The organism is Enterococcus gilvus ATCC BAA-350 (genome assembly GCF_000407545.1).
Taxonomy (GTDB): domain Bacteria; phylum Bacillota; class Bacilli; order Lactobacillales; family Enterococcaceae; genus Enterococcus_A; species Enterococcus_A gilvus.
Genome location: NZ_ASWH01000002.1, coordinates 745,378 through 927,638, shown reverse-complemented (window position 1 = coordinate 927,638; position 182,261 = coordinate 745,378). Strand labels below are relative to the sequence as shown.

General features: G+C 43.3%; 190 protein-coding genes, 1 tRNA gene, 1 pseudogene and 1 other annotated feature (1 of these 193 running past the window's edge). Of the genes and pseudogenes, 140 read left to right on the top strand and 52 right to left on the bottom strand.

Annotated elements, in window-relative coordinates; translation table 11 throughout:
* Positions 1–532 precede the first annotated feature (532 nt).
* Together I592_RS19565 and I592_RS19560 are read right to left on the bottom strand one after the other, a co-directional pair.
* Positions 533–1,393, bottom strand: a complete 861-nt coding sequence (locus tag I592_RS19565) for a LysM peptidoglycan-binding domain-containing protein (RefSeq protein WP_010778834.1) — start codon at positions 1,391–1,393, stop codon at positions 533–535.
* An 80-nt stretch (positions 1,394–1,473) separates the two neighbouring features.
* A complete protein-coding gene (locus I592_RS19560; RefSeq protein WP_010778835.1) occupies positions 1,474–2,034 on the bottom strand; it encodes a hypothetical protein in 561 nt (186 codons plus the stop codon).
* Between the two features lie 168 nt (positions 2,035–2,202).
* Between I592_RS19560 and I592_RS19555 the strand changes: the two genes are divergently transcribed.
* A complete protein-coding gene (locus tag I592_RS19555; RefSeq protein WP_010778836.1) occupies positions 2,203–2,532 on the top strand; it encodes a helix-turn-helix domain-containing protein in 330 nt (109 codons plus the stop codon).
* Positions 2,533–2,635: 103 nt separating this feature from the next.
* Here the strand turns inward: I592_RS19555 and I592_RS21510 are convergent, their stop codons facing one another.
* Positions 2,636–2,812 carry a hypothetical protein gene (locus I592_RS21510; protein WP_155857528.1) on the bottom strand — a complete coding sequence of 59 codons (177 nt, stop codon included), beginning with the start codon at positions 2,810–2,812 and terminating at the stop codon, positions 2,636–2,638.
* A 181-nt stretch (positions 2,813–2,993) separates the two neighbouring features.
* Here I592_RS21510 and I592_RS21795 point away from each other — a divergent pair, with 181 nt between their 5' ends.
* Entirely contained in the window at positions 2,994–3,161 is a 168-nt protein-coding gene (locus tag I592_RS21795; protein ID WP_167540795.1) for a hypothetical protein, read from the top strand.
* 251 nt (positions 3,162–3,412) lie between these two features.
* The gene (locus I592_RS19545; protein WP_010778838.1) at positions 3,413–4,045 is read left to right on the top strand and encodes an IS3 family transposase; all 633 of its coding nucleotides are present in this window, start codon (positions 3,413–3,415) and stop codon (positions 4,043–4,045) included.
* On the opposite strand, the gene I592_RS19540 is transcribed toward I592_RS19545, so the two are convergent.
* Complete coding sequence (locus I592_RS19540) at positions 4,042–4,434, bottom strand: hypothetical protein (protein ID WP_044926771.1); 393 nt, start codon at positions 4,432–4,434, stop codon at positions 4,042–4,044. The genes I592_RS19545 and I592_RS19540 overlap by 4 nt on opposite strands.
* A gap of 60 nt (positions 4,435–4,494) precedes the next feature.
* Between I592_RS19540 and I592_RS22095 the strand changes: the two genes are divergently transcribed.
* Positions 4,495–4,587, top strand: coding sequence for a type I toxin-antitoxin system Fst family toxin (locus I592_RS22095; RefSeq protein ID WP_244265218.1), 93 nt, complete (start codon positions 4,495–4,497; stop codon positions 4,585–4,587).
* 123 nt (positions 4,588–4,710) lie between these two features.
* On the opposite strand, the gene trhA is transcribed toward I592_RS22095, so the two are convergent.
* Together trhA and I592_RS19530 are read right to left on the bottom strand one after the other, a co-directional pair.
* Positions 4,711–5,346 carry a PAQR family membrane homeostasis protein TrhA gene (gene trhA / locus I592_RS19535; protein ID WP_010778840.1) on the bottom strand — a complete coding sequence of 212 codons (636 nt, stop codon included), beginning with the start codon at positions 5,344–5,346 and terminating at the stop codon, positions 4,711–4,713.
* Positions 5,347–5,434: 88 nt separating this feature from the next.
* Positions 5,435–5,722 carry a hypothetical protein gene (locus I592_RS19530; RefSeq protein ID WP_010778841.1) on the bottom strand — a complete coding sequence of 96 codons (288 nt, stop codon included), beginning with the start codon at positions 5,720–5,722 and terminating at the stop codon, positions 5,435–5,437.
* 120 nt (positions 5,723–5,842) lie between these two features.
* On the opposite strand from I592_RS19530, the gene I592_RS19525 reads away from it, so the two are divergent.
* Complete coding sequence (locus tag I592_RS19525; RefSeq protein WP_010778842.1) at positions 5,843–7,567, top strand: ABC transporter ATP-binding protein; 1,725 nt, start codon at positions 5,843–5,845, stop codon at positions 7,565–7,567.
* Positions 7,568–7,626: 59 nt separating this feature from the next.
* On the opposite strand, the gene I592_RS19520 is transcribed toward I592_RS19525, so the two are convergent.
* From I592_RS19520 to I592_RS19495, 7 genes and pseudogenes are all read right to left on the bottom strand, one after another.
* Entirely contained in the window at positions 7,627–7,884 is a 258-nt protein-coding gene (locus I592_RS19520; protein ID WP_081633596.1) for an ABC transporter permease subunit, read from the bottom strand.
* 111 nt (positions 7,885–7,995) lie between these two features.
* A pseudogene (locus I592_RS19515) lies at positions 7,996–8,273 on the bottom strand (type II toxin-antitoxin system RelE/ParE family toxin).
* A complete protein-coding gene (locus I592_RS19510) occupies positions 8,260–8,520 on the bottom strand; it encodes a type II toxin-antitoxin system RelB/DinJ family antitoxin (protein ID WP_010778844.1) in 261 nt (86 codons plus the stop codon). The pseudogene I592_RS19515 and the gene I592_RS19510 overlap by 14 nt, the downstream one beginning before the upstream one ends.
* A gap of 158 nt (positions 8,521–8,678) precedes the next feature.
* Positions 8,679–8,819, bottom strand: coding sequence for a hypothetical protein (locus I592_RS21790; protein WP_155857531.1), 141 nt, complete (start codon positions 8,817–8,819; stop codon positions 8,679–8,681).
* A 103-nt stretch (positions 8,820–8,922) separates the two neighbouring features.
* Positions 8,923–9,585, bottom strand: coding sequence for a methionine ABC transporter permease (locus tag I592_RS19505; protein WP_010778845.1), 663 nt, complete (start codon positions 9,583–9,585; stop codon positions 8,923–8,925).
* Positions 9,585–10,598, bottom strand: a complete 1,014-nt coding sequence (locus I592_RS19500; protein ID WP_010778846.1) for a methionine ABC transporter ATP-binding protein — start codon at positions 10,596–10,598, stop codon at positions 9,585–9,587. Before I592_RS19500 ends, I592_RS19505 begins: the two co-directional genes overlap by 1 nt.
* Before the next feature lie 17 nt (positions 10,599–10,615).
* Positions 10,616–11,440 (bottom strand): MetQ/NlpA family ABC transporter substrate-binding protein, encoded by an 825-nt coding sequence (locus I592_RS19495; protein ID WP_044926769.1) that lies wholly within the window; start codon positions 11,438–11,440, stop codon positions 10,616–10,618.
* A gap of 176 nt (positions 11,441–11,616) precedes the next feature.
* Positions 11,617–11,849: a binding site (T-box leader), on the bottom strand.
* Between the two features lie 212 nt (positions 11,850–12,061).
* On the opposite strand from I592_RS19495, the gene I592_RS19490 reads away from it, so the two are divergent.
* The 38 genes from I592_RS19490 (at position 12,062) to I592_RS19310 (ending at position 51,492) form a co-directional block, all read left to right on the top strand.
* Complete coding sequence (locus tag I592_RS19490) at positions 12,062–13,129, top strand: iron-containing alcohol dehydrogenase family protein (RefSeq protein WP_010778848.1); 1,068 nt, start codon at positions 12,062–12,064, stop codon at positions 13,127–13,129.
* 1,142 nt (positions 13,130–14,271) lie between these two features.
* Entirely contained in the window at positions 14,272–15,120 is an 849-nt protein-coding gene (locus I592_RS19485) for a ParA family protein (RefSeq protein ID WP_010778849.1), read from the top strand.
* Between the two features lie 12 nt (positions 15,121–15,132).
* Complete coding sequence (locus I592_RS19480; RefSeq protein WP_010778850.1) at positions 15,133–15,675, top strand: hypothetical protein; 543 nt, start codon at positions 15,133–15,135, stop codon at positions 15,673–15,675.
* Between the two features lie 651 nt (positions 15,676–16,326).
* A complete protein-coding gene (locus I592_RS19475; RefSeq protein WP_010778851.1) occupies positions 16,327–17,412 on the top strand; it encodes a replication initiator protein A in 1,086 nt (361 codons plus the stop codon).
* A 54-nt stretch (positions 17,413–17,466) separates the two neighbouring features.
* Positions 17,467–19,002, top strand: coding sequence for a chloride channel protein (locus tag I592_RS19470; RefSeq protein ID WP_010778852.1), 1,536 nt, complete (start codon positions 17,467–17,469; stop codon positions 19,000–19,002).
* 139 nt (positions 19,003–19,141) lie between these two features.
* Positions 19,142–20,212 carry a M24 family metallopeptidase gene (locus tag I592_RS19465; RefSeq protein ID WP_010778853.1) on the top strand — a complete coding sequence of 357 codons (1,071 nt, stop codon included), beginning with the start codon at positions 19,142–19,144 and terminating at the stop codon, positions 20,210–20,212.
* Positions 20,213–20,366: 154 nt separating this feature from the next.
* Entirely contained in the window at positions 20,367–21,125 is a 759-nt protein-coding gene (locus tag I592_RS19460; protein ID WP_010778854.1) for a threonine/serine exporter family protein, read from the top strand.
* 38 nt (positions 21,126–21,163) lie between these two features.
* Positions 21,164–21,625, top strand: coding sequence for a threonine/serine exporter family protein (locus tag I592_RS19455; protein ID WP_010778855.1), 462 nt, complete (start codon positions 21,164–21,166; stop codon positions 21,623–21,625).
* Between the two features lie 512 nt (positions 21,626–22,137).
* Positions 22,138–23,214 carry a M24 family metallopeptidase gene (locus tag I592_RS19450; protein ID WP_010778856.1) on the top strand — a complete coding sequence of 359 codons (1,077 nt, stop codon included), beginning with the start codon at positions 22,138–22,140 and terminating at the stop codon, positions 23,212–23,214.
* A gap of 15 nt (positions 23,215–23,229) precedes the next feature.
* Complete coding sequence (pepI, locus tag I592_RS19445) at positions 23,230–24,111, top strand: proline iminopeptidase (RefSeq protein ID WP_010778857.1); 882 nt, start codon at positions 23,230–23,232, stop codon at positions 24,109–24,111.
* A gap of 26 nt (positions 24,112–24,137) precedes the next feature.
* The gene (locus I592_RS19440) at positions 24,138–25,496 is read left to right on the top strand and encodes a peptide MFS transporter (RefSeq protein ID WP_010778858.1); all 1,359 of its coding nucleotides are present in this window, start codon (positions 24,138–24,140) and stop codon (positions 25,494–25,496) included.
* Positions 25,497–25,993: 497 nt separating this feature from the next.
* Positions 25,994–27,283, top strand: a complete 1,290-nt coding sequence (gene prdC / locus I592_RS19435) for a proline reductase-associated electron transfer protein PrdC (RefSeq protein WP_174293634.1) — start codon at positions 25,994–25,996, stop codon at positions 27,281–27,283.
* A 26-nt stretch (positions 27,284–27,309) separates the two neighbouring features.
* Positions 27,310–29,208: a D-proline reductase (dithiol) proprotein PrdA gene (gene prdA / locus I592_RS19430; protein ID WP_010778860.1), complete on the top strand. Its 1,899-nt coding sequence runs from the start codon at positions 27,310–27,312 to the stop codon at positions 29,206–29,208.
* A gap of 9 nt (positions 29,209–29,217) precedes the next feature.
* Entirely contained in the window at positions 29,218–29,523 is a 306-nt protein-coding gene (locus tag I592_RS19425) for a CBO2463/CBO2479 domain-containing protein (RefSeq protein ID WP_010741587.1), read from the top strand.
* A gap of 3 nt (positions 29,524–29,526) precedes the next feature.
* Positions 29,527–29,979, top strand: a complete 453-nt coding sequence (locus tag I592_RS22340) for a glycine/sarcosine/betaine reductase selenoprotein B family protein (RefSeq protein WP_010778861.1) — start codon at positions 29,527–29,529, stop codon at positions 29,977–29,979.
* A gap of 27 nt (positions 29,980–30,006) precedes the next feature.
* A complete protein-coding gene (locus tag I592_RS22335) occupies positions 30,007–30,252 on the top strand; it encodes a hypothetical protein (RefSeq protein WP_208856172.1) in 246 nt (81 codons plus the stop codon).
* A gap of 133 nt (positions 30,253–30,385) precedes the next feature.
* On the top strand, positions 30,386–31,123 hold the full coding sequence (prdD, locus tag I592_RS19410; RefSeq protein ID WP_010778863.1) for a proline reductase cluster protein PrdD: 738 nt from the start codon (positions 30,386–30,388) through the stop codon (positions 31,121–31,123).
* A gap of 27 nt (positions 31,124–31,150) precedes the next feature.
* Entirely contained in the window at positions 31,151–31,630 is a 480-nt protein-coding gene (locus tag I592_RS19405) for a glycine/sarcosine/betaine reductase component B subunit (protein WP_010778864.1), read from the top strand.
* A gap of 66 nt (positions 31,631–31,696) precedes the next feature.
* Positions 31,697–32,713, top strand: a complete 1,017-nt coding sequence (locus tag I592_RS19400) for a proline racemase family protein (protein ID WP_010778865.1) — start codon at positions 31,697–31,699, stop codon at positions 32,711–32,713.
* An 18-nt stretch (positions 32,714–32,731) separates the two neighbouring features.
* On the top strand, positions 32,732–33,619 hold the full coding sequence (locus I592_RS19395; RefSeq protein WP_010778866.1) for a hypothetical protein: 888 nt from the start codon (positions 32,732–32,734) through the stop codon (positions 33,617–33,619).
* Between the two features lie 370 nt (positions 33,620–33,989).
* On the top strand, positions 33,990–35,012 hold the full coding sequence (gene selD / locus I592_RS19390) for a selenide, water dikinase SelD (protein ID WP_010778867.1): 1,023 nt from the start codon (positions 33,990–33,992) through the stop codon (positions 35,010–35,012).
* A 49-nt stretch (positions 35,013–35,061) separates the two neighbouring features.
* Positions 35,062–35,655: a sulfurtransferase-like selenium metabolism protein YedF gene (gene yedF, locus I592_RS19385; protein ID WP_010778868.1), complete on the top strand. Its 594-nt coding sequence runs from the start codon at positions 35,062–35,064 to the stop codon at positions 35,653–35,655.
* Positions 35,656–35,756: 101 nt separating this feature from the next.
* Positions 35,757–36,023: a putative Se/S carrier protein gene (locus I592_RS19380; RefSeq protein WP_010778869.1), complete on the top strand. Its 267-nt coding sequence runs from the start codon at positions 35,757–35,759 to the stop codon at positions 36,021–36,023.
* 4 nt (positions 36,024–36,027) lie between these two features.
* Complete coding sequence (gene selB / locus I592_RS19375; RefSeq protein WP_010778870.1) at positions 36,028–37,905, top strand: selenocysteine-specific translation elongation factor; 1,878 nt, start codon at positions 36,028–36,030, stop codon at positions 37,903–37,905.
* Positions 37,906–37,946: 41 nt separating this feature from the next.
* Positions 37,947–39,071: an aminotransferase class V-fold PLP-dependent enzyme gene (locus tag I592_RS19370; protein WP_010778871.1), complete on the top strand. Its 1,125-nt coding sequence runs from the start codon at positions 37,947–37,949 to the stop codon at positions 39,069–39,071.
* A gap of 15 nt (positions 39,072–39,086) precedes the next feature.
* Positions 39,087–40,463: an L-seryl-tRNA(Sec) selenium transferase gene (gene selA / locus I592_RS19365; RefSeq protein ID WP_010778872.1), complete on the top strand. Its 1,377-nt coding sequence runs from the start codon at positions 39,087–39,089 to the stop codon at positions 40,461–40,463.
* Between the two features lie 28 nt (positions 40,464–40,491).
* Positions 40,492–40,992 carry a CD3072 family TudS-related putative desulfidase gene (locus I592_RS19360; RefSeq protein ID WP_010778873.1) on the top strand — a complete coding sequence of 167 codons (501 nt, stop codon included), beginning with the start codon at positions 40,492–40,494 and terminating at the stop codon, positions 40,990–40,992.
* A complete protein-coding gene (locus I592_RS19355) occupies positions 40,989–41,534 on the top strand; it encodes a CD3073 family putative ECF transporter S component (RefSeq protein ID WP_010778874.1) in 546 nt (181 codons plus the stop codon). Before I592_RS19360 ends, I592_RS19355 begins: the two co-directional genes overlap by 4 nt.
* A gap of 429 nt (positions 41,535–41,963) precedes the next feature.
* On the top strand, positions 41,964–43,550 hold the full coding sequence (gene abc-f / locus I592_RS19350) for a ribosomal protection-like ABC-F family protein (protein WP_010778876.1): 1,587 nt from the start codon (positions 41,964–41,966) through the stop codon (positions 43,548–43,550).
* Between the two features lie 153 nt (positions 43,551–43,703).
* Positions 43,704–44,063, top strand: coding sequence for a YxeA family protein (locus I592_RS19345; protein ID WP_010778877.1), 360 nt, complete (start codon positions 43,704–43,706; stop codon positions 44,061–44,063).
* A gap of 80 nt (positions 44,064–44,143) precedes the next feature.
* Entirely contained in the window at positions 44,144–44,896 is a 753-nt protein-coding gene (locus I592_RS19340) for an ABC transporter ATP-binding protein (protein WP_010778878.1), read from the top strand.
* A gap of 13 nt (positions 44,897–44,909) precedes the next feature.
* A complete protein-coding gene (locus tag I592_RS19335) occupies positions 44,910–46,712 on the top strand; it encodes an FtsX-like permease family protein (RefSeq protein WP_010778879.1) in 1,803 nt (600 codons plus the stop codon).
* A 257-nt stretch (positions 46,713–46,969) separates the two neighbouring features.
* Entirely contained in the window at positions 46,970–49,036 is a 2,067-nt protein-coding gene (locus I592_RS19330; RefSeq protein ID WP_010778880.1) for an LTA synthase family protein, read from the top strand.
* A 209-nt stretch (positions 49,037–49,245) separates the two neighbouring features.
* On the top strand, positions 49,246–49,602 hold the full coding sequence (locus I592_RS19325; protein WP_010778881.1) for a DUF1622 domain-containing protein: 357 nt from the start codon (positions 49,246–49,248) through the stop codon (positions 49,600–49,602).
* Between the two features lie 138 nt (positions 49,603–49,740).
* Positions 49,741–49,837: transfer RNA gene (locus I592_RS21500), tRNA-Sec, on the top strand.
* Positions 49,838–49,903: 66 nt separating this feature from the next.
* Positions 49,904–50,335: a hypothetical protein gene (locus tag I592_RS19320; protein WP_139243528.1), complete on the top strand. Its 432-nt coding sequence runs from the start codon at positions 49,904–49,906 to the stop codon at positions 50,333–50,335.
* Between the two features lie 647 nt (positions 50,336–50,982).
* Positions 50,983–51,183 (top strand): cold-shock protein, encoded by a 201-nt coding sequence (locus tag I592_RS19315; protein WP_010778882.1) that lies wholly within the window; start codon positions 50,983–50,985, stop codon positions 51,181–51,183.
* A gap of 81 nt (positions 51,184–51,264) precedes the next feature.
* A complete protein-coding gene (locus I592_RS19310) occupies positions 51,265–51,492 on the top strand; it encodes a hypothetical protein (RefSeq protein ID WP_010778883.1) in 228 nt (75 codons plus the stop codon).
* A 45-nt stretch (positions 51,493–51,537) separates the two neighbouring features.
* On the opposite strand, the gene I592_RS19305 is transcribed toward I592_RS19310, so the two are convergent.
* Together I592_RS19305 and I592_RS19300 are read right to left on the bottom strand one after the other, a co-directional pair.
* Positions 51,538–52,005, bottom strand: coding sequence for an ImmA/IrrE family metallo-endopeptidase (locus I592_RS19305; RefSeq protein WP_010778884.1), 468 nt, complete (start codon positions 52,003–52,005; stop codon positions 51,538–51,540).
* 4 nt (positions 52,006–52,009) lie between these two features.
* Positions 52,010–52,336: a helix-turn-helix domain-containing protein gene (locus I592_RS19300; protein WP_010778885.1), complete on the bottom strand. Its 327-nt coding sequence runs from the start codon at positions 52,334–52,336 to the stop codon at positions 52,010–52,012.
* A 221-nt stretch (positions 52,337–52,557) separates the two neighbouring features.
* Here I592_RS19300 and I592_RS19295 point away from each other — a divergent pair, with 221 nt between their 5' ends.
* Together I592_RS19295 and I592_RS19290 are read left to right on the top strand one after the other, a co-directional pair.
* The gene (locus I592_RS19295; RefSeq protein ID WP_010778886.1) at positions 52,558–52,947 is read left to right on the top strand and encodes a RinA family phage transcriptional regulator; all 390 of its coding nucleotides are present in this window, start codon (positions 52,558–52,560) and stop codon (positions 52,945–52,947) included.
* Positions 52,948–53,114: 167 nt separating this feature from the next.
* Positions 53,115–53,330 (top strand): BhlA/UviB family holin-like peptide, encoded by a 216-nt coding sequence (locus I592_RS19290; protein WP_044926766.1) that lies wholly within the window; start codon positions 53,115–53,117, stop codon positions 53,328–53,330.
* 82 nt (positions 53,331–53,412) lie between these two features.
* Here I592_RS19290 and I592_RS19285 read toward each other — a convergent pair whose 3' ends face one another.
* The gene (locus I592_RS19285) at positions 53,413–54,147 is read right to left on the bottom strand and encodes a class I SAM-dependent methyltransferase (protein WP_099046867.1); all 735 of its coding nucleotides are present in this window, start codon (positions 54,145–54,147) and stop codon (positions 53,413–53,415) included.
* Between the two features lie 85 nt (positions 54,148–54,232).
* Positions 54,233–54,448 (bottom strand): hypothetical protein, encoded by a 216-nt coding sequence (locus tag I592_RS19280; RefSeq protein ID WP_010778888.1) that lies wholly within the window; start codon positions 54,446–54,448, stop codon positions 54,233–54,235.
* A gap of 668 nt (positions 54,449–55,116) precedes the next feature.
* On the opposite strand from I592_RS19280, the gene I592_RS19275 reads away from it, so the two are divergent.
* Positions 55,117–55,548 (top strand): universal stress protein, encoded by a 432-nt coding sequence (locus I592_RS19275; protein WP_010778889.1) that lies wholly within the window; start codon positions 55,117–55,119, stop codon positions 55,546–55,548.
* 73 nt (positions 55,549–55,621) lie between these two features.
* Positions 55,622–56,050 carry a universal stress protein gene (locus I592_RS19270; protein WP_010778890.1) on the top strand — a complete coding sequence of 143 codons (429 nt, stop codon included), beginning with the start codon at positions 55,622–55,624 and terminating at the stop codon, positions 56,048–56,050.
* 259 nt (positions 56,051–56,309) lie between these two features.
* On the opposite strand, the gene I592_RS21785 is transcribed toward I592_RS19270, so the two are convergent.
* Positions 56,310–56,456: a hypothetical protein gene (locus I592_RS21785; RefSeq protein WP_010778891.1), complete on the bottom strand. Its 147-nt coding sequence runs from the start codon at positions 56,454–56,456 to the stop codon at positions 56,310–56,312.
* A 272-nt stretch (positions 56,457–56,728) separates the two neighbouring features.
* Between I592_RS21785 and I592_RS19265 the strand changes: the two genes are divergently transcribed.
* From I592_RS19265 to I592_RS19255, 3 genes are all read left to right on the top strand, one after another.
* Positions 56,729–57,451 carry a C39 family peptidase gene (locus tag I592_RS19265; protein WP_044926907.1) on the top strand — a complete coding sequence of 241 codons (723 nt, stop codon included), beginning with the start codon at positions 56,729–56,731 and terminating at the stop codon, positions 57,449–57,451.
* A 107-nt stretch (positions 57,452–57,558) separates the two neighbouring features.
* A complete protein-coding gene (locus tag I592_RS19260) occupies positions 57,559–57,987 on the top strand; it encodes a universal stress protein (RefSeq protein WP_044926763.1) in 429 nt (142 codons plus the stop codon).
* 122 nt (positions 57,988–58,109) lie between these two features.
* Positions 58,110–58,865, top strand: a complete 756-nt coding sequence (locus I592_RS19255; protein ID WP_010778894.1) for a MerR family transcriptional regulator — start codon at positions 58,110–58,112, stop codon at positions 58,863–58,865.
* Positions 58,866–58,887: 22 nt separating this feature from the next.
* Here the strand turns inward: I592_RS19255 and I592_RS19250 are convergent, their stop codons facing one another.
* On the bottom strand, positions 58,888–59,568 hold the full coding sequence (locus tag I592_RS19250) for a hypothetical protein (protein WP_010778895.1): 681 nt from the start codon (positions 59,566–59,568) through the stop codon (positions 58,888–58,890).
* 126 nt (positions 59,569–59,694) lie between these two features.
* Between I592_RS19250 and I592_RS19245 the strand changes: the two genes are divergently transcribed.
* Both I592_RS19245 and I592_RS19240 read left to right on the top strand, forming a co-directional pair.
* Complete coding sequence (locus tag I592_RS19245; protein ID WP_010778896.1) at positions 59,695–59,955, top strand: hypothetical protein; 261 nt, start codon at positions 59,695–59,697, stop codon at positions 59,953–59,955.
* A 451-nt stretch (positions 59,956–60,406) separates the two neighbouring features.
* On the top strand, positions 60,407–60,832 hold the full coding sequence (locus I592_RS19240) for a universal stress protein (RefSeq protein WP_010778897.1): 426 nt from the start codon (positions 60,407–60,409) through the stop codon (positions 60,830–60,832).
* A 34-nt stretch (positions 60,833–60,866) separates the two neighbouring features.
* Here the strand turns inward: I592_RS19240 and I592_RS19235 are convergent, their stop codons facing one another.
* Positions 60,867–61,127, bottom strand: coding sequence for a hypothetical protein (locus I592_RS19235; RefSeq protein WP_010778898.1), 261 nt, complete (start codon positions 61,125–61,127; stop codon positions 60,867–60,869).
* Positions 61,114–61,368: a DUF5960 family protein gene (locus I592_RS19230; protein WP_044926760.1), complete on the bottom strand. Its 255-nt coding sequence runs from the start codon at positions 61,366–61,368 to the stop codon at positions 61,114–61,116. The genes I592_RS19235 and I592_RS19230 overlap by 14 nt, the downstream gene beginning before the upstream one ends.
* 263 nt (positions 61,369–61,631) lie before the next feature.
* Between I592_RS19230 and I592_RS21495 the strand changes: the two genes are divergently transcribed.
* Positions 61,632–61,817 (top strand): hypothetical protein, encoded by a 186-nt coding sequence (locus I592_RS21495; protein ID WP_167540794.1) that lies wholly within the window; start codon positions 61,632–61,634, stop codon positions 61,815–61,817.
* Positions 61,818–61,866: 49 nt separating this feature from the next.
* On the opposite strand, the gene I592_RS19225 is transcribed toward I592_RS21495, so the two are convergent.
* Positions 61,867–62,238 carry a hypothetical protein gene (locus I592_RS19225; protein WP_010778900.1) on the bottom strand — a complete coding sequence of 124 codons (372 nt, stop codon included), beginning with the start codon at positions 62,236–62,238 and terminating at the stop codon, positions 61,867–61,869.
* Between the two features lie 240 nt (positions 62,239–62,478).
* On the opposite strand from I592_RS19225, the gene I592_RS19220 reads away from it, so the two are divergent.
* The 5 genes from I592_RS19220 to I592_RS19200 all read left to right on the top strand — a co-directional run bounded on the left by I592_RS19220 (position 62,479) and on the right by I592_RS19200 (position 64,703).
* The gene (locus I592_RS19220; protein WP_010778901.1) at positions 62,479–63,339 is read left to right on the top strand and encodes an Rpn family recombination-promoting nuclease/putative transposase; all 861 of its coding nucleotides are present in this window, start codon (positions 62,479–62,481) and stop codon (positions 63,337–63,339) included.
* A 36-nt stretch (positions 63,340–63,375) separates the two neighbouring features.
* The gene (locus tag I592_RS19215) at positions 63,376–63,564 is read left to right on the top strand and encodes a hypothetical protein (protein WP_010778902.1); all 189 of its coding nucleotides are present in this window, start codon (positions 63,376–63,378) and stop codon (positions 63,562–63,564) included.
* 35 nt (positions 63,565–63,599) lie between these two features.
* On the top strand, positions 63,600–63,809 hold the full coding sequence (locus I592_RS19210; RefSeq protein WP_010778903.1) for a hypothetical protein: 210 nt from the start codon (positions 63,600–63,602) through the stop codon (positions 63,807–63,809).
* 30 nt (positions 63,810–63,839) lie between these two features.
* Positions 63,840–64,067 (top strand): hypothetical protein, encoded by a 228-nt coding sequence (locus tag I592_RS19205; RefSeq protein ID WP_010778904.1) that lies wholly within the window; start codon positions 63,840–63,842, stop codon positions 64,065–64,067.
* Between the two features lie 198 nt (positions 64,068–64,265).
* A complete protein-coding gene (locus I592_RS19200) occupies positions 64,266–64,703 on the top strand; it encodes a universal stress protein (protein ID WP_010778905.1) in 438 nt (145 codons plus the stop codon).
* A gap of 22 nt (positions 64,704–64,725) precedes the next feature.
* On the opposite strand, the gene I592_RS19195 is transcribed toward I592_RS19200, so the two are convergent.
* Positions 64,726–65,046, bottom strand: coding sequence for a DUF960 family protein (locus I592_RS19195; protein ID WP_010778906.1), 321 nt, complete (start codon positions 65,044–65,046; stop codon positions 64,726–64,728).
* 191 nt (positions 65,047–65,237) lie between these two features.
* Here I592_RS19195 and I592_RS19190 point away from each other — a divergent pair, with 191 nt between their 5' ends.
* Both I592_RS19190 and I592_RS19185 read left to right on the top strand, forming a co-directional pair.
* The gene (locus I592_RS19190; RefSeq protein WP_010778907.1) at positions 65,238–66,125 is read left to right on the top strand and encodes a diacylglycerol/lipid kinase family protein; all 888 of its coding nucleotides are present in this window, start codon (positions 65,238–65,240) and stop codon (positions 66,123–66,125) included.
* Between the two features lie 21 nt (positions 66,126–66,146).
* Positions 66,147–66,554 (top strand): pyridoxamine 5'-phosphate oxidase family protein, encoded by a 408-nt coding sequence (locus I592_RS19185; RefSeq protein ID WP_010778908.1) that lies wholly within the window; start codon positions 66,147–66,149, stop codon positions 66,552–66,554.
* 59 nt (positions 66,555–66,613) lie between these two features.
* Here I592_RS19185 and I592_RS19180 read toward each other — a convergent pair whose 3' ends face one another.
* Positions 66,614–67,873 carry an MFS transporter gene (locus I592_RS19180; RefSeq protein WP_010778909.1) on the bottom strand — a complete coding sequence of 420 codons (1,260 nt, stop codon included), beginning with the start codon at positions 67,871–67,873 and terminating at the stop codon, positions 66,614–66,616.
* A 420-nt stretch (positions 67,874–68,293) separates the two neighbouring features.
* On the opposite strand from I592_RS19180, the gene I592_RS19175 reads away from it, so the two are divergent.
* From I592_RS19175 to I592_RS19150, 6 genes are all read left to right on the top strand, one after another.
* A complete protein-coding gene (locus tag I592_RS19175; protein ID WP_010778910.1) occupies positions 68,294–68,860 on the top strand; it encodes a glycerol-3-phosphate responsive antiterminator in 567 nt (188 codons plus the stop codon).
* 104 nt (positions 68,861–68,964) lie between these two features.
* A complete protein-coding gene (locus tag I592_RS19170) occupies positions 68,965–69,741 on the top strand; it encodes an SDR family NAD(P)-dependent oxidoreductase (RefSeq protein ID WP_010778911.1) in 777 nt (258 codons plus the stop codon).
* Between the two features lie 58 nt (positions 69,742–69,799).
* A complete protein-coding gene (locus tag I592_RS19165; RefSeq protein WP_010778912.1) occupies positions 69,800–70,921 on the top strand; it encodes an ABC transporter ATP-binding protein in 1,122 nt (373 codons plus the stop codon).
* An 11-nt stretch (positions 70,922–70,932) separates the two neighbouring features.
* Positions 70,933–71,553, top strand: coding sequence for an ABC transporter permease (locus tag I592_RS19160; RefSeq protein WP_010778913.1), 621 nt, complete (start codon positions 70,933–70,935; stop codon positions 71,551–71,553).
* An 8-nt stretch (positions 71,554–71,561) separates the two neighbouring features.
* A complete protein-coding gene (locus I592_RS19155; protein ID WP_010778914.1) occupies positions 71,562–72,470 on the top strand; it encodes an osmoprotectant ABC transporter substrate-binding protein in 909 nt (302 codons plus the stop codon).
* Positions 72,470–73,087, top strand: coding sequence for an ABC transporter permease (locus I592_RS19150; RefSeq protein WP_010778915.1), 618 nt, complete (start codon positions 72,470–72,472; stop codon positions 73,085–73,087). Before I592_RS19155 ends, I592_RS19150 begins: the two co-directional genes overlap by 1 nt.
* A 22-nt stretch (positions 73,088–73,109) precedes the next feature.
* Here the strand turns inward: I592_RS19150 and I592_RS19145 are convergent, their stop codons facing one another.
* Positions 73,110–73,826: a MurR/RpiR family transcriptional regulator gene (locus I592_RS19145; protein WP_010778916.1), complete on the bottom strand. Its 717-nt coding sequence runs from the start codon at positions 73,824–73,826 to the stop codon at positions 73,110–73,112.
* Between the two features lie 205 nt (positions 73,827–74,031).
* On the opposite strand from I592_RS19145, the gene I592_RS19140 reads away from it, so the two are divergent.
* The 5 genes from I592_RS19140 (at position 74,032) to I592_RS19120 (ending at position 79,745) form a co-directional block, all read left to right on the top strand.
* The gene (locus I592_RS19140; RefSeq protein ID WP_010778917.1) at positions 74,032–75,519 is read left to right on the top strand and encodes an FAD-binding oxidoreductase; all 1,488 of its coding nucleotides are present in this window, start codon (positions 74,032–74,034) and stop codon (positions 75,517–75,519) included.
* 66 nt (positions 75,520–75,585) lie between these two features.
* Positions 75,586–76,374, top strand: a complete 789-nt coding sequence (locus I592_RS19135) for an electron transfer flavoprotein subunit beta/FixA family protein (protein ID WP_010778918.1) — start codon at positions 75,586–75,588, stop codon at positions 76,372–76,374.
* Complete coding sequence (locus I592_RS19130; protein ID WP_010778919.1) at positions 76,374–77,300, top strand: electron transfer flavoprotein subunit alpha/FixB family protein; 927 nt, start codon at positions 76,374–76,376, stop codon at positions 77,298–77,300. The genes I592_RS19135 and I592_RS19130 overlap by 1 nt, the downstream gene beginning before the upstream one ends.
* Before the next feature lie 48 nt (positions 77,301–77,348).
* On the top strand, positions 77,349–78,125 hold the full coding sequence (locus I592_RS19125; RefSeq protein ID WP_010778920.1) for an SDR family oxidoreductase: 777 nt from the start codon (positions 77,349–77,351) through the stop codon (positions 78,123–78,125).
* A 174-nt stretch (positions 78,126–78,299) separates the two neighbouring features.
* Positions 78,300–79,745, top strand: a complete 1,446-nt coding sequence (locus I592_RS19120; protein WP_010778921.1) for an FGGY-family carbohydrate kinase — start codon at positions 78,300–78,302, stop codon at positions 79,743–79,745.
* 110 nt (positions 79,746–79,855) lie between these two features.
* Here I592_RS19120 and I592_RS19115 read toward each other — a convergent pair whose 3' ends face one another.
* On the bottom strand, positions 79,856–80,599 hold the full coding sequence (locus I592_RS19115) for a homing endonuclease associated repeat-containing protein (RefSeq protein ID WP_010778922.1): 744 nt from the start codon (positions 80,597–80,599) through the stop codon (positions 79,856–79,858).
* A gap of 190 nt (positions 80,600–80,789) precedes the next feature.
* Here I592_RS19115 and ade point away from each other — a divergent pair, with 190 nt between their 5' ends.
* Positions 80,790–82,529: an adenine deaminase gene (ade, locus tag I592_RS19110; RefSeq protein WP_010778923.1), complete on the top strand. Its 1,740-nt coding sequence runs from the start codon at positions 80,790–80,792 to the stop codon at positions 82,527–82,529.
* A 164-nt stretch (positions 82,530–82,693) separates the two neighbouring features.
* Positions 82,694–83,227, top strand: a complete 534-nt coding sequence (locus I592_RS19105; protein WP_010778924.1) for a 5' nucleotidase, NT5C type — start codon at positions 82,694–82,696, stop codon at positions 83,225–83,227.
* Positions 83,228–83,411: 184 nt separating this feature from the next.
* Here I592_RS19105 and I592_RS19100 read toward each other — a convergent pair whose 3' ends face one another.
* The gene (locus I592_RS19100) at positions 83,412–84,428 is read right to left on the bottom strand and encodes a hypothetical protein (RefSeq protein WP_010778925.1); all 1,017 of its coding nucleotides are present in this window, start codon (positions 84,426–84,428) and stop codon (positions 83,412–83,414) included.
* A 545-nt stretch (positions 84,429–84,973) separates the two neighbouring features.
* Positions 84,974–86,740, bottom strand: coding sequence for a Na/Pi cotransporter family protein (locus I592_RS19095; RefSeq protein WP_010778926.1), 1,767 nt, complete (start codon positions 86,738–86,740; stop codon positions 84,974–84,976).
* A gap of 273 nt (positions 86,741–87,013) precedes the next feature.
* Here I592_RS19095 and gad point away from each other — a divergent pair, with 273 nt between their 5' ends.
* The 9 genes from gad to I592_RS19050 all read left to right on the top strand — a co-directional run bounded on the left by gad (position 87,014) and on the right by I592_RS19050 (position 96,267).
* Positions 87,014–88,414 carry a glutamate decarboxylase gene (gene gad / locus I592_RS19090; protein ID WP_010778927.1) on the top strand — a complete coding sequence of 467 codons (1,401 nt, stop codon included), beginning with the start codon at positions 87,014–87,016 and terminating at the stop codon, positions 88,412–88,414.
* Between the two features lie 23 nt (positions 88,415–88,437).
* Complete coding sequence (locus I592_RS19085) at positions 88,438–88,755, top strand: DsrE family protein (RefSeq protein WP_010778928.1); 318 nt, start codon at positions 88,438–88,440, stop codon at positions 88,753–88,755.
* Between the two features lie 192 nt (positions 88,756–88,947).
* On the top strand, positions 88,948–90,873 hold the full coding sequence (locus tag I592_RS19080; RefSeq protein WP_010778929.1) for a BglG family transcription antiterminator: 1,926 nt from the start codon (positions 88,948–88,950) through the stop codon (positions 90,871–90,873).
* Between the two features lie 4 nt (positions 90,874–90,877).
* Positions 90,878–91,192, top strand: a complete 315-nt coding sequence (locus I592_RS19075) for a PTS lactose/cellobiose transporter subunit IIA (protein ID WP_010778930.1) — start codon at positions 90,878–90,880, stop codon at positions 91,190–91,192.
* A 39-nt stretch (positions 91,193–91,231) separates the two neighbouring features.
* Positions 91,232–91,570, top strand: a complete 339-nt coding sequence (locus tag I592_RS19070) for a PTS sugar transporter subunit IIB (protein ID WP_010778931.1) — start codon at positions 91,232–91,234, stop codon at positions 91,568–91,570.
* A 15-nt stretch (positions 91,571–91,585) separates the two neighbouring features.
* Entirely contained in the window at positions 91,586–92,935 is a 1,350-nt protein-coding gene (locus I592_RS19065; protein ID WP_010778932.1) for a PTS sugar transporter subunit IIC, read from the top strand.
* Between the two features lie 48 nt (positions 92,936–92,983).
* Positions 92,984–94,066 (top strand): M24 family metallopeptidase, encoded by a 1,083-nt coding sequence (locus I592_RS19060; protein ID WP_010778933.1) that lies wholly within the window; start codon positions 92,984–92,986, stop codon positions 94,064–94,066.
* The gene (locus tag I592_RS19055) at positions 94,050–95,096 is read left to right on the top strand and encodes a M42 family metallopeptidase (protein WP_010778934.1); all 1,047 of its coding nucleotides are present in this window, start codon (positions 94,050–94,052) and stop codon (positions 95,094–95,096) included. Before I592_RS19060 ends, I592_RS19055 begins: the two co-directional genes overlap by 17 nt.
* Entirely contained in the window at positions 95,083–96,267 is a 1,185-nt protein-coding gene (locus I592_RS19050) for a MalY/PatB family protein (RefSeq protein WP_010778935.1), read from the top strand. The genes I592_RS19055 and I592_RS19050 overlap by 14 nt, the downstream gene beginning before the upstream one ends.
* Positions 96,268–96,295: 28 nt before the next feature.
* On the opposite strand, the gene I592_RS19045 is transcribed toward I592_RS19050, so the two are convergent.
* A complete protein-coding gene (locus I592_RS19045; protein ID WP_010778936.1) occupies positions 96,296–96,475 on the bottom strand; it encodes a hypothetical protein in 180 nt (59 codons plus the stop codon).
* Positions 96,476–96,823: 348 nt separating this feature from the next.
* Between I592_RS19045 and I592_RS19035 the strand changes: the two genes are divergently transcribed.
* From I592_RS19035 to I592_RS18985, 11 genes are all read left to right on the top strand, one after another.
* Positions 96,824–97,012, top strand: coding sequence for a CsbD family protein (locus I592_RS19035; protein ID WP_010778937.1), 189 nt, complete (start codon positions 96,824–96,826; stop codon positions 97,010–97,012).
* A 131-nt stretch (positions 97,013–97,143) separates the two neighbouring features.
* Positions 97,144–97,743 (top strand): short chain dehydrogenase, encoded by a 600-nt coding sequence (locus tag I592_RS19030; RefSeq protein WP_010778938.1) that lies wholly within the window; start codon positions 97,144–97,146, stop codon positions 97,741–97,743.
* A 188-nt stretch (positions 97,744–97,931) separates the two neighbouring features.
* The gene (locus tag I592_RS19025; RefSeq protein WP_010778939.1) at positions 97,932–98,846 is read left to right on the top strand and encodes an AraC family transcriptional regulator; all 915 of its coding nucleotides are present in this window, start codon (positions 97,932–97,934) and stop codon (positions 98,844–98,846) included.
* A complete protein-coding gene (locus I592_RS19020) occupies positions 98,839–99,786 on the top strand; it encodes a glycosyltransferase family 2 protein (RefSeq protein WP_010778940.1) in 948 nt (315 codons plus the stop codon). Before I592_RS19025 ends, I592_RS19020 begins: the two co-directional genes overlap by 8 nt.
* Positions 99,779–100,573 carry a Cof-type HAD-IIB family hydrolase gene (locus tag I592_RS19015; RefSeq protein WP_010778941.1) on the top strand — a complete coding sequence of 265 codons (795 nt, stop codon included), beginning with the start codon at positions 99,779–99,781 and terminating at the stop codon, positions 100,571–100,573. Before I592_RS19020 ends, I592_RS19015 begins: the two co-directional genes overlap by 8 nt.
* Positions 100,574–100,831: 258 nt before the next feature.
* Positions 100,832–101,653 (top strand): PRD domain-containing protein, encoded by an 822-nt coding sequence (locus I592_RS19010; RefSeq protein ID WP_010778942.1) that lies wholly within the window; start codon positions 100,832–100,834, stop codon positions 101,651–101,653.
* 104 nt (positions 101,654–101,757) lie between these two features.
* Positions 101,758–102,522 (top strand): carbohydrate deacetylase, encoded by a 765-nt coding sequence (locus I592_RS19005; RefSeq protein ID WP_010778943.1) that lies wholly within the window; start codon positions 101,758–101,760, stop codon positions 102,520–102,522.
* 18 nt (positions 102,523–102,540) lie between these two features.
* Positions 102,541–103,956, top strand: coding sequence for a PTS transporter subunit EIIC (locus I592_RS19000; protein WP_010778944.1), 1,416 nt, complete (start codon positions 102,541–102,543; stop codon positions 103,954–103,956).
* A 12-nt stretch (positions 103,957–103,968) separates the two neighbouring features.
* On the top strand, positions 103,969–105,297 hold the full coding sequence (locus I592_RS18995) for a family 4 glycosyl hydrolase (protein ID WP_010778945.1): 1,329 nt from the start codon (positions 103,969–103,971) through the stop codon (positions 105,295–105,297).
* Positions 105,298–105,310: 13 nt separating this feature from the next.
* The gene (locus tag I592_RS18990) at positions 105,311–105,769 is read left to right on the top strand and encodes a PTS sugar transporter subunit IIA (protein ID WP_010778946.1); all 459 of its coding nucleotides are present in this window, start codon (positions 105,311–105,313) and stop codon (positions 105,767–105,769) included.
* Between the two features lie 70 nt (positions 105,770–105,839).
* Entirely contained in the window at positions 105,840–106,697 is an 858-nt protein-coding gene (locus I592_RS18985; protein WP_010778947.1) for a GRP family sugar transporter, read from the top strand.
* 254 nt (positions 106,698–106,951) lie between these two features.
* On the opposite strand, the gene I592_RS18980 is transcribed toward I592_RS18985, so the two are convergent.
* Both I592_RS18980 and I592_RS18975 read right to left on the bottom strand, forming a co-directional pair.
* Positions 106,952–107,701 carry an epoxyqueuosine reductase QueH gene (locus tag I592_RS18980; protein WP_010778948.1) on the bottom strand — a complete coding sequence of 250 codons (750 nt, stop codon included), beginning with the start codon at positions 107,699–107,701 and terminating at the stop codon, positions 106,952–106,954.
* Positions 107,702–108,086: 385 nt separating this feature from the next.
* Positions 108,087–108,629 carry a helix-turn-helix domain-containing protein gene (locus tag I592_RS18975; RefSeq protein ID WP_010778949.1) on the bottom strand — a complete coding sequence of 181 codons (543 nt, stop codon included), beginning with the start codon at positions 108,627–108,629 and terminating at the stop codon, positions 108,087–108,089.
* Between the two features lie 266 nt (positions 108,630–108,895).
* Here I592_RS18975 and I592_RS18970 point away from each other — a divergent pair, with 266 nt between their 5' ends.
* The 13 genes from I592_RS18970 to I592_RS18900 all read left to right on the top strand — a co-directional run bounded on the left by I592_RS18970 (position 108,896) and on the right by I592_RS18900 (position 123,705).
* Positions 108,896–109,675, top strand: a complete 780-nt coding sequence (locus I592_RS18970; protein WP_010778950.1) for a radical SAM protein — start codon at positions 108,896–108,898, stop codon at positions 109,673–109,675.
* A 77-nt stretch (positions 109,676–109,752) separates the two neighbouring features.
* A complete protein-coding gene (hypD, locus tag I592_RS18965; RefSeq protein ID WP_010778951.1) occupies positions 109,753–112,155 on the top strand; it encodes a trans-4-hydroxy-L-proline dehydratase in 2,403 nt (800 codons plus the stop codon).
* 562 nt (positions 112,156–112,717) lie between these two features.
* Complete coding sequence (gene trxB / locus I592_RS18960; RefSeq protein WP_010778952.1) at positions 112,718–113,647, top strand: thioredoxin-disulfide reductase; 930 nt, start codon at positions 112,718–112,720, stop codon at positions 113,645–113,647.
* An 80-nt stretch (positions 113,648–113,727) separates the two neighbouring features.
* A complete protein-coding gene (trxA, locus tag I592_RS18955; protein WP_010778953.1) occupies positions 113,728–114,045 on the top strand; it encodes a thioredoxin TrxA in 318 nt (105 codons plus the stop codon).
* A 45-nt stretch (positions 114,046–114,090) separates the two neighbouring features.
* Positions 114,091–114,555, top strand: a complete 465-nt coding sequence (gene grdA / locus I592_RS18945; protein WP_086305222.1) for a glycine/sarcosine/betaine reductase complex selenoprotein A — start codon at positions 114,091–114,093, stop codon at positions 114,553–114,555.
* 82 nt (positions 114,556–114,637) lie between these two features.
* Entirely contained in the window at positions 114,638–116,173 is a 1,536-nt protein-coding gene (gene grdC, locus I592_RS18940) for a glycine/sarcosine/betaine reductase complex component C subunit beta (protein ID WP_010778956.1), read from the top strand.
* A gap of 3 nt (positions 116,174–116,176) precedes the next feature.
* Positions 116,177–117,334 (top strand): glycine/sarcosine/betaine reductase complex component C subunit alpha, encoded by a 1,158-nt coding sequence (gene grdD, locus I592_RS18935; RefSeq protein ID WP_010778957.1) that lies wholly within the window; start codon positions 116,177–116,179, stop codon positions 117,332–117,334.
* 107 nt (positions 117,335–117,441) lie between these two features.
* Entirely contained in the window at positions 117,442–118,767 is a 1,326-nt protein-coding gene (locus I592_RS18930) for a glycine/sarcosine/betaine reductase component B subunit (protein ID WP_010778958.1), read from the top strand.
* 49 nt (positions 118,768–118,816) lie between these two features.
* The gene (gene grdH / locus I592_RS18925; protein WP_081633599.1) at positions 118,817–120,136 is read left to right on the top strand and encodes a betaine reductase selenoprotein B; all 1,320 of its coding nucleotides are present in this window, start codon (positions 118,817–118,819) and stop codon (positions 120,134–120,136) included.
* A gap of 75 nt (positions 120,137–120,211) precedes the next feature.
* Complete coding sequence (locus I592_RS18915; RefSeq protein WP_010778961.1) at positions 120,212–121,675, top strand: BCCT family transporter; 1,464 nt, start codon at positions 120,212–120,214, stop codon at positions 121,673–121,675.
* Between the two features lie 184 nt (positions 121,676–121,859).
* The gene (locus I592_RS18910; RefSeq protein WP_244265215.1) at positions 121,860–122,549 is read left to right on the top strand and encodes a GntR family transcriptional regulator; all 690 of its coding nucleotides are present in this window, start codon (positions 121,860–121,862) and stop codon (positions 122,547–122,549) included.
* Positions 122,550–122,590: 41 nt separating this feature from the next.
* The gene (locus tag I592_RS18905) at positions 122,591–123,148 is read left to right on the top strand and encodes a DUF3841 domain-containing protein (RefSeq protein ID WP_010778963.1); all 558 of its coding nucleotides are present in this window, start codon (positions 122,591–122,593) and stop codon (positions 123,146–123,148) included.
* Positions 123,106–123,705 (top strand): DUF3841 domain-containing protein, encoded by a 600-nt coding sequence (locus I592_RS18900; protein WP_044926748.1) that lies wholly within the window; start codon positions 123,106–123,108, stop codon positions 123,703–123,705. Before I592_RS18905 ends, I592_RS18900 begins: the two co-directional genes overlap by 43 nt.
* 52 nt (positions 123,706–123,757) lie before the next feature.
* On the opposite strand, the gene abc-f (I592_RS18895) is transcribed toward I592_RS18900, so the two are convergent.
* Positions 123,758–125,251 carry a ribosomal protection-like ABC-F family protein gene (gene abc-f, locus I592_RS18895; RefSeq protein WP_010778965.1) on the bottom strand — a complete coding sequence of 498 codons (1,494 nt, stop codon included), beginning with the start codon at positions 125,249–125,251 and terminating at the stop codon, positions 123,758–123,760.
* A gap of 637 nt (positions 125,252–125,888) precedes the next feature.
* On the opposite strand from abc-f (I592_RS18895), the gene I592_RS18890 reads away from it, so the two are divergent.
* The 8 genes from I592_RS18890 (at position 125,889) to I592_RS18855 (ending at position 137,469) form a co-directional block, all read left to right on the top strand.
* Positions 125,889–127,637, top strand: a complete 1,749-nt coding sequence (locus tag I592_RS18890; RefSeq protein WP_010778966.1) for a glycoside hydrolase family 13 protein — start codon at positions 125,889–125,891, stop codon at positions 127,635–127,637.
* Between the two features lie 98 nt (positions 127,638–127,735).
* A complete protein-coding gene (locus I592_RS18885; protein WP_010778967.1) occupies positions 127,736–128,107 on the top strand; it encodes a DUF1304 domain-containing protein in 372 nt (123 codons plus the stop codon).
* Positions 128,108–128,190: 83 nt separating this feature from the next.
* Positions 128,191–128,703, top strand: coding sequence for a YehS family protein (locus I592_RS18880; RefSeq protein WP_010778968.1), 513 nt, complete (start codon positions 128,191–128,193; stop codon positions 128,701–128,703).
* Positions 128,704–128,946: 243 nt separating this feature from the next.
* The gene (gene ppdK / locus I592_RS18875; protein ID WP_010778969.1) at positions 128,947–131,577 is read left to right on the top strand and encodes a pyruvate, phosphate dikinase; all 2,631 of its coding nucleotides are present in this window, start codon (positions 128,947–128,949) and stop codon (positions 131,575–131,577) included.
* A 611-nt stretch (positions 131,578–132,188) separates the two neighbouring features.
* On the top strand, positions 132,189–133,607 hold the full coding sequence (gene pepV, locus I592_RS18870; protein ID WP_010778970.1) for a dipeptidase PepV: 1,419 nt from the start codon (positions 132,189–132,191) through the stop codon (positions 133,605–133,607).
* Positions 133,608–133,693: 86 nt separating this feature from the next.
* Complete coding sequence (locus I592_RS18865; protein ID WP_010778971.1) at positions 133,694–135,613, top strand: OPT/YSL family transporter; 1,920 nt, start codon at positions 133,694–133,696, stop codon at positions 135,611–135,613.
* Positions 135,606–135,971 carry a PqqD family protein gene (locus I592_RS18860; protein WP_010778972.1) on the top strand — a complete coding sequence of 122 codons (366 nt, stop codon included), beginning with the start codon at positions 135,606–135,608 and terminating at the stop codon, positions 135,969–135,971. The genes I592_RS18865 and I592_RS18860 overlap by 8 nt, the downstream gene beginning before the upstream one ends.
* 337 nt (positions 135,972–136,308) lie before the next feature.
* Positions 136,309–137,469 (top strand): MFS transporter, encoded by a 1,161-nt coding sequence (locus I592_RS18855; RefSeq protein WP_010778973.1) that lies wholly within the window; start codon positions 136,309–136,311, stop codon positions 137,467–137,469.
* 39 nt (positions 137,470–137,508) lie between these two features.
* Here I592_RS18855 and I592_RS18850 read toward each other — a convergent pair whose 3' ends face one another.
* The gene (locus tag I592_RS18850) at positions 137,509–137,787 is read right to left on the bottom strand and encodes a zinc ribbon domain-containing protein (protein WP_010778974.1); all 279 of its coding nucleotides are present in this window, start codon (positions 137,785–137,787) and stop codon (positions 137,509–137,511) included.
* Positions 137,788–137,998: 211 nt separating this feature from the next.
* Between I592_RS18850 and I592_RS18845 the strand changes: the two genes are divergently transcribed.
* The 4 genes from I592_RS18845 to I592_RS18830 all read left to right on the top strand — a co-directional run bounded on the left by I592_RS18845 (position 137,999) and on the right by I592_RS18830 (position 143,076).
* Entirely contained in the window at positions 137,999–140,389 is a 2,391-nt protein-coding gene (locus I592_RS18845) for a Xaa-Pro dipeptidyl-peptidase (protein ID WP_010778975.1), read from the top strand.
* Between the two features lie 99 nt (positions 140,390–140,488).
* On the top strand, positions 140,489–141,403 hold the full coding sequence (locus I592_RS18840) for a DMT family transporter (protein WP_010778976.1): 915 nt from the start codon (positions 140,489–140,491) through the stop codon (positions 141,401–141,403).
* A 48-nt stretch (positions 141,404–141,451) separates the two neighbouring features.
* Complete coding sequence (locus I592_RS18835; protein WP_244265214.1) at positions 141,452–142,432, top strand: TMEM175 family protein; 981 nt, start codon at positions 141,452–141,454, stop codon at positions 142,430–142,432.
* A 95-nt stretch (positions 142,433–142,527) separates the two neighbouring features.
* A complete protein-coding gene (locus tag I592_RS18830) occupies positions 142,528–143,076 on the top strand; it encodes a hypothetical protein (protein ID WP_010778978.1) in 549 nt (182 codons plus the stop codon).
* A 58-nt stretch (positions 143,077–143,134) separates the two neighbouring features.
* Here the strand turns inward: I592_RS18830 and I592_RS18825 are convergent, their stop codons facing one another.
* Positions 143,135–143,464 (bottom strand): hypothetical protein, encoded by a 330-nt coding sequence (locus tag I592_RS18825; RefSeq protein WP_010778979.1) that lies wholly within the window; start codon positions 143,462–143,464, stop codon positions 143,135–143,137.
* Positions 143,465–143,700: 236 nt separating this feature from the next.
* Here I592_RS18825 and I592_RS18820 point away from each other — a divergent pair, with 236 nt between their 5' ends.
* Both I592_RS18820 and I592_RS18815 read left to right on the top strand, forming a co-directional pair.
* The gene (locus tag I592_RS18820; protein WP_010778980.1) at positions 143,701–144,195 is read left to right on the top strand and encodes an Lrp/AsnC family transcriptional regulator; all 495 of its coding nucleotides are present in this window, start codon (positions 143,701–143,703) and stop codon (positions 144,193–144,195) included.
* A complete protein-coding gene (locus I592_RS18815) occupies positions 144,192–145,355 on the top strand; it encodes an aminotransferase class I/II-fold pyridoxal phosphate-dependent enzyme (RefSeq protein WP_010778981.1) in 1,164 nt (387 codons plus the stop codon). The genes I592_RS18820 and I592_RS18815 overlap by 4 nt, the downstream gene beginning before the upstream one ends.
* A gap of 65 nt (positions 145,356–145,420) precedes the next feature.
* Here the strand turns inward: I592_RS18815 and I592_RS18810 are convergent, their stop codons facing one another.
* Complete coding sequence (locus I592_RS18810; RefSeq protein WP_010778982.1) at positions 145,421–146,611, bottom strand: AI-2E family transporter; 1,191 nt, start codon at positions 146,609–146,611, stop codon at positions 145,421–145,423.
* 206 nt (positions 146,612–146,817) lie between these two features.
* Between I592_RS18810 and I592_RS18805 the strand changes: the two genes are divergently transcribed.
* Entirely contained in the window at positions 146,818–147,939 is a 1,122-nt protein-coding gene (locus I592_RS18805; RefSeq protein ID WP_010778983.1) for an AI-2E family transporter, read from the top strand.
* Positions 147,940–148,196: 257 nt separating this feature from the next.
* Here the strand turns inward: I592_RS18805 and I592_RS18800 are convergent, their stop codons facing one another.
* Positions 148,197–149,591, bottom strand: coding sequence for an amino acid permease (locus I592_RS18800; RefSeq protein ID WP_010778984.1), 1,395 nt, complete (start codon positions 149,589–149,591; stop codon positions 148,197–148,199).
* 318 nt (positions 149,592–149,909) lie between these two features.
* Between I592_RS18800 and I592_RS18795 the strand changes: the two genes are divergently transcribed.
* Positions 149,910–150,902, top strand: a complete 993-nt coding sequence (locus I592_RS18795) for a hypothetical protein (protein ID WP_010778985.1) — start codon at positions 149,910–149,912, stop codon at positions 150,900–150,902.
* Between the two features lie 17 nt (positions 150,903–150,919).
* Here I592_RS18795 and I592_RS22220 read toward each other — a convergent pair whose 3' ends face one another.
* Positions 150,920–151,885: a response regulator transcription factor gene (locus I592_RS22220; protein ID WP_010778986.1), complete on the bottom strand. Its 966-nt coding sequence runs from the start codon at positions 151,883–151,885 to the stop codon at positions 150,920–150,922.
* A gap of 273 nt (positions 151,886–152,158) precedes the next feature.
* Here I592_RS22220 and ptcA point away from each other — a divergent pair, with 273 nt between their 5' ends.
* The 5 genes from ptcA (at position 152,159) to I592_RS18765 (ending at position 157,477) form a co-directional block, all read left to right on the top strand.
* Complete coding sequence (ptcA, locus tag I592_RS18785) at positions 152,159–153,178, top strand: putrescine carbamoyltransferase (protein ID WP_010778987.1); 1,020 nt, start codon at positions 152,159–152,161, stop codon at positions 153,176–153,178.
* A 121-nt stretch (positions 153,179–153,299) separates the two neighbouring features.
* Entirely contained in the window at positions 153,300–154,721 is a 1,422-nt protein-coding gene (locus I592_RS18780; RefSeq protein ID WP_010778988.1) for an APC family permease, read from the top strand.
* Positions 154,675–155,772, top strand: coding sequence for an agmatine deiminase (gene aguA, locus I592_RS18775; RefSeq protein ID WP_010778989.1), 1,098 nt, complete (start codon positions 154,675–154,677; stop codon positions 155,770–155,772). The genes I592_RS18780 and aguA overlap by 47 nt, the downstream gene beginning before the upstream one ends.
* A gap of 9 nt (positions 155,773–155,781) precedes the next feature.
* Positions 155,782–156,711: a carbamate kinase gene (arcC, locus tag I592_RS18770; protein WP_010778990.1), complete on the top strand. Its 930-nt coding sequence runs from the start codon at positions 155,782–155,784 to the stop codon at positions 156,709–156,711.
* 97 nt (positions 156,712–156,808) lie between these two features.
* The gene (locus I592_RS18765; RefSeq protein WP_010778991.1) at positions 156,809–157,477 is read left to right on the top strand and encodes a CPBP family intramembrane glutamic endopeptidase; all 669 of its coding nucleotides are present in this window, start codon (positions 156,809–156,811) and stop codon (positions 157,475–157,477) included.
* A gap of 100 nt (positions 157,478–157,577) precedes the next feature.
* Here I592_RS18765 and I592_RS18760 read toward each other — a convergent pair whose 3' ends face one another.
* A complete protein-coding gene (locus I592_RS18760; RefSeq protein ID WP_010778992.1) occupies positions 157,578–160,145 on the bottom strand; it encodes a transglycosylase domain-containing protein in 2,568 nt (855 codons plus the stop codon).
* Between the two features lie 180 nt (positions 160,146–160,325).
* On the opposite strand from I592_RS18760, the gene I592_RS18755 reads away from it, so the two are divergent.
* Both I592_RS18755 and I592_RS18750 read left to right on the top strand, forming a co-directional pair.
* Positions 160,326–161,279 (top strand): hypothetical protein, encoded by a 954-nt coding sequence (locus tag I592_RS18755; RefSeq protein ID WP_010778993.1) that lies wholly within the window; start codon positions 160,326–160,328, stop codon positions 161,277–161,279.
* Positions 161,280–161,824: 545 nt separating this feature from the next.
* The gene (locus I592_RS18750; protein WP_010778994.1) at positions 161,825–163,849 is read left to right on the top strand and encodes a fibronectin type III domain-containing protein; all 2,025 of its coding nucleotides are present in this window, start codon (positions 161,825–161,827) and stop codon (positions 163,847–163,849) included.
* Between the two features lie 133 nt (positions 163,850–163,982).
* Here I592_RS18750 and I592_RS18745 read toward each other — a convergent pair whose 3' ends face one another.
* Positions 163,983–164,519 (bottom strand): YbaK/EbsC family protein, encoded by a 537-nt coding sequence (locus tag I592_RS18745; RefSeq protein WP_010778995.1) that lies wholly within the window; start codon positions 164,517–164,519, stop codon positions 163,983–163,985.
* A 61-nt stretch (positions 164,520–164,580) separates the two neighbouring features.
* A complete protein-coding gene (locus tag I592_RS18740) occupies positions 164,581–166,041 on the bottom strand; it encodes a helix-turn-helix domain-containing protein (protein ID WP_010778996.1) in 1,461 nt (486 codons plus the stop codon).
* 391 nt (positions 166,042–166,432) lie between these two features.
* Here I592_RS18740 and I592_RS18735 point away from each other — a divergent pair, with 391 nt between their 5' ends.
* Positions 166,433–166,687, top strand: coding sequence for a TfoX/Sxy family DNA transformation protein (locus I592_RS18735; RefSeq protein ID WP_010778997.1), 255 nt, complete (start codon positions 166,433–166,435; stop codon positions 166,685–166,687).
* Between the two features lie 69 nt (positions 166,688–166,756).
* Positions 166,757–166,927, top strand: coding sequence for a hypothetical protein (locus tag I592_RS21780; RefSeq protein ID WP_167540793.1), 171 nt, complete (start codon positions 166,757–166,759; stop codon positions 166,925–166,927).
* Between the two features lie 59 nt (positions 166,928–166,986).
* Here I592_RS21780 and I592_RS18730 read toward each other — a convergent pair whose 3' ends face one another.
* On the bottom strand, positions 166,987–167,355 hold the full coding sequence (locus I592_RS18730; RefSeq protein ID WP_010778998.1) for a YccF domain-containing protein: 369 nt from the start codon (positions 167,353–167,355) through the stop codon (positions 166,987–166,989).
* A gap of 126 nt (positions 167,356–167,481) precedes the next feature.
* On the opposite strand from I592_RS18730, the gene I592_RS18725 reads away from it, so the two are divergent.
* Both I592_RS18725 and I592_RS18720 read left to right on the top strand, forming a co-directional pair.
* Positions 167,482–168,405 carry an alpha/beta hydrolase gene (locus I592_RS18725; protein WP_010778999.1) on the top strand — a complete coding sequence of 308 codons (924 nt, stop codon included), beginning with the start codon at positions 167,482–167,484 and terminating at the stop codon, positions 168,403–168,405.
* A 37-nt stretch (positions 168,406–168,442) separates the two neighbouring features.
* On the top strand, positions 168,443–169,084 hold the full coding sequence (locus I592_RS18720; protein ID WP_010779000.1) for a carbonic anhydrase family protein: 642 nt from the start codon (positions 168,443–168,445) through the stop codon (positions 169,082–169,084).
* Positions 169,085–169,130: 46 nt separating this feature from the next.
* On the opposite strand, the gene I592_RS18715 is transcribed toward I592_RS18720, so the two are convergent.
* Positions 169,131–169,943, bottom strand: coding sequence for a Cof-type HAD-IIB family hydrolase (locus tag I592_RS18715; protein WP_010779001.1), 813 nt, complete (start codon positions 169,941–169,943; stop codon positions 169,131–169,133).
* A 302-nt stretch (positions 169,944–170,245) separates the two neighbouring features.
* Between I592_RS18715 and I592_RS18710 the strand changes: the two genes are divergently transcribed.
* Genes I592_RS18710 through I592_RS21775 form a run of 3 tightly spaced genes read left to right on the top strand, consistent with a single transcriptional unit; the run spans position 170,246 to position 172,177 of the window.
* Positions 170,246–171,100 carry a glycosyltransferase family 8 protein gene (locus I592_RS18710; protein ID WP_010779002.1) on the top strand — a complete coding sequence of 285 codons (855 nt, stop codon included), beginning with the start codon at positions 170,246–170,248 and terminating at the stop codon, positions 171,098–171,100.
* Positions 171,097–171,984 (top strand): glycosyltransferase family 8 protein, encoded by an 888-nt coding sequence (locus I592_RS18705; RefSeq protein WP_010779003.1) that lies wholly within the window; start codon positions 171,097–171,099, stop codon positions 171,982–171,984. Before I592_RS18710 ends, I592_RS18705 begins: the two co-directional genes overlap by 4 nt.
* 19 nt (positions 171,985–172,003) lie before the next feature.
* Positions 172,004–172,177: a hypothetical protein gene (locus tag I592_RS21775; RefSeq protein ID WP_010779004.1), complete on the top strand. Its 174-nt coding sequence runs from the start codon at positions 172,004–172,006 to the stop codon at positions 172,175–172,177.
* Between the two features lie 76 nt (positions 172,178–172,253).
* Here the strand turns inward: I592_RS21775 and I592_RS18700 are convergent, their stop codons facing one another.
* Positions 172,254–172,724 (bottom strand): MarR family winged helix-turn-helix transcriptional regulator, encoded by a 471-nt coding sequence (locus tag I592_RS18700; protein WP_010779005.1) that lies wholly within the window; start codon positions 172,722–172,724, stop codon positions 172,254–172,256.
* 618 nt (positions 172,725–173,342) lie between these two features.
* Here I592_RS18700 and spx point away from each other — a divergent pair.
* Both spx and I592_RS18690 read left to right on the top strand, forming a co-directional pair.
* On the top strand, positions 173,343–173,768 hold the full coding sequence (spx, locus tag I592_RS18695) for a transcriptional regulator Spx (RefSeq protein WP_010779006.1): 426 nt from the start codon (positions 173,343–173,345) through the stop codon (positions 173,766–173,768).
* A gap of 151 nt (positions 173,769–173,919) precedes the next feature.
* Positions 173,920–174,519, top strand: coding sequence for a hypothetical protein (locus I592_RS18690; RefSeq protein ID WP_010779007.1), 600 nt, complete (start codon positions 173,920–173,922; stop codon positions 174,517–174,519).
* Positions 174,520–174,603: 84 nt separating this feature from the next.
* On the opposite strand, the gene I592_RS18685 is transcribed toward I592_RS18690, so the two are convergent.
* The 6 genes from I592_RS18685 to I592_RS18665 all read right to left on the bottom strand — a co-directional run bounded on the left by I592_RS18685 (position 174,604) and on the right by I592_RS18665 (position 178,697).
* Complete coding sequence (locus I592_RS18685) at positions 174,604–175,347, bottom strand: LytR/AlgR family response regulator transcription factor (RefSeq protein ID WP_010779008.1); 744 nt, start codon at positions 175,345–175,347, stop codon at positions 174,604–174,606.
* The gene (locus I592_RS18680; protein WP_244265213.1) at positions 175,344–176,270 is read right to left on the bottom strand and encodes a sensor histidine kinase; all 927 of its coding nucleotides are present in this window, start codon (positions 176,268–176,270) and stop codon (positions 175,344–175,346) included. Before I592_RS18680 ends, I592_RS18685 begins: the two co-directional genes overlap by 4 nt.
* 406 nt (positions 176,271–176,676) lie before the next feature.
* Positions 176,677–176,820 carry an AgrD family cyclic lactone autoinducer peptide gene (locus I592_RS21295; protein ID WP_010779010.1) on the bottom strand — a complete coding sequence of 48 codons (144 nt, stop codon included), beginning with the start codon at positions 176,818–176,820 and terminating at the stop codon, positions 176,677–176,679.
* Complete coding sequence (locus I592_RS18675) at positions 176,795–177,403, bottom strand: accessory gene regulator AgrB (RefSeq protein WP_010779011.1); 609 nt, start codon at positions 177,401–177,403, stop codon at positions 176,795–176,797. The genes I592_RS21295 and I592_RS18675 overlap by 26 nt, the downstream gene beginning before the upstream one ends.
* A gap of 114 nt (positions 177,404–177,517) precedes the next feature.
* Complete coding sequence (locus tag I592_RS18670) at positions 177,518–177,865, bottom strand: LytR/AlgR family response regulator transcription factor (protein ID WP_010779012.1); 348 nt, start codon at positions 177,863–177,865, stop codon at positions 177,518–177,520.
* Between the two features lie 199 nt (positions 177,866–178,064).
* Positions 178,065–178,697 (bottom strand): pentapeptide repeat-containing protein, encoded by a 633-nt coding sequence (locus I592_RS18665; RefSeq protein ID WP_010779013.1) that lies wholly within the window; start codon positions 178,695–178,697, stop codon positions 178,065–178,067.
* Positions 178,698–178,992: 295 nt separating this feature from the next.
* Here I592_RS18665 and mreC point away from each other — a divergent pair, with 295 nt between their 5' ends.
* Both mreC and I592_RS18655 read left to right on the top strand, forming a co-directional pair.
* Positions 178,993–179,850, top strand: a complete 858-nt coding sequence (mreC, locus tag I592_RS18660; RefSeq protein ID WP_010779014.1) for a rod shape-determining protein MreC — start codon at positions 178,993–178,995, stop codon at positions 179,848–179,850.
* A gap of 136 nt (positions 179,851–179,986) precedes the next feature.
* On the top strand, positions 179,987–180,355 hold the full coding sequence (locus I592_RS18655) for a potassium channel family protein (protein ID WP_010779015.1): 369 nt from the start codon (positions 179,987–179,989) through the stop codon (positions 180,353–180,355).
* Between the two features lie 70 nt (positions 180,356–180,425).
* On the opposite strand, the gene I592_RS18650 is transcribed toward I592_RS18655, so the two are convergent.
* From I592_RS18650 to I592_RS18640, 3 genes are all read right to left on the bottom strand, one after another.
* Entirely contained in the window at positions 180,426–181,109 is a 684-nt protein-coding gene (locus I592_RS18650; RefSeq protein ID WP_010779016.1) for a Pr6Pr family membrane protein, read from the bottom strand.
* Positions 181,110–181,241: 132 nt separating this feature from the next.
* Complete coding sequence (locus I592_RS18645) at positions 181,242–181,940, bottom strand: hypothetical protein (RefSeq protein ID WP_010779017.1); 699 nt, start codon at positions 181,938–181,940, stop codon at positions 181,242–181,244.
* A 177-nt stretch (positions 181,941–182,117) separates the two neighbouring features.
* Positions 182,118–182,261, bottom strand: the final stretch of a protein-coding gene (locus I592_RS18640; RefSeq protein ID WP_010779018.1) for a DUF998 domain-containing protein. 492 nt of this gene lie beyond the right edge of the window; 144 of the gene's 636 nt are visible here — the last part of the coding sequence; the start codon falls outside the window, past its right edge; its stop codon occupies positions 182,118–182,120.

Below are 182,261 nucleotides of genomic sequence, written 5' to 3'. Positions count from 1 at the left end.
ACACATAAATGCAAAAACAATCAATGCTTCTATTGATTTACAGCTTCCTTTCAGTACATAATATCCTCTTTTATGAAGGATGATTCATCTACCCTTAGACACTATTTTTTTCACAAAATTCTGAGAACATGACAATTAATTTGCTGATCTATTTAAACTCAATTCTTGATAGGGTAGAACAAACCATCATTAATTACATCAAATTTATCCACTATCCTCGGTTTTTTATTGTTTTTTTATTCAATCAAATTGAAGAAAATGATCGTAAGAATAAGGCAGTAGAAATAAGCAATCTTAACTAATCCTATTCTCTTAGTAATACTTTGAAAAACCAATAAAAATAATTTTTCTCTATTTATTTAGGTAGTTCATTTAGTTCACATTAAGAAATAAATTCTTTTCTACTGATTAGATCTTTCATAAATCAACTAGAGAAAAACTGTGGGTACCATTCAAAAACTGAATGGCATCCACAGTCTAAACTATCTATTTTTTTAATATAGTATTTCTTATGAACAGTTAATGAGCGCGTCTACTCCCAGGACATTACGCCATAACTTCCTGTAATTCCTTGCATCAATAAATTGTCTGCGTACCCTTCAATAAAGGTAGTTGCTTCTGCTTCTGATGAAAACAAATGCGCTCCCTTTTCAATATTTGTTGATTGGTCATCCCCTTCGGAGACGTAATACCACACGGTATATTGAACTTGCGGCTCTGGTTTTGGTGTTGGTATCGGAGCAGGCGTTGGGTCTGGTGTTGGAGTGACATTTATTCCCTCTCCATCATTAGGGGTTCCATTAGACGAATTTTCATTGTTTGTTGATCCATTCCCCTTACTATCTTCAGTACCAGATGGTTTAGATGCACCAGTATCAGTCGATTCAACAGTAGATGGATTCTGTGTACCCGAAGCAGCATCTGTAACCTGTGAAGGCTGACTGACAGATTCACCAATTGGTTGATTAGGTACTACCTTATCCGCTTCAGTAATAGATTGTTGATCCGTTATGACACCATTTTGATTTTGAACAGTCACTACGTTACCTTCAAACACCAACTTGTTTCCTGCATAAATCAAATTGTAATTTCCAATGCCATTCAACGAAGCCAATTTGTCCATGGCAATGTTCGTTGCCAATGAAATACCGCTTAACGTGTCTCCCCAGACAATAGTATATTCTTTTTTCCCTTCAACATCTTTTTTGATTTGATCAATTGATCGTGCTTCCCATTTACCATCAGCTGCGGATGCCTTAGTGGACTGTATCCCAGCTAATAGAATCCCACTCAGTACTACTGGACTAATAAGTAAGCTCATTTTCATTTTTTTGTTTAAAAATCGTTTTTTCTCCATATTCTTCTTTTTCATTACATTCTTTCGTCTTTCCATAATTTCCTCCTTGAAATCCTATTAGTACAATCTATTCAGTAATCCAAAAGAATACCTGGATTTGAATATTCTTTACTCTGTTATTGCTTCATTTCATCACTAAATAAAGATGGTTTTCTCCCATTTTTTCTTAATTGTTTACACAATTTCTCTGATCTCATTTTGTATTGCTCAAGACCCATTTTATAGTGCTCTGATTTGACTTTTTGAACAGTCAACTCATTTCTCATAAAGTAGTTCATCCGTTCTAAATCATGAATCTTTTGTAAAAGTATTCTTTTCTCTATTCCCGCTAAGCTTTCACAACTGTCTTGACAGTCTTCACAAATTGTATATGTTTCATTATCAACCATAGTCTGTGCTACTGAATAACTACCACACCATTCACAAGTCATTTCACTTGCGAGTTCAGCTTTGTACAAAATTTGTTGAACTTCAGATGACATATCCTCTGATTTTCTTTCAATTGAAATTATTAGTGCACCATCCACTCGCTTTACATTTCTAATTGAATGTCCTAAGTCAGATAATTCTTTTTCAGCGGTAATTAAAATTGCGTACCATCCTCGACCAATTTTGTAACCGAAGCGAATATACGAAAGATGCTTCAACGTTTCATAGTTGATTGCGTGTTGATTCATAAGTCTCACTTCCTTCTAGATCTATTCTTAATATATCTATAGTATACCAATCTAAAACCAGAAGTCAACATATAGTGTTTTTTATAAAGCGAAAAACAACACTATAGTTAATACAAGTGATAATTTAATTGCTATAGAATTAGAAGAAACAGATGGAACTGGTGGAGTATGGAAGAATTAGATGCAGCAAAAATTGGTAAAAGAATTAGAGAGTTACGGAAAATAAAAAAATTGACTCAAGAAAAGTTAGCTGAAATATCAGGAGTAAGCGTTGTATTAATTGGAACACTTGAAACTAAAGGAAGAAATATCTCTATTGAAACATTAGTTAAATTACTTGATGGACTAAATGTTAGCTTTATTGAATTTTTTTCTGCTTTCGAGTCAACTGAAAATGACACAGCAAACTTGATTGAATTACTTTCACGATCAAACAATAAAAAGGACTATATAGATGTATTTACCAAAATATTGAAAATGGAATCTAGTGATATTTGAATTGCTTTACTTATAAGTTCTTAATACGCAACTAATAACTACCGTTTTTTTATCCATTCAACCTTCAAACAGCTTGCTCGAGTGTACTGAGAGAGCTGTTTTTTTACTCTTCAGCTTTTGCCCCGTCTATTATTCTTGAAAGATCTTCGAGTTGAATATCCTCTCCTTCAGTTTCAACAAATTGTAGCGTGACTTCGACATCATAGGGAGACTCAACCTCTGAGAGGTTAAAAGATTCCCTGTCGCTATCGAATAATACCGTCTCTTCTTCTTCATCCAAGATGTCTTCTGAGACTGTTTCTTTGGATATAGGATAGAAGTTGAGACAGATTTTGAGAGAAGGTAAACTAATCTCAAAGTAAGGTGTCTCGTTATGCCAAAACGCTACACAAAAGAATTTAAAGAAACGATTTTAGAGTTGCACAAACAAGGAAAATCAGTACGACAATTATTCTTAGAATATGAAGTTGGATATTTTACTATTACTAAAGTGGGTTCAAGGTACAACCAGAATAAGTCCTGCCGGACTTACTCCCGACGAAGCTAAAGCTTTAAAAAAACAATTAAAAGAAAAAGACGAGGAACTCCTTATCTTAAAAAAGGCACTCGGCCTGTTGGCAAAGAAATAGAAATCATTGAATTCATAAGTCAAGAATGCAAAGCAGACCATCACAGTGTGTCAAAAATGTGTCGTCTGCTGGGCATATCTAGAGCTGTGTACTATCGTAAAATTAATCCGACCCTCTCCAAAAGAGCTAACGAACAAGCTTTGTTGGATCGTCGAGTCCTCCGTGTCTACCACGAAAGTGGTCGTGTCTGCGGTGCTGGGAAAATTCATTGAATACTCGCACAAAACTATTCAGACTATCGAAAAATCAGCATGAAATGTATTCAGAGATCAACGAGGCGTCAAAAGATCCAATCTATTGTCATTAAGAAATTCAAAGTAGGTAAGCCTGCCAAGATACTCTTGAAAAACTATCAAAATTTATTGAAACAAGATTTTTCCACTACTAGGTTGAATCAGAAATGGGTAGCTGATATCACATACATCCATACGTTAGACGATGGATGGTGCTATCTTTCAACTATCAAGGACCTTCATTCAAGAAAAATTATCGGTTATCACTTTGATCGTAATATGACGACTGTTATTGTAGGAAAAGCCCTTGAGGACGCTGTTTCAAATAGAAATGTTGAAAATGGGCTGATTTTGCATACCGATTTAGGGTCGCAGTATACAAGTAATGAATATAAAGAACGGCTGAAAGAATTAACTATCACCCATTCCTACAGCCTTAAAGGCTGTCCCTACGATAACGCAGGAATTGAATCATTCCATGCATTATTGAAGAAAGAATATGTGTACCAACGACCAACATATCAAACTTTTGAAGAAGCAAGGCGACAAATTTTCAGTTACGTTCAAGGATTTCATAACAACCGCAGAATTCACAGTGCTTTAGCCTATCTGTCTCCGGTTGAATTTGAGAAAAAGATACTGGCTGCTTAACATAAAAAATCTCTCGTAAAAAGTGTCTTAGCTATTGACTCTAATCCAGCTACCGAGGGCACAGACGTCGTGGACACGTCTGAAGAGCAAGCGGCTTCTGAGACATCTGCTGCGAAAGGACCTGTATTTTCGACAATCCCGGGAGCTAATTCGCCAATTCGCCAAACGTCATTAATAGTACCTGCACCACCCATCGGAAATGAACACCTCGCATCTGGTACGAGCCAGATGCCCCCTCCCGTGGCTGTGGAACAGGCCCCTTCGATACAGCAATCAGAACCGCCGCCTTCACCCTCACGCAGTCGAAGAGGCTTGCTTTCTCGACTGCTCCGCAAGAAACAGTGGGAATAACTCGCCGTATAAATAGGCGCGTCTCTTTGAACGGACATCTTTTTACGCAGGGCTCATCGCTCTTGGCAGCACCCCCACTGTGAAAGGAGGTAATCTGCTTGAGCGAACTGACCCGCTATCTACTCGCCCCGATCGTCATGGGCGTGATCGTTGCCCTCTTCAACCATTGGCTGAGGGGCCGCGATCCATAACGAAGCTGCCTGCGTTTTTTTATCTTATTGCCGCAGGTATTCTTCATAAAAAAAATGATGATCCCTTTGACAGGAATCATCATTTTTTGGCTGCCTTTTTTTAAATAGAAGGCGGCTATTTTCTTATAGATAGATCGAGAAGAACATCAGCATCGCACCCAGCATCACGAATAAGTGCCAGACCACGTGCATATACCGGCGGTTTTTCATGCTGTAGAAAAGCGACCCTACGGTATAGGCGACACCGCCTGCGACTAGCAGCAATAACCCCTTCAGCCCGACACTGTGGTACAGGCTTGGCAGAGCGATCACGACGGCCCACCCCATCACGTTATATATAATAGTAGAAAGCTTCGACACCGATTTGACTTTGCTTAGCGTCAGGCTTTTGTAGACAATACCTACGATCGCCGCCAGCCAGATCACACTCAGCAGCACGATCCCGATCGTCCCTTTGATATAGAGCAGGCAGTAAGGCGTGTAGGTCCCTGCGATCAATAAATAGATGGAGCAATGATCGAAGACTTGAAAGACTTTCTTGGCTTTCGTAAAGATCAAACTGTGGTACAACGTCGATGCTAAGAACAGCAGCAGCAGCGAGACCCCGTAAATAATGAAGGACACATAATGCAGCTCGCTAGTGGCCTTCCCCAACAAAAAAACAAACCCAATAATGCTCAAAACGACGCCCACTCCATGCGTCACGGCATTTAATACTTCATTTGTGATTAAATATTTTCGGTTGTACTGTGTCTCCATTTCGTTATCACCTCAGTTGATTTATTAAAGATACTATATCATGGTTAACAAGATAATTCAATCTAGTTTTTAAAACTAGATGTTAAATTTACCCTAAGATAATGCCGTTATCTGCTAACTTGTACCCAAAAACCAACAAGTCTCCTGCATAAATCTCTGCTTCCTTTGCCTCATTCAATACCTTGATCAACCCTGCGACGGTCAATAGTTCCTTTGGCTGCTTCGTCAAAAGGATCTTTCCTTCTTCCACCTTCACCTCGATCCGATTCGTCAGCTTTTTCCCATCGGCAATAAAAACATAGGTATACGAAGACAACTGCTTCAATTCGCCTTCCGCATCTACTTGAATGGCCGTCAATAAATCTTTGGCTTTCATGACATCCCCTCCTCTTTTATTATAACGTAAAACAAAACGATCGCGGGTTTTGTTATAATCGAGGGACTAAAGGATTCGGGAGTCTCCCACTCCTTAGAAAACTATGTAAGGAGAGAGAAGATGTCTAAACAGATTACGCGCTTTTTCAGCTACTATCGTCCCTATAAGAAATTATTCCTATTAGATTTTACCTGCGCAGTTTTTGCGGGCTTATTGGAGCTGGCCTTTCCTGTCGCGGTCAATCAGGTGATCGACAAAATCATGCCTAAAGGGGAGTTCCGCACGATTTTGCTGGCTTGCTTTGCCCTTTTGCTGTTTTATGTACTGAATACGGTGCTGCAATACATCGTGGTCTTTTTTGGTCACAAGCTGGGGGTCAATATCGAGACGGATATGCGGCGGGAATTGTTCGCCCACCTTCAGACGCAGCCCTATGAATATTACGACAATCAAAAAACGGGGAAGCTTATCAGCCGCTTGACGACGGATCTTTTTGAGATTTCCGAGGTAGCGCATCATGGGCCGGAGGACGTGTTCATCACCATCATGACCTTGCTGGGGGCATTTTTACTGATGCTTCAGAGCCATGTGAAGCTGGCATTGGCGACCTTTGCGTTATTGCCGCTGATCACGCTGGCGCTCGTGTTCTTCAATAAGAAGATGACCTCGGTCAATAACCGGATCTATGAGGACATCGGGGAGTTTAATGCGGGGGTGGAGGCATCGGTGAGCGGGATTCGCGTGACGCAGTCCTTTGCCAATGAGGAGCATGAATTTCATCGCTTCGGCGGGTTAAGTGACGCGTACCGCAAATCGAAGATCATCTTTTATCGTTTGATGGCGGTCAGTTCTTCCTATAATTACTTTTTGATTCGCTTGATCAATTTGTTCACGCTGATCTTTGGTTCGTACTACGTGATTCAGGGCGAATTGACGAATGGGCAGTTTGTCGGGTTCATCCTGCTGGCCAATGTCTTTGTCCGACCGATCGAAAAGGTCAATACCATGATCGAGAGCTACCCAAAAGGGATCGCAGGGTTCACCCGTTTGACCGAGGAGCTGGACAAGCAGCCGGCCATCGCGGATCGTCCGACGGCGCAGGCGGTCACCGAGCTGTCTGGGGACATTCGGTATGATGACGTGTCCTTTTCTTATGCGGACGGCAAAAAGGTGCTCCACCACATCGACCTCCACATCCAGCCGGGAGAAACGGTGGCGTTTGTCGGGCAGAGCGGCTCTGGGAAGACGACGCTGTGCAACCTGCTGCCGCGTTTTTACGAGGTCACCGAGGGGCGGATCACGATTGACGGGATGGATATTCGCGACATGACGCTGGCTTCTTTGCGGAGTCAGATCGGGATCGTCCAGCAGGATGTCTTTCTGTTTCCCGGCAGTATTCGGGAAAATATCGCCTATGGCCGTTTGGAAGCCACGGAGGAAGAGATTCTGGCTGCCGCTTCGATGGCTCATTTGGATGGCGTTTTCGCCCAGATGCCGGATGGGATCGACACCCAGATCGGTGAAAGAGGTGTCAAGCTGTCTGGCGGACAAAAGCAGCGGGTCGCCATTGCTCGGATGTTTCTAAAAAATCCGCCGATCTTGATTTTGGATGAAGCGACCTCTGCGTTGGATACGGAAACGGAGCAGGTGATCCAAAAATCGCTGAATACCTTGGCAAAGGGACGGACGACCATGATCATCGCCCACCGCCTCGCGTCGATCAAGCATGCCACACGCATCATCGTGGTGAGCGCAGATGGGATCGTCGAACAAGGCACCCACGAAGCCTTGATGGCAAAGGGCGGCGCCTATCGCGCTCTGTATGACGCACAATTCAGAAGCTAACAAAAAGTCTGTCTACCACCCCATACGCGGTGTGTAGACAGACTTTTTTTGCATTTTCGTTAACTGCGGTCCAAGCTTTTCGCCACGGTATTGCCTAAGGACTGTACGATCTGGACCAAGACGATCAATAGGATGATCGTCGTGTACATCACCGCCGGCTCGTTTCTTAAAAAGCCGTATTGGTAAGCGATGCTCCCTAGTCCGCCGGCGCCGACCAAGCCCGCCATCGCGGTAGCGCCGATCAGCCCGATCATGGCGATCGTCAAGCCGCGAATGATCCCGCCTCGTGCTTCTCTCAGCAGCACGCCGCGATAGATTTTGTGACGGGTTTATTGACACGAAAATGACCAAGATTTTAAAAAATGAGTCACTAAAAATAGTGTACAGAAACGGACCATTTTCTGTACACCTGAATACCATTTTTTAGATTACAAAAGTTCATCATGGCTTCCTGTTCTTGTCATAGTTAAGATAATATTTTTGTCATCAATCTTATAAATCAATAACCAGTCTTTATCTAAATGCAGCTCTCTATAGCCTTTCCAGTTTCCTTTTAAAGCGTGATCTTATATTTTCTTCTTAATTGTTCTTGATTATTTGTGACGAGCAACTTAACTACTTTTTCTAACTTTTTCATATCGTAGTGTTTTTTCATCATTCTTTTGAAATCTTTTTTGAATATGGACGTGTACTCAATCTTCAGCATCTAGCTTCTTCATTAATTCTTCTACTGAATCAACCTTTGTTGTCAATCCGTTTTCAACTTCATAGCGAGCGATAACATTCTCAATGGGTTCTCTACTTGGTTGGAAAGGTAAACGTTGTTCTCGCACACTTTGCTTTAAAAAGATTGTAACAGCTGTAGTTAAATCCATTCCCATATCGTTGTAAACTTCTTTTGCTTGCTCTTTCAAATCGCCATCAATCCGAATATTCAGTCGTGACACAGTCATGAAATCACTTCCTTCCTTTAGAGAAAGTATACCATTTTGTGATTACGTTGGCAGCACATTGGGATATGCGGTATTCTATTCTTAGTTCTATCTTATCGTTGGAAGTTGCTGCCTTAGCAAGCAACAATAACAATCCTTCACTTGCGGTAGTAACGTACTTATGATTTTAATTGATTGTTTATTTGATACTCGTTTTGTTCAGTTGCAGCAGGCGTCCAGTTCTTTTTTTGAGTATCATTTTTTTCGATACCATCTGCGATCATTAATAGACCGTTCACTCCCCATTCTATCCTTTTCAACCAACAGATTCGAGTTAATTACGACGCACAATTCAGAAGCTAACAAAAAAGCCTGTCTACCACCCCATAAGCGGTGTGTAGACAGACTTTTTTTGCATTCTCGTTAACTGCGGTCCAAGCTTTTCGCCACGGTATTGCCTAAGGACTGTACGATCTGGACTAAGACGATCAATAGGATGATCGTCGTGTACATCACCGCCGGCTCGTTTCTTAAAAAGCCGTATTGGTAAGCGATGCTGCCTAGTCCGCCGGCGCCGACCAAGCCCGCCATCGCGGTAGCTCCGATCAGCCCAATCATGGCGATCGTCAAGCCGCGAATGATCCCGCCTCGTGCTTCTCTCAGCAGCACACCGCGGATGATGTGGAAATGACTGATTCCCATAGCTTGATACGCCTCGATCACGCCGCCGTCCACCTCCAGTAAGGACGTCTCCACCAAACGGGCCAAATACGGCGCTGTATAGATGATCAGCGGCAGCAAGACCCCCTGCACTCCGATCGTGGTCCCTACCAGAAATTTCGTCAACGGCAAAATCAGAAACAATAGAATAATAAAGGGCAATGATCGCAGCACATTGATGACGCTGTTTAAGATTGAATAGAGGGGAAGATTGCTGTTTAGTCCTCCAGGGCGCGCGATGACTAGCAAGACTCCTAGTGGGATGCCAATCAAAATAGACAACCCCAGCGCGACACACACCATGACGAGGGTCTGCCCCAACCCTTCAAGGACGACCTGCCCCCATTGACTCCAAAATGCACTCATTAGATAACCTCCTCGATTAGGACCCCTTGGCTTTTGATGTAGGTTTTGGCGGACTGAAAATCAGCTTCTGTCCCGCCGTCAAACTGCACCAGCAACTGTCCATGACGTTTTTCTTTTAAATACCCGATGTTGCCGCTAAGGATGTTCGGGCTCAATTGGAAGTCTTTCGCTACTCGAGCCAACACAGGCTCCGTGGCTTCCTCTCCGATAAATTGCAGCTGGACGAGCCGCCCGCTGCCCTTATAGGCCGCTAAGACCTCTGCTGGGACGTTGTAGCCGTCGTTTGCTCCAATGAATCGCTTCGTCGTCTCTTCTTGCGGACGGGTGAAGAGATCGATCACTGGACCTGCCTCCACGATTCGGCCATCCTCCATCACCGCCACACGGTCACAGATTCGCTGCACCACATCGATCTCGTGGGTGATCAGAAAGATCGTGATCCCCAGCTCCTGATTGATCTTCGTCAATAGCGTCAGGATCGACTCGGTCGTTTCCGGGTCTAACGCACTGGTGGCTTCGTCAGACAGAAGGATCTCCGGTTCATGGGCTAGGGCGCGGGCAATTGCCACCCGCTGCCGCTGCCCGCCAGATAATTGCGCCGGGTAATTCTCCTTGCGATCCGTCAAGCCGACAAGGTCCAAATATTTCTCCACCCGTTTGGCGATGACGTCCTTTGGCACCCCTTCTAATTTCAGCGGTTTGGCGATATTTTCGTAGACGGTCGCCGTTGACAAGAGATTGTAGCCTTGGAAAATCATCCCGATCTTTCGTCTAATTAACAATAATTCTTTTTTGTTAAGCTCTCGTAAATTTTGACCATTGATCAAAATGTCTCCTGTGGTGGGCGGCTCTAAAAAATTGAACATACGGATCAGGGTGGATTTCCCTGCCCCTGAATAGCCGACAACGCCGAAGATCTCCCCTTTTTCAATCGTCAAATCCACGTCTTTCACCGCTTCGATCCGGCGTTTTTTCTGCTGAAAGACCTTGGATACCTTTTTCAGTTCAATCATGCGACCTCTCCTCCTGTTTAAAACGCTGGTACAACCGAACCTTTAAACTTCTCTTCGATAAATTTCTTCGTTTCGTCTGAATAATAGTATTTCTTTATTTCTTTGATGATCTTGTCGTCTTTGTTCTCTGTCCGTACCGCGAACACGTTGTAATTCGGGTTGTCCTTCAAAGGTTCATGGTAGATGGCGTCGTCGTTGATCGTCAGCCCCGCACCAAAAGCGAAGTTCGTGTTGATGGCTGCGGCGGTCAGTTCTCCTAACTGTGACGGGATCTGAGACGCTTCTAATTCGACGATCTCAATGTCTTTCGGATTCTCTGCAACGTCGTTCTTCGTTGCTTTGACCTCAACCCCGTCCTTCAGCTTCAAGACACCAGCTTTTTCAAGCAATTTCAACGCCCGATACTCATTGGTCGGGTCATTTGGGACACCGATCTTGTCCCCCTTTTGAAGTTTACTTAAATCAGAAATCTTTTTAGAGTAAACCCCTAATGGGAAGGCGACTGTTTTAAAGGCCTGCTCGATCTTGTAATCCTTGTCCTTCACCTGCTGCTCTAAAAACGAAAGCGTCTGGTAGCTGTTGCCGTCCAGATCCCCGTCATTCAAAGCTGTATTCGGGGTATTATAATCATCAAAGCTCTTGATATCAATCTCGATGCCGTCCTTTTTCGCTTGCTTGGCGACCTCTTCTAAAATCTCCTGATGGGGCCCCGAAGTCACGCCGATCGTGACCTTTTTCTCATCTAGTGGTTTCGCTTCCCCCTTTGATCCGCAGCCTGCCAATACCCCGCTCACGGTCAATGCCGCAACACCTAATAAAATTGCTTTTCCTAGTTTTTTCATCATCATTTCCTCCTGAGTTGTTTGTTTCGGATGCTCCCGCAACGAATCGCACTTACACACGCCTTTAGACGCTCCTGTTTAGCTGTCTAATGCTTGCCTATCCTGCGAATCGCTGCTGGGCCATCCTGCATTTTGCCAAAGAAAAAAAGCCCGCCCTCCCCCCACACTATGTGCGGGAAAAGGACGAGCTTGCTCGCGATACCACCTTCATTTGCAACAGTCTCACAACTATTGCCTCAACAAGTACGATCATACTTGAGCGTTGTTAACGAGCGCTGCCCCGTCAGTACCTACGTATCGGCACTGCCATTCAGAGACCATTTTCTAAATCTGCCCACATATCCGCTCTCACCTGCCCGGACTCTCTTTGATGCGTTTCGATCTATACTTTTCTCTTCATCACGTTTCTTTGTTTCGCAAATTGATAAATCGTATCTTACAGGTCAAAAAGAAAACTGTCAACACTTTTTATCATCAAAAGCACATTTGAATTTCATTTTCACAAAGCATAAACTAGTTGAAATCTCACTTTTACCAAATTTTTGAGCAAGTGAGGAAAAAATCGTACGTTCATCCATTCAGGAGACCATGTTTCCTACGTTCAAAAAAGGAGTTGATTCAATGGATATCACCACGGAAGTGCGCCCTGGCGCCAATCGCTACGTTAGCGGCGAAGGCATTCTTCAAGACCTTCCCAGCTATTTCGTCGGATTTAAAAAGATCTCTATTATCACAGGGGAAAAATCCTCTGAAGCATTCAGAAAGTATTACCGCCAAGAATTGCACTATCCTACCTATCGCTATGACGGGACCTCTAGCCATGAAAATGCGGTCGCCCTCGCAGAAGAGATCGAGCAGGCCGAATTGATCGTCGCCATTGGGGCGGGGCGTGTGATCGACACCGCTAAAATGGTGGCAGAAGAGCTCAACGCCGAGCTTTTAGTGATTCCGACGCTCATTTCAAACTGTGCGCCCTTTACACCTATCGTTGCGGTTTACCGTCCCGATCGGACCTTCAAGGCGATGGGCTTCATGACGCGCGCGCCCTTCCTGACTATCGTGGATTCAAAATTCTTACTTGCAACGCCGAAGAATTATTTTGTGGCAGGTGTCGGTGATACCTTGGCGAAATGGTACGAGATTGAAGGTATCACACGACGACTGCCAGAAGACGAAAAGTCGGCTTATGTCAGTCTTGGAATCGCCTGTGCCAAAGCCATTCAGGAGCTGCTTTTAAAAGACGCGATCCCCGCGATCGAAGACCTTCAAAACCGCAAAGCCTCCCCTGCCTTTAGTCGTGTTTCCGATGCGATCATTGGTTTGGCAGGTGAAACCGGCGGATTTGCTGCATCCTTTGGACGATCCGCGGGCGCCCACGCGATTCATGACGGCCTCTCCTATTTAGAGAGTACCCACGAGCAGCTTCATGGGAAGAAAGTCGCTTACGGTATCTTGGTGCAATTAGCCCATACGAAGGACATTGAAGAGATTATTACTCTGAGACCCTTCTATGAAGCCGCCGGTTTGCCGATGAAACTAAAGGAATTAAACGTGCTGGATACCTCTAAAGAAGCACTGACTCCTGTCATCGATCATGCCGCTTCTGCAAATGAAACCTTCAACATGGTCGATCCCGCGATTACCTTTGACGACATTTATCAAGCGATCCAAACCGTCGAATCCTTATAAAGTTTACCTTAAAGTATAACTATTCAAAAGTTTACTTTAAAAGCCTAGAGAAATTTTTCTAGGCTTTTTTTGCGGTCTACTTTTATATTTTGAAGTTTACTTTAAATTACATGAAATGAAAAGTTTACCTTAAATGAATCCCTTTATGAAGGTTCTAATTGAGGTTTACTGTTAATCTTAGTATGAGTAATCATCGCTAATAAGTTTACTTTATTTGTCATCATTTAGGTTTACCTTTTATATTGAAGTTTCCCGTATTAGATGTGTTGGACTGTTGTGTAATTCAGTTTACTTTAATTGATTCATCAAAGGTTTACTGTAAATGTTTCTCTTTAAATTGCTTTAGTTGCACTCCATATTTTGAAGTATACCTTATTTAATTAAGTTGCAATAGACAGTTTACCTTAAATATTTTGTTTTAAGTAAACTGTATTTACGTATGATAAAAGGTTTACTTTAATAATTAGAGGTTTACCTAAACAAGTTGTATTTGAGTTTACTACAATAAAATACGTTTAAGTTTACTTTTTATGTTTAATGTTTACTTTAATTTAACCTCAAAAAGTTTACCTTATTGTTTGCAATAGAGTTTACTTTATTTAGATTCTATTTAAGTATACTTTATTTTCGCATCACTTATTAAGGTTTACCTTTGAATACTAAGTTTACTTTAATAAAATGATATACAGTAAACCTTATCTTATAGAGTATACTTTAAACTACGATAATTTCTAAATGACGTTTACTTTAACAAAGTATCAGGTAAACTCCAAAAGAGTTAAAGTATACTTTATTTAAGTACAATCACTAGTATAACAACAATCTTATATTCTAGAGGTTTACCTTTATCTATATAGAGTAAACTTTGATTGCGTTAAACGTTTACTCTATTATTTTGTTAAGGTTTACTTCTATGTATTAAAGTAAACTTTGATTCGATAGACTAGGTTTACTTTTATTCCGTATAAAAAGTTTACCTTTATTATTGATTGCAGTTTACTCTAATAGTAATCAATACGGTTTACTTTAGCTAAATCCTTATTTATAGTTTACCTCATTTTAACTATTTGTAGTAAACCGTATTGCTATTTAGATTTTTATATAGTAAACTTTAATTGAGAAATTAGGATTGGAGAATGTGTATGGCTAAAAAAGCTGAGACCTATGTTGTAGGAAATTTTAAGGGGGGCGTTGGTAAATCGACGACCGTTCAAATGCTTTCATTTGAGAGTGCCTTCCGAAAAGATCGAAAAACACTCGTGATCGATTTAGACCCTCAGGGGAATACCAGTGACGTGCTGTCCTTAACAGCAGAAAATTTTGGGAACAAGGAATTACCAGATGAATTTGATGCGACGATTTGGGAAGCGGTTCGTTCAGGGGACATTCAATCGTCTATCTATAATATCATGCCGAATTTAGATTTGATCCCAGCGAATATCTCATTTTCTGATTTTCCAGATTATATGATTGAGCGTTACCCAGGGGACAAGCTCTCTCAATTCAAATACATGGAAGAATTGATCGAACCGCTGAAGAGCATTTATGACGTGATCTATATCGATGTGCCTCCGACGATCAGCACGTATTCAAATGCGGCGATGTATGTGGCGGAATACGTTATCGTCATTCTGCAAACACAAGTAAAATCCTTAAAAGGGGCCCAAAACTACATTGATTACATGAATTTCTTCATTGATCAGTACGACACAGACCTTGAAGTTGTAGGGATCGTGCCCTTCATGATGCAAAAACGGGATTCTGTTGACCAAGAAATCTATACCGCAGCAAGAGACATCTATGGTGCCCATCTGTTAGACACAGTCGTGCTAAATCAAAGCCGTTTGAAACGCTATGATGGGTCTGGAATTACCTATGATATCAACAAAAATGGCAAAGTTGAGCAGTGGGACAAGCGTGCACACGAGGTTTTCGTCAATATTTTGGATGAAATTGATGAACACCGCCTCATATTGAGCGGTGAAGAGTAGGGGAGACGTTGAATGGCGAAAAAAATGAAGCTAGATTCGCTTTTAACGGCGAACAAAAAAAATAAGGGCATTGAAAAAATGTCTGAATACTCCAATCAAGACAAAGAGGAGAAGAAGCCCAGCTCTCAAGACCTCTTAGCAAACCGAACGCTGAGTCCAGAAACGGACTTTCGGCGCTCCGCACTTCATGACGAATCGCGACACTTAAATGAACGAACACCTATAATAGAAGAACATCCGTCGCAGGCACATGATACCGAGGCAGGGAAGAGGGGACGGAAGCGTCAATACTACGATCCTCGTCTGAAAGCCTTGGAAATGCAAAAAATCTCGGCCCGAACCAAGATTCGGATGCAAAATTTGATCAATGCGAAGTTTGACGGCTACACGCCAGACAAGATGATCGACTTTTTATACGACTATTATCTTGAAAAAGGGCTCTCCAGAGACGACCGAAACTTCCTGAATCAGCTTGAAGAAGCCTCTATGGAGGAGTATAAAGAGAAGCCGAAGTATCAGAAATTATTCAAAGAATTAGAAAACAATGAGAATTAAATACAAAAAAAGTAAACCGTAATGCTCTTTATCTCCTGCATTATGGTTTACTTTTTTTAAAGTTATTCAGTATTTCAGTTTACCTTTATTATCATAAGTTTTCTTTAAAAGTTTACTTTTGAAAAACGGATCGCTTCTTTCCGCGAGCTGTGGATAACTATTAAACGCCTTATCCACATTACTTTTTATCCACATTCTTGTTTTGAACAGGGGAGTCGATTGCCTTATTTAGAGTTTACCAAAACTACTTTTATATCCTTTAATAAAGTAAACCTAAATAGTTTTTATTCTTGTATTATAGTAAACCTTAAAATTCTTTATAAACATATTAAAAGTTTACTCTAAAAAATGTTGTTTGGAAATCGCTTTACAATAGGGTTTCAATCCATTATTCTAGATATGTAGAAAAAAACGAAAAAAAAGAGTCTAAAGATTTGGCGATCTTTAAACTCAAAGGTTTGAGCTAATTTTGGCGAATTAGCCTGTCACATTTTAGATAAACGTTTAAGGGTTAGAAAAATTGGTGTTTGCCTAACCTCTATTAAGTATACCATATTTTGGTAACTTTCTCAATCCTCTATCTGGTGACAGTATCCATTCCTTTAAAACTTTCGCTACGCATTTGAAAGTATCTATAGGAGGTTCTTTGTCATGTCCACAAGCTTAGACAATACCATGACCGCAACGAATTTGCCCAACGGCAATTATATCCCCATCGATTTGAATTTAATCAATAATCCACAGTATAAAACGCTCTCTATTGAAGCGATGATGCTTCATGCCTTGTACACGATGCGCATGACGTGCAGTATCTATAATGGACAAAAAGACGGAAGTTGGCTTGATGAAGCTGGTCTTCCTTACATCTATTTTTCCAATGAAGAGGCTGCAGACTTGTTGCGGGTATCGGAACGCAAGATCACTAATTTGAAAACAGACTTGGCAAAGGCTGGCTTGATCCAGGTTCTTCGTCACGGACTGAAAAATTATCGGATCTACGTTTCTAATCCCAAAGCACCTGAAAAAAATGTCGTCGTTCAATTGTCCTTCAAGAATTATACCCGCAGCAAAACGATCGTACCTGTGGAAAACGACACACCGAAAAAAGCAGCGGAGTTATCCACTGTGGATAGAGAAGCAAAATCTGCGTCTCCGAGCTCGCAAGATTTGCTTACAAGTACACAAAAACAATTAGCAAAACAAACCACAAGAGCAACAAATGTAACAGGCACGTTGCCAAAAAATGACGTTGTTTCGTTGGATCAAAATCTGATCGACGGCTTGGCGGCTCGCTATGCCCATGTCTTGCCACAACAGGCGTTCCAACGGTTTCTCCCTTTCTGTAACGGGGATTACCGCAAGGCACGCTGGTTTGTCGACACGATCTTCAAGGCGAAGTATGCCAGCACGCAACAGTATATTCAGGCAGGCTTGCCGGCAGAGGCAGAGGTTCTGACCTTTGAACACAATACGTATTTCAAAACAGACATCGGTGACGCGATCGCAAAAGCCATCGAGCAAATGTACCGCTACAAGACCGTCCGAAACCCAGAAGGCTTCTTCTTTGCCTTCATGAAGGGCTTCTTTACGGAAAAGACACGTCAATACCTGGTCGATCATTATGAGCTGACGCCAGACTTGAATCGGACCCTGTCCTCTGTTCAACAGACGCTGCAGAAGAAAAATGCGTCTTCTTTGCTGCAAAAATCAGAAAAAGTAGTGAAAAAGGTCTCCTAAGAGCCACAACCTTTGTTATAATGTAGCGGAGTCTATCAGAGAAAGGTTAATGTTATGAATAAGTTTAAACTCGCACTTTTTGGCTACAGTGGGCTCTTAGGCCTCGCGGTGGGGGTCATTGTAGCTTTGTTTATGGGATTTGCGGAGATCGGGCATCAGCTTTTATGGCAAAAGCTGCCTGCGTTGATCGGAAATCCGCGCTTTTATCCTTTGATCCTTTGTACCATCGGGGGTGTGGCGATCGGCTTTTTTGTGAAAGCATTTGGGCGATACCCGCGCACCCTGCAGGAATCCTTTACGGAATACCACGAAACACAACGAATTGATTATCATGATGGAAAAATCGTCCGAAATTTGTTGGGTTCCTTGATCGTCTTGCTTTTTGGCGCAAGCTTGGGACCTGAGGCGGCGTTGATCGCGATTATCGGCGGCTTGGTGACATATGTTGCAGACAGGCGAAAGATCGCGGAGAGTCAGCGCACAGATCTGATCGAGTTTGGGATCGGCACCTCTTTAGGGGTGATCTTTATGACGCCGCTCTTTGGGGTCGGACGTTCGGTGGAGCGTGACGATTGGCAGGTCGTGACAGAAAGCAAGCTGAAGAAATATGTCTTGTATATTTTTACGACGTTTACTGGATTTATCGGGTACCTTTTGGCGTATGGTCTGTTTCCGAATCAGGAGCAGGTCTTCGCGATCCGCAGGCTGGAGGGGAGCTTTACGTGGCAAGGTCTCTTGCTCGTTATTCCCATGATCGTATTGGGCGCGTTGTTCGGCAAGTTCTTTCTAGTGCTTCAGGACAAAAGCGACCAGTTGAACCAGCGGATTCGCAATCCGATTCCTTTAGCCATCTTTGCGGGGATCGTATTGGGTGTTTTAGGAATGATCTCTCCTTATTTCTTGTTTTCCGGGGAGCATAATTTATTGTCCTTTACTCGTCAGGCGGAAACGATGAGCTTTCTCATCTTGCTGCTGATCGGTTTTGGAAAAGTCGGGATCACGATGTTCTGCTTGGCCTGCAACTGGCGCGGCGGAACGATCTTCCCCATGATTTTTGCCAGTATTGCAGTAGGCTTGGCTTTTGCCAATCTTTTTCCTTATTCGCCGGGCTTATTGGTGGCTGTCTTTACCGCCAGCGCCTGTGCCGTGATTTTGAAGCAACCGTTGGCGACGGCCTGCTTGTTCCTATTGCTGTTTCCTGTGGAGCTGTTCCTATGGATCTGGTTGGCAGGGTATCTGGGCAATCTGTTTTTACAGCGGCTGCCTTTTTTCCACGAAGAGCAAACCATCAATACCTTCAAGCTGCCTGAGCTTCCAAAGCGGACAAAGGCACCTAAAAAGAAAAAAGAAGAGACCTCTGTGGCAAAAAGAGACGTTTCAGAATTAAGAAAAGCGGCGGCACGTAAACAGGCTGCGGCAACAGAAACGCAACCAAAAGTAGCGGAACCGAAAAAAGAACTCTTGGTACGCAAAGACGTTCAAAAGGACGAACGGAAGTCCCGTGAGACCCCGAGAACTCAAGCTTCGCCGCGTACAAGAGAGCTTACGGACGCACCGCGAACACGTTCGAGTCGTCACAAAAGAAAATAACGAAAAGGGGAGACCGTCGAAGGGGCGATCTCCCCTTTTCTTTTTTGTCCTTTTTTTGAAAGCGTTGACCAACGTTCCTCTGACTGCTACTCTATGTTATAGAAGAGGAGAACCTCAAAATAGAAAGGAACGTGTGACAATGTTAAACGAAACAAAGATCCGTGCGTATTTGGAAAAAGAGAAATTGGATGCTTTTTTTATTGCCAAAAGAGTGAATGTTCGTTTTACTAGCGGTTGGACAGGAGACGATTCATTCATCCTGCTCACACAAGAAGGCCAGTATTTCTTGACCGATCCACGCTATACTGAACAAGCGGCGATCGAAGTACCGGACTATGAGATCATCAATTGGCGCTTGCCCGGAAAGACTGTGGGGGACACCGTGGCGCGCTTAGCCAGTGAGAAAAAGATAAAAACGATCGCTTTTGAAGCGGATTATTTAACCTACGATATGTATGCGGATTTTTCAGCGAAAACACCTGCGGAATTTGTTCAGGCAGGGGGCGTGATCGACCGTATGCGTGCGATCAAATCACCAAAGGAAATTCAATACATGCGGAATGCCTGCGAGATTTCTTGCCGCGCATTGGAACGACTATTGCCTGAGATTCGTGTGGGCGTGACAGAAAAAGAGTTGGCGGCCAAGCTTTCCTTGTACATGGTGCAAGAAGGGGCAGACACCCAGCCCTACGGCAATATCCTGATTTCTGGCGCCAACACGTCGCTGCTGCATGGTATCCCATCGAAAAAAGCGATCGAATATGGCGATTTCGTCCTTATGGATTTTGGCTGTCAATACGAAGGCTACATGTCTGATATGACTCGAACAGTGGTCGTCGGTCAAGCGTCTGACAAGCAGCGGGAAGTCTATGAGCTGGAGAAACAAAGCCTCGAAGCAGCAGAAGCAGTGATGAAAAACGGCGCGGCGGTGAAGGACATCTATCAAGCCTCTTTGAAACCTTTGGAGGGAACGGATTATCCGCAATATACGTATCGAAATATTGGTCACAGTATCGGCCTGTTTGTTCATGAATTGCCTTACATCGATGAACAATATGACGATGTTTTGGAGACCGGCATGGTGATGACTATCGAACCGGGAATCTACATTCCAGATTGGGGCGGCGTGCGGATCGAGGATCAAGTGCTGATCACCGAAGACGGCTATGAAAATATGATTCGTCTTTCCCATGATTTGATTGAATTATAAGCATCAGATAAGCTATACTAAGACGACGACGGCAGCGGCTGTCGTCGTTTTTTACCGTAAAAAAATAAAAACGTTTCGCTAATCCTATAGGTATAGGATTTGTGGAAACATTCAAGCAAACCAATCACGACGCATCAGAAAAAGGGGGAGACCGATGGATGAACGGGAAGCATTTGATCTTGTCTACGATATTGGCGAAACACTGCTGAAAAACGGGGCGGAGATCAAACGGATCGAAACGACCATTCACCATATTGCAAAAGCATTGGAACTGCAAGAGTTTGACAGCTTTGTTTTGATCAACGGAATATTTATGACTGCACGTTTGAAGGATCAAACGGTCCAGGCCCGTGTGCGGGACGTGCCGATCTCGCCTATCAACTTAGGCCGCATCGAGCAGATCAATACACTGTCTCGACGACTCGCGGAAAAGCGGCTAAATCCAGAGGAAGCCAACCAATGGCTGCAGGAGATCAAGCAGCAGACCTTTTCCTCCAATCCGTTAAAAATTTTCGCCTATGCCTTCGGGAGTGCCAGCTTCTGCTTTATTTTTGGCGGAAGTATCTGGGACACGATGGGGGCGCTGCTTTTAGGCGTGATACTCGCCTGCTTTACGATGTATTTGCTGCCGAAGTTCAACATGTCAGACATTATCTTGACCATCACCAGCAGCGGCTTCGTGAGCATTCTGGCCTGCCTCTTCGTTCATTTCGTGCCGATCCTGCAATTGACCAGCTTGATCACCGGCGGCATCATCTCGCTTTTGCCGGGGGTAGCCATCGTGAACGGCATCCGCTATTTATTTGACGGCGACTACAGCTCCGGCTGGGGCCAAATGATCAATGCGCTTATCACGGCTCTGTGTGTGTCCGTCGGCGTGGGGCTTGTTCTAAGAGTTTTCAGCATGCTGTAAACGATAAAATGATTTTTTTCTGGAGAAAGGAGCGGCTTATGATCACTATTTTGTTCCAAATTTTAGCAGGCTTTCTAGGAACGATCTCTTTTGCGATCCTGTTTGAAGTGCCGCGACGCTACTACGTCTATTGCGGCATGATCGGTGCGTGCGGGTGGTTCATCTATTTGCTGATCATGCAATTTTGGGTGGCACCCGTCACGGCAACCTTTATCGCCTCCCTTGTGTTGATCTATCTTTCACGAGAAGCCTCGTTTGCCCTGAAGGCACCAGTCACGATCTTCTTAATTTGTGGTATTTTTTGCCTCGTTCCTGGGATGGGAATTTACAATTTTACGTATAATTTCTTTATTGGCGACTCGATCAAGGCTGCACAAATAGGCGTACAGGTATTGAAAATTGCGATCGCGATCGCTGTCGGGATCACCGCGGGGTACGAATTATCACCAAAATTTTTCTATTCTTATCATAAAATGCAAAAGAATAAAAATTCATTCTGATGAATATGGTAGAAAGTCGTTTTGTTATAATACAGAACGGCTTTTTTGTTTGTTTTTGATTGGATAATTTAACTTTTTTTGTCGACAAACGTTATTGAAAAACCCATTATTTTAATGGGAATCCAAATTTTTGGTAGAGGTGAACAAAATAAAAATACCAGAGATATAATAGAATTTTGCGGATTTTTTTTCGAATTATTCCAAATAGAAACCGCTTTTCAAAAAAATGTTTAAAGAAATGTTTAAATTGGGTAAAAGATATAGTAAACTAGTGGAAGCGGATACGCTGTGACACCTTCGATTTTCTTTGTCGAAAGCTTGAAAACTAAATAGTTTTATGGTTATTTTAAAACTAGTGACAGGTGAATAGTTACACAAATCAGTATCCTTGTGCTCAAACTGTTGCATAGCAGTTGAGGTCCTCGAAATCAATTATTAACAGCTACGTGAGAACAGAGCTGTTTTTAATAATGCCGTCAGGCAAACAATATCAATAAAAGGAGTGGAACATTTTGAAAGAACGTCGCGTTGAAAGAGTCATCGAAAAAATGAATGAGCAAGACTATGGCCAATTGTTAGTTTCAGATCCAACAACTATTTTCTATCTAACTGGTCGCTGGATTCATCCTGGTGAACGTCTATTAGTATTAGTGATTACTCCAGAGAACAAGAATACCTTGATCGTCAACAAGTTATTCCCGATCGAAGAAGATCTAGGTGTCGAAAAAGTATTTATTGATGATACAGACGATGCTGTGAAGAAAGTGCTTGAATATGTGGATACGGACAAAAAAATCGGTATCGACAAGAATTGGCCAGCCCATTTCTTATTGCACTTGTTAGAGCTTGTTCCAAATGCCAAGTTAGGAAATGGCTCTGAAGTGACGGATGCCGTTCGCGCAATCAAAGACGAAGAAGAAAAACAATTGATGCGTGACGCACAAGCGGACAACGAGCTTGCGATCGATCGCCTGAAGAATTTGTTGCCGGAAGAGCTTACTGAAGCTGAAATGGCGGACAAATTGGGTGAGATCTACAAAGAATTAGGCAATACAGGGTTCTCTTTTGATCCAATCGTAGGATATGGAGCGAATGCAGCCGATCCTCACCACGAAACGGATGATTCAAAAGTGAAGCCAGGGGATTCAGTGATCTTGGATATTGGCGGGATCAAGAATTCTTATGCTTCTGATATGACCCGTACGTTCTTCTACAAAGAAGTTTCTGACAAAGGGCGCGAAGTCTATGAAACAGTCAAAGAAGCGAACCAACGTGCGATCGATCTAGTAAAACCAGGCGTAAAATTATCAGATATTGACGCGGCAGCCCGCGATTACATTACTGAAAAAGGCTATGGCGAATACTTTACGCACCGTTTAGGCCACTTCATTGGAATCGATTGCCATGAAACTGGAGACGTTTCAGGCGCAAACGACAATGTTGCAGAAGTCGGAAATGTCTTCTCAATTGAACCAGGAATCTATATTCCAGGCGAAGTAGGCGTGCGGATCGAAGATTTAGTGATCGTGACCGAAGACGGATGCGAAAACTTGAATCATTATTCGAAAGACTTGGAAGTCATCGGTTAGGAGGCCAGACGTCGTATGAAAATCGAAGAAGGATACATGCCTTATTTAGGGCATCAGACTTACTACCGCATCGTTGGTGAACAAAGCGGTAATAAGAAACCATTGATTGTCATGCATGGCGGCCCCGGATCAACCCATAACTATTTTGAAGTCCTTGATGAAATGGCGGTCGATGGCCGCCAGATCATCATGTATGATCAATTAGGTTGCGGGAAATCTGCGGTGCCTTCTCAGCCAGAGCTTTGGACGGCTGAAACATGGGTCAATGAATTAATCGCATTAAGAGAACATCTAGGATTGGATGAAGTCCATCTATTGGGTCAATCTTGGGGCGGCATGCTGGAGATCATTTATGTGTGTGACTATGCACCTAAAGGCATCAAGAGCATGGTCCTTTCAAGCACTTTGCCTTCAGCCAAGCTTTGGGCACAAGAACAACATCGGATGATCAAATTCATGTCCGAAGAGGATCAGGCAGCGATCGCAAAAGCAGAAGAAACAGGGGTCTATGATGATCCAGCGTATCTTGCAGCCAATGATCGTTACATGGTTCGCCATGCTGCGCCTGTATTCACTGAAAACGATCCAGAACCTTTACGACGGAAAAAAGTCGCAGGGACAGAAAGCTACGTTACAGCTTGGGGACCGAATGAGTATTCTCCAGAAGGAACACTCCACGGGTACGATTATACCGACAAGCTGACGGACATCACTGTTCCAACACTTGTTACGAGCGGCACAAACGATTTGTGTACACCGCTAGTAGCAAAAACGATGTACGACGCGATTCCAGGAGCAAAATGGGAGCTGTTTGCCTTCAGCAGACACATGCCTTTTGTGGAAGAACGTGAAAAGTATATGAAACTTTTAGCGCAATGGTTAGACGCGAACGATTAATTTTTTAAGAGAAAGAAGGAATGATAGTGGAAACAACTCCAGTAAAAAATAAGAAGCCTTTTGGGTTTTATGTCTGCGCACTTGGCTTTACCTTTGAGCGGTGTGCGTTTTATACCGCGAAATACATGTTGGCGATTTGGATCGCAACAACGGCTGCTTCTGGCGGCTTAGGTATGACCAGTGCACAAGGTGTGCAAATATCTGCTTGGTTCGTTGCAGCGACGTACATCACACCAACCTTTGGCGGATACATCGCCGATTATTGGCTAAGTCCTCGCTTATGTGTGGCAGCCGGAATGGTTATGATGGGTGCAGGCTACATGTTGGCTTGGCAAGCAAGTTCAATGGGCATGGTATGGTTGATGATTATTTTGGTAGCACTGGGTACCGGATTATTCAAAGGGAACCTATCGGGTGTAAATGCCTTGCTTTTCAGTGATGAAAAAGAATTGAACGAAGCCTTCTCGATCCAATACTCATTTGTAAATATTGGGTCATTTATCGGAACAACATTCTTAGTATTATTAATTAAAAATTACGGCTTTAACTTTGTATTTATGATTTGCGGTGTGTTATTGCTAATTGATGCTTTGTGGTTTATTTTGAACAGCCGCTCATTAGGCGAAGCTGGTAAAAAACCATTTAAAGTGGATCAACGCCAATTCGATTCTGCTGGTAAAAAAGCAGAGGGTGCCGTAGATACAAAATTAACATCTGGAGACAAAAAACGTATTGTCGCAATTATTTTAGTAACATTGTTCTCAGTTGCGTTTTGGACCGTTTGGTATTTAGCATATATGCCAGCATACTTCTACTTCGGATACGGTGATGGTGCCGGATTTATCGAGCGTGCCAACTGGGTTATTGGAAGCTTCAAGATTCCTACGTCTTACTTTGACTCAATGAACGCACTGACGTGTATCGTATTAGGCCCACTCTTAGGTCGTTTATGGACGAAGCTTGCTGCACGTCCGCAAGGCGATATGAGTATGTTTAAGAAAACAGCTCTTGGTATGATCTTAGTTGGAATCTCTTATGTCGTAATGGTACTTGCAGATATGATCGGAAATGGTCATACAGGCATTTTATGGTTGGCATTAGTTAGTTTATTGATGTCCGTCGGCGAAATGGTCTTCTCTCCACTTGGAAATTCATTTATTGCCAAATTAGCTCCTGCTAAATTAATGGGACTGTTATTAGGTGTTTGGACCATCGCGGTGTTCTTCTCACAAATGATTTATCCTGTGATTTATGCAATTTTGGAAACCGCTGATCCAGCGAAATTCCAAATGGGTTATGGGGTCTTAGCCGCAGTAGTTATTGTGCTGGGAATCATCCTATGGTTTGGTAGTAAATCATTAGACAAATTAGAAAGCGCAGAATAACTACGCGTGATGCGATCAAACGCTCATCCTTTGAATAGAGGATGAGCGTTCTTTTTGTGTTTTATGTGAAGTCGTATACATATAAATGTATCGAATGAAAGCTAAGTCGATCGATAAAAAATGTCTATATAATGGAAATGAGTGATTTAAATGCCTTATATTAAATAACGATTTAATAAAACACTTAGTTTTGTGAAATAACTGAATATAAATCGTGATTTTTAATGTATATGTTGATTGTCGACTATCGACAATTGTTAATAAAGCTTGTAAAATCAATAATTGTGAGCGTTTTTAGGCAAATGCCTTAGATTAATGAAAATTCAATTAGAGAAACCAAAAAAATGAACAATTCATAAAGATATTTGTCAGAAAATATCAAAATAAACAGGAAACGACCTTTAATAAGCTAGATGATTGTGCTATCATTTACATGAACTACGGGTGGCTGATTTGCTCAAGTTCGAACAAACGAAAAAGCGAGGAGGTGAAACAATTTGACACAAATTCTTATACCATTAAAACAACATGTCGGCGCTCCTTGTAAAGGAATCGTGAAGGCAGGCGACCATGTCCAACGCGGACAACTGATCGCTGAGCCGAACGGGTTAGGTGCAAATATCCATGCGAGCTTTTCTGGAAAAGTAGTTGATGTAGACGGTGACAACATTGTTCTCATGATCGATGAAGAGCAGGATTTCTCGAAATATCTGCCTATCCCTAAGACAGAGAGCAACGCGAAAGCTGTCGAGGCTGCGGGGATCGTTGGTGCTGGGGGAGCAGGTTTCCCTACATTCTTAAAACTGGCGTGTGATATTCCAGAAGGAACCTTTATCGCAAACGGTGCGGAATGTGAAGCATTGCTGGCTCATAATGTGAAACAAATGAGCGAGCACATCGATCAATTGATTCGCGGGATGAAGTATTCCATGGAAATGATCCATGCTCCTAAAGGTGTGATCGCTGTAAAAGGCAAGCATCGGATGTTAGTGACACGCTTATTGAAGGCAGTGGACAGTGAGCCAACGATTGACGTGTATCAATTGCCGGATATCTATCCAGCAGGAGATGAGCGAATGATCGTTCGTGAAGTAATGGACATTGTGCTGGAACCAGGCCAGCTTCCAACAGAAGTTGGTGCAGTGATCGATAATGTGGAAACGATCAAACGAATCGCGGAAGCTATTGAAGATCGCAAGCCGTTCATTGACAAAGATGTGACCGTCTCTGGTCGCGTAAAACAAAAAGAAACAGTCTTCGTGGATGTACCGATCGGAACACCCGTCAAGACATTGATCAACAATGTCGGCGGTTACGTCGAACCACATGGCGAGATCGTTGTCGGCGGACCTATGACGGGACGAAGCGGCGATGAAATGACACCGATCACGAAAACAAGTGGCGGTGTGTTAGTCGCAATGCCATTTCCACAAGAAAGCCGGAAAGTCGGTTTGCTGATTTGTGAATGCGGCGGTTCTGCCGAACGCATGACCGAGATTGCTAACAACATGGGCGCGGAAGTTGTCGCTGCTGAAAGATGCAAGCGGATGGTAGAAGTAAATGGAAGATATAGATGTGCCCTGCCAGGTATTTGTCCAGGCCAAGCTGCAACTGTCATGTCCTTGAAGAAACAAGGAGCAGAAGTAGTATTGACTGGCTCCTGTTCCGATTGAACGAACACCGTTATGGGTGTAGCTCCTAGGTTAGGAGTTCCGGTTTATCATCATACAGATCATGTGCTGCGGGCAGATGGGCATAGACTATATCGTAGATTACCTACAAATTAATTTTAAAAATTAGGAGGATTTAACGAATGTCTATTACAGCAGAAACTGCTAAGGAACATGCCAAAGACCCTGCCGTATTATGTTGCCGCGCGGAAGCGGGCAAAGTAATCGCACCAGATGATTTAGAAGATCCAGCGATCTTCCCAGATTTAGAGGATTCAGGCTTATTAGAATTACCTGATACGACTCTAACAATCGAACAAGTACTTGGTACGACATTGAAAGAAACAACGGATGCGTTGGTTCCATTGACAAAAGAATTATTAGATGGTGTTTCTGAAGTCACGGAAGAAGCAGCCGAAGAGGAAGCTCCTGCAGAAGAAGCAGCAGCGCCAGCTCCGGTGGCTCCTATCGCGCCAGTCGCACCTGTTACGCCAATGGGCGGACAAACAATCAAAATCCATATTGCAGAAGGACGCGGGATCGATCTAGAAGTACCGATGTCTATCGCCGGTCAAATGGGTGTTGCACCAGTCGCACCAGCGGCTCCAGGTGAAGCAGCAGCGCCAGCACCAGCGGCAGAAGCACCAGCTCCTGAAGCAAAAGTAGAAGAAAAAGTGGTTCGTTCCGTTCGTCGTGATCACATGAAGATTGAAAAAGTGGTCTTCGGTGAGGAAACAAAGATCGAAGGAACAACTTTGGTTCTGCGCAAAATGGAAGACATGTGCGAAGAAGCAGCGGAACTAGAAGAACTAGTTGAGAGTGTGACTTTTGAAATCATTACACCAGATAAATATAACGAATATAGTGAAACGATCATGGACGTACAACCTATCGCTGCTAAAGTAGATGGCGCAGATATCGGCCATGGCGTTACTCGTGTGTTAGATGGCGTAGTCATGGTTCTTACAGGTACAGACGCAAATGGTGTACAAATCGGTGAATTCGGTTCTTCTGAAGGCGAATTGGACCGCAACATCATGTGGGGACGTCCTGGTGCACCAGATAAAGGCGAGATCTTCATTAAAACACAAGTAACGATCAAAGAAGGCGCGAATATGGAACGTCCAGGACCATTAGCCGCTCATAAAGCATCAGACTATATCACACAAGAAATTCGCGAAGCCGTGAAAAAAGCGGACGAATCTCTAGTGGTAGAACATGATGAAATCGTACAAAAACGTCGATTTGGTAATAAACGAGTGATCATCATCAAAGAGATCATGGGTCAAGGTGCGATGCACGATAACTTGATCATGCCAATCGAACCAGTTGGAACATTGGGCGCAAAACCCAACGTTGACTTAGGAAACTTACCAATTATTTTGGCGCCAACTGAAGTATTAGATGGTGGTATCCATGCATTGACGTGTATTGGACCTGCATCAAAAGAAACGTCTCGCCACTATTGGAGAGAACCATTAGTGCGTGAAGCGATGGAAGACGAAGAAATCGATTTAGTCGGTGTAATGTTTGTAGGTTCTCCGCAAGCAAATACTGAAAAATATTATGTTTCTAAACGTTTAGGTATGACGGTCGAAGCGATGGACGTTGATGGCGCGATCGTTACGACTGAAGGATTTGGTAACAATCATATCGATTTTGCTTCGCATATTGAAGAAATCGGCAAACGCGGCATTAAAGTTGTCGGAGATTCTTACTCAGCAGTACAAGGTGCGTTGGTTGTTGGGAACCCAGAAATGGTCGCGATGGTCGACAACAACAAATCAATGCAAGGGATCGAAAACGAAATCTTGTCGAACAACACACTATGTAAGGAAGACGCGATTCGTGATTTAGCAATGTTGAAAACATTGATGGGCGGCGGCACGATCAAAGCAGCCGAACGTAAATGGAACCCGAATGTAAAAGCGAACAACATTGAGATCATCGAAAAAACTACAGGCAAGAAGATTGACCTTGTAGAAAATGAGCAAGTCTTGCCTAAGAGTAAAAAACGCCAAGAAATTTACGAAGTAGAATAAGGTGAAATAATGGATGGAATGAATAAACTCAAATATATTTCGACGGAACAAATGTTTGAAGGGATTATCGTTGAACTTCATGATGCCAGTGTGACGATCGACTTGAAAGGTCGATTAGGTCAGCTTAAAATACCTCGTCGAATGATCATTTCTGAATACAATTTAGAGATCGGTCAAGAAGTTGGGTTTTTAATGACTTATCCAGAAGTTTTGGCAGAAGAACCGGATGAACATTATAAAACTGCTATTTATGAGCATGAGCGTCGCCGGGCCGAAGCCAGAAAAAAACGTGAAGAAGCAAGAGAGGAGAATTAACACATGGGCTTAACAGTCTTTGAAGGGTTACAGTCAGAAATTTTTGTGCCGATTACGCCAAAATCTGTCTTTACCCCTGTGAAAAAAGAGCTTAAAGAAATGCGTGTGGCATTAGCAACTGCTGCCGGCGTACATTTGAAAACAGATAAACGATTCAACTTAGCGGGTGATACCACGTACCGCGAAGTACCAGATACAGCTAAAGTAGAGGAATTGATGGTTTCTCACGGCGGGTACGACAATGCCGATGCAAACCGTGACATCAATGCGATGTTCCCATTAGATCGTTTACATGAACTAGCGGCAGAAGGATTCATCAAAGAATCTGCACCTGTCCACTATGCTTTCATGGGCGGCGGCGGAGACCAGGACGCATTCCACGATGTAACTGGACCAGAAATCGCACAAAAATTAGTAGAAGAAGACGTCGATGCTGTCGTCTTGACCGCTGGCTGAGGAACCTGTCATAGAACTGCCGTGATCGTGCAGAGAGCTATTGAGGAAGCGGGAATTCCTACTATTTTAATCGCCGCGTTGCCACCAGTTGTACGCCAAAACGGGACACCACGTGCCGTTGCTCCGCGTGTACCAATGGGTGCGAATGCCGGTGAACCACATAACATTGAAATGCAGACAGGTATCATGAAAGATACTCTGGAAGCACTTGTAGCAATCGAAACGCCAGGGAAAATTGTTCCTTTACCTTATGAATACATTGCCCACGTCTAGAACATGAGGCGGATGGATTAAGTATTCAGCGTCGAGAAATAAGACGAAAAGCCTAAAAATCGTTGCGGTTATTCGCTTATTTCTAAGACGCTGCTTATTCAATCGCCGTTTATATTGGAAGTAGGTGTGAATAATGCGAGGCGAAACGCTAAAAATCAAAGTGTTTCATATGGAAGACGTCACCAGTGGCGACACCTTCCGTCTTGAACCCACTCGTTTGCAGATCAAGCAAAACTTTGACTGCGGAGACGCCGCTATTCAGAAGCTGACGATTCGATTGCTCCCACCGCATCAGCATAATGTTGAGACCAACACCATCATGGATATCCTTCCGATCTCCACGAAGGTGCTGGGCGCGCTGGGGTCTGGGATCACGCATACACTTACCGGTGTTTCAGTCGTCATGACTGGGGCTATTGAGGATGGAGAACAAATGCATGAATTTGGCTCTTCTGAGGGTGTATTGCGTGATCATTTAGTATTGAATCGAGCAGGGACGCCTAACGCAGAGGATTACATTCTTTTGATTGATCTTCTAGCGAAAAAGGGGACTCCTTTTAATCGTGAGCTCTGTCTTAAAATGTTTGCGATCGTAGACGACTATATCCAAGAAATTCGCGAAAAGCTGAAGATGCTGGAAGGAAAAGAAGCCTGTGAGACCCATGTCTACGAAGACAAGACCAATCCAGGCAAGCCGAAAGTGGCTTTGGTGAAGCAGGTGGCGGGGCAAGGAGCGATGTACGATATGCTTCTTTATCCGAATGAACCTAGCGGCTTCAAAGGCGGCTGTTCCATCATCGACATGAACAATATGCCCGTCTTCTTGTCAGCGAATGAGTATCGCGATGGGGCGATTCGTTCGATGGTTTAACGTAACTAATGGATAGGTGGTGGTGGTATGGGGATCGGCCCATCAACCAAAGAAACATCTTTGCATCATTTTCAAGACCCACTGGTGGATCTGTTAAGCAACGATCCTGATATCGATTTTCAAGGAGTGGTTGTCGTTGGGACGCCGCAAAGCAACGCCATGAAATACCTCGTTGGTCAGCGTACGGCTGCATGGCTGGAAGGGATGCGCACGAATGGTGTGATCGCTTCGACCGATGGCTGGGGGAATTCAGATGTTGATTTTGCGAACACTTTGGAAGAGATCGGCCGCCGAGAGATTAGCGTGATTGGACTCAAGTTCATTGGTACACAAGCGAAGTTTGTTGTAGAAAATGACTTTACCACGCACGTTTTGGATTTCAATAAATCAGAAGCGGGGATCGAAACAGAGGTCGTTGGTGAAAATACGATCAATCAGCGAGATGCTGTTAAAGCGCTTGCGTCGATCAAATTGAAAATGCGAAAAGACAATCAAGAAATACGATAACTGTTTGAAAAAATAGAAATAGTGGATGAAAAAATCATTCACTAGTACGAACAAGGGAGGATAATCATGAAAGTATCAAAAATGATCTCAGCAATCGACACACATACAGCAGGTGAAGCTGCCCGTCTGATCATCGGTGGAATTCCTAAATTCCCTGGTGAAACAATGGCTGATAAGAGAGCCTATTTGGAAAACGAAGCAGATGACCTTCGTAGAATGTTGATGCTGGAACCACGAGGACACCGCGATATGTTCGGCGCCTTCATTACAGAGCCTGTTCACAAAGAAGCAGACTACGGTATCATTTTTATGGATTCAGGCGGCTATTTGAACATGTGCGGCCACAACACGATCGCAGCGATGACTTCAGCAGTAGAACAAGGCTGGGTAGAGGTCAAAGAAGGCGAACGTGAAGTCAAAGTGGTTCAAGATACACCAGCCGGAATCGTTCACGGAACGGTCCATCTGGATGAAGATTATTCAGCAGAATCTGTGTCATTTGAGAACGTGGAATCATTCCTTTATAAAGAAAACGTCACAGTTGATGTTCCGGATATCGGAGAATTGTCGATGGATATCTCCTTCGGCGGCAGCTTCTTTGCGATCTTGCCAGCCGCATCTGTTGGTCTGGAGATCAAACCAGAGAACGCATCGAAATTCAATGATCTTGGGATGATCATTCGTGATGCAGTGAACGAACAAATCGACATTCAACATCCAACATTGTCGCATATCAAAACTGTAGACCTTGTGGAATTTTATGGTCCAGCAACGAGCCCTGATGCGACGTATCAAAATGTGGTGGTCTTTGGTGATGGACAGGTAGACCGCTCGCCATGCGGAACGGGAACCAGTGCCAAGCTTGCGACATTATACGGCAAGGGCGAAATGAAAGTCGGCGACACCTTCGTGTATGAAAGTATTCTTTGCACGAAGTTTAAAGGGGAGATTGTGGAAGAAGCTGAAGTTGGCGGATACAAAGCAATTATTCCTCGCGTAAGCGGTTCAGCGTATGTCACAGGATACAACTCATTCTTGGTTGATCCGAAAGATTCCTTGAAGGATGGATTCCTTTTAGGATAAAGATGAAGGAGGGGTAATATGGTAACGATTTTAGTAACATTATTTGCGGTGGTTCTAGCGGCACAAGCGGCTGGGATGGTCATTGACTTCTTGAGACACAAAGGCGACGACGGTGGCGGCTCATGGGGCGGCGGACTTGGGATTGGTTTTGTAACGAACTTTTTGGATACATTGGGAATTGGTAGTTTTGCCCCAACGACATTGCTTTTTGATGTCACCAAACAATTGAAAAACCCTCGTCATTTACCAGGAACATTGAACGTGGGACATGCGATCCCCGTATTGACACAAGCGATTTTATTCACGACGACAGTTGCCGTCCAACCATTAACGTTGGTTGCTTTGATTGGTTCAGCGACAGTTGGTTCGTATATCGGTTCAAACTTTGTAACAAAATTACCAGCTAAAAAAGTCCAATTGTATATGGGTGTTGCGTTGATCGCAACGGCGATCTTGATGGCTTTGAGACAGTTAGGGATGATCGACATCTTGGGTGCTGATAATACAGCGACTGGGTTGAGCGGTATCCGTTTGATCATCGGTGTTGTTGGAAACTTCATCTTCGGTGCGTTGATGACTGTTGGCTGCGGCTTGTACGCACCATGTATGGCTATGGTTTATATGCTTGGGATGAGTCCATTAGTTGCTTTCCCGATCATGATGGGATCTTGTGCAGGCTTGATGCCCGCAGCAAGTATCAACTTTATCCGTACAGGCGACTACGCCCGTAAATTGAGCTTAGGCTTAGGGATCGGCGGCGTTGTCGGTGTATTCATCGCCTTTACCTTTGTGAAGAGCTTGAACCTGGATATTCTAGTATTCTTGATCGTATTAGTTGTTCTTTATACAGGCGCAACGTATATCAAAAAAGGCTTGTCAAAAGAACCTGAACAAAAAACAGCGTAAGTGCTATCAAAACTACCTGCTTCTTTCGAGCAGGTAGTTTTTTTATGCTGGTTTAGAAAGATAAAAACAGCGGGCCGTTTTTTATTTCCCGCGCGTCAGGGGCCAGCGATGTTGCGTCTCAGAATTTCTTGACGATTGGAGAGGTCATTGGATCGAAAAAAAACCGTCTGAAATGCAAAAAAGTCCCCAAAAAAGAGTTCGTATAAAAAACACGTGACAAGAATCACGAGAATAAAAGAAAATTCTTTATGCAATCGCTTAACACGAGAGAAAAAGGCGTATCTTATTCTTAACAAAGAGAGACGAAAATTTACATAGAGAAACAAAAAACAAACTGTTATAATAGAACACGTGAAGGATGGTGAAGAGGATGGAAACAGTCCAACAATTAATCGTCTGCGGCGGCTGTAATGCAAAAATTGGACCAGGAAATCTAGGGGAGCTCTTGGCAGATTTGCCGAAAGCGACTAGTGAAAAACTACTGGTGGGATTTGATTCAACTGACGATGCTGCTGTTATTAAATTACGAGAAGATCTGGCGATTATCCAGACATTAGATTTTTTCCCAACGATGGTCACTGACCCGTACCTTTTCGGAAAGATCGCGGCGGCCAATGCGCTGAGCGATGTGTATGCGATGGGAGGCGAGGTGCTTTCAGCATTAAATATCGTCGCTTTTCCAGAAGAAAAGGATTTAGGGATTCTAAAAGAAATTTTGCGGGGCGGTGCGGAGAAGGTGCAAGAAGCAGGGGCGATCTTAGCCGGCGGGCACTCGATCCATGATTCGTCTGTTAAATATGGTCTTTCTGTCACAGGAACGATCGATCCAACGAAGATCTACCAGAACAATACGTGTCAGCTAGGCGATCATTTGATTTTAACGAAGCCTTTGGGCGTGAGCATCATTACGGTGGGCTACAGCGCAGAGGAAATCAGTGAAGAGGCATTTGTGAAAGCGACCACGAGCATGGAGACCTTGAATAAATATGCGATGGCGATCATCCGCAACTGCGAGATCAATAGCTGTACGGATGTCACCGGCTTTGGATTGGCGGGGCATCTCCATGAAATGGTGAATGGTCAGTACAGTGCAGAGATCGATTCGGCACGTCTGCCATATTTTGAGGAAGCTTACCAAGGGGCGAAGGAATTTATCTTGACGGCTGGCGGCCAACGCAATCGGAATTATATGGAAGACAAGATCGATTTCCAATTGAATGATTTTGGGATCGAGGAATTGCTCTTTGATCCGCAAACCTCTGGTGGATTGCTGGTCAGCGTACCAGCCGATGAAGCGGCAGCGCTAGTGGCGGAATTACAAGCAGCCGGGATTCCCGCACAGGATTTTGGTACGATCATTGAAAAACAAGACAAGGAATTGATTGTTTATTAATCTCTGCTTGCAGCAGATAATAACGATAAAAAAGAACGGAGTGAACCAAATGTTCAAAATCGATGCATTAGGAAAAGCGTGTCCGTTACCGGTGATTGAAACAAAGAAAGCGTTGAGAGAACACGATGTCGTGGAAACCTTAGTGGACAATGAGATCGCGACACAAAACTTAAGAAAAATGGCGGAGCAGCTTGGCTATATTTATCAGATGGATCAGGATGCGCCGAATCACTACAAAGTGGTCATTTCAAAAGGAAACGCGGACCTGATCGATGACGAGGAGCCGCAGGTCGCTGAGGCGATCGCAACCGTTGACGATTACATCGTCGTGGTGGACACTAATGTCATGGGGCGTGGTTCCGATGAATTAGGGAAAAACCTGTTGAAGGGCTTCATTTATTCCTTGACGGAACAAGATGTACTGCCTGAAAAAGTCATCTTCTATAATGGCGGCGTGCAATCCGTCGTTGAAGGGTCTGATTCGCTAGAGGATATTCGGGGGTTAGCGGAGCAGGGTGTGGAGATCTACGCTTGCGGCGCGTGCCTGAACTTCTATGAGTTGACCGCGGCTGTCGGTGAGGTCACAAATATGTACCGAATCGTAGAAATGATGCGTCAAGCACCAAAAATCGTGAAACCATAAGCCAAACAAACGCATTACCAAATAGTAAAAACGTACAAGTTGAAACGAAAGAGCATTTTTCGAAGGAAGAATGACTAGTTGATCATGAAGGAGCAGTTTTTATGCAAACATACGGAGTTGCGTTGTTTTATTCGACCCGTGAGGCCATGAAAGCTGAGGAAATCGCGAAGAAAGCCCAACTCGCTGTTCGAATCATTCCCACACCGGAAAAGATTCATGCCAGTTGCGGCTTTTCTTTGAAATATCCGCTGGCTGAAGAGGCGTCCCTGACCCTTTTGCTGACAGAAGCGGAGATCGTTTCGGAGGGCTTTTATCATGCGTCTCAAGAGGGCTTGAAGACGGACTATGAATTGATTCAGAAAGGATGACGGAATGGCAAATATAGTGATTGGAACGGCAGGGCATATCGATCATGGCAAGACGACCCTGATCAAAGCCCTGACCGGCATTGAGACGGACACCACCAGTGAGGAAAAGAAACGCGGGATGTCGATCAATTTAGGCTTTGCTTATTTGGACCTGCCGAATAACAAACGCGTCGGGATCGTGGATGTGCCTGGGCACGAGAAATTCATCAAGAACATGGTGGCTGGCTTGCCGGGCATCAATCTGGTTTTATTGGTGATCGATGCGGCAGAAGGGATCATGCCGCAAACAAAAGAACACATCGATATTTTGACCTTGTTGGGCATTCGTGAGTTCTTGTTGGTTTTGACCAAAGTGGATACGGTCGATCCCGAATTAAAGGAGCTGGTGGTCGAGGATATTCGCGACCAGTTGGCAGATACGCCTTTAGCTGACGCGGAGCTGATCGAGACCGATGCGGTGACCGGAACGGGAATCAAGGAGCTGTTGGCAACGATCCAGGCTCATTCGGAAGAGGTTCAGGAGCGTTCAGGCAGCGGGTCCGCACGGCTGAACGTAGACCGCGTGTTCAGTGTCAAAGGATTCGGGACAGTCGTGACCGGTACCTTACTGGATGGATCGGTGAATGCGGGGGACGACCTGTATCTTTATCCAAGTCAAAAAAAGACGCGGATACGAAACATCCAAGTCCATGAGACGGATGTAAAAAGTGCACAAGCCGGGCAGCGGACGGCCTTAAATTTAGCCAACATCGCCACCGACGAGATTCAACGGGGGGATGTTTTGTCGGTATCAGAGAAATTGGAAGACACGTGGATGCTAGATGTCAAAGTCACCTGTTTGCCAGAAGTGGAAACCGGCATCGGTCTTTGGGACCGGGTTCGATTGTTAGTCGGTACCCGTGAGGTGATGGCGCGGACCGTTCCGTTAGGGGTTGATTGGATCGGGCCGGGGGAAGACGGCTTCTTACAGCTCCGCTTGGAAGAGCAGGTAGCTGTCAAAGAGCGCGATCGGTTCATTCTGCGGTCGTATTCGCCGATGCATACCATCGCTGGCGGGGAGGTTCTCGATGCGGCGCCTCATAAACACCGCCGCTTCAAAGTAGAGATTCTTGAAAGCCTGAAGGCCAAAGAAGACGGCAGCTTGGATGAATTGATCGCTGATTTTATGGTCAATAAAAAGCAGCCATTTACAAAGGAAAAAGAGCTGCAAGAATATTTAGGCGCCGAAAAAGAAGAAATTCAGCCTATCTTAGCAGAAATGGTCGCAGACGGTCGGGTGATGGAGACGAAGGTCGGCTATCTGGCACAAGCGAGTTATCAAAAGCTTGCAGAGCAGGCAACGAAGATTTTGTCGTCGTATCATAAGCAATACCGGCTGCGGTTTGGGATGCCGATCGAAGAATTCCGTTCGCGGATGCGAGGGGTTCTTGCTGAGAAGGAAATCTCTACCTTGATTGCTTTATTAAAAGCAGACCTTGTCAAAGAAGCAAACGACCGACTTGCTTTGCAGACCTTCGATGTTGTCTTTAACAGCTACCAGCAGGCGGCGAAAGAAAAAATCGAACAAACGCTTGCGAAAAATGGCTTCACCCCGGTGAAAAAAGGAGACTTGTTTAGCTTAGACAAAAATGCGGAGGAAGTCTTGGAGGCGTTGAACGGAGACACGGTCGTCTTTTTGACTCATGAATATGTGCTATTAGGCACGGTATTTGACCAAGCGGTGAAGGTGATCCAAGACACGATCACGGCTCATGGACAAATGACGCTGGGAGATTTTCGCGATTTGACGGATTCTAGCCGGAAAGCCTCGATGCTGATCCTAGAGTATATGGATAAACAAGGGATCACCAAACGAGTGGAAAATTACCGCGTATTAGGCTAGGACACGAGTCAGAGAACGAAGAAAGAAAGGAGGGCAGAGGAATGGGTATTTATTTGGACAATGCGGCCACGACGGCGCAAAAGCCGTCTGTTGTAGCAGAGGCGATGACAGCGACCCTTACAGGTGACTATGGGAATCCTTCACGCGGTGCCCATGGGTATTCCTTAACAGGGTACCGTGTGGCAGAGAAGGCACGCAATCAAATCAAAGCGCTGTTTCACGCCGATCAGCGGTATGAGGTCGCCTTTACCAATAATGCGACGGTGGCTCTGAATGAAGTCCTAAAGGGCTTGATCCAACCAGGCGATCATGTACTCACGACTTCTTGGGAGCACAATTCGGTCTTGCGTCCGCTGTACCAGTTGGAGGCACAGGGCGCACGTTTTGATGTGGTCTCCAGCGAAGCCGTGACCGGACGTCTACGTTACGACGAGTTTGTTGCAAAGGTCCGCCCTGAAACGAAGGCGGTGGTCTGCAATCAGGCCAGTAATGTCACAGGCAACCTGCTGGATCTCGAATGGGTCAAGGCTTTTTGCGAAGAACGAGGCCTCTATCTGATTCTCGATGCGTCACAAACAGCGGGGGTCGTTCCCATTGATCTGACTGACGGAAAAGTCGCGGCAGTGTGCTTCACAGGGCACAAATCCTTGTACGGGCCACAAGGGACTGGCGGGGTTTGCCTGTTGAAAAATCTTCCGCTGGAACCTGTTCTCACAGGTGGTGACGGGATGCAGTCCTTTTCAAAGGTTCAGCCGAAGGAATTACCGACGTTGCTGGAGGCTGGCACGTTGAATATTCCCGGTTTGGCAGGACTGGCGGCGAGTGTCGAGTGGCTCCAAATCAACGAGAGCGACGGAGCGTTAGGGGATTATTTTTCCAAAGGATTACAGAATATCGAGGGTGTGACGGTGTATGGAGCCTTATCCGATCCGCGAGTGGCTGTCTTTTCCATCAACATCAAGGATGCAGAATCAGCATTGGTGAGTGATATTTTATGGGAAGAGTACCGCATCGCGACACGACCGGGGTATCACTGTGCGCCCTTGATGCATGACGCGTTGGGAACGGCGGATCGCGGAACCGTTCGCTTGTCGCTGTCTCACTTTACGACGCAGTCTGAGATCGACACCGTCTTAGAAGCGATTCAAAATTTGGCGTTACGCTAGGAAAGCAGGTGACCTATGTCAAAAGAAATTCAAACTATTTTAGCCAGTCTGCCTTCAGTGGATGTCTTACTGAAGCAGATCGATCCCGTCTATCCTCATGGGAAAGCGAAGGAGGCGACCCAAGAAGTCGTTGCCCGTCTGCGGGAATCCGTGGTGGAGGGCACACGGAAAACCGTGATTGACCGAGAAGAGGTACTGGCGATGATCCACAAGCAGCTAGAGGAAAAACAATTTTCATTGCGGCGGGTGATCAACGGGACAGGAACCGTGATCCATACAAATCTAGGACGTTCTTCCTTGAGTAAAGCGATCCAAGAACAACTGCTGGCGACCAGTTTTAATTATTCAAATCTGGAGCTGGATCTTGCGAGCGGCAAGCGGGGCTCGCGCTACAGCCATTTGGTCTCTATCGTGAAGAAGCTCACAGGCGCAGAAGATGTCTTGGTCGTGAACAACAATGCAGCGGCTGTCCTGCTGGTTCTGAGTACATTGACGCAGGATAAGGAAGTGTTGGTCTCACGGGGCGAATTAGTAGAGATCGGCGGGGCCTTCCGAATCCCTGACGTAGTGACCTCCAGCGGCGGAACGATCGTGGAAGTCGGCACCACCAACAAGACCCATTTGCGTGACTATGAACACGCGCTGACAGAAGAGACCGGTGCCGTCTTGAAAGTCCACACGAGCAATTATCGAATCGTCGGATTTACGGAAACGCCGAAGCTGACGGATTTAGCAACGCTTGCTCATGCCAACGACTTGCCGCTGATCAATGATTTAGGCAGCGGGCTGTTGATGGATATGCGGCCATTCGGCTTGCCTTATGAACCGACGGTAAAAGAAGTGCTGGATCAAGGCTGCGACATCGTGACCTTCAGCGGTGACAAGCTGTTGGGCGGACCGCAGGCAGGGATCATCGTTGGGAAAAAAGAATACATCGAAAAGATGAAGAAAAACCAACTGCTGCGCGCTTTGCGAATCGACAAGATGACGCTGGCTGCACTAGAAGCCACTTTGGCGCTATATTTAGATGAAAAAGAAGCCTTAAAAACAGTTCCAACGCTGCAAATGATCAGCTTAAGTGAAGAAGACTGCTTAGGAAAAGCCGCAGAGCTTGCGGCGATGCTGCAACCAATCACTGAATTGAGTATAAAAATCGAAAAAGACAGCAGCACGATCGGCGGCGGTTCGTATCCAGAACACTTATTGCCGACGTATGCAGTGGTCTTGAGCTGTGAGAAATTCTCCCCAGACGAGCTGCAAGAGAGATTAAGATTTGCTGTCACCCCGATCATCAGCCGCATCAAGGACAACTGCAATTTCTTAGATATGCGAACCATCGCCGTCGAAGAATTCCCGATGATCCAAGAATGCTTGCAGGAAATCTTCGGATAGTGTATTGGGTTAGTATAAAGGAGTAAACATGAGTCAACCACAAAAACAATTGGTCGCCGTGTCGCATTGTGTTTTGAACCAAAATGCCGTGATCCATGGGTGGGAACGGGCACGGGGCGCCTTTCCCTTCGCGATCGAACTCTTGCGTCGCGGCATCGCGCTCATTCAATTGCCGTGTCCAGAATTTATCGTCTTAGGCGGCGACCGTCCACCGATGACCTACGAGGAATACCACGAGCTGCCGGACTTTCGCCAGACGTGTCAGGAGCTGCTGGCCCCGTGCATCCAGCAGATTCAAGCCTATCAAGCAGAAGGCTATGAATATCTAGGGGTGATCGGGATCAACGAAAGCCCAAATTGCGCCATCAGCGGACAACGCGGCGTATTAATGGAAGAATTTTTTAAAGAATGTCAAAAAAGACAGATTGCGAACAATTATTTAGAAGTGCCCACGTGGTACGAAGAAGAGGAACAACGAGAATTTAATGACTCGTTGCAGGTATTTTTAGAAAGAGGAGTGAAGAAATGAATAGTAAGGCAAAAGTGATCGCCATGTGTGCCATTGCGGTCGGATTGAATGTTGTGTTGGGTGAAGCTGTCTCCATGATGAAGATTCCGCTATTATTTTTAGATACAATGGGAACGATTTATATTGCGGCGAATTTTGGGATGGGCTACGGGATTTTGACCGGAGTAACGACGAATTTGCTGATGGGACTGTTTAGCGGGCCGATGGCGATCCCCTTCGCTTTAGTGAATGTTGCGGTCGCTATCGTCGTAGCGTTATTGGCGAAAAAGGGATTTGGCTATAAGGAAGCGTTGATCGCAGGGATATTGCTGGCCGTTATTTGCCCGATGATCGGTGCACCGATCCGATTGGCCTTGTTCGGCGGCTTTACCGGCTCAGGCACGGACGTGGTCATTATGGCGCTCAGGGCGTCTGGCAAAGAAATGATCAGTGCGACCTATTGGGGCGCGGTCATGGGAAATATCGTCGACAAGATCGTTTCCTGTTTACTGGTCGCATGGTTTATCAAATTGCCGCAGATGAAGCGTTTTGCTGTCAAATGAGCGTGAATGCCTTCTACGGCTGAGGGACTTAGCCTAGAACATTTAAAATGAGTGGGTTTCGACGGAATTGGTTGAAGCTTGCTCATTTTTTGTTGGTCAGAAAAGAATTCTTTGCTGCCGGTTTCAGGTATGGTATTCTTTAGTGGACGAAACACACGAGAGGAGGGAATTTATCAATGGTCTGTGTGTCAAAAATAACGTTGAATGAAGATCGCTTACGTTTTCATATCAGCTTTTGTCATGCAATTGCTTTTAAATCAGTGGTCAAGGGAGAAGTATGCTCAAAAACACTGACAATAAAAGAAAATACATGACCATGTGGTAAAATCCTGAATTTTTAGACGTTTAAATGATAACAGGGTCATGTTTGGAATATCCAAACATGTTTTTTTATTTTTCCCGTGGTCTCGACTAAGGGAGAGAAACACGATGTTGATTCAAGCAAACATGATCACAAAAAAATTTAGTACGAGCCCTGTTTTTGAAGGGTTGACGCTCGCGATTTATCCAGGCGATAAAATAGGCTTAGTAGGAATGAATGGCTGTGGCAAGAGCACGCTGCTGCGCATATTGACAGGCGAAGAAGGGATCGAAGCTGGAACTGTCGCGCGGCGAAAAGGAGTGTCGATCGGGTATGTTCCTCAAACATTGGCCTACAGCGAGACGAGTGTAAAAGACTACTTGTTCAACAGCTTTGAAAAAGTTGCCGCTTTACGCCAACGCTTGCGAAAAATCGAGGAAGCCATGACCGATCCGCAGGCAAATTTCGAGGTGCTGCTGCAAAAATATGGGCAGTTGCAAGAGCGCTATGAAGAAGCCGGCGGATATACATTAGAGGATCGGATCGCTGCTACGATGAAGGGCTTAGGCATTGAGGGAAAATTTGAGGCATCCCTTTCCTCATTGAGCGGAGGGCAGCGTGTCCGCGTTGAATTAGCCAGAGTATTGACAGAACCAGCAGACGTTTTGCTTCTGGATGAGCCGACCAATCATCTGGACATTGACGGCATTCATTGGTTAGAAAAATATTTAAGCCACAGCAAACAGGCGTATCTGGTGATCTCCCACGATCGGGTATTTCTGGATACGGTCGTGACGCGTATTGTGGAGATTGAAGGGGAGCAAGCCGTCAGCTATCCGGGAAATTATAGCAACTATGCACAACTCAAACGCGAAAGAATCGTGTTGCTGCAAAAGAATTTTGACCTGCAACAAAAGGAAATCCAACGGCTGCAGCGGATGAGTCGCCGGTATCGCCAATGGGGTCAGGAAAGCGATAATGAAGATTTTTTCCGTAAAGCGAAAGAAATCGAAAGACGAATAGAAAAATTAAAACACGCGTTGATCACACCGCCAGAATCTGGCAAGAATCGGTTGCAGCAGGTCACGCAAGCCAATCGCTCAGGAAAAGAAGTTCTTGTGGCTGAGGAAATCGGCAAGTTTGTCGGCGACCGCTTGTTGTTCTCAGATTCAACCTTCATGATCTATCGGCAAGAAAGGTTGGCGTTGACAGGCGCGAATGGCAGCGGCAAATCCACGTTGATCCGCTGTCTATTGGGAGAAACTTCGTTGGATGAGGGCACGATTCGATTGGGTGCGAATGTGAAGATCGGCTACCTTCCCCAAAAACTATTTTTTGCCAACCCCAAGCAACGTCTGCTGGCCTATGTGCAAGACGTGCTGCCAGAAGAACAAAAAGCGCGCCGAACACTGGCGCAATTCGGTTTCTTTGCGGAAGATGTGACGAAACGAATCCAAGACCTTTCTGGCGGCGAACAAATGCGGATCTATCTATTGAAGCTTTTGCAACAGAAAATCAACTTTTTGATTTTAGATGAACCGACGAATCATTTAGACATTGCCGGCAAAGAAGAACTCGAAACAATCTTAGTCGCTTATGAAGAAACGATTTTAGTAGTCTCCCACGACCGGTATTTTTTGCGGAAGGTCACAGATGGGCAGTTGGCAATCACGGATGGAAGCATTCGCAAGCACACGTTGCCAGTTATAAAATAGCGTTGGACCAGCAGTCATGGAGCGTGGCTGCTGGTTTTTTTGCGGGAAATGACTGAAATGACAAAACTGTTAGGTGTTTTTAGGCTCTATCAATGGTTGATTTTGCAGGAAGTTTGTATAGTAGGCGTAGAAAGAAAAAAGGAGCAATCAGTGATGAAAAAATTTTTGATTGGTTTGATTAGTTTAATCGTTCTCGCCTATGTAGGCTTACAAATAGCAGATAAAGTTGTGAAAAGCGGGGATGATTACTACGTTCAGATCACCACAGACGGGAAACGTCTCAACGAGAAAGACGATAGCGGCAATGATTTCGTTGATTATAAATATGAATTGCCTGGCTATGACAAGGAAGGCAAGAAAAAGGACTTGGATTTCAACGCCAACAAAGATCGTCCATTGCGACGCGAGGCCTTTCTTAAAGTAACGTGGAACAAGAGCAAAGGGGTCACTTCCTATGAAGAGGTCCAACAAAAGGAACTGCCCAAAAAAGCAGCAGAAAAACTAGGCGTTTAATATTCTGCCAGAAAACAGGTATAAACTTTCAGCATTTCGGTGCTGAAAGTTATTTTTTAAATGAATGTAGGAGTGATAGCATGGAAAAAATCGTAACCGTCGATGCCGTAAAGAAAACCTACGGCAAAGGCAATCAGAAAAAAACGGAAGCCTTAAAGGGCATTTCATTTGAAGTAGAAAAAGGAGAATTCGTCGGGATCATGGGCGCATCAGGCTCAGGAAAATCCACGCTGTTGAATTTATTAGCGACTTTAGACAAGCCGACAGAAGGACAAATCAGCATCAACCAAGACGATGTCACTAAATTGTCTGGCAATCAATTGGCAGATTTTCGAAGCCGCGAGATCGGCTTCATCTTCCAAGACTTTAATTTATTAGAAAATCTAACGGCGGCGGAAAATATCGCTGTGCCCTTGTCCTTGCAGGGCGTGAAGGCTAAAGAAATCCATCGACGGGTCTCAGAAGTCGCGCAGCGTTTGTCGATTGACGGGATCTTAAACAGCTATCCTGCACAAATCTCTGGCGGGCAAAAGCAACGTGTGGCGGCAGCACGTGCCTTGATCACACAGCCGACGATCTTGCTTGGGGATGAACCCACAGGAGCATTGGATTCAAACAGCGCTCGGGATCTGTTGGACACGATGGAGGAATTGAACCAAAAGGACCAAGTATCGATTCTCTTAGTGACCCACGATCCCTTCTCAGCCAGCTATTGTCAACGAATTCTCTTCATTAAAGATGGCGTGATCTATCAAGAGGTGAAACGAGAAAATCAAACGCGGGAAGCTTTTTATCGTCAGATTTTAAGTATTCTCGGGAACTTGGAACAGTAGGGGGTGCCGTTCGATGCTTTTAAAATTATCACTTACTGGGATCAAAGGACGTCTGCGTGATTATATCGTTTTGTTCTCCGGCTTAGTCGTCGCTTCAGGAATTTTTTATATGTTTGAAGGTTTGGCTACAAATACGGCCTTCTTAGAAAGCAACTCCATGGTCAAATCGATCGTGTTCATTTTTCATTTAGGAACGGTCTTGCTGTCGATCATTACCTTTGTCTACATTCTGTATGCCAATTCCTTCTTGATGACGATGCGCCAGAAGGACTATGCGATGTTCATGATGCTTGGGGCAAAAGGACGCAAGATCGCTCAACTGATCTTTATTGAGACGTTTGTGGTTGGCGTCAGTGCTACCATCGTTGGAACCGTGCTGGGCATTGGATTAAGCAGTGTCGTCCAGCAATTATTGGTCAAACAGTTGGCGATCAAGATTACCCATTTCACGGCCGTCAGTTCGTCGGCAGCGTTGTTTACATTGATTTTTTTCACCGTCATTTTTCTGTTGGCAGCCTTTGTCAACGCCATGACGATCGTGAAAAAACCGATCCTGACATTGCTGCGAGCAGGCGAGACACCGATGCCGGCAAATCGCAAACCGTTTACGCTGCTGTTAGAGGTAATTGCGGGCATCGCGTTTCTGGCTATCGGCTATTTCATGATGTCACAAGTCATGACCTTGGCGTTTTTCGCCTTGATCACTGCCCTGATCACGATTGTTTTAGGAACGTATTTTGTTTTCCATTCGATCCTGATCTTCGTTTTAGACCTGTTGAAACGTCGGGACAGTATCGCGTTGAAAAAATTGAACAATTTCACACTCTCGCAACTAAGCTTCCGTATCCAGGATTACACGAGGATTTTATCCATGGTGGCGATGCTCTTTGCTCTTGCATTAGGAGCGATCACCGTTGGGTTGGGCTTCCACAATGAGATCATGAAAATGACGGACGCCACTTCAACCTATGATCTTGTGCTGAACAATGGGCAGGAATTCACCGCGTCTGATTTAAAAGGGCTCTCGACTTCTTCCGATGTGGCGTATCAGCAAAAAGAAGACCAGGATACCGTTTATTACGATCGGGAACAATTCAATCAAACACCTTTCAAAACCAAAATATTTACCTCAAACCGTCAAACAAAGACGGTTGGCTTTGATGGGGAGAAATTAGCCAGCGATGTCACTGCGTCAGACCAGCTCCGAGCTTTGGAATTGCCTGAACAAAGTGCCAAGAAGCATGAATTTGTCTCCAATCAAGAATTTGCGGCGTTGCCGGGAAAAACAACGGAATTACGTCTGATCACGGTGAAGGACTTCGAGAAAGACCGAGACGCCTTGACAAAACTAGCCAATGAGAACTTCCAAAAAAATCCGACATTAGACAAGGATATGGGAGGCATGAGCCAAAAAGCTTTGGTCTATGAGCTATACAACGCCTTGTTCTCAGGCTTTGAATTTATGGGCTTCTTCTTAGGGATCGCCTTTTTGACGATGCTGGCAAGCTGCCTGATGTTCAAGATCTTGTCAGGAGCCAAAAGCGATATCCAACGATACAGCATGCTGGAAAAAATCGGCGCACGCCAAAAGCTCTTAAAGCAATCCATTCGCAAAGAGATCGGCATTCTTTTCTTAGTCCCAGGACTGTTAGGGGTGACCCACGTGCTCTTTGGACTGCAAATGTTCAACACGCTCCTAAGTGATCCCTACAGCAATCTCTGGCTGCCATTCCTGATTTTCTTCGTGCTATACTTTGTCTATTATTTATTGACAGTGTGGATCTATACAGGAATCGTGATGAAACGCGAGGGGTAACAAAAATCCGGCAATGCCGGATTTTTTGTTATTTTATCCCAGTTTCTTAAGAATGTGAATTTTTTATGTCTTTGAAAGTGGGTAAGGGACGCTACAAAAAGCAAGTATATCGGGATTTTTCTTTGCATTTTGAACGTAAAAAAAAGTTTTACGTTCAAAATGTAAAATTGAGCGATGAAGCTTAATTTAAAATGCATTTTTTTAAAATCTGCTCTATAGTAGATACGGACAATTTAATAGAGAAAGAAGTGTTCCGGATGAACCGGGTAAAAAAAGCTTTTAGCAACCGCTGGGTGATTTTACTGACAGCGAGTGTGCTCTTTTGGGCGAAGACGATTTTAGCCTATTACGTAGATTTTTCATTAGGTGTAGAGGGGTCCGTTCAAACCTTCATTTTGTGGATCAATCCAATCGCTACAACCTTGTTGATGTTTGGCGTGTTTTTGTACGTCAAAAAGTTCAAGCCGGCTCTGGTGGTCTTGTTCTTGATGGATCTGTTGAACACCGTGATCCTCTATTTGAACGTGATCTTCTATCGTGAATTCACCGATTTTGTGACGATCAAATCGATTTTAGGCTTTTCTAAAGTGTCGCAAGGCATCTCCGGCAGCTCCTTTGCCTTGATGAAGCCCCATGATGTGTTGTACTGGATCGATTTGGCAGTATTTTTAGGGATTCTGATTTACCTCTTTGCCAAGCGCAAAGAAATCGTCAGCAAGCCTGCCAAAAAAACCGTCGCCATCGCAGTGAGCTGTTTGGCCGCGTTGACCTTCTCAATCAACCTATCCATGAGTGAAGCCGATCGGCCACAATTATTGCAACGGACCTTTGACCGTTCCTATATTGTAAAATATTTGGGATTGGACGCCTTTACCGTGTATGACGGCATCAAGACGGAGCAAACGAACAGTGTGCGTGCCCACGCTTCAAGCAACGGATTAACGGATATTTTGAAATATACCAAATCCCACTATGCGGCGCCTGATCAAAGCAAGTACGGGATCGCGAAGGGAAAAAATATCATCGTGATCCATTTGGAAAGCTTCCAGCAATTTTTGATCAATATGAAAGTGGATGGACAAGAAGTAACGCCGTTCTTAAACAGCTTAGAAAATGACAATAAACAAACACTGGCCTTTGATAATTTCTTCCATGAAGTCGGCCAAGGGAAAACCAGTGACGCAGAAAATATGCTGGAAACAGGTACGTTTGGGTTGCCGCAAGGTTCGCTGTTTACACAACTAGGCTCGGACAATACGTTCCAGGCCGCTCCAGCGATCTTACAGCAGCAGGCAGGCTACACTAGCGCCGTGTTCCACGGAAATGTCGGCAGCTTCTGGAATCGCGACCACGTCTATAAAAATCTCGGTTATCAAAATTTCTTCGACCGCTCCTACTTCAATCAGTCGGATGAAAATCTGGGCTACGGGATCTTAGACAAGGATATGCTGAAGGAGACGGTAGGGCATCTAGAACACCTGCAACAACCGTTTTACTCAAAATTCTTGACTGTTACCAACCACACGCCTTATTTGACGGATGGAAAGAACTTTAATTTCCCTGCATTGAAGACGGGCAACAGCACTGTCGATGATTATGTTCGGACAGCGCATTACTTGGATGAATCGCTGCGCCAATTCTTTGACTATTTAAAAGCGTCAGGCATTTATCAAAACTCGATCTTTATGATTTACGGCGACCACTTTGGGATCTCTGACAGCAACAATAAAGACCTCGCAAAGGCAATCGGAAAAGATTCTACGACTTGGGATAAATTTGACGATTCTCAAATGCAGCGGGTGCCATTGATGTTCCATATCCCAGGCTATACAAATGGCGGTATCCAACATCAGTACGGCGGGGAGATCGACGTTTTGCCCACTCTCCTGCATTTGATGGGAATCGACAATCAAAAATACATTCAATTCGGAACCGATCTGTTTTCTCCAAAACATGATCAAACCGTGGCTTTCCGTAATGGTGATTTCGTTTCACCTGCGTATACGGAATTAGGCGGCGACACCTACGATACGAAGACGGGTGAAAAGGTCGATCCTCAGGCACTGGGTATCCAACCTCAGATCGACAAGGAACAAAAGCAAGTCAAGCAAGCGCTGAGCCTGTCCGACAAGCTGAACCAAGAAAATCTGCTGCGCTTCTATACTCCAGAAGGGTTCACGCCTGTTGATCCGAAGAAATACGACTATCACGATCTGGATAAAAAGAACGCGGAGATCGAAAAAGAGAAGGGCGGCCAATCAACCAGCCTTTACTCGAAGAATGGCAATAAAACGACCACAGCCCTTTATCCACCGATCCAATAGTTTCCAACTGTAAAGAAAAATCAAAAAATACTTTACAAATATAAAGCCAAACGCTGAAAAACTTTCCAAAAAGAAAGTGCCGCAGGGTTTGGCTTTTTTCATGTCTCATTAAAGAAGAAGGAGTCTAATCCCCGCAAGGCTATCATTAGGTAAGTTAGGGAGGCCTTTGGTAAAATAGAGAGGAGCAAAAAAAGAAAGGTGAGGCAACTATGGCAACCTTGGAAAAGTTGATTCCAATTATTTTTCATCCAATCGTGCTGTTATTGGATATTTTATCGATCTGCATTATTTTGTACGGGGCGGTTTTTTCATTTATGAAGCTGCTGCAGCGAGGAAAAGAATCCAGCCAGTTATCTACGCTGCACAAGATCAAATACATTAAAGCCTATCTGGGCAGCTATATACTTTTAAGCCTAGAATTTCTTATCGTCGCCGATATTATTGAAACAATCATTAATCCGACATTCCAAGACATTCTCAAGCTAGGATTGATCGTCTTGATTCGGACCACGATCTCCTACTTCCTAAACAAAGAAATCAACGAATTCTCCGAGCAGCAGCAGTAGAAGCGGTAAAGGCTTAAACCAATTAGTTAGTCATTTTTTAAAAGAAAGAAGTTTCTCAGAGAGGGGAAATTCTTTCTTTTTTTCTTATGAAATTGTTATTGATTCCCCTTTGAATGAATGGTATGATTGTTTTGTTTCGGGAGTGGATGGGTTCTGGTGTTCCCTCTGGTCTTCAAAACCAGTATGAGGAGTTAAGAGCTTCTTGGGTGGGTTCGATTCCCACACATTCCCGCCAATATGATTATTATGTCCGACAAACATTGATACAGAGCGCTTTCTGTTAAATGTTTGTCGGATTTTTTTGATTTCAGTTGCATTTAGTTTAATTCTCAAGATAGTGCATCATACTGGTTTTAATCAAAATGGTAGAATGTTAGAAAATATTATTTTCTGTTTAACAGGTATTAGAAATGCAACAATGCATAATTCTATGATTTTTGATTGCAGATTTAATAACAGTAATTTTTCTTCTCAACTTATAAGTTATTTAGAAAATACTACAGGGATAAAAAACATTGATTTTGAAAGCATAGTAGACTTTTTAATACTGCTTATATTTTTAATGAAAAAGCAGCATACGACAAAAACGGAACTGAACCGCGTAGTATCACAGTTTGATAAAAAAAGAGAGCTACTATATTCATCTATTCCGATGAAAGCATATAGTGAAATATTAGGAACAGATGCTAGGAAGAAAATAAATGGGTTAAAAGAGTATATTTCAAACGGCTAGAATTTTTTACTTTACTCTATAAATAGCTCATGGTACCATTAATATACCAAATAGCGGTGTATTACTTCGGTTTGCACCTAAAAAAGTCGGATGCGTCCGGCTTTTTTTCTTTGTTTTTATCATACTGAATGTTTGGAGTTTATTGAAATACGCCTCACAGTTAAGTGAAATTGAATAAGAATTGTTGATTTTTAAAGCCATGATAAATCCGGTTAAACTCTACATTTAAACCCACACATTCCCGCCAATATAAACGCTACATCCGACGAACGCTATTCCAGAGAAGATCTGTCGAGGGGGGCGTCGGATTTTTTTATTCTCCTTCCTCAATTAATCGTTCGTGTTTACGGTAAAAGGACTAAAAACAGAGAGAAACGTCAACGGTTTTTTTCGTTTGAATGAGGAAAGATACGTTGTCGTGTTTGGGAACAGTTCTTAAGAAAAAGAAGCAAAACTTAATGTTTGAAACAATTAATTCAGGAAATGTTCATGTTTTTTTGCTTTTACTATCTATCCGTGATATAGTAACTGAGTAATACTTTGATATGTGACTAGTTGTTTATCTAGCTTTTCTAAGATACTTTTTTTTACACGTCATTCTTTATTACAAATAAACACACTTGATGTGTAATTGGAGGTACTTTATTATGAATAAAGGTACAGTAAAATGGTTTAACGCAGACAAAGGTTTTGGTTTTATTACAGGTGAAGATGGCAATGACGTATTTGCTCATTTCTCAGCTATCCAAGGCGACGGATTCAAAACTTTGGACGAAGGCCAAGCAGTTTCTTATGATGTAGAAGAAGGCCAACGCGGCTTACAAGCTACAAACATCACAAAAGACTAATTTGTTTAATCGACAGATAACGAAGAAGATCGGAAACGGTCTTCTTTTTTTCTATAATTATTTGAAGGAGGATATTCACATATGGCAAGCACCTATGGATTCAAATCTCCACAACCCTCATCGTTAGGGGAACGCTTCTCGATCGGTCAAGAAGTATTTTTCGAATATAACCAGGAAACGCAACTAGGGATTGTAAAGAACAAGCTGAACAATTCTGCGATCGTAAAAATAATTAAAAGTGAAACCGAAGATTTAATTGATTTCACAACGGTCATTAGTTACGGTGATCTCGTCGAACCTATTATGTAAATAAACACCGACCTTCGCAAACGTGGAGGTCGGTGTTTTTCTTTTCTATTCAAAAAATTCAAAGACGCCTATCGTGCCATCTGCCCGAAAAAGGATGCGGTAATTTTTATAGGACAAGCCTTCTTCATACATTCTTGCGTAGACTCTGACAGCATGCTCGAAGGCTCTTTTCGTGATCCCTAGGTAATCGGCGCATTCCCAGACCGCCGAAAAATGTTCCTTATGGCAGTCAATGATATCCTGTGGCGTGACGACCAATGTGGCACCGACGTCGCGGGCCTTCTGCTCTTGCTTTCGTTTTTCATTCGTATCTTGACTGGTGATATCACCAACACTCGTCAAATAGTGGGCAATTTCTTCTGCGACTGTCTCTGTCAATTCTTCAGGCGACTGTCGCGGGTTCAAATAAACCTGATCATCAATGCATAGGCCCTTCAATCCGTCTGGCATAGCAGGCTCAAAAGTATAATCGATCCCTTGAAAGTCAGCCATCAATTTCTCTGCTTTATCCATCTCATCAATCCTTCTTTGCATGCTTCAGCTTAATAAAATCAATGTAATTTAAGATATCTTCCATTTGTTCTTCTGTGACCTCGTCATCGATATGCGCAGCAACGGTCAGTTGTTTAGAAGAAAAGGCCGTATTTTTTTCACGGCCATGTAAATAATCCAAAGAAACATGAAAAAAATCGGCGAGCTTATTTTGCGTCTCAATATCTGGTGTTCGTTTTCCCTGTTCATAGGAGGCGTAGGTAGTTTTGGCGATCCCGAGCTCTTTTGCCATGTCCATCTGGGTGAGTCGCGGTGTTCTTTTTCTCAAGGCTTTCAACTGTTGGGCAAACATAGGTGGTCACTCCCTTCTAAGACAGCATACCATAACTACGCCTATTTTTCGTATAAAAAGAGACGAAATGTGGACAAAAGAATTTACAGTGTACTCGAAATGTATTACCATTGACTTATAAAAAAGAAATTCAACCTACTTTTTAAAAAAGGCAGGTGTTCATTCATTTAGAAGATGCCTATCTTCTAAGTGTATTTGAGTTATTTTAAGGAGGGCTAGCGATGGAAAAATGGAAGAAAGACTATTTGAAAGGAATCTTGCAGGACTACCCGAACATGCAGGATTATTATTTAGAGCGAAGGGGAAAGCTGCTATTACATCCCACTGAAGCAACAAAGGTGGAAAATACTGACCCAGAAAGCAAGGATCTGTTGATCTCCATTTCATTGGATCGGCAGTTGATCAATCTCGAACGAAACCAAAAGATCATTTCTTATTGTTTGGAACAAGCCACCGGTGAGACGAGAGCGATCATTGAGGGTCTGTACATGTCAAAACAGCCAAAAAGAAATTTGGATCGTATGGCAGAGGACGTTTTTCTAAGTAAGCGGCAGGTGATTCGTTTGCGAGACCAATTTTTTGAAGTGTTAGCCGAGCATTTAGGAATCTAATGTCTTTTTTTTGGCAACAAAACGAACATAAGTTCGCGTATACTAAAGATAGATTTAAGAGAAAGGAAGGGTTCTTATGAGAGAGGAAACACGTGAGCGTTGTCAAAAGAGGGGATCTGGGAGCCGCCGATACGCGGGGCTTCTGTTCGGAAAGTGGGTGAAGCAGCATGGATGCACTTCTTTCTTCATTGCTTGAGAATCCAGAGAGCATCGGTTTTCCGATCCTTTTTGTTGTGTTATTGGTGTGGGTGATGAAACAAAACAACGAACGAGAAGACCGGTATCTGAACACCATTGACGAGCTGACCGGTTCATTGAAGCAGATCGAGAGGATGGAGCGGACGATTCGACAAATTTGTGAAACAATGGAACGAATAAACTAGCAAAAAACCCAGAAGTTTTGAAGCGACCGCCAAAGATTTCCCTTTTGACGGTCGCTTCCTGTGATTCAAACTTCTGGGCGTATTAAGATTGTTTTTCTGCTTTTATAATCAACATCATTGGTCGGCGCATTTCGTCCTTCATACCGGGAACTGCCATCATCGTTTCAGGCGGCATAGGTTCAACGATTCGTTGGATCTGGAACCCATTCGTCAACAAGCTGTCTAGATAGGTCGTCATTGTTCGGTGGTATTTCGTCACATCACTGCCGAGAAAATGGGCCGTGCGCTTTCCTTCGTAAAAATAATTGTCTACTGGAAAATGCGCGATCTGTCCTTTTTCATCGTAGGTCCAATCCTGTGACCCTTCCGCAGTAAAGATCGGATGCTCCACGGAAAAGACAAGCTGACCCTCTGGAACCAACCAAGTGGCGATGTGTTTGGCTAGCGTTTCAAAGTCTTCGATATAATGGATCGCCAGTGAGCTGATCACGATGTCGAAGCTGTTTGGCTCGAAAACAACCGTATCAAAGCTGTCTTTTATAAAGGTGACCGTGGAAAAGGTGTTTTTCTCGCGGGCAACCGCCAGCATTTTTTCCGATAGATCGACGCCAACGACGGATGTGGCACCATGCTCTGCGGCATAAAAACAATGCCAGCCGTAACCGCAGCCAAGATCCAGGACGCGTTTTCCTTCAAAGTCCGGCAATAATCCCTTTAACGTTTGCCATTCGCCTGCACCATCCAAGCCCTGCTTACTGCGGGCCATTTGACTATAGCTGTCAAAAAATTCTTCGTTATCATAAATGTTTGTCATTATAAATTCCTCCATGTAATTGTATTTGTCTTAAACTACATGGAGTACATCTCTTTTGTGTGCAATCATTTGTATATCCTCGCTTTCGTTAAATTTCGTTCATCCAATAGGTACGGTCGATCGGTTCAACAAAGATCTCGAACTCCGTGGACTCGCTTTCAATCATGTGCGTGACGCCATGAACCAATAAAAATTTATCGGGTTGTCTCAATTGCAAGGTGTCACCAACATGAGGAATCATAGAAAGGTCGATCGAACATTCTTCTTTTCGGGTGAGGATGTTTTTTAAGTTGGCTTTATACATATCCTTTCCTCCAATTACGCTGTCTCAACGTACCTAGTTTAACATATAAACAGGTAATGAACAGGGGGGGATTTTGTTTTCGGACAAATTCCAATTTCCGAGCAGGAAGGGACGTTGATAAGAGTTGGAAAATAAAAAAGCGTTCGTTTCCCAGCACGCAAAAAAAGACCGGCCTAGTAGGCAACGGTCCGCAAGTGAAAAAACAAATTCTATAAAGGATGGGTGTATACCCACAGTTAACTATAAATAGAAAAGGCTTTCTAGGCAACTTTTTTGCTCATAGAAAAAGCCGTCGCAGGGCAACGACGGCTGGAGTCCTGGGAAGGAACTCGGATAAACAAATGAACTACTGTTACCTTAACGGATAGCACAAAGAGATACAAGAAAAATGCTCAGAGGGGTGCAGATTATTCTTGAAAATTGAATAACACCTTTTTTTTAATTTTAGGCGTTAGAGGTGTGGAGAGAAACATACCGAAAATTTTCAAATTTGTAAAAAAATTGCCTTATCTACAAAAAAGAAATCGATTATTTATTTTAGTCCAAAAGACTGCTGCGAATAAGCTATCCGCTTTTCACTACGATAACTTTTGTTATCAACGACAAAGTTTCTTTCGTTTCACAGATCGTCTCTTTTCCTTTATAATTTAAGAAAGGAGGCGGTTACAATGATCAGCCACTACAAGAATATATTGGTCGCGATCGACGGGTCGAATCACTCTGAACACGCGTTTGATGAAGCGGTGAAAGCGGCGAAACGCCACGGAGCCAAGTTGAGTGTTATTTCAATCATCAATGACAATGAACTCTCCACCAGCGCCTTTTCCTTCAGCAAAATCTACGCGGCAGAAAAAGAACAGGTTGAAAAAGAGCTGTTGAAAAAAGTGCACGACGCATCCCTTAAGAACCTTGAAAACGTGGAGCCTTTTGTCGAGTTGGGCAATCCGAAAGAAAAAATCGTTGAATTTGCGAAGGAAAATGAGAGTGACATGATTTACTTGGGTGCGACAGGAAAAGGGGAGATTCGTCTCTCACGGATCGGCTCGACCGCAGCCTATGTCGTCAATCATGCCCCCTGTAGTGTAACCGTCATTCGGTAGAGCACCTATCTTTTATGAAGGAACGATCCAATACAAAAGTCAATAGAATATGAACAGCGGAGGAGTAGGTAGTATGATCAGCAGATATAAGAATATTATGGTTGCCGTGGATGGTTCCGACCAGTCGGAAGGCGCGTTTTTTGAAGCGATCGGTGCTGCGCGACGGAACGATGCGAGGCTGTATGTGGTTCAAGTGATTGATGATTCCAGTATTTTGATGAGCAGTGCGCAGCCGATGGATGATATTTTAGCAGAAGAGTCTCAGCAGGCCAAAAAGTACCTTGAAAAGCTGCAGGAACGAGGTCGTTACCAAAATATGGAGATCGTGCAATATATTGGGAATCCGAAAAAGGCGTTAACAGAAGAATTGCCTAAGCAGTATGCGATCGACTTGATTTATGTCGGCGCCACGGGGAAGGGCCGTTTTCAACGGCTATTGGTAGGTTCCACCAGCGGGTATATCGTGAATCATGCCCCCTGCAATGTGATGGTCGTAAGATAACAACAGGTTTTGGCGAATGCGTCTTCGTCAAGACCTTTTTTATGAACAAAAAAAGGCACCTACCGTGGATTCACAGCAGGTGCTTTTAATGCAATTTCGTGTCTTTCACTGAGATGTCACTCCTCATTCGTTTTAAGGAAATCATTTTACCGTTGCATCAGACGAGGCTAATGCGTTAGTTAAGTGATCATTTTTCCAAAACCACGAAAAATGAATCGGATCACCGTTGCATAGAGGTTGTTTCTACCAAACGGTTCTCTTAGTTCTTTTGCAATTCTTGTACCGCTTTTTCAATCGTTACACCCGTTGCTACATGGTTTTTGTCGTTCTTATCGAAAACGATAAAAAGGTTCAACTCTGTATCCAACGTGACACGGTATTGCACATTTTTGTTATCGAATGTCATAATCATTCTCCTTTCTTCTTGTCACGAAAGGCAACTATTACGCTGATAACGAAATTCCACCTATAAATATAACACGAATCGAGGGGAATTACTAACAAAAAGTTTGTAACCGCCATCAAAAAATTTAAACTTATTAAATCCTTAACTTTCATTTTAGAAAGCCTTCACAACATTTAAAATAACTTAATAATCATCTGATTTAAGGGGTTATCGTTGGTATATACCTTATTTATCCGTATAATTCCAAGTGGACTCTAATGATAGGTGATGACATGAAGAAAAGAAGAATAACTGTAGTGCTGATTCTGCTTGTAGTAATCAGCGGCGGTATTTATATCGCTAAAGGAAAGAATGATTGGACCGAGCTGATCGACCAAACAGAACAGGAAAAGAAGCTCGTTTTAGATGTGCCGTTAGAAAATCAATTTGACGGGGATGCCCTGGAAAATGGGTGTGAAGTGACGGCGTTATCCATGCTGCTGCGTTATTATGGCTTTGATACAACGAAAAATGAGCTGGCAGACGAACTGGATTATCAGCCGCTGTACACAGAATCTGGCAATTACGGCGATCCTCATTTAGGATTTGTCGGAGACATTACTGGAGGCGATGAGGCGATGGGGGTCGCGGTCGAGCCGATCGCAAAATTAGCCAAGTCAGTCGTAGGGGATGACTACCGCGTCGTGAGCTCCAGCAAAACCTCCTTTGATAAGATCATTGACGTTGTTGGCAGCGGAAAACCGGTGTGGATCGTCGCAACGGTGGAGTTTCAAGTGCCGACCGATAACGACTTTATGCTTTGGGAGACCGATCAAGGCAGCATGTATGTGACGCCTTTGATTCACTCCGCGGTCATTACAGGCTTCGATCGAGAGAAGGAAGTCGTGTATGTGAACGATCCATACGGGTACCAAAACCGTGAAGTTCCCTGGGACGATCTGAAAGAAATCTATGATCAAACCGACAAACAATCCCTTTATCTGGAAAAAATCTAACGCGAAACTACTTCTTTTTCAAGGAAGTGGTTTTTGTCTTCTCTAGGAGAAAAATGCGTACAAAACAGTCACACCTTGCTATACTAGAAGAAAAGGGGGAAGGCATCATGAAAGAACGTTACAGCAACATTTTAGCAGCAGTAGACGGCTCTCCGCAAGCGCACCAGGCATTGATGGAGGCGGTCGAGGCCGCACGAAGAAACAATGCACGTTTGTACATCGCACGAGTCATCAATAACAGCGGCATCATGCTCAATAGTGCGACGCCTGTGTCCCAGATCCTTGAAGAAGAGAAGCAGTATGCCCTTAACGAATTGGAAGAAGAGGCGGCGAAGATTGATTACTACAACAAGCAGTTGATTACGTGTGTCGGCAGTCCTAAAAAAGCCCTATGCTTCGATTTACCTGAAACCTATCACATCGACCTGATTTATATAGGCGCCACAGGGAAAGGCGCGGTCGAACGAGTGCTGGTGGGCTCAACCACAGACTATGTCATTAACAACGCGCCATGCAATGTGATGGTGGTCAAATAATAGGAAAAACCACAGCCAGCAAATTAATGCTGGCTTTTCCTTGACCTTGCCGTAACGTAAAGGTGTAGGATTGGTTTTGTCAGGAAGAAGTCATCACATTCACGAAGGGGAGAAGGGATCAAATGAGTTACACCATCAAACAAATCGCAGAACTTTCAGGCGTCAGTGCACGGACCTTGAGATTCTACGACGAACGCGGATTATTGAGGCCCGCCTTTCTAACCGAGGCTGGGTATCGGATGTATACGGACAAAGAAATTGATCGGCTGCAGCAGATTTTGTTGTACCGATCCATGGGGATTCCTTTAAAAACAATCAAAGAATTGATCGACCGGCCTGACGAAAAAATCCAAGATACCTTGATTCAGCAAAGAGACGAACTGATCCGCAAACGCGGAGAATTGGATCGCCTGCTGCAGGTCCTTGAGGACACCTTGGGGTATTACAAGGGAGAGATTCGAATGACAAATAAAGAAAAATTTGACGCCTTCAAGCAGCAACGACTGCTGGAAAATGAAGAGAATTACGGCACAGAGGTCCGCGAAAAATACGGAGAAGACGCCGTAGCCCATGCCAACCAAAAATGGCAGAACATGAGCGAGAAAGAGTACGACGAGTTGACCGCGATTGAAGGAGAGCTGACGCAGAAATTGTCTGCTTTTTTAGAGGAACAGACACTGCCAAGTCAGCTGGCGAAAGAAGTGTTTGAGCTGCACAAATCTTGGCTGCAATTTAGCTGGAAGAAGTATTCTGGCGAAGCGCACAAGGGAGTAGCCGAAATGTATCTTGCAGATGAACGGTTTACCCGTTATTACGATGACAAAAGCGGTGTCGGCGCCGCGGAGGCATTGTATCAAATCATTCAGTATTACGCATAGAAAAAAAGGATTGTGCTTCGGCTCAATCCTTTTTTGCGTCCAACAGGCGTAATGAGCGCTGTGCTTCTGCCAAGAATACCGTTTCTTGCAGCAACACAGCCTTACTTTGGGGAAAAGCGGAAAAACAAATAAGCATTTTCCATGGAATCAACGCATCTTTTCGATGGGTATGTTTTAACGATAAAAGCCGCTGATAATGGGCTTCAGTTGCTACCGAGGGATGATAAAAGGCCATGAACCCAAGAGCATCGATCAGCTCTCTCAAGGGAAACGGCGACAGTTGCTCAGCAGAATCAAGCAGCATCGGGAAAATATCAGGCGACATCCGACCCAACGAACGAGCGATCAAATCCCGTGGCAAAGGATAGGATTTCTTCTTTGACGGGGCGATCGGCGTTCGATGCTGATTGTGACCGATGTTATTCAGCAACGGAATCATCTCCCGTGCAGTCGCTTCACCGCCGCTCTCCAGCTTTGCGGTGATCGCTAATCGGGTATACAAAGCAGGCTCATGAATCAGCGCTCTTAATAAAATGTGTGTCGTGTCACAATCTAAAGGCAATAATCGTGCGGCAACCGTACGTTCGCAAGCATCTGTTGAGGCAAGCAACGCAATCAGGTCACTACGCGACAACCCTCGATACCGGGATAAATCGGCTTCTTCTACCCATCCTCGACCTTTTCGTTGAAGATCCTTGTTCATATCAGCAACTCCTTTTAAAGAAGTATACCAGAAAAATACCGTCGATAATTTTGTGTTTTATTTCACAAAATGATTGATTTTAAGAATCGGATATGCTATTATCAAAAAAAAGAAGAGGTGATGGGAATGACAAAAGTAGTTGCGAATCCTATGGAATTAAGAGATGCTATTCGTTGTGAGAAACAATCGATTTCAATCACAGGCGGCTTCGCCAAAATGATGCAGCCGATAGTGAGCCAGAAAGAAGTGGATGTAAACAGATTGGATCTGCCGACATTCGTAAAATTGGCGCTCGATCCTAGAACACTGGAAACATTAGCGACCGCGTACCAAGTAGCTAAGAAAAACGATACAAAAAATGTTGAATTAGAATATGTAAAAGGCTAATTTTTTTACCTGTGTTTGTGAAAAAAGTATCAAAGTGTAAAAAGTGTCTCTTAAGAAAGCAAAGACACCAGAGGGACGTACCCCTTTAAAAATGGTAGAATATCGATAAAATAATAGCTTTAATAATTTTTTTTGACAGTATTTAAATAGAATGAATACTTTTTCGAAATAAAAATATTTAGTAACATTCAGAATAAATTTGAAAATGTTAAAAAAACAATTCATAAAATCGCCAAAAGAAGAAAGAAATCTGTTAAAATGTGAATATGAGGAAGACCTCTCTCAATCTTTCTTAGCTAGTAGTATTTGACTAGCATCCCCTTTAAGCACCTTGACGTTCAAGGTGCTTTTTTCTTTTCTCTAAAAATGAGTCGTTCTAAAAAAAAGCGCTTCATAAACGCTGTACAAAAGGACCCTCCATTCGATACAATAGAAGAAAGGGGGACTTACCATGAAAGAATCATACAAAAGAATTCTTGTCGCAGTCGATTCATCTGAACAAGCACGACGCGCGTTTCAAGAAGCCATCGAAGTCACTCGCAGGAATGATGCCCACTTGTATATTTTGATTGTCTCTGATACCAACCATTTAGGTGCCGAGCCCTATGCGGTGGACCAAGTCGTCAAGCAAGCGCATAAAGCAGCCGGAGCAGTCGTAGAGTCCTTGGAAGAATTGATCCCAGAAGATATTGCACACACGACGATCGTCGATGATGGCAATCCAAAAGCAAAAATCGTTGCCTACGCAGAAGAGGAAAAGATCGATTTGATTTTGATGGGCGCGACGGGTACCGGAACCTTTTCACGTCTGTTACTCGGTTCAACCACTGCATTCGTCGTGAACAATGCCCCGTGCAACGTCATGGTCGTTCGCTAACATAGAAGAAGCCAGCACATTTTTGTGCTGGCTTTTAGCTTGCAGTTTGATAGGCTTGAATATCCGTCATAAGTTTGGTTTTTCCTATCACTGCATATTTTGCGATGATCAGTTGGTCCCGGGCATTTCTTCTCCCCGATACAACGATCGTCAGCCCATTTTCCACATCTGCGAGAAAATTCAACGAGTGGGTCGCAATCAAACAGTTGGTACCAGCAAGCTGAAAATAAACCAGCGGCTGTTGCGAAAATTGGATGATCTTCAACTTCTCTACTGTTCCCTTAAGCGATTCCATCAGCCGTCCTCCTCGTATGGATGCCTTTAAAAACAAGCTCATTATTTTTACGTTCAAATTGGAAATAAATATCCTTCTTCCGCCCAGTCTTAACAGCAGGAATAACAAAATAATCGCGATCTTCCGCATCCATCTTCGCTGTGATCTGATTCAAACATAAGGCCAGCGGCAAAGAGTCCTTCACTAAGGAATCATACGTGCGGTAAAAAAGTTCAACAGAATCTGGACTAATCATAGACATGGTCATCACCTCATACATAGTATACGAACATTTGTTCGATAAGTAAAGAAAAAAGAGAGCCTTTTTTATAAAACTACGCAAAAAAAAGAAACCTCCATGTAGTAATGGAAAGTTTCTTAAAAAAATACCTGTTTTACTAAAACAAAGACGATCGCCCAAAAAAGCAGGCAAAAGAGCAGGGCGATTCGGTATATGATGTGTTTGGGCTGTCGATAGAGCCAGTGGGACAATTTTTTCATAGCTAAATTCCTTTTTTATTCGTTGTGGAACGTCGATTGATTGACATGAAAATCTTTCTATTAAAGAGAGAAAAACGCACACCAGCAATTTCTGCAGGCGTGCGTTTGAAAAGCGTGGACGGTTGGAATCGAACCAACACCTCTGTCTTAAATGCGGACTACATCATTGAACGAGTAAAACACCAAGTTCATCCACGCTTATCAGTATAGCGAAATGTTCGATAGATTCAAAGAACACGCACGCTTAATTAAAAAATTATTATACTTTGACCTTTTTCAAGGACTCTTCGGAAAATTCTTTGGCAATCATCCACCCATAGCTTTCAGTAATCGCCGCAGCGGTGGAGCCATTAACGATGTTGCCGGCAACAGGAAGCTTGCCTGCTAAGAAGCGAGCCGTCATCTGCCCAGCCTTTTGCGCTAAAAACTGTGTCGCCAGCGCCTTTGCTGCGCCTTGCTCCAGCTTGACGTGGAACACTTTTCCTAAGGCGATCACCATCGCTGTCTGGATCGGCAATAAAACCGTGGCATCAGGGAAAGGCAATTGCGCCATCCCCGCACCGACACCGGCAGCGGCTGTGGAGGCACTATGAATGATGAGATGGGCTTTTCTTCGTTGTGTTTTATTCATCTCTGATTCTCCTTATTCGTTCTGTGAAGAAAGTGTAGCACCTTGATCAGAAAAGGACAATTTATACAACCTGCCTTAAAGCAGTTTTAAAGAATCATGTACTCACAGGCGTCCCTTGCGAAAGATTCCTGTGTTTTTTTGCGTAGGTTGTTGTAGAAGAAAATCGAGAGCACATGCTATAATGGGGGCGAGAAAAGCCTTCCTTGCTTGCACGTGTGCTGTCTGGAAGGTCGTGAAACGATGAAAAACTATCTGCCAACAAATGATTTACTCTTTAAAAAAATGCTCACCTCTGAAGATTCCGCGTCAATCCTAAAAAATTTTGTCAAAGATCTGCTCGGCTTGGAATTCAAGTCCCTGACCCCCAAGGAAACATACCACATCGATAGTTATAAAAAAGCCTTTGAAAATGTAGAAATCGGATTGACCGAGGTCGATATCTTGGCTATCACGGAAGACGGCAGCCACGCGACGATCGAATGCCAAATTCAACCGCATCAATACTTCCAAGAACGGACCTTGTTCTATCTCGTCGAAGCCTTCCGCGCTGCTTATGGCAACAGCGATGCCGAGACATTCATAAAAAAGAACAACTTTTCAACATTGCGACCCGCCTACGGAATCAATATCATTGATTTTCATTTATTCGATAAAGAACAAGACGCCCTGCAAATCTACCGTCTGCTGAACGAGAAAACCCATCAGCCATTTTTAGGCACCAAAAAAAGAGAACTATTTGTCCTTTGTTTCCTAAGTTTAAAAAATAAACACGTCGCGCCAAACAGCGCCTCTCAACACTGGCAATATTTCTTAAAAACTGGAGAAGTCCTACAAGACGCCCCATCCTACATTAAAACAGCAAAGAAGAAGATCAGTTATTACCAACTGAACAAGGAGGAAAGAACCATGATCATGAGAATCAATAAAGCCAAAGCCATCGATGACGCCGTGCGATCAACACAGTTGATGGAGGCGCTTGCGAAAAGGGACCGAGAGATCGCCCTCAACTTATTAAAAACGGACCTTTCAATCATTCAGATTTCAGAAGCAACAGGAATGCCTGTGGAAGACATAAAAAAACTGAAAGAGGATCAAAAGTAACCTTGTCCGCATCGCCAACGAAAGGAACTTCTGCTTATGAAAAATGCTAAAGCCAAAGCCATCGATGACGCCGTACGATCAACACAGTTGATGGAGGCGCTTGCGAAAAGGGACCGAGAGATTGCACTCAACTTATTAAAAACGGACCTTTCACTCATTCAGATTTCAGAAGCAACAGGAATGCCTGTGGAAGACATCCAAAAGCTGAAAGAGGATCAAAAATAACCGTGTCGCATCGCCAACGAAAGGAACTTCTGCTTATGAAAAATGCTAAAGCCAAAGCCATTGATGACGCCGTAAGATCAACACAATTGATGGAGGCACGAGAAGAAGAGCGCGCAAAAAATAAACAGAAGATCCGAGAGATCGTCCTCAACTTATTAAAAACAGACCTTTCACTCATTCAGATTTCAGAAGCAACAGGAATGCCCGTGGAAGACATCAAAAAGCTGAAAGAGGATCAAAAGTAACTGTGTAGCCAACGAAAGGAACTTCTGCTTATGAAAAATGCTAAAGCCAAAGCTATCGATGACGCCGTGCGATCAACACAGTTGATGGAGGCAAGAGAAGAAGAGCACGCAAAAAATAAACAGAAGATCCGACAGATCGTCCTCAACTTATTAAAAACAGACCTTTCACTCATTCAGATTTCAGAAGCGACAGGAATGCCTGTAGAAGACATCCAAAAGCTGAAAAACCGCGAACGCCATACTACTGAAAGCGAATAGAATTGGTTGTACAAAGATACTGATTGCTAGGAACGGGACTTAAAGAGGGGAAGTGAGAATCTCCCCGACTTTTTTAACGCTTGATCTCGGGGCTTATTTGGAGTGTCCTCAAAAAATAAAAAAACAAAGAGAAAGAAGTAGTTTTCTTTTTAGAATAGGGACCAGAATGATAAACTAAGGGGGAAAGAGGTGGCAAAAATGGTGGATGAATATAAGAATATTTTAGTTGCTGTGGATGGCTCGGAGCAGTCTAAAAAGGCCTTTGATGAGGCGATCAATATCGCAAAAAGGAACAAGGGGAAATTGACCTTGGCGACCGTGATCGACACGGCTAGTTTCAGTGGAACGACTGGGGGAAACTCGATTCCTTTGATGCAGGAAGTCCATGAGAAGGCGCAGAAAATCATCACGGATCTGGAGCATCATCGCGTGGCGGAGGAGCAAGAGGTTCATTTGACTTCGCAAATCATTGCTGGCAATCCGAAACGGGAAATCGTGGAGCTGGCTGAAAAGCTGGAAACAGATTTGATCGTGATGGGGGCGACTGGATTAGGCGCGTTATCGCTGATTTTTGTAGGTTCAACCACCGCGTACGTCGTCAATCAAGCACCCTGCAATGTGATGGTCGTAAAATAACAAAAACGTTTGGCCGTAGTGGTCAAACGTTTTTTTCGTCTAGCGTCATGAGCAGCTCTTCGCCAGTATCATAGACATACATTACTTTTGGAAATTCGATGTCGTCGTAGGCTTCGACATACGGGGCGGTGATGCCATCTGAGAAATAAGGCTCACTTTGGGAATAGACGACACTGAGTGTACGGGCCATTTTGTTTTTAAAAAAGTGAAAACGTTGCGGCGAAGTCAGCGGCAATCCCTTTAGCGGCCGCATGAAGATCATGTGCCAAATTTCCTGCTGCATATGCTCAGGGATCGCAGTGAAGGGGACGTCGCTTCTTCGTGTTTTTTTCGGTTCAAACAATTTCTTCACCCTCTCTTTGCTTTATCATAGCAGTTTTTTAATAGAAAAAAAGTGAAAATGCTCAAATTCCTATGATTTAGGTCGTTAAAACAGTTTTTTTGCCTTAAAAATGATAAGGTAAAAGGGAGTAGTTTTAGTTATTTAGCGCGAAAAGAAACGTGAAAACAGCAAATGAATGAGGGTGAAAGAACATGCGCTATGGAATTTTTTTTAATCCGAATGCAGGAGACGGAGATGCGGAGGAATCAGCAAAAAAAATGCGGGAGAAGTTTGAAAAAGCGGGGCACTCGGCAGACTTTTTAACGGCACCTGATGCGGAGAAAGCAATCAAGAAAGTGAAAGAGGCGATCGACGATTACGATGGTCTTGTCGCGATCGGCGGGGACGGTTCTTTGAACATCGTGGGGACAGCGTTTGTTCAGGCTGGAAAAGCCATTCCGTTAGGCATCATCCCTGGAGGAACGATTAATAACTTCGCGAAACGCTGGCATCTTCCAATGGACGAGGAAGATGCGATGGACGTGATCCTCGCGGGTCATCAACGGAAGGTCGGGATCGCTGCCTGCGACGATCGGCAGAAAGCCATTATCAGCTCCTTTACCTTTGGGTCCTTTGCGGATATCTCCAACGAAGTGCGGCAAAGTGAAAAGCGGAAATTCGGGTTGATCGTGTATCCGTTAAAAGCGTTGAAGCAAGTCGGGAAGGATACTTCTTATCCTGTCGAGATCACCGCAGATAATTACCACGAGAAATTGAAGGTGTGGTTTTCTTTAGCAACGACCACCCATTCGATCGGCGGCAGACCGTATGTCGATACCGATTATGATGAGCTTCATGTCAGCATCTTGCACAATATGCGTCTCAGAAAATTGCTTCAGCTCTTGCGTTTTGTATTTACGGGACGTTTAAAGGATTCAGATGCCATGACGTATCTGGAGACGAACAAGTTAGAGATCACGCCTTTGACGGATAAAAAAATCTATTCCCGCATCGACGGGGACAAAGGACCAGCATTGCCGTTAACCGTGGAATTTTTGGCAGATTTTGTGCCGCTTTATGTACCAGAAACACACGAATAGTACAAGCGAGGGGGGACAAAAATGGATAAGAATATGGAGAAGTTGTTGGCAAGTGCAGACACATTCACAATGATCACAATGGACAATCGCGGATTTCCCCATGCGATCGCTATTTCACCGCCGTTGGAACGAAATGGGTTTTACTATTTCAAATTTTATATCAATGGCGACGGGCGAACCGCAGAGAATATTCGGCAAAATCGCATCGGCAGCTTGTTTTGCTTCAACAAAGAAAAGCATGAAAGTATCGCGTTAAAGGGGTACTTGTTTGTGGAAGAATTGGTCGAGTACAAAAAATTGGCTGCGCAGCTCAATGAATTTCAAAAAGAGCTGGATTATGAGCATCCAGTCATCGCGGTCTTTGAGACCTTGAGCGTCAAGCATTATGAAAATATGCACGGTGAATTTTTGGATGTGCCGGAAAAATAACAAAAAGGGTCAACTCTTGCAGGAGTTGACCCTTTTGTATGTGGCTAGAGGAACGATCGTTAGTCGATGTTCGCTGAGACTGTACCAGAAGCTTTGGCTTTCTTGATGATGACAGCCAATACTAATGAGAAGATGATACAACCGATCCCCATCGCGATCGCATACATGAACATCATGTTGAAGCCGGTTTTTCCTGGATTATTATCCAGCCAGCCGCCGATCATGGTGTACATGAAGACATCCGGCAAATAGCCAAGACACGAAACGATTCCAGAAACACGTCCGGTCATTTCCACTGGGAAGCCCGCATCATCAATGATCGCGAAGTACTGACTGCGAACTACATAGATGAAGAACAAGCCGAAGATAAAGTTCACGATGACGGCAACCAGCATCCCTGCGTTGGCTGGCAATACTAAGAAACCAGCGAAGCTGAGTGTCAGCAAGGCTGCACCGCCGATGATTACCCGCAGACGAGACCCTAATTTATCCGCGATGATTCCGCCGATGACCCCGCCGGCAGCTTGAACTAAATAACGGATCGCGCCGAGCTGTGCACCGCCTGAGACAGACAAGCCATAAACATTGATGGCAAATGTATTGATGTAGCCTAAAATGCCATACATACTGTAGGCAAAGAAGACGATCGCTACTAAGACCCATGTACGAGGGATCTTCAGCGTTTTGAACATACCGATAACTACTTTAGAAAGAGGCTCTGAATGTGTTTCTGCTTCCGTGTCTTCAATAACAAACCAATTTAAAATACCAATGACGAAAACAGTGATCGCACAAACACGAATAGCCCAAGCGGTTCCTAAAACTTCATTTGAGAAGCGGACGAATACCGCATTCATTCCAACAACCAACAACCAATTCAGCAACCCGCGTAAACCTTCTTGCCAACCAAACAAACGTCCTTGCTCCGAACTGTCGCCCAACATCCGTGTGGCTTTGATGGCCGCAGACCAATACGTGATGATCGTCGAGATCCCCATCAAAACGAAGATAAGCCGGCTGATCTGAAAGCCTGGGAATGTGGAGAACCACCAACCCAAAACGCCTGTCACTAAGAATGAAACGGTCAACAACTTCCGTGCGGAGAACTTATCCGCGACGACTCCGCCGACAAAGTACGAAAAAGTCGCCATCGTCGCATATCCTGATGAGAGCATCCCCATCTGCGCGTTGGTCAGATCCATCGCTTTTTGAATCGGTACATAAAACGTCTCCCGAATGTACGGGAGCTGGAAAATGATTCCGGCACCGGCTGACAGTAGTAACAACGTTCCCCATTTTTTAACTGCTTCTCTGTTCATATAACACCCTCCTGCTTGTGAATTGTTCTACAAAAAAACAAAAAAGAAGCAACGCTTAAAAAAGCGTTACTTCTCTCTGGTCTCCAGTAACACCCAAAGTATAGAATTATATGAAAGCGATGTCAACGTTTTTTTTGAAACTATAGTCAACTAAATTGTCTTTTTTTTGAATGTTACGAAAGGAAAACAGTCAAAAAACGTTGCTATTTCAATAAAAGATAAGGGGTTTAGTTGCTTGGGAGCGATTGACGAACTTCGTATTTTCCCGTAGACTATAAAAATAATCACTTTCAGAGATGAACAGTGAATGGACGTTTTTTCTTCTCGCTGTAGCTGCTCACGGCGAATTTCTCATGAAAGAGTTTGTGAGGTATGGTAGAATGAAAGCGTATTAAATTACTTGGTAGGGACAGTAGACAGATGAAAAATAAAATTATACAAATGATGGAAGACAATCCATTGATAGCAGCGATCAATAGTAAACGCAGTTTTGAGAAAGCGTTGACCTGCGAAAGTGACATTATCTTCGTTCTTTATGGCGATGTTTGCAGCATCGTGGATATTGTCGACCAATTAAAAGAAGCTGGAAAAATCGTGATGGTCGATGTGGATCTGATCGATGGACTGGCGACCAAAGAGACGGCGGTTGATTATTTGAAGCGAGCCACAAAAGCAGATGGCATCATCAGCTCAAAGTCGATCTTGCTGCGGGCGGCGAATGCGCGGGGACTCTTTACAGTCCATCGGTTCTTTTTGATCGATTCAAAATCGTTTCACAATCTGCCTAAGCAGTTAGGAACGTCAAAGGCCGATGTCGTGGAGGTGCTGCCGGGAGCGATGCCCAAAGTACTTTCCTGGGTACAGGAGGTCGTGGATGTTCCGATCATCGCCAGCGGGTTGGTTTGCGACAAGGAGCTCGTCATGACTGCCCTGCAGGCAGGAGCAGTAGCCATTTCAACCACAAACATGGATGTTTGGGAAATATAAAAAATAGAAAACGGTCGTTGATGCTAAGAGGAGAGAGAAAAGCGGACACCAGCTTATTTGGTGTCCGCTTTTTTGTCTGCATACGGACCGATGGGGGGACATAAATGGAAATAACAGAATTCAGCATGGATCTTTTCTCGCTGAGGGGGAAATCAGCCATCGTCACAGGAGGCAACACCGGCATCGGGCGTGCCTTCTCGTTGGCGCTCGCGCAAAGTGGTGCGAATATCCTTGTTCCGAGCTTGATCGATGACGATGGGACGACGCAGAAGATTATTGAAGAGACGGGTTCCTGCTATGTTTTCATGGAAGTGGATTTGACAGATGAAGGGGTCCCTCAGCAGGTGGTAGAGCATTGTGTCGAGGTCTTCGGAACAGTAGACATACTGGTGAATTGTGCGGGAATGTATCTTTCTGAGGAGGTTCGTCACTTCGACCGTGCTAAATGGGACCCGATGATTCAATTGAATTTGACGGCGGCTTTTGAGATGTCTCATGAGGCAGCCAAAAAAATGATTCCGCAAAAAAGCGGCAAGATCATCAACATTTGTTCGCTCTTTGCCTTCTTAGGCGGACAGTCATCCCCAGCAAATGCGGCGGCGAAGCATGGATTGGTCGGGCTGACCAAAGCCTATTGCGACGAATTGGCGGGGCATAATATTCAAGTAAATGGCCTGGCGCCGGGGTATCTGGCTACGGATATGACGAAGCGGGATCGCGACGACCCTGTGACCAATCAAAAAGTTTTGGCGCATGTGCCCGCCAATTATTGGGGAGAGCCGGCGGATTTGATGGGGGCGCTGATTTTCTTGGCTAGTTCGGCCTCGAATTTTGTGAATGGCCATATTTTACCCATTGATGGCGGGTATTTGGTTCGATAATCTCTAGCCGCCCAGATTCACTGGCGGCCTAGTACATAATGGATGGAGGAAACAATGTATGATCGAGTTTGAGCAGGTTGAAAAAAGATATGGAGAAAAAGCAATCGCCGTCCACCCGTTTGATTTAACGATTGAGGATAATCAGTTTATTTGTGTTATTGGTACGAGCGGAAGCGGAAAAACCACCTTGGTGCGGATGATCAATCGCATGATCGAGCCGTCTAAGGGCAGTATCAAGATCAATGGAGAAGACGTTACGCAGCTAAATGAAGATGAATTACGCAGAAAAATCGGGTATGTGATCCAGAACATCGGATTATTTCCCCATATGACGATCAAGGAAAACATCATGATCGTTCCCAAGCTGTTGAAATGGAGCGAGGAGAAAAAGGCGGGGATCGCGGAACGCTTGATCCAGCGGGTGGATCTGCCGTTGGACTATTTAGAACGCAAGCCGAAAAATCTTTCTGGCGGGCAGCAGCAGCGGATCGGCGTGATTCGTGCATTGGCAGCGAGTCAGGACATCATTTTGATGGACGAGCCGTTCGGTGCCTTGGACCCGATCACCCGAGACGCGCTGCAGGAGATGATCAAAGGCTTGCAGCAGGAGATGAAAAAGACGATCGTTTTTGTCACCCATGATATGGATGAGGCGATCAAGCTGGCGGACAAGATCATTATCATGGACCACGGCGAGATCGTTCAATACGACACGGTGGAAACGATCTTGGAACATCCTGCCAATGATTTCGTAGAGGAGCTGATCGGAAAACGCAAGCGAAACAGCTACTACAACAATGAAATGACTGTGGCGGACTTGATGGTGCCCCGGGTCGAAGCTATTTCTATCAGTAAATCGATCACGGATGCGATTCGCCAAATGTCGGAAAAGAAAGTCGATACGTTATTGGTCGTGGACGATCAGCGATGCTTAAAAGGATTTGTGGACATCAATTTTGTAGAGCGGAACATCTCGAAGCTGAAGCCAAATACGTCTGTTTTTGAAGTGATGGGAAAAGACACGGCCAGCGTGAATCAAAACGATCGGGTCGCAAATGTGATCGAGCCATTGATCAATCACACCTACAAATACCTGCCCGTGGTAGATGACGAGGAACATCTGGTTGGGATCGTGACCCGTTCGTCCTTGGTTTCACTCGTACAAGAACAGTTGCAATAGGAGGTGATGGTATGAATTTTTGGTCTGAATATGGCAATGAGATTTTATTGAAATTTTGGGAACATTTCTATTTATCCTTTTTCGCGATTTTTTTAGGGATTCTTGTGGCGGTGCCATTGGGGGCGTTATTGACGCGGCTGTCTAGAGGATCAGAAACCGTGATCAAGGTCGTGGGCGTCTTTCAAACGATCCCGTCATTGGCGCTGCTGTCCATCATGATCCCGCTTTTTGGGATCGGAAAAATTCCGGCGGTCATCGCGCTGTTTTTGTATTCGTTGCTGCCGATCTTGCGAAATACGTATGTGGGCATCAAGTCTGTCGATGCGACTTATCTGGATGCTGCTAAGGGCATGGGCATGTCGCAAATGCAGCGGCTGCTGCAAATCGAGCTGCCGTTAGCGATGGGGGTGATCATGGCTGGGATTCGTGTGTCGACGGTCTATGTCATTTCATGGACGACGCTGGCTGCTTATATTGGTGCGGGCGGTCTGGGGGATTATATTTTCAACGGCTTGAATTTGTACCGGATGGACCTAGTTATGATGGGGACGATCCCTATCACGCTATTGGCGTTGGTCTCTGACGCGCTGTTGAAGCGTTCTGAACAAAAATTAACGATGGATCGAGGGTGAGTGAGCCGATGAAAAAGCGAAACGTACTTTTAGTGGCGATGATCCTTCTTTTTGGAAGTTTTATCATGCGCAATTTTTCTACCAAAGACGACACGATCACGGTGGCTGGAGGGGTGACCTCAGAATCACAGATCTTAGGCAATATCGTCGTGGAGCTTCTCCAGCATTCGACGAATAAAAATATTGTCTATCTAAACAATTTAGGCTCCGCCAATTTGATGCACGAGGCGATGCTGCGGGGCGATCTCGATATCGCACCGACGCGCTATACGGGGACGGATCTGATCGGGACCTTGGGATTGCCGACAGAAAAAGAGCCGGACAAAGCATTAAAGATCGTGCAGCGGGAGTTTGACAAACGCTTCGGCTTTGATTGGTTCCCAAGCTATGGATTTTCCAATCAGTTTACCTTTATGGTGACGCAGGAAACCGCAAAAAAATACGGGCTGAAAAAAGTCAGCGACCTGCAAAAAGTCGCCGGGAAAATGCGGCTAGGCTCTGACCAAACCTGGTACAAGCGGGAAGGCGACGGCTATAAAGGGTACACCGAGGAATACAATACGACCTTTCAACGGGTCTATCCGATGCAGGTGGGGCTGCTTTACGATGCGCTGGTGTCAAATGAATTGGACGTGATCTTGGGGTATTCGACCGATGGACGTGTGGGGAGCTATGACCTGGTGATGCTGGAGGATGATTTGAAATTCTTCCCGCCCTATACAGCGAGTGTCGTGGTTTCTGGCGAGACCTTGAAGGCATATCCTGAACTCAAGCCGATTTTATTGAAATTGCAAAACACGATCGACACGGAAACGATGCAGCGCCTGAATTATGAATCGGACAACGAGCTGCTGGAGCCGAAGATCATCGCGCGGCGCTTTTTGGAACAGCACAATTATTTTGAGGAGGGAAGCTGATGCTGGATAATTTGATGCAATACTTGAGTGAGAATTCCTCCTACTTGATCGCGCAATTTGGGATTCACGTCTACATTTCGGTGATTGGCGTCGTACTGACCTTTCTGATCGGCTTTCCATTAGGGATCTTGCTGTCGGAACGTCCGAAGCTCTCAGATGTTGTGATCGGCATCATCAATGTGATCCAGACGGTGCCGTCGATCGCGATGCTGACTGTTTTGCTGATATTGATGGGCTTGGGACAGAATACGGTCGTCGCTACGGTGGTGCTGTATTCGTTATTGCCGATCGTCAAAAATACGTATGTCGGGTTGGTCAATGTCGATCCGATGTATATCGATAGCGCCAAAGGAATCGGGATGAATCGCTATCAAATCCTGTACATGATCAAGATCCCGTTGGCGATGCCGGTAATTTTGGCGGGCATCCGTAATGCGCTGGTGATTTCTGTCGGGATCACGACGATCGGTTCCTTCGTCGGCGCTGGCGGTGTCGGGGATGTCATTTTGCGGGGAATCGCGATCACAGATGGCGCACCGATCATCATCGTTGGGGCGGTCCTGTGTGCCTTCATCGCGATCATGATGGATTGGCTGTTTGATTGGATCATGAAATAAGCACAAAAAAAGACCTCCGCAATTATTCATTGCGGGGGTCTTCTTGCGTCAGCTTGCGAATCACTTCTTCGATATACATCAATAAGATCGTTCGCGTCTTTTCATGCGACTTCAACTGCTCGTTCTGATGCGATTTTGTCAGAAAAATGATCTCACTGCTATCCAGGGAAAGGTCTGTATTTAATTCTTCCATCACCAGCAATGATTTTGCGTGGTGTTTTTTTGCTTCTTCAAACAAAGGATCGAAGTTGGCGAATTTTCCAGCGACGGAAAAAACCAACAGCAACGAATCCTCTGTCAACAGATCAGGAATCAAGGATGGCTGACTCACGCGAATGACATTTTTATTCAGGGTGAAATTTAGTTTGTATTCAAAGTATTCCATGCAAAAATTTGTCGGGCCATAGCCGAAGAGCAATATTTTTCCAGATTGCTGAATCAGCTCTGCTAAATAGTCGACGGATGCTTCATCAAAGTTTTCCATGAACTCTTTGATGCGGGCAAACTCACTATTCAATCGTTTCTGTTTGACCAATTCTTTGCCGGTCAAGAAGCGGAAATATTCTTTATACCCGGAAAAGCCCATCTTCTTTACCATTTTTGAAATCTTCGAAGGGGAAACATCGGCGAATTTCGCGGCTTCGGTGATGGTCAAGTTCGTCTTTTCTCGGCTTTCTTCTAACAAACGAGCATGGATAGTGCGTTCGAGCTCATTCATTCGATCCAACTGAATCTTCATCGCGGGGCCTCCTTTGTATCTTGACACAAGCATAGCACGGTCCTCTTCTAAAAAGCAAATATAAATCGGAAAATTTTCCTATAAATGCAAAAAAATTGAAAATAAATAGAAAATCTAATCAAATTTTAATGAAAAAGCGGATTCTTCACTTTATACTGAACTCAGGAAAAGCGCTTTCGAAAAAAAGATGAATGGGGTTATTTGAATGAGTTCTGAGACATTAGTGAAAGAAGCAATCATTAACGACGTAAAAAACATCGTTTCTGAGGAACAGGTAGTGACGGATCATGAAACATTGTACGATGCGGCCTCTGACCGTTACCGTAAATACATGAAAGCAAAAGGTGTTTTGGACAATCCATTGCCAACGGCGGTCGTTTATCCGAACAATCCAGAAGAAGTCAAAGAATTATTGATGTACTGTAATGAAAATGATATCAATGTGATTCCACGCAGCGGCCAAACAGCGACAGAGGGCGGACTTGAAAACTGGAAAGACTTGGCATTAGTGATCGACGGTTCTCATATGAACAAAATCTTAAAAATCGATGCGTACAACATGCAGGCGACGGTTCAGGCAGGTGTGCCTTTGCAGGCGTTGGAAGATGAATTAAGAAAAATCGGCTATACGACAGGGCATTCGCCGCAATCAAAACCGATCGCACAATACGGCGGCTTGGTTGCTACCCGTTCGATCGGACAATTTTCAACTTTATACGGCGGGATCGAAGACATGGTCGTTGGGTTGGAATGTGTCTTCCCGAATGGGCATATCTCACGCATCAAAAATATTTCTCGTCGTGCCGGCGGACCAGACATTCGCCACATCGTTATCGGGAATGAAGGAACGCTTTGCTACATCACTGAAGTAACGGTGAAAATCTTTAAATATTACCCAGACAACAATAAATTCTACGGCTATTTAGTGAAGGATGTAGAAGACGGGGTAAAAGTTCTCCGTGAAGTGATGGTCAATGGCTACCGTCCATCGGTTGCTCGGACGTATTCACCAGAAGACGCACGTCAACATTTCTACCATTTCTACGAAGGGCAATGTGTCTTGATCTTCATGGCAGAAGGACCTGAAGGCATCGTGGAAGCAACAGGCAAAGGCATTGAAGAAGCCGTTGAAAAATTCAAAGACGGCATCGTGAAGCAAGTGGATTCGCAATTGATCGAAAACTGGTTCAACCAATTGAACTGGACGCAGCAAACGATCGACGATGAGATCCAAGGCATGATCGACAATGACAAGCACGATGGCTATACGACTGAAGTTTCTGCGGATTGGGAAACCATCACAAAAATCTACAACAACGTGATCGAACGGATTCGCAACGAATTTCCTCGTGCGGACGATTTGACTATGCTGGGCGGCCATTCTTCCCACAGCTACTTGAATGGAACGAATATGTACTTTGTGTATAACTACGACATCAATTGCGAACCAGAGGATGAAATGAAAATTTACCACCATCCGATCCAAGCGATCATCGTTGAAGAAACATTGAAATTAGGCGGTTCGATGTGTCACCATCACGGGATCGGTAAATACCGGAACGAATGGACCAAAGACGAGCATCAATCGGCTTACTATATGCTGGAAACATTGAAAGAAGCGTTTGATCCAAAAGGAATCATGAGCTTCGGGAATATTTATCCAGTCCAAGAAGGCTACAAGTACCAAAAATAAACGTACATTTCACGGCAAGGAGGCTTTTGCTTCCTTGTCGGAGGGTGTAAAGAGAAGGGGTTTACTGTGAAAATCATTTGCTTAGTCAAATTCGTTCCAGACACGGAGAAATTTGAATACGATTATGAGACAGATAAGATTGATCGAGACGCATCAAAGCTTATCCTGAATCCAGATGATAAGAACGCTGTGGCCTTTGCGATGCGGCAAAAAAAACAGGACCCTTCTACTTCTATTGAAATTGTCACGATGGGCCCGATGAAGCTTGAAGAGGAAATGAAAGACTTTGTGCGCTTAGGTGCGGATCATGCCGTTTTGATCAGCGATCGCCGCTTTGCCGGCAGTGATTCTTTGGTAACGAGCCGCATCCTCGCACGGTATCTTGAGACGACGTCTTTCGACCTTTTGCTTACCGGCACCCACACTCTAGATGGCGGCACCGGACATGTAGGTCCTCAGATTGCTGAATTGATGGGGATCAATCAGTTTTCGACAATTGTTGCAATCCCAGAAGTGACGCGTGAATTTTCGATCGTTGAAGCGTTGCAGGAGGAAAAAACGTACCGCTTGAAGATCAAAAATCCAAGTGTTTTAAGTGTGACGCACCAAATGAATTTGCGGTTAGGGTTTGTTCGTTATGAAAACATCGGGAAAAATGTGGACGATCACTTTTCACTGGTGACCAACGACACGCTGCAATTGCCTCTTGATGCAATTGGCGGCAAGGGTTCACCCACGAAGGTGAGAAAAAATGTGGTCGTAAAAAGGGAACAGGTCGCCCATAAAGTGGTGAAGGTGGACGACGAAGGCATCGAGGAAGTGGTGCATTTTCTAAAGGAAAAGGGGTACGTATAATGTTCAAGGGACTCATTGTGATCGACAACGATCGGGTCGCTGATTCACTGGATCTGGTGGCCGTTGTGGAACGACTGGCAGGAGAAGAAGAATCCTTTATTTACGGCTTAGGCATCAATTTGTCGGAAGACGTAAAGGGATTGGATGCTGTGATCGCGGTGGATGCGCCGACGATCCAGTCGAAGGATAGTCAGTTAGTGACGACGATCATTGAACAGGTGCACAGAGAGTATCAATTTGACAGTATCATCCTTTTAGCGACAGAATTTGGGCGAATGGTGGCCCCGAGAGCGGCGATGCGTCTTGAGGTAGGATTAGTGGCTGATATTACCGATATAGAGGTCGACAAACGCGGGAAAAAATTGATTCGCCCAGCCTTTTCAGGCAACATCATGGCGAGTATCGTCTGTGACTCCTCACCGATCATGGCGAGTGTCCATCCCAATGTTTTTCACGCAGCAGATCAGACGAAGCGTCCGCAAAAGATCCCCTTTGTTCCGGTTGAATTGAAAGCGTCATCAATCGAAGTGTTAGAGGTTATTGAAAACGAACAAAGCGCGGTAGATATTCGGGAAGCCTCTGTCCTCGTCTCAGCGGGAGGCGGCTTCAAGCGACCCATTGAGGAGCTGCAGGAGCTGGCGGAGGAGCTGTCGGGTGCCGTCTCCGCGTCGAAGCAATTAGTCGATCGCAAGAAAGCGCCGAGAGAGATCCAAGTTGGTCAATCCGGCAAAACGGTCAGCCCCGATCTGTACATTGCGTTAGGTATTTACGGATCGACGCAGCACATTGAAGGCTTAAAAAACGTCAAAGAGATTCTTTCGGTGAATACCGATCTTGGTGCACCAATGAATTATTTAGCCAGCCTCGTCGTCCATGGCGATGCGGCAGAATTCGCACGAAAACTAAGTACCAGACTCAAGGGATAACCCCCAAGCGGGTGAAAAAACAAAAATAAAGGAAAAGAAGGTAGAAAAATGGAAATCAAAGATTTTAAAATGGACATGTTTCATATCAAAGGGAAAAACGCGATCGTCACAGGCGGAAATACTGGATTAGGCCAAGCATTCTCATTGGCGTTAGCAGAAGCAGGAGCGAACATCTTCATGCCTTCGATCATGCCGGATGATCCAGAATTCAATGCGGTGTTAGAAGAACGCGGTGCGAAAACAGCATACATGGAAGCAGACATCACGAAAGACGGCGTGTGCCAAGAAGTCGTTGAAAAATGTGTCGCTGAATTCGGCTCTGTCGATATTTTAGTAAACTGTGCGGGCATTTGCCCATGTGACGACGTCGTCAGCTACGGCCGTGACAAATGGGACCCAACCATCAACATCAATTTAACAGCTGCTTTTGACATGAGTCATGAAGCTGCGAAAGTCATGATCCCGCAAAAGAGCGGAAAAATCATCAACATCTGTTCTATGTTCTCTTTCTTAGGCGGACAATGGGCGCCTGCCTATGCCGCGTCTAAACACGGGTTGGCTGGGTTGACGAAAGCTTACTGTGACGAATTGGCACAATACAATATCCAGGTGAACGGGATCGCACCAGGCTACTTCAAAACACACGCAGCGAAAGCATCGATTGAAGATCCAGAACGCAGCAAATGGATCGTTGACCATACACCAGAAGGACGTTGGGGCGATGTGGCGGACTTGATGGGTGCCACCGCCTTCTTAGCATCTGAAGCGTCACACTTTGTGAATGGTCATATCTTAGCAGTCGACGGCGGCTTCCTCGTACGTTAAAGCCTGTTCCTTTTTAAGACTGAGAACCCTATTCTCAGTCTTATTTTGCCAGTTGAGGACGAAGAAAAAATGACGTGCCCTCAACGGATTAAAGGAAACGTTTCGTTGAAGGACATACTGCACGGGAAGCATTATATAATAGAAGAAAAAAATCAGATGGGCAAGGAGAGGCATATGGAAAAGAAATATATCGTTGGGATCGATGGCGGCAGCCAAAGTGCGAAGATCGTGATTTTTGATCTTGAAGGAAACATCGTGGGTGAAGGAAAAGAAGCAACGCGGCCTATGATTCTTGGAGAGGATGTTTTGGTTGAACATCCAGGCGACGATCTATGGGATGCGCTATGCAGCGCGTCAAATAAAGCAATGGATGAATTCGGTGTACGGAAGGAAAATATTGTTGGGATCGGGCTTGGGTTTATTCGCTGCTGCCGTGTCTTACTGAAAAAGGACGGAAGTCTAGCGCAGCCGGTCATTAGCTGGATGGACAAACGGACCTCGACCCCTTATGTTCATGAAAATCCAGAGGTACAATACGTCACTTCGACAAGCGGGTACATCACCCATCGTTTGACCGGCGAATTCAAGGACAATATCGGAAACAACTTTGGGCAATGGCCGGTGGATTACGAAACATGGGATTGGTCAAAAGATGAGGACGTTTTAAAGCAATACAACCTGCCAGAGGAGATGCTGTTTGAAGCGGTGAAACCTGGCGATCAGTTAGGAACGGTCACGAAAGAAGCGAGTGAAAAAACAGGTCTGCCAGAGGGCTTGCCGGTTTTTGCCACAACGAGTGACAAGGCGGTTGAAGCGTTAGGTGCCGGCTTGATCCAAGACACGAGTGCGGTGGTGTCGCTGGGAACATATATTTGCAGCATGATGATGGGCAAAACGATGCCGCCAAGTGATGCAGTGAATTACTGGGGGATCTTGTCTTCGATGCCCGGGCGTTACATCTATGAAGGATATGGGATTCGCCGCGGCATGTGGACCGTTTCATGGTTCAAGGATCTTTTAGGCGAAAAAATCAGTATTCGTTCAAACTATCAAGGCATCAGCGAAGAAGAATATTTGAACGAGCAGGCAAGTAATATTCCAGCCGGCAGTGACGGGCTGATGACGAAATTGGATTGGTTGGCGAATCCGTGGGAACCCTTCAAGCGCGGCGTGATGATCGGCTTCAATGCCCATCATGATTATCGCTACTTGTATCGTTCGATTTTAGAAGGCATTGCTTATACCATGAAAAACAATGTGACGAACATGACGGATGAAATGAACCATCCTATCGATGAAGTCATCGTGACAGGGGGCGGCTCCAACAGCGATCTTCTGATGCAGATTTTTGCGGATGTGTTCAATTTGCCAGTCAAACGAAATGTCGTAAATGGCAGTGCCAGTGTCGGTGCAGCGATCAATGCGGCCGTTGGCTTGGGAATATATGAGAGCTATGAAGAAGCCGTGGAAAAAATGGTCAAGGTAAAAGATGTCTTCACGCCGAAACCAGAAAACGTGGCGGTCTACAAACGCTTGAACGAAGAAGTGTACCAAGGATTAACGGATTACACGGACGAAGTGTTGAAGAAAACTTACAGCGTGCTGCATCCAGAAGGATAATGGCACACGAAAAAGAGCCCTTCCTTATTGCTGGAAGGGCTCCTTTTTTGAGCAATCGTTCATAATTGATCGATCGACGCGCGAACACAGAGAGGGACACGTCTGAAGGTCTATTCCTTTTCTACAAGCGAAGGCTCGTACTCATTCTCCTTGGTAAACGCTTCAAATGATCCGTACAGGCGTTCCACGTGATCCAAATAGCCGAATTCTTCCTCAGTCGGTAATCGTTCTTGGATCAGGACGAAGGTTTTTAGCTTGTTTACGAGCTCTTTTTTTGAGAGAGGGGCGATTTCTTCTTTATGCAGTGCCAAACCTTGGCAGTGTAGGAATTTCTCGTAGGAGCCGAAATATCTTTTTATTTGTCTTTCGCTATAGCCAAATTCCTTCGCTGTTGGGATTTGGCCGTACTCTTTTACGAAAAACGCTAGCTCCTCCAGCAAAAATTCTTCGGTGATCTTGATGCCCATCATCCCTGCGGTTCTATGTCTCTCTGTTGGGGTTGGTTGAGAGCGGATGTGCATCAAGGTGTACCCGGTAGTTTTAAGAAAGCCTAAATAATTGCGGTATTCCTTTTTGATCGATCGGGTATGTGCGAATTCCTGTTGCGTCGGGGTCCGTCCTTTTGATTTGATAAATGATTTTAGCCGCTGCTCCATCTCCTCTCTAGTCAGCAGCTTCGGTTCGACGCGGTAGGGAACGAGTCCTTGACTGAGAATAAATTCCTTGTAGGAGCCAAAATGTCGATTGATCGAACTGGAATTTCCAAATTCAGTCAGGCGAGGCGGCCGCCCTTTTTCCTTAACAAATGCCATTAGCTTTTCGATTAATTCTTCCTTTGTAATTGATTTAGCCAAGTATACCAGCCTCCTTTATTTTTTTATTACCATACTATTAATGTACAGAAAATAATTAGCAAAACCAATAATAGTTGCGTGATTTCATACTCTTTTTACGCGGCTTTTTTGATATTTTTGAATACTTTTTTACAGCGAAGGCTTCAAGGGTGCTATAATAGAAAAAATATTTTAAAAGGGGTGCAGGAATATGAACAAAAAGACATTGAAACGTTTGATCGACGTAGCCGCAGGGCGTTTGCCAGCAGATATTGTTTTAAAAAATGCACGCGTGATCGATGTGTACCAAGCAGAGATCATGGAAGGCGACGTTGCCATCGTGGATGGACGAATCGCTGGCATCGGGGAAGCGTATGAAGGAAAAGAAACCCTCGATCTACAGGGCAAATTTGTGGCACCAGGCTTTATTGATCCTCATATTCATGTGGAATCCTCTTATGTGACACCAGAAGAATTTGGCAGATTGCTGGTTCCCCACGGCACAACGACTGTTCTAGCTGATCCCCATGAGATCGTGAACGTTCTTGGGCTGGAGGGGCTGACCTATATGGTAGAGGCGGCGAAGGAAACCGCGCTGGACATCCGATACATGATGCCTTCTTGTGTGCCGGCGACGAACATGGAGAATGCGGGGGCAGTCATTGAAGCCGAAGATATGATCCCTTCATTTGAAGAGAATCATGTCGACGGTTTAGCGGAATTCATGAATTTTCCGGGCGTGATCCATGCAGAAGACAGCGTTTTGGACAAACTTTTAGCCGCAAAATCACGGGGCTTACGGATCGACGGGCACTCTCCAATGGTGTTCGCCAAAGACCTTAACGCCTATGCGGCAGCAGGGATTTCCAATGACCATGAATGCTCCACGGTGGAAGAGCTGAAGGACCGTATCGCGCGCGGGATGTATGTCTTTTTACGAGAAGGCTCGGTCACACAAAACTTGCGGACGCTGCTGAAAGGCGTAACAGAGAATAATTACCAACGATGCGTGTTGTCTGCGGATGACTTGCAGGCAAAAACGATGTTGGAAAAAGGCCACTTGGATAACAGTATTCGTATTTGTATCGAAGAAGGGGTCTCACCGATTCGAGCGATCCAGATGGCAACGATCAATGCCGCGCAATGCTGCCAATTGTCCGATCGCGGCGCTGTGGCGCCAGGCCTAAGAGCCGATTTAGTCATTTTTTCTGATTTGACAAACCCGACGATTGAAGCAACATATATCGCTGGAGAATTGATCGCTGAAAATGGCGCCTATTTGCCGACAGTGAACCGAATCTCGACAGAACAAGTACAATCCAGCGTGCACATCAACAAATTCCAGCCGGAGCAGCTGGCACTCACGCTCACGAGCGACAACGCACGAGCAATCGAAGTCATCCCTCAAGAAGCGCTGACCAATGAAGCCATTGTTTCGGTGAAAAGAGACGAAAACAATCACTTTGTCTTTGATCCGAGTCAGGATGTCACGAAGATCGCAGTCATTGAACGGCATCATGATACAGGAAATGTTTTTGTGGGGCTGCTGAAAGAGTACGGATTGAAAAAAGGCGCGATTGGGTTATCGATCGCCCACGATTCCCATAATTTGATCGTTACAGGAACAACGGATGAAGACATGGCTGCCGCTGTCCACGCCCTGAAGGAACAAGAAGGCGGCGTGGTGCTGGTTGAATCTGGAAAAGTGATCGGAAGCATGGCCTTGCCGATCGCGGGATTGATGAGCGATCTTTCCGGGGAAGCAGTCGCAAAACAAGAAGCAGAGATCAATCACTTGGCCCATCACGTGTTAGGTGTCTCAGAAAAAGTCGATCCGATCATGACGTTGGGCTTTATGTCATTGGCGGTCATCCCAAATCTAAAAATCACGGATATCGGGTTAGTCGATGTCACGAAATTTGAAATCGTGCCTGTATCTGTAGAAGCGTAAAAAAAGAGCAAGAGGAAAAGAGGGTATCTTTTCGTCTTGCTTTTTCATTTTTGATAAACAGTAAGATTGACGAAGCCTTGAAATTAGAGGAAAATATTCACAAAGAAGGCCTCTTTATTTGTAGAAGAGAACCTACGTTTTAATAAACTAGAGGAGTGAGATTATTGGTAAGAATCGCAGTTGATATGGATGAAGTGATCGCTGATTTTGTTTCCAAAGAGATCCGGCTGTTTAATGAAGCAAACGGGACAACGTACGTGAAGAATGATCTGGCGGGGAAGAAATTACGAGAATTGCACCCTGAGCAGGAAGAAAGCATTCGCGAACGCGTTAAGGATACCCGCTATTTTTCGGACCTTCCCTTGATTGACGGAGCGAAGGAAGCCTTAGAGAAATTGTCTGAAAAGCACGAAATTTTTATTACTACTGCGGCAATGGATTTTCCAACCTCCTTTAATGCAAAGTACGCGTGGCTGCAGGAGCATTTCGCCTTCATACCGAAAAGCCATTACGTTTTTTGCGGAGACAAGTCGATTATTTCTGCGGATTATTTGATCGATGACCATAAGCATCATTTGGAAGTTTTTCAAGGCCAAGGGATTCTTTTCGCGGCGCCCCACAACTATTATGAAGAGTACCCACTAAAAATGAATAGCTGGGATGAAATCTACGAGTATTTTGTTGAAACATATGGATAGTCAGCTACCCCACGTTCTTTTTTGATCAATCTATCGTCTGAAAAATGAGGCTACACGCCTCTTTTTTCAGGCGTATTTTGCGTTCTTTAAGAAGTCCTGAGGAAGAGGGCAGGAGCCTCTCTCCAGCAGGCGCCAATTTTTAGCCGCACGAAATACGCCTTTGATGGCTGTCATCAAAGCGCGATCACCGTCTTTTTCGTTTGTTTAAGGCCTTTTTGATCTTTCGCTGCCGCTTTCGTTCCTCTCGAGCTTCCTGAATCTGTTCTTTGGTTTTTCCAATTTTCATATAGGAGGTATCCGGTTTTTGCAGCGATTCAGGGACGTATTTTGTGGAGGAGGGGGCTTTTTCTGAAGCGCCTCGTGTTTTCGAACTGCTAGGAGGTGCAGCAGAAATGCTAGCGGTATCCAGCGAAGCTTCATCTGGGAGCGCGGTGCTTGTTTGTTCAACGTCCTCTTCGTAGAGCAGAGCTGCGTTGTTCTTCCCGGTAGAAGCCGCGACTGCTTGTTTTCGAGCCGCGGAACGCTTCGGTTTCTCAGGTGTTTTGGCAGCAGGCGTCTGCTCCTCTTTGATAGTCACTACCGGTTCGACATCTTCAGCATCGACGCGTCCCTTTACGCTTTTATATCTAACGTATTCCGCAAAACGGCGGACTCCTGCAGTTTTGAAGATCGTCAACGTGGTCAAGATTTTCAAAATGCCGCGCGTTTGCTCTGTGGATTGGACCTTTTTGATATTCTGAAGCGCCCACGTGTGTCGTTTTCCCGTTACATCTTTAAATACGGAGACCAGATTAAATTGATAATCAGAAAGGACCGGTACTTCGCGGTTCTTCTCATCTAACAGGGCTTTATAGGCACTCGCTTCCCGAGTATAGTCACGAAACGCCGCTTCACTTGCAAATAAACGCTGAATGACCGTTTTCCAGTCCTTTTCATCTGGAAAATAATCCTGAAAATAAACACAGTGCTGGCGCAACGTATCCGTAGGTTCAGAAGTTAGAAAAATGCTGCGGATCAAGTCGGACAACTCATTGATGGAATAGTCGCCGACACTCAAGGCATGACGAACCAAGACCGCAACAAAATATTCTACGACCTCCCCAGCATTATTGGTTTCCTCAAAATACGTGCTGATCCGTTTCAATAAATTATCTTTCTTGATTCCAAATAATTGTCTTTGCCCAAGGCTCGCTGCGTTCATCCTGATCATCCTCCATGTCTCTTTTGTGTAATCGGTTACAACTGATTTATACCAGTATGATAATATAAAATAACTAGCTTGTAAATAGGTTTTGAAATACCTTTTTCCTTTAAAAAAGCTAAAAAGTTTGAGTAACGATTTCTATAACAGAAATTATTATATAAATGAACGTGCCGCTTTAACTATAAATAACAAATAATCTGTAAGTGTGTCGGGAAGAGGTGGATGCAAACCTTTTATTTGATAAATTCAAATTTATGCAGGAGATAGTGATGTTTTTTGCTTTTTATGTTAAAAAAGAAAATTATTGAAGCGTTTAAATAGAAAATAGTGTTAGATGAAAGAAATGAAAGAATAAGATACGCAATATTTTTTTGATACGAGGAGGATGTCTCATAGGCTCCTTGCTATTCACTCAGCTTTTTTATACTCTCAAAGTTTCTACAACAATAATGTACCGCGTTTTATTAATCATGCATCTTCCATTTCGCACATCAAAAAAACTCAACCTGCCCCTCTTACTGAGAATGGCAGGTTGAGTTTTTTTAATCCAATACCTCGCTGGTATTAGTAAGTGGCGTCTCCGCTGGTTCTTCGGGGACTTCATAATGGAAGTTCGAGGTATCGTATTTGAAGTTGTATTTATTTCCTATAATGTATTTCGCGATGTGGAGGGTACGGTCACTGGAGCGTTCTAAGTTTGAGCTGATGTCGATCAGTAGAACCCCATCTGCGGCGCGTCCTTCTCCTTTGGTCATGAGCCTGATGTATTTCTTTCGTAAAAGTTCGACTAATTGATTGATCTCTGTTTCGCGCTCCAGCATTTTTTGTGCGAGGGCGATGTCATCGTTTTCCAGTACTTGAAGGGCGTCGCGGACATTTTTCAGGACCTTATCGAATAGGCGTTCCAGGTCTTCGTCTTGAAGCAGGAAGGTTTGTCGTCCGTTCGTGGTGCTTGTTTTGTTGCGCTTGTCTTTTGCCCGCTGCTTTTCTTCTAAGGCAATGGATTCTTCGACATAACGCAGGATATTCATCGAGTGGTCCCCGATCCGTTCGAAGTCTTTGGTGAATTCTAAAAGCATGGCTTGTTCTTGACTTTCTAGAGGCGAAAGCTCGGCCATGGAGATTTTCACTAAGTATTCGGTCAATTCAATGTCGCATTGATTGATCGCGTCTTCGTATTGCTGGGCGTCGTCGTGCCATTCTTCTTTGTTTTCATGATAATATTTTCGGGCAGCTTCTAAAGAAGAAATGACGTAATGCCCCATTTGGACGATCTCGCCTTTGGCTTGTTCGATCGCCATGACCGAAGACGTGTGGATGATCGGCTCACTCAGCGTAACTGGGCGAATATTTAAATTTTTCTCGCTGCCAGGAACGATCTTCTTCACGAGGATTTCAATTTGCGGGATGAACCAGAATTGGATCGCCAAATTTGAAAGATTGAAGAGACCGTGAGCGAAGGCCAGCTGCATGGCGGGATTCAACCCAAGGGTATCCGCGATCATTACAACGACTCCGGTAAAGGGCGTTAACAAGATCGTAAACAGGACAGCCCCGAATAAATTGAAGATGACGTGAGACGCAGCCGTTCTTTTTGCGGCAACACTGGCGCCAAGGCAGGCGATGACAGCGGTGATGGTCGTGCCGATGTTGTCGCCAAATAAAATCGGCAGTGCCGCACCAAGGGTCACACTTCCTTGCATGTAGAGTTGCTGTAAAATCCCGATCGTGGCACTGGAGCTTTGCAGGACCATCGTCAATAAGGTCCCGATCCCTACACCGAGAATGGGGTGATGGGAGACACTGATCATCAAGTCATTAAATTGCGGCAGTTCTTTTAGCGGGTCCATTGCGGAACCCATTAATTTCAATCCATAAAAAAGTGCGCCGAAGCCAAAAAGAATCTGTCCGATCGATTGAAGCGAGGGGCGTTTTGCAAAAAAGAGCAGGATCGCCCCAACACCGATGATCGGCAGGGCATATTCACTTAAGTTGAACCCAATTATGAAAGCGGTAACAGTCGTCCCGACATTGGCACCCATGATCACACCGATCGCTTGTCGCAAGGTCATGAAGCCGGCACTGACCAGACCAACGGCTAGAACGGTCGTCCCTGAACTGCTTTGAATGACTCCAGTGACCAGCAGTCCTGCTAGTACAGCGCGAAAAGGCGTTGAGGTAAAACGATTTAGGATTTCTCTCAGCCGATTTCCAGCTGCTTTTTGAAGTCCATCTCCTAAATACTTGATCCCGAAAAGAAAAATTCCTAATCCACCTAAAAAGGTGAAAAGCATTTCTTGATAAGACATAGTGCGTCCTCCGCTAATTATTTTTTTGCATGCTACTACCAAAATAATAGATTCACAAGTAAAAAGAAAGCCTTTTATTCAAAAAAATCATAAAAATATTTAAAAAATCTAGTTTTTTTGAATGAAATCGAAAAAAGCGTGTGGACGCTGAAATAAATGAGAGGAATTCTTTTGTAATTTATAGCGCTTTCAGCTACTCTTAAGAGGAAGGAGTATTCGGGAAATGATTGGATAAATTTAGGGCATTTTTGACTAAAAAGGGGACGTGATCAGATGCTTTATGGAAAGAAAGATCGACGAGAGGCCAGTTATTTAGAACCCATTTTTGGGTCGCGAAACGAAGAGGAGACGCTGCCGTCCTATCGGCTTGGCGAACAATCGATCGAACCGCGGATCGCCTATCAAATGATCAAGGACGGATTGTTGGATGAAGGGAATTCCCGTCAGAACTTGGCAACGTTTTGTCAGACTTTTATGGAGCCGGAAGCGGTCAAGCTCATGTGCGAGACATTGGATAAGAACATGATCGACAAGTCCGAATACCCGCGTACCGCCGAAATGGAAAATCGCTGCGTCAATATCATCGCGGATCTGTGGCATGCGAAGGGGCCAGAGAAATTTGTCGGGACCTCCACGATTGGTTCCTCTGAAGCGTGCATGCTCGGTGGGATGGCGATGAAATTCGCCTGGCGCAAGCGAGCAGAGAAGTTGGGTGTGGCGGTTCAGGCGAAAAAACCGAATTTGATCATTTCTTCAGGCTATCAGGTGTGTTGGGAAAAGTTTTGTGTCTATTGGGATATTGAGCTGCGAGAGATCCCGATGTCCGAGGATCATTTGTCACTAGATGTCGAAAAGGCGCTGGAAGCGGTGGACGACTATACGATCGGGATCGTTGGGATCTTAGGCATCACCTACACAGGACAGTACGACGACATCCAAAAGCTGGATCAATTAGTAGAAGAATACAACCAGCAAACGGATCACAAAGTCTATATCCATGTCGATGCAGCGTCAGGCGGGTTGTACGCGCCTTTTGTTGAACCCGCATTGGTTTGGGATTTCCAATTGAAAAATGTGGTCTCCATCAACACGTCGGGGCATAAATATGGACTAGTCTATCCTGGGGTCGGCTGGGTCGTCTGGCGGGACGAAGCGTATCTGCCAGAGGAATTGGTGTTCAAAGTCAGCTACCTTGGCGGAGAAATGCCCACGATGGCGATCAATTTTTCCCACAGTGCGTCGCAAATGATCGGACAATATTACAATTTTGTCCGCTTTGGCTTTGACGGGTATCAGAGTATCCATCAGCGCACCCATGACGTCGCCGTCTATTTAGCCAAAGAAATCGGACGGTCACGGCATTTTGAGATCATCAACGATGGCACGCAGCTGCCGCTGGTTTGCTACAAGCTGGCGGAGGACACGAATCGGAGCTGGACCTTGTATGACTTGTCGGATCGGCTGCTGATGAAGGGCTGGCAAGTGCCGACCTACCCGCTGCCTAAAAAGTTAGACAAGCAAATCATTCAACGAATCGTCGTACGAAGTGACTTTGGAATGAATATGGCCCACGATTTTGTCGAAGATCTGAAAGCGGCGATCAAGGAATTGGAACACAGTCATTTGGTTTTTCACGAAGAGACAGAACGGAAGAATTATGGCTTTACTCATTAAATCAATCAAAGGAGGCGCTAGTGATGAAAGTTGTTTTTCATGTGGATGAGTTAGGAATGATCCGAGAGGCTCGGCACAATATCGAGTATGTGCTGTTGACGGAGCCGGAGGCAGAAATCGTGTTGTTAATGAATGGTGAAGCGATCCAAGGGTATCTATTGCCGCGGGTGATCAAGTTTATGAAGGAGTATCCTCACGTGACCTATCAAGCGTGTCACCGTTCCATGCGGAATTTCCATGTGCGTTCGAAGCAAATGCATGATCAAGTGGACATTGTTGAATCCGGGGTGATCGCTCTAGTCGGGCTGCAGGAAAACGGATATTCGTATATCAAATGTTAAAAAAGAAGTCCTTCAGTTTGAAGGGCTTTTTTTTGATGATTTTCTAAAAAAACATCGGTCATTTTTGACGAGTGTGCTTTAATAAGAAAGACACAGAGCATTCAGACTTTTTTTGCATAATTAATTAGAAAAAGTTGCCATTTTAAGTAAAGGGCTTACATTGTATAGTTTATTTGTAAGCGGGAGGTCGTTATGAGACAAGAAAAAATTGTTGAATACTTATATGCGAAGAAGCACGCGATTGCGCCTAAGGCATTAGCGGCTGAATTTCAAATATCCGAACGCACACTTGCAAACGATATCAAATGGTTGAAGGATATCGGAGCTGCGGAGGGCTTTACGATCGAACGGATTCGATCGGCGGGTTATCAATTGAACATTCTTGATTCGGGAAGGTTTCGCAGCTACTTGTCCCAGTCAAAGCAGCAGGAGCGGGTGGATAATTCCAGTCCGCAGGAGCGAATCAAAAACATCGAATTGCTGCTATTGTTCAATGAAGATTACATTACGATGCAGCAGATCGCGGAGTGGCTGGACATCAGCTTATCGACGGTAAAGGCCGATATCAAGCAGGTGGAACAGTTCTGTGAGCAGTACGAGCTGTCCCTTTTCAGCAAGGCCCATTATGGCTTGAAGATTCTTGGGACAGAGACGAGAAAACGGCGGGCGATTCTTTATTTGATCCGAAACACGATCCACACGCCGGTGTTGACGGAAAAGTACAAAGAGTTCAACTTTGTGTTCGATGAGACAGACTTGCGCCAGTTTTTACAGGAGCAGCTTCAGCGCAACCAATTGAAGATCAGCGACATCGTCTTTGAAAATATCGTTCAGCATATTCGGTTACTCAGCTTTCGGATCATGCAAAACAATACATTGAGTCATGAGGAGATCGAGGAGCCGGCGATCGTAGATGGGTATGATCGGCTGACGGAGGAATTAGTCAGCTATTTAGAAACAACGTATCACTTGGCATTTTCTAAGGAAGAAAAAAGATACCTTGAAGAACAGTTGAGGGGCAAGTTTGCGGTATTGGACGATGTGGTCAGCAATCAGTCTCTACGGTCATCGATCGAAAAGGCACTGGATTTTGTCGATCGGCAGTACCATACACAGTTTCGCAACGATCAGGAGTTAGCCAACGCGCTGCTGATGCACGTGGCACCGTTATTGCAACGGCTTTACACCGGCCACCAATTGGAAAATCCTCTAATTGAAGACATTTATACGCAATATGCCAACGTGTTCAACGTGGCGATGGTTTTTATCAATGAATTGAACAAGGATCTGGATGCGGACATCAGCAAGGATGAGATCGGCTACGTCGCGATTTATTTTGCGGCGAGTTTGGAAAAGCAATCCAATCAAGTGATTGAGGATTACCAAAAGATCGCGGTGATCTGTTCGACTGGTGGCGGGGCGGCGTATCTGCTAAAAGTCAATTTGGAACGATTGTTCAGCAATGCGGAGGTCTCGACCTTTGCGCTAAACGAGAGGGATCAAATTGATTCAAGCTTTGATCTCGTGATTTCGACAGTTCCGCTGAATCAGGCGGTCTTTGAGATCCCGATCATTTACACGAAGACGATCCTTAGTCATGCAGAGATCACAAAAATCGAGAAGGATCTGAACCTTCTGCGAGAATCGCAAAACAAGCTCTTCGACGTCCACCACGTCATTCTCAGTCTATTTGATCCTGAATGGTTTCAAATCCAGGAAGGCGGCAACGCGTATTTACAGCTTCTTGAAAATGAAGGCGCTCGCTTAGAGGAAGCGGGCTGGGTCGAAGCTGGGTTCAAGGAAAGTGTCCTGCGGCGGGAGAAAATGATCGACACGATCTATCAGCATGGGGTCGCTGGACCGCATCCGATGGAGCAGGCGGCGATCAAGGAAGTCATTGATGTGGTTTTACTGAAAAAACCGTTAACCTACCGAGACAAGCAGGTCCGAATCATTTTCCTGATTACTATTAAAAAGGACCATTTAAATCTTCACAAAGAAATCAGCCGCTTGATGATCAAAATGATGGACGATCCGTCATTAGAACTGCAATTGGCAAAAATAACGAATTTTCAAGACTTTGTGTCTTATATGAAAAGCTTAATGAAAGAAGGATAACCCAATGAACGAACAAGAAATGGATATTTTTAAGATTATTTCTGCGGCAGGCGACTCTCGTGGGTCCGCGTTTGAAGCACTGCGCTTGGCTCGCAAAGGCAAATTTGACGAGGCGGATGCCAAGATGAAGGAAGCCAAAGAAAAAAGCATTGATGCACATGACGTACAGACGAAATTGATCACTAGTGAGATCAATGGCGACAAAACGGAGACCAGTCTGTTAATGGTCCATGCGCAGGATCACTTGATGACCAGTATTCTGGCGCGTGATCTGATTGAAGAAATGATCGGTATGTTACGGGAACAAAGTGAAGCATAGGCTTTACATGAAGATAAAAACGTTTAGGAGGAAAACAATATGAAGACATTATTAGTTTGTGCAGGAGGCTTTTCAACGACCATGATGATGGAATCGATGAAAAAAGTCGTCAAAGAATCAAAAAGCCTAGAGGAAAGTGATTACCCAATGGAAGCCATCGGGGTGGATAAATTGGAACGCTACATCAATGATTACGATGTGATTTTGGTTGGGCCGCAGTTGAGCCACAAATATGACTTCATCAAAGGCGAAGCAGAAAAAGTGGATAAGCCGACGGTGCTGTTGACTTCAGACATCTACGGGTCAATGGATGGCGCGACGGTCATGAAGCAGGCGTTGGTGGCGTACCGTAAAAACCAAGCAATGAAGACGCAATAGATAGGAGGAAAGAAAATGGAAAATCCAAAGAAACAGGGTACCTTTGAAAAGGTTGAAGGGTTCATACGGAAAACATTGGTGCCGATCGCTAATAAAGTGGATAGCAATCCCTATTTGACAGCGATCAAAAAAGGGATGGTCGTGATGACCCCGGTGCTGTTGTTAGGGTCGATCGCAGCTATTTTTCCATCGATCCCTGAGTTTATCAAGACACAGGCGGTCGCGAATTGGTTTGAGAATTATGGGTATATTTTTGGAATCATCTCTAAAGTTTCCTTAGGCTTGGTCGGCTTGTATGCCGTGTTGGCCATTTCGTATTTCTTGAGTGAACATTATAAGCTGTACACGGTGGGTTCCATGATGCTTTCTGCAATCGCCTTTCTGATCGTCGCCATGGATGTCGATGACAACGGCAATATCGTCGCTGCGTATCTCGATTCAAAAGGCTTGTTCACCGCTATTTTTGTCGCTATTATTTCGGTAAAATTGTATCAATTCTTCACGAAGCATAAATTGGTGATCAAGATGCCTGAAGGGGTGCCGGATTTTGTTTCCAGTTCCTTTGAATTGATCACCCCAACCGCAGCCATCGGGGTCTTGTTCATCGTGATCCGTGCCATCACAGACAGCTTGTCAGGCGGGGTTCTATTGCCGCAGGTCATCATGGATGTACTGGCACCAGCGATCGGCAGCCTAGATTCATTGTGGATCATCTATATCGTCTTGGTTCTACGTCTTGTGTTCTGGTTCTTCGGTATCCATTCTGCTGTATTGTCACCCATCCTATCACCGATCGCCGTACAATATCTGTCTGAAAACATCGCGGCTCACGAAGCGGGACAGCCTTTGCAGCACGTGATTACAAATGGAACGTTGTCGGCATTTGCGAACTTTTCTGGCTCAGGAGTCACGATCGGATTAGTCCTAGCGATGCTGATCAGCAAGTCCTTACGCTACAAAAAAGTCGGTGCGGTGGCGCTGTTGCCGTCGCTATTCGGAATCAACGAACCGGTCCTCTTTGGTGTACCGATCATCTTGAATCCAGTGTTAATGATCCCCTTCATCTTCGGTGGCGCACTGGTGGGAATGTTCCCGATGATCTGCATGAAATTAGGATTACTAAACTATCCGCTTTTTGACCCGCCGTATGTTCCTGTCTTTATGGAAGGCTTTTTAACAGGCTTTGACTGGCGCGCCATCGTGATCCAGGTGATCCAAGTAGCCATGTCCTTTGGCTTGTACCTGTCATTCTTTAAAGTCTTGGAAAAACAAGAATTGGAACGCGAAGCTTTATTAGAAGCGGAAAAATCAAGCTCTGTCATTTCAGATGACGACGAACAATATTTGACCGATATTGATTTCTAGCCAAAAAGGACAGTTGCGACTGTCCTTTTTATTTTAGGAGATGAAAAAATGAACATGGACGCATTACGAAAACGATTAACAGAACAAAAGCTGGACGGTCTCTTGGTAACGGACAAAATCAATCGCCGCTACTTGTGCGGCTTCACCGGATCGAATGGCCTACTCGTGGTCACAGAAAAAGAGGCGCGGTTGTTTGTGGACGGGCGCTATACCAAACAAGCGCAACAACAAACAACCAATGTAGAAATCTGTGAGATTCCTGTTGGGGGCGATCTCTTTTCCCTGTTGCGGCGATCTGTCACTGGCTTAACGTTGGGGTTTGAAGCGGGCACGATCTCCTATGATACCTTTACAGGCTTCCAGTCATTGATGGCAGAAGTCGGAGGGACACTCATTGCTACGAGACAGCTAGTCGAAGGCCTACGGATGATCAAGTCCGAATCGGAGATCCGCGCATTACGAAAAGCGGCTGCCCTCGCGGATCAGACACTGGAACGCATTTTGCCTATGATTCGCGTCGGCATGACAGAACTAGAGCTGGCGAATGAGATCGACTACCATAGTAAAAAGCTCGGGAGTGACGGTCCTGCGTTTGAAACGATCGTCGCATCGGGGGAGCGGACCGCGTTGCCTCATGCCCATGCCAGTCAGAAAAAAATCGCGGCGAATGAATTGCTCATGATCGACTTTGGTACGATCTATCAAGGCTATTACTCAGATATCACGCGGACGTTTGCTTTTGGCGAAGTGAAAAAAGAAATCGAAGACACCTACCAAAAAGTTTTAGCAGCGCAAAAACACGCGATCAAAGCCGTCGCGTTTGGAAAAACCTTGGGAGAGCTTGACCAGACCGCGCGGCAGGCACTTGAACAAGACGAGCTGGCCGACTATTTCAGTCATAATCTCGGGCACGGCATCGGTCTTTCTTGTCACGAATATCCAGCACTGGCACCAAAGGAAACCGTCACGATCGAAAAAAATATGACCTTCACGATCGAGCCGGGCGTTTATTTGCCGAATGCTGAGTTTGGTATTCGGATCGAAGACGATATCGTAGTGAATGACGCGGGTCACGGAGAACGCTTGACACATTTTAGCAAGGAGTGGATGACAATTGACTGCAACCGATAGCTTATTAATGGCTCTATCCAATTTAGATGCGTTGCCGGGACAAGAGACGCAGGTGCAGCAGGCGCTGCAAGAAATCATTGATGAACCGGCGACAAAGGACGCCTTTGGGAATCTTTATTTCGGAGAGGTAAAAACAAAAAAGAAAACAATCGCCTTATATGCCCATATGGATGAGGTGGGATTTTTCGTGCATCGCATCAGCGACGACGGGTTTGTCTCTTTTTACCCGATCGGGGGCTGGTGGGGACATGTGATTTTAGGGCAGCAAGTACGGGCGACTTGTCGTAAAAACGGTGCTGTATTAGAAGGAATCGTGGGAACATTGCCCAAAACAAGCCATAAAATGGCAGAAGTCGTACCGATCAGCGAGATGTACATTGATTTTGGTGCCCATTCAAAAGCGGAATTAGAAGAAGCCGGCTTGCAGGTGGGTGACATGATCTTGCCGAATACGACAGCCAAGAAAAGCTTTAACCAAAAGAAAATCATCGGCAAGGCACTGGATGATCGCGTGGCCTGTGCGGTGATGGCGCAAGTCAAAAACCAAGTGGAGACGAAGAATATCGAGGTGATCGGTGTCGGTACAGTCCAAGAAGAAGCAGGAACACGCGGGTCAAAAGTCGCGGCCGCTCACGTGGATGCAGACATCAATATAGTCATCGATGTTGCGAATGGCAAAGATACACCCAAAGCGGCGGAGGTTCCGAACCGCATCCAAGGGAAGGGTCCGGGACTCGTTCTGGCGGATAAAACAGCACTAGGCAACATAAAATTGATCGATTACTGCAAAGAAGTGGCGGAAGAGAATCATCTTCCTTGGCAATACGATTTACTTGGCGGCGGTGGAACAGATGCCGGTTCGGTACAGCTTTTTGCAGGGAAACCAACGGTGGTTTTCTGTGTGCCGGTTCGTTATTGCCATTCATGGCAGTCGATCGTAGAGATCGCTGATGTGGAAGCGACCATTGATTTATTGTCGGCAGTGATCCGATCCTTCGATGAAGGAGGAATCGACCTTGAGCAATTTTAACGAGCAGCGTTCGCGCTACGGCACCTATTCTACCCAATGGGATTACGTGCAGGACCGTTTTGGGGAAAAAGACCTGCTGCCGTTTTCTATTTCAGACACCGATTTTATGATTCCCGACGGCACGATCGCCGTTTTGGATGAAGCCGTGACAAAGGGATTTTTCGGCTACACGCGCTGGAATCATCTGGACTATAAAGAAAGCATCGGTCATTGGTTTAAGCAGGAATTTGATTGTTCTATCGATCCAGAATGGTGTGTCTATTCACCAAGTGTGATCTACAGCTTGTCCGTCTGTCTGCAATTACTCAGCCAAAAAGGGGAGAAAGTCATGACCTTCACCCCTTGCTACGATGCCTTTTTCAACTGTATCGGCGGCAATCAGCGAGAACTCCTCGCCTTCTCGCTGACCAATCAGAACGAAGAGTTTACGATCGACTTTGCAGCATTGGCACACGCCTTTGAGACGGAAAAACCGGCGATCTTCCTCCTATGCAATCCCCACAATCCAACTGGGCGGGTGTTTACAGAAGACGAATTGAGTCGTTTGATTGCACTATGCAACCAGTACGAAGTGGCAATCATCAGTGATGAGATCCACATGGATGTCCGCCGACCAGGAAAACAACATTTGCCCATCTTACTGTTTGCCGATCAAATCGAGGTTCCCGTGGTTCTGCTGTCATCCGCGTCTAAAACCTTTAATTCTCCAGGATTGGGCGGCTCCTACGGCATCTTTTCAGATGAAGGATTGCGGGAACAATTCTTAAGTGTATTAAAAGGACGCGACGGCTTGTCTTCGATCCCGTATCCAGCGCTGTTAGCCACGATGGATTGCTACAGAAATCAGAAAAAATGGGTGGAGGAATTGAATCAGACAGTGGATGAAAACTTCGCCGAACTGAAAAAGATTTTGGATGGCGATCCGCGTCTTCGCTTTACGATTCCAGAAGCCACCTATCTAGGGTGGATCAATATTGAAAACGTACCCTATTCAATGGAGGAGCTGCAAAGGGTTTTAGTGAAGCAAGAGAAGGTCGCCATCATGAAAGGCGAGACCTATGGACCAGAAGGAGCCACCTATCTGCGCTTCAACCTCGGTGCTCCAAAAGAAAAAATCATCGACGGGGCAGAACGGTTGATGCGTGGGATTCGGTATTTGGATGAACAATAAAAAACAGAGAAGTAGCCAACGTTTTTGGCTACTTCTCTGCTTTTTCGTTCCATTTTTTAGGGCTCCAGATATTGCCTTCCAGAGCGATCTGCAAACTTTCATTGTCGTCTTCTAATTGTTCGATATATTTCACCGCTTCGTCAACGACGAATTGGTACTTTTCCTCTGAAATAGCCCCTAATTGTTCCTGTAACCATGTATTTCGCATTTACTTCACCTCAGAAGCAGTGTAGCATAGAATCAAGAAGAGATTGGTGCGCGGTGCTTGGGAGGAAATGTACAATGGAGATGAATGAAAGCGTTCTTTTAGTTGTGAAAGCAGAGTTAGTTGCGGCAAAAAATTAATTGAGAAGGCTGGAGCAATTGACGCTTTCCAGTGAACTGAAAACGGAGCGGATCAAGGCGTTGCAGCGGGAGATCGAACAGGCGGAAGCTGTATTGACAACGCAAGCAGATTCTTAGCCATCTTATTTTCCTGGTGGTAGAATAAATTTAGAGATAGAGTCAAATGTATTTTTCTCTAAGAAAAATAGAAGAATCATTAGGAGGGTTTATTATGGCAAACAACGATGAGCTAAAAGGTAAAGTGAACGAAGCTAAAGGAAAAGTAACCGATGATGAATCAACTGAACTAAAAGGGAAAATCCAACAAGGCTTCGGTAAAGCGAAAGACAAAGCAAAAGAAACAGCAGATGATGTTGCTGGTAAAATCAACAAAAAGATCGACAAGAACAAAGAAGATTAAGTCTTAGACCTGCGATGGCGGGTCTTTTTTTCATGTCAATTTATGCTGAAAGCTTTTTTTGATTGTTCTATAATAGAAGAAGCAAATCATACGATCAAAAATTTTTTATGGGAGAGAAGGAGTGGACAATCATGCGGATCTTGATAGTCGGAGGAAATGGAACGATCGGTCAGGCGGTCGTTGAGAAATTAAAAGAAAAACACGAACTGATCCTGGCGGGGAGAACGAGCGGGGATGTACATGTAGATTTGACTTCGGTGGAAAGTATCGAAGGTCTGTTTAAAAAAGTCGGTCATGTTGATGCGATCGTCAATGCCTCAGGAGCGGCGACCTTTCGTGGGGTAGAGGAGATGACGCCGGAGGACAATATGGTGGCGGTGCAAAGCAAATTACTGGGACAAATCAATCTGGTGTTGATTGGACAGAAGTATTTGCGCAACGACGGCAGCATTACCTTGACGACTGGGATCATGAAGGACGACCCCATTCCTGGCGGTGCCTCTGCGGCCATGGCAAATGGTGGTGTGATGGCCTTCGTAAAATCAGCAGCCATTGATTTTACCCACGGCAAAAGAATCAATTGTGTCAGCCCCAATGTGTTAGTGGAGTCCTACGACGACTACCAAGACTCCTTTAAAGGCTTTGTTCCAGTGCCAGCAGAGCGGGTCGCAATGGCGTATGTAAAAAGCGTCGAAGGCAAACAAACCGGACAAGAATACCAAGTCTATTAAGGACGATCACTTTCGCAGGCGCGGGAGTGATTTTTTTGTTAATAAACGTGCGCGGTCCTGTTTTTAAATAGAATAAGAGCCTATCAATTTGTAAACGAATGTTTGATTATAAAAAAATAGTTTCAAAATGACGCTGAAAACGCTATAATAAGTTAATATACTATAAAAATAGTTTCGGATGTGATGCGATGTTTGCGAAAGAGCTTTACTTAGATAGAAATCTGAAAGAACTGATGGTGTTTCCAGACGATGCGTTTCCTTTTGGTGTCTGGCAGGATGATTTTAATGATTCGGTTGGTCAGATATTGAATTACCATTGGCATGAGACGATCGAGATGAATGTGCTACTGGAGGGAACATTGGATTATCGATTGAACGATCAGCAATTTGTTTTAAATGAAGGAGACAGCGTCGTGGTTTTTTCGAATAGCTTGCATGGGGCGGCTTTGCAGGAAAAAAATCGCTCCGCCAAAATGCTGACGATCGTTTTTTCTACGGATCTATTGACCGGCGGTGGTGCGGGAACGATCTACCAAAAATATTTTCAATCATTAAGGGACGAAGGCTTTCTTGGAAGACTGTTCGAGAAGCGAACGGCGATAGGCGCAGAGATGTTTCAGCGATTGGTAGAACTGGCGTCGATCGAAGAAGGAACGGGCTATGAGCTGCGTGTCCTTTCTAAGCTTAGTTCGATCTGGGAAACAGTATTTCTTCATTTATTCCAACAGCAGAAAAAAACGTTGATGAAACGACCAGAAAAACACGAAAAAGAAATCAAAGCAGTGATGTATTACATCCAAAAAAATTATATGAAGCACGTGACGATCCAGACCATTTGTGAAGCGACAGGCATCAGCCGCTCCGAATGCTTTCGCATCTTTGCTCGCTTCACTCAAAAAAAGCCGATGGAATACATCAATGACTACCGAATGTCCATGGCCGCGGCGCTATTGGTGAATACAAATTGGCCCATCGAGCAAGTGGCAAAGGCGTGCGGCTTCAAAAATGCCAGCTATTTCGGAAAGCTGTTTAAAGCACGATTTAATCAAACGCCGAAGTATTATCGAAAAAATCAACGAAAAGAGGACGAAGTAAGTGGATAAAATTGCCGTACTGATCCCCTGCTATAATGAAGAGCAGACGATTCAAGCAGTGATTGACGACTTCAAAGCAGAGCTGCCGGAGGGGACCATTTATGTTTACGATAATAATTCCACCGACAATACCTATGCCATCGCTAAAGCAGCAGGGGTGAAGGTAAAAAAAGAAAGTCGGCAAGGAAAGGGAAATGTCGTACGGACAATGTTTCGTGAAATCGACGCACTATGCTATTTATTAGTGGACGGCGATGATACCTATCCCGCAAAAGATGCCCGCAAGATGTGCCGCGAAGTGCTTGAAAACGGTGCGGACATGGTGACGGGGGATCGCCTCTCTTCAACGTATTTCTCCGAAAACAAGCGTCCCTTTCATAATTCTGGAAATGTCATGGTGCGCCGTCTGATCAATTCTTTCTTCAACGGAAACATCAAAGATATTTTGACCGGGTATCGCGCCTTGAGTCCGCTATTTGCGAAAAGCATGCCCGTTTTGAGCAAGGGTTTTGAGATAGAAACGGAAATGAATATCCACGCGCTGGATAAAAATTTTGTGATCAAAACTGTTGAAGTCGATTACCGTGATCGTCCAACAGGCAGTGAATCAAAATTAAATACAGTCTCAGACGGAGTACGGGTGATCAAAACGATAGTTCAGTTATTTAAAGATTATCGTCCACTTCTGTTTTTTAGTGCATTGGCGGCTCTTTTGGCTGTAGGTGCTATTGGATTGGGCACACCTGTTTTTATCGACTATTTCCGTACAGGGTTCGTTGAGCAAATGCCGACATTGATCACAGCAGGATTTTTAATGCTGGCGGCATTGCTCAACTTGTCCTGCGGATTTATTTTAGATACAGAAAACAAAAAAGCGCGGCAAAATTTTGAATTGCAGTTAAATGTGCTGCATCAATTATTGACGAAAAAGGAGGAAACAAATGATTAAAGCAGTAGCAGTAGACATGGATGGAACCTTTCTGAACAGTTTAAACGACTATGATCGTCCTAGATTTGAGGAACTCTATTCGAAGATGCGGGAAAATGGTGTTCGTTTCATCGTCGCCAGCGGGAATCAATATTACCAGTTACGTTCCTTTTTCAGCGGCGATCGAGGAATCACCTATGTCTCCGAGAACGGGGCACTGGTTTTTAATGATGACGGCTTGCAGCAGGAGCATCATTTTTCTAAAGAGCTGACCAAAAAAATCATGGATTCACTCATTCAGAGCGAACATGAGTTGGAATTTGTTGCCTGTGGGATCGCCTCTTCCTATATGCTAAAAAGTGCCAGTGAAGACTTCAAAAAATTTGCGCGCATCTATAGCTATCGTTTGGAAGAAGTGGCGGATTTCGACACTCTACCAGACGATCCCATCGTAAAATTTGCGTTAGACGTGGAAGTAGAGAAAACATACGCGATCGCGGCCCATCTGAATGAAACCTTCGCAGGAGAAATCACCGCGGTCACCAGTGGACACGGCAGCATCGATATCATCATTCCGGGAGTCACAAAAGGCCGTGCGATCAAGCAATTGCTGGACGAATGGGGCATTGAACCCAATGAATTGGCGGCCTTTGGCGATGCCAACAATGATTTGGAAATGCTCGCATTAACAGAACACAGTTACGCCATGAAAGAATGCAGCCCCGAAGTGTTCACAACGGCAAAAAACCAAGCACCTTCTCATAATGATTCAGGTGTGATGCAGGTGTTGGAAAAATTAGTTAGATAATCATGAAAGAAAATTAAAAGATAAATCGACTGTTAAGTGTTATTGGAATTTATAGAATGTTTCATTTAGAATAATGTTGATCTAAAATTAATATTTAAATCTTATTGACAGCGCTTTTTTTATTTGCTATATTGAGCGTGTAAACAGATAGGGTGTAACTATTAAATTAGGCACGACCTAGGAAAGACAATTTCCTTAGGTCGTTTTTTGTTGTTTTATAAAAGCTTTAGTATTTTATAGAGAGGACCGGTACAGCAAATGAAGGTGGTCAAAAAAATCAATCATAATGTAATTTTAATTGATGACGATGGGACAGAAAAAATCGCTATGGGTAAGGGAATAGGATTTTCTGCTAGCCTCAAACAGGATTTTGATCCAACTCGAGCTGATAAATTTTTCACTTTAGACTCAAAAGAGAAAACGAAAATGTTCAGTGAAATGGCTGCTCAAATCCCAATAGAATTTATTGAGTTTTCTGAAGAAATTATTCAGTTCATTTCAAAAAGAATCGCTTCACCGCTAGACTCGAATATTTATATCGCATTAACCGATCATATTTACTTTGCTATTCAGCGTCAAAAAGAAGATAGCCAAGTAACTGCAATCATGTTACCTGAAATGAAATTACTCTATCCTGAGGAATATACCACAGCCAATGAAGTCGTTAGCTTGATTAATCAGCGCTATAATACAGAGTTAGGCGCTAACGAGGTTGGATTTATCACGATGCATATTATCAATGCTGAACTGGGAGAGCGAAATAGTCTAAATAGTCTAAAGATCTTAGAAATGACAAAAACAATCTTAGAGGATTTAGAGAAAATCTATGGATATCAATTTGATAAGGAATCATTGGCTTACCATCGAATGATGATTCATATTAAATTTTTGGTTAAGCGTTTGATTTATCAGGAGGAATCTCCGACAGAAAATATTGGTTTTTTTATTAATACTTTTAAAGAAAGTGAACCATATCGAACAGCATTTGCAATAAAACAAATGATTGAAAAAAAGTTCAATCTGGCTGTTCAAGAAAATGAGGTCATATACTTGGCGATTCATTTGGCTAGAATTCAATAATAGGGCGTTACTATTTAATAGGCGCAACCTTTTGAATTACAGAGAAATTTTCTGTACTCATAGGTTGCGCCTATTTTTAGTATAAGAAAGAAAGGAAGAAAAAAATGGGAAAAGTAATATTCAATTCAGATGATTTCGGCTATAGCTACGGTGTAAATTACGGGATCATGGATGCTTATCAACGAGGTATTTTGACATCAACAACATTAATGGCGAATATGCCAGGGTTCGAACACGCAGTGAAACTAAAAAAAGATTTACCAAATCTTGGAGTTGGCGTCCATCTAACATTGACTTGCGGAAAGCCATTGTTGAAAAATGTTGAGAGTCTGATGGATGGAGATAAGTTTAAGAACCTATCATTTTATACACAACCTTTTAAGGTGGATGGAGACCAGCTCTATCAAGAATGGAATGAACAAATCCAAAAGGTTTATCGTGCTGGAATTTTTCCAACTCATTTAGATAGCCATCACCATACACATACGTTCGGAATGAATCAGGAAATTATCATCGCATTGGCTAAAAAATATGATCTTCCCGTTCGGGGTAATTTTGAGAAAAAAAATGAAGTGCGCCATGTGGATTATTTTGAACCTCATTTTGATGATGTTGGTGAAGCAGTTATTGAGAAACGTCAGATTGATTGCTCAGTAGAGGAGTATTTGGAACGATTACTTTCTATTTTACGTGCACACAAAACAATTGAAGTTATGTGTCACACTGCCTATCTTGATCAAGCACTATTGAATGGATCGAGCTTTGTTTATCCAAGGGCAAATCAAGTAGAATTTTTGATACACTCAGAGTTTGCACAATTGGTCAAAGAAGATTTTTCAATTGAATTAATAACCTATAAGGATATTTAAAATAAGGAGGAGTTAGAAATGTCGAATTTCAAAGCAAATATTCAAAAATTGGGAAGAGCAATGCTGCTTCCGGTCGCTGCGATGCCATTGGCGGGTTTGATTATGCGCCTTTCTGCAGACGATATGTTGAACATTCCAGTCATTGGTGCCGCTGGAAACGCTGTATTTGGGAATTTAGATATACTATTTGCAATCGGTGTAACGATTGGATTTGCCAAAACAAAGGACAAGGGAATTCCTGCACTTACCGGATTTCTTGCAATTGCTACGTTGAAAAAAGGATTAGAGATCATGAATCCGGCTGTTAATATGGGGATTTTCGGCGGGATTATTTCCGGATTGATTGCCGCGTGGACTTATAATCGATTCAAAGAACAAAAATTACCGATGGTCTTTTCTTATTTTGCAGGTGAAAAATTTCCATTGACGATGGTTATGATTATTCAGACTGTTACTTCCGTTGTATTTGGCTTCTTATGGCCATTTGCTCAAGCGGGGATTGACACTTTTGCGAGATTATTAGTAAATATGGGTGCCTTAGGAGTAGGAATTTTCATGTTTTTGAATCGCTTATTGATACCTTTTGGTCTTCATCATGTTCTAAATACTTATGTTTACTACGATTTAGGTAGTTACACAGCACCTAATGGCGAAGTGTTTCGAGGTGAGATGACGCGTTTTATTAATGGAGATCCGCAGGCAGGTCTATTTTTATCAGGTTTCTTCGTAGTTATGATGTTTGGAGTTCCAGCAATTTGTTACGCAATTTATCGAGCAGCATACAAGGAAAACAAGGATATGGTTAAAGGAATTATGGGGAGTGGGGCCGCAACGTCATTTATTTCAAACATCACTGAGCCTGTCGAGTTTAGTTTCATGTTTCTTTCGCCGATGCTTTACGTTGTACATGCTATATTTGCAGGTCTAGCAGGGATTGTTTGTTATTTACTAAATATTCGAATTGGTTTTACTTTTGGAGCATGTATCGTTGATTATTTGATCAACTTTCGGATTGCAACGAATGCAATATTAATCATTCCAGTTGGGCTCGTTTTCTTTGCTCTTTATTATTTTACATTCTACTACTTGATTAAGAAACGCAACATTCACACTTTAGGAAGAGAAGTGGCGACAGATTATGGAGTAGAAACTATAGAAGAAGAAAAAGAGCTAGGCTTAGCGAGTAAAAATTATGAATATATGGCAAAAAAAATGCTGCAGGCTTTTGGAGGGGCAGAGAATGTCTCTGACGCTTATAGTTGTAATACACGTTTAAGAGTTGAGGTAGAAAATCCAACAATTGTTGATGAACAACGAATTAAACAATTAGGAGTCAGTGGTGTCATTAAACCTACAGAAAAAAATTATCAAGTCATTATCGGGTTAGAAGTTACTTATGTAATGGCCGAGTTTAATAAATTATTGGAGCAATAGGAGGAAAATAGAATGACTAAAAAACAAATTATTACGATTGCTGGCGGAGGTAGTACGTACACACCAGGAATAATTCAAGCCGTCTTAAACAACGCGGATCGCTTACCACTTTCAGAGATTCGCTTATACGATATTGATGAACAAAGAAATGATGATATGTATTTGATCATCCAATATATGCTAAAAAAAGAAGGCTTTAAAGATGTGGTGATTTCTTCAACGGAAGACCCAGAGAAAGCTTTCACTGGAAGTGATTTTATATTTTCACAAATTCGGGTTGGTGGAATGAAAATGCGGGAGAAAGATGAAAAAATCCCATTAAACCATGGGTTAGTGGGACAAGAAACTTGCGGCTTAGGGGGATTCGCTTACGGTATGCGCTCAATGAATGGGTTGTTAGAAATCGTTGGCTATGTGCAAGAGTATGCTCCAAATGCGTGGATACTGAACTACACGAATCCTGAATCAATCGTTTCAGAAGCGGTTCGCAGACAATATCCAAAGGCAAAAATGATCAATGCCTGTGACATGACGATATCAATTGAAGAAACAATCGCTGTCAATTATGGTTATGATCGTAAAAATTGGATACCAACTTACTACGGGTTAAACCATTTCGGCTGGTATACCTCGATCTACGATAAAGAGTTAAAACGAGATGTGATGCCTGAGATCATTGAAAAATTGACCACACAAGAAATGGAAGTAGCTGATTTCAATGCAGGCGATAAAACTTGGCAGGAAGCATTCAGTATGATGTCAGTGATTACGAAAAACTTTCCTCAAAATATTCCAAACAATTATTTAGAGTATTACTTATATCCAGATATGGTAGTGGAGCACGCAGATAAAGACTATACACGTGCCAACATGGTGATGGAGGGTAGAGAGAAAAATACGAAAGAGATGGCGGAAAAAATTCGCGATGGAGCGACTGAAGATATTTTAAACTTTAATTTCGGTGAACACGGACAGTACATCGTTGATATGGCGACCTCGTTATTAAATGATGAACGTCGGCGCTTTATGCTGATCGTCCCAAATCAAGGAGCCATTCCAAACTTGCGAGCAGATGCAGTTGTTGAAGTGCCAGCTTATGTCGGGGCTACAGGAGTCGAGCCAATTTCATTAAGGGAACCTATTAGTGATTTCCATAAAGGGTTGATGGAAGCCCAAGTAGCAGCTGAAAAATTGTTAGTAGATGCTTACTTTGAAGGCTCTTATCAGAAAGCCTTACAGGCATTCACGCTTAATCAAACCGTTCCTAATGCTAGAGTTGCAAAAAATATTTTAGATGAAATGATTGAAGCCAATAAAGAATACTGGCCAAAATTAGTTTAGAGGTGATAAGAAGATGCTTTTTTTTAAAACAAAAAAAGTTATGAAATCTGTTGCGAATGGTCAAGTTCTTCCTTTAGAAGCAGTAAAGGACGAGGTCTTCTCTTCAAAAATGATGGGCGACGGATTTGCGATCAGTCAACATGATGGCAGGGTCTATGCCCCGATTGACGGAATTGTTAAGAACATTTTCCCAACCCTACACGCGATTACGATTGAGAGTAAAACAGGAGAAAAAATTTTGATTCATATGGGATTAGACACCGTGGATTTAAAAGGAGAGCCCTTCTCAATCAGAGTATCCGAAGGACAAAAAGTGAAGTCCGAGACCCTGCTTGCCGTGATAGATTTAACAAAACTGGAAAAGGCACAAAAAGATGATATGATCATTGTAGTTTTTCCTGAAATGATTCACGGAAACTTGTTAATGAAGAATCAAAACGTAACCATTCAAGACGAGGTATTTAAATTTTAAATCGGAAAAAGACTGGGTTAGCTACTCAGTCTTTTATTGAATCGATTTAACTGATATATAGGAGAAATCAATGACTATTATTTTTTTGTTACCTGCTTTAGGATGGGGATTTATGCCTATTATAGCCAAATTGACCAATGCGAAACCAATCAATCAGCTTTTGGGAACAACAACAATGAGTTTATTAATAGGGGTTGTTTTCACTTTGATTGTTGACCCTGGTTACGATAGACAACATTTCTTAGCTGCTCTTTTCTCTGGATGTTTTTGGTCAATCGGACAATATTTGCAATTCTATTCTTTTCAATTGCTCCCTGTATCTGAAGCTATGCCAATTTCGAACGGAACTCAATTGATTGGAACAACGTTCATTGCGGCAATTTTTTTTAAAGAATGGTCAAATTGGAATACGGTGACAGTCGGAATTGGAGGTATTCTTTTAATCATTTTTGGTATTTTTTTAACCTCATATTTAGGAGAACGAAAAGAAACTCAGCAATCAATTGTAGAAAAGAGAAAAGCTATTTATTCGCTGCTTTTATCGTCCACAGCATTAACTATTTATGTAACATTACCGCAAGGTTTTCAGGCTAGTGGGGCGGAGGTACTTTTACCGCAAGCAATTGGAATGTGGATATCTTCAATCATTTTATCAACTATGATGAGAAGTGATGCGAACTGGAGTGAAGTAGGAAAAAATCTTGGAACAGGGCTAGCATGGAGTATCGCAAATGTCAGTCTATTCCTTTCCATACCAGTAATCGGGGTGGCTAAAAGCTTTACTTTTTCACAATTGGCAGTTCTAATTTCCATTTATGCAGGAATAGCAATACTGAAAGTTCAGAAAACGAGAAAAGAACTAAAAATAATCAGTTTGGGAGCCATGTTTATCACAGCAGGGATTATTCTGATCGGTTTATTAAAATAAAAATTATTTGGTTGATTCTAAAGTAATGATACTGAGCCGCAAAACAGGAAAAAACATCTCTATTTAAGTTCATTATCAAAATGAGCTTAATAGAGATGTTTTTACTTTTGAATTGTCAAATCAAGTGCAACAGCCTATCAATATTAATTATTAATATTGAAATTAAAACCGAAAAAAATAGGCCACTTCTTCTCTATTGAATATAGAAAAAAGTAGCCCATCAGATTGATTTTATAAGTAATTACTTTTGTGACTTAATTTGATAGTGTCTGCGTTTCTCTCCGATGTTCTTTCACATAGGCTTTGGCTTCCTTATTGATTGTTTTCAAATCACAGCCCTGTTGTTTTGCGGCAAACACACATCCGCAGTAGCATTGACGGTAAACATCGTATTCTTTACACATTTCGATCGACCGTTGATAGCCGGAATTTTTCTTGAAATCGCTTGGCAGATAATGGGTATTGTATATTTTTTGAATATCCATCCCGATCTGATTGATCAACTGGCTGTTCTTTTTCGGTGAGATCGTCAAGGCGCTGCCGAAATAATCGTACCCGCGGTCCAGTGCTTCTTTTGCCGCTAAATCTAGACGCATATTGAAACAAGCCGTGCAGCGTTTTCCGCCCTCGGGCTCTTCGGTCAGTTCTTTTTTCTGCATCAATTGAATAAATTCATTCGGCTTATAATCATCAATGATCAAATCTACATGATTCCCGGTCGCCGCATTAAAGTCATTGATAAACTTCTCTTGGACCAAGACGCGACGTTGGTATTCACTTTCAGGATGGATGTTTGAATTTGAGAAAAAGATCGTCACATCCGCATGCTGGGTCAAGAATTCCAATGTATAGGTACTGCAAGGAGCGCAACAAGAATGAATCAAAATTCGGGGGCGAACGTCTTCATTTTCCCACGATTGGATCATCTTATGGAGCACACGATCATAATTTATTTTCTGATTGCTCATTTTTTCAACGATTTCCGTTGCATCTATTGTATTCATCAAATCACCTGAAAGTATTATAAGCGAAAAAACTGTGGAATGAAAGATAGACTACGATTCCGTTGCAATTAATTATTTTATTAAAGTTGGCAATTCGCGATCATTATAGAATTAGGCTGTAGTACTTATTTGTTGAAGCAGATTGGACAGGATATAATGAAAGACTACTATTGTATAGGAGCAAAAAATAACTCACAGGGTGTGTTTTCGATATATAGCATGGAGAGGAAGATACTTCTTATATTGAAACAGAAAATACGCGTCAAAAAGTAGGCGTATTATAAGAAACGTTAGATTCTCAAGCGATCTTCATCAGAGATATGAATTTCGGAATTTGCGTTTCTAACTAAAAAAAGCGTTCGATCATCAGTGATCGAACGTTTTTTTAATAATCATTTGGGTAATGGACCACGATGAATTTAACGATATTATTGGTTTGATTGTCCCAATTGTGGTTGACGGTTGAAAAATAATGGGCGGAGTCACCTGGGTATAGCTGGTACGTCGCCTCTTCGATCACTAACGTTAGAATCCCTTCTAATACATAGACAAATTCCTCTCCATGATGCGGGTAGGTCGTTGGAAGCTCTCGTTTTTCATGAGGCATGATCTCGATCATTTTTGGTGCGATTTTTTTGTCCTGTGGCGTGCGACTCAGTTGTTTGTAGATCATATTATTCAACTTGTGGATCACAGGCTGATCATAGCCGCGAATAATGGGTTCGACCACAGCTTCTTCTTCAAAAAAGTAATTGATTTTTACTTTGAATAACGCCGCGATCGTTGCCAAATGTTCGACTGCGATGGTGGTGATTCCGCGTTCAAATTGGGATAGAAATCCCGTTGATAAGCCTGTAGCTTCAGAAAGTTGTTTGAGGGTCATTCCGCGCTCGTTGCGCAAATTCTTAACTTTTTCACCAATAGTCATATGTATGCTCCTATATTCTCGTTCGTTTTAAAAAACGTTCCGTCGATTCATTTTACCAAATGAATGGGGGAATCGAATAGCGAACTAAAGAATTTTTTTGATATAGTAAGAAAATTGAGGATGTATAGTAAGTATACCTAAAAAGCACACAAGCATCATTTAAATGAAAAAATACAGAAAAACAATCGTTAATAATTCACTATTATGAATAAAGCGCTTGCAACTGTTGTGGTGAGACTTTATAATAAAAGGTGGGAGGGAAGCACGTGAAAAAGCCGACGATTTTTAATATTCAGAAGTTTTCGACCCATGATGGGCCGGGCATACGTACGACGATTTTTTTCAAAGGGTGTCCTATTAGATGTGAATGGTGTCACAATCCTGAAAGCCAAATGTTTGGACCAGAGATCATGGTAAACAAATATGGGAAAGAGGAACGAATCGGGAAAGAGTATTCATTACGAGAATTAGTGAAAAAGATTCAATCTGACCAAATTTTTTATGATCAATCCGGTGGCGGTGTAACGTTTTCTGGTGGTGAGGTCATGGCCCAAGATATGGATTATGTCGTGGCTTTGGCGCAGGAGTGTCAGCGTTTGGGAATCACTGTGACGATCGATACGTGTGGGGTAGCGCCAACGGAAAATTACCGCAGGATTCTGCCGTATACGGATTTATTTTTATATGATCTAAAGTTCATAGATTCACATAACCATCAGTTGTATACAGGTGTAGGCAATCAGTTGGTTCTGGAGAACTTGCGATTTTTATCTGAACAACAAGCGGAGATCAACTTGCGACTGATCCTATTAGAGGAAATCAATGCCGATGAAGTCGATGCCAAGGAGATTATTGATTGGCTGGCAAGCGAAAAAATTCATGTGAGTGAAATCTCGCTGCTTCCGTATCATGATTTTGGCCGAGACAAGTATGAGCGGTTAAAACGAGTATGCACGCAAAATTTTGTCAAACCATCGGATGATAAAGTCGCTGCACTTCAAAAGGTTTATCAAGACGCAGGGTATCAAGCGACGATTGGCGGCTAAGTTGTAACATAAAGCCTAAACGTCAGAGGAAATAGTTTTTATCAGTCATTCATAAAAATGGGACAGGAGGAAAATTAATGGCGGAATTAACACTGGAACCAACGAGAAGAGGAAGCACGGAACGGATCAAACGATTGCGGGAAATCAGCGACAAGGAATGTACACCGAGTATTTCTATGGAACGGGCAGTCCTATTGACGGAAGCCTATAAAAAATGGGAGGGCAAAGTTTCCGCGCCTGTATTACGAGGGAAAGCCTTCAAGTACATTATGGAAAATCGGACGAATTATATTGAAAAAGGGTCTTTAGTTTTAGGAGAAAAAGGCGATAAGCCGTGGGCGGCTCCGACGTTCCCAGAACTGTGCTGTCACACCTTAGAAGACTTTGAAAACATGAACAATCGTGAGAAAGTCTTTTTCCGTGTAAGTGAAGAAGATCGTCGCATTCAAGAAGAAGTCATCATTCCTTATTGGCACGATCGTGCGATGATGACCCGAATGAATCGTCTGCTGCCGGAAGAGTGGCATTTGTTGTTTGATGCAGGATTATACACCGAATTTTTGATGCAGCGTGGGCCAGGACATACGGTAGCCGATGGAAAAATGTATCAAAAGGGCTTTGCGGATTTCAAAGCAGATATCCAGCAAGAAATTGACAATCTAGATTACAACAAGGACATGGAGGCGTTGAACAAACGGGAAGAGTTGGAAGGCATGAAGCTGGTCTGCGAGGGCATGATCATTTATGGAAAACGCTACGCGCAGCAATGTCGAGACCTAGCTGAAAAAGAGACTGATCCGCAGTGGAAACAAGAACTGCTGGATTTAGCAGAAGTCTGCGATGTGGTACCGGAACACGCGCCGCAAACCTTCCGCCAAGCGATCCAGATGTATTGGTTCACCCACATTGGCGTGACGGTGGAGATGAACAACTGGGATGCTTATTCGCCAGGGAAATTGGATCAGCATTTAGAACCCTTCTATGAAAAAGATATTGAGGAAGGGCGGTTGACGCGAGAAGAAGCGCGGGAATTATTAGAGAATTTATGGATTCAATTCAATAATCAGCCGGCACCGCCAAAAGTCGGGATCACACTGAAAGAAAGCGGCACATATACAGATTTCTGTAATTTAAATACGGGTGCGTTGCGTCCAGATGGAACCAGCGGCGTGAGTGATGTGAGTTATTTGATCTTAGAGGTAATGGATGAAATGAAGCTGCTGCAGCCAAGCTCAAATGTACAGATTTCTCGCAAATCACCGGAAAAATTCTTGCGGGAAGCCTTAAAAGTCTCTCGCAAGGGCTGGGGGCAGCCAGCTATGTATAATTCGGAAGCCGTTTTAGCAGAATTAAGTTATCTAGGGAAAACGGTGGACGATGCCAGAGAAAGCGGGATCTGTTCAGGCTGTGTCGAAGTTGGGGTGGCAGGAAAGGAAGCTTATGTATTAACAGGTTATTTAAACATTCCGAAAGTCTTTGAATTGGCGATGAATCGAGGCTACGACCATTATACAGACAAGCAGGTGGGAATCGACGTAGGAGACTTCACCAAAATGACCACCTATGAGGAAGTATTTGACGCCTTCCATCAGGAGTTGCAATACGTAGTGGACGTGAAGGTGGCTGGGAATAACCTGATCGAACGGATGTATATGGAATTCATGCCCGTACCGCTGCTTTCCGTTATGTCGGATGACTGTATCAAAGTCGGCAAAGACTACAATGCAGGCGGTGCCCGGTATAACACTAGCTACATCCAGTGTGTTGGGATCGCAACGATCACCGATTCGCTGGCTGCGATGAAGCACAATGTCTTTGAAGAAAAAACGATGACGATGCAGGAATTATTGGACGCCTGTGAAGCAGATTTTGAGAATTACGAGGAAATCTACGACAGAGTGTACAATGACACACCAAAATACGGCAATGACGACGAGTACGCGGATACCTTACTGCGAGATGTCGCAGCCTCTCTGCAAGAAGTGATCGCGGGTCGCCCGACACCAAAAGGCTCTAAAACCGTGGTGGAATTTTTACCAACGACGTGTCACGTGTACTTTGGTCAAGTGATGGAAGCTTCGCCAAATGGCCGTCACAAAGGAATCCCATTACCAGACGGTATTTCTCCTGAAAAGGGCGCCGATCGCAATGGGCCGACAGCGGTCATTAAGTCTGCCTCTAAAATCGATCAGACAAAAACTGGCGGCGCACTGTTGAATCAGAAGTTCACGCCAAGTGTGGTAGCAGGAGAAGCAGGAATCACCAATATGGCGTCACTTGTCCGCAGTTATTTTGCCTTGGATGGGCACCATATCCAATTCAACGTGATTGATCGGGACACCTTGTTAAAAGCACAAAAGCATCCAAAAGAATACGAAAACTTGATTGTACGTGTAGCGGGTTATAGCGACTATTTCAATAATTTAGAGAAAGCACTTCAAGACGAAATCATCTCAAGAACGGAACAAGCTTTTGGGTAAATCTTACTTTTATACGTGTTAAAAGCCAGAGTAAAATCCTCTGGCTTTTTTTTATTGAAAATAAAAAAACAGTTGTGAAAGAAGATTTTCAATTTTTTTAGTCAGTTAAAAAAACAAATTGAGAACGAACAATTATTCCTATTGAAATGTCGATTTAGGAAGATAAGAGGACTATTCAAAGAATGAGATAAAAGTGAATTGTGTAACAAAATTGAGTTTCTAAATAAAAAATAGACAATAAGACAATAAAATAAATCGTCATTCCTACCAAATAAATAACGAAAAATTTGGATTAAAAATACATTGATTAGCGCTTCCAATACTGATAGAATAGTTTTTGTACAAATAGTCGTTTGTCGACAATCGACGTTAATCGGATAAATACATAACGATAAATCGAGCATACGTGCTGCACATAGTAAGTTTTTTATTTCACAATTATAATGCGATGAAATTCTCTCAATAGAGAGTCTACGTTTTTTACAAAGGAGCAGAAAAAGAGTCATTTCGTAAATCACGATGAATGTTCATCGTAGGTTATAAAAAAGAATGGGGGATAGGTATGCAAGTGTATGACGTTATCATCATCGGTGCAGGACCAGCGGGCTTGTCAGCAGCTATTTATGCTGGTCGAGCAAGGTTAAAAACGTTATTGATCGAAAAAGGAAAGGATGGCGGACAGATTATTTTGACTTCCGAGATCGAGAACTACCCAGGAAGTCTCGAAGAAGAATCAGGGCGTTCGCTGATTCAGCGTATGTCTGAGCGGGTAGCCTCTTTTGGTGTTGAGAGAGCAGCAGAAACGATTGTTGATGTTGAGCTTTCCAGCGAAGTAAAGGTTCTTAAAGGGAAAAAGGAAGAATACCATGGCCGTTCGGTCATTATTGCTTCAGGAGCATTTCCCCGTCCGATCGGTTGCGAGAATGAAAAGGAGTTTATGGGCAAAGGTCTTTCTTATTGTGCGACATGCGACGCTGCCTTTTTCGAAGATATGGAGGTATTTGTTATCGGTGGGGGAAATTCGGCCGTAGAAGAAGCACTTTTCTTAGCCACATTTGCTCGAAAAGTAACGATTATCCAAAACTTGGCGGAACTAACAGCAGACGCGATCGCGATCGAGCAAGTGATGGCCAATGACAAGATTCACTACATTTATCATTCGATCGTGGAACGTTTAGATGGGGATGGGATCGTCGAGTCTATTACGATCCGCAATACCCAAACCAATGAGACCACTCGTTTTGACGCTGACGAAGAAGACGGGTTGATCGGTGTTTTCAGTTTTATTGGCTATTTACCCCAATCGAAACTCTTTGAAAACATGATTGACATGGAGAACGGCTATATTAAAACCGATGAAAAAATGGCAACAAATGTTCCTGGCGTATACGCAGCAGGCGATGTGCGTGTGAAGAATGTTCGCCAAGTGGTGACCGCTAGTGGTGATGGGGCCACAGCAGCCGTCGCAATCGAGAAGTATCTGCATCACTAAAATTTTTCTTGAAGGAACCATCTGAGCTGTCTTTTATCAGGAGAGACAGCTACATCATAAGGGTAAGGGGTAATGAACCAATGAAAGTTTTAGACAAAAAGAATTTTGAAACAGAAGTAGTGCAAAGTGAAGGGACGATGCTCGTGGATTTCTTTTCAGAAACCTGTGAACCCTGTCAGGCTTTGATGCCGAGTATCGAGGCGCTGGATGCGAAATACAGCGATAAGATGCCCTTCGCAAAGCTGGATACTGCGAAAGCGAGAAGGGTAGCGATCGGGCAAAAAATTCTGGGTATCCCGGCGATCGCCATATATCAGGATGGAAAAAAAGTTGAAGAACTGGTAAAAGACGATGCGACACCAGAAAGTGTAGAAGCAATGATTCAAAAGTATATTTAACGGGTCACACCGATTAAATAATATAAAAAACAAGGAGGAATCATTATGTTGCTGAAAGACAAAAAAGTTATCATCCTCGGCGACAGAGACGGCGTTCCTGGTCAAGCCATTGAAGAATGTGTGACACCACTAGGCGCAGATGTCGTATTCTCATCTACAGAATGCTTTGTCTGAACGGCCGCGGGCGCAATGGATCTGGAAAATCAAAAGAGGGTAAAGGAATTTACAGAGGAATTTGGTGCTGAGAATATTGTTGTTGTTCTTGGTGCGGCAGAAGGTGAAGCTGCTGGATTAGCAGCCGAAACTGTAACCTTAGGAGACCCTACGTATGCCGGTCCATTAGCGGGAGTCCAGTTAGGACTTGACGTATATCATATCGTTGAACCAGAAATGAAAGAAACGATCGACTCTGAGCTGTACGAGGAACAAGTTGGCATGATGGAAATGGTACTAGATGTTGACGATATCGTTGACGAAATGGCTTCCATTCGAAGTCAAATAGGTGAATAAGTTTGATGTGCAGCTTTTTATGATACTGGACATTGACTTGTTCAGTATCATTCCAAAATTGTGAAAAGAAAGGATGTTTCTATTGTATAGCGTATTGAAAGGATCGAGCTATTTTCTTGCCCATACCCCAGATATGGTAGTACACAATGGTACTACTCAAACACTTCAAAGAAAAATTGATCCTGATTCAGAATACTTAAAAAACATAAGCGAACACTTGCGGGACTATGACACTTGTGTATCCTATCCACCAAACCAAGTCTATATTGGCAATATGACACCAGAAGAACTCGAAGAATTCGAGACCCCTTGGTATGATAAAAAAGCTGAAAACAAACGACAAGGAAAATTCGGCGAAATCATGCCTGAAGAGGAGTTTATCGGCATGATGAAATATGTCGATGTCTTTGACTTGGTTAAGTTAGAAGATCGTTTTAGTCAATCAATAAAAAGTAAATTGGACAAGCATCCTTTATTGGATGAACAAATCTTAGAAAAGCTTTCGGAAAAAGTAACGAAGGAAGATATTGACGGGTTCATCAAGAATGAAAAGGCGGAACCAATCTATTTTAATGGAGACACGGTTGGTTGTGTCAAAGCCGCTCATAATTTAGATGATACCTTATTTGCGCATGTCATTTTTGAGAACTTAGTCTCAAAAGCCTCTTGTACGATTGCAATTTTACATTTGCTAGAACAGACGGGCGTTGATAAAAATGAGATCGAGTATGTATTGGAATGTTCAGAAGAAGCCTGCGGAGATATGAACCAACGAGGCGGCGGGAATTTTGCAAAAGCAGCAGCGGAAATGGCAGGCCTGGAAAACGCGACAGGCAGCGATGTCCGTGGTTTTTGTGCTGGACCTACGCATGCACTGATCCAAGCAGCTTCCTTGGTTAAATCCGGTGTTTTCAAAAATGTTATCGTTGCTGCTGGCGGATCAACTGCCAAGCTTGGCATGAACGGAAAAGATCATTTGAACAAAGGTCTGCCGATTTTAGAAGATTGTGTGGCAAGCTTTGCGGTATTGATCTCTAAAAACGATGGGATCAATCCAGAATTGAATATCGACATCGTTGGGCGGCACACGGTTGGAACAGGAGCGTCACCTCAGAAGGTGATTTCGTCATTGACGAGTATCCCTTTGGAAAACGCTGGATTAAAACTAACAGATATCGATAAATATTCTGTAGAGATGCAAAATCCAGATATTACGAAACCGGCGGGGGCTGGGAACGTGCCGGAAGCAAATTATAAAATGATCGGCGCATTGGCAGTAATGAAGGGACAAATCCAAAAAGCGGAGCTGCCAGATTTCGTGAAACAGCACGGTATGGTCGGATGGGCACCAACGCAAGGACACATTCCTTCAGGGATACCTTATTTAGGTTTTGCAAGAGAGAATATGTTAGCAGATGGTATCAATCGAGCAATGTTTGTCGGGAAAGGGAGTCTTTTCCTAGGGAGAATGACAAATTTGTTTGATGGGATCTCTTTTGTCATGCAAAAAAATAGCGGCAAACAAGAAGAAACAATTTCTGAAGATCAAATCAAGCAAATGATCGCGGGATCTTTACGAGATTTTGCCAATCATCTTGCTGGAAAGCTTGAGGAATAGTTTATGGCAGGAAAAGAAACCGATCAACTCATTGCAAAGGTGTTTCAAGAGCTTGCGGACACCTTGGAAACGGGGCGAAAAACTACTTCAACAGTCGCCTTAACTGCTCTAGGAAGCGAACACGATGAGTCTGAGCTGATTGAAGCGGCAAAAATGGCCGCAGACAAAGGGATTTCGATAAAAGTAATCGGGACGAAAACCGTAGACTATTCAGGGATTGAGACGGTTTTGGTTTCTGATGCAGAGGAAGGCCATCAGAGGCTCGAGGAGCTGTTAACAAAAGGACTTGCGGATGCAGGAGTCACGATGCATTATCCTTTCCCTATTGGGGTGTCTACTGTTGGCAGAGTCATCACGCCTGCAAAAGGCAGACAGATGTACCTTGCGACAACGACTGGAACATCTGCGTTAACACGCGTGGAAGCACTGGTGCTGAATGCGTTATATGGCATCATTACAGCCAAGGCTTGCGGTATTGCAGCGCCGACAGTCGGTCTATTGAACCTTGATGGCGCTCGCCAAGCGGAGATCGTGTTGAAACGTTTGGCAGAAAACGGCTATCCAATTCATTTTGCAGATTCCAGCCGCAGCGAAGGCGGTGCGATCATGCGAGGCAATGATGTTCTCAACGGAACCTGTGATGTTATGGTAATGGATTCATTGACCGGAAACGTCTTGCAAAAAATATTTTCTTCCTATACTACAGGCGGAAATTATGAATCGTTAGGTTTCGGCTATGGTCCGGGCGTTGGAAAAGGCATGGATAAATTGATTATGATCGTTTCAAGAGCTTCAGGTGCGCCGGTCGTTCGTGGTGCGATCGAATTTGCGGATGAATTGGTTCGCGGAAATTTCAAAAAAATTCAGGAATCAGAGTTCATTAAGCTCGAACAAGCTTCTTTAAGCAAGCTGTTAAAGGAAGCGCAGCCGCAAAAAGAAAGTCTTCAAGAAGAAGCAGTTCCTCCAGAAAAGGAGATCGTCACAGAAGAAATCCACGGCGTTGAAATTTTAGATCTAGAAGAAGCTGTACAGCATTTATGGAAGAAAAACATATACGCTGAAAGCGGGATGGGCTGTACAGGTCCAGTAGTGATGATCGCTGAAAAGAACCTTTCTGAAGCAAAAATATTTTTAGCAGAGGCAGGCTATATCGGAAAGTAAGTTCAATATCTGAAAAATCATATTCATTGCTATAAGGGTACAGGGATCGTAAATCAAATGATTTTTTCTAAAAACCGATTCCTGGAAATGAGAAAGGAGCAAGCAACATGAAATTGGATATCGCAAATTTTCATGTTAATGAGATTCAATTCGGTGAGAAAACAACCTACACGAAGGGTCTCTTGACAATAAATAAAAAAGAAGCGTTAGACGTTGTGTTTGAGGATGAACACATCACGGAGGCAGATTTGCACATCGTTAACCCAGGAGATCACGTTCGGATCGTCCCAGTAAAAGAGGCAGTTGAACCACGGTATCGCGTCGGTGGTGGTCCTGTATTTCCCGGAGTGACAGGCAAACTGATGCAGGCAGGAGACGGTGTAACCCATGCGTTGAAGGGAATGAGCGTGCTAGCTGTAGGCAAACATTGGGGCGGCTTTCAAGACGGACTGATCGACATGAGTGGCGAGGGCGCGAAATATACGTATTACTCTCAACTCAAAAATGTAGTATTAGTAGCCGATACAGATGAAACATTTGAGCATCACGAACAGCAAAAGAAAAACCATGCTTTGCGCTGGGCAGGAATGCGTTTAGCTGAGTATATCGGTGCTTGTACGAAAGGGTTGAAATCGGATGAGGTAGAAACCTATGCCTTGGACCCAATAACCAAGCGTGATGAGGCTGTAGCAAAATTACCAAGTGTTGTCTTTGTTCTGCAACCGCAGTCTCAAATGGAAGATGACGGGTACAACGACTTAAATTACGGCTGGAATTGCAACTGGATGCTCCCAACGCTTATGCATCCGAATGAGGTGCTGGATGGCGCGATGATTTCAGGATCATTTATGCCATGTTCATCGAAATGGTCGACCTATGATTTCCAAAATTTTCCGATGATCAAACGCTTGTATGAAGAGCACGGACAATCGATCAACTTTCTGGGAATCATTATGTCGAATTTAAACGTTGCTTTAGAGCAAAAGGAACGCGCAGCACTTTTTGTTGCACAACTGGCGAAAAGCTTGGGCGCAGACAGTGCAATCGTTGCCGAGGAAGGTTATGGCAATCCTGATGCTGATTTTACAGCGTGCTATGTGGCATTGGAGGATGCGGGCATCAAGACTGTCGGATTGACCAATGAATGTACTGGGCGCGACGGCGCGAGCCAACCGCTGGTATCAATGGATGAAAAATGCGACGCGATCGTCTCTGCTGGAAACGTCTCGACATTGATCGAATTACCGCCGATGGAAACCGTGTTAGGTGAATTGGAAGCTTTGGCGCGGGACGGACTTTCGGGAGGCTGGTCAAATGATGAGATTCTTGGTGCGTCTGTGAAGCCGGACGGTTCTATTATTATGGAAAATAATGCCATGTTCTGCGGCGATCAAGTAGTGGGCTGGTCAACAAAGACGATGGTGGAATTCTAACAAGAGAATAGACACGTCTAGTAGTTGAGTAGGAATTAGGAGGGAAAATATGAAAGCGATTTTATATATCAATCAATTTTTCGGACAAATCGGCGGGGAAGAATTTGCTGGTCATGAGCCGGAAATAAGAGAGGGAATCGTCGGTCCGGGTATGGCTTACGCTAAGGCGTTGAAGGACGAAGTAGAGATCACCCACACGATTATTTGCGGGGATAACTTTATGGGTTCGGAAACCGATGAAGCAATCAAACGAATATTGGAATTTCTAGATGATAAAGAATTTGATATTTTCTTTGCGGGACCAGCGTTTCGAGCGGGACGTTACGGGGCTGCCTGCGGGCATATTTGTTCTGCTGTTCAAAAGAAATTCGGTGTACCCGCAATCACGTCAATGAATGAGGAGAATCCGGGCGTAGAAATGTACCGTAAAGAAATGTACATCTTTCAAGGCGGTGCCAGTGCTGCGGCGATGCGTAAAGATGTAGCGAAGATAAGCGCGTTTGCTTTGCGTTTATTATATGGAGAGACACTTCATTCGGCAGAAGAAGAAGGGTATTTTGGGCGCGGTGTTCGCGACCAAATTTGGTTGGACCCGCCAGTTCCTGCGACGGATCGTGTCATGGATATGTTGCTGAAGAAGGTGAATGGGGAAGCGTATCACTCTGAATTGGTTATTCCAAAATCTGAGAGAGCTCCTATCGCTCCAGCTATTTCTGCCGAAGAATTGACAAAACTGAAAGTTGCTCTCGTTACGTCAGGCGGGATCGTTCCCGTTGGCAATCCGGATCGTATCCAATCGGCATCGGCAACAAAATGGGGGAAGTACAATGTGGAATCGATGGATAGCCTGAGAAAAGGTGAATTTATGACGATCCATGCGGGATTCGATCCAGCCGCAGCCAATGATGACCCAAATGTTGTCCTGCCATTAGATGTATTGAAAGAGTACGCAGAAGAAGGCAAAATTGGCGGCGTATATCCTTATTTTTATGCGACTGTCGGCACAGGGACGACTCAAGCCGAAGCAAGTCGGATGGGACAAGAGATTGCAGAGGAACTGATCGAAGATGGCGTTAAAGCTGTTATTTTAACCTCCACCTGAGGCACCTGTACTCGTTGCGGTGCAACGATGACCAGAGAAATTGAAAAAGCAGGAATCACGATCGTTCAAATGGCGAACTTGATCCCAGTTGCTCGAACCGTGGGCGTCAATCGAATCGTGCCAACGATCTCAATCCCGTACCCATTGGGAGACCCTGCGACACCAAAAGAAGTTCAACATCGCCTGCGTTACCATCGAGTAGGGGTCGCATTGGACGCTCTATCGACGGAGATCGAAGAACCTCGACTTTTTGAAGTGAAAGTTTAATTTGTACTCACGGACGAACCGCCAAACCGCGGTTCGTCTAATAAAAAAACTTTAAAGAGAAGAGGAAACCTAAAGATGAAAAAAAATATCGTTTTTTATGTTTCGCTTTTGATTACAGGATTAATCGTACTGATCGGCTTGATTGCTCCAGACCCATTTGCGCAAGCGATGAATAGCACAAAAGCTTTTTTGGTGGATACATTTGGCTGGTTTTATTTGATCGCGATGTTTGTTTTTGTCATCTTCTCGTTACTTATTGCTTTTAGTCGTTTTGGGAAAATAAAGCTTGGACCAGATGATTCGGTTCCAGAATATAGCAACCGTTCGTGGTTTGCGATGTTATTTGGTGCAGGAATGGGGATCGGATTGGTTTTCTGGGGTGTTGCGGAACCGCTGAATCATTTTACGACTTTTGGCGGTACGGAAAAAGCAGCAGATATGGCGATGCAAAAATCCTTTTTACACTGGGGATTTCATCCGTGGGCAGCCTATTCGATCATTGGAATGGCACTGGCCTATTTTCAATTTAGAAAAAATACGTCTGGACTGATCAGCAGTATTTTTTTACCGATTTTAGGAGAAAAAGGCGTGAGAGGGCCTATTGGTAAACTCATTGATATTTGTGCAGTTTTTGCGACCGTAGCAGGAATCGCTACATCGTTGGGACAAGGAACCTTGCAGATAAATTCAGGGCTGAACTACCTATTTGATATTCCAACGACGAGGTTGGTTCAGATAGTGATCATCGTCGCACTGACCATTGTCTATACGTGGACCGCAGTCAGCGGGATCGATAAAGGAATCAAGCTGTTATCAGATATTAATTTGTTTTTAGCGATTGCGATTTTGCTCGGTGCATTTTTGGTAGGGCCTAAAATCATGGCTTTGAATATTTTTACGAACTCATTTGGCGGCTATATCAATACGATCGTGTCAGAAAGCTTTTCAATCAATCCTTTCGGGGACAATGCGTGGCTCGGATCGTGGACGATTTTTTATTGGTCGTGGTGGATCGCCTGGGGGCCGTTTGTTGGAACGTTCATCGCTAGAATCTCAAAAGGAAGAACCATCAAAGAGTTTGTTTTGGGCGTCATCATCGCTCCTTCAATGGTGTCGTTTATTTGGTTCTCGATTTTTGGCAGTCTTGGTCTTCATTTAGACATTGAGATCATTAACAAGGCAAAAGAGGTCACAGAAACGGCTCTTTTTGTTGTTTTTGCTGAATACCCATTAGGCATGCTCTTTTCTATTATCGCGATTTGCCTATTGTGTACCTTCTTCATTACATCGGCCAATTCGGGTATTTTTGTTCTATCAATGTTCTCATCGGAGGGCGACTTGAACCCCGGAAACGATAAAAAGATTTTGTGGGGTGTCATTCAGGCGATGTTGGCCTTGGTTCTATTGATGACAGGCGGGCTGGATGCGCTACAAACGTGTTCAATCGTAGCAGCGCTTCCCTTGACGGTGATCATGCTGTTATGTGCGGTTTGTTTATTTAAAGCCTTGCTGCTAGAAAAGCCTGAATCAATAGAATGATCTAATTGTTCATGTGAATACAGGCACAATTTTACTTTGCTCATTTTCCGTAAACGAGTGCGGAGGTATGGTTGTAATAAAAGGCAAAAACAATCAAATCCCGAACGACAAGAGACTTAGTAAAGGCTTTCTGATATAATTAATAAGATATATCAGAAGGGATGCTGATTCATTTATGGATATTATGCCTAGATACGAAAAGCAAAGTTTAAGCGACATGGTCGTGTCGTATGTGAAAAACAGAATCTTGTCGGGCACATTAAAAGGCGGCGACCGTTTGATTGAGACAGACATTTCGAATAACTTCAATATTAGTCGTGCGCCTGTGAGAGAAGCGATGCGCATTTTAAATGAGCAAGGATTGATCACGTTTTCCCCTCGTAAGGGAAACCACGTGATTGAAATGGGACCAGCAGAGATCATGGAAGTGTTTGAGATCCGAACTTCTCTTGAAACGCAAATTTTACATAAAATTTTGCGGAATCAAATGATCAAGGAAGCGCATTTTCAGAAACTAACGGAAATTGCTTTAGAAATGAAAGATGGCGAAGAGCGTTGCCGCAATGAAGAGGACAAAGTCTTTTTGTTCAATACGCTTGATTTGTCGTTTCATAGATACATCTGGCAGTTGTCAGGGAGTGTCAGACGGGCGCAGATTTTAGAAAGTCTATACTATCAATTGCTTATCGCAATGAATGAAGACCTGTCCTCTTTAGGAATCCTTGAAAAAAAATCGGAGGAACACTTGGCTTTTGTAGAGGTTTTACGGAAAAACGAACTGCCATCCGTGGTCCGCGCGTTCCACACGCATATTCAAGATTATGTCAGAGCTACGTTGCCAAATGAAGAGAAAAATTTTTGTTTGGATTGTTAAGAGAAACCAATTTTTTGTCTCTTTCAATCTAAGGAGGAGACATGGCAAATAAAGTAAAGGTTTGGACGAAACAGCATGAAGGCATTTTACAGGTGCTAGACCAAACAGGGCGTTTTCTGGCGCAAAAAAACTATATTCAGCAGAAAATGGAAGACCATGCCCCATTGTACCTTGGTGTGTATGAATGGTATTTTCATAGAGCTTCAAAGATTGTTCCGCCGCCCATCGATGCAAAATACCCGATCTGGGTCTCCCTTTCGAAAGAAGAAAGGATCGCGAACAGTGAAGGGAATGTTATTTTAGAGGTCGAACTGGAGAAAGAGCAGCTGCTCATTGTTGATCTGTTGAAGTGGGGCAATATCGTCAATCATTTGTATATCCCTAAAGATTTAGCGGATCAAAAGGAACATGCAAGAATGCTGAATACGTATGGAATTGATGATGTGACTGCCTTTATGACACCGTTTTATCCCAATATCAAACGAAAAATCGAGCAAAGCCATGACCGCCTTTTCGACGACACTAGTGTGCTAGGAGAGAGGAAAGTGGGGACGATATGGGAAATTCGCACGGAATGGATTACGAAGATAATAAGGTAACACTGTACACGTCTCAAAGCCAAGAGGTTGTTGCGAACCTACTCGAATCGGGCAGGCATCTAGTTAAAAATGCGTATATAAAGGAAAAGTATGGGGAGACTTCACAAGTATTCCTCCAAGCCTATGGGTGGTATCGTCAGCACGCTGCACAGATCGTTGAGCGACCGCCAGCAGCAGAGTCTGCGATCTGGACGTTTTTAGATGCGAAATATGTCAATCATTCGCTGGACTCACAAATAATTAAATTACGTGTTCCAATTGAAAAAATCGTTTTTTTCCGTATGTCTGATTGGAATAAAATTTTGAATTTGCGTTTATTGGGCACGCTTGAAGAGCAAGCGGCCTATGCTGCTCAGTTAAAAAAATATAGGATTCGTTATGAAGGCGACGTGTACACCACTGGTTTTTATCCGCATCTGAAAGCAGAACTGGTGCGCAGCTGGCAAAAGCTTTTTCAGTATGATCAAGCGATCAAAGAAATGAAATGCTTGCCGTTTGAAGATATTCAAGGGGGAATCTGGGAGATTCAAGCTTGTTGGATCGATGCAATTTTTTAAATCAGAGACAAGAATAAAACGAACCGGCTGAGGAAAACTCGGCCGGTTCGTTTTATTTTTTCAGAGGTTGCTGCTGGGCGTGGATGTTTTCCAAAAATGTTTGGTCGTGTTCTACGATCAGCATCGTAGGCTTCACTTGCAATAAGAGGTCCTCCAGTTGTTTTTGATTAAAGACATCGAGGTAATTTAGCGGTTCATCCCAGATATACAGCTCTGCCTCTTGCGCGAGGGATTTGGCCAGCTCGACTTTTTTACGTTGGCCCATACTCAGTTCCTCAATTCGATTTTGAAACACATTGCGTGCCATGCCTAGTTTTCGCAAGTTGTTCAAGAAGGCAGAGTAATCCAGCCGATGGGCCTCCGCAAAATCTTGCAGGGTCCCACGATTGTTTTCGTAATTCTGTCGAACATAACTGATTTTTATTTCTGGGTGAAGACATATTCCCTTCGCTTCACCTGAAAAAGTTCCCAACAGGTAATGAAGAATACTGGATTTTCCAATGCCATTGGGACCGGTCAAGGCAACGATCTCACCACGCCGTAGCTCAAAAGAAAGAGGTGAAAATAGGGCGTCGTGATCAGGATAGGACAAACTCAAATCTTCTACCTTTAATAGTTGCGTGTGTCGACTGGCTTGGTAATGCATCGTTAAGCGGTCGACATCTTCCAAATCCTTCAAGAGGCCTTCTTTTGCTTCGATTTGATCGTACATTCGTTGTTCGATGTTTTTTGAACGCTTCATGGTACGTGCAGCGCGTGCGCCGATAGCTCCAGTATCAAAAATACCGCCGCTGCCTTTTTCTGTAGATTTTCCATATTTATCTTTTTCTCGTGAACGAGACCATTCCGCTTTTTCAGCCGCCGTTTTTTTCAAGCGGCTGACTTCTTTTTTTATTTTTCTATTTTGAGCCAGTTCAAATTCATCTCGCAACGCCTTTTGTTCTTCATAGGTTGCGAAATTTCCTTGATAAAGAACGAGCTGACTTTTTTCAATCGCGAGGGTATGGTCGGTCACCTGATTTAGAAATTGGCGGTCGTGGCTGACGATAATAAAGCCGTCTTTTTGTTTCAAGTATTCGGCCACATGCTGCCGTCCTTGCAGATCGAGATGATTGGTCGGCTCATCGATCAAAGGAAAGAAATTTTCCTGAGTAAAAAGCAAAGACAGTAAGACTTTTGTTTGTTCGCCGCCCGAGAGTGTCTGATACGGCTGCCACAAGACTTGTGGGTCTAAATGGATCAAATTCATTTCCCGTTCGAGCTTCCATAATTCAAAATCGGCCGCTGCTTGCAAGGCGTAATAGGTTAACTGTTCGGCCTCTTCAATCGCGGTGGGAAAATAAATAGGGTGTAAAGGAAACTGAATCTCTCCTTGATACGGGTAGTTTCCTAATAGTAACTGCAGCAATGTTGTTTTTCCACGACCGTTGCGGCCGACTAACCCTAATTTCCAACTGCTATCGATGGTTAAATTGGCTTTGTCAAACAAGGGGTCCACTTGTTTATCAAAACCAAACGTTAACTGTGTAATTTTAATTGTAGACATAAAAATTCCTCCTCCTGTTCCACCATGGAACAAAAAAATCCTCCCCATTTTCAGGAAAGGAGTAGGAGTTTGATAGTCGTTTGCGGAAATAGTTGAGAAGCTGGCAGCTCGCTTAGGAAAGAAGAATGCTTTTTTTTAAGGTCGGAAATCAATTTTATTTTCCTGCACCGATTCCTCTGTTAAACTGCGTAGTCACTACATGCGCGAATTGATTTAATGCCTGCTTGCGCTCAGCAAATTGCGACCGCAAACCGACAAAAAAAGACCATCCGTTGAAAACCTAAGCCAGTCCTGAAAATCTGCCCACTGATCCCATCAACATAAGTCAATTCTAGATCGGTTTGCAGCTTCCAACAGTCGCTTAGTTTTTCAATGGCATGATCCCTCGTTTCAATAATTATTATAGTAATTAAAACAAAATTACGTGGCTTTGTCAAAAAAATACGGACGCAGCCGCTTCCCCAAACATGCTACGCCCTGGAGTGATCCTCGATAAACGAGGCGAAGAAAATTTTTTCTTCTATAATTATAGTAGCATATTTCAAGGAAAAAAATGTATTTGAACGCTCGAAAAAGGTCAAAGTGGAGTCGCTAACATTTTTTTTGGTACAATAAAAGTAGAAATGGAGGTGGAGGGATGAACGAAGCAGGAATATATCATCGTCCCGAAAGTGAATTTGCGTTTCTTTACACGAAAGAACGGATGAGGATTCGCTTGCAGACAGCTCGTAATGAGATAAAGAGCGTCGGATTGATCGGTGGGGACTTTTATCTCTTTGCCGAAGAGCAATGGTACCATCAGCAGCGGCCAATGGAGAGAAATTATACGACGGATACCCATGATTTTTGGGAGATTGAAGTTATGGCTCCCCATCATCGTTTGGCCTACGCTTTTTGTATTACGGATTATGCGGGAAAACAGGTTTTTTATACAGATCAAGGACTATTCAGCTACGACGAGGATCACCTGACACAGGATAATTTGTATTTTCGGATGCCTTATTTTCAAGAGATTGATCGTTTTAAGGTTCCAGACTGGGTCCATCAAACAGTCTGGTATCAAATTTTTCCAGAACGTTTTTACAACGGAGATGCTTCGAACGATCCTGAAAATGCTCTTGCTTGGGGAAGTGAAAAGCCGACACGGGAAAACTTTTTTGGCGGTGATCTGCAAGGAATCATCGACAAGCTGGATTATTTGGAGGAGCTGGGGATAAATGGCCTGTATCTCTGTCCGATCTTCACTTCGCCGTCGAATCATAAATATGACACGGTCGATTATTATGAGATTGATCCTCATTTTGGTGATAAGCGAATTTTTCGTGAGTTGGTGGAAAAAGCTCATGAGCGCGGCATGCGTGTAATGCTGGACGCGGTCTTTAATCATCTTGGCGCGAGCGCTCACCAATGGCAGGACGTCATCTTGCATGGGGAAGAATCCGATTACGCGAATTGGTTTCATATTGAGACTTTCCCACCACGGTATACGGCGGTCGAGAATTCAGAAAATGCGAAAAATCTAACTTACGATACGTTTAATTTCAATCCGCACATGCCGAAGCTGAATACGGCGAATCCAGAAGTGCAGCGCTATTTGCTTGATATAGCGACGTATTGGATTCGCGAATTTGACATCGATGGCTGGCGGTTAGATGTTGCCAATGAAGTCGACCATCATTTTTGGAAAAAATTTCATGAAACGGTGTTGAAGCAAAAGGAAGACGTGTATATTTTAGGAGAAATTTGGCATTCGTCACAGCCCTGGCTGCAAGGAGATGAATTCCACGCGGTCATGAACTATGCTTTTACCGACAGTATCAAAGGTTTCTTTGTGGAACGATCATTGTCGATCTCGCAAATGATTTTTGGGATGAATCGCCAGCAATTGCTTTATCGGGATCAAACCAATGAAGTCAGCTTCAATCTTTTAGATTCTCATGACACTCCGCGAATCCTAACGTTATGCAACGGAAACAAGGGCATGATGAAAGCAGTCTTAACGTTTATGTTCATCCAAAAAGGCACCCCTTGTCTGTATTACGGAACCGAAGTGGGGATGGAAGGAGCGATGGACCCGGATTGCCGGCGGTGTATGATCTGGGAAGAGCAAGACCATGAGCTGCACACCTTCTTTAAGCAATTAATCGCTTTGCGAAAGCAATTTTCTGAAGTATTTAGTTACGGAACAATGACGTGGCACTACGATGATGATAGACGAGCGGTTTCTCTGACGCGAACGTATAAGGAAAAAACGGTGGTCGCGACTTTTAATGAAGGCGACATGCTGGAAACGAAAAAGCACGGCCGTCATTTATTTGGCGCCAATTACCATGAAGAAGACGGGTATCAGTTACGGACCCATGGGTTTATCATCGAAGAGGTGTAAGCATTTTTGTTTGGAGAATCCGAAGAAGATGACTATAGTAGAGGGATAAACGAACGCTGCCGTAATGAATCGGCAGACGTCTAAGGGAGAAAACAACCATGACAGTTATCATCTTGCTAGTATCAGGAATCATCGGTCTCCTTCATTTGGTGATCATGGGATTAGAGATGTTTGCTTCATCAGAAAAACAGGCAAAAACATTTGATATGCCCTATGAATTTGTTACTCAAAAGAATGCGCAGATCGCCTTGAAAAATATGGGGATTTATAACGGCAGCTTAGGTCTGGCGATCTTAGCAAGTCTTCTCATGTTTGAAGGGGATGTACGGCTAAAAGTCTTGCTGCTGTTGAATCTTTTTGTGGTGATCGTAGGGATCTACGGCGGGAAAACCGTCACAAAATCCATTTATGTGATTCAGGCAGCACCCGGGATTCTTGCGGTTCTGTTGATCCTCCTGCATCTGATGTAACAAGATTCGACTAGGATTCACTCCTTAGTCGAATTTTTTTTGTGGTATAGTAAAAGGATCAGGCGAAGGTACGGAGGAAACCAATGAATAATAATGATTTGTTGTTACGATTAAGATATGCGCTGGACATTAAGGATACAGAGATTGTAAAGGCATTCCAGCTTGGCGGCATGACGATCTCCAGAGAAGAAGAAAAGTCGATGCTGACAAAAATAAACAACCAGGATGAAAACGAGAGCGACGGCTTCGACAAAAATGTCTATGAAAAAATGATCAACAATAAGACACTAGACACTTTTTTGAACGGGTTTATTCTTTTGAAGCGTGGCGAGCCGAAAAATGCAGCCGCACAACCACCGGCACCGAAAAGCTCGGAACTCAACCACATGAACAATGTGCTGATCAAAAAGGTAAAAATCGCGCTGGCCCTAACTAGCGATGATTTGCTGGATATTTTAGCAGAGGCAGGGGTGTATCCTTCGAAGGGAGAACTTGGAGCGATTTTGCGAAAAGAAGGGCATCGTAACTTCAAGCCTTGCGGCGATAACTATACACGGAACTTTCTAAAGGGATTGGGTCTGTGTTATCGAGAGTAGCATCATGAAAGAAATAAGAAATTCGACAGACGATTCTTTTTATAGAGAATCGCCTGTTTTTTTGTACGTTGCGAATGATCAGGGATGCGATTGAGGGATGTAAGTGTCTGATTTATTGTGTGCGGCACTTTTTATACGCATATATGATCATAATAAAATTATATAAACATCTTATTGACTTTATATAATACTCGTATTAAACTGAAAATAGATAAAATAAAACTTTTTTAAGAGGAGAAGCGCATGAATCGTTGGGTTTATTTATTTTCAGAAGGATCAAAAGAACAAAAGGATCTATTAGGCGGAAAGGGAGCCAATTTGGCAGAGATGACGAAATTAGGTCTGCCTGTACCGACCGGGTTCACCGTCACAACAGAAGCGTGTTTGTACTATTTAAATCACGGCAATCATTTGACCGATGAAATGAAGGACCAAGTGATGGCTGCTGTGGAGCAGTTATCCGTAAAAACGGGGAAACGATTTGGAGACGTAACGAACCCATTGCTGGTTTCGGTCCGAAGCGGATCAAAGTTTTCAATGCCTGGTATGATGGACACGGTGTTAAATTTAGGATTGAATGATCAAACGGTAGCAGCTCTCGCAGAAAATAGTCAAAATGAGCGCTTTGCTTACGACTGTTATCGTCGCTTGCTGCAGATGTTCGGCAATGTCGTGATGGGGATGGACAACAACGATTTTGAACATCGCATCACCGCGTTGAAAAAAATAAATGGCTTGTCGTTTGATAATGAGTTGACGGCTGACCACTGGAAACAAATTGTAAGCGAGTACAAGGAGATCTATCGAAAAAAATTGCAACGGGAATTTCCGCAAAATCCGATCGAACAATTATATTTAGCGATCGAAGCAGTCTTCGGGAGCTGGAACAACCAGCGCGCGAAAACGTATCGTCGTCTTCATGACATCAGCGACGATCTAGGAACTGCTGTAAATATTCAGGAGATGGTTTTTGGGAACTTTGGTGAAAGTTCGGGGACTGGCGTGGTCTTCTCACGCAATCCGTCATTAGGAGACCCAGGGTTGTTCGGGGAATATTTGATCAACGCTCAAGGAGAAGATGTCGTTGCGGGCGTTCGGACACCGAAGCCGATTCAGGTGCTGGCGGATGAGCTGCCAAAACAGTATAGCCAGTTAAAAGAAATTTGTGAAGACTTAGAAAAGCACTATCACGACATGCAAGATGTGGAGTTTACTATTGAGAGGGAAAAATTATTTATCTTGCAGACCCGCAGCGGAAAACGGACCTCCAAAGCGGCGCTCACCATTTTACTTGATCTCCATAAAGAGGGGATTATTGACGAAAAAGAATTAGTCCGCCGCATCGAAGCGAAGGATTTAGAGGCGGCCTTGCATCCAAACTTTGATGAGCAAGAATTGAAGAACCACGAATCTTTCTTATCTGGCTTGGCGGCTAGCCCGGGCGCTGCAACAGGAGCGGCATATTTTACTGCCGAAGCAGCGACCGAGGCCAAGGCGCGCGGCGAAAGAGTCGTGTTGGTTCGAGAAGAAACATCACCAGAAGACATTGAAGGAATCGCGGTCAGTGAGGCGGTCATCACCAGCCGTGGCGGTATGACCTCCCATGCGGCAGTCGTGGCGCGCGGAATGGGGATTTGTTCCGTCGTCGGCTGTGAGCGGTTGACCGTATTGGAAGAAAATAAAGCAGTGGTGGGGGATAAGGTCATCGAAGAAGGGGCGATCCTATCTGTCGATGGAACAAGCGGACGTGTTTATTTCGGTGAGATTCCGATGGAGGAAGTGACAAATACCGTGGCCTTGGATGAATTGCATGTCATCTGGGATCGCCATGCAGCCATCAAGGTGCGGGCGAACGCGGAAACACCGAACGACATTGAGACGGGCATGGCGTTAGGCGCAGTGGGCATCGGTCTGGCTCGAACGGAGCACATGTTCTTTGAAAGAAGCCGGCTGCTGCAATTTCGGCAGTTGATCCTTGCAGACAGTCTGGAAGAACGACTGGACGTACTGAAGGATCTCAAAGAAGTTCAAAAGCAAGATTTCAAATTTATGTATGAAGCCGCTCAAGGAAAATCCACCACTATTCGTTTGCTTGATCCGCCATTGCATGAATTTTTATCAAAAGGAACCGAAGAATGTCGGGAAGTCGCGAAGGAATTAGGCAAAACATTCAATGAAGTAAAACGGAAAACGGATAATTTGGCAGAGGTCAATCCAATGCTGGGATTCCGCGGACTGCGCTTAGGCGTTGCCTATCCAGAAATCTATCAAATGCAGGCAGAAGCGATCATTGAAGCTGCCTGTGAAGTGACCTTAGAAAAGGGGTACCCGATCGCGCCGGAGATCATGATTCCATTTACCATCGATGCCGAAGAATTTGCCCGCGTGCGTACCTCTATTGAAGGGGCGATCCAGAAGAGTCTTTCTGCTCGTAAACAGGTTTTAGAGTATCAGATCGGGACGATGATCGAGATTCCGAGAGCCTGCTTTGTAGCGGATGAAATTGCGAAGCACGCGGATTTCTTCAGTTTTGGAACCAATGATTTGACCCAGATGGCTTTAGGCTTGTCTCGCGATGATTCTCCAAGGATCATCAATCAATACATGGAGGCGGGGATCTTTGCGGATGACCCATTCCAAGTGCTTGATGTAGCGGGTGTGGGTGCGTTGATGAAGCTTGCCATTGAAAGGGGAAGACAGGTCAATCCACAATTGAAGATCGGTATTTGCGGAGAAGCAGCAGCACATCCAAAATCAATCGCCTTTTTGAACGACCTGTCGATCGATTATATTTCGTGTTCGCCTTTCAGAATTCCGCAGGCGAAAATGACGCTGGCCCAAACAGCGGTGAAGGATCAAAAGCAAGTGGGATAAAAAAACAGATATATGAGTTTTGGATTAAAAAAGTATAGGAATTTGAAAAGAGAGCGCACAATTACGTGTGCTTTCTTTTTTGTTATTGTCTGGATAATTCAAAAATTTAAAATTAATAATAGATAACAAATAAATGAGAGAAACAGATCCTAAATGAATGAAATATAATTTGTAAACGGATTCAACCTTCGTTATACTTCTTATAGGCTTTAAATATGTCATGTCATCTAAAAAGTACCGTTTTTTAGTCAGCTTGAATAACAAGAGAAATATAAGTCGAAGCTTTATTTTTAATGAAAATCAACTTATTTATATCAAATGATGGTTTCTTCACAATGACTTATGAATAAAAATACGGTATAATGCTAACTTGGGAGGTGAAACAAACTGCGGAATTAGGAATCATAGAATAACATTTTAACATTCATGAGCGGTCTTTTCCGTTGATTGTTTTGACGTAGTTCATCCTCAAAAGGGACCGTGAATTCGTCCAATAAAAAATAGTTATTCTACGCTGTCAAAATTTGAGAACTTTATTTAGACATGATCTTTCTAATGAATCTAACAGGTTTCAATACTTGTTACAAAAAAAAGAAAGCAGGGATTAAACAATGACAATTGATTGGCAAAAAGAAGTAGACGCACGTAAAGACGACTTAATGAAAGACTTAGGCGATCTTATTCGCATCAACAGTATCCGCGACGTGGAACATGGAACAAAAGAAGAACCTCTTGGACCTGGACCAGCTGCCGCTTTACGCAAAGTACTAGAATTTGGTGACCGTGATGGCTTCGTTACGAAAAACATCGAAAACGTTGCTGGACACATTGAATACGGTGACGGAGAAGAAATGTTCGGTCTGTTAGGACACGTAGACGTTGTTCCTGTCGACGACAACTGGGATACAGATCCATTTGAACCAGTAGTTAAAGATGGAAAATTATACGCTCGTGGTTCTGCCGATGACAAAGGGCCTTCGATCGCTGCCTATTATGCAATGCGCATCATCAAAGATCTAGAATTACCGATCTCTAAAAAAATCCGCTTTATCTTCGGTACTGACGAAGAAAGTGAATGGGTAGGGATCCACCGTTATATGGAAGTGGAAGAAATGCCAAAAGTTGGATTTTCTCCAGACGCACAATTCCCAATCATTAATGGTGAAAAAGGAATCTTATCTTATGAAGTAACTTTCGCAAACAAAGACAACGCTGCATCTGGCGACTTTGATCTAGTAAGCTTCAAATCAGGCTTACGCACGAACATGGTACCAGGAGATGCAACAGCAGTTCTTAAAGTCAACGACGAAGCAAAAGTTGCAGATATGAAAGCAGCATTTGACGCGTTTATTGAAAAATCAGACGTGAAAGGCGAATTCGCTGAAACCAATGGCGAAATCACACTCACTGTAATTGGTAAAGGTGCCCATGCGCAAGAACCAAAATTCGGTGTCAACTCTGCAACCTTCTTAGCAACCTTCTTAGTGGACTACAAGTTAGACGGCAATGGTGCGAACTTTGTTCAAACAACTGCTGAATACATGCACTTAGATTACAACGGTAAGAAATTAAATGCTTACACAAAACACGATGTAATGGGTGAAACAACTTCTTCAGCGAACTTGTTCGACTATACTTCTGAAGGCGACAAAAAGATCACGATCAATGTTCGTCATCCAGAAGGCATCGACAAAGATACGATCTTAGCGAACATGGAAGACGTTCTTAAAGATGCAGGCGTTTCGATCGCGATCATTGGTGACGTGAAAACGCCTCACTATGTTCCAGCAAGTGATCCATTAGTGAAAACATTATTGGACGTTTACGAAGAACATACAGGTCTTGAAGGCCATGAAGAATCAATCGGCGGAGGTACTTACGGTCGAATCCTAGAACGTGGTGTCGCATACGGCGCAATGTTCCCAGGAGAAGAAAATGTAATGCATCAGCCAAACGAATTTATGCCTATTGATAGCTTGTTCAAAGCAACAGCTATTTATGCTGACGCTATTTATCGCTTAGTTAAATAGTCGGTATTGAGAGGACAGGAATCCTGTTCTTACAGGATTCCTTCACTCATTGGGGAAAAGATAGTAAGGAAGGAATTTCAAAGATAATGAAAAAACTCTCAAAAGACGCTTTTGGTGGAGTAGCTGGGAAAGATTATGTCCCGTACGTAGCTGATAAACCTAAAAAATCTGGTTCACCGATCATTATGGTTTTAGGTATTTTGCTTGCTGCACTTTTTGCTGCATCGACCGCTTATTCAGGTATGAAGGCCGGATTAACTGTAGCAGCTGGTATTCCAGGCGCAATTATTGGATCAGGGCTAGTCGCTCTATTTGTAAAACCTAAAACGATTTTAGGTAAGAACTTATTGCAATTGATGTCAAGTGGTGGGGAATCTGTAGCATCTGGGATGATCTTCGTATTACCAGCCGTAATTTTAGTCGGTGGTAAAGTGAATTTCATCGAAGGTGTTGGTTTAGGAATCGGTGCTGTTTTACTAGGTGTCGGAGTCTTCTCAATTGTTCAAGATTACATGTTGGTCAGCGAACACGGTAAATTAGTTTACCCTGAAGCAATGGCTATTTCAGAAACACTCGTTGCTTCTGATACTGGTGGCGATTCGTTGAAATACATGGGTATCGGTTTTGGTATCGGTGGTGTTTTAACTGCGTTGACTGGTTCAGTTTTCGGTGTGATGAACAATGTCATCAGCTTCGTAAACGAAAGCTTCTACAAATGGAAATTTGAAACAGAAGTGAATCCGTTATTGACAGGTATTGGTTTTATCGTTGGGATGGATGTTTCTGTCTTGATGTTTGCTGGTTCGATCTTAGCGAACTTCGCGATCGCACCATTGCTTGGTTACTTCATGGAAATGGCCAACAGTAACGCACATGTTTGGGACAACGCGTCTCAATTATTAAGTGCATCAAACTTTGCTGTGATCTCAGGTTCTTATGTGAAATACATCGGAGCGGGTATGATGATCTCTGGTGGATTGATCGGCGCGATCAAGTTGATCCCAACAATCATTTCATCTATTTCTGCAACTCTGCAAGGTCGTAAAGATGGCGTTGAGCAAGAAGGCGGCGGAATGCTTCCATTGATCGCTGGCGCTGTTATCGGAATCATCATGGGCTTCATCATCACTGGAAGTGTCGCTATGGCACTTGTTGGTGGGCTGTTGTCAATCATCTTGAGCTTCCTATTCGTTATCGTTGCTGGTCGTTTGACTGGTACGATCGGTACGTCAAACTTGCCAGTATCTGGTATGACGATCGCATCAATGGTTATCTTGACATTGGTTTTTGTTATGATGGGCTGGACGTCAGCTGAAAATACACAACAATTATTAATGTTTGGTACCTTTATCGTATTAGCGATCTCAGTAGCTGGTGGTTATTCACAATCACAAAAAGTGACATTCGTAATGGGCGGAAACTTCAACGAAGGACGCCGTTACTTCTTGATCTCTAACATCGTTGGTGTGGTTATCGTAACAGGTATGATGGTGATCTTGTCACCACAACTAGCGATCACTGGTTCAAATCCTCCATTTGGTTTGCCACAAGCAAACTTGATGGCAACATTGACTTCAGGGATCACTTCTGGTTCATTGCCATGGCACATGGTTATTGCCGGTATCGTAATGGGTATCGTGTTGCACTTCATGAAAGTGCCGATCATGACATTCGCCATTGGTTTCTACTTGCCAATCTCAACAACCTCAATCATTTTAGTTGGTGCGTTGATCCGTCAATTGATCGATGTATTGAATAAAAAAGAAAAAGAAGAAGTTGCTGAAGAACGTATCACTCTGGGTGTCAGCTTGTCATCTGGTTTGATCGCTGGTGGATCGATCGTTGGTTTGATCGGAATCATCTTGCAAGTATCTGGTGTCATTACTCCAGGAACGCCAACAGGCTTCTTAGGATCTAACTGGGCAGCATTCTTGTTACTTGCAATTTTAGTTGTTGCAGTCATCGTTCCATTGTTAAGTGTGAAGAAAGTGAAACACAATGACTAATCAACAGCAACCTGCTGTGAATCCGGAAACGGAAGAGCTGTTGACGCGAGTGTATCGACTGAGAGACGGGCTGCATTATGAGGTACGTGATGGCATCGTGTTTGTTATTACTGAACAAAATGCATGGATTCAACGCGTGTTACGCAAAATCCACTACAAAATCCCGGAAACCTCTGAGATGGAACTCGACAAATACGGCAGCTTCATTCTTCAACAGATCGATGGAAAACGGACAGTCAAAGAAATTGGTGAAAACCTTGGCGCAGCCATCGAAGAAGCCAATGATCAATTGTACGACCGTTTATTGATCTACTTGAATCATTTAGAGAAGAATGAAAAATATATTGAGTTAGTATAACGAAAATGGCCTTCAAGCGTTCGCTTGGAGGTCTTTTTATTTCTATAATATTTAATACTTCCTAGTAGTCGATTTTGATAACTTTATATTGTAAAAGAAAATCGCTAAAAAACTTTTTGGCTTGAAAGACAATGACTATTTTTCTTTGTTTTTGTTAAGGGTTCTAGTGAGTGACCAGTATTTAGCTAACAAGAAAATCAAATTCCTAAACAAATACCGATACAGACAAAAACGGAAAAGTTTAAAAAGAAGGTTTTAAAGAGCGATTCCTCCTGTACAATAGAAGATAGAATGCTTCTCTTCCAGACAATCAGGAAGAGAAAAGAGAGAGGGAAGTATGAAGAAGCGTTTGTTGTTTTTGGGTTTGATTTATTTGATATTTATTAGTCTGGGTTTACCGGATTCGATTTTAGGTGTGGCTTGGCCGATCATGAGCAGCGAGTTTCATGTTGCGGCAAGTTCAGCCGGGGTGATCGCCATGGTGGTTTCAATTGGGACGATTTTGTCCAGTTTTCAAACCAATCGTTTGATCCAGAAGATCGGTGTCGGGAATTTGATCGTCTGCAGCATCTTTTTGACCGTCCTTGGTTTGTGCGGTTTTTCGTTTTCGCAAAACTTTTTCTTTTTGATCATTAGCGCAATACCGCTGGGTCTAGGAGCAGGGGCGATCGACACGGCGGTGAATGATTACGTGGCTTTGCACTATAAAGCCCATCATATGAATTGGCTGCATGGCTTTTGGGGCATTGGCGCTACGCTAGGGCCGATCATCATGGGCTTCTATTTAAAAAATCAAAATTGGCGTGGCGGGTATCTGGTTCTGGCGGCTCTGCAATTTCTTTTAGTCTTAGTGGTCTATGCTTCGCGGAAACAGTGGAAGCAGCCTCAGCTGGTTTCCCACACTAGCAAGGGTCAAGATTCACTGGCAGCCTTGATCAAGCAGCCAGGTGTCATATTTTCTTTGATCTGTTTCATTTTTTATGTCGGGGTAGAGGCCTGTATGGGCTTGTGGGGGAGCAGTTTCCTTGTCAGAGTCAAAGGCGTCCCAGTCTCAACGGCGGCTTTTATGACATCAACATACTATGCTAGCTTAACGGTCGGACGTTTAGCAGCCGGTTTTTTCACCTTCTTTTTGTCGAGCAGGAAACTTTTGTATTTAAGTGAGCTGTTACTACTAATTGGGGTCGTTTTCTTAGCAGTTGGAAGGGGAAGTTTCGCAGCTATCGGCTTTGTCTTTACCGGATTAGGCTCCGCCGCTATTTTTCCGACAATGCTCCATGAGACACCCAAACGGTTCGGAACGAAAAACTCTGCGCGGATCATGAGCTTGCAGCTGGCATTGGCGTATACGGGAACGACCTTTTTACCGCCTTTATTGGGTCTTTTGGCGGAACGCTTCACATTAGCGATTTTCCCTTATTTATTGTTCTTGTTTGGTGGGATTGTTTTCCTGGCCACAGTAATTTTAGAAAGAAACGTACGAAGCAGTCGCCGGTGAGGGATTGCTTTTTTCGTAATCAAAAAGCCGTCGTAATTTTTACGACGACTTTTTCCAACGCTTCAACTCTGGGAAGAAGTCGTTCATAAATGCTAAGGCTTCTTCCTCGGTTTTTCCCTGTTCTTCTAATATTCCTGCTTCTTTCATGTGGGTCAAGCTGATCGCGATCATTTCTTCCATTGTATGGTCATCGACAAAAGCGCCGTGCTTGTAGCAGTAAAGGCAGTACTCCTTATTTTGAGAGCCATCGTGTTCTGTCCCGTGTGTTCCGCTTGTTAGGGGCATGCCGCAACTTTGGCAGTAAGTCATTTCTTCCATTCTTCTTCCTCCTCAGATAATGATCGGTAATCGTTTTCATTGAACTTTAACGAACTTATCGAAAGTATTTGTTATAATTATTTTATCAGAAAAAAGGGGAATCGGTCTGTTTTTTTATTGTTTATTTGAGCGATTGGATAAATGGGATAAAGAAAGAGTGAGAGACCCCATCGGTGTATCTGACAATCTGACTATACGAGGAGAAATGTACATGAAAATCAATCAATTTGGTTTAAAACGAGTCTCACTTGAAGAAGCGAAGAAAGAGTTGATGGCGGCAGGCTTTCTGACGATCGACGCCTCAAAGGACGCGACGAAATTATGGTTTGCGTTTTTACGAAAGAGTTTTTTAACCGTACGGGACGAAAGCGGCTTTATCAGCAAACTTGGCAATTTTTTGGCCGATGAAACGACGGATTTAGCTGATTTCTATCGGTCAAAACAACCGGTCACAAAAGAAGTGTTTTATATGATGGGGTTGCAGCAGCTTGATTTTGAGCCGACGATCGATTTTGATCCCGGAAAAGTTTTAGAAGAAGCAGCTAGAATTGGCATCCCGATGATCGACAGTGACTTTTCCCATAGCGATACCCTCATTGAAGCGTGGTATCTCTTGTTGACGAGTCACACTAAAAATGGATTGAATTATTTGGATAAGCTTGCCTCAGAGGGGTATTACGAGAACAACGAAGTGAGCAGACCGTTCTTTTTTAATGGCAAAGCGCAGGCAGTGTTTGATACGGCGAAACTGATTCGTGAAGTCGTTTATGTGGAGGCACCTCTAGATACGGACAACGATGGGCAGCTGGATTTATTAAAATTAGAAATTTTACGGCCGATTGAAACAGAAGACGGGTTGCAAGTAGGGACCTTATTTACAGCGAGTCCCTACAGTCAGGGTGTCAACGGACCTGCCGGTGAAGCATTGACCTACGATGTCAACGTGCCATTGGAACGAAAAGAACCGACAGAGACGACGTATGAAGAAATACAATACCAACCAACACCAGTGGAATTGCCAGCAGAACGAGAGGTCAAAGGGAAGGCGACTCATGGGACCGAGACCTTTAGCCGTGAAAACAATCATAGCTTAAATGATTTCTTCTTGGCGCGAGGGTTTGCGGTAGTCTATGGTGCCGGGATCGGAACGAGAGACTCTGACGGTATCCAAACCTGCGGCTCTGTCGAACAAACAACGGCTATGGCAGCATACATTGAATGGTTAGCGGGAAACCGTCGTGCCTTTACGAACCGTACAGACAACATTGAGATCAAGGCGTGGTGGAGCAATGGCAAAGTTGCCATGACCGGAAAATCATATCTAGGGACGCTGGCAACGGCGTGCGCGACGCGCCAGATCGAAGGCTTAGAAACGATTATATCTGAAGCCGCGATCTCTGATTGGTATCAATATTACCGCGACAACGGCTTAGTCATCGCACCGGGAGGATTCCCTGGAGAAGACGCGGATGTACTGGCGATCGAGACCTTCAGCAAAATGCGCAATGCGGGCGATTGGCTTCATAGTAAGAAATTCTTCATGGATTATCTAAACGAGATGGCGAAGCTGCAAGACCGCAAAACAGGAAATTATTCTACTTTTTGGGATGAGCGAAATTATCTTCCCTTTATTAAAGATATCAAATGTGATGTCGTGATGGTCCACGGATTGAATGACTGGAATGTGAAGCCGCGTCAAGTTGCAAATTTGTGGGATGCCTTGAAGGAGGTTCCTGTTGCGAAGAAGTTGATCCTGCATCAAGGACAGCACATCTATATCAACAATATGCCTTCTTTGGACTTCCAAGACATGATGAATCTTTGGTTGAGCCACAAGCTTTACGGTGTAGAAAACGATGCGAAGGCTCTCTTGCCAGACATTGTTTATCAAGAAAACACTGCGCCTGAAACTTGGCATACGTTGACCGACTGGGCACCGGCTAGTGAAAAAGTCTATCATTTGGGGGCACAGGAATTAATGGATGCTGCTGCGTCTGGACAGGTGACTTTCAACGACCAATTACCAAAGGAGCAATACGAAGGGTACACCAAAAACATCCCGCTCTGGGAGAAGGAACTAAAAGAAGCGGGACCGATGGATGGGCACCGCTACTTAGCGAAAACAGAGGTATTAAAGGAAGCTATTTTCTTGAATGGACGACCAAGAGTCTCTATAAAAGTAGCTTCGAGTGTGGATTTGGGCATGCTGAGTTTTGAATTGATTGATTTCGGAACGGCGAAACGATTGAAACCTACTCCAGATGTCTTAGCGCCACATGGCTTGCCACTAGGAAGAAATTGGCGTGAAGATAATCTTGTCGAATTCAAATTAGGCGCAGAGGATGAGTACAAGCTGATCACTCGTGGTCATATCAATCTGCAAAATCGGGAGAATGCTTGGAAGAACGACGACCTGAAGGCCAATGAATTTGTCGAGATCGACGTAGTCTTGCACCCAACGATGTATCATTTACCCGCAGGACGACAAATCGGTTTAGCGGTCTACGGGACTGATTTTGGAATGACTGTACGAGGAAATCAAGATATTGCGTACACGATTGACTTAGCAGAGTCGCAAGTGATCTTGCCACTCGGAGAATAAAAAAAGGAACCAATCACAAGGCGTTTTTTGTGATTGGTTTTTTGTCTGTCTGAGAATGCTATAATGAATCAACAAGAAAAGGAATGGAAGGAGTAAAAAATGAAGTTTAAAGGTGTGTTGCTGGCGTGTTCGTCAGGTGCTTTGTGGGCCTTATCGGGTATTATGTGCCAAATTCTTTTTGAGGAGTATCTTGTTTCGCCGGAATGGCTGGTCAGCGTGCGTCTTTTGTCAGCAGGGGTGCTGTTGACTGGATTGACGCTCCTTCAAGAAAAAGGCCGACGCAAGCGGAAAAAATTTACGCCGCGAGATTTTGTCGGTCTGCTGCTGTTTTCTTTGATCGGGATGCTGGGTGTTCAATACACTTACTTTAAGGCGATTCAATATAGCGGTGCAGCGATCGCGACGATTTTGCAGTTTACAGGGCCGATCTTTATCTTTCTATTTTTAGTGGCAAATAAGGAAAAACGGCTTAATTTTTTTGAATTTGTATTGATGGCAGCGACCTTTATTGGTGTTTTCTTTATCGTGATGGAGGGTGGTACGGCATCGCTCAGTCTGTCGACGATGGGCTTTTTTATGGGCATCGCGTCAGCGGTCACGCTCGCCTTCTACACGATTCAGCCGCGGCTGCTGCTAATAAAATACGGGGAAATGCGGATCGCGGGATTAGGGATGCTCATCGCTGGTCTGGCTTTTCAACTGATTCATCCAGTCTGGCGTCCAGATTTCCAGATGGACCGCTATTCAGTTGGACTGGTCATCAGCATCATTATTTTTGGGACGGCACTGCCTTTTTTGTTCCAATTGTCGAGCTTACGGTTCATTGAGGCCTCTTTGGCTAGTGTGCTGACCGTAACGGAGCCGATTTTGGCAACGATCTTGAGTGTGCTGCTTTTTAATAGTCAATTCGCTGGGATGCAGGTCGTGGGCTTTGGCTTGGTTCTCTTCTCCGTCATTTTTCTGACACGGTTGTCTGACAAGAATGAGCAGCCGAAAGAGGAACGAGTAGACTAATCGTTTCATCTGCTTCCTTATCTTTATTCTTTTTTGCCTGTTTGTTATATGATAGGTCAGAAGTATGAAAAAGAGGTGGCAGAAATGAAGGAACGCGTGGTGGTTTTCGGTGATGCGATCATTGCGATCATTTTGACGATCATCGTTTTAGAATTACCGATCCAGACGGCGGCGAACGGTGCTGTCGATATGGTGTCGCTGTTGCGGGCGGTGGGGATCTATTTTATTAGTTTTTGTTTTGTCGCGAATTTGTGGTTTCAGACAGGGTACGCGTTTAACAAAATTGATCAAGTGAAGAACAAAGAATTGGTCATCTACTTATTGCTACTGTTTTTCTTATCGCTGGTCCCTTCAGCGACAAGACTGCTGATCGATGATACGACGAAGCAGACGCTATTGATCTATGGGGTGTTGACCTTGATCGTGACCTTCGTCATGCGTCGATTGATCGTCGCACTAACAGGGCAAGCATTAAAGGATGAGGAACAGCGCAAACGCCGGGTGAACGAGCTGAACAAACAAGACTTGGGGGCGATCGCCTTTCGAATTGTCTGGCTGTTTCTAGGAATGTTCTTTGTGAAGCCGACCTTGATCGTTTACTTAGTCTTGCCGATCATGGCTTTTTTACAAAATATTGTGGACCGCGAGGAAGACAGTTTGATTGCCTCGCTGGACGATGAGCAGCAAGCCGATTATTTCCAAGACCGCAACCAAGTGTGGGGGAATTCCGTTCGGCGGTATTCCACCTTGCTGCGAGACTCGATGAAAGCCAACGGTGGCGCTGACCCTGATCGCTGGAAACAGGTCATGGCTGACTGGGAAGACCACATCAATCATGAGATCGATAAACGCCAGCAGCAATTGTCTTCCTTAGATGGGACGGACAAGCGGCGAGCGGAGAACGAGATCGCCCGCTTAGAAAAGCAAAAACAGAAAATGGCGATGCAAAAAGCCATGACGGAGCGCCGATTCAATCAGCAAAAGGGCTCAAACGATCCGCGGCTAAAACAACCGAAAAATCGTGATTAACTACTGAGGCGAAGAGAAGTTATTCTTTCGCCTTGGTATTTTTTTGTACCCATTATATAATGAAGTATAAATATCGCAAAGGAGTTAAGTGAACTATGTCTGGAACAATGATCGAACACCCAATCAAAATGTACATTCGACGAGATTTAGGCATCACAGTTGAACAATTCGGCAAAGTCGCGGGGATTCCGCAATCAACATTGGCTACTTGGATCAAACGGGAACGACGGGTAGAAAAATTGCCGATTGATTTTTATAGCGCGTTGTCAACCGTTCGCAAGCAGCCGATCGAGAGTGTTTACGGTGAATTGTTAGGCTGGCAGCAGCGCTATGATCGCTACAAGCAAGAAAGCTTACAGGCTATTGCCGAGGAGCAGCCGTTGTTTTCTTTGGCGGCTGAAGAAGGACGCAAGGTTTATCGGAAGTATCGAACCCGTCAGCTGGAAAGTCAGTTGCTAGAACCTGCGAGACGTCTGCGTAAAGCGATCGATCAGTTGAACACGCAGGCGTTTATTCAAGCAATGATCGAAATCTATGGAAACATCGAGTTGGCGATGCCGACGTGGGTCGCGAAATCATTCAATAAAAGTGAGTTGAAGGAAATAGGGCAAGCCTTTTACAATGAACTCTTGATGAAAGGCTAAGCAGCTTTTTTTAAGTGGTGAAGGAACAAAAAAATTGTAAAGAAGCAGTTGCGCTTCTTTACAATTCTTCTCGAACTGTATTCGTGATTTTTTTAAGGTCGTCTGTCATTTGTCCAGAATGTCTGATGATATCGGATACGCGTAAGAAGCTGTTTTTATACATCGCTACTTCGCGAAACTTCTTATATTTTTCTTCGATCTCATTAAAAGTCGCTGGTTTACGATCGTCTTTTTCGACGGTTTCTGACCCGTTTACGTAATACATTCCTAAAAATGAAAGCGCGTCGTTGATGCCATCTAAGAAAGCCTCGTACTCTTCTTGGCGAATCTTTCCGTCAGCTAAACGCTGCCTCTGTTTTTCAATAAATATTTCGATTACTTGTTCCATTCTCAATCCTCCTGTCTCTACACCATTTTCTTATTGCTCATCTCATTTATTGTACTATGAAACCCGGTACTTGTGTTATAAAAAAAGAAAAAATTTTAGTATGGATAAAATACAATGAATCGTTCTCGCGTATTTAGCGAATTTTCAAAATCATTTGACAGTTTTTCTTTTTTTGGGAATAATAAACGAAAGATTAAAATAATCTAACAAATGGATAAATCGAAGGAGACCTTTCTATGGAACAGAGTAAACGCAAACAATTGTTGAAACTAATTGAATCCGATTGTCGGTTAAGCGTAGAAGAATACGCCGTGATGTTAGGCGAAGATGAAGTGATCGTTTCTGCAGAAATCAAACGAATGGAAGAAGAAAAAATTATTTGCGGCTATCGTGCCTTGATTGATTGGGATAAAGTAGAAGACGATTGGATCGAAGCCTTAGTGGAAGTGCAAACGATCCCTAAAGGCGAGGATGGGTATCGTGAGATCGCGGAGCGCGTACGAAAATTTCCTGAAGTCAAATCCTTCTTTTTTGTCAGCGGTGGCTTTGATTTTATTTTACTGCTGCAAGGACGCAATATTAAGGAGATCTCAAAATTCATCTCCACCAACCTCGCGTCGATCCCAGATGTTTCCGGGACGCAAACGCATTTCTTGTTAGACAAATACAAGGAGTGGGGCATCGATATGTATCAAGATGACTCTGATCCTAGAATTCAGGTGAGCCCATGAGAAATTTTTTAACGAAAAAAATCACAGATATTCAGCCTTCGGGCATTCGGAAATTTTTTGATATCGTTTCGGAGCAGCCGGATGCGATATCTCTAGGGGTGGGTGAGCCGGATTTTGATACGCCGTCCCACATGACGCAAGAAGGGGTTCGATCAATTCAGGAAGGACGAACATTTTACACGGCAAATGCCGGGATGATCGAGCTTCGAGAGAAAATCAGCGACTACCTGCTTTTCAGGAACAAAGTTCAGTATGATCCTAAAACCGAGATCATCGTAACAGTCGGCGGCAGTGAAGCCATAGACATCGCTTTACGGACCTTTGTTGATCCGGGGGATGAAGTCATTATTCCTCAGCCTAGTTTTGTCTGCTATGAACCAATCACACAAATGGTCGGTGGAACGCCAGTGACCATTGATCTTCAATCAAACAATCATTTTATGCTGACGGCGGAAGAGCTGGAGAGCGTATTGACGGAAAAAAGCAAAATTTTGATTTTGTCATTTCCTAACAATCCAACGGGGGGCACGATGGACCGCGAAGCGTTGATCAAAATCGCGGATGTTGTGAAGAAGCATGATCTATTAGTTATTTCCGACGAAATCTACGCGGAATTGGTGTATGATGAGCCGTTTACCAGTATTTCAGAATTACCGGGAATGCGTGAACGGACGATCGTCATCAATGGTTTCTCGAAGGGGTTCGCTATGACAGGCTGGCGGTTGGGCTTTATGGCCGGACCAGAAATGTTCATAGAGCAATTATTGAAGCTTCATCAATACACGATCATGGCAGCACCGACAGCAAGTCAGTACGCAGCCTTAGCTGGATTGAAAAATAATTGGCAAGAGACAGTCGAACCGATGCGCTTATCCTATGAAGAGCGGCGCAATTATTTGCACCATGCATTAGAGAAAATGGGGTTGCCGTGCTATAAAGCCAAAGGCGCTTTTTACCTTTTCCCGCAAATCAGTCAATTCGGCATGAGCAGCGAGGATTTTGCTTTGCGTCTGCTTGAAGAAGAAAAATTAGCAGTTGTACCGGGGTCGGCATTCGGCAAGAGCGGTGAAGGATTCTTACGTCTTTCGTATGCTTATTCGATCTATGAATTAAAAGAAGCGATTCAACGGCTGGAACGATTTGTTCAGCGACTGAACTGACAAGCTGGAGCGGGAAATCCGCTCCTTTTTTGATGCAAAAAAACCTGCTCGAAAGCGAGCAGGTTTTAGTTTGCCGGGTATTCTTCTTGCGAAAACTCCGTATCTTCATATTCACCATCGTCTTTGCCATAATAGCGGTTGTATCGCTGCTTGAACTTACGGAAAAGAAAGACACCGAAAGCTTTGAAAATCGTGTAGGTCGGGATACCAAAAACAAGACCAAACAATCCGAAGAGATTTCCCATGACCAATAGGACTAAAACGATCGTAACAGGATGGACCTTTAATTGATCCCCTAAAACTTTTGGTTCAATCACATTGCCGTTTAAGATTTGCTCGACGATCCATACAAGAACCAATCCAATCAGCATTTGGAAAGAGTGGAGCAGGGCGATCACTGCACAGGGTACAAAGGCGATGAAAGGCCCGATATAAGGAATCACGGAGGTAATTGTAACGAGAATCGCTAAGGGCAGAGCGTAAGGCATACTGATAATCAAAAAGCCGATAAAGACGATCACGCCGTTGGCTAAAGCGACAATAAATTGACCCTTCAAATAATCCCCCACTTGACTATTCAAAATTCCCCCTAGTTCTTTGGAATCCTCACGAAACTTCGGCGGCAGTAATTTCAAGAAATAGCCGTGAAAATTGTGAGCATCTTTCAATAGAAAGAAAGTGATGATGGGTGCTGTAAATAAAATAACGAAAAAGCCGCTGACCGTCGAAAAGAGATTTCCAACAAAGGTCTGGATGTCTCCGAGAGAATTAGATAAAGTGCTGATAATCTGATAAACGACATCCTCTAAAGAATCAAAGATTTCTTCGATGGGGCTCTCAAAAACCGTTCCGGCCGCGAGATCCTGTAAGGTTAAATTGAAATTTTCTACATGTTGCGGAAAATCATTGACTAAACTAGCGGTTTGGCTGTATATTCTCGGGACTGCCCAAACGAAGAAGGCGCCTAAGACCAATAACAAAACAACGACGATCCCTAAAATCGAATACATTCGTTTGACGCCTTTTTTTTCAAAATAGTTCACGATGGGATCTAGTAAGTAATACAAAATCAGTGACAGCAGTACAGGTGCAAAAACCGTTTTAAAAATGATCGCTAGCGGGGTGAAAATGAACCGTACATGATAGAAAACAAAAATTAGTGCCCCCAACAGGACACCGGCAATCAATGTAAAAATTAGGTTCCGGCCGCCGATAAACTTGATCCAACGGGTCGCTTTTGTCGATGGTCGTTCCATTTTTATCAAATCCTTTTTTCTTTTAATTGTAGCGGATAATGAAGACCTACACAAAAAATAGGCTTAACCAATTAAAAGAAAAACCAAAATAATGCGTAAAATTCACAAAAATTATTTTTTATTTTTACAAAAATCGCTCTTCCTCCACCCATAAATGATAAGATGAAGCCATACCATACAAGGAAATATTTTTAGAGGAGGCGTTTATGCTGACACGTTTCAAACAGTCCAAGCTATTTTTTTGGACAGCGGAAATAGTCTTAACGATCATAGGTATTTATTTTCTTCTACAAATGCCGAACATCTTCAAACCGGTGATTGGGATGGCTTCAGCGATCTTGCTGCCGTTGGTGATTGCAGGATTTCTTTATTACATGTTTGATCCAATCGTTGTATTTTTAGAGGAGCGAGGCGGACTGCCGAGGGTGATCGGGTTTCTCCTGTCCTTTATCGTGATCGCTTTTGTGATTGCTTTAGTATTGATGAATGCAGTTCCCAAAATGATTGAACAAACCGTTCAGTTGACGCAAAATTTACCGATCTATGCGGAGGAAACGGGTCGCTGGTTAAATGAACTTGCAAATAAGGAAGAGTTTAAAAACTTCCATTTAGGGGAACAATTGGCCGCAGCGAACTTAACGATCAATAATTTGATCAAAGTCGGGATCGTCAGTGTGACCTCTAGTTTGTCACGAATCGTGGGGTTTGCGATGAAGTTTTTTGTGCTGTTGTTCACAGTACCCTTTATTTTGATTTTCATGTTTAAAGATGGACACAAATTCTTAGATGCTGTTTCGCAGTTTTTCCCGCTAACGATCCGCAAAGAGCTGCGGCAAACGGTACGTGAATTGAACGAGACGCTGTCTGCGTACATCAGCAGTACGGTTTTAGATGCGTTCATCATTGGGATTCTAAGCTTTTTAGCGATGACGATCTTCAAACAGCCTTACAGTTTGTTGTTGGCTATTTTTTGCGGCGTCACGAACATCATTCCGTATGTTGGGCCATTTATCGGTGCGGTGCCGGCGGTGATCGTCGGACTGTTCATTTCGCCGCTTCAGGCACTGTACATGGGACTATCGATCCTAGTTATCCAGCAGTTGGACGGCAATTTGATCAAGCCATTGCTATTTGGGAAGTCCTTGAACGTCCATCCGCTGACCATTATTTTAGTGTTGATCGGGGCTGGGAGTGTCGCGGGCATCTTGGGCATGTTGATCTGTATTCCAGTGTATGCCGTCATAAAAACGTTGGTCATCAATATTCATAAGATTTACCAGCTCCGCCGCGAGAGCCATTTACTGAAAGATCCTAGAGAAGAGCAATAAGAAAACACGAAAACGTCTTTTTAGAAAATCGATTTTTTGTTTGTGTAGGCTCTACAGTAGGATTCATTTTACATCAATCAAAGGCATACCAAAAAGGAAGCAGTGAGCCACTGCTTCCTTTTTCGTCTTCTGATAACGTGAATGAATTCAAGACTCATGAGCGATTTACAATTGAGTTTAACGTATAGACCAATTCTGTAAAAATCGTCAAAAGACAAGCGTTTTTCACAATCAGTGTGTGAAATAAATAACTGAATTTACTCCCGCTCGTCAAAATCATGCAAAATTTTGGTTGATATCGGTTTATTTCGCTCGAATTTGAAATGGTAAATTGCCAGTAGTGCGATAAACCAGATCGGTGAGAAAATCAACGCTTCCCGCGTATCTGAGGCAAGTGCCAAAACAAACAAGACAAAGGCTAAAAAGGCGAAGACCAGGTAGTTTGCATAAGGGAACAGCGGCAATTTAAACGAACTTTTTGCTGCTAGCTCAGGTTTTGTTTTACGAAAACGCATATGAGTAAAGACGATCATGCCCCAGATGAAGATAAAGCAAATCGTTGCGATGGAGCTGATCATCGTAAAGATATGACTCGGAACGAAAAAGTTCAAGATCACCGCGATGAAGATCACCAGGGTAGAGAACACTAACGCATTTCCAGGGACGCGGTTTTTAGTTAATTTTTTGAAGCGACTAGGCGCGCTGCCTTCTTGTGCCAATGAACGAACCATCCGGCTCGTACTATAGATGGCGCTGTTACAGGCGGACATAGCGGAGCTTAACACGACTAAGTTGACGATCGATGCGGCCGCTGCGATACCGATCTCGGAAAAGACTTGGACGAAAGGGCTTTGATCGGCCGACAGGCTTGTCCAAGGATAGATCGACATAATCATAAATAAAGAGCCTAAATAGAAGAGAATGATCCGTACAGGGATCGTATTAATGGCCTTTGGTAAAACCGATTTCGGATCAGAGGTTTCTCCACCAATCAAGCCTACCAATTCCACACCGCAAAAAGCGAAGGTCGCCATTTGGAAGGAGAGGACGAAACCGCCAGCACCTTTAGGGAAAAACCCGCCGTGACTCCACAAATTAGTGACGGTCACGTGACCTGCGCTTGTTTTGAAACTTGTGAGGATCATAAATGCGCCAGCAAGAATCAGGGCAATGATCGCCACGACTTTGATCAACGCGAACCAAAACTCCAATTCGCCAAACAATCCAACGGCAACCAGATTCAGCCCAAGCAACAAGACCAAAGCAATAATTTCAGGCAGCCATTGTGGAATATCTGGCAGCCAGTAATTCACATACATCCCGGTGGCTGTTAAATCCGCCATCGCAATCGCGATCCAGCAAAACCAATACGTCCAGCCGGTAACAAACGCAGCCTTATTGCCCAAGTAGTCCGCTATAAAATCTAAGAAAGAATGGTAATTCAAATTTGATAACATTAATTCACCTAACGCACGCATGATTAAAAAAATGATGCATCCGGTAATTGCGTAGGATAGAAGAATCGACGGCCCCGTTAGCTGGATCGTTCTCCCTGAACCGAGAAACAATCCAGTGCCAATGGCTCCCCCAATTGAGATCAATTGGACGTGACGGCTTTTTAAACCTCTATCCAATTCTTCATGACTTTCCAATTAAATCAGTCCTTTTTTTAAGATTAGAACGAGTTTATCAGAAAAAAGACAGCGATTAAAGAAATCCATGAAAAATAAAAAAAGAGTAAAAATATTCTAATTTTTTTAAAATAACAAAACAATTAGAAAGAGTTACTAAAGTTTCACTATTATTTGTGCTTTGCAGGTATTAAAATGCTATAATATTGGCAGCTTGGCCGTTCAATCGTTTGCTGCTTAGAGATAAGCTAGACAAAGTGCTTGAATCTAAGGTCAATAAAAATAAAACGTATTTTCCACTTTCGGAGAAATAAATACCTGAATGAAGGGGGAGCCGGTTTGAATAAGAAAACAATCGGTTGGGTGGTACTCGGACTGGTTGTGTTGGGCGCCGTTGGTTTTGCCAGCTATCATATCTATCAAGAAAAAGTGATTCAATCAGAGAACGAAACCAAAAAAACACTGAATGCTCGTCTGACCAATCTTTATGAAGATCAAAAATCAGGCTATTTCAAAGCAGACATTTCAGCATCTGCATTTGACGACCTTGCCACTGAAGTAAAAAATCAGCGCGGGGAAAGTAGAACGCTGGAGGATATTGATCAAGCAAAGAAAAATTTTGATATCCAAACAGAATTGAATGCTCTTTTTGAAAAAAGTGTCCTCAATGGCTTGGATCTATCCGCACATCCTGTATTGAAAAAGCCAGATGGGGAGCAGATCAGCAAAATCAAAGAGCAATTGGACCAAAGTTCTGCGAAGGAGAAAGACTGGGGGCAGGACATCAGCATGCTCCTAGGGATCGCGGAAAATCAGTCGAAGGATTTTTCAAGTGCCGAAAATGATGTCACAACGCTTGTTAATAAAGGAAGCAGCTTGTCCTTGTCGGATTATTTGGCGGGAATCAAAACGTTGGCTGTGTTGCCGGACGGTAAATTCAAGCAGCAGCTTTTAGATAAGTTGACACCGGTAAAAAATCAATTGGCCAATGAGAATGCGAGTTTTGCTTCGCAGATCCAGCAAAGTGACGCCTCGATGGCTGCAGCAGAAAAAAGCTATCAAGAACGTCAGGCTAAAGCTTTGGCAGATCGTACAAAGGAACTGAATGAGCTGAAAAAGACATTGGCAGAAAAGCAATCAACCTATGATTCTTACAAAGACATTTTGGATTCCATCAGCGACAGCCGCAAAGACGATTCTTCGCGTAAGAAATCTGAAGAGGATTCACGTTCACGCGAATCGGATACGTCTCGTTCCTCCGGTTCATCAAGTTCCAGCTCCAGCAGTTCATCAAGCTCGTCCTCTGAACAACGTCAACCTGAAGACGATTAAAAGAGCAACGATTTCTTCTAAGAGAAATCGTTGCTCTTTTTTAGCGTCATCTTTTGATTGGCAACTTGTTGGTATTCTTCAAAAAGAGGAAAGATCTGCGTTCGTTTCTTAATGTCGAGTTTTATGAAGATGTTATGGACATGGGTCTTTACGGTTCCTAAAGAGAGGAACAGGCGGTCCGCAATTTCCTGATTCGTACAGTGAAAAAGTAAAAGCTCAAAGACTTCAGATTCCCTCTGCGTGAATTGGTGAGCATGACAAAACCGTTGAATCAAGAGTGCTTCCTCTTGTTCTTCTGAGGAGAGTTCTTCAGAATGCTGCCGTTCCTTTAGAAAATAATGGCAGAGCAGAAGACAGACGGTAATCGAAAAAATGTCCTCTGAAATACTTCGATTATAAATTTTTGTCGTTAAAGAGCTGTATTGATCAATATTGAAAATCACGAAGCTGTCCTCAATGACGATCAGAACACTAAAAAGAAAACTGATAATGGACAACTTTTTCAAATACCCGATATTTAAATCGGGAAGCGGCAATCGCGTCCCTCGCCAGCAATAAAAACCGAGATAAAATAGGAAAAGCTGATTGCCCAAATAATAGAGCCAGACTTTAAATGCAGAGTTGGCCATTAGAGGAACTGTGATCATCCAGACAGCTAAAGCGATCAGCAGGCCATAGTGGGGAGCTTTGAGCTTTTCGTTTCGCAGATCGGCGATGATGGAGATCGAAAAGAAGGCATTCCCCATAAAAATGATCGTTTTGATCGCAGGACCGCTCATAAACGATTGGTCATAGCTTTGCGCAAAGGAATTGATGAATTCGGTCATATAAATAATGACGTTGTCAAAAATAAAAAAGGCCAGATAGAAACTAATCAGTAAAAACACTTTGTTTTTTTCTTTTAGATAGGAATTAATTGCGAAAGCCATAGTGATGGAATATAGAATGATCAAAAGTATATTGTAAACGAAGATAGCAATCATATTGAATCCCCTTTCATTAAAGAATTATTAGACTCCTTTTTTCTTTCTAAGTATAACACCATTTATTCCGTCTTCGCTCCTAAAATCGCTAAACTTTTTTCTAAACTTTTCTAAACCCTTGTAAAATAAAAGGTTTATACCTAAAAATAAACCGCATGAAAATGTCTATTTTTCGAAATGTTAGCGTTTACATCCTTTGGCTTATCGTAAACTTGCTTATTTATCAGTAAATTGAAGGAGCAAAAGCAAACAAATTACTTAGGAGGCGTCAACATGGCAAAAAGAGATTTCATTACAACAGAAAATTACACGAAGGAGGAAATTCAATACATCGTCGATTTATCTTTGAAAATCAAAGCTTCTATTAAAAATGGTTATTATCCGCCATTATTAAAAAATAAAGTATTGGGCATGATCTTCCAACAATCTTCTACTAGAACACGGGTTTCATTTGAAACAGCGATGACACAATTAGGTGGACACGCAGAATACTTGGCACCAGGCCAAATCCAATTAGGTGGGCATGAAACGATTGAAGATACGAGTCGCGTATTGTCTCGCTTAGTCGATATCTTGATGGCACGGGTAGAACGTCATCACAGCGTGTACGACTTAGCAAACAATGCAACGATTCCAGTTATTAATGGGATGTCTGATTTCAACCATCCGACACAAGAATTAGGCGACTTATGTACAATGATCGAACATTTACCTGAAGGCAAGAAAATTGAAGACTGCAAAGTATCCTTCATTGGCGATGCGACACAAGTATGTTTCTCATTAGGCTTAGTAGCAACAAAAATGGGCATGGAATTTGTACAATTCGGTCCTAAAGGCTTCCAATTGAATGAAGACCACCGTGAACGATTAGATGCGATCTGTAAAGAATCAGGCGGATCATACACTGTATCTGATGAAATCGAATCTATCGAAGGTTCCGATTATGTATACACAGACGTTTGGTACGGATTGTATGAAGCAGAATTATCTGAAGAAGAACGAATGAGCACATTCTATCCGAAATACCAAGTAAACGATGAATTGATGAAACGTGCTGGCGAAAATGCGAAATTCATGCATTGCTTGCCTGCAACTCGTGGCGAAGAAGTGACAGATGAAGTGATGGACGGACCAAACTCGATCTGTTTCGATGAAGCAGAAAACCGTTTGACATCGATCCGCGGCTTGCTGGTTTACTTGATGCACGATTATGCAGAAAAGAACCCAACTGATGAAAAGAAACAAGCAGAAGCAAAAGCAGATTTGGAAGTCTTCTTAGGCAAAGCACTATAGACCCAAAAGGTGAGGACGGAAATGATCTGCGGCATTCAGTAAATTCATCAGGATTATTTCCATTCGGGGATTGAGGAATTCCTCAATCCCCGTTTCCCTTGTACCGGAAAGGAAGAAAACAATGGAAGAAAAAAAGAAAAAATTTAGTTTGATGAGTGCAATCTTATCCGTTATCTGTGTCGTATTCGTAGCGGAGGCGGCAGCGCCAGTGGCAGCAATCGGGAATTCACAGTTTTTTTGGTGGATCTTCTTACTGATCGCGTTCCTTTTGCCATACGGGTTGATTTCGTCAGAATTAGGAACGACCTATATTGGCGACGGCGGGATCTACGATTGGGTGACGCAAGCATTTGGTCACCGCTGGGGTTCACGCGTGTCTTGGTATTATTGGATCAATTATCCATTATGGCTGGCTTCTTTAGCGGTGGTTTGTCCAGATTTATTAACAACGATCACGGGCATTGAGTTTCCAACGATCGCGGCAATTCTGATCGAACTGGTCTTTATTTGGGTGATCGTGTGGATCAGTTTTTACCCAGTCGCGGACAGTGTGTGGATCTTAAATGGGGCAGCAGTCATTAAAATGCTTTTAGCGATTTTGATTGGTGCATTAGGACTCTATACGTTTGTGACAAAAGGCGCAGCGAATGAATTCACCTTGTCTTCAATGCTGCCAAGCTTTGACTTGAACAGTTTATCCTTTATTTCAGTAATCATCTTTAATTTACTTGGGTTTGAAGTTATTTGTACCTTTGCAGACGATATGGAAAATCCTAAGAAACAAATTCCGCAATCGATTATTGCCGGCGGTCTAGTGATCGCAGCAATCTACATTTTCTCTGCATTCGGGATCGGGGTGGCGATTCCAACAGATCAAATCAGTACCGGCAGCGGTTTGATGGACAGCTTCAAGCTATTGACAGGTTCGACTGGCGGCTGGTTCATCATCGCGATGGCTTTCTTATTCTTGCTGACGTTGTTCGGCAACATGATCTCTTGGTCATTAGGTGTAAACAATACCGCTTGCTACGCAGCAGAAAACGGCGACATGCCGAAAATTTTTGCAAAACGCGGCGGAAAAGACGAAATGCCGATCGGAGCAGCTATCATGAACGGGATCGTTGCAACCGTGGTGGTCGTTATTGCACCGATCTTGCCAAATCAAGACCTATTCTGGGCGTTCTTCTCATTAAACCTTGTAATGTTCTTGATGTCTTATGTTCCAGTATTCCCAGCATTCTACAAATTACGCCAAATCGATCCAGACACACCGCGACCATTCAGAGTCGGCGGCAGCGACGGCGTATTGAAGCTTTTAGTGGCATTGCCAATGATCATGATCGTGATTTCGTTGATCTTTACTGCCTTGCCATTGCAATTTGATCCAGAAACATTGAGCCAACAACTTCCGATCACGATCGGAGCAATCGCCTTTACCATTTTCGGTGAAGCGATCATATGGGTGAAAAAAATCAAAAAAGAAGGAGTAATTTATCATGGCGAAGAGAATCGAAAAGACAACACCGAAGCAAGACGGGTTTAGAATGCCCGGCGAGTACGAACCACAGGAAAAGGTTTGGATGATTTGGCCAGAACGTCCAGATAACTGGCGCGACGGAGGAAAACCGGCTCAAGAAGCCTTCACGGAAGTAGCGAAAGCAGTCAGCAAATTTACACCAATGAACGTGGTCGTTTCGCAGCAGCAATTCCAGAACTGCCGTCGTCAATTACCAGAGGACATCACGGTTTACGAAATGTCTAACAACGATGCATGGATTCGTGACTGCGGGCCGAGCTTCGTGATCAACGGCAAAGGCGAACTGCGCGGGAATGACTGGGGCTTCAATGCTTGGGGTGGACTTGTCGACGGGTTGTACTTCCCATGGGACCAAGACGATTTGATCGCACAAAAAATCTGCGAGATCGAACACGTTGATTCCTACCGCACAGATGAGTTCATTTTAGAAGGTGGTTCTTTCCACGTGGATGGCGAAGGGACTGTCTTGACGACTGAAATGTGTTTGTTAAGTGAAGGGCGCAATCCTCACATGACGAAAGAGGAAATCGAAGAAAAATTATGCGACTACTTGAACTGTGAAAAAGTTCTTTGGTTAGGCGACGGGATCGATCCAGAAGAAACCAATGGACACGTAGATGACGTGGCGTGCTTCGTTCGTCCAGGAGAAGTGGCATGTATCTATACGGAAGATGAAAACAGCCCATTCTATGAAGCAGCACAAGATGCATACAAACGTCTGAATGAAATGACAGACGCAAAAGGCCGCAAGCTAAAAGTGCATAAGATCTGCTGCCCAATCGAAAATGTGACGATCGACGGCAATTTCAAGATCGATTACGTGGAAGGAACGATGCCGCGTGAAGACGGCGATATCTGTATCGCGTCATACATGAACTTCTTGATTACCAATAACGGCGTGATCGTGCCTCAATACGGTGACAAGAACGATGCGTTAGCTTTAGAACAATTAGAAATGATTTTCCCAGATAAAGAAATTGTGGGCGTTAATACAGTAGAAATCGTGTACGGCGGCGGAAACATCCACTGCATCACGCAACAACAACCACAAAGATAGGAGACCCTCATGTCAAAAATCGTGATCGCTTTAGGCGGAAATGCGTTAGGAAATTCTGCCAATGAACAATTAACCAAAGCAGAATTAGCAGCGAAATCCATCGCGGATCTCATTACAGCCGGACACCATGTCGTGATCGCTCACGGCAATGGTCCGCAAGTCGGAAAAATCCGTTTGGCCTTCGAAGAAACCAGCAAGACGGCGGAAGATACGATGCCGTTCCCAGAATGTACAGCGATGAGCCAAGGCTACATTGGCTATCATTTGCAGCAAGCCATTGATGAAGAATTGGTTTCCCGCGGAATGGAAGACATTCCAGTCGTTTCGATGCTGACACAAGTCGTTGTTGATCCGAAAGATCCAGCCTTCTCAAATCCGACGAAGCCGATCGGCGGGTATTACACGGAAGAAGAAGCCAAAAAACTGATGGATGAAACAGACGATGTGTATGTTGAAGACGCAGGTCGCGGCTGGCGGCGGGTCGTTCCATCACCAAAACCAGTAGATATTTACGAAAAAATCAGTTTAAAAACCTTAGTCGATGCGGGGCAAGTCGTCATCGCCTGTGGTGGAGGAGGTATTCCGGTAATCTATGAAGGCTCACGCTACAAAGGCGTCGATGCCGTCATCGATAAAGATTTTGCCGCAGCTAAAATGGCTGCGCTGATCGACGCAGATGTCTTCATTATATTAACAGCTGTTGACCATGTCTTCGTCAACTTCGGCAAACCTGATCAAAAGGCGTTGGAAACAACGACTGTCGCTGACATGCAGCAATACATTAGCGAAGACCAATTCGCTCCTGGCAGTATGCTGCCAAAAGTCGAAGCGGCAATCGACTTCGCTGAATCAAAGGCAGGCCGTCAAGCCATCATCGCTTCTTTAGAACAAGCGTCAGAAGCCGTGAAAGGCAACAGCGGAACGAAAGTACAGATGTAAACTCAAAATCCCGATTTCTTGGTATATTTTCCAAGGAATCGGGATTTTTTGCGTGTGTTTGCACGGTACAATAAAAGAAAAGGGAGTGAGAGGAGCCATGAAAAATCAAACAGTCGATAAACTATGGAATGTGATGATTTGTATAGGATTAGGCGGTTTGGTCGTATTTTTTTCGGTGATGTTCTCCATGTTTTTAGTGATCGCCCAAAGAAACAACGATCATAGTTTTACGACAATTGATAGTTTTGCACTCTGTCTGTTTTGCTTATTTGCCTCATTTATACTCCTACGGCTTTCTCAAAGTTTAGATTTGTTCTTTTTTGATTTGAAATTTTTGACCAAGAGAAATATTCAAATCATTTTAACAGCCACGATTTCTCTACTTATTCTCTCCGTGTTGGAATCCGTCCTTATCGATCACAAAGTCATTATTGAAAAAGCGTTAAATCCATTAGACACGCAGGTTCTATCTACAGTTCCGCTAGTGATCATTGTACTTTTTACGTTCGTTCTTAGCCCAATTATGGAAGAAGTTGTTTTCCGAGGAGGAATTATTGGGTTGGCTTTCAAGGATCACGCTTTTTTAGGTGTATGGGTATCGAGTATCTTGTACAGCATTTTATTGCAGCCGGAAACCTTTATCTGCGGACTCTTATATTTACTAGTGAATGGTATTCTAGGTCTCGCTTACGTGAAGACAGGAAGGCTGATTGTTCCGCTGCTTATCAAAATAAGTGCATGTCTGATAGTATTTTTTCTCATATAGTGAATGGGATGGCGGCTGCTTTAAAGGAGTGAATATCCGCAACTTGTCTATCTCATGTCACTAAACTAGAAAAACAGCCGCCGAATCGGCGACTGTTTTTTTAGTCTTTTTCTGCTTGTTCGACTTGTTTTTTCAAATCATTGATCCGTTTGTCTAAGTCTTTGCTTTGGTTCTTTGTGTCTTGAATTTGGTCTTTGACCGTATTCAGTTCAGAGTCTCGCGCGGCTTTTTCATGGGCGTACTCTGCTTCTTTGTTGCGGTAGACATTGGTGTATTGGTCCGAAAGGGAACCGCCCGAAGGCTCAACCTGTTGGACCAGAGCAAAGACTTGTTGTGCATACTGATCGAAGGTCTGCCAATTGTCCTGACTGTCTGTGACGATGATCTCGAATTGACTCAACGTATCGATTCGTTCAGAAATCAATTGATTGCTGAAGGTTGAAGCTTCTTCAACCATTGGCGTATTCAACTTCGCCGCCGTTAATTCGTTGGCTTTTTGTTTCGCCAAGGTATCGATGTTCGCTGTCGAAGTCTGCAACGCATTCTTACGTGTTGCTAAGACTTGCTTTGTTTGACTGGAACGAGTCACCAATTGGTTGCCGACTTTTTGCACGGAAGAAGGCATTTGGAAATCAACGTCTTCTTTGCCATTATTTAAAAGATCCATCGTTTGTTTGAAAATTTCCTTCGTTGCCTGTCCCACGCTGCTGTTGTCCTGTGGTTGCGGCGTGTCATCGCCGGCCCAAACAGCTACGGTGTAATACGGGGTGGCGCCGACCGTCCATAAATCCTTTGCTTCATCTGTCGTCCCGGTCTTGACCGCCCAATTTTGATTGTGGGCCAAGGCCAGCCCGTTTGCCGTACCATCAGGGTCTTGATGGACAGCTTTCATCGTATCGATGGTCAAATAGGCAGCATCGTCGCTGTACACTTTTTGTTGCGCAAGATCGTTTTGCGCGAAGATCTCTTGTCCATTGTCTTTTCGCTTGATCGTTTGGATGTTTAATGGTGCGCGGTAATTCCCTTGATTAACTAAAGTAGCGATTCCACTCGCCATTTCCTGTGTGGTGGCACCATAGGTCATCCCGCCGACAGCGATGATCGGATTATCGTCTTGGACATCAAGTCCGGTAAATTGCATTTGCGCTAATGGCTGATAGACAGGCTCTTTTAATTCTGCCCGATTTTCTTCCGCTAATTTGTACGCAACGACGTTTGAAGATATCGCTAAGGCATTTCTTAAGGTCAAGTTTCCCTTAGAGCCATTGTAAATATTGTTTGGATACGTGTCGTTTGGTCGATCATCTGAAACGGCATTTGTCTCAAGCAAACCGCGCTCATACGCAGGCGCATAAGAGACTAGTGGCTTGATCGCTGATCCAGGTTGTCGGAAGGAGAGAAAGGCCCGATTGTAGTGGTTGCCCTCTTCGCCGCGCCCGCCGATACTTGCGACGACATCGCCTGTCTGATTGTCAATGACTGTCATCGCCGCCTGCTTCGTAAAGAAATCATTTTCTCCACGGTCTTGCCAAGCGTTCATGACGTTGCTGACGATTCCTTGCAGTTGATCATGAAGCCCCGTATCAATGTTCGTGCTGATTTGATAGCCTCCGGAAAGGATTCGCTGATACACTTTGTTATACGCTGTCTTGTATTCTTCGTTGTAGCGATCTTCTTCTTCCTTCGAGTCAAATTGATACTGGAAGCGGAAGTCCTGTTGCCCCATTAGAATCTTCGTCGCGGAATCGACGGCCAAAGCCACTTCATTATTGTCTAGCTGATTGTTCAGGGCGTTACTATGAATCTTCGCGGAGATATCGTCTGATTTCGCTTTTTCATATTGTTCTTTCGTGATATAACCCTGCGCGTTCATCTGTTTTAAAATCAGCTTGGCACGCTTTAAGGCATTTTCCTTATTGGTCGTAGGGTCAAAAATCCCCGGATTGTTCGTAATCCCTACCAGTGTTGCTTTTTCTAAAAGACTGGTGTCATTGATGGATTTTCCAAAATAGACCTTCGCCGCCGCGTTGATCCCGTAGGCACCGTGACCAAAGTACACGTTGTTTAAGTAATATTCTAAAATTTGGTGTTTTGTAAATCTTTTTTCCAGGGCTTGAGCCATGACCATTTCTTCGATTTTTCGAGAAATAGACACTTCAGGAGTCAAATAAATATTTTTGACTAATTGCTGGGTAATCGTAGAAGCCCCACGGACGCCGCGACCTGTAGCAGCATTCAATGCAATCGTCAAAAGCCCTTGCGTATCGACACCATGGTGTTCGTAGAAGCGCTTGTCTTCAATCGACATCAACGCCTGGGAAACAAGGGGGTCCATTTTTTTATACGTTAAATAGTCCCGCTCCTGCGTTTTTAACTCTTTGATGACTTGCCCGTTTTTATCGAGAATCGTGGTGGGGTGGTATTGCTTAAAGTCGCTTTCTTGAATTTTCGCCGCGTGCTCTTCACCAGCGTCGATCGCTGCGGTCACTTCCTTGCCATACTTTTGGAAAAAGAAAACCGTACCTGCGAGGAGCATTAAAAGTATCACGATAAGTATGCCTAATGAAATCTTAGTAGATTTCGCCAGCTTGATCCGTGAAGGCTTGTTTCGTGTGGGTTTCTTTTTGAGCTCTTGTTTTTTTTGATGCCGTTCTTGTCTGTTTGCCATATCCGCCTATCCTTATAAATCATTTCTTCTAGTGTAATAGAAATTGACGAGAATAACTATCATAATCCTATTTTTGCAAGGAAAATTTTAGATAATTTCATAAAAATAGGCAGTTATTCACTAGAAATACTTGACGCTTTTGCGATTAGTCGCCACAATAAGGAGGAGACGAGGTGACCTATGAACACAGCAAAAAAATGGTTGATCTTTTGGGGTGTCCTAGCAGCGTTGTTTGTCGGCATTTTTGGTATCGTATTAAGCGGAAATTTCCCACAATTCACGATTCCCTTCAGCGTGTTCGCAAGCGACGACAAAGCACAGAAAAAAGAAGAATTGCCAAAACTTAAAACTCTGGCATTAAAAGATATCAATGATCAAACGTTAGTAGAAGAACAAACAAAAAAAGTGGATGCACTGAATACAGCCTTTGAGGATGCAAGCAGCTTCTCTAGTTCACAGGCAATGGCGAGCACGATCGAAAAAATTTACGGGTCGGCGAAGGATGGCAAAAACATCTTTGATCTTTACCGCAAGATTTATCCGATGGTAAGCTCTGAAGAGAGCGGCTTTGTGAGTGTCAGTTTGATTGGCTTTGGTCAACGACTGATCGATGACCAGCCCATGATGACCCAGCGGCAGGTTTGGAGCTTTACCGATACAAACGGGACGCGCCATGATTATACGGTGAGACTGCGTTTCAATGATAAAGAACTGTCGGAGTTGACCGCAGAAGACGGCAGTGATATGAAGTCTGTCATCACAAAGGATGACACGTACCTTGATAAATCCGCAGACTTTGAGACAGCATGGACGGAAATAGTCCGTAAGGGAACAGATACGCAGTTGTATCGACAAATGCAAAAAGCAGGAATGAACAAGGACCAAATAGAATTTAAGGCATTAGAGAAAAGTATCTCTGTGAATGATCCAAGCGGCTTCTTTGAACTATTCAAGGATACCCGTGGGGACCTTACACACGCCTACCTTTCCGGTTTTTACCATACAAACACGCCAACAGACGGCCAGTCGGATTACTACTTCCGAGTACCGACGTCCGAGAAAAAAGTTTCAGAATTCGTTGTTGTCTACGATCGCTTGCAGCAAAAGATCGTTTCGATCAATCGAAAAGAATAGGAAGAATTCTTTTAGTTTTACAAGATATACTTAATTAAAAATAATAATTATATGATAAAGACCATCAATTTTTTGATGGTCTTTTTTTTTAGCGATCGATTGTTCTTAAAAGACAACTTTCTCAAAAAAGCGAGTTACTCCCAGTAATTGAATGCCCTCAGCCAACCAATTAATTAAATATATTATTAAATATATGGGATGTAGGAAAAACTTTTCATCATAATTCAAAGAATATTTTTGATTTTTGAGGGATTATAGAAATATATTACAATAATTGTTATATTTATGCCAAGAGGAAAATACCCCGAAGAATCACATTCTTAGAGGCGGGGAAAGTTGAGAGAGGAATCCTCTAACCTAAACATACGTGGTGGTATGTTTACTTGATGGGGGGTGGTACATGGGATTCTACTTCTGTTTTTGGCCAAAAACAATCTCTTAAAAAATAGACTGCTGCTTTTCTAAGGTAGTAGTCACTATAGTTAGGGTAGGGTTATTTGTTGTGCACTTTTTGCACTTGGGTAAGAGCAGAAAAGGAGAGCGAAATGAAAAAGAAGAGACTAATGAAAAAGTTTAAAGGGATCATGTCGTTGGTAACGTTACTGATCATGATGGTATCTTCATTGGGGATACCAGCGGAAGTTTTTGCGGCAGATAGCGACAAGCCGGAAAATCTGACGGTCAAATACAACAATGAACAAAATTGGACTACCATTGAGTTTGATAAGGTCGCGGATGCAGAAAGCTACAACGTCTATCGTGGGGAAGAACAAGAGGGTGAATTTGAAAAAATTGCTTCATTGAAAAGTGATAAGACCTTTACCGTAGACGATTATATGGCGTTGAAGGTAGCAGGCACGATCAAATCGGATTATCTTTACTACTATAAAGTAGCAGCGGTCGTTGATGGGAAAGAAGCAGATGCTGTTGGACCAATCGCCAACCAAGACGTTGCTAAAAAAGCAAATGAAGAGGGAATCGATGCTGCTGCGGAAGCACCGCAAGTTGAAATCGCTGAATCTGAAGAAGCAGAAGAAGCAGAAGAAGCAGAAGAAGCAGAAGAGGATGCAACTAGCCGTATCTTTGGATCGTTCAAGCATAAAACAGGATGCGATACAAAGCATAGTGGAAGTGGCTGTAACAGCAATGACAAGCATGATTCACATTGTGATAAAAAACATAGTAAATACCGCAAATGCAATTCAAACAACTGGAAACATGACGATCACTGCGACAAAAATCATAGCGGAAAAAACTGTAACGAAAACAAATGGCAGCATAAAAATGACTGTGATGAAAAACATAGCGGCCACAACTGTAATCACAATTGGAAGCATGGCGAGCACTGTGATAAAAATCATAGCGGCAAACACTGTAACGAAAATAAATGGAAACATAAACCTGACTGCGACAAAAATCACAGTGGGAAAGACTGCAACACGGACAACTGGAAACACAAACCTGATTGTGACGAAAAGCATAGCGGCAAAGACTGCAACCATAATTGGAAGCATGGCGAGCACTGTGACAAGAAACACAGCGGGAAACACTGTAATGAAAACAACTACAAAGAAAAATGGGATGCAGTTAAAAATGTTTGTGTGACTGAAACACAGCATCATTGGCTGAAGCTTAGCTGGGAATCAAAAGGCAGCGATGCGGAATACAAGATCTATCGGGCAGTCAACAAGTGTAACGATTACAACTCTGGAAACTTCAAGGAGATCGCTACAGTAAAAGGGCAAACGACCTATAATGACATCAAATTAGACCACAACACAACTTATTGCTACAAAGTCATGGTAAGACGTCCGAAGACATGTCCGTATACGATCGAAACAGTGTCTAGCTCAAACATCGGTAAATTCACCGTTTGCGGAAAGACACTGAATCCAAGTATTAAAGCTTCTGCTGTCTCTGAGAGAGCGATCAAAGTAACTTGGACAAATACGAAGAGTGACAATGGGTCTACTCGCTATGCAACAAGCTATACACTGTATCGCAGTACAACGAACAATATCAACAATGCAACAGCGATCACAGTGAATGGCAAGCAAGACGGTTCAGAAATGTCTTACCTAGACGATTGCTTGAACCAATGCACGACCTATTACTACTGGGTGAAAGCAAACTACGGTCAATGGAGCAGCTGGGTAAGTCCTCAATGGGGCCCAAGCTGTGCAACCACATTGAAGAAAAAGGAAATCGGTACTGGATTAAAAGGCTGCATCAAAAATTATTTAGTGTGCGGCTGTATTCCAACACGCTATTATGGCGCACAGATTTTCTTAGGTACGCAAAATCCTAGTACGTTAGATTATTCGAAAGTTCGCGTTTATCGAAGAACCGCTAGCGGAGGATATGGCTCTGCTTACACGACCATCGATGTTCGCTATGCCAAATATATGAATGGCGCTTTTGGAAAAGGTTATTACTTGGATTACACATTGAGCAAGGTCTGCTTATCTAGAGGGACTTACTACTTCGCAATTCAAGCTGTCGGCACAGATTGCGGAAAAGAGATCACTGGTCCAATGAAAGAAATCGGCTGTGTGACTGTAAGATGTTAAGCAACTCGCACGTGTGATCCATTAGGGTCGGGGGAAAAAGTGTTTTAAAAAAAGGAAAGAAACCGTTTTTTGAGTGGCTTTCTCAAAAAATCGTCCAAAAAAAGTGTTAGGAGAGGGGTCTCCTAACACTTTTTTAATTGATAAAAATAGCTTCGTGCCCTGTGTAAGGCAAGAATTTATCAAACACATCGGTCATTCGAAGTTTCATATAATTTGTAACAGAGCCAGAACTGCAGGCGTACCATTCCCGTTCAGAGACCGATTGATCGAACACTAATTGAATCTCATGATCGGGATCTTTAAGAAGTCCAAAGATCGTCGCCGCACCAGGAATCACACCTAAGCGTTCCTTCAACAAATCAGCAGAGGCAAAGGAAACGCGAGGAATCTCCATTTTTTTGCCAAAGTCCTTGGTGACAAATTTGAAATCAGCCGGCGTGATGTATAGGTAAAATTTCGTTTTCTTTTGATTGCATAAAAAAATCGTCTTTACCACTTCAACACCTAAGCGATCATCGATGTCAATGCAGTCCTCCATCGTCAAGGCTTCTCCAGTAGCGACTTGGTAAAAAGGAATCTCCAACTTTGCTAATGTGTCATAGGTTTTTTCTTCTAATTCCGAACCAAATTCTGTCGGCGGGGTAGTATGCATCTCACTAACGTAAACCATAGCGGCCTCCTCTTTCTTTGTGATAAATACTACAATACCTGTTTTTGGTCAGTTTCACAAGTTAATTTAATTCGATTTGATTGTTTTCCAGATCCTTTTTAACGAGAGAATCAAAAATCTGCTCAATATCATGGTAATCTGCTGGTGAAACGTTTGATCGGATCACGACAGATTTTTGATTTTCCAACAAGAAATTGTTGCAGGTAGGAGAAGTCCCGATGATTAACTGGGCCTCTTGAGGCGCTTCAACAAAATCTAAATGGTATTGATTTTTAAAATGCAGGTCGATCTTTTGCTGGATAAAGCTGGCAAAAAGTTCACTCAGCTCTGAAAAGACATAGACCGATATTTTCGGCAGACAATTTTCTAGCGGATACAGGGTCATACAAGTAAGGATCGTGTACATTTGCAACTGTGGGCGGTCGTATTCTGGCATTTTTCGAGTGAAGTCTTGCCAAAACGCTTGGAAGCGACGGTAATAATAAGGAAATTGTGTTTCCACACGGGTCAGTCCCACATTGATACTAAGCTGTGTAACGAGAGGAAGGTTCAGCCTGAAAAAAGAGAAGGCTGAATAATGCTGTCTCAGCTTTCGTCCGACACTTTTTTGTTCCTTCAAGTTCAACGAACGGAAATGCGTAGAGAAGGCATCGATCCAGCAGGCCGTCGCCTCAGTGAAAAATCGTTCTTTGGAAGCGTTCTTCGGCTGCAACTCGAAATCATTCAACAGAGAACTATAAATCGCATATAAAAAGAAGCGCCACTCGTCATTGTCCCACATCTTTAAAAAATCAGGTTTCTTCGGGTATTTGAAGCGATTCAATTGCTCTACTTCAGTAGCATTGAAGACAAGCGGGCTTTTTTTAATGAGGGATTGATTCGTGATCAATAACCAGAAACTGATCATTTCCAGGTTCGTCGGATTGTTTTTGATCTTTAGGTAGTCTTCGATTTGATCGGCCAATTGTAAATAGCTGTCCGTATTGATCCCTGCAACTTGCGTAAATTGATGATAAAGTCCTCGAACGAAAACATAATAAAAACGACGAATATCGACTTCACGTCCCTTGAGACTGATTTTCGCAGAACAAGAGATATAAAGGTCCGAGTCCTTCAATTCTTGATTGATTTCTTTTATTTTTCGTCTCAGCTTGGATTCACTGATATTTTTGTCCATACAAAATTGAATAGCTGAGATTTTTCGTTTAACCAGTATCGTACGAATGATCTCACATGCAAGATCATGCTGGTAAAGATAACTCGTCAATGTTTGGAGATTCGTCGATGAGCGATCCAGTTGGATACCGCGCCCATTGTTCATGCGAAGTTTTAACGAATAGTCTTCCTCCGTATAAAGCTGATCAATGATCATCTGCAGCTCTTTGCAGTTCATACGAATCGTACCAAGACTTGCGTATCCGATCTTCTCCTGTAGTTCTTTTAGAGAAATCGGCGCTTGGAGACCGTCTAATATCTCAATGATCTGAATCTTTAATAAAGTATTTCTATCCATCCCCAGCATGAAAAAACGCCTCCATTTCCATTTGTTAAAAATTAAGCTCACTTCTTTATATGATAAATTAAAATATCATATAGTACAAATAATAACCTAATAAAAGACAAAAAATAAAGTTTTAACCTAAAAAAATCTTTAAAAATACTTTGCAAAAAAGAACACCAGTTATATTTTCTTCTTATTTGAAAGAGAAGAAGTATTAAAAATGAGCGGATAAAAAAGTTTGAAAAAAAATAAAAACCTGTTTAAAGAGAAGTGCAGCGAGCAAAAAAAAACGAGGATTTTATAAATTATTATTCCAATGATACCGCAAATAAAAATCTTCGCAGCACTTTTTTATGAAAGCGGTCGTTTCCGCTTACATTCTAAGGTATAATGTATCTAAAAGGAGTAAGCAATGAGAATCTCAGAAATGAAAAATATTGGTGTGGTAAATGAAGAAAAATTAGCACAAGTAGGGATCGTTGAACCCGAGCAGTTACGGGATTTGGGAACAGAGGGTGCGTTTCTGAAGATCCGTCATTTGGTAGATGACGGTGCGTGTTTACATCTGTTGTATGGATTAGAGGGTGCCATTCAGGATATTCCCAAACGTGAGCTGAGTGAACGACGAAAAGCGGAATTACGAGATTTCTTCAAACAATTAAATTAGATTTCTTTGACTTCGCTTGCTGGTGTAATTGTTTCACGGTACACTACAATTAAAAAGGGAAGTGGCTTTTTGTATCTAACAGCATTAGTAATCTTCATCATTTTAGTAGGTGCGTATAATATTTTTCTTAGCCTCGCAAAGCGCAAGAAGAAGAACATCTCTTCATTGATGGTAAACATTCAAGTAACGCTGAATATCGTATTAGTAGTTGCAGGATTGCTCTACTTGATTTTCGGATAAGAAAAAGAGGAAGACTGCGGTCTCCTCTTTTTATATTATTCGATTTTAGCAACGTTCGGTCAGCGAGCTGGAACAATCTCGGCACCGAATGGCAGCAGTGCCAACCGTGCGAGCTTCACAGATTGCATAGCAAACGGGATGCCGACGATCGTGAGGCATAGAAAAAGAGCGCTGGCCAGATGGCCTAATGCCAAAGGAACTCCGGAAACAATCAGCCAAATAATATTGACGAACAAATTTAACCCTGTCGTATGGTACACAATGTCTTTGCCAAAGGGCGCAAAACTCAAAGACGCAAATTTGAAACATTGCAGTCCGATCGGAATACCGATAATCGTGAGGCACCATAAAACACCCGCGAAACACCAAAGCAGCCCGCCAACCAAGCCGCCAAAAATAAACCAGATGATATTACCTAAGCAAGACATATTCTATCCCTCCATTTTAGTAATAGTGTATCATTTATTTAGAAAAGTCCCTCCAACTTGAGATGGATTTATGACGTGAAAATTTGCGAATAAATTAAAACGATGTATAGAAGAAGGGAGTCTCTTATGTTAGAAACCGTTGAATTGCTTTCTGTTGATGAAACCACCCGGCTGCAAGGCTATCATTGGTCCTGTGATGAGCCGTGGGCGGTCTTACAGGTCACACACGGCATGGCCGAGCATTTATTGCGCTATGAAGCTTTGGCCGAATACTTGAATGAACAGGGAATCGTCGTGATCGGTCATGATCATTTAGGCCACGGATCATCCATCCAGGAAGCCCCGAAAGGCTATTTTCATGATGAAACGATCAAGCATGGGTTGGTCCAAGATGTGTATCAAGTGACCCAGTGGGGAAAGAAACAGTATCCGAAGCTGCCCTTTTTTATTTTAGGACACAGCATGGGTTCCTTTGTTTTGCGCAATTATATTTACGACTATGGAGAAGAGATCCAAGGCGCGATCTTAGTCGGAACGGGGCAGCAGCCTGTTTGGCTGACGCGAATGGGTCAGAAATCGGCGAAGCTGTTGAGTAAAATTCAAGGGGAAAAGCATCCTAGCAAGCTGATCGATCGCTTGGCATTTGGTACGATGAATCGCAAAATAGAAGCTCCAAGAACGGACAAAGACTGGCTGGTCAGTCTGCCGGAGGAAGTCGACGCGTACCTTGCAGATCCTAACTGCGGGTTTTTATTCACATTAAGCGGGTACCACGAATTGTTTACATTGATTATTCGCGCGCAAAACGCGGAGTTAGTCCACAAGGTACCCAAAAATTTACCGATCCTTTTATTGTCTGGAAAAGAGGACCCTGTCGGAGAGTATGGAAAAGGTGTAATGAAAGCGGCCCGCGCGTATCGAGCTGCTGGCGTACAACAAGTGACCGTCCATCTCTACGAAAAAGCACGCCATGAACTGCTAAATGAAACCCAAAAACTTTCAGTTTTCAATGATATTTGCATATGGATGGAAAAAAATTCTGGAAAATGATATTATTGTAAAAATTTTAAGGTAATTGAGGTATCCTATGAAAGCAGAATTTTTAATTGATTATTGCCACCAGGGAGATTGGCATCCGCAAGGCGGTCAGACCCAATCACCGATCGACATCCAAACGAGCATGACTGAAACCTACGAGGCGCTTGCCCCAGTGCAAGTGAACTTTTCTGATACGACCGCCACTTTTTTTAATAATGGACAAAACCTGCAGCTTTTAGGTGCGGGGCAGGCGCTCATCAACCATCGCAGGTTTGATTTTGTCCAAGTGCATTTTCACGCGGATTCAGAACATCGCTTAAATGGCGAGATTTTTCCATTGGAAGGTCATTTTCTCTTCCAATCGCCTAACGGTCAAACAGCAGTTTTGGGTGTTTTTTACCAAGTTGGAGAGCACAACCCAGATTTTGAACATGTATTGGATCAATACGACAAGCAGCAATGCTTCGGCGAATTTTCTGCAGACGGATTGATTCCTGAAAATAAAAGCTATTATCACTATATCGGCTCATTAACCACACCGCCATTGACTGAAGGCATCGAGTGGTATGTGATGCAGACCACTATGGAAGTCTCCGCAGAACAGATCCTGCGCTTCATGACGATCCACGGAAGAAACAACCGCACGTGTCAATCATTAAATGGTCGTAAAGTGTTGAGCTACAATGAATAAAGAGGCTGCCGATTTCGGCAGCCTCTTTATTTGTGTAGTGGGAGGGTTAGTCAAGGTAATCCTTTAATGCAAACGCGACACCGGACTGATCGTTAGAGCGAGTCATCTTGTGGACTATTTTTTTTACAGCAGGGGCTGCGTTAGCCATCGCCACGCTGGTTCCGCTCATTTTCAACATCTCCAGATCATTCTCTTGATCACCGATCGCCAGAATATCCTTTGCTTCAATGTCTAGGTGCGCAGCTAAAAAGTTCAGTGCGGCACCCTTATTGACACCATCTGCCATCACTTCGAGCCAGTAGGTATCAGAATAAGAACTATTGATCTCGTGCTTTTCTAATTGCGCACGGAGTTTGACCAGCTTACGTGTGTCTTTATCTGTAAAAGCCAATTTGAAATAACGGATCTCATTTTCCTCGATTTCCTTCCATAAATCCTCAACTTTTGATTCTTTCAAATTGAATTGTGCATAGTAGGGGCTGTTCTTTTCATTTTTATCCTGTGCAAAGGACATGCGGTCGTCTTGGGTCGCTCTGCTGGCTACGACCGTCACTTCCGCTTTCATCGCAAGTGTGAGGACAGTTTTCACTGTATCAGAATCAATGGTATAGTTTTTCAGAACATCGGCGATTTCGCCATCTTCAAAGCGTGCCACATAGGCACCATTCGAAGCCAAAGTATATCCTTGTATCCCCAAGTGGGCGAACACTTCTTTTGCGGAGTGTATCGAGCGTCCCGTAGCTAACGCGATGACTCCGCCTTGTTCGTCAAATTTCTTTAGTGCGGAGGCGTTCGCTTCAGTGACAAGACCGTCTCTATTTAGCAAGGTGCCGTCAAGATCTACTGCAACTAATTTCATCTATATCCGTCCTTTTTTGTGCTTTATCTATCTTAAGGGTAGTCTAATAAAGAGAAAATGAACAATTAAACGCTCATGTGAATAATATTCAATTAAATTACAATGAAATAAATAAAAACTTTAGGAAAAATTAATAATTAATACAAAACAGCCAAATACGGGCACTTTTAGTCTGTTTTTTGAGTAAATGGAAGAGGTGTCAAGGCAGTAATTTTGCTTAATTGTTCGGAGGGGGCTACTCTGGATTTTGTAGAGGAATGTTATTAATAGCTACGAAAAATTCAGATAGGAGTGAAGGTTCTATGTTCTCAAAAATTGAGGAAATCCCTGTAGTCACAGCAGCTGATGAAAATTATGCTCCTTATCTTAGTGTAATGATCTCAACTTTACTGAAACAAACGTCGAGGAATACACCCATTCGCTTCGTTATTATCGACGACGATCTTTCAGTCGCAAGTAAAGAAAAATTGATCCAGACGACGCGTAATCATTCAAATGCCGCTGTTATTCAATTTGTGAAGGTTGATGAAAGTGTGTATGAAGACTTTTTAGTGAGTGATCATATTACGACGACCGCTTATTTTAGAATCTCGATGCCAAAGATTTTGGCAAAAAAACAATATGAGAAAATTTTGTATATCGATGCAGATACGCTTATTTTGGATGATATCCAAAAACTTTATCAACAGGATCTAGAAGGAAAAACGATCGGAGCGATCATTGATCCAGGCCAAACGAAGGCACTAGAGCGACTCGGCGTAGATTCAGAAGACTACTATTTTAACTCCGGCGTGATGGTGATCGATATTGATCGATGGAACCAGCAAGAAATTACAGAGAAAACGATCAGTTACTTGAAAAAGCACGGGGATAAAATCATTTATCATGATCAAGATGCCTTGAATGCGGTGTTGTATGAGCAGTGGCATCCGTTCCATCCTCGTTGGAATATGCAGGCGTCATTGGTTTCGGACAAACATCCAGCACCGACTGAAGCCTATAAAAAAGCATACAAGGAAGGACGGAAGAATCCGGCGATTATCCATTTTACAGGACACGACAAGCCTTGGAATACGTTAGAAGACCATCCTTTCCAAGAGAAATATATGGAACTGCTAAACGAAAGTATCTTTATGAAGACGGTGAATGTAAAATGAAAAATGAAAAAATGACAGTGGTTTCAAGCAGTAATGACGGTTTTGCGGAGCACGTTTCGGCACTATTTGTTTCCATTTTAGAGAACACGGAACAACCGATATCAATGATCGATTTTTATGTGATCGATGATAAGATCAGTATCGGAAATAAACGATTGATGCGAGAAACGCTTAAGGAGTACGGCGAAAAATTGCATTTCCTAACGATCGATAAGAATTATTTTTCGGATGCTGTAGAAAGTGATCGAATCCCTGAAACGGCGTATTATCGAATCGCGATCCCTGAACTTTTTAAAGATAAAAATGTAGAGAAAATTCTTTATTTGGATTGTGACATGATTGCGTTGGCGGATATTTCAGAGCTTTGGGAGATTGATCTTGGCGCATACACGCTAGCTGCTGTTGAGGACGCAGGCTTCCATAATCGTCTCGAAAAAATGGACATCGCTTGTGGATCGACAACGTACTTCAATTCAGGCTTTATGCTGATCAACGTGGAAAAATGGCTGAGCCAGAATGTAACGAAGCGTGTGTTGCGCTTTATCCATGACAATCCTGAAAAGCTTAAATTTCATGATCAAGACGCGTTGAATGCCATTTTACATGACCAATGGCTGCAACTGCATCCTAAATGGAATGCCCAAAGCTATATTATGAAACGTGAAGTGGAGCATCCATACCCAGAAGGCGAAAAAGAATATTTTCAAGCACGGCGAGACCCAAAAATTATCCATTACTCGGGCCATGTAAAACCGTGGGACCCAGAGTTCACCTCTTCGTTGAAAAAATATTATGAAGAGTACGAAGATTTGACCGCTTTTGAAGACGCAATTGAGACAGAAACGACGCCAACGAAACGACCACCGACAAGAAAATTAGGATAAAATAGGAGGAATTTAGAATATGAAAAATCTATTAAGACACGGCGGCCAACAAAAAAATCATTTACATCACAAACAATCAGGAAAAAATCAAAGCAAGCAACAGGACAGCGCGGTAAAATCATTGATGGTCAAAATTTTATCTGTCTTTGTTATTGGTTTTTTAACAAAGAAAATAAGAAACCGAAAAAAATAAGCAGACGGACGTATTTCAATCACGAAATACGTCTTTTTTCTGCTTAAAAATAATTCTATAGTATAGAAGAAACACGTCACGGACGCCCGAAACGATTCCGGGGTTTGTGCTTGACCTGCGGTTCCAATTCGTGGATCAGCTTAGTCAAGATATGATCAAATTGCTCCTTTTCTTCAGGGGTTAGAACGTCAAGTACTACCGGTTGAAAATCGTCGCTCTGCTGCGCGGCAATTTTTCCGCGTGCAGTCAAATGAATAGTCATCACCCGTTTATCTTCTTGCGATCTCTCGCGCGTAATGTATTCTTTCTTTTCAAGCTTGCGGATCATCTCGGAGGCTGATTGCGGGCGCATATCCAGCCGCTGTACCAGCTCTTTTTGAGAGATACTTCCGTGTTCCCGGACGATGCTCAGTATTTGCCCCTGACCACGATTGCGATTTTCAAATTTGAAGGGGCCGCGAGAATTTTCACGGAAAAATTGCATGAATAAGCTGCTCAATTCGAAATACTTATGGGTAACGGTTATGTTTAATTCTTTTTCATCCATTGAGTGCTTCCTCCTGTTCCAATAGATTCCTACACAAAGAATATTTTATCAGGTTACCGAAATAAATCAAAGACTTCTTATGATACCCACACGCCAATGATGCAACTACTCAGGTTCACCGTCTGGGTTTTGGTTTGATACTGGCCGCTAGAAGTGGCGAATGATCGAGTTCTTTAGTCAATAAGCCGGCTCAGAATAGTAATAATCTGAAAATTGGAAACATACTAATGGACAAATGGATAAATCATCCAATAGTGATATAATTCGGTTTTTATGATGGATGCAAACAATAATATCATCTGTTTTTGTAATGATAAATGATACTTATTGTCAAATAATCATATTTTTACTTCGCGTGGAAATAATTGAGTCATTTCACAGCTGATAATTTCCCTCTGTTATTGAAATTGGAGTAAATTTATTGATATAAGGGTTTTACGGTCGTTAATCTAGTTCGAAATTAGTTATAAAATGACGATTTTTAGTCTAAAACAAGCAGCGGATTTAAGGGAGCTTTTTAGAATTAGGTTAACAACGGCGAATCGGTGCTGTATCGTAATAGGTGTAGATAACAGGCGTATTTAAAAAATGATTTTTTTTTAGAAAGGTGAGTTAAATATGATTAAATTATATGGGTCAGCCAGTTGCAATTCATGCAGAAAAGCGAAGGCATGGTTAGAAAAACAAGGATTGGATTTTGAGGAAAGAAATATCATTTCTGAACCACTTACGAAAAGAGAGCTGAAAGAAATTCTTTCATTAACGGAAACCGGAACAGATGAGATTATCGCGACACGTTCGAAGGTTTATCAAAAATTTTCTTTTGATTTTAACGAGTTATCCTTCAATGAATTGGTTGCTGTAATTGAAGAAAATCCGAGCTTGTTAAAACGCCCGATCATTATGAATGAAACCAAATTGCAGATCGGGTACAGCGAAGAGGACATTCATCAGTTCGTTCCTAGAAAAGTACGAAGAGTCTATTCAAAGAAGATGACGGAAACTCTCTTCTATTTAGAATTGGAAAAACAAAAAGTCGTATAGCTGACTCCTTCTAATAGCGCATAATCAGTTTTTTTTAAATAGAGTAGTCACCAACTATGCACCCGAGAGGACTAACGGTTGTGAGGGTATCGTCTTTTTCGTCAAGGATCAAAGAGAAGAATGCCAGGAAGAAGGTTGAAAGGGGCTTACAATGACTGAAGATTTTGAAAAGAGTGCACTGGATCGCATGCTGGGGGCAGGGATCAGTAGAGAGCACATCCAGCTTCAAAAGAAGATCATTTTTCAGGGAACACATCGAGAGTATTACTATGACAAAGTGGAAAATAGTGAAGAGTCCTGTGAGACCATTCCTGTGGAGAAAATCCATGCGATGAAAGACGTAGAGGCTGCCGAGGGCACGTCTGTTTATGATCTTTTTGTAAAGATCGGAAATGCTGAAAAAACTGCGAAAATAATTGAGGAGCAATTAGACTCTTTAGAGAAAAACGGGCTGTTGTCCCAACAGACATCTTATTCAGGAAAAATCAATATAGAAGGGCCGTCGCCTCTGTTGATTAATTATTATAAGGAGGAGGATTGCTTCATTACTCAAACGGATGCGCGTTACCAGACCGTCGCTGCTAAAATGTTTGATGCCCCTTTTTTATCAGGGATTCTAACGACCTATCAATTAAATGCGGAAAAAAAGAAACTGTATGATGAATACGAATCTTTGCGAGACCTGCTGCGATTAACAGATCTCAGAGGACTTACCATGGATATTTTTCAAAACAAAAAAACACGTAGCTGATCGACAACTACGTGAGTAATAAGAGGAATACAAAGAAAGGCAGTAAGACCACTCTTTCAAAGAAGTGTCTTACTGCCTTTTGGATTATCCTAGACGGGAGGTATCCATTTTCTCAAGAACGGTTTTGATTTTTCTTCTAGAAATGGGGCAAAAATGATTTTTGTCAAAATAAATAATGCCTTCGTTTCGTTTGATCTCCGTGATGTTGCTTAGATTGACAACAAATGCACGATGGACCTTATAAAAACGATCATCCAGCTTCTTTATTTCTTCTAGGGTCGCATAGAAATTGACCAATCGAGACTTGCAAATAAGTCGGACTTTATGAGAAATTTCCGTCGTTTCAAAATAAAGAATATCGGAAAAAGGAACTTGAAAACTGGTATTTTGATTACGAAAGACAAATAATTCTTCGCCGTGCTGAGTCGTGTTCATTGATCGCAAATGGGAAAGACCTTCAAAAATGTGTTCCTGAATGTCATCGATCGAGCTGTCTTTGTCTATAAAATCAAAGGCGGAAACCTTGTAAGCATAGGTGATCGGCGCAAATTCAGAGTGGGTCGTAATGAAAATAATGATCCCATATTTATCGTATTTTCGAATTTCTTTGGCGACGTCCAATCCTTTTCTTTTCTCACCATGTAATTCAATATCTAAAAAATAAATATTTTGATCAACAGTTTCTCGTACCTTCTCAAGCAAAAAATCTGGCCGAGAGGTCGCGATAATAGACTTAGCGATCCAATGATTTTTTGCAAGAATTTCACGAATCACTAATTCTAAACGCTGCTGTTGCAGAATGTCGTCTTCCAATAGAAAAATATTCAAAGTTGAATCACCTCTCTGATTACAAAAGTTTGTCGAAATACACCTGCTTGAAATTCCGTTTGCAGGGAAAGATTTTGATAGTTTTGTAAAATCGCTTGAACCGTGGCTAATCCCAATCCCCGGTTCGTTCCTTTTGTTGAGTACCCTTTTTGAAAGATTTTTACGATGTTTAAGGAGTTTTCCGAGCAGGAATTTTCTATGATCAATTGAATCTCCCCCTCAGAATCGTTCTTAAAAAAAGCGATGTTCAAAAACGGATGCGCATCTTTTTCAGCAGCCTCAATAGCATTATCCAGTAAGTTAGATACCACCCGTACATAATCTAAAATATCAATACTTTCATTTTCGATAACATCCTCGACCTCTAAGCGCACAGGAATATTTTTCTGCCACGCTTGAATGACATGCGCTGAAATCACACCCTTTATAGGTAATGTCTTCAAGTTATTTAACCTGGTCAAAGAATAGTGTTCTTTATCAATAACAAGATCTTCGTGATTCAGAATTTTATTATAGGTATCCTCAATCAGTGAAATATCTTGAGACTTGATGCTCTCGCTCAAGCTGATCAGCATATTATGGTAATCGTGTCGAAAGCTGCGCAGCTCGCCATAAATCGCCTCGATTTGATGAACATACGAGCTGAGGTCAGCCAATTGCGTGTCCTTGAGTTGTTGGATACGTTGGTTATCAAGTTCTTTGGTTTTTGCGTTTAGATACCTAAGAAGCAAAATAATGGTGAGCGCAAAAAAGAAAATGAGGTATTCTCTTATTGGGCTATCACCATTAAAATAATGAACTTCTATCCAATAACTTAAAAATTGAATGGCACAGCAAACAGAAAGCAGTACGTTAATGAGGAGTAGAAATTTCTGATTTAATAATTCTATTTGGTTTTCCAAAAACAGTAGGCTATTTCTCATGAGCCGAATCATGACCACATTGCAGACAAACGACAGTCCTGGAATGACGATTATTTGAAATAAAAATACTACGAAACCTGCCAATAAATGACTCAAATTCAATCGATCAAAAATATTAACGAAAATATATCCTACTAATGACGTAGAGAAGATTGAGTAAATACTGTAAAAGTAGAGCAGATTTCTATTTTTATCTCTTTGGGTAAAATAACCATACAAGTATAAACAAAGAGTACCTGGTATGAAGAAAAAGTACCCTAAAAATATATTTCCAAGTACTATGCTCATGAAAAATAGAAATAACGAGAGCAGAGAAGGGCTCCTTTTTGATATGGCCAAATAGACAAAATAAAAAGACAATGTTTGAGTAAACAATGTTAAGGAGCCAATCAGGATTTCTTGCATCTTATTTCAATTTTTTTAATTTTGGATTTTCTGGCTCATAAAAGCAGAATGGGCAAGCAGCAAAAAGTGAGATAGCAGTTAATTTAACGAGAATTCCTGAGAGAAGAGCCAAGTGTGATTTATTGTTCAGTTTGATAGTTTTCATAATTTTTATAACTCCTTTTAGTTAATTTATAAAAAAATGGGTGAATCAAGAGTGATTCAATGACTAGACCTGTTATTAGCAATGTACTTGTTTTAGCAGCCACAAAAAATAGGGAGAGGCAAACCACCAAGAAGGCGCTGAAAAGTGCCTTCCTTTTTTTCTTTTTTCGTTCACTCATGCTGACAAGAGGGTTTTTCTCTGTATCTGAAGGTGCGTAGAGAAAAACGATTAGCAGAACGATGGAGGACAGAAGAAGCAACCAGTTAAATGAAAAGGTAAACAGACTGTATTTTAAAAATACGGGAATCCCGACAAAAACGACCAAGCCGAAAATAGAGCAGTTACGGGAAGATTTTGCATGCCAGCCGCCAGCAGGTATTCTTAGAAAAACATATGCTAGATTCATGAGAAATGTTTCAAATAAAACACCAAAAACAAATGCGACAGCGTATACTTGAACACTTTTAAACAAATTGATAAGTAGGATCTCTAGAGCATAAGTCGTATTTTCATAATCTATTTCGGACATATAACGTTGCGCTTGTATTTTTCTTAACAAATACAGTGTGAGGCTATGAGTCAAAAATTTCCCTCCTTCCAACATCTAAAATTGAACGCTTTTAAAGTTTAATCTATTTATCTCCCAGCTACAACATAAATTCCCGAATTTTTCTTTTATTCATAGGGAAATCATGGATCAAGTCAGGAGATATTCCTTTAAAGATTCTCTCAGCGGCAAATATTTTCTTCTTGAAAAAGGACAGGTATTGTTTCCTTCATCGTTTGAAAAATAAACACACCGGTCATATTTGTTAATTTCTTTGATATTAAGCAAATTCACTACGACGGAGCGATGGCAACGAAAGAACCAGCGCCATTCTTTTCCTTCAAAATCATTGAGCGTTCCGCGGCCGTAATACTTCTTATCTCTTGTGGTGAAGCATAAAAAATGATCCCTTGTGGTATCAACAGCGATATAAAGCAGATCCTCCACCGACAAGACTTCTACACTTTTGTCTGTTTCTACATAAATTGATGTTCGCACTAGTACAATCCCCCTTGAGTGTAATTGTAAAGGAAAAGTACTAATTGTTAAGAGGGATATCGTGAACGGTATTATTTCAACCGTCAGTGGTCGACCATGATCCCTTAAATTAGCATTTAAAAGAATTTTCTTGTCTATATTCTTTTATAAATAGAAAAAAATGTTTTTTAGCTAAAAATTGGAAGTGGCAGACGAAGGCTTACATGTATCCTTCAGCTTCTTTTCGCGTCAGCCAAAAATGAATACCGCCAGTAGAATCTGCCCAGCGGTTTGGATTAAAATTTTCTGCAACGACCCATTTACCGACTCGATAAATAAAGTCTCCATCAACATAAGAAATCGCTTCTTCATAGGCTTCATTCGTGTACATATCTTTGATCGTCAGCACCTTCGCCTTGTCACAACGGCAGCAGGAGTTTGTTGCGGAAGTCCTGCGAGCATTCGCTGGGATCAATAATTGGACAATTCGGTGATCAAAGCACTTTTTGTAGCCGATAAATGCTCCTTCCGCAGGACAATAAAGATCAAAAAACTTCGTCTGGGCATCATGGATGATACCTGTCAAATCCGCGTGCTCCAGCATGGCGAAAAAGAGATTCGCACCGGAGATATCTGCGCCACACAAGCGGGACCACTGAAAATCCGTTCCTTGCAACGAAGCATTTACCAAACGCGCATCTGAAAAATCACAATCCACACATAAACAATTATCAAAATTTGCACCAGTTAAATACGCATGAGAAAAATCAACCTGCTCAAAAATCCTATCATGAAAATCAGAGTGCCTTAGATTGGCATACGAGTAATCCTTGTTTTTAAGAGGCGCATTCATTTTCTGCACATCCTTTCAATGAAGTATCGTTACTCTTATTATAGTAGGGTTTTGATAGATTTAACATAACAGATGAAAACAATCTACTCGCTCGGTCTCTTTTTTTATAGGACACAGCTAGAGAAAAGAATGTTTCGTGATGAATTTGTTATTTAAATCAACACTAAAAATGATTCGAATGATTGATAAATTAATAGTAAATGATAAGTTTGCTTAAAAAACATCTTTTGTTCATTTTTTAGTCCGACGATTATTGGTAAAATTCAATTCAAATAGGGTGTTTTGGGGTGGGTAAATGAAAAGGGCGCATTCAGGAAAGAATCGTAAAAAAAGACTAATGGTTATCCTTATCGTAATGGTCATAGCGATAAGTGTGATGGCAAATCAAGCAAAGGAAAATGGGGTCGAGAGTATGCGATCTGTCGTAAAAGATCCGATTGGCGCAGTGAATAAAGTCATTGCTGTACCAAAGAAATGGGTATCTGATCGTAAATACTCTGTGTCGAATTTGTTTGATACCTATGAGGAAAACAGAAAACTGGAAGAAGAAGTTGCTCGCTATGATGAAATGAAGCGGAAGGTAACGAGCCAATCACAAGAAATCGAGCGTCTGGAAGAAGAAGTCCAATTAAAAAAACGGTTGACGAGCTATCGAACGCTGGCAGCAACAGTGATTGCCCGCTCTCCGAATGCGTGGCAAAATACATTGATGGTAGACAAGGGCAGCCAGGATGGCGTTACAAAAAACATGGCGGTGATGTCTCAAAAGGGCTTGATTGGTCGAGTAAGAAAAGTAAAAGAACAGTCCTGCGAAATCGAGCTGGTCACTTCTGATAATAGAAGCAGCAATCATTTTCCGATAAAAATAAGTGCCGAAGATGGAGAATCTTTTGGTATTTTAACCATGTACGATGAAAAAAAGAAGCAACTGATCGCCACGCAAATTACTAAAGAAAAAAATATCAAAAAAGGAGATGTCGTCCGTACTTCCGGTCTAGGCAGAAATTCGCCCGCAGGTATTCCGATCGGAACGATCGTTCAAGTCAAGCCTAGCAGAAACGGGATCGATCTAGAAGTGTACATCGCGCCTTATGCGCAGATGGCGGATGTCTCCTTTGTGACAATAATTCAAGATATGCCAGATAAAGACTAAAAAATTGCAGACAAAAGTGCCGTGCTCAAAATAAGAGAGCGGTACTTTTTTATGTGTTCAAGCGTATTTAAAAAAGCTTCTTAGTTGTATAAAATAAAGTAAACGAATTTATTTTTGAAATGGAAGCAGGGATATCATGGTAGCATTCGCATTACTATTTAGAAGTTTGTGGCATATTTTACGAATTCTTTTTCGACAGGAAGAACAAAAAGCGCTTATGCTAGCCGTTTTATTCATTCTATCGATCGGAACGATTTTCTATCACAATATTGAAGGGATGACTTATTTAGATGCGCTGTATTTTTCCGTGATGACACTCGCGACGGTGGGCTACGGGGATCTGTCTCCCCAGACAGCATTTGGCAAACTTTTTTCAATCCTTTATGTGTTTGTGAGAGTTGGTATCTTGACCGCATTGATCGCAAATTTCAATCGAGCATTGGCAGAGTATCATAAAAAGAAACGGCATAATGAGAGAAAGACGGAGACTTCCAATAACGGATGATTTTCAAGACAATCGAGGAATAAAAACCTGCGCAATCCTAGGGATCACACAGGTTTTTAAGCTTATGCGATTAATAAACGCGCGGATTCGCGTTTGCTGGTTTAAAACGATTGGTTCCCCAAGCAATCAACTTCATTAAATAACCAAAAACGACGAAGAAAATCAATAAAACAATAACGTTTAGGAACACCCGCGGCCACCCTAAATCGATCGCATCAATAAAAAAATAAGGGTAATAGCTGTCGAAACCGGCGATGGGACCGCCAATTTGCGCACGAATAATCGTAAAAACCCAATAAAGCAACGGCAGGACCGCCCAAGTCCACGGCTTGATTTTTTTCAGAGGTCTTGTATCTGCAAAGAGCAGCCAGTCAATGAACACCATGACCGGGGTATAGGTATGGACAAGAAAATCGGACAGACTATTGACTGCATATTCCGAAGTACTTGGAATAGAAGGAACCAAAATAAAATTGTAAATCAATCCAGTGATAACAATGATCAGCGTCAACGCTCCCATGACGTTCGGCGAAAAATCAAACGCTACGTTCCTTTTGGTTGATACAGATGCTACAAGACTTTTCGCAATCAAATATAAATAGCCAAAAAAGATGAGTAGGTTGCTTTGGATCGTGTAGAAAATCAATTGATTTGCTTCAAAACGCCCCTCAAAAATGCCTAACAATAAAGCCAACCCGATCCCGCAGCCAATCACTAATAGAAAACGAAACCCGTTTTTTAAAATCGTATACATAAATGCCCTCTTTCTTATAAGACTCGTGTCTCTGTTACTTGATTTTACCCTATTATGAGGGCACTTGAAAAGCATCATCGAATGAATAATAAAACACGTCCTCCAAGTTAAAGAAACTTATAAGACGTGGGATTACATCTGTGTCTCATAAAGGACGACTGCGATATAGGGGCCGTTATTGTTGGGTGGAGTAAAGGCAAGAACAACATTTTTGTTATTATTCAAGTAGGCAAAAACCTTCGTATCGTTGTTGTTAAAGTTAAGAAAGAATGCTAGGTCAGGTTTACTGCTGTCACTTTCAGAAAGCTTCAATTCTGTCGAGACAGTAACGTTTTTTGTGACGCCATTTTCATTGACAGGGATCGTTGTCATTGGAATGTCCGTCGGGTAAAAGCCAGCCACGCTGCTCATGTGAGCACCTGGAGTATAATTTCCTTTGGGACTATAAGAGACGGCGAGTTTGTCACTCTGCGGATAGGTTGTTACAGAAAATCCGAAGATAGTTGTCTCTCCCATTAAAATGGCACCTTTAGGAAAAGTGACGCCATAAGAGCCCTGTTCAACAGTTTCAGCGGGAGTGCTCTCCGTCGTGGACGTACTCGCAGCCGATGAACTTTCGGTAGATCCACTGCTTGATGAAGAAGAGCTCTCCGAAGACTGAATAGTACTGCTCGATGTAGGTGCTTTTGATGCAGGTGCCGGCGCTTTCGATTCTGCCAACTTCGCGCCAGTGATAAACGCAAGAAAGAGAGCGATGAGGATTACTAAAAAAAGAATCAGTGTCGTTACGGTGGTATTTTTTCCTTTTATACTGTTGTTATTGTCCTTCATAAATGATACCTCTGTGATTTTTTGATAGCTTCAGTATAACGAACAATAATTGCAGCAAAAGGAAATTTCCATAAAAATAAAGTGGATGAATGATTGGGTTTCTGTGATTTTTATATATTCATTTAGTTATTTTAAACAGTTGGAAACGTGGAAAAAAACGGAGTAAATCGTTAAAATTTAATTCTCAAAAAAGCCTAAAAACAAATAAACGCCCAACACAGCATTAAAGCCCATTGCTGCTAGCACACTGAAGCGTTCGGGAATACCGAAGTATCGGGTAGGAACAACATTGACACCGATGGCTCCGGCAAGCATCAGCAG

Bases quoted from the DNA above. Each gene is read 5' to 3' on its own strand.
- I592_RS19565 (WP_010778834.1), bottom strand. From the start codon at position 1,393: ATGGAAAGACGAAAGAATGTAATGAAAAAGAAGAATATGGAGAAAAAA.
- I592_RS19560 (WP_010778835.1), bottom strand. From the start codon at position 2,034: ATGAATCAACACGCAATCAACTATGAAACGTTGAAGCATCTTTCGTAT.
- I592_RS19555 (WP_010778836.1), top strand. From the start codon at position 2,203: ATGGAAGAATTAGATGCAGCAAAAATTGGTAAAAGAATTAGAGAGTTA.
- I592_RS21795 (WP_167540795.1), top strand. From the start codon at position 2,994: ATGAAGTTGGATATTTTACTATTACTAAAGTGGGTTCAAGGTACAACC.
- I592_RS19545 (WP_010778838.1), top strand. From the start codon at position 3,413: ATGAAATGTATTCAGAGATCAACGAGGCGTCAAAAGATCCAATCTATT.
- I592_RS19540 (WP_044926771.1), bottom strand. From the start codon at position 4,434: ATGTCCGTTCAAAGAGACGCGCCTATTTATACGGCGAGTTATTCCCAC.
- trhA (WP_010778840.1), bottom strand. From the start codon at position 5,346: ATGGAGACACAGTACAACCGAAAATATTTAATCACAAATGAAGTATTA.
- I592_RS19530 (WP_010778841.1), bottom strand. From the start codon at position 5,722: ATGAAAGCCAAAGATTTATTGACGGCCATTCAAGTAGATGCGGAAGGC.
- I592_RS19525 (WP_010778842.1), top strand. From the start codon at position 5,843: ATGTCTAAACAGATTACGCGCTTTTTCAGCTACTATCGTCCCTATAAG.
- I592_RS19510 (WP_010778844.1), bottom strand. From the start codon at position 8,520: ATGACTGTGTCACGACTGAATATTCGGATTGATGGCGATTTGAAAGAG.
- I592_RS19505 (WP_010778845.1), bottom strand. From the start codon at position 9,585: ATGAGTGCATTTTGGAGTCAATGGGGGCAGGTCGTCCTTGAAGGGTTG.
- I592_RS19500 (WP_010778846.1), bottom strand. From the start codon at position 10,598: ATGATTGAACTGAAAAAGGTATCCAAGGTCTTTCAGCAGAAAAAACGC.
- I592_RS19495 (WP_044926769.1), bottom strand. From the start codon at position 11,440: ATGAAAAAACTAGGAAAAGCAATTTTATTAGGTGTTGCGGCATTGACC.
- I592_RS19490 (WP_010778848.1), top strand. From the start codon at position 12,062: ATGGATATCACCACGGAAGTGCGCCCTGGCGCCAATCGCTACGTTAGC.
- I592_RS19485 (WP_010778849.1), top strand. From the start codon at position 14,272: ATGGCTAAAAAAGCTGAGACCTATGTTGTAGGAAATTTTAAGGGGGGC.
- I592_RS19480 (WP_010778850.1), top strand. From the start codon at position 15,133: ATGGCGAAAAAAATGAAGCTAGATTCGCTTTTAACGGCGAACAAAAAA.
- I592_RS19475 (WP_010778851.1), top strand. From the start codon at position 16,327: ATGTCCACAAGCTTAGACAATACCATGACCGCAACGAATTTGCCCAAC.
- I592_RS19470 (WP_010778852.1), top strand. From the start codon at position 17,467: ATGAATAAGTTTAAACTCGCACTTTTTGGCTACAGTGGGCTCTTAGGC.
- I592_RS19465 (WP_010778853.1), top strand. From the start codon at position 19,142: ATGTTAAACGAAACAAAGATCCGTGCGTATTTGGAAAAAGAGAAATTG.
- I592_RS19460 (WP_010778854.1), top strand. From the start codon at position 20,367: ATGGATGAACGGGAAGCATTTGATCTTGTCTACGATATTGGCGAAACA.
- I592_RS19455 (WP_010778855.1), top strand. From the start codon at position 21,164: ATGATCACTATTTTGTTCCAAATTTTAGCAGGCTTTCTAGGAACGATC.
- pepI (WP_010778857.1), top strand. From the start codon at position 23,230: ATGAAAATCGAAGAAGGATACATGCCTTATTTAGGGCATCAGACTTAC.
- prdA (WP_010778860.1), top strand. From the start codon at position 27,310: ATGTCTATTACAGCAGAAACTGCTAAGGAACATGCCAAAGACCCTGCC.
- I592_RS19425 (WP_010741587.1), top strand. From the start codon at position 29,218: ATGGATGGAATGAATAAACTCAAATATATTTCGACGGAACAAATGTTT.
- I592_RS22340 (WP_010778861.1), top strand. From the start codon at position 29,527: ATGGGCTTAACAGTCTTTGAAGGGTTACAGTCAGAAATTTTTGTGCCG.
- prdD (WP_010778863.1), top strand. From the start codon at position 30,386: ATGCGAGGCGAAACGCTAAAAATCAAAGTGTTTCATATGGAAGACGTC.
- I592_RS19405 (WP_010778864.1), top strand. From the start codon at position 31,151: ATGGGGATCGGCCCATCAACCAAAGAAACATCTTTGCATCATTTTCAA.
- I592_RS19400 (WP_010778865.1), top strand. From the start codon at position 31,697: ATGAAAGTATCAAAAATGATCTCAGCAATCGACACACATACAGCAGGT.
- I592_RS19395 (WP_010778866.1), top strand. From the start codon at position 32,732: ATGGTAACGATTTTAGTAACATTATTTGCGGTGGTTCTAGCGGCACAA.
- selD (WP_010778867.1), top strand. From the start codon at position 33,990: ATGGAAACAGTCCAACAATTAATCGTCTGCGGCGGCTGTAATGCAAAA.
- yedF (WP_010778868.1), top strand. From the start codon at position 35,062: ATGTTCAAAATCGATGCATTAGGAAAAGCGTGTCCGTTACCGGTGATT.
- I592_RS19380 (WP_010778869.1), top strand. From the start codon at position 35,757: ATGCAAACATACGGAGTTGCGTTGTTTTATTCGACCCGTGAGGCCATG.
- selB (WP_010778870.1), top strand. From the start codon at position 36,028: ATGGCAAATATAGTGATTGGAACGGCAGGGCATATCGATCATGGCAAG.
- I592_RS19370 (WP_010778871.1), top strand. From the start codon at position 37,947: ATGGGTATTTATTTGGACAATGCGGCCACGACGGCGCAAAAGCCGTCT.
- selA (WP_010778872.1), top strand. From the start codon at position 39,087: ATGTCAAAAGAAATTCAAACTATTTTAGCCAGTCTGCCTTCAGTGGAT.
- I592_RS19360 (WP_010778873.1), top strand. From the start codon at position 40,492: ATGAGTCAACCACAAAAACAATTGGTCGCCGTGTCGCATTGTGTTTTG.
- I592_RS19355 (WP_010778874.1), top strand. From the start codon at position 40,989: ATGAATAGTAAGGCAAAAGTGATCGCCATGTGTGCCATTGCGGTCGGA.
- abc-f (WP_010778876.1), top strand. From the start codon at position 41,964: ATGTTGATTCAAGCAAACATGATCACAAAAAAATTTAGTACGAGCCCT.
- I592_RS19345 (WP_010778877.1), top strand. From the start codon at position 43,704: ATGAAAAAATTTTTGATTGGTTTGATTAGTTTAATCGTTCTCGCCTAT.
- I592_RS19340 (WP_010778878.1), top strand. From the start codon at position 44,144: ATGGAAAAAATCGTAACCGTCGATGCCGTAAAGAAAACCTACGGCAAA.
- I592_RS19335 (WP_010778879.1), top strand. From the start codon at position 44,910: ATGCTTTTAAAATTATCACTTACTGGGATCAAAGGACGTCTGCGTGAT.
- I592_RS19330 (WP_010778880.1), top strand. From the start codon at position 46,970: ATGAACCGGGTAAAAAAAGCTTTTAGCAACCGCTGGGTGATTTTACTG.
- I592_RS19325 (WP_010778881.1), top strand. From the start codon at position 49,246: ATGGCAACCTTGGAAAAGTTGATTCCAATTATTTTTCATCCAATCGTG.
- I592_RS19315 (WP_010778882.1), top strand. From the start codon at position 50,983: ATGAATAAAGGTACAGTAAAATGGTTTAACGCAGACAAAGGTTTTGGT.
- I592_RS19310 (WP_010778883.1), top strand. From the start codon at position 51,265: ATGGCAAGCACCTATGGATTCAAATCTCCACAACCCTCATCGTTAGGG.
- I592_RS19305 (WP_010778884.1), bottom strand. From the start codon at position 52,005: ATGGATAAAGCAGAGAAATTGATGGCTGACTTTCAAGGGATCGATTAT.
- I592_RS19300 (WP_010778885.1), bottom strand. From the start codon at position 52,336: ATGTTTGCCCAACAGTTGAAAGCCTTGAGAAAAAGAACACCGCGACTC.
- I592_RS19295 (WP_010778886.1), top strand. From the start codon at position 52,558: ATGGAAAAATGGAAGAAAGACTATTTGAAAGGAATCTTGCAGGACTAC.
- I592_RS19290 (WP_044926766.1), top strand. From the start codon at position 53,115: ATGGATGCACTTCTTTCTTCATTGCTTGAGAATCCAGAGAGCATCGGT.
- I592_RS19280 (WP_010778888.1), bottom strand. From the start codon at position 54,448: ATGTATAAAGCCAACTTAAAAAACATCCTCACCCGAAAAGAAGAATGT.
- I592_RS19275 (WP_010778889.1), top strand. From the start codon at position 55,117: ATGATCAGCCACTACAAGAATATATTGGTCGCGATCGACGGGTCGAAT.
- I592_RS19270 (WP_010778890.1), top strand. From the start codon at position 55,622: ATGATCAGCAGATATAAGAATATTATGGTTGCCGTGGATGGTTCCGAC.
- I592_RS21785 (WP_010778891.1), bottom strand. From the start codon at position 56,456: ATGACATTCGATAACAAAAATGTGCAATACCGTGTCACGTTGGATACA.
- I592_RS19265 (WP_044926907.1), top strand. From the start codon at position 56,729: ATGAAGAAAAGAAGAATAACTGTAGTGCTGATTCTGCTTGTAGTAATC.
- I592_RS19260 (WP_044926763.1), top strand. From the start codon at position 57,559: ATGAAAGAACGTTACAGCAACATTTTAGCAGCAGTAGACGGCTCTCCG.
- I592_RS19255 (WP_010778894.1), top strand. From the start codon at position 58,110: ATGAGTTACACCATCAAACAAATCGCAGAACTTTCAGGCGTCAGTGCA.
- I592_RS19250 (WP_010778895.1), bottom strand. From the start codon at position 59,568: ATGAACAAGGATCTTCAACGAAAAGGTCGAGGATGGGTAGAAGAAGCC.
- I592_RS19245 (WP_010778896.1), top strand. From the start codon at position 59,695: ATGACAAAAGTAGTTGCGAATCCTATGGAATTAAGAGATGCTATTCGT.
- I592_RS19240 (WP_010778897.1), top strand. From the start codon at position 60,407: ATGAAAGAATCATACAAAAGAATTCTTGTCGCAGTCGATTCATCTGAA.
- I592_RS19235 (WP_010778898.1), bottom strand. From the start codon at position 61,127: ATGGAATCGCTTAAGGGAACAGTAGAGAAGTTGAAGATCATCCAATTT.
- I592_RS19230 (WP_044926760.1), bottom strand. From the start codon at position 61,368: ATGTCTATGATTAGTCCAGATTCTGTTGAACTTTTTTACCGCACGTAT.
- I592_RS19225 (WP_010778900.1), bottom strand. From the start codon at position 62,238: ATGAATAAAACACAACGAAGAAAAGCCCATCTCATCATTCATAGTGCC.
- I592_RS19220 (WP_010778901.1), top strand. From the start codon at position 62,479: ATGAAAAACTATCTGCCAACAAATGATTTACTCTTTAAAAAAATGCTC.
- I592_RS19215 (WP_010778902.1), top strand. From the start codon at position 63,376: ATGAAAAATGCTAAAGCCAAAGCCATCGATGACGCCGTACGATCAACA.
- I592_RS19210 (WP_010778903.1), top strand. From the start codon at position 63,600: ATGAAAAATGCTAAAGCCAAAGCCATTGATGACGCCGTAAGATCAACA.
- I592_RS19205 (WP_010778904.1), top strand. From the start codon at position 63,840: ATGAAAAATGCTAAAGCCAAAGCTATCGATGACGCCGTGCGATCAACA.
- I592_RS19200 (WP_010778905.1), top strand. From the start codon at position 64,266: ATGGTGGATGAATATAAGAATATTTTAGTTGCTGTGGATGGCTCGGAG.
- I592_RS19190 (WP_010778907.1), top strand. From the start codon at position 65,238: ATGCGCTATGGAATTTTTTTTAATCCGAATGCAGGAGACGGAGATGCG.
- I592_RS19185 (WP_010778908.1), top strand. From the start codon at position 66,147: ATGGATAAGAATATGGAGAAGTTGTTGGCAAGTGCAGACACATTCACA.
- I592_RS19180 (WP_010778909.1), bottom strand. From the start codon at position 67,873: ATGAACAGAGAAGCAGTTAAAAAATGGGGAACGTTGTTACTACTGTCA.
- I592_RS19175 (WP_010778910.1), top strand. From the start codon at position 68,294: ATGAAAAATAAAATTATACAAATGATGGAAGACAATCCATTGATAGCA.
- I592_RS19170 (WP_010778911.1), top strand. From the start codon at position 68,965: ATGGAAATAACAGAATTCAGCATGGATCTTTTCTCGCTGAGGGGGAAA.
- I592_RS19165 (WP_010778912.1), top strand. From the start codon at position 69,800: ATGATCGAGTTTGAGCAGGTTGAAAAAAGATATGGAGAAAAAGCAATC.
- I592_RS19160 (WP_010778913.1), top strand. From the start codon at position 70,933: ATGAATTTTTGGTCTGAATATGGCAATGAGATTTTATTGAAATTTTGG.
- I592_RS19155 (WP_010778914.1), top strand. From the start codon at position 71,562: ATGAAAAAGCGAAACGTACTTTTAGTGGCGATGATCCTTCTTTTTGGA.
- I592_RS19150 (WP_010778915.1), top strand. From the start codon at position 72,470: ATGCTGGATAATTTGATGCAATACTTGAGTGAGAATTCCTCCTACTTG.
- I592_RS19145 (WP_010778916.1), bottom strand. From the start codon at position 73,826: ATGAAGATTCAGTTGGATCGAATGAATGAGCTCGAACGCACTATCCAT.
- I592_RS19140 (WP_010778917.1), top strand. From the start codon at position 74,032: ATGAGTTCTGAGACATTAGTGAAAGAAGCAATCATTAACGACGTAAAA.
- I592_RS19130 (WP_010778919.1), top strand. From the start codon at position 76,374: ATGTTCAAGGGACTCATTGTGATCGACAACGATCGGGTCGCTGATTCA.
- I592_RS19125 (WP_010778920.1), top strand. From the start codon at position 77,349: ATGGAAATCAAAGATTTTAAAATGGACATGTTTCATATCAAAGGGAAA.
- I592_RS19120 (WP_010778921.1), top strand. From the start codon at position 78,300: ATGGAAAAGAAATATATCGTTGGGATCGATGGCGGCAGCCAAAGTGCG.
- ade (WP_010778923.1), top strand. From the start codon at position 80,790: ATGAACAAAAAGACATTGAAACGTTTGATCGACGTAGCCGCAGGGCGT.
- I592_RS19100 (WP_010778925.1), bottom strand. From the start codon at position 84,428: ATGAACGCAGCGAGCCTTGGGCAAAGACAATTATTTGGAATCAAGAAA.
- I592_RS19095 (WP_010778926.1), bottom strand. From the start codon at position 86,740: ATGTCTTATCAAGAAATGCTTTTCACCTTTTTAGGTGGATTAGGAATT.
- gad (WP_010778927.1), top strand. From the start codon at position 87,014: ATGCTTTATGGAAAGAAAGATCGACGAGAGGCCAGTTATTTAGAACCC.
- I592_RS19085 (WP_010778928.1), top strand. From the start codon at position 88,438: ATGAAAGTTGTTTTTCATGTGGATGAGTTAGGAATGATCCGAGAGGCT.
- I592_RS19080 (WP_010778929.1), top strand. From the start codon at position 88,948: ATGAGACAAGAAAAAATTGTTGAATACTTATATGCGAAGAAGCACGCG.
- I592_RS19075 (WP_010778930.1), top strand. From the start codon at position 90,878: ATGAACGAACAAGAAATGGATATTTTTAAGATTATTTCTGCGGCAGGC.
- I592_RS19070 (WP_010778931.1), top strand. From the start codon at position 91,232: ATGAAGACATTATTAGTTTGTGCAGGAGGCTTTTCAACGACCATGATG.
- I592_RS19065 (WP_010778932.1), top strand. From the start codon at position 91,586: ATGGAAAATCCAAAGAAACAGGGTACCTTTGAAAAGGTTGAAGGGTTC.
- I592_RS19060 (WP_010778933.1), top strand. From the start codon at position 92,984: ATGAACATGGACGCATTACGAAAACGATTAACAGAACAAAAGCTGGAC.
- I592_RS19045 (WP_010778936.1), bottom strand. From the start codon at position 96,475: ATGCGAAATACATGGTTACAGGAACAATTAGGGGCTATTTCAGAGGAA.
- I592_RS19035 (WP_010778937.1), top strand. From the start codon at position 96,824: ATGGCAAACAACGATGAGCTAAAAGGTAAAGTGAACGAAGCTAAAGGA.
- I592_RS19030 (WP_010778938.1), top strand. From the start codon at position 97,144: ATGCGGATCTTGATAGTCGGAGGAAATGGAACGATCGGTCAGGCGGTC.
- I592_RS19025 (WP_010778939.1), top strand. From the start codon at position 97,932: ATGTTTGCGAAAGAGCTTTACTTAGATAGAAATCTGAAAGAACTGATG.
- I592_RS19015 (WP_010778941.1), top strand. From the start codon at position 99,779: ATGATTAAAGCAGTAGCAGTAGACATGGATGGAACCTTTCTGAACAGT.
- I592_RS19010 (WP_010778942.1), top strand. From the start codon at position 100,832: ATGAAGGTGGTCAAAAAAATCAATCATAATGTAATTTTAATTGATGAC.
- I592_RS19005 (WP_010778943.1), top strand. From the start codon at position 101,758: ATGGGAAAAGTAATATTCAATTCAGATGATTTCGGCTATAGCTACGGT.
- I592_RS19000 (WP_010778944.1), top strand. From the start codon at position 102,541: ATGTCGAATTTCAAAGCAAATATTCAAAAATTGGGAAGAGCAATGCTG.
- I592_RS18995 (WP_010778945.1), top strand. From the start codon at position 103,969: ATGACTAAAAAACAAATTATTACGATTGCTGGCGGAGGTAGTACGTAC.
- I592_RS18990 (WP_010778946.1), top strand. From the start codon at position 105,311: ATGCTTTTTTTTAAAACAAAAAAAGTTATGAAATCTGTTGCGAATGGT.
- I592_RS18985 (WP_010778947.1), top strand. From the start codon at position 105,840: ATGACTATTATTTTTTTGTTACCTGCTTTAGGATGGGGATTTATGCCT.
- I592_RS18980 (WP_010778948.1), bottom strand. From the start codon at position 107,701: ATGAATACAATAGATGCAACGGAAATCGTTGAAAAAATGAGCAATCAG.
- I592_RS18975 (WP_010778949.1), bottom strand. From the start codon at position 108,629: ATGACTATTGGTGAAAAAGTTAAGAATTTGCGCAACGAGCGCGGAATG.
- hypD (WP_010778951.1), top strand. From the start codon at position 109,753: ATGGCGGAATTAACACTGGAACCAACGAGAAGAGGAAGCACGGAACGG.
- trxB (WP_010778952.1), top strand. From the start codon at position 112,718: ATGCAAGTGTATGACGTTATCATCATCGGTGCAGGACCAGCGGGCTTG.
- trxA (WP_010778953.1), top strand. From the start codon at position 113,728: ATGAAAGTTTTAGACAAAAAGAATTTTGAAACAGAAGTAGTGCAAAGT.
- grdD (WP_010778957.1), top strand. From the start codon at position 116,177: ATGGCAGGAAAAGAAACCGATCAACTCATTGCAAAGGTGTTTCAAGAG.
- I592_RS18930 (WP_010778958.1), top strand. From the start codon at position 117,442: ATGAAATTGGATATCGCAAATTTTCATGTTAATGAGATTCAATTCGGT.
- I592_RS18915 (WP_010778961.1), top strand. From the start codon at position 120,212: ATGAAAAAAAATATCGTTTTTTATGTTTCGCTTTTGATTACAGGATTA.
- I592_RS18910 (WP_244265215.1), top strand. From the start codon at position 121,860: ATGCCTAGATACGAAAAGCAAAGTTTAAGCGACATGGTCGTGTCGTAT.
- I592_RS18905 (WP_010778963.1), top strand. From the start codon at position 122,591: ATGGCAAATAAAGTAAAGGTTTGGACGAAACAGCATGAAGGCATTTTA.
- I592_RS18900 (WP_044926748.1), top strand. From the start codon at position 123,106: ATGGGAAATTCGCACGGAATGGATTACGAAGATAATAAGGTAACACTG.
- abc-f (WP_010778965.1), bottom strand. From the start codon at position 125,251: ATGTCTACAATTAAAATTACACAGTTAACGTTTGGTTTTGATAAACAA.
- I592_RS18890 (WP_010778966.1), top strand. From the start codon at position 125,889: ATGAACGAAGCAGGAATATATCATCGTCCCGAAAGTGAATTTGCGTTT.
- I592_RS18885 (WP_010778967.1), top strand. From the start codon at position 127,736: ATGACAGTTATCATCTTGCTAGTATCAGGAATCATCGGTCTCCTTCAT.
- I592_RS18880 (WP_010778968.1), top strand. From the start codon at position 128,191: ATGAATAATAATGATTTGTTGTTACGATTAAGATATGCGCTGGACATT.
- ppdK (WP_010778969.1), top strand. From the start codon at position 128,947: ATGAATCGTTGGGTTTATTTATTTTCAGAAGGATCAAAAGAACAAAAG.
- pepV (WP_010778970.1), top strand. From the start codon at position 132,189: ATGACAATTGATTGGCAAAAAGAAGTAGACGCACGTAAAGACGACTTA.
- I592_RS18865 (WP_010778971.1), top strand. From the start codon at position 133,694: ATGAAAAAACTCTCAAAAGACGCTTTTGGTGGAGTAGCTGGGAAAGAT.
- I592_RS18860 (WP_010778972.1), top strand. From the start codon at position 135,606: ATGACTAATCAACAGCAACCTGCTGTGAATCCGGAAACGGAAGAGCTG.
- I592_RS18855 (WP_010778973.1), top strand. From the start codon at position 136,309: ATGAAGAAGCGTTTGTTGTTTTTGGGTTTGATTTATTTGATATTTATT.
- I592_RS18850 (WP_010778974.1), bottom strand. From the start codon at position 137,787: ATGGAAGAAATGACTTACTGCCAAAGTTGCGGCATGCCCCTAACAAGC.
- I592_RS18845 (WP_010778975.1), top strand. From the start codon at position 137,999: ATGAAAATCAATCAATTTGGTTTAAAACGAGTCTCACTTGAAGAAGCG.
- I592_RS18840 (WP_010778976.1), top strand. From the start codon at position 140,489: ATGAAGTTTAAAGGTGTGTTGCTGGCGTGTTCGTCAGGTGCTTTGTGG.
- I592_RS18835 (WP_244265214.1), top strand. From the start codon at position 141,452: ATGATAGGTCAGAAGTATGAAAAAGAGGTGGCAGAAATGAAGGAACGC.
- I592_RS18830 (WP_010778978.1), top strand. From the start codon at position 142,528: ATGTCTGGAACAATGATCGAACACCCAATCAAAATGTACATTCGACGA.
- I592_RS18825 (WP_010778979.1), bottom strand. From the start codon at position 143,464: ATGGAACAAGTAATCGAAATATTTATTGAAAAACAGAGGCAGCGTTTA.
- I592_RS18820 (WP_010778980.1), top strand. From the start codon at position 143,701: ATGGAACAGAGTAAACGCAAACAATTGTTGAAACTAATTGAATCCGAT.
- I592_RS18815 (WP_010778981.1), top strand. From the start codon at position 144,192: ATGAGAAATTTTTTAACGAAAAAAATCACAGATATTCAGCCTTCGGGC.
- I592_RS18810 (WP_010778982.1), bottom strand. From the start codon at position 146,611: ATGGAACGACCATCGACAAAAGCGACCCGTTGGATCAAGTTTATCGGC.
- I592_RS18805 (WP_010778983.1), top strand. From the start codon at position 146,818: ATGCTGACACGTTTCAAACAGTCCAAGCTATTTTTTTGGACAGCGGAA.
- I592_RS22220 (WP_010778986.1), bottom strand. From the start codon at position 151,885: ATGATTGCTATCTTCGTTTACAATATACTTTTGATCATTCTATATTCC.
- ptcA (WP_010778987.1), top strand. From the start codon at position 152,159: ATGGCAAAAAGAGATTTCATTACAACAGAAAATTACACGAAGGAGGAA.
- I592_RS18780 (WP_010778988.1), top strand. From the start codon at position 153,300: ATGGAAGAAAAAAAGAAAAAATTTAGTTTGATGAGTGCAATCTTATCC.
- aguA (WP_010778989.1), top strand. From the start codon at position 154,675: ATGGCGAAGAGAATCGAAAAGACAACACCGAAGCAAGACGGGTTTAGA.
- arcC (WP_010778990.1), top strand. From the start codon at position 155,782: ATGTCAAAAATCGTGATCGCTTTAGGCGGAAATGCGTTAGGAAATTCT.
- I592_RS18765 (WP_010778991.1), top strand. From the start codon at position 156,809: ATGAAAAATCAAACAGTCGATAAACTATGGAATGTGATGATTTGTATA.
- I592_RS18760 (WP_010778992.1), bottom strand. From the start codon at position 160,145: ATGGCAAACAGACAAGAACGGCATCAAAAAAAACAAGAGCTCAAAAAG.
- I592_RS18755 (WP_010778993.1), top strand. From the start codon at position 160,326: ATGAACACAGCAAAAAAATGGTTGATCTTTTGGGGTGTCCTAGCAGCG.
- I592_RS18750 (WP_010778994.1), top strand. From the start codon at position 161,825: ATGAAAAAGAAGAGACTAATGAAAAAGTTTAAAGGGATCATGTCGTTG.
- I592_RS18745 (WP_010778995.1), bottom strand. From the start codon at position 164,519: ATGGTTTACGTTAGTGAGATGCATACTACCCCGCCGACAGAATTTGGT.
- I592_RS18740 (WP_010778996.1), bottom strand. From the start codon at position 166,041: ATGCTGGGGATGGATAGAAATACTTTATTAAAGATTCAGATCATTGAG.
- I592_RS18735 (WP_010778997.1), top strand. From the start codon at position 166,433: ATGAGAATCTCAGAAATGAAAAATATTGGTGTGGTAAATGAAGAAAAA.
- I592_RS18730 (WP_010778998.1), bottom strand. From the start codon at position 167,355: ATGTCTTGCTTAGGTAATATCATCTGGTTTATTTTTGGCGGCTTGGTT.
- I592_RS18725 (WP_010778999.1), top strand. From the start codon at position 167,482: ATGTTAGAAACCGTTGAATTGCTTTCTGTTGATGAAACCACCCGGCTG.
- I592_RS18720 (WP_010779000.1), top strand. From the start codon at position 168,443: ATGAAAGCAGAATTTTTAATTGATTATTGCCACCAGGGAGATTGGCAT.
- I592_RS18715 (WP_010779001.1), bottom strand. From the start codon at position 169,943: ATGAAATTAGTTGCAGTAGATCTTGACGGCACCTTGCTAAATAGAGAC.
- I592_RS18710 (WP_010779002.1), top strand. From the start codon at position 170,246: ATGTTCTCAAAAATTGAGGAAATCCCTGTAGTCACAGCAGCTGATGAA.
- I592_RS18705 (WP_010779003.1), top strand. From the start codon at position 171,097: ATGAAAAATGAAAAAATGACAGTGGTTTCAAGCAGTAATGACGGTTTT.
- I592_RS21775 (WP_010779004.1), top strand. From the start codon at position 172,004: ATGAAAAATCTATTAAGACACGGCGGCCAACAAAAAAATCATTTACAT.
- I592_RS18700 (WP_010779005.1), bottom strand. From the start codon at position 172,724: ATGGATGAAAAAGAATTAAACATAACCGTTACCCATAAGTATTTCGAA.
- spx (WP_010779006.1), top strand. From the start codon at position 173,343: ATGATTAAATTATATGGGTCAGCCAGTTGCAATTCATGCAGAAAAGCG.
- I592_RS18690 (WP_010779007.1), top strand. From the start codon at position 173,920: ATGACTGAAGATTTTGAAAAGAGTGCACTGGATCGCATGCTGGGGGCA.
- I592_RS18680 (WP_244265213.1), bottom strand. From the start codon at position 176,270: ATGAGAAATAGCCTACTGTTTTTGGAAAACCAAATAGAATTATTAAAT.
- I592_RS21295 (WP_010779010.1), bottom strand. From the start codon at position 176,820: ATGAAAACTATCAAACTGAACAATAAATCACACTTGGCTCTTCTCTCA.
- I592_RS18665 (WP_010779013.1), bottom strand. From the start codon at position 178,697: ATGAATGCGCCTCTTAAAAACAAGGATTACTCGTATGCCAATCTAAGG.
- mreC (WP_010779014.1), top strand. From the start codon at position 178,993: ATGAAAAGGGCGCATTCAGGAAAGAATCGTAAAAAAAGACTAATGGTT.
- I592_RS18655 (WP_010779015.1), top strand. From the start codon at position 179,987: ATGGTAGCATTCGCATTACTATTTAGAAGTTTGTGGCATATTTTACGA.
- I592_RS18650 (WP_010779016.1), bottom strand. From the start codon at position 181,109: ATGTATACGATTTTAAAAAACGGGTTTCGTTTTCTATTAGTGATTGGC.
- I592_RS18645 (WP_010779017.1), bottom strand. From the start codon at position 181,940: ATGAAGGACAATAACAACAGTATAAAAGGAAAAAATACCACCGTAACG.